Origin of the sequence: Hyphomicrobium sp. MC8b, from assembly GCF_905067615.1 — a bacterium.
In the GTDB taxonomy this organism is placed as follows: domain Bacteria; phylum Pseudomonadota; class Alphaproteobacteria; order Rhizobiales; family Hyphomicrobiaceae; genus Hyphomicrobium_B.
This window is the reverse complement of record NZ_LR898465.1, coordinates 3849301-4074287: the sequence shown is the minus strand read 5'-3', so window position 1 is coordinate 4074287 and position 224987 is coordinate 3849301. Positions and strand designations below refer to the sequence as shown.

General features: G+C 60.0%; 211 protein-coding genes, 2 tRNA genes and 1 pseudogene (2 of these 214 only partly in view). 116 read left to right on the top strand and 98 right to left on the bottom strand.

Annotated elements, in window-relative coordinates; translation table 11 throughout:
- Positions 1 to 1242, top strand: the 3' portion of a protein-coding gene (locus ACLB1Z_RS19520; protein ID WP_409561325.1) for a flagellar hook-length control protein FliK. 291 nt of this gene lie to the left of the window's left edge; the window shows 1242 of its 1533 coding nt (coding positions 292-1533); its start codon lies beyond the left edge, outside the window; it ends in the stop codon at positions 1240 to 1242.
- Positions 1243 to 1559: 317 nt separating this feature from the next.
- On the opposite strand, the gene ACLB1Z_RS19515 is transcribed toward ACLB1Z_RS19520, so the two are convergent.
- The 3 genes from ACLB1Z_RS19515 to ACLB1Z_RS19505 form a co-directional block, all read right to left on the bottom strand.
- A complete protein-coding gene (locus ACLB1Z_RS19515) occupies positions 1560 to 1805 on the bottom strand; it encodes a hypothetical protein (RefSeq protein ID WP_409561324.1) in 246 nt (81 codons plus the stop codon).
- A gap of 115 nt (positions 1806 to 1920) precedes the next feature.
- Positions 1921 to 2358 carry a molecular chaperone DnaJ gene (locus ACLB1Z_RS19510; RefSeq protein ID WP_409561323.1) on the bottom strand — a complete coding sequence of 146 codons (438 nt, stop codon included), beginning with the start codon at positions 2356 to 2358 and terminating at the stop codon, positions 1921 to 1923.
- 86 nt (positions 2359 to 2444) lie between these two features.
- A complete protein-coding gene (locus ACLB1Z_RS19505) occupies positions 2445 to 2861 on the bottom strand; it encodes a PilZ domain-containing protein (RefSeq protein WP_409561322.1) in 417 nt (138 codons plus the stop codon).
- Between the two features lie 378 nt (positions 2862 to 3239).
- Here ACLB1Z_RS19505 and ACLB1Z_RS19500 point away from each other — a divergent pair.
- The 9 genes and pseudogenes from ACLB1Z_RS19500 to ACLB1Z_RS19460 all read left to right on the top strand — a co-directional run.
- Positions 3240 to 3893: pseudogene (locus ACLB1Z_RS19500) on the top strand (response regulator transcription factor); the annotation flags it as partial.
- Positions 3894 to 4014: 121 nt separating this feature from the next.
- Positions 4015 to 5286, top strand: a complete 1272-nt coding sequence (locus tag ACLB1Z_RS19495) for a flagellar hook protein FlgE (RefSeq protein ID WP_409561321.1) — start codon at positions 4015 to 4017, stop codon at positions 5284 to 5286.
- Positions 5287 to 5316: 30 nt separating this feature from the next.
- Positions 5317 to 6777, top strand: a complete 1461-nt coding sequence (flgK, locus tag ACLB1Z_RS19490) for a flagellar hook-associated protein FlgK (RefSeq protein WP_409561320.1) — start codon at positions 5317 to 5319, stop codon at positions 6775 to 6777.
- A 5-nt stretch (positions 6778 to 6782) separates the two neighbouring features.
- Positions 6783 to 7841: a flagellar hook-associated family protein gene (locus ACLB1Z_RS19485; protein WP_409561319.1), complete on the top strand. Its 1059-nt coding sequence runs from the start codon at positions 6783 to 6785 to the stop codon at positions 7839 to 7841.
- 36 nt (positions 7842 to 7877) lie between these two features.
- Entirely contained in the window at positions 7878 to 8222 is a 345-nt protein-coding gene (flaF, locus tag ACLB1Z_RS19480; RefSeq protein WP_409561318.1) for a flagellar biosynthesis regulator FlaF, read from the top strand.
- Positions 8222 to 8638, top strand: a complete 417-nt coding sequence (gene flbT, locus ACLB1Z_RS19475; RefSeq protein ID WP_409561317.1) for a flagellar biosynthesis repressor FlbT — start codon at positions 8222 to 8224, stop codon at positions 8636 to 8638. The genes flaF and flbT overlap by 1 nt, the downstream gene beginning before the upstream one ends.
- On the top strand, positions 8635 to 9045 hold the full coding sequence (flgD, locus tag ACLB1Z_RS19470) for a flagellar hook assembly protein FlgD (RefSeq protein ID WP_409561316.1): 411 nt from the start codon (positions 8635 to 8637) through the stop codon (positions 9043 to 9045). Before flbT ends, flgD begins: the two co-directional genes overlap by 4 nt.
- On the top strand, positions 9042 to 9311 hold the full coding sequence (gene fliQ / locus ACLB1Z_RS19465; protein ID WP_409561315.1) for a flagellar biosynthesis protein FliQ: 270 nt from the start codon (positions 9042 to 9044) through the stop codon (positions 9309 to 9311). Before flgD ends, fliQ begins: the two co-directional genes overlap by 4 nt.
- A gap of 647 nt (positions 9312 to 9958) precedes the next feature.
- Positions 9959 to 10693 carry a GGDEF domain-containing protein gene (locus ACLB1Z_RS19460; RefSeq protein WP_409563314.1) on the top strand — a complete coding sequence of 245 codons (735 nt, stop codon included), beginning with the start codon at positions 9959 to 9961 and terminating at the stop codon, positions 10691 to 10693.
- A gap of 46 nt (positions 10694 to 10739) precedes the next feature.
- Here ACLB1Z_RS19460 and ACLB1Z_RS19455 read toward each other — a convergent pair whose 3' ends face one another.
- Entirely contained in the window at positions 10740 to 12887 is a 2148-nt protein-coding gene (locus ACLB1Z_RS19455; protein WP_409561314.1) for a putative bifunctional diguanylate cyclase/phosphodiesterase, read from the bottom strand.
- Positions 12888 to 13295: 408 nt separating this feature from the next.
- Here ACLB1Z_RS19455 and ACLB1Z_RS19450 point away from each other — a divergent pair, with 408 nt between their 5' ends.
- From ACLB1Z_RS19450 to ACLB1Z_RS19400, 11 genes are all read left to right on the top strand, one after another.
- Positions 13296 to 13586 carry a PilZ domain-containing protein gene (locus ACLB1Z_RS19450; RefSeq protein WP_409561313.1) on the top strand — a complete coding sequence of 97 codons (291 nt, stop codon included), beginning with the start codon at positions 13296 to 13298 and terminating at the stop codon, positions 13584 to 13586.
- 526 nt (positions 13587 to 14112) lie between these two features.
- Positions 14113 to 16449: a methyl-accepting chemotaxis protein gene (locus ACLB1Z_RS19445; RefSeq protein ID WP_409561312.1), complete on the top strand. Its 2337-nt coding sequence runs from the start codon at positions 14113 to 14115 to the stop codon at positions 16447 to 16449.
- Complete coding sequence (locus tag ACLB1Z_RS19440; RefSeq protein WP_409561311.1) at positions 16449 to 16871, top strand: STAS domain-containing protein; 423 nt, start codon at positions 16449 to 16451, stop codon at positions 16869 to 16871. The genes ACLB1Z_RS19445 and ACLB1Z_RS19440 overlap by 1 nt, the downstream gene beginning before the upstream one ends.
- Positions 16868 to 17233, top strand: coding sequence for a response regulator (locus ACLB1Z_RS19435; protein ID WP_024276535.1), 366 nt, complete (start codon positions 16868 to 16870; stop codon positions 17231 to 17233). Before ACLB1Z_RS19440 ends, ACLB1Z_RS19435 begins: the two co-directional genes overlap by 4 nt.
- A 17-nt stretch (positions 17234 to 17250) precedes the next feature.
- Complete coding sequence (locus ACLB1Z_RS19430; protein ID WP_409561310.1) at positions 17251 to 19446, top strand: chemotaxis protein CheA; 2196 nt, start codon at positions 17251 to 17253, stop codon at positions 19444 to 19446.
- 5 nt (positions 19447 to 19451) lie between these two features.
- The gene (locus ACLB1Z_RS19425; RefSeq protein WP_409561309.1) at positions 19452 to 19919 is read left to right on the top strand and encodes a chemotaxis protein CheW; all 468 of its coding nucleotides are present in this window, start codon (positions 19452 to 19454) and stop codon (positions 19917 to 19919) included.
- Entirely contained in the window at positions 19916 to 20806 is an 891-nt protein-coding gene (locus tag ACLB1Z_RS19420) for a CheR family methyltransferase (RefSeq protein WP_409561308.1), read from the top strand. The genes ACLB1Z_RS19425 and ACLB1Z_RS19420 overlap by 4 nt, the downstream gene beginning before the upstream one ends.
- The gene (locus tag ACLB1Z_RS19415) at positions 20803 to 21846 is read left to right on the top strand and encodes a chemotaxis response regulator protein-glutamate methylesterase (RefSeq protein ID WP_409561307.1); all 1044 of its coding nucleotides are present in this window, start codon (positions 20803 to 20805) and stop codon (positions 21844 to 21846) included. Before ACLB1Z_RS19420 ends, ACLB1Z_RS19415 begins: the two co-directional genes overlap by 4 nt.
- Before the next feature lie 12 nt (positions 21847 to 21858).
- A complete protein-coding gene (locus ACLB1Z_RS19410) occupies positions 21859 to 22248 on the top strand; it encodes a response regulator (RefSeq protein WP_409561306.1) in 390 nt (129 codons plus the stop codon).
- On the top strand, positions 22245 to 22787 hold the full coding sequence (locus ACLB1Z_RS19405) for a chemotaxis protein CheD (RefSeq protein ID WP_409561305.1): 543 nt from the start codon (positions 22245 to 22247) through the stop codon (positions 22785 to 22787). Before ACLB1Z_RS19410 ends, ACLB1Z_RS19405 begins: the two co-directional genes overlap by 4 nt.
- A gap of 23 nt (positions 22788 to 22810) precedes the next feature.
- Complete coding sequence (locus ACLB1Z_RS19400) at positions 22811 to 23206, top strand: hypothetical protein (RefSeq protein WP_409561304.1); 396 nt, start codon at positions 22811 to 22813, stop codon at positions 23204 to 23206.
- Position 23207: 1 nt separating this feature from the next.
- Here ACLB1Z_RS19400 and ACLB1Z_RS19395 read toward each other — a convergent pair whose 3' ends face one another.
- From ACLB1Z_RS19395 to ACLB1Z_RS19360, 8 genes are all read right to left on the bottom strand, one after another.
- Positions 23208 to 23765, bottom strand: coding sequence for a hypothetical protein (locus ACLB1Z_RS19395; RefSeq protein WP_409561303.1), 558 nt, complete (start codon positions 23763 to 23765; stop codon positions 23208 to 23210).
- Entirely contained in the window at positions 23762 to 24217 is a 456-nt protein-coding gene (locus ACLB1Z_RS19390) for a flagellar basal body-associated protein FliL (protein ID WP_409561302.1), read from the bottom strand. The genes ACLB1Z_RS19395 and ACLB1Z_RS19390 overlap by 4 nt, the downstream gene beginning before the upstream one ends.
- On the bottom strand, positions 24214 to 24705 hold the full coding sequence (locus ACLB1Z_RS19385; RefSeq protein WP_409561301.1) for a hypothetical protein: 492 nt from the start codon (positions 24703 to 24705) through the stop codon (positions 24214 to 24216). The genes ACLB1Z_RS19390 and ACLB1Z_RS19385 overlap by 4 nt, the downstream gene beginning before the upstream one ends.
- Positions 24706 to 24707: 2 nt before the next feature.
- On the bottom strand, positions 24708 to 25079 hold the full coding sequence (locus tag ACLB1Z_RS19380; protein ID WP_409561300.1) for a rod-binding protein: 372 nt from the start codon (positions 25077 to 25079) through the stop codon (positions 24708 to 24710).
- A 30-nt stretch (positions 25080 to 25109) separates the two neighbouring features.
- Entirely contained in the window at positions 25110 to 25526 is a 417-nt protein-coding gene (locus ACLB1Z_RS19375) for a hypothetical protein (protein ID WP_409561299.1), read from the bottom strand.
- Positions 25519 to 26283, bottom strand: coding sequence for a flagellar biosynthetic protein FliR (locus ACLB1Z_RS19370; RefSeq protein WP_409561298.1), 765 nt, complete (start codon positions 26281 to 26283; stop codon positions 25519 to 25521). The genes ACLB1Z_RS19375 and ACLB1Z_RS19370 overlap by 8 nt, the downstream gene beginning before the upstream one ends.
- Positions 26280 to 28376, bottom strand: a complete 2097-nt coding sequence (gene flhA, locus ACLB1Z_RS19365) for a flagellar biosynthesis protein FlhA (protein WP_409561297.1) — start codon at positions 28374 to 28376, stop codon at positions 26280 to 26282. The genes ACLB1Z_RS19370 and flhA overlap by 4 nt, the downstream gene beginning before the upstream one ends.
- Positions 28377 to 28561: 185 nt before the next feature.
- Entirely contained in the window at positions 28562 to 29941 is a 1380-nt protein-coding gene (locus ACLB1Z_RS19360) for a UDP-glucose dehydrogenase family protein (RefSeq protein WP_409561296.1), read from the bottom strand.
- Positions 29942 to 31052: 1111 nt separating this feature from the next.
- On the opposite strand from ACLB1Z_RS19360, the gene ACLB1Z_RS19355 reads away from it, so the two are divergent.
- Positions 31053 to 31313 (top strand): hypothetical protein, encoded by a 261-nt coding sequence (locus ACLB1Z_RS19355; RefSeq protein WP_409561295.1) that lies wholly within the window; start codon positions 31053 to 31055, stop codon positions 31311 to 31313.
- Between the two features lie 163 nt (positions 31314 to 31476).
- The gene (locus ACLB1Z_RS19350) at positions 31477 to 32628 is read left to right on the top strand and encodes a ceramide glucosyltransferase (RefSeq protein ID WP_409561294.1); all 1152 of its coding nucleotides are present in this window, start codon (positions 31477 to 31479) and stop codon (positions 32626 to 32628) included.
- A 71-nt stretch (positions 32629 to 32699) separates the two neighbouring features.
- Here ACLB1Z_RS19350 and ACLB1Z_RS19345 read toward each other — a convergent pair whose 3' ends face one another.
- A complete protein-coding gene (locus ACLB1Z_RS19345) occupies positions 32700 to 34544 on the bottom strand; it encodes an alkaline phosphatase family protein (protein WP_409563313.1) in 1845 nt (614 codons plus the stop codon).
- 82 nt (positions 34545 to 34626) lie between these two features.
- Complete coding sequence (locus ACLB1Z_RS19340; RefSeq protein WP_409561293.1) at positions 34627 to 36306, bottom strand: CorA family divalent cation transporter; 1680 nt, start codon at positions 36304 to 36306, stop codon at positions 34627 to 34629.
- A 276-nt stretch (positions 36307 to 36582) separates the two neighbouring features.
- Between ACLB1Z_RS19340 and ACLB1Z_RS19335 the strand changes: the two genes are divergently transcribed.
- From ACLB1Z_RS19335 to ACLB1Z_RS19320, 4 genes are all read left to right on the top strand, one after another.
- Positions 36583 to 37299, top strand: a complete 717-nt coding sequence (locus ACLB1Z_RS19335; protein ID WP_409561292.1) for a type 1 glutamine amidotransferase — start codon at positions 36583 to 36585, stop codon at positions 37297 to 37299.
- 397 nt (positions 37300 to 37696) lie between these two features.
- On the top strand, positions 37697 to 38590 hold the full coding sequence (locus ACLB1Z_RS19330; protein WP_244421068.1) for an ABC transporter substrate-binding protein: 894 nt from the start codon (positions 37697 to 37699) through the stop codon (positions 38588 to 38590).
- 130 nt (positions 38591 to 38720) lie between these two features.
- Positions 38721 to 39809, top strand: a complete 1089-nt coding sequence (locus tag ACLB1Z_RS19325) for a glycine betaine/L-proline ABC transporter ATP-binding protein (protein WP_409561291.1) — start codon at positions 38721 to 38723, stop codon at positions 39807 to 39809.
- Positions 39806 to 41785, top strand: coding sequence for an ABC transporter permease (locus ACLB1Z_RS19320; RefSeq protein ID WP_409561290.1), 1980 nt, complete (start codon positions 39806 to 39808; stop codon positions 41783 to 41785). Before ACLB1Z_RS19325 ends, ACLB1Z_RS19320 begins: the two co-directional genes overlap by 4 nt.
- Before the next feature lie 17 nt (positions 41786 to 41802).
- Here the strand turns inward: ACLB1Z_RS19320 and ACLB1Z_RS19315 are convergent, their stop codons facing one another.
- Positions 41803 to 42993: an acetyl-CoA C-acyltransferase gene (locus tag ACLB1Z_RS19315; protein WP_409561289.1), complete on the bottom strand. Its 1191-nt coding sequence runs from the start codon at positions 42991 to 42993 to the stop codon at positions 41803 to 41805.
- A 145-nt stretch (positions 42994 to 43138) separates the two neighbouring features.
- Here ACLB1Z_RS19315 and ACLB1Z_RS19310 point away from each other — a divergent pair, with 145 nt between their 5' ends.
- The 3 genes from ACLB1Z_RS19310 (at position 43139) to ACLB1Z_RS19300 (ending at position 45180) form a co-directional block, all read left to right on the top strand.
- The gene (locus ACLB1Z_RS19310) at positions 43139 to 43624 is read left to right on the top strand and encodes a PaaI family thioesterase (protein WP_409561288.1); all 486 of its coding nucleotides are present in this window, start codon (positions 43139 to 43141) and stop codon (positions 43622 to 43624) included.
- Between the two features lie 18 nt (positions 43625 to 43642).
- A complete protein-coding gene (locus tag ACLB1Z_RS19305) occupies positions 43643 to 44236 on the top strand; it encodes a TetR/AcrR family transcriptional regulator (protein ID WP_409561287.1) in 594 nt (197 codons plus the stop codon).
- 137 nt (positions 44237 to 44373) lie between these two features.
- Entirely contained in the window at positions 44374 to 45180 is an 807-nt protein-coding gene (locus ACLB1Z_RS19300; protein WP_409561286.1) for an SDR family NAD(P)-dependent oxidoreductase, read from the top strand.
- Between the two features lie 49 nt (positions 45181 to 45229).
- On the opposite strand, the gene ACLB1Z_RS19295 is transcribed toward ACLB1Z_RS19300, so the two are convergent.
- Positions 45230 to 45943, bottom strand: coding sequence for a YoaK family protein (locus tag ACLB1Z_RS19295; RefSeq protein ID WP_409561285.1), 714 nt, complete (start codon positions 45941 to 45943; stop codon positions 45230 to 45232).
- Between the two features lie 208 nt (positions 45944 to 46151).
- On the opposite strand from ACLB1Z_RS19295, the gene ACLB1Z_RS19290 reads away from it, so the two are divergent.
- Positions 46152 to 46547: a DUF302 domain-containing protein gene (locus tag ACLB1Z_RS19290; RefSeq protein WP_409561284.1), complete on the top strand. Its 396-nt coding sequence runs from the start codon at positions 46152 to 46154 to the stop codon at positions 46545 to 46547.
- An 89-nt stretch (positions 46548 to 46636) separates the two neighbouring features.
- Complete coding sequence (locus tag ACLB1Z_RS19285; protein ID WP_013949876.1) at positions 46637 to 47164, top strand: Dps family protein; 528 nt, start codon at positions 46637 to 46639, stop codon at positions 47162 to 47164.
- 42 nt (positions 47165 to 47206) lie between these two features.
- Here the strand turns inward: ACLB1Z_RS19285 and ACLB1Z_RS19280 are convergent, their stop codons facing one another.
- The 4 genes from ACLB1Z_RS19280 to wrbA all read right to left on the bottom strand — a co-directional run bounded on the left by ACLB1Z_RS19280 (position 47207) and on the right by wrbA (position 50164).
- A complete protein-coding gene (locus ACLB1Z_RS19280) occupies positions 47207 to 47848 on the bottom strand; it encodes a flavin reductase family protein (RefSeq protein WP_409561283.1) in 642 nt (213 codons plus the stop codon).
- Between the two features lie 24 nt (positions 47849 to 47872).
- Positions 47873 to 48499, bottom strand: coding sequence for an alpha/beta hydrolase (locus ACLB1Z_RS19275; protein ID WP_409561282.1), 627 nt, complete (start codon positions 48497 to 48499; stop codon positions 47873 to 47875).
- Complete coding sequence (locus ACLB1Z_RS19270) at positions 48496 to 49431, bottom strand: ring-cleaving dioxygenase (protein WP_409561281.1); 936 nt, start codon at positions 49429 to 49431, stop codon at positions 48496 to 48498. Before ACLB1Z_RS19270 ends, ACLB1Z_RS19275 begins: the two co-directional genes overlap by 4 nt.
- Before the next feature lie 133 nt (positions 49432 to 49564).
- Positions 49565 to 50164, bottom strand: a complete 600-nt coding sequence (gene wrbA / locus ACLB1Z_RS19265) for an NAD(P)H:quinone oxidoreductase (protein WP_409561280.1) — start codon at positions 50162 to 50164, stop codon at positions 49565 to 49567.
- A 133-nt stretch (positions 50165 to 50297) separates the two neighbouring features.
- Here wrbA and ACLB1Z_RS19260 point away from each other — a divergent pair, with 133 nt between their 5' ends.
- Complete coding sequence (locus ACLB1Z_RS19260) at positions 50298 to 51215, top strand: LysR family transcriptional regulator (protein WP_409561279.1); 918 nt, start codon at positions 50298 to 50300, stop codon at positions 51213 to 51215.
- Between the two features lie 16 nt (positions 51216 to 51231).
- Here the strand turns inward: ACLB1Z_RS19260 and cobF are convergent, their stop codons facing one another.
- The gene (cobF, locus tag ACLB1Z_RS19255) at positions 51232 to 51996 is read right to left on the bottom strand and encodes a precorrin-6A synthase (deacetylating) (RefSeq protein WP_409561278.1); all 765 of its coding nucleotides are present in this window, start codon (positions 51994 to 51996) and stop codon (positions 51232 to 51234) included.
- A gap of 139 nt (positions 51997 to 52135) precedes the next feature.
- On the opposite strand from cobF, the gene ACLB1Z_RS19250 reads away from it, so the two are divergent.
- Positions 52136 to 53545 carry a DUF6513 domain-containing protein gene (locus ACLB1Z_RS19250; RefSeq protein WP_409561277.1) on the top strand — a complete coding sequence of 470 codons (1410 nt, stop codon included), beginning with the start codon at positions 52136 to 52138 and terminating at the stop codon, positions 53543 to 53545.
- Between the two features lie 12 nt (positions 53546 to 53557).
- On the opposite strand, the gene ACLB1Z_RS19245 is transcribed toward ACLB1Z_RS19250, so the two are convergent.
- On the bottom strand, positions 53558 to 54547 hold the full coding sequence (locus ACLB1Z_RS19245; protein WP_409561276.1) for an aldo/keto reductase: 990 nt from the start codon (positions 54545 to 54547) through the stop codon (positions 53558 to 53560).
- Positions 54548 to 54692: 145 nt separating this feature from the next.
- On the opposite strand from ACLB1Z_RS19245, the gene ACLB1Z_RS19240 reads away from it, so the two are divergent.
- Entirely contained in the window at positions 54693 to 55625 is a 933-nt protein-coding gene (locus ACLB1Z_RS19240; protein WP_409561275.1) for a LysR substrate-binding domain-containing protein, read from the top strand.
- 19 nt (positions 55626 to 55644) lie between these two features.
- On the opposite strand, the gene ACLB1Z_RS19235 is transcribed toward ACLB1Z_RS19240, so the two are convergent.
- A complete protein-coding gene (locus ACLB1Z_RS19235; protein ID WP_409561274.1) occupies positions 55645 to 56700 on the bottom strand; it encodes an NAD(P)-dependent alcohol dehydrogenase in 1056 nt (351 codons plus the stop codon).
- 495 nt (positions 56701 to 57195) lie between these two features.
- On the opposite strand from ACLB1Z_RS19235, the gene ACLB1Z_RS19230 reads away from it, so the two are divergent.
- From ACLB1Z_RS19230 to ACLB1Z_RS19220, 3 genes are all read left to right on the top strand, one after another.
- The gene (locus ACLB1Z_RS19230; RefSeq protein WP_409561273.1) at positions 57196 to 58386 is read left to right on the top strand and encodes an MFS transporter; all 1191 of its coding nucleotides are present in this window, start codon (positions 57196 to 57198) and stop codon (positions 58384 to 58386) included.
- A 221-nt stretch (positions 58387 to 58607) separates the two neighbouring features.
- Positions 58608 to 58988: a hypothetical protein gene (locus ACLB1Z_RS19225; protein WP_409561272.1), complete on the top strand. Its 381-nt coding sequence runs from the start codon at positions 58608 to 58610 to the stop codon at positions 58986 to 58988.
- A gap of 227 nt (positions 58989 to 59215) precedes the next feature.
- Positions 59216 to 59292, top strand: a tRNA-Met gene (locus ACLB1Z_RS19220).
- Positions 59293 to 59379: 87 nt separating this feature from the next.
- On the opposite strand, the gene ACLB1Z_RS19215 is transcribed toward ACLB1Z_RS19220, so the two are convergent.
- Complete coding sequence (locus ACLB1Z_RS19215) at positions 59380 to 59643, bottom strand: hypothetical protein (protein ID WP_409561271.1); 264 nt, start codon at positions 59641 to 59643, stop codon at positions 59380 to 59382.
- 681 nt (positions 59644 to 60324) lie between these two features.
- Between ACLB1Z_RS19215 and ACLB1Z_RS19210 the strand changes: the two genes are divergently transcribed.
- Positions 60325 to 60711, top strand: coding sequence for a hypothetical protein (locus ACLB1Z_RS19210; protein WP_409561270.1), 387 nt, complete (start codon positions 60325 to 60327; stop codon positions 60709 to 60711).
- A gap of 784 nt (positions 60712 to 61495) precedes the next feature.
- Here the strand turns inward: ACLB1Z_RS19210 and ACLB1Z_RS19205 are convergent.
- The 3 genes from ACLB1Z_RS19205 to ACLB1Z_RS19195 all read right to left on the bottom strand — a co-directional run bounded on the left by ACLB1Z_RS19205 (position 61496) and on the right by ACLB1Z_RS19195 (position 62580).
- Positions 61496 to 61813 (bottom strand): hypothetical protein, encoded by a 318-nt coding sequence (locus ACLB1Z_RS19205; protein ID WP_409561269.1) that lies wholly within the window; start codon positions 61811 to 61813, stop codon positions 61496 to 61498.
- Between the two features lie 155 nt (positions 61814 to 61968).
- The gene (locus ACLB1Z_RS19200) at positions 61969 to 62172 is read right to left on the bottom strand and encodes a hypothetical protein (protein ID WP_409561268.1); all 204 of its coding nucleotides are present in this window, start codon (positions 62170 to 62172) and stop codon (positions 61969 to 61971) included.
- A 36-nt stretch (positions 62173 to 62208) separates the two neighbouring features.
- Entirely contained in the window at positions 62209 to 62580 is a 372-nt protein-coding gene (locus ACLB1Z_RS19195) for a hypothetical protein (protein ID WP_409561267.1), read from the bottom strand.
- A 345-nt stretch (positions 62581 to 62925) separates the two neighbouring features.
- Between ACLB1Z_RS19195 and ACLB1Z_RS19190 the strand changes: the two genes are divergently transcribed.
- Complete coding sequence (locus tag ACLB1Z_RS19190; protein WP_409561266.1) at positions 62926 to 63198, top strand: hypothetical protein; 273 nt, start codon at positions 62926 to 62928, stop codon at positions 63196 to 63198.
- Positions 63199 to 63355: 157 nt separating this feature from the next.
- Here the strand turns inward: ACLB1Z_RS19190 and ACLB1Z_RS19185 are convergent, their stop codons facing one another.
- The 3 genes from ACLB1Z_RS19185 to ACLB1Z_RS19175 form a co-directional block, all read right to left on the bottom strand.
- Positions 63356 to 63613 (bottom strand): hypothetical protein, encoded by a 258-nt coding sequence (locus tag ACLB1Z_RS19185; protein ID WP_013949821.1) that lies wholly within the window; start codon positions 63611 to 63613, stop codon positions 63356 to 63358.
- A 534-nt stretch (positions 63614 to 64147) separates the two neighbouring features.
- Positions 64148 to 64795 (bottom strand): hypothetical protein, encoded by a 648-nt coding sequence (locus tag ACLB1Z_RS19180; RefSeq protein ID WP_409561265.1) that lies wholly within the window; start codon positions 64793 to 64795, stop codon positions 64148 to 64150.
- A gap of 581 nt (positions 64796 to 65376) precedes the next feature.
- Positions 65377 to 66006, bottom strand: a complete 630-nt coding sequence (locus ACLB1Z_RS19175; RefSeq protein WP_409561264.1) for an SH3 domain-containing protein — start codon at positions 66004 to 66006, stop codon at positions 65377 to 65379.
- A gap of 280 nt (positions 66007 to 66286) precedes the next feature.
- On the opposite strand from ACLB1Z_RS19175, the gene ACLB1Z_RS19170 reads away from it, so the two are divergent.
- Both ACLB1Z_RS19170 and ACLB1Z_RS19165 read left to right on the top strand, forming a co-directional pair.
- Positions 66287 to 67381: a glycosyltransferase family 4 protein gene (locus ACLB1Z_RS19170; protein WP_409561263.1), complete on the top strand. Its 1095-nt coding sequence runs from the start codon at positions 66287 to 66289 to the stop codon at positions 67379 to 67381.
- Between the two features lie 77 nt (positions 67382 to 67458).
- Positions 67459 to 69636: a glycogen debranching N-terminal domain-containing protein gene (locus ACLB1Z_RS19165; RefSeq protein ID WP_409561262.1), complete on the top strand. Its 2178-nt coding sequence runs from the start codon at positions 67459 to 67461 to the stop codon at positions 69634 to 69636.
- A 28-nt stretch (positions 69637 to 69664) separates the two neighbouring features.
- Here ACLB1Z_RS19165 and ACLB1Z_RS19160 read toward each other — a convergent pair whose 3' ends face one another.
- From ACLB1Z_RS19160 to ACLB1Z_RS19150, 3 genes are all read right to left on the bottom strand, one after another.
- On the bottom strand, positions 69665 to 71476 hold the full coding sequence (locus ACLB1Z_RS19160; RefSeq protein ID WP_409561261.1) for an ABC transporter ATP-binding protein: 1812 nt from the start codon (positions 71474 to 71476) through the stop codon (positions 69665 to 69667).
- Positions 71477 to 71796: 320 nt separating this feature from the next.
- Positions 71797 to 72156 (bottom strand): hypothetical protein, encoded by a 360-nt coding sequence (locus tag ACLB1Z_RS19155; protein WP_409561260.1) that lies wholly within the window; start codon positions 72154 to 72156, stop codon positions 71797 to 71799.
- A gap of 12 nt (positions 72157 to 72168) precedes the next feature.
- Entirely contained in the window at positions 72169 to 72384 is a 216-nt protein-coding gene (locus ACLB1Z_RS19150) for a hypothetical protein (protein WP_409561259.1), read from the bottom strand.
- A gap of 299 nt (positions 72385 to 72683) precedes the next feature.
- Between ACLB1Z_RS19150 and ACLB1Z_RS19145 the strand changes: the two genes are divergently transcribed.
- Together ACLB1Z_RS19145 and ACLB1Z_RS19140 are read left to right on the top strand one after the other, a co-directional pair.
- On the top strand, positions 72684 to 72911 hold the full coding sequence (locus tag ACLB1Z_RS19145) for a hypothetical protein (protein WP_409561258.1): 228 nt from the start codon (positions 72684 to 72686) through the stop codon (positions 72909 to 72911).
- A gap of 52 nt (positions 72912 to 72963) precedes the next feature.
- On the top strand, positions 72964 to 74214 hold the full coding sequence (locus tag ACLB1Z_RS19140; RefSeq protein ID WP_409561257.1) for a DUF763 domain-containing protein: 1251 nt from the start codon (positions 72964 to 72966) through the stop codon (positions 74212 to 74214).
- A 6-nt stretch (positions 74215 to 74220) separates the two neighbouring features.
- Here ACLB1Z_RS19140 and ACLB1Z_RS19135 read toward each other — a convergent pair whose 3' ends face one another.
- On the bottom strand, positions 74221 to 74628 hold the full coding sequence (locus ACLB1Z_RS19135) for an NUDIX hydrolase (protein ID WP_409561256.1): 408 nt from the start codon (positions 74626 to 74628) through the stop codon (positions 74221 to 74223).
- A 411-nt stretch (positions 74629 to 75039) separates the two neighbouring features.
- A complete protein-coding gene (locus tag ACLB1Z_RS19130; protein ID WP_409561255.1) occupies positions 75040 to 75237 on the bottom strand; it encodes a hypothetical protein in 198 nt (65 codons plus the stop codon).
- 209 nt (positions 75238 to 75446) lie between these two features.
- On the opposite strand from ACLB1Z_RS19130, the gene ACLB1Z_RS19125 reads away from it, so the two are divergent.
- Both ACLB1Z_RS19125 and pabB read left to right on the top strand, forming a co-directional pair.
- Positions 75447 to 75662: a 2TM domain-containing protein gene (locus tag ACLB1Z_RS19125; RefSeq protein ID WP_013949804.1), complete on the top strand. Its 216-nt coding sequence runs from the start codon at positions 75447 to 75449 to the stop codon at positions 75660 to 75662.
- A gap of 121 nt (positions 75663 to 75783) precedes the next feature.
- Complete coding sequence (pabB, locus tag ACLB1Z_RS19120; RefSeq protein WP_409561254.1) at positions 75784 to 77679, top strand: aminodeoxychorismate synthase component I; 1896 nt, start codon at positions 75784 to 75786, stop codon at positions 77677 to 77679.
- On the opposite strand, the gene ACLB1Z_RS19115 is transcribed toward pabB, so the two are convergent.
- From ACLB1Z_RS19115 to ACLB1Z_RS19105, 3 genes are all read right to left on the bottom strand, one after another.
- The gene (locus ACLB1Z_RS19115; RefSeq protein WP_409561253.1) at positions 77656 to 77865 is read right to left on the bottom strand and encodes a hypothetical protein; all 210 of its coding nucleotides are present in this window, start codon (positions 77863 to 77865) and stop codon (positions 77656 to 77658) included. The genes pabB and ACLB1Z_RS19115 overlap by 24 nt on opposite strands.
- Before the next feature lie 143 nt (positions 77866 to 78008).
- On the bottom strand, positions 78009 to 78224 hold the full coding sequence (locus ACLB1Z_RS19110; protein WP_013949801.1) for a hypothetical protein: 216 nt from the start codon (positions 78222 to 78224) through the stop codon (positions 78009 to 78011).
- Positions 78225 to 78329: 105 nt separating this feature from the next.
- On the bottom strand, positions 78330 to 80147 hold the full coding sequence (locus ACLB1Z_RS19105) for a hypothetical protein (RefSeq protein WP_409561252.1): 1818 nt from the start codon (positions 80145 to 80147) through the stop codon (positions 78330 to 78332).
- Between the two features lie 491 nt (positions 80148 to 80638).
- On the opposite strand from ACLB1Z_RS19105, the gene ACLB1Z_RS19100 reads away from it, so the two are divergent.
- Complete coding sequence (locus tag ACLB1Z_RS19100; protein WP_013949799.1) at positions 80639 to 81532, top strand: alpha/beta hydrolase; 894 nt, start codon at positions 80639 to 80641, stop codon at positions 81530 to 81532.
- Between the two features lie 143 nt (positions 81533 to 81675).
- Here the strand turns inward: ACLB1Z_RS19100 and ACLB1Z_RS19095 are convergent, their stop codons facing one another.
- Positions 81676 to 82395, bottom strand: coding sequence for a DUF2147 domain-containing protein (locus ACLB1Z_RS19095; RefSeq protein ID WP_409561251.1), 720 nt, complete (start codon positions 82393 to 82395; stop codon positions 81676 to 81678).
- Between the two features lie 283 nt (positions 82396 to 82678).
- Here ACLB1Z_RS19095 and ACLB1Z_RS19090 point away from each other — a divergent pair, with 283 nt between their 5' ends.
- From ACLB1Z_RS19090 to ACLB1Z_RS19080, 3 genes are read left to right on the top strand one after another with little or no spacing between them, the layout of a single operon-like run.
- Positions 82679 to 83809, top strand: a complete 1131-nt coding sequence (locus ACLB1Z_RS19090; protein WP_409561250.1) for an ABC transporter permease — start codon at positions 82679 to 82681, stop codon at positions 83807 to 83809.
- The gene (locus tag ACLB1Z_RS19085) at positions 83806 to 84558 is read left to right on the top strand and encodes an ABC transporter ATP-binding protein (protein ID WP_409561249.1); all 753 of its coding nucleotides are present in this window, start codon (positions 83806 to 83808) and stop codon (positions 84556 to 84558) included. The genes ACLB1Z_RS19090 and ACLB1Z_RS19085 overlap by 4 nt, the downstream gene beginning before the upstream one ends.
- Complete coding sequence (locus ACLB1Z_RS19080) at positions 84551 to 85657, top strand: HlyD family secretion protein (RefSeq protein WP_409561248.1); 1107 nt, start codon at positions 84551 to 84553, stop codon at positions 85655 to 85657. The genes ACLB1Z_RS19085 and ACLB1Z_RS19080 overlap by 8 nt, the downstream gene beginning before the upstream one ends.
- Positions 85658 to 85743: 86 nt before the next feature.
- Here ACLB1Z_RS19080 and ACLB1Z_RS19075 read toward each other — a convergent pair whose 3' ends face one another.
- From ACLB1Z_RS19075 to bcsS, 6 genes are all read right to left on the bottom strand, one after another.
- Entirely contained in the window at positions 85744 to 86838 is a 1095-nt protein-coding gene (locus ACLB1Z_RS19075) for a tellurite resistance TerB family protein (RefSeq protein WP_409561247.1), read from the bottom strand.
- Between the two features lie 89 nt (positions 86839 to 86927).
- A complete protein-coding gene (locus tag ACLB1Z_RS19070) occupies positions 86928 to 90050 on the bottom strand; it encodes an efflux RND transporter permease subunit (protein WP_409561246.1) in 3123 nt (1040 codons plus the stop codon).
- Entirely contained in the window at positions 90050 to 91264 is a 1215-nt protein-coding gene (locus tag ACLB1Z_RS19065) for an efflux RND transporter periplasmic adaptor subunit (RefSeq protein WP_409561245.1), read from the bottom strand. The genes ACLB1Z_RS19070 and ACLB1Z_RS19065 overlap by 1 nt, the downstream gene beginning before the upstream one ends.
- Complete coding sequence (locus tag ACLB1Z_RS19060; protein WP_409561244.1) at positions 91261 to 91911, bottom strand: TetR/AcrR family transcriptional regulator; 651 nt, start codon at positions 91909 to 91911, stop codon at positions 91261 to 91263. Before ACLB1Z_RS19060 ends, ACLB1Z_RS19065 begins: the two co-directional genes overlap by 4 nt.
- Before the next feature lie 489 nt (positions 91912 to 92400).
- The gene (locus ACLB1Z_RS19055) at positions 92401 to 92706 is read right to left on the bottom strand and encodes a hypothetical protein (RefSeq protein WP_409561243.1); all 306 of its coding nucleotides are present in this window, start codon (positions 92704 to 92706) and stop codon (positions 92401 to 92403) included.
- Positions 92707 to 92792: 86 nt separating this feature from the next.
- Positions 92793 to 93647 carry a cellulose biosynthesis protein BcsS gene (gene bcsS / locus ACLB1Z_RS19050; RefSeq protein ID WP_409561242.1) on the bottom strand — a complete coding sequence of 285 codons (855 nt, stop codon included), beginning with the start codon at positions 93645 to 93647 and terminating at the stop codon, positions 92793 to 92795.
- A 564-nt stretch (positions 93648 to 94211) separates the two neighbouring features.
- Between bcsS and ACLB1Z_RS19045 the strand changes: the two genes are divergently transcribed.
- Entirely contained in the window at positions 94212 to 94439 is a 228-nt protein-coding gene (locus ACLB1Z_RS19045; protein WP_409561241.1) for a hypothetical protein, read from the top strand.
- A gap of 37 nt (positions 94440 to 94476) precedes the next feature.
- Here ACLB1Z_RS19045 and ACLB1Z_RS19040 read toward each other — a convergent pair whose 3' ends face one another.
- A complete protein-coding gene (locus ACLB1Z_RS19040) occupies positions 94477 to 95028 on the bottom strand; it encodes an invasion associated locus B family protein (RefSeq protein WP_013949786.1) in 552 nt (183 codons plus the stop codon).
- A gap of 446 nt (positions 95029 to 95474) precedes the next feature.
- On the opposite strand from ACLB1Z_RS19040, the gene coxB reads away from it, so the two are divergent.
- The 12 genes from coxB (at position 95475) to ACLB1Z_RS18980 (ending at position 109782) form a co-directional block, all read left to right on the top strand.
- Positions 95475 to 96458 carry a cytochrome c oxidase subunit II gene (gene coxB, locus ACLB1Z_RS19035; RefSeq protein WP_409561240.1) on the top strand — a complete coding sequence of 328 codons (984 nt, stop codon included), beginning with the start codon at positions 95475 to 95477 and terminating at the stop codon, positions 96456 to 96458.
- An 84-nt stretch (positions 96459 to 96542) separates the two neighbouring features.
- Positions 96543 to 98168: a cytochrome c oxidase subunit I gene (ctaD, locus tag ACLB1Z_RS19030; protein ID WP_013949784.1), complete on the top strand. Its 1626-nt coding sequence runs from the start codon at positions 96543 to 96545 to the stop codon at positions 98166 to 98168.
- An 88-nt stretch (positions 98169 to 98256) separates the two neighbouring features.
- Positions 98257 to 99180 (top strand): heme o synthase, encoded by a 924-nt coding sequence (locus tag ACLB1Z_RS19025; RefSeq protein WP_409561239.1) that lies wholly within the window; start codon positions 98257 to 98259, stop codon positions 99178 to 99180.
- A 6-nt stretch (positions 99181 to 99186) separates the two neighbouring features.
- A complete protein-coding gene (locus ACLB1Z_RS19020; RefSeq protein ID WP_409561238.1) occupies positions 99187 to 99366 on the top strand; it encodes a protein CoxF in 180 nt (59 codons plus the stop codon).
- Complete coding sequence (locus ACLB1Z_RS19015; RefSeq protein ID WP_013949781.1) at positions 99366 to 99983, top strand: cytochrome c oxidase assembly protein; 618 nt, start codon at positions 99366 to 99368, stop codon at positions 99981 to 99983. Before ACLB1Z_RS19020 ends, ACLB1Z_RS19015 begins: the two co-directional genes overlap by 1 nt.
- Before the next feature lie 121 nt (positions 99984 to 100104).
- Complete coding sequence (locus ACLB1Z_RS19010) at positions 100105 to 101043, top strand: cytochrome c oxidase subunit 3 (RefSeq protein ID WP_409561237.1); 939 nt, start codon at positions 100105 to 100107, stop codon at positions 101041 to 101043.
- A gap of 47 nt (positions 101044 to 101090) precedes the next feature.
- Entirely contained in the window at positions 101091 to 101573 is a 483-nt protein-coding gene (locus tag ACLB1Z_RS19005) for a DUF983 domain-containing protein (protein WP_409561236.1), read from the top strand.
- A 2-nt stretch (positions 101574 to 101575) separates the two neighbouring features.
- On the top strand, positions 101576 to 102370 hold the full coding sequence (locus ACLB1Z_RS19000; protein WP_409561235.1) for an SURF1 family protein: 795 nt from the start codon (positions 101576 to 101578) through the stop codon (positions 102368 to 102370).
- Positions 102371 to 102467: 97 nt separating this feature from the next.
- Entirely contained in the window at positions 102468 to 103883 is a 1416-nt protein-coding gene (thrC, locus tag ACLB1Z_RS18995) for a threonine synthase (RefSeq protein ID WP_409561234.1), read from the top strand.
- On the top strand, positions 103880 to 105181 hold the full coding sequence (locus ACLB1Z_RS18990) for a M16 family metallopeptidase (protein ID WP_013949776.1): 1302 nt from the start codon (positions 103880 to 103882) through the stop codon (positions 105179 to 105181). Before thrC ends, ACLB1Z_RS18990 begins: the two co-directional genes overlap by 4 nt.
- A gap of 6 nt (positions 105182 to 105187) precedes the next feature.
- Positions 105188 to 105796, top strand: coding sequence for a GNAT family N-acetyltransferase (locus tag ACLB1Z_RS18985; RefSeq protein WP_013949775.1), 609 nt, complete (start codon positions 105188 to 105190; stop codon positions 105794 to 105796).
- Complete coding sequence (locus ACLB1Z_RS18980; RefSeq protein WP_409561233.1) at positions 105796 to 109782, top strand: EAL domain-containing protein; 3987 nt, start codon at positions 105796 to 105798, stop codon at positions 109780 to 109782. The genes ACLB1Z_RS18985 and ACLB1Z_RS18980 overlap by 1 nt, the downstream gene beginning before the upstream one ends.
- 62 nt (positions 109783 to 109844) lie before the next feature.
- Here ACLB1Z_RS18980 and ACLB1Z_RS18975 read toward each other — a convergent pair whose 3' ends face one another.
- Positions 109845 to 110462: a YqgE/AlgH family protein gene (locus tag ACLB1Z_RS18975; protein ID WP_024276502.1), complete on the bottom strand. Its 618-nt coding sequence runs from the start codon at positions 110460 to 110462 to the stop codon at positions 109845 to 109847.
- Between the two features lie 176 nt (positions 110463 to 110638).
- Here ACLB1Z_RS18975 and ACLB1Z_RS18970 point away from each other — a divergent pair, with 176 nt between their 5' ends.
- Both ACLB1Z_RS18970 and ACLB1Z_RS18965 read left to right on the top strand, forming a co-directional pair.
- A complete protein-coding gene (locus tag ACLB1Z_RS18970; protein ID WP_409561232.1) occupies positions 110639 to 111466 on the top strand; it encodes a protein-disulfide reductase DsbD domain-containing protein in 828 nt (275 codons plus the stop codon).
- A gap of 58 nt (positions 111467 to 111524) precedes the next feature.
- The gene (locus tag ACLB1Z_RS18965; RefSeq protein WP_013949771.1) at positions 111525 to 112022 is read left to right on the top strand and encodes a peroxiredoxin; all 498 of its coding nucleotides are present in this window, start codon (positions 111525 to 111527) and stop codon (positions 112020 to 112022) included.
- Here the strand turns inward: ACLB1Z_RS18965 and rnhA are convergent.
- From rnhA to ispH, 3 genes are read right to left on the bottom strand one after another with little or no spacing between them, the layout of a single operon-like run.
- The gene (gene rnhA / locus ACLB1Z_RS18960; protein ID WP_409561231.1) at positions 112014 to 112502 is read right to left on the bottom strand and encodes a ribonuclease HI; all 489 of its coding nucleotides are present in this window, start codon (positions 112500 to 112502) and stop codon (positions 112014 to 112016) included. The genes ACLB1Z_RS18965 and rnhA overlap by 9 nt on opposite strands.
- A complete protein-coding gene (locus tag ACLB1Z_RS18955) occupies positions 112499 to 113470 on the bottom strand; it encodes a homoserine kinase (RefSeq protein WP_409561230.1) in 972 nt (323 codons plus the stop codon). Before ACLB1Z_RS18955 ends, rnhA begins: the two co-directional genes overlap by 4 nt.
- A 22-nt stretch (positions 113471 to 113492) precedes the next feature.
- A complete protein-coding gene (gene ispH / locus ACLB1Z_RS18950) occupies positions 113493 to 114494 on the bottom strand; it encodes a 4-hydroxy-3-methylbut-2-enyl diphosphate reductase (RefSeq protein ID WP_409561229.1) in 1002 nt (333 codons plus the stop codon).
- Between the two features lie 172 nt (positions 114495 to 114666).
- Here ispH and ACLB1Z_RS18945 point away from each other — a divergent pair, with 172 nt between their 5' ends.
- Positions 114667 to 115329, top strand: coding sequence for a hypothetical protein (locus ACLB1Z_RS18945; protein WP_409561228.1), 663 nt, complete (start codon positions 114667 to 114669; stop codon positions 115327 to 115329).
- A gap of 98 nt (positions 115330 to 115427) precedes the next feature.
- On the opposite strand, the gene ACLB1Z_RS18940 is transcribed toward ACLB1Z_RS18945, so the two are convergent.
- The 9 genes from ACLB1Z_RS18940 to ACLB1Z_RS18900 form a co-directional block, all read right to left on the bottom strand.
- A complete protein-coding gene (locus tag ACLB1Z_RS18940; RefSeq protein ID WP_409561227.1) occupies positions 115428 to 115919 on the bottom strand; it encodes a F0F1 ATP synthase subunit B in 492 nt (163 codons plus the stop codon).
- Between the two features lie 12 nt (positions 115920 to 115931).
- A complete protein-coding gene (locus tag ACLB1Z_RS18935) occupies positions 115932 to 116489 on the bottom strand; it encodes a F0F1 ATP synthase subunit B' (protein ID WP_409561226.1) in 558 nt (185 codons plus the stop codon).
- Positions 116490 to 116536: 47 nt separating this feature from the next.
- Positions 116537 to 116761 (bottom strand): F0F1 ATP synthase subunit C, encoded by a 225-nt coding sequence (locus tag ACLB1Z_RS18930; protein ID WP_013949763.1) that lies wholly within the window; start codon positions 116759 to 116761, stop codon positions 116537 to 116539.
- Positions 116762 to 116853: 92 nt separating this feature from the next.
- Complete coding sequence (locus tag ACLB1Z_RS18925) at positions 116854 to 117603, bottom strand: F0F1 ATP synthase subunit A (protein WP_013949762.1); 750 nt, start codon at positions 117601 to 117603, stop codon at positions 116854 to 116856.
- Positions 117604 to 117623: 20 nt separating this feature from the next.
- On the bottom strand, positions 117624 to 118031 hold the full coding sequence (locus ACLB1Z_RS18920) for an AtpZ/AtpI family protein (RefSeq protein WP_013949761.1): 408 nt from the start codon (positions 118029 to 118031) through the stop codon (positions 117624 to 117626).
- 683 nt (positions 118032 to 118714) lie between these two features.
- Entirely contained in the window at positions 118715 to 122176 is a 3462-nt protein-coding gene (gene smc, locus ACLB1Z_RS18915; RefSeq protein WP_409561225.1) for a chromosome segregation protein SMC, read from the bottom strand.
- 62 nt (positions 122177 to 122238) lie between these two features.
- The gene (locus ACLB1Z_RS18910; RefSeq protein WP_409561224.1) at positions 122239 to 123051 is read right to left on the bottom strand and encodes a DsbA family protein; all 813 of its coding nucleotides are present in this window, start codon (positions 123049 to 123051) and stop codon (positions 122239 to 122241) included.
- 12 nt (positions 123052 to 123063) lie between these two features.
- A complete protein-coding gene (locus ACLB1Z_RS18905; RefSeq protein WP_409561223.1) occupies positions 123064 to 123735 on the bottom strand; it encodes a DsbA family protein in 672 nt (223 codons plus the stop codon).
- 145 nt (positions 123736 to 123880) lie between these two features.
- Positions 123881 to 124423: a DUF721 domain-containing protein gene (locus ACLB1Z_RS18900; protein WP_409561222.1), complete on the bottom strand. Its 543-nt coding sequence runs from the start codon at positions 124421 to 124423 to the stop codon at positions 123881 to 123883.
- Positions 124424 to 124521: 98 nt separating this feature from the next.
- On the opposite strand from ACLB1Z_RS18900, the gene mutY reads away from it, so the two are divergent.
- The gene (mutY, locus tag ACLB1Z_RS18895) at positions 124522 to 125652 is read left to right on the top strand and encodes an A/G-specific adenine glycosylase (protein ID WP_409561221.1); all 1131 of its coding nucleotides are present in this window, start codon (positions 124522 to 124524) and stop codon (positions 125650 to 125652) included.
- Positions 125653 to 125664: 12 nt separating this feature from the next.
- On the opposite strand, the gene ACLB1Z_RS18890 is transcribed toward mutY, so the two are convergent.
- The 4 genes from ACLB1Z_RS18890 to ACLB1Z_RS18875 all read right to left on the bottom strand — a co-directional run bounded on the left by ACLB1Z_RS18890 (position 125665) and on the right by ACLB1Z_RS18875 (position 131248).
- The gene (locus ACLB1Z_RS18890; protein ID WP_409561220.1) at positions 125665 to 127854 is read right to left on the bottom strand and encodes a putative bifunctional diguanylate cyclase/phosphodiesterase; all 2190 of its coding nucleotides are present in this window, start codon (positions 127852 to 127854) and stop codon (positions 125665 to 125667) included.
- Positions 127855 to 128172: 318 nt separating this feature from the next.
- Positions 128173 to 129288, bottom strand: a complete 1116-nt coding sequence (locus ACLB1Z_RS18885) for a site-specific DNA-methyltransferase (RefSeq protein WP_409561219.1) — start codon at positions 129286 to 129288, stop codon at positions 128173 to 128175.
- Positions 129289 to 129461: 173 nt separating this feature from the next.
- Positions 129462 to 130103: a ribonuclease HII gene (locus ACLB1Z_RS18880; protein ID WP_409561218.1), complete on the bottom strand. Its 642-nt coding sequence runs from the start codon at positions 130101 to 130103 to the stop codon at positions 129462 to 129464.
- A 32-nt stretch (positions 130104 to 130135) separates the two neighbouring features.
- Positions 130136 to 131248: a PA0069 family radical SAM protein gene (locus tag ACLB1Z_RS18875; protein WP_409561217.1), complete on the bottom strand. Its 1113-nt coding sequence runs from the start codon at positions 131246 to 131248 to the stop codon at positions 130136 to 130138.
- 153 nt (positions 131249 to 131401) lie between these two features.
- Between ACLB1Z_RS18875 and ACLB1Z_RS18870 the strand changes: the two genes are divergently transcribed.
- The gene (locus ACLB1Z_RS18870) at positions 131402 to 132109 is read left to right on the top strand and encodes a TIGR04283 family arsenosugar biosynthesis glycosyltransferase (RefSeq protein ID WP_013949750.1); all 708 of its coding nucleotides are present in this window, start codon (positions 131402 to 131404) and stop codon (positions 132107 to 132109) included.
- Positions 132110 to 132120: 11 nt separating this feature from the next.
- On the opposite strand, the gene moaB is transcribed toward ACLB1Z_RS18870, so the two are convergent.
- On the bottom strand, positions 132121 to 132663 hold the full coding sequence (gene moaB / locus ACLB1Z_RS18865; protein ID WP_409561216.1) for a molybdenum cofactor biosynthesis protein B: 543 nt from the start codon (positions 132661 to 132663) through the stop codon (positions 132121 to 132123).
- 20 nt (positions 132664 to 132683) lie between these two features.
- Positions 132684 to 133562, bottom strand: a complete 879-nt coding sequence (locus ACLB1Z_RS18860) for a uracil-DNA glycosylase (protein ID WP_409561215.1) — start codon at positions 133560 to 133562, stop codon at positions 132684 to 132686.
- Between the two features lie 139 nt (positions 133563 to 133701).
- Between ACLB1Z_RS18860 and ACLB1Z_RS18855 the strand changes: the two genes are divergently transcribed.
- The 3 genes from ACLB1Z_RS18855 (at position 133702) to ACLB1Z_RS18845 (ending at position 138374) form a co-directional block, all read left to right on the top strand.
- Positions 133702 to 135384 (top strand): electron transfer flavoprotein-ubiquinone oxidoreductase, encoded by a 1683-nt coding sequence (locus ACLB1Z_RS18855; protein WP_409561214.1) that lies wholly within the window; start codon positions 133702 to 133704, stop codon positions 135382 to 135384.
- A gap of 241 nt (positions 135385 to 135625) precedes the next feature.
- Positions 135626 to 137440, top strand: coding sequence for a tetratricopeptide repeat protein (locus ACLB1Z_RS18850; RefSeq protein ID WP_409561213.1), 1815 nt, complete (start codon positions 135626 to 135628; stop codon positions 137438 to 137440).
- 67 nt (positions 137441 to 137507) lie between these two features.
- Positions 137508 to 138374 carry a 4-(cytidine 5'-diphospho)-2-C-methyl-D-erythritol kinase gene (locus ACLB1Z_RS18845; RefSeq protein ID WP_409561212.1) on the top strand — a complete coding sequence of 289 codons (867 nt, stop codon included), beginning with the start codon at positions 137508 to 137510 and terminating at the stop codon, positions 138372 to 138374.
- 30 nt (positions 138375 to 138404) lie between these two features.
- Here ACLB1Z_RS18845 and ACLB1Z_RS18840 read toward each other — a convergent pair whose 3' ends face one another.
- Positions 138405 to 139421, bottom strand: a complete 1017-nt coding sequence (locus ACLB1Z_RS18840; protein ID WP_013949744.1) for a polyprenyl synthetase family protein — start codon at positions 139419 to 139421, stop codon at positions 138405 to 138407.
- A 103-nt stretch (positions 139422 to 139524) separates the two neighbouring features.
- Here ACLB1Z_RS18840 and ACLB1Z_RS18835 point away from each other — a divergent pair, with 103 nt between their 5' ends.
- From ACLB1Z_RS18835 to glyS, 7 genes are all read left to right on the top strand, one after another.
- A complete protein-coding gene (locus ACLB1Z_RS18835; protein ID WP_024276492.1) occupies positions 139525 to 139758 on the top strand; it encodes a DUF2007 domain-containing protein in 234 nt (77 codons plus the stop codon).
- A complete protein-coding gene (locus ACLB1Z_RS18830; RefSeq protein WP_409561211.1) occupies positions 139745 to 140548 on the top strand; it encodes a tRNA1(Val) (adenine(37)-N6)-methyltransferase in 804 nt (267 codons plus the stop codon). The genes ACLB1Z_RS18835 and ACLB1Z_RS18830 overlap by 14 nt, the downstream gene beginning before the upstream one ends.
- 93 nt (positions 140549 to 140641) lie before the next feature.
- The gene (locus tag ACLB1Z_RS18825; protein WP_409561210.1) at positions 140642 to 141475 is read left to right on the top strand and encodes a S49 family peptidase; all 834 of its coding nucleotides are present in this window, start codon (positions 140642 to 140644) and stop codon (positions 141473 to 141475) included.
- A gap of 18 nt (positions 141476 to 141493) precedes the next feature.
- Positions 141494 to 141700, top strand: coding sequence for a hypothetical protein (locus tag ACLB1Z_RS18820; RefSeq protein ID WP_409561209.1), 207 nt, complete (start codon positions 141494 to 141496; stop codon positions 141698 to 141700).
- A gap of 185 nt (positions 141701 to 141885) precedes the next feature.
- Positions 141886 to 142833, top strand: coding sequence for a glycine--tRNA ligase subunit alpha (locus tag ACLB1Z_RS18815; protein WP_409561208.1), 948 nt, complete (start codon positions 141886 to 141888; stop codon positions 142831 to 142833).
- Positions 142830 to 143339 (top strand): hypothetical protein, encoded by a 510-nt coding sequence (locus ACLB1Z_RS18810; RefSeq protein ID WP_409561207.1) that lies wholly within the window; start codon positions 142830 to 142832, stop codon positions 143337 to 143339. Before ACLB1Z_RS18815 ends, ACLB1Z_RS18810 begins: the two co-directional genes overlap by 4 nt.
- Before the next feature lie 142 nt (positions 143340 to 143481).
- A complete protein-coding gene (gene glyS / locus ACLB1Z_RS18805) occupies positions 143482 to 145710 on the top strand; it encodes a glycine--tRNA ligase subunit beta (protein ID WP_409561206.1) in 2229 nt (742 codons plus the stop codon).
- Positions 145711 to 145968: 258 nt separating this feature from the next.
- Here glyS and ACLB1Z_RS18800 read toward each other — a convergent pair whose 3' ends face one another.
- The 4 genes from ACLB1Z_RS18800 to ACLB1Z_RS18785 form a co-directional block, all read right to left on the bottom strand.
- Positions 145969 to 146253, bottom strand: a complete 285-nt coding sequence (locus tag ACLB1Z_RS18800) for a hypothetical protein (protein ID WP_409561205.1) — start codon at positions 146251 to 146253, stop codon at positions 145969 to 145971.
- Positions 146254 to 146444: 191 nt separating this feature from the next.
- Positions 146445 to 148346, bottom strand: coding sequence for an ABC-F family ATP-binding cassette domain-containing protein (locus ACLB1Z_RS18795; protein ID WP_409561204.1), 1902 nt, complete (start codon positions 148344 to 148346; stop codon positions 146445 to 146447).
- Positions 148347 to 148385: 39 nt separating this feature from the next.
- Positions 148386 to 148736, bottom strand: a complete 351-nt coding sequence (locus ACLB1Z_RS18790) for a DUF3147 family protein (protein WP_409561203.1) — start codon at positions 148734 to 148736, stop codon at positions 148386 to 148388.
- Entirely contained in the window at positions 148736 to 150160 is a 1425-nt protein-coding gene (locus ACLB1Z_RS18785; protein WP_409561202.1) for a DUF4339 domain-containing protein, read from the bottom strand. Before ACLB1Z_RS18785 ends, ACLB1Z_RS18790 begins: the two co-directional genes overlap by 1 nt.
- Positions 150161 to 150402: 242 nt before the next feature.
- On the opposite strand from ACLB1Z_RS18785, the gene ndk reads away from it, so the two are divergent.
- Together ndk and ACLB1Z_RS18775 are read left to right on the top strand one after the other, a co-directional pair.
- The gene (gene ndk, locus ACLB1Z_RS18780) at positions 150403 to 150825 is read left to right on the top strand and encodes a nucleoside-diphosphate kinase (RefSeq protein WP_409561201.1); all 423 of its coding nucleotides are present in this window, start codon (positions 150403 to 150405) and stop codon (positions 150823 to 150825) included.
- 58 nt (positions 150826 to 150883) lie between these two features.
- A complete protein-coding gene (locus ACLB1Z_RS18775; protein ID WP_409561200.1) occupies positions 150884 to 151393 on the top strand; it encodes a DinB family protein in 510 nt (169 codons plus the stop codon).
- On the opposite strand, the gene ACLB1Z_RS18770 is transcribed toward ACLB1Z_RS18775, so the two are convergent.
- Positions 151390 to 152703: a dicarboxylate/amino acid:cation symporter gene (locus ACLB1Z_RS18770; protein WP_409561199.1), complete on the bottom strand. Its 1314-nt coding sequence runs from the start codon at positions 152701 to 152703 to the stop codon at positions 151390 to 151392. The genes ACLB1Z_RS18775 and ACLB1Z_RS18770 overlap by 4 nt on opposite strands.
- 101 nt (positions 152704 to 152804) lie before the next feature.
- On the opposite strand from ACLB1Z_RS18770, the gene ACLB1Z_RS18765 reads away from it, so the two are divergent.
- Complete coding sequence (locus ACLB1Z_RS18765) at positions 152805 to 153047, top strand: hypothetical protein (RefSeq protein WP_409561198.1); 243 nt, start codon at positions 152805 to 152807, stop codon at positions 153045 to 153047.
- 497 nt (positions 153048 to 153544) lie between these two features.
- On the opposite strand, the gene ACLB1Z_RS18760 is transcribed toward ACLB1Z_RS18765, so the two are convergent.
- Both ACLB1Z_RS18760 and purN read right to left on the bottom strand, forming a co-directional pair.
- Positions 153545 to 154906, bottom strand: a complete 1362-nt coding sequence (locus ACLB1Z_RS18760) for a cytochrome P450 (protein ID WP_409561197.1) — start codon at positions 154904 to 154906, stop codon at positions 153545 to 153547.
- A gap of 191 nt (positions 154907 to 155097) precedes the next feature.
- A complete protein-coding gene (gene purN, locus ACLB1Z_RS18755; RefSeq protein WP_409561196.1) occupies positions 155098 to 155751 on the bottom strand; it encodes a phosphoribosylglycinamide formyltransferase in 654 nt (217 codons plus the stop codon).
- Between the two features lie 230 nt (positions 155752 to 155981).
- Here purN and ACLB1Z_RS18750 point away from each other — a divergent pair, with 230 nt between their 5' ends.
- Both ACLB1Z_RS18750 and ACLB1Z_RS18745 read left to right on the top strand, forming a co-directional pair.
- Positions 155982 to 157289 carry a glycosyltransferase gene (locus tag ACLB1Z_RS18750; protein WP_409561195.1) on the top strand — a complete coding sequence of 436 codons (1308 nt, stop codon included), beginning with the start codon at positions 155982 to 155984 and terminating at the stop codon, positions 157287 to 157289.
- Between the two features lie 156 nt (positions 157290 to 157445).
- Complete coding sequence (locus ACLB1Z_RS18745) at positions 157446 to 157814, top strand: hypothetical protein (RefSeq protein WP_409561194.1); 369 nt, start codon at positions 157446 to 157448, stop codon at positions 157812 to 157814.
- A gap of 74 nt (positions 157815 to 157888) precedes the next feature.
- Here ACLB1Z_RS18745 and ACLB1Z_RS18740 read toward each other — a convergent pair whose 3' ends face one another.
- Complete coding sequence (locus tag ACLB1Z_RS18740) at positions 157889 to 158992, bottom strand: glycosyltransferase family 4 protein (RefSeq protein ID WP_409561193.1); 1104 nt, start codon at positions 158990 to 158992, stop codon at positions 157889 to 157891.
- Between the two features lie 212 nt (positions 158993 to 159204).
- The gene (locus tag ACLB1Z_RS18735; protein ID WP_409561192.1) at positions 159205 to 159462 is read right to left on the bottom strand and encodes a hypothetical protein; all 258 of its coding nucleotides are present in this window, start codon (positions 159460 to 159462) and stop codon (positions 159205 to 159207) included.
- Positions 159463 to 159714: 252 nt separating this feature from the next.
- Here ACLB1Z_RS18735 and ACLB1Z_RS18730 point away from each other — a divergent pair, with 252 nt between their 5' ends.
- Positions 159715 to 161535, top strand: a complete 1821-nt coding sequence (locus ACLB1Z_RS18730) for a methanol/ethanol family PQQ-dependent dehydrogenase (protein WP_409561191.1) — start codon at positions 159715 to 159717, stop codon at positions 161533 to 161535.
- Between the two features lie 38 nt (positions 161536 to 161573).
- Here the strand turns inward: ACLB1Z_RS18730 and purM are convergent, their stop codons facing one another.
- On the bottom strand, positions 161574 to 162710 hold the full coding sequence (gene purM, locus ACLB1Z_RS18725; protein WP_409561190.1) for a phosphoribosylformylglycinamidine cyclo-ligase: 1137 nt from the start codon (positions 162708 to 162710) through the stop codon (positions 161574 to 161576).
- 240 nt (positions 162711 to 162950) lie between these two features.
- Between purM and ACLB1Z_RS18720 the strand changes: the two genes are divergently transcribed.
- From ACLB1Z_RS18720 to ACLB1Z_RS18690, 7 genes are all read left to right on the top strand, one after another.
- Positions 162951 to 164087, top strand: coding sequence for a DUF2066 domain-containing protein (locus ACLB1Z_RS18720; protein ID WP_409561189.1), 1137 nt, complete (start codon positions 162951 to 162953; stop codon positions 164085 to 164087).
- A 195-nt stretch (positions 164088 to 164282) separates the two neighbouring features.
- On the top strand, positions 164283 to 164837 hold the full coding sequence (locus ACLB1Z_RS18715; protein ID WP_013949717.1) for a CDP-alcohol phosphatidyltransferase family protein: 555 nt from the start codon (positions 164283 to 164285) through the stop codon (positions 164835 to 164837).
- Positions 164838 to 164894: 57 nt separating this feature from the next.
- Positions 164895 to 165986: an AI-2E family transporter gene (locus ACLB1Z_RS18710; protein WP_409561188.1), complete on the top strand. Its 1092-nt coding sequence runs from the start codon at positions 164895 to 164897 to the stop codon at positions 165984 to 165986.
- 3 nt (positions 165987 to 165989) lie between these two features.
- Positions 165990 to 166664 (top strand): DnaA ATPase domain-containing protein, encoded by a 675-nt coding sequence (locus ACLB1Z_RS18705; protein WP_409561187.1) that lies wholly within the window; start codon positions 165990 to 165992, stop codon positions 166662 to 166664.
- A gap of 97 nt (positions 166665 to 166761) precedes the next feature.
- The gene (locus tag ACLB1Z_RS18700) at positions 166762 to 168930 is read left to right on the top strand and encodes an RNA degradosome polyphosphate kinase (protein WP_409561186.1); all 2169 of its coding nucleotides are present in this window, start codon (positions 166762 to 166764) and stop codon (positions 168928 to 168930) included.
- Between the two features lie 13 nt (positions 168931 to 168943).
- Entirely contained in the window at positions 168944 to 170479 is a 1536-nt protein-coding gene (locus tag ACLB1Z_RS18695; protein WP_013949713.1) for a Ppx/GppA phosphatase family protein, read from the top strand.
- 77 nt (positions 170480 to 170556) lie between these two features.
- Complete coding sequence (locus ACLB1Z_RS18690) at positions 170557 to 171495, top strand: DnaJ C-terminal domain-containing protein (RefSeq protein ID WP_013949712.1); 939 nt, start codon at positions 170557 to 170559, stop codon at positions 171493 to 171495.
- A gap of 162 nt (positions 171496 to 171657) precedes the next feature.
- Here ACLB1Z_RS18690 and rnd read toward each other — a convergent pair whose 3' ends face one another.
- Entirely contained in the window at positions 171658 to 172812 is a 1155-nt protein-coding gene (gene rnd, locus ACLB1Z_RS18685) for a ribonuclease D (RefSeq protein WP_409561185.1), read from the bottom strand.
- Positions 172813 to 173091: 279 nt separating this feature from the next.
- Between rnd and aspS the strand changes: the two genes are divergently transcribed.
- On the top strand, positions 173092 to 174894 hold the full coding sequence (gene aspS, locus ACLB1Z_RS18680; RefSeq protein WP_409563312.1) for an aspartate--tRNA ligase: 1803 nt from the start codon (positions 173092 to 173094) through the stop codon (positions 174892 to 174894).
- Positions 174895 to 175181: 287 nt separating this feature from the next.
- Here the strand turns inward: aspS and ACLB1Z_RS18675 are convergent, their stop codons facing one another.
- A complete protein-coding gene (locus ACLB1Z_RS18675) occupies positions 175182 to 175469 on the bottom strand; it encodes a hypothetical protein (protein WP_409561184.1) in 288 nt (95 codons plus the stop codon).
- Positions 175470 to 175644: 175 nt separating this feature from the next.
- Here ACLB1Z_RS18675 and ACLB1Z_RS18670 point away from each other — a divergent pair, with 175 nt between their 5' ends.
- The 4 genes from ACLB1Z_RS18670 (at position 175645) to ACLB1Z_RS18655 (ending at position 179271) form a co-directional block, all read left to right on the top strand.
- A complete protein-coding gene (locus tag ACLB1Z_RS18670) occupies positions 175645 to 176574 on the top strand; it encodes a ketopantoate reductase family protein (protein WP_409561183.1) in 930 nt (309 codons plus the stop codon).
- Positions 176575 to 176688: 114 nt separating this feature from the next.
- Positions 176689 to 177207 (top strand): thioredoxin family protein, encoded by a 519-nt coding sequence (locus ACLB1Z_RS18665; RefSeq protein ID WP_409561182.1) that lies wholly within the window; start codon positions 176689 to 176691, stop codon positions 177205 to 177207.
- A 67-nt stretch (positions 177208 to 177274) separates the two neighbouring features.
- Positions 177275 to 177361 (top strand) — tRNA-Leu (locus ACLB1Z_RS18660).
- Between the two features lie 74 nt (positions 177362 to 177435).
- Entirely contained in the window at positions 177436 to 179271 is a 1836-nt protein-coding gene (locus ACLB1Z_RS18655) for a methyltransferase domain-containing protein (protein WP_409561181.1), read from the top strand.
- Between the two features lie 15 nt (positions 179272 to 179286).
- Here ACLB1Z_RS18655 and ACLB1Z_RS18650 read toward each other — a convergent pair whose 3' ends face one another.
- Complete coding sequence (locus tag ACLB1Z_RS18650; RefSeq protein ID WP_409561180.1) at positions 179287 to 180147, bottom strand: DMT family transporter; 861 nt, start codon at positions 180145 to 180147, stop codon at positions 179287 to 179289.
- Between the two features lie 111 nt (positions 180148 to 180258).
- Here ACLB1Z_RS18650 and ACLB1Z_RS18645 point away from each other — a divergent pair, with 111 nt between their 5' ends.
- From ACLB1Z_RS18645 to ACLB1Z_RS18635, 3 genes are all read left to right on the top strand, one after another.
- Entirely contained in the window at positions 180259 to 181680 is a 1422-nt protein-coding gene (locus ACLB1Z_RS18645; RefSeq protein ID WP_409561179.1) for a PLP-dependent aminotransferase family protein, read from the top strand.
- A 267-nt stretch (positions 181681 to 181947) separates the two neighbouring features.
- Positions 181948 to 183144 carry an efflux RND transporter periplasmic adaptor subunit gene (locus ACLB1Z_RS18640; protein WP_409561178.1) on the top strand — a complete coding sequence of 399 codons (1197 nt, stop codon included), beginning with the start codon at positions 181948 to 181950 and terminating at the stop codon, positions 183142 to 183144.
- A 1-nt stretch (position 183145) separates the two neighbouring features.
- The gene (locus tag ACLB1Z_RS18635) at positions 183146 to 186292 is read left to right on the top strand and encodes a multidrug efflux RND transporter permease subunit (protein ID WP_409561177.1); all 3147 of its coding nucleotides are present in this window, start codon (positions 183146 to 183148) and stop codon (positions 186290 to 186292) included.
- Between the two features lie 9 nt (positions 186293 to 186301).
- On the opposite strand, the gene ACLB1Z_RS18630 is transcribed toward ACLB1Z_RS18635, so the two are convergent.
- From ACLB1Z_RS18630 to ACLB1Z_RS18620, 3 genes are all read right to left on the bottom strand, one after another.
- Positions 186302 to 187207, bottom strand: a complete 906-nt coding sequence (locus ACLB1Z_RS18630) for a MipA/OmpV family protein (RefSeq protein ID WP_409561176.1) — start codon at positions 187205 to 187207, stop codon at positions 186302 to 186304.
- A gap of 202 nt (positions 187208 to 187409) precedes the next feature.
- Complete coding sequence (locus ACLB1Z_RS18625) at positions 187410 to 188669, bottom strand: MFS transporter (protein ID WP_409561175.1); 1260 nt, start codon at positions 188667 to 188669, stop codon at positions 187410 to 187412.
- Positions 188670 to 188726: 57 nt separating this feature from the next.
- A complete protein-coding gene (locus tag ACLB1Z_RS18620) occupies positions 188727 to 189302 on the bottom strand; it encodes a PRC-barrel domain-containing protein (RefSeq protein ID WP_409561174.1) in 576 nt (191 codons plus the stop codon).
- Positions 189303 to 189547: 245 nt separating this feature from the next.
- Between ACLB1Z_RS18620 and ACLB1Z_RS18615 the strand changes: the two genes are divergently transcribed.
- Positions 189548 to 190396, top strand: coding sequence for a fumarylacetoacetate hydrolase family protein (locus ACLB1Z_RS18615; protein ID WP_409561173.1), 849 nt, complete (start codon positions 189548 to 189550; stop codon positions 190394 to 190396).
- 86 nt (positions 190397 to 190482) lie between these two features.
- On the opposite strand, the gene ACLB1Z_RS18610 is transcribed toward ACLB1Z_RS18615, so the two are convergent.
- Positions 190483 to 193827, bottom strand: coding sequence for a hypothetical protein (locus ACLB1Z_RS18610; protein ID WP_409561172.1), 3345 nt, complete (start codon positions 193825 to 193827; stop codon positions 190483 to 190485).
- Positions 193828 to 194127: 300 nt separating this feature from the next.
- Between ACLB1Z_RS18610 and ACLB1Z_RS18605 the strand changes: the two genes are divergently transcribed.
- From ACLB1Z_RS18605 to ACLB1Z_RS18580, 6 genes are all read left to right on the top strand, one after another.
- Positions 194128 to 194622 carry a Fur family transcriptional regulator gene (locus ACLB1Z_RS18605; protein ID WP_013949693.1) on the top strand — a complete coding sequence of 165 codons (495 nt, stop codon included), beginning with the start codon at positions 194128 to 194130 and terminating at the stop codon, positions 194620 to 194622.
- A gap of 163 nt (positions 194623 to 194785) precedes the next feature.
- Positions 194786 to 195532 carry an ATP-binding cassette domain-containing protein gene (locus ACLB1Z_RS18600; RefSeq protein ID WP_409561171.1) on the top strand — a complete coding sequence of 249 codons (747 nt, stop codon included), beginning with the start codon at positions 194786 to 194788 and terminating at the stop codon, positions 195530 to 195532.
- Positions 195533 to 196336, top strand: a complete 804-nt coding sequence (locus ACLB1Z_RS18595; RefSeq protein WP_409561170.1) for a metal ABC transporter permease — start codon at positions 195533 to 195535, stop codon at positions 196334 to 196336.
- A 58-nt stretch (positions 196337 to 196394) separates the two neighbouring features.
- Positions 196395 to 197660, top strand: a complete 1266-nt coding sequence (gene ispG / locus ACLB1Z_RS18590; protein ID WP_013949690.1) for a flavodoxin-dependent (E)-4-hydroxy-3-methylbut-2-enyl-diphosphate synthase — start codon at positions 196395 to 196397, stop codon at positions 197658 to 197660.
- Between the two features lie 217 nt (positions 197661 to 197877).
- Positions 197878 to 199200 carry a flavin-containing monooxygenase gene (locus ACLB1Z_RS18585; RefSeq protein ID WP_409561169.1) on the top strand — a complete coding sequence of 441 codons (1323 nt, stop codon included), beginning with the start codon at positions 197878 to 197880 and terminating at the stop codon, positions 199198 to 199200.
- Positions 199201 to 199399: 199 nt separating this feature from the next.
- Positions 199400 to 200065 (top strand): outer membrane protein, encoded by a 666-nt coding sequence (locus ACLB1Z_RS18580; RefSeq protein ID WP_013949688.1) that lies wholly within the window; start codon positions 199400 to 199402, stop codon positions 200063 to 200065.
- A gap of 20 nt (positions 200066 to 200085) precedes the next feature.
- On the opposite strand, the gene ACLB1Z_RS18575 is transcribed toward ACLB1Z_RS18580, so the two are convergent.
- Positions 200086 to 200991, bottom strand: coding sequence for a polyprenyl synthetase family protein (locus ACLB1Z_RS18575; protein WP_409561168.1), 906 nt, complete (start codon positions 200989 to 200991; stop codon positions 200086 to 200088).
- A 607-nt stretch (positions 200992 to 201598) separates the two neighbouring features.
- Between ACLB1Z_RS18575 and mtgA the strand changes: the two genes are divergently transcribed.
- The 4 genes from mtgA to ACLB1Z_RS18555 all read left to right on the top strand — a co-directional run bounded on the left by mtgA (position 201599) and on the right by ACLB1Z_RS18555 (position 205278).
- On the top strand, positions 201599 to 202339 hold the full coding sequence (gene mtgA / locus ACLB1Z_RS18570; protein WP_409563311.1) for a monofunctional biosynthetic peptidoglycan transglycosylase: 741 nt from the start codon (positions 201599 to 201601) through the stop codon (positions 202337 to 202339).
- A gap of 185 nt (positions 202340 to 202524) precedes the next feature.
- Positions 202525 to 202710 carry a 50S ribosomal protein L32 gene (gene rpmF, locus ACLB1Z_RS18565; RefSeq protein ID WP_013949685.1) on the top strand — a complete coding sequence of 62 codons (186 nt, stop codon included), beginning with the start codon at positions 202525 to 202527 and terminating at the stop codon, positions 202708 to 202710.
- Between the two features lie 194 nt (positions 202711 to 202904).
- Complete coding sequence (locus ACLB1Z_RS18560) at positions 202905 to 203318, top strand: hypothetical protein (protein ID WP_409561167.1); 414 nt, start codon at positions 202905 to 202907, stop codon at positions 203316 to 203318.
- A gap of 256 nt (positions 203319 to 203574) precedes the next feature.
- The gene (locus tag ACLB1Z_RS18555; protein ID WP_409561166.1) at positions 203575 to 205278 is read left to right on the top strand and encodes an EAL domain-containing protein; all 1704 of its coding nucleotides are present in this window, start codon (positions 203575 to 203577) and stop codon (positions 205276 to 205278) included.
- 28 nt (positions 205279 to 205306) lie between these two features.
- Here ACLB1Z_RS18555 and phaR read toward each other — a convergent pair whose 3' ends face one another.
- Positions 205307 to 205948, bottom strand: a complete 642-nt coding sequence (gene phaR / locus ACLB1Z_RS18550) for a polyhydroxyalkanoate synthesis repressor PhaR (protein WP_409561165.1) — start codon at positions 205946 to 205948, stop codon at positions 205307 to 205309.
- A gap of 278 nt (positions 205949 to 206226) precedes the next feature.
- On the opposite strand from phaR, the gene ACLB1Z_RS18545 reads away from it, so the two are divergent.
- Both ACLB1Z_RS18545 and phbB read left to right on the top strand, forming a co-directional pair.
- The gene (locus tag ACLB1Z_RS18545) at positions 206227 to 207417 is read left to right on the top strand and encodes an acetyl-CoA C-acetyltransferase (protein WP_409561164.1); all 1191 of its coding nucleotides are present in this window, start codon (positions 206227 to 206229) and stop codon (positions 207415 to 207417) included.
- A gap of 90 nt (positions 207418 to 207507) precedes the next feature.
- Positions 207508 to 208236, top strand: coding sequence for an acetoacetyl-CoA reductase (phbB, locus tag ACLB1Z_RS18540; protein ID WP_013949680.1), 729 nt, complete (start codon positions 207508 to 207510; stop codon positions 208234 to 208236).
- Positions 208237 to 208602: 366 nt separating this feature from the next.
- Here the strand turns inward: phbB and ACLB1Z_RS18535 are convergent, their stop codons facing one another.
- The 3 genes from ACLB1Z_RS18535 to gloB all read right to left on the bottom strand — a co-directional run bounded on the left by ACLB1Z_RS18535 (position 208603) and on the right by gloB (position 212148).
- Positions 208603 to 210693 carry an NYN domain-containing protein gene (locus tag ACLB1Z_RS18535; RefSeq protein WP_409561163.1) on the bottom strand — a complete coding sequence of 697 codons (2091 nt, stop codon included), beginning with the start codon at positions 210691 to 210693 and terminating at the stop codon, positions 208603 to 208605.
- A 207-nt stretch (positions 210694 to 210900) separates the two neighbouring features.
- On the bottom strand, positions 210901 to 211350 hold the full coding sequence (locus tag ACLB1Z_RS18530) for a cupin domain-containing protein (RefSeq protein WP_409561162.1): 450 nt from the start codon (positions 211348 to 211350) through the stop codon (positions 210901 to 210903).
- Positions 211351 to 211377: 27 nt separating this feature from the next.
- The gene (gloB, locus tag ACLB1Z_RS18525; protein WP_409561161.1) at positions 211378 to 212148 is read right to left on the bottom strand and encodes a hydroxyacylglutathione hydrolase; all 771 of its coding nucleotides are present in this window, start codon (positions 212146 to 212148) and stop codon (positions 211378 to 211380) included.
- Positions 212149 to 212303: 155 nt separating this feature from the next.
- Between gloB and ACLB1Z_RS18520 the strand changes: the two genes are divergently transcribed.
- Positions 212304 to 213050, top strand: coding sequence for a methyltransferase domain-containing protein (locus ACLB1Z_RS18520; protein WP_409561160.1), 747 nt, complete (start codon positions 212304 to 212306; stop codon positions 213048 to 213050).
- Here ACLB1Z_RS18520 and metW read toward each other — a convergent pair.
- Together metW and ACLB1Z_RS18510 are read right to left on the bottom strand one after the other, a co-directional pair.
- Positions 213043 to 213717 (bottom strand): methionine biosynthesis protein MetW, encoded by a 675-nt coding sequence (metW, locus tag ACLB1Z_RS18515; RefSeq protein ID WP_409561159.1) that lies wholly within the window; start codon positions 213715 to 213717, stop codon positions 213043 to 213045. The two genes, ACLB1Z_RS18520 and metW, sit on opposite strands and share 8 nt — an antisense overlap.
- Positions 213714 to 214919 carry a homoserine O-acetyltransferase gene (locus tag ACLB1Z_RS18510; RefSeq protein WP_409561158.1) on the bottom strand — a complete coding sequence of 402 codons (1206 nt, stop codon included), beginning with the start codon at positions 214917 to 214919 and terminating at the stop codon, positions 213714 to 213716. The genes metW and ACLB1Z_RS18510 overlap by 4 nt, the downstream gene beginning before the upstream one ends.
- A 149-nt stretch (positions 214920 to 215068) precedes the next feature.
- On the opposite strand from ACLB1Z_RS18510, the gene hisC reads away from it, so the two are divergent.
- Positions 215069 to 216172 carry a histidinol-phosphate transaminase gene (hisC, locus tag ACLB1Z_RS18505; protein WP_409561157.1) on the top strand — a complete coding sequence of 368 codons (1104 nt, stop codon included), beginning with the start codon at positions 215069 to 215071 and terminating at the stop codon, positions 216170 to 216172.
- Positions 216172 to 217128 carry a prephenate/arogenate dehydrogenase family protein gene (locus ACLB1Z_RS18500; protein WP_409561156.1) on the top strand — a complete coding sequence of 319 codons (957 nt, stop codon included), beginning with the start codon at positions 216172 to 216174 and terminating at the stop codon, positions 217126 to 217128. The genes hisC and ACLB1Z_RS18500 overlap by 1 nt, the downstream gene beginning before the upstream one ends.
- A 24-nt stretch (positions 217129 to 217152) precedes the next feature.
- Here the strand turns inward: ACLB1Z_RS18500 and ACLB1Z_RS18495 are convergent, their stop codons facing one another.
- The 8 genes from ACLB1Z_RS18495 to ftsE all read right to left on the bottom strand — a co-directional run bounded on the left by ACLB1Z_RS18495 (position 217153) and on the right by ftsE (position 224613).
- Positions 217153 to 217575: a hypothetical protein gene (locus tag ACLB1Z_RS18495; RefSeq protein WP_013949671.1), complete on the bottom strand. Its 423-nt coding sequence runs from the start codon at positions 217573 to 217575 to the stop codon at positions 217153 to 217155.
- A 283-nt stretch (positions 217576 to 217858) separates the two neighbouring features.
- Positions 217859 to 220231 carry an adenosylcobalamin-dependent ribonucleoside-diphosphate reductase gene (locus ACLB1Z_RS18490; protein WP_409561155.1) on the bottom strand — a complete coding sequence of 791 codons (2373 nt, stop codon included), beginning with the start codon at positions 220229 to 220231 and terminating at the stop codon, positions 217859 to 217861.
- A gap of 161 nt (positions 220232 to 220392) precedes the next feature.
- On the bottom strand, positions 220393 to 220611 hold the full coding sequence (locus tag ACLB1Z_RS18485) for a hypothetical protein (RefSeq protein ID WP_409561154.1): 219 nt from the start codon (positions 220609 to 220611) through the stop codon (positions 220393 to 220395).
- Between the two features lie 203 nt (positions 220612 to 220814).
- The gene (locus ACLB1Z_RS18480) at positions 220815 to 221117 is read right to left on the bottom strand and encodes a hypothetical protein (protein ID WP_013949667.1); all 303 of its coding nucleotides are present in this window, start codon (positions 221115 to 221117) and stop codon (positions 220815 to 220817) included.
- Positions 221118 to 221264: 147 nt separating this feature from the next.
- The gene (locus ACLB1Z_RS18475) at positions 221265 to 222065 is read right to left on the bottom strand and encodes a lysophospholipid acyltransferase family protein (protein WP_409561153.1); all 801 of its coding nucleotides are present in this window, start codon (positions 222063 to 222065) and stop codon (positions 221265 to 221267) included.
- Complete coding sequence (locus ACLB1Z_RS18470) at positions 222058 to 222702, bottom strand: YdcF family protein (protein ID WP_013949665.1); 645 nt, start codon at positions 222700 to 222702, stop codon at positions 222058 to 222060. The genes ACLB1Z_RS18475 and ACLB1Z_RS18470 overlap by 8 nt, the downstream gene beginning before the upstream one ends.
- A gap of 164 nt (positions 222703 to 222866) precedes the next feature.
- Positions 222867 to 223973, bottom strand: a complete 1107-nt coding sequence (locus tag ACLB1Z_RS18465) for a cell division protein FtsX (protein WP_409561152.1) — start codon at positions 223971 to 223973, stop codon at positions 222867 to 222869.
- On the bottom strand, positions 223957 to 224613 hold the full coding sequence (ftsE, locus tag ACLB1Z_RS18460; RefSeq protein ID WP_013949663.1) for a cell division ATP-binding protein FtsE: 657 nt from the start codon (positions 224611 to 224613) through the stop codon (positions 223957 to 223959). Before ftsE ends, ACLB1Z_RS18465 begins: the two co-directional genes overlap by 17 nt.
- A 166-nt stretch (positions 224614 to 224779) precedes the next feature.
- On the opposite strand from ftsE, the gene hpt reads away from it, so the two are divergent.
- Positions 224780 to 224987, top strand: the 5' end (the start) of a protein-coding gene (hpt, locus tag ACLB1Z_RS18455) for a hypoxanthine phosphoribosyltransferase (protein ID WP_029671142.1). Its footprint extends 335 nt past the window's final position; the window shows 208 of its 543 coding nt (coding positions 1-208); it begins with the start codon at positions 224780 to 224782; its stop codon lies off the right edge, out of view.

Below are 224987 nucleotides of genomic sequence, written 5' to 3'. Positions count from 1 at the left end.
ACGGTCTCGAAATCAACCAACGGAGCGGGAGCATCTCCGGATCTCATGTCGGCACATCTGACACCGGATCAAACGCCAGCGACGAATACCGATTCCGTGACGACCAACACCGATGCGTCTCAGGCTCCGGTCCGGTCAGCAGCGTTGATGCAGCAGAGAAGCATTCTCGCTCTCATGGATGCAAAAAACAGAATCTTCGGAAATTCCGGCGACCTAAAAGCCGACGATGGGACTGTTAATGTCGCCGTCGACCACGACGCCATTCCGCAAGATACGAACGAGCTTGTGCCGGTTGCGATCAATCGACGGGAGACGCATTGGAACTTTAATTCCGACGCCATGACGAGCGTCGCGTCGCAGCTCTCGGCTATGAACACGGATAAGGCTGCGCCATCCGCGGCCGCCGTTCTGGCTCAGACAGTTGCGTCGGTCACGACGGCAAAGGAACAGAAGCCGGACGTCAACTTATCGGGCGACGCGTCGCAGTCCGTAGCGCAGCCGACAATCGCAGCGGCAAATACCGATCAGAATGCGAATGCATCGCTTAACAACGACAGCGGAAATAAGAGCGATACGCAATCGCAGTCGCATACGGAAATAGCTTCAGAGGCGGCCAAGAAGACGGAAAAGCCGGATGCTGTGTCGTCCCTCGACCAGATTTTTGCAACCAGCAAACCGTCCAACGCCAACGCGGCTAACGTCAGCAATCAGGTTCGCGACGGCGTAATCACGAGCTTGGCATCGACTGCGACCGACGCCAGCGCAGCAACATCATCCGTCGACGTGCCGACGCGGGCAACCACAACGCCCGTTCTGCGCACGCTCGATCTAACGTTGTCGCCGGCGGATCTTGGTTCGGTCAGGCTCCGTCTGAGTCTCAGTTCGAATTCATTGTCGATCGAAGCAGAAGCATCGAAGGCGTCGACAGCCAAGCTTCTCAACGACGATCGGCCAAATCTCGAACGCGGCTTAAAAGATGCAGGCTACGACATCTCAAGCATGAAGATTACGGATACTTCCGCCAGCAGCACCATGAATTCGAACGGATGGCAGACGAACGGCTCCCCGTCCCGTGATGGAGATCCATCGCGTTCGGGCTTCATGGGCCGGCAAGATGGCGAGATGCAAAGACGTGATGGATCGCCGTCCGATCAGGCCCAACGCCGCCCCAGAGAATCCACTCAGCAGCCGGCGCCGGCTGAAGTTGCCGGCGTCAGGTCCGGCAACGCAGTCTATATCTAGGACTCGTTAAATGATGCAGCAGCAGGAATTGGCAGGAGCTGGGCTACGTGGTCCATTTCCACTCGCGTCTGATGCAATCGAGGAAGAACTGGTCGATCGTTGTCCGGGTACGTATGCGCTTGGCTTCGTCGATCATCTTGGGCGCTTTGCGATTACATACGTCGGAAGCGCCGGCGAGGACCTCAAATCAAAATTGAAAGCCCATATCGGAACCGCGACGCAATTCAAGTTCCGCCATTTCGCGGATGAACGTCAGGCCTTCGAAAAAGAATGCGAGATATTTCACAAGTTCATGCCGAACGGAAACATCCTGCACCCTAGCCGACCGCGCGGAACAGATTGGACGTGTCCGAAATGTCGTCGTTAGCCTGGCTCGCCGATAGCAGACTGATGACGTCCGCAAGCGCCTGATGATAGCCGGCATGCCAGTAGGCGCATTCGTCGGTGTCGCGATCGAGATGGCGTTGCGCTTCGAGAACTTTTGACCAATTCCCGTCGAGCTGTGCACCCATGCCGGCCATACGCAACTGCAACATCTTAAGGTCGGCGCTCACGTCGTCCATCTTTAACCCCATCGCATTCTCTGCCGGTCGAGGGCCGGCTACGATGAGACATTACCCGACATTCGTGGGAACATCGCGAAAGAACAATCTCGCATTTTAGATAAGTTCGCGAGGCTCAGCGTTCACTCTTTTTCAACCGGGCAACGTAGCGATCCATGAGATCATTGGCGATCATCATGCGCTGTGTCGCAAGCTCCCTGAGCTCGGACTGCACACGATCCGGATGATTTCTAAGTGCAAATTCTCGCCGCAGTGTCGCGATGTCAGCTTCGGAAAAATTAGCGTCGAGTCCAAGCTCAATTAAGATTTTATTCGGATCGAGCAACGGATCTGCGCTGATGCTGCTTTGCTCATCGAAGGCGTAGGGGTGTTTCGGAGGGGTTTGAGAATTTCCCACACCGCCGCGAGAAGCAGCAGCCAAGGCCCACGCGGCCTCTAAACCATCGATGGAAAGACGATTGGGGCGTGATACACCGGCTGGCCGATCGTCACGACCGAACAAACTGTCAATGATCGATTCAAAATCGGACGGAAGGGGTTCCCGTGATGTCATTCGGACCGCGGTTCGAAGCGAAATGCCGGATCGCGGAACGTTACGAAACGCAGCTTGCAGTACGCTGACGGGTCACGTCCCGCCAATCACGGCCGTCGAGTCGACTTTTGCAGCGTTACGGCTCTGCCGAAAAATTCCCGACCGAGATTTTCAAAGTCGAGTCGTTCATCGACGTTAGGAACCGGATAGAGAAACTCTAAGCCAAGGTGTTTGTCGCGTAGCCAAGTCACTGTGCCATCGAGCATCGTGCCATCGAAGAGCGTCAGCGCGATTCTGTCACCGACGTTCGGGACGATTCCGTCCCCGACGCTAATTTTTGCTCCGGATTCCGATAAGTCGACGAGGTCGCAGATGAGCCGGATACCGCGAAAGTTTAAAGCGACGTGCTGGCGAGCTATGTGCCGGATGCCGTCGCGCCGCTCGTCTTCGGCCTCGATGCTTTCCGGAACCAGGACCTCGGTCTGAAAGCTGCTCATGAACTTTTCAAACGTGGTCTTATTCATTTACGCACCCAAACTTTAAATCCGCGCGTCAGGACGCGCAAACACGCAGCATATAGCCATTAATTCGCAAGCGGATCTTTCTATTCCGGAGAAACGCCTGAATTAAGAAGTCTTTGGTTTACGCAATCGTTTGGAAATAAATTCAAATTTATCGATTTCCCAACGATCGGCAAAAAGGCGAGCGCGTTCCATCTTCCACCTTCGCAGCCTCAGTCACAGCGACGACTAGAAGAACAGATGCAGACGCAAGGAGCGGGCGCGGACTTATGATTTGGCGTGGCATTTCCGACCCACGCAATAATGAAATAATTGTTAATAAGTCACGTGAATCACTGTATTTCCTTCTGTGCCAATGATTTGCGGGGCTTGGGGGGCATCATGTTCGTTGTGCTTGACGACCGTTTGACGGTCGCGGGGGGATACGTTGCGTGCTTTGAACGCGAAGGAGTAGCGGCAACTTCAGTTGATCCAAACGAGTTCTCGGAGTGGTTCGAACTCATCAATGATGCCGATATCGCGGTTATCGAGGGCTTTTTGATTGGTGCCGTGGCAAACCGGCGCCAGATATCCGCAAGGATCAGAGCACGCAGCCGCGCGCCGCTCATGGGGCTGATCGAAGCGCGAGCGCTGAGTGAAACGCTCGAGCTTTTCTCGCTCGGGTTTGATGATGTCCTCGCGAAGCCCTTTCACGTCCGCGAAGTCTTGGCACGCAGCGGCGCCATTCGTCGCCGGATGCAGATCGTCGACGAATGTGTAGATGTTGGTGGCATCCGGATTTTCTTCGACGGTCGCGATCCGATCGTGAACGGAGAAGTGCTGCCCCTGCCGCGTCGTGAGCGGCGGATCCTCGAGTGTCTCGTGCTGAGCCGCAACACCCGCATTACGAAGACCCAGATCTTCAATCGCGTGTACGGCATCTTCAATGACGAAATTCATGAGAACGTCATCGAAAGCCACATTAGCCGCCTGCGCAAGCGGCTGAAGCAGAGACTTGGTCACGATCCGATCGATTCCCAGCGTTTCCTTGGCTACCGCTTGAAAGACCTTGCCAGCGATGATGCTGCACAGCCCGCGGAAGCAGCGCAAACCAGTCTCACGCAAGGCCCAGATGCTTCAATTGCGCCGAGCATCATTCGCGACGAGGAGAATGTCGATGGGTCTTTACGGAGTAATGACTACCAGCGTCTCGGGCATGTCTGTCCAGTCTGACCGTATGGGTACGGTTGCGGACAACATCGCAAATATCAACACCACTGGTTACAAAGGCGCATCAACGGAATTCGCAACGCTCATCGCGGAAGGCAGCGTCGCAGAGTACGTGCCTGGTTCCGTTTCGACCATCGCTCGTCGGGCGGTCTCCCAGCAGGGAGACTTCACCTACACCAAGTCGCCGACCGACCTCGCGGTCAGCGGCAACGGATTCTTTATGGTGGAAAGCGATTCTGGAACGCCCTTCTTGACGCGTGCAGGCAATTTCGTTCCGGACTCCAATGGCGATCTGGTGAACGCTGCAGGGTTCAAGCTGCTCGGCTACAACCTTTTGGACGGCAGCTCGAGTTCCGTCGTTAACAGTGCCGCCGGTCTTCAGGTTGTGAGCACGAGCAGCCTTGGCCTGAAGGCAACGCCTTCGACAAGCGGCAAGTTCGGCGTAAACCTCCCTGCTGACGCGGACATTACTGCCGCGGCCAACCTCCCGGCGGCGAACGCTGCGACGGCGGAATATGCCGGCAAGACCTCGATTGTCACTTACGATAACCTCGGTCATCAAGTGACGCTCGACGTCTATTCCGCAAAAACGGCCGACAACACCTGGCAGATAACCGTATACAATGCGGCCGGCGCGACCAACGGTGGCTTCCCCTACGCAGCGGGCTCGCAGTTGGCGACGACGAACGTGACGTTCGACGGCACGACAGGCGCGTTGACCTCGACAAGCCCGCAAGCGCTGAGCGTCAACATCCCCAATGGCTCAACATTTTCGCTCGATATCAGCAAGATGACCCAGCTGGCCGCAAGCTATTCGCCCCAGACCGGTGCCGAAGCACCGAGCGCGAATGGCAGTCCTCCGTCTGCTGTTGACCGTCTTGAGATCAGCGACGAAGGCATCGTGACGGCAGTCTACAAGGACGGTTCACGCGTCGACGCATTCAAGATTCCATTGGCGACCGTCGCGAGCCCGGACAATCTCACGGCGATCTCTGGGAACGTCTACGCCACGAACAAGGAGTCCGGAGATTTGCAGCTCGGCACCGCTAACGAGAGCGGTCGTGGCAAAATCATCTCGGGCGCATTGGAAAGCAGCACCGTCGATCTTGCTTCCGAGCTGACGACGATGGTCCAGGCTCAACGCAACTACACGGCAAACTCGAAAGTGTTTCAGACCGGCACCGAACTCCTGGACGTACTCGTCAACCTCGTTCGGTGACGGAAAACATAGGAAATAAAGGCCCAGCTGATGTCGCTTACGCAGAGCACGAGTAATGCGCTTTCAAGCATTTCGACGGTTTCCGAGCAGATTTCTGTCGTCTCACAGAACATCGCGCGCGTAAACAATACGGACGCAAGCAGAAAAGTCGCGAACGTCGTCAGCGGGCCGGGCGGTGGCGTCAGCATCGCGGGCGTGACGAGAACAGCCAACAAGCTGCTTCTCGACACGTACCTCGACGCAAACGCAAGCAGCCAAACGCAATCGGCCGTCAATTCGGCCTTGGATCAGTTGCAGAATACGGTGGGCGACACGGACTCTGATACGTCGCCCGCCGCCTTGATGTCGAAGCTCAACACGGCACTTCAGAACTATTCTGCTACTCCTCAGAATAGCGCGGTCGGGGCAACAGTCGTAACCGCCGCACAAGAGCTGGTGACGTCTCTCAACGAAGCTACACAGGCAGTCACTGACGTTAGAAATCAGGCCGATTCCGACATCGCGACATCGGTCGGCAACATCAACAGCCTTCTTTCGCAGTTCCAAACACTCAACCAGCAGGTTGTGTCGGCCTCGGGTAGCGGCAGGGACGTCACGGACGTCTTGGACGCGCGCGATGCAGTATTGAAGCAACTGTCGAATGAAATAGGAATTCGGACGGCCACGCGCGACAATGGCGATATGGCCATCTACACGGACAGCGGCGTCACTCTGTTCGACAAAACGGCGAGGTCGGTGACCTTTCAGCAATCTGCGAATCTGTCCGCGAACTCCGTCGGATCGCCGGTTTATGCTGATGGTGTGCCGATTGCAGGCACGCCGCACATGATGTCGATCAGCTCCGGCAAGCTTGCCGGTCTCGTTGAAGTCCGCGACAGCATCGCTCCGACGTATCAAAGCCAACTCGATGAAATGGCCCGCGGTCTGATCTCGACCTTTGCCGAAAGCGATCAATCTGGAAGTGGTTTGCCCGATGCAGCCGGATTGTTTACCGACGGCGGCTCCTCATCAGTGCCGACAAGTATCGTTCCAGGTCTAGCAGGCTCGATCAAGATCAACGCAAGCGTTGATCCGACCCAGGGCGGAAACGCCGAGCTCATTCGTGATGGCGGTATTGCCGGCGCGAGCTACACCTACAACAGCGACGGCGGCGCATCTTATACGGACCGCATCCAGCAGCTGATAACGAATCTCGGTTCCACCCAAGCCTTCGATTCCTCGACCCAGATTCATTCGACGGGCTCGATGCTCGATTTCGCCAAGTCGTCGGTCTCGTGGCTCGAAGCGCTACGTCAATCGTCAAGTAACGAGGCGGAATCGCGCCAAACGATTGCTGATCGCGCCGCCACCTCGTTGTCGCAGGCCACCGGTGTGAACCTCGACGAGGAAATGACCAATTTGCTCTCGCTAGAGCGAACGTTTCAAGCCTCGTCCCGTCTCATCAGCACCGTCGACAATATGATCTCGACGCTCTTACAGGCAGCGAGCTGACATTCATGATTTCCTCGTCATTCATCTCTTCCGCTTCGATCTCCAATGAAACGCTCAGATCGATAGCCAAGTACCAGCAGCAGCTCGTCGACGCCCAAAAAGAGCTTGCGACGGGCAGGCACGCAGACGTGGGGGTAACCCTGGGTGCGACGACAGGTGTTAGCATCTCGATGCGCCAGGACATGGATCAGATCCAGGCCATCCAAGGTTCAAACAATCTTGTGCTCAACCGTCTCAGCGCGTCGCAATCAGCGCTTGATACGCTGGCGAAGAGCACGTCCAATTTTCTCTCGAGTCTGATCACGGCGCAAACGGCCGCCACGTCCCAGGATACGTTGATCCAATCGGCGAAGGCCGGGATGCAAACGCTGCAGGATCAGCTCAACGCCTCGCTCGACGGCCAGTATCTGTTCGCGGGCATCAATTCCGACGTCCAGCCCATGGAAGACTTTTTTGGAACGCCGCCATCGGCTGGAGCGCAGGCGATCACCGCCGCCTTTACCGCCAAGTTCGGCATGAGTCCGGATGACCCCAACGTCTCCAGTATTTCGCCCAATGATATGAGCGACTTTCTCAACAATGAGTTCGCCAATCTGTTCTCGGATGCAAACTGGTCGAGCACCTGGTCGGCCGCATCGGATAAACCGGTGAGCAGCCGAATCTCTCGGAACCAAATCATCGATACGTCAGTGACAGCCGACAACGGCACATTCCGGTCGTTGGGCGAAGCTTTCGCAATGATTTCCGGCCTCGGCTTTGCAAACCTGAACAGCGGTACGCAGCAGGTGATCATCTCGAAGGCTCGCGACCTCACCGGAGACGTGACGGGCGGTCTCACGCAAGTTCAGTCGGCCCTGGGCGTCACGCAACAGCGCGTTACTGACGCCAACAGTCAGATCGACTCGCAAGTCGATTTTCTAACGAAGTCGATCGACAATTTGGAACAGATCGATCCAGCAGCAGTCACGACACAGTTGTCGCAGATTTCGACGGCGCTTCAGGCTGCGTATTCGCTGACGAGCCAGCTCAACAATCTCAGTATCCTCGATTACCTGAATAACTAACGACGGCATCCAAGGGCGGATTGCGGAAGGCGAAAGATGTATAAGTTCTCATATGAAGAAACATTGAGCGAGTCCGGAAATCGGCAGCGCGAGAACGAGCGCCTCGCCCTGGAGCAATCTGTGGCCCTGTTGAAGACGGCAGAGAAGGCGGGACCGCAGTCGCGCGAAGCCGTAGACGCGATCATCTTCTTAAACAGGCTTTGGAGCTTCTTTCTTGAAGATCTCGCGAAACCCGAAAATGGGTTGCCGGACGAGGTGCGAGCCAAGTTGATCTCAATAGGGATCTGGATGCTCAAAGAAGCCGAGGCGATCAGCAACGGCAGGTCGCGGAATTTCGCGGGCCTTATCGACGTATCAAATGTCATCGCGGAAGGTCTTTGATGGCTGGCGGCCTGAAAATTACCCTGAGAGCCGGTGAACGCATCTTCATCAACGGCGGCGTTCTGCGCGTTGATCGCAAGGTCAGCCTTGAGCTCATGAACGACGTCGTCTTCCTGCTCGAACAGCACGTGATGAAGCCGGAAGATACAACGACGCCTCTGCGGCAATTGTATTTCATGATTCAAATGATGCTCATGGATCCGGCGCTCTACATGAAAGCGCGGACGATGGCGAGGGAATCGGTATCGAACCTCTCAGCCAGCATCCGCGATCCCAAGATTCTTGTCGGTCTCAAGGAGGCCGGCGACATGCTGGATGGCGACAGGCCGTTCGATGCTTTGAAGAAAGTGAGAACGCTGCTTCCGTTAGAGGTCGCGGCAAACGCCTCGGAAGAACGCAGCAAGGAGGTCGCATGACCACGGTTCCAGCCACCGGCGGTACGTCGGGTACGCAGACGTCTTCGAGCAGTCAGTCCTCAACGACGCTCGATTATAATGATTTTCTTCAGTTGATGGTCGCACAATTGCAGAATCAGGATCCGCTCAATCCGACCGATACGAACGAATTCATGTCGCAGATTGCCGAATTCTCGAATGTCGAGCAGAGCATCAACGCGAATTCGAAGCTCGACCAGCTTCTGGTGAATTCCAATATTTCCCAGGCGAGCACGATGATCGGGCTGGTCATAACGGGAACGGATGGCACGCAAGGCGTGGTTCAGTCGGTCCGTATCGACTCCTCAGGCTCGACTGCGATCCTGACCGACGGAACTCAAGTCCCGATCACCGCAGGCGTATCGATAGGATATCCCATATCATCATGACAGAAGGTGATGCACTTCAGCTCGTTCAACAGGCTATCTGGCTGACGATTGTGCTCGCTGGTCCAGTTGTGGGTTCCGCAATGGTTATCGGCGTAGGCGTCGCATTTGTTCAAGCGCTCACGCAAATCCAAGAAATGACGCTGACGTTCGTGCCTAAGATAATTGCCGGATTTGTCATCCTTCTGCTGACGGGAAGCTACAGCGGAAGTTTGCTGAAAGTATTCACCGAACAGATATTCATGCGAATTGCCATGGGTTTTAAATAGCGTTTTCTGATCTATCACGTTGCGTAAATGGTCATATAAACAGACTATTTCGAAAATGCGCAAAAAGAGCATTGCGCCAGTAGCCGACTCGTGGTCGGGATGCTGGCGGCATTTATTTGAATAAGTACGCAGCCTAATCATAGCTACGACTTTAGTGCCGTCGGCTTCATTGCCGGGAAGTTCCACTCTTCATTGAGCGTCGCCGCGTCTTTGCCGCAGGAAACACGTCCGATTGGGTTGCGAGTTCCGTCAATTCGAGCCGAGCACGAAGCATGAGCACATTTGCACTCCGGCAGCTACCGTCGTCCGCGGCTTTCATGTTGGCAAGCCTTGCGGCCATCGCTTGCACGTTTCTCGTGTGGAACATTTCGATGCGCTCTGATGGCGATTTAGCATCGCTTCTGAGCTGGTCCGATGTTTCCTGGCAAATAGCCGAGGTCGATGCAAGAGGTCGTATCGTTCGTCTTGGAGCCCATCCTTTCGGACTGGCGCTTCTTTTCGGACTAGTCACGGCCTGCTGTATGAGCTTCGCTTGGGGCGCCTGGAAGTTCATCGATCGCAGGCCTACGCAACGAGAGGCGGACGAGGGCCTCTCGGATCGGCTCGAAAAAGTCGGCAAAGAACTCGACGACGAAATGTCGTCCGTGATGCGCCTCTTGAAGCAGCATCTGGATTTGAGCGGATCTCATTCGGAATCGTTGACGAAAGCCGCTGATGGTCTCGTTTCTTCGACTTCGCCAGATGGTATCCGGGCGATCATCCAGTACCTCATCAGCGAAAACAAAAAGGTGCAGACCGAGGTCAACGAGCTTAACAACCGGCTTCAGCAGTCGCAGGTGCAAATTGATAAGCTGCGCGTCAGTCTGAGTGACAGCCATCGATTAGGCATGCTGGACGCGGTGACATCACTGAAAAACAGGCACTGGCTGGATGTTCATCTTCCCAAAGAAGTGGAAGCGGCGGCGCACGCCAAGGAACCGCTCAGCATCATCATGGCCGATGTCGATCACTTCAAACGCATCAATGACACGTTCGGCCATGCAGTCGGCGACGAGATCCTGCGGCGCTTCGCGGAACTCCTCTCCAAGAATATCAAGGGCAGAGACACGGCGGCTCGGTATGGTGGTGAAGAATTCATCGTCGTTCTGCCTCAAACGCGGCTCGCGGGCGCCAGAAATCTCGGCGAGCAAATGCGCGGTGAGCTCGAGTCTAAGAAATGGATGCATCATCGCACGGGGCAGCCAATCGGGAAGGTGACGGCATCGTTCGGCATCGCCGAATTGCGGCAAGGCGAAGAATACGACGATTTCCTTGATCGCGCAGATTCCAAATTGTACGAAGCGAAAGCGGCAGGACGTAATCGTGTTGTCGTCGACGAGTAAGTCGGTTGAAAGAGCTTCGCTTAGACACTGACGGATTACAGCGTTCTTAAAGCGGATTGGCGAACAGCGTCCTGAGCTTCGCCGCAGGCACGGCCCGCGAGAAAAGAAAGCCCTGCGCCTCGACGCAGCCCTCTGCTCGCAGTCGCTCAAGCTGCTGCTCAGTCTCGACGCCCTCTGCGACGCTCGTCATTCCAAGATTATATCCGAGCTGAATGATTGATCTGCGAAGTGTCGCTGACCGCTTGATGTTCGCGACCGCCGACACGAACGACCGGTCGATTTTGATTTTGTCGAACGGAAAGTCCTGTAAATAGCTCAGCGAAGAAAATCCTGTACCGAAGTCGTCGATCGAAAAGCGAACCCCCATCTTCCGAAGCGTTTCAAGCGTCGCGGAAGCCGCGTCACGGTCCTTCATGAGGAGCGTTTCAGTAATCTCCAGGATCACACGGGACAGCGGTATATTCTTTGCAGCGTTGGTGACTTTCTCGACAAGGTCTGGCTCGCGAAACTGAGCCGGGGAGATATTGACGGCAACCCAGATGTCATCGGGCCAGAGGCTCGCCTCCGCACACGCGCGCTTCAAAACCCAGTCGCCAATTTGGCCGATAAGCCCGCATTCCTCCGCAATCGGGATGAACTCGGACGCAGGAATAATTCCGCGGACCGGATGCGACCAGCGTATCAGAGCTTCGCAACCGACGATGCGCCGCGTCTTGACGTTTACGATCGGCTGGTAGTGAAGTTCGAATTTGCTGTTCGCAATCGCCTCATGCAGTCCCATGATGATCTGGTGACGCTTCTGCAGGCGCTCATGCATCGAATGTTCGAAGAAGCCGAAGCTTCCGCGCCGCACGGATTTGGTCCGGTAGAGCGCCATGTCGGCATTCGTCAGCAGCTTCTCGGCATCGTTCCCGTCGGACGGGCCGACCGCGATCCCGATGCTTGTACCGACGGTAAGTGTATTGTCCCCGAGTTCGAAGGGCTCTGCAAACGCCGAAAGGATGCGCTTTGCGAGCGATTCGACTTCTTCGATGGATTGCGGCGCCATCTGAATAATGGCGAACTCATCGCCGCTGATCCGTGCGACCGTGTCGGTATCACGGACTTCGCTTTTTAACCGTTCTCCGACTGCAAACAGCAGCGCATCGCCGACATGATGGCCGAGAGTGTCGTTGATCGACTTGAAGCGATCGAGATCGAGGCAATGAATGGCGAGCGCCCAGCCGCCCTTGGCTTGCGCAAGTGCAGAACGCACGCGCTCTTGAAACAGCGTGCGATTGGGTAGTCCGGTTAGTGCGTCCTGATGCTCAAGGCGCCCAATGGTTTCCTGGTCGCGTTTGCGTTCGGTAATATCAAAGTGGGCAACGATAAACCCGCCGTCGGTAAGCGGCGTGCTGCGAACTTCAAGGCATGTGCCGTTGGGCCGGCGCCGCTCGAACACTTGCGACTCACCTTTCGTCGTGAGATCGAAGCGAGAGCGGATTTGCTTCTCAGTTTCTCCCGGCCCGTATTCGCCGCGCTCGGCATTGAAGTGATAAAGATCCTCAAGAGTTGGAAGACCGCGTTTAAAGAGAGCGTCCGGATATTCCAAAAGCTGCTTTTGTCGTTCGTTGATCAGCACCATGTGCAGATCGCGATCGAAAATAGTTAGACCGCCAGGAAAGCTTTCAGCTACAGCCTGCAGCAACACATCATTATTCGGCCGCGCGACGTGGGTTTCGACGGGGGCAGACGCCTCCACCTGAAGCGACACAAACCCCGTGACGCGTCCGCTCCGGCCCTTGAGCGGCCGAATGGTCGCGTCGACCCAATAGAGAGTTCCGTCTTTGGCTCGATTTTGGATGCGTGAATGCCAAGTTTCACCGCGGTCGAGAACTTCATAAGCCGCGCTCCAGAATGCGCGGGAATGATGGCCTGAACTCAAGATTGAATGGTTTTGCCCCAAGAGCGCTTCGCGCGCATAGCGGCTGATCCGTGCGAACGCGTCATTCACATGAATGATGCGACCTTCATTGTCTGTGATCGATACGCAGCCGAAAGGATCGAGCGCTGACGCCAGCGCTTTGGCGTTTCCTGACAGGCTAGGAGGGGCGGCCGCAGGTTTTGCCTTGCGGGCTGTTTTCTTAGCCGCAGCAGTTTGCGTACGTTCGCTGGGCTTGAAAGCCGTAACGCCCTTAGCTGCTGAGCCCCGCATCATCCCGCCCGTTTACATTCTGGCCGAATACTGAACGAAATCCCTCGCGTTCGGATTTCGAGCGGGCCCAACTTTCCCATTTTATCATGCCGACCATGCGTCGGCGCGTCACGTCCACATTATTTTACATTTTGCCAGTTCCGAAACTGACAGACCTCATCTATTCGCATAATTGGTCTTAAATCTCTTAAGGTCCGATTATCCGATTTCCGGGCGAATCAGGTTAGTCATAACTCGTCTGTGTACGGATATGTGTTTTGCTGCGCGAAAGCCCCCAAATCACCAGGGCAGATAGAAGGCTGGCTCTACAGTAGGTGCGTTTGCGGCAGAGGCGCGTCGGCGCCATCGTAATGAGCGTAGATGCAAGTGTACCAAATGCGTCAATCACGCAGAAAATAGGTCAGAAACTTGGCGATAGAACGTCCAAAAGATCAGAGGCAATTCGGCCGGCGCACGGTTTTCAAGCCGGGTATCGTCGTGCTTGACGATGGTCAACGTATTGACGGTACCATTCTCGATCTTTCGGAGGGCGGCGCTAAGATTAAAGTGCCGAATCCGAATTTATTGACCGGCGAATTTTTTTTCGAAGTGCCGAGCGACGATTTGATTGTCCGATGCCGTGTTGTTCGGGTCGACGCGGGCATCGTCGGCCTGCGCTATATCAAGCCGCCGCGCCGATTGTCGTGGGTTAAGAAATAGCGCGCCGCGAGTCGGCAATTGCCTGAAATGATTCAAGGTTTGGCGAATTAGAAATTGTGCCGCGCCGCGAGGTTAAGAGGGTGCTACAAAAGTCCCTTATTGGGGCGAAATTAGAGCTTTGGTGATATTTCGATATTTATTCAATTAATGAGAAATAAATTTACGTCGTAAACGAATTCGATAGCATTGCCGAATACGGTTATCGCACGGCAGCTTGATTAAGCAATCAAAGGCATGACGCCGCGCAGCCGTGTCGGTTTAGATCCGACATGTTCCGGCCTATTCGAGCAGGAACACCCTTCATGGGCAATGGTCGATTGCGCCCGGCATTTGCCGGTCGTTGCTGCGCATCTTTCGATATCCGAAACGTCATCGCTCGCTCGCGCACGTGGATCGCGGCGAATGAAGTCGCGCGCGCATAGTCGGTCGTTAGCCCACCAAAACGAAATTCGTCCTCCCACCGTCAAAGGCGAAAGCCGGTCCATCTCAAAACGAATACGAAAAAATACGAGGAGAGAAGCACGCCATGGTCGTTGAGTATATTAATAGCAAGTGGTCGATGCCCCGTCGGCTTGTGCTAATCGCTTCGGTTTTTCTTATTCCGTCGCTGGCTCAACTTTATCTCTATGCAGATAATACGTTCCGGCACATCGGCGTGGTCGATCGCGAAATTGAGGGTGCCAAGCTCGCGTCGGCCGTTTGGGCGAAGATGCCCACCAGCAAGGACGGAGTGGTGACGGGCCGAGAGAGCGATGAGCTCGCAAGCGCAGCAAAAGCGCTTGGGGTTGGATCGGCGCTTGGCGCCTTCGAAAATGCCAAGACGGTGAGCGAGCAGGCCCACAACGGCTTCGAGCTTTTGGATCAGATCGCAAATGCGTCCGGCCTTGCGACGGACGCGTCAGACGACGGTTTTTATGCTCAGGATATCTTTATTCAGCGCCTCTCGGGCGTGAAGCAGGCAATCGTTGAATTGCAGGATACGCTTTCGACGCAGGCCACCGCGGGCGATCAAACTGATTTGGCGATGAATTATGCCGTGCTGTCACGCACCAACGCCAAGTTGAAGGCCTCGTTGCGCAAACTGTTTGGTGAGGATGCAACGGGTGAACTCAAGCGCGCCATTGGGGATGAGCCTGCACAGCTCGTGGCGAAGCTTGACGGCATCGCTGCGCAGATCAAAGCTGCGAACTATCAGCGAACGGCACTGGGCGGCGCGTTCCAAGCTTCTCTTTCCGATGCCAACGACATGATCGGAGCGGTGGCGAGTTCGCTCGGCGAGACCTTCCTTCAGATTGCCCAGCGGCGCGTGAACGCTGAATCAAGCGCGCTCTACTGGACGCTCGGCCTTTTGGTGTCGGCAACGATCCTCGCAATCGTTCTAGTTGCTCTCATTTCGAGAGGGACGTCACTCCGGCTTTCCAATCTCGTCCGCTCCATGGAGCAGCTGAGCCACAAGGACCTGACCGTAAGCATTCCTTATCTCGCTGACACAAATGAGAATGGCAAGATCGCTGGCGCCCTGTCACGCTTCAAGGAAGCCTTGCTGGAAAACAAATCGATGACGGATTCGATTGTTTCGGCGGCCAAGGAACAGCAGGAACAGAGTGAGCACTACGCCCGTGAGCACGAACGCTTCATGGCAGCATTCACCTCTGCAGCGGAACGTATTGCGAGCGGAGATTTCACGCATCGCATTACCGAGAATGTCATCAGCGAGTACGAAGCCATCATCAACCAGATGAACCTGATGATGGGTCAACTTGAAGCGGCTCAATCTGGAAAGATCGAGGCTGAGAACCAGATCAACGTCGTCGTCGCATCTCTTGGAACGGCGCTCTCCGAGCTTGCGGACGGGAATCTTGAAACGACGGTCTATGCCGAATTCGCTCCGGAATTCGAAAAGCTGAAGCGAGACTTCAATACGGCAGCCTCACAGCTCAAGAGCACGATCGAACTCGTGAAAAAGGGCGCTGGCAGCATCAGAATCGGCACCGAAGAAATTTCGCAAGCGTCCGATGATTTGTCTCGTCGCACCGAGAACCAGGCGGCGAGCCTTGAAGAGACGGCTGCTGCGGTCAAGGAAATCACCGATACCGTCGGCAAGACGGCACAAGGTGCAACGCATGCTCGCGATACGGTTTCTGTCGCAAAGTCGGATGCCGAAAAGAGCGGCGAGATCGTTCGCAAAGCGATCGCTGCAATGAACGGTATCGAGACGTCCTCCAAGCAGATCAGCCAGATCATCGGCGTCATCGACGAGATCGCATTCCAAACCAATCTTCTCGCGCTCAACGCCGGCGTCGAGGCGGCGCGTGCAGGTGATGCGGGTCGCGGATTCGCTGTCGTTGCTTCGGAAGTCCGCGCTCTGGCGCAACGGTCCGCCGAGGCTGCGAAGGAGATCAAGGGATTGATCTCCGCGTCGACCGGCCAGGTCGCGCAGGGCGTGCAATTGGTCGGCGAAACCGGTCAGGCTCTGACGCGCATCGTTTCTCAGGTCGGAGAAATTAACGAGATCGTCACGGGAATCGCGGCAAGCGCCAACGAGCAGGCGCACGGTCTCGAACAGGTCAACACGGCCGTCAACGAGATGGATCAAGTCACCCAACAGAACGCCGCCATGGTCGAGGAAGCAACGGCAGCCACGCAGACGCTCGCCCAGCAGACTGAAGAGCTGGTGCGTCTCGTCAGCCGCTTCCGAACGGGTGCAGACACGGTTGTCGAATTGACGCCGCGTCGCGAGCAGCAGCAGCCGAAGCCGGTTGCTCGTCTTGCGCAGGCCGCCGCAAAAATGAAAGCCGCCGCCGGTGGCGGCAGCCGTCACAGTGTAGCCGCAGCAGCTGATGCGGGCTGGGAGGAATTTTAATGGCAAGAAAGAGGGCACAACCGGCACGCGCGAAGGCTGCTAAAACCGGCCAGCGCAAAGCGCCGGCAGCGAAAGCGGCGCAAGAGGCGGTGCTGAGCGAGGAGACCGAAACCTCGGTCGCAGTTCTTCCCGAAGCAACGATTTCTGAGCCGTTGGTGCTGCCGGAAACACTCGATTCGGCGTGTGCGATATCGGTGAGAAACATGCTGTTGGAACGCCGCGGTTCGCCGTTGGTCGTCGATGCCGGGCAGGTACGCCGAACGGGTATGCAGGCGGTCCAGATCTTGATCGCGGCTGCACAGACTTGGCAGGCTGACGGGCATAGCTATACGGTAACGAATCCCAGCAGCGAGTTTCTCGACACGATCACACTTGTCGGACTGACGCGCGAGCAGATCTTTCTCGAAGGAATGGCCGGATGACACAGACAATACTCACCGTCGACGACTCTCGAACCATGCGTGACATGTTGCGAATGGCGCTGGCCGAAGCGGGATACAACGTCCTGCAAGCTGAAGACGGTGTCCACGGTCTCGAAGTCCTGCAGACGGCGACACCTGACGTCATCGTCACTGATATCAACATGCCGAAGATGGATGGTTTTGGATTGATAGAAGCCGTTCGCAAGGACAGCCGCTATCGCCGCGTTCCGATTCTCGTCCTGACGACCGAGAGCGATGCCGCCAAAAAGCTGCGCGCTAAGGAAGCCGGAGCCACGGGCTGGATCGTCAAGCCCTTCGAACCCACGAAGTTGATCGCAGCCATTCGGCGCGTCGCGGCATAAAATAAAAGAGAAGTGCAATGACCGTCGATACGATGGCCGCTATCCGCCAGACTTTCTTCCAGGAGTGCGAGGAGCAACTCTCCGAAATGGAGGCTGGCCTGCTCGCAATGGACGAGGGCAATGCGGATTCAGAAACAGTCAACGCCGTCTTTCGGGCGGTACATTCGATCAAGGGCGGTGCCGGCGCATTCAAGCTGACTGCGCTCGTGCAGTTCGCACACACGTTCGAAACGGCGCTCGATCACGTTCGCAGTGGTAAGCTGGCGCCGACGGCGGATGTGATGAAGCCGATGCTCCGTGCCGCCGACGTCCTGGCCGATCTTGTGGAAGCTTCGCGCGACGGCACAGACATCGACGAATCGTCGTATGCGGCAGTCGCTGCCGAGGTCAAAGCGCTGACGGCCGCCAACGAAGAAGAGGACGTTGAAGAAGTCATAGACTTCCAGCCGTCGGTTATCGATTTCGAGATGCCGGCCATTGCGACGGAGCCGGAAGCTCCGCCGCTGCACGAATATCGCATTCGGTTTGTGCCGCGCCCCGAGCTCTATGCCAATGCCAACGAAGCGGCGCTCATCATTCGGGAATTGTCCCGTCTCGGCAGCATCGAAGTTTCGTGCGATGCAACGGCCGTTCCCGACCTCGAAGCCATCGAGGCCGAAGGCGCCTATCTCGCCTGGGATATCAAACTCTCATCGCAAGAACCCACTGAGGCCGTTCGCGAAGTATTCGAATTCGTCGACGGCGAAGCGGAAATCAACATTGAGACGGATGGCCAGCCCGGCGTTTCCGACGCCGACATAGCTGCGCTGCTCGCCAAGGCGCTTGGACGCTCATCCCCGCCCGAAGCTGAAGCGCCTGTGGAGGAAATACCGGACGCGGGATTCAAAGCCGCTGTACCGCAATTGGAACTGCAAGCAGACACGCCTGCAGAGCAGGTCGCCGCGCCTGAACCCACTCCGCAGGCCGCGCAGGCGATGGAAACCCCAAAAGCGGCTGCCGTTCCCGCGCAAACCACGATCCGAGTCGAGTTCGATCGCGTCGATCGCCTGATTAATCTCGTCGGCGAGCTGGTGATCAACCAGGCGATGCTGTCGCAGCGCGTCGTCGAAGCGAACCTCGCAGGATCGTCATCGATCGTCATCGGCCTTGAAGAGCTCGAGCAGCTGACGCGCGAAATCCAGGAAAGCGTGATGGCGATCCGCGCTCAGCCGGTGAAGCCGCTGTTCCAGCGCATGTCGCGCATTGTTCGCGAAGTGGCGGATGCGACGGGCAAGCAGGTCCGCCTCAAGACGGAGGGCGAAGCGACTGAGGTCGACAAGACGGTTGTCGAGCGACTCGCCGAGCCTTTGACGCACATGATCCGCAACGCGGTGGATCACGGCATTGAAACGCCGGAAGCCCGCATTGCTGCGGGAAAGCCGCCTGAAGGAACCATTCGCTTGAGCGCCGCGCATCGCTCGGGCCGGATCGTGATCGAAATATCCGACGACGGTGCCGGTATCGACCGTCCGAAAGTGCGTGCCTCGGCAATCAAGAAGGGCTTGATCTCGCCTGACGTGCAACTGTCCGATAACGACATCGACAATCTGTTGTTCCTGCCGGGCTTCTCGACCGCCGCAACCATATCGAGCATTTCCGGTCGTGGTGTCGGCATGGACGTGGTCAAGCGGTCGATCGTTGCGCTCGGCGGGCGCATTGCCATTTCATCGCGGCCGGGACAGGGTTCGACTTTCTCGATGAGTTTGCCGTTGACGCTGGCGGTCCTCGACGGCATGGCCGTCTCTGTTGCCGGTCAGACGCTTGTCGTGCCGCTCACCGCCATTGTCGAGACGTTGAAGCCGAAGAAGGCCGAGCTTCACGGACTTGGCAAAGACGGCCGGGTGATGTCGATCCGGAACACGTTCGTTCCTCTCATCGACGTTGGCACCCAGCTCGGATTTCGCGATACGCCGGCCGATCCCGAAAACAGTGTCGCGATCCTGGTCGAAACCGACGGCGGCACGCGCAATGCTCTTCTAGTCGATTCGATCCAGGATCAACGCCAGGTCGTCATCAAAAGCCTTGAGACGAACTACGGGACGGTCGCTGGAATCGCAGCGGCAACCATTCTCGGAGACGGTCGCGTCGCGCTCATTCTCGATGTGGACGCCTTGCTTACCAGCTCGTTCGATACCCTTCGAAGCGACGATCTGCGCTACGGGACAGGAGGATAACAACCATGCAAGACGCAAGCTCCCCCGCCAACAACGTCAATCGCGAGTTCGTCGCGTTTCGCGTCGGCGATCAGGAATTCTGTATCGATATTATGGGTGTGCGCGAAATTCGGGGCTGGACGCAGGCCACGCCGCTGCCCCATGCGCCGCCCTATGTTCGCGGCGTCATCAATCTGCGCGGTGCGGTATTGCCAATTGTCGATCTCGCTATGCGCTTCGGGCTGGGCCTGACCGAGCCCACGCCGCGGAGTGTCATCATTGTCGTTCAAGTCCATCAGCAGGTCATCGGCCTTCTCGTTGACGCCGTGTCGGATATCTTGACAGTCTCCGAAGCTGCAATGCAGCCGACACCGGATATCGCTTCGGGCCTTGCAAAGACGTTTGTGAAGGGCGTGTATCCTGTTGACGGGCGCATGATCAGCATCGTGGCGTTGGATTGTGTTCTGCCAATCAGCGAAAAGGCTGCCGCATGACGCCAGAGCCGCGAGGATCTGCCGCGGCGCCGTCGGGCGCGCTCGTGACGGGAGAGTTTGCATTTTCCGATGCAAACTTTCGTGAGATCGCGCGCATCGCCAAGGAAGAAGCGGGTATCGACCTGCCACAGTCGAAGGCAACCCTCGTTTATTCGCGTCTGGCCAAGCGCCTGCGCGCCCTCGGCATCTCGACATTTTCCGATTATTGCGCCGCCGTCCGTGAAAATGACGACGAGCGCAACAGCATGATCGCTGCGCTAACGACCAACGTCACGCGATTCTTCCGCGAACCCCATCATTTTGAACATCTCCGCACCCAAATCATCGCGCCACTGGCCGATGCGGCGCGCCGCGGCAAACGTGTTCGGCTATGGTCGGCGGCCTGTTCCAGCGGCCAGGAACCCTATTCGATGGCTCTGACGGTGCTATCCGTGCTGCCGGAGGCTGCATCTCTCGATATCCGTATTCTGGCGACGGATCTCAATCCGCACGTCGTCGCTCGTGGTAAGGCGGCCTGCTATCAGAAAGAAGAACTGCAGGACATTCCATCGAACCTTCGGAGCAAGTGGCTCGAAGCGGCGCCTGGTGGCGATAACAGCATCATGCGCGTCGCAGAGGAAGCACGCTCTCTCGTGTCGTTCCGCGAACTCAATCTGATGGGGTCGTGGCCATTTCACGGACCGTTCGACGCGATCTTCTGTCGAAACGTCGTGATCTATTTCGATCGCGAAACGCAAAGCGCGATCTGGGGACGATTGGCGCGGATGTTGCGAGACGATGGCACCCTTTACATCGGTCATTCCGAGCGTGTCGCAGGACCTGCCGCCGCAGTGCTGCTGGCTGACGGCATCACGACCTATCGTAAGAAAGGCGGCAAGACGTCATGAAGAAGGTAAAGGTCCTTGTGGTCGACGATTCTTCGACGATGCGAGGGCTAATCGCAACGGCGTTGACCAAAGATCCCGATATCGAAGTCGTCGGGCAGGCCGAAGATCCAATTCAGGCGCGTCAGGCCATCAAAGCGCTCAATCCTGACGTCATCACGCTCGATGTCGAGATGCCTAACATGAACGGACTCGATTTTCTCGAGAAGATCATGCGTCTGCGGCCGATGCCGGTGATCATGGTCTCGACGTTGACGGGCCGAGGCGCCGATGAGACAATCCAGGCGCTCGAAATCGGCGCCGTCGATTGTATCGAGAAACCGCGTCCCGGCAACGAGCACAGCTTCGAAGAGCTTCCGTACAAGGTCAAGATCGCAGCGTCGGCGCGTGTCCGTCCGCTCGTCAAATCGGACGTCCATGCGCCGGAGGCTTCAAATGCCCGTGCGCCGCATGAGTCCTATCACCCCGATGGCCGCATCATCGCCATCGGTGCTTCGACGGGCGGCGTCGAAGCGCTCATGGCGCTCCTTTCTCAGTTTCCTGAAAATTGTCCGCCGACCGTCATCACGCAGCATATGCCGCCGACGTTCACACGCAGCTTTGCAATGCGACTCGACAGGCAGTGTGCGCCGAAAGTTCAAGAAGCGACCGACCGGGCCAAGCTTCTTCCCGGACACGTTTTCCTTGCACCGGGCGGTACGCAGCACCTTGAAATCACGGCGGATCTTCGCTGCCGATTGAAGACTGCCGACCGCGTCAACGGTCACTGTCCATCGGTTGACGTTCTTTTTCAGTCCGTTGCGAAGACCTGCAAAGCCAACGCAATTGGCGTGATCCTGACCGGCATGGGTAAAGACGGCGCCGCCGGCCTGCTCTCGATGCGCCAGGCAGGCGCAAAGACCTTCGGACAAAGCGAGGCCAGCTGCATCGTCTACGGCATGCCCAAAGCCGCCTTTGAAATGGGCGCCGTGGAAAGGCAACTCCCGCTCGATAAATTGGCTTCGGCCATCATTGTAGAAACGTCCAAGAACAAGAATCACTAGGAGGCCTTCACTATGCCCGCAATGCAGCAATTATCGATTCTGGTTGTCGACGATACGTCGGTCAGCCGAGCGCTTCTGACGGACGGACTCGATCAGATCGGATTGAAGTCGTTCAAGGTTGCGAAGGATGGCGAAGAAGGCCTGAAGATGATGATGACGGCGCCCTGCCACCTCGTTATCTCGGACTTCAACATGCCGAAAATCGACGGCATTCAGCTTCTTCGCGCGCTCCGCCAGCATGCCCCAACAAGCAAGGTTGGCTTCATTCTGGTGACGGGCAAAGGCGACAAAGCGCTGATTGATGAAGGCAGGAAGTGGGGGCTAAACAACTTTCTCGCAAAGCCCTTTTCAGTCCCGCAATTGAAGACCTGCATCGAGGCCGTGGTTGGTAAGCTGACATGACTACCGCGTCCACAGCGGAAAAGCGGATCCACATCATCCAGGGCGAGTTCTTCGTCACTGACGACCGCAATGTCATGGTGACGACGATCCTTGGATCGTGTGTGGCAGCGTGCATTCGCGATCCGCTGGCGGGTGTCGGTGGGATCAATCACTTTCTGCTGCCGGGTGAGCTTGGGAGCACACAGCAGGCCGAACGCATGGGCGTCCATCTTATGGAGCTGCTCGTGAACGGACTGCTGAAAGCCGGCGCACGACGCGAACGCCTCGAAGCCAAGGTGTTCGGGGGCGCCCGAACAGTGCGATCACGCTCCGACATCGGCAAGAACAACGCCGACTTCGCGATGCGCTTTCTCAAGGCCGAAGGCATCACCTATGTCGGTGGCAGCACTGGGGGTGCGCAGGGGCGCAGAATTCAGTATTGGCCGGTTTCCGGCCGCGCGCGGCAAATCCTGCTGACGGGGCCGACGGAGATCGAACGGCCGGCGAAACTGCCGGTTGCCTCGCTCGTCGACAATGCCGGCGAACTCGAACTTTTTTAGTGGCACTAAGCTGGGGGATAAAAATGAACAACCACAACGGCGGACTCCAGCAGTCTGTGAACGTGCCCGTTCCCGACGTTCTGCGCACGACATCCGACGAAGTGCGGATGCTGGCTGGCTCGGCTGCGGATCTTCAGAATTTGATTGGCAATCTCATCGTCGCCGGCGCATTCGGCGGTTCGCAGTCCATTTACGAACTGCAAAATCTGGACCGGCTTTGCCAGAACCTAGACGCCATTGCCGATTTTCTGGACGGCCTTTCTGAAAGCGCGCTGCCCGCCTGGAAAATCGATGTCGCAAGCGCTGCGAAGACGATCAAGCTCGCCGATGTCGCCCAGCGGTTGACGGGGCAGACGGCCGATAGCCAGAACGCGACCGGCGATTTTGACGATTTCGATAGCTGGCCGATGCCTCGTTGAGCTAAGCGCCGACGAATTCCCGCGCAGCGTCGAGCGAGGCGAAGCGGCGACGCCCGACAAGCGTGTCGATCTCGATCGAACCGTCGTCGTACTCCAGAAATTCGCGTCCCGCGAGTTGGCCGCCAACAACCGCTTTGGGAGGCGACGGCAAGGGTGGCGGTGTCGGCATTGGCGTCGGCGACATGCGAGGCGGCTCGAGGGGCGGTGCGCTCCGAGGCATTGCGCTAACCTTCGTCAGCGAACGGCCGCGCTCGAGAACCGGCAGAATTTTCATCGAAACGGCGGCGATCAAGATGCTCTGCACGATCGCCAGCGCCATCAATCGGTGAATCCAGATTTCCGGTGAATCGGACCGAAGAGCCGAGCAGCCGATAATGAAGATGCCAACCGAAAGCGCGCCAAGCCCGGCAAAAACCGAGAACGCGGCGAGACTGCCGCGCCGTCGAACCGATTGCGGTTTAATCCCAAGTTCAACGTCGCGCGTGAGACGGACTTTGAGTTCGGCGGCAGACTTCCGGAAAACGGCATCGAAGCCGAAATCAGTATCAATGGCTGTCATAGTTTTCTCATCATGTCTTGTTTGGAGAGATAGGCCCAACTATCAATCATTACGTCTTTAACGACATCGCGCCCCATGCGCTTGTTCGCGCCGGCGGCCACGTTATTGGCGAGCTCGTTGATCACTTGTTTGCGCCCGCTCCTCATGTCTTCCGGCGCTTTCTCGTAGATTTGTCGGAAAGCTTCGTCCGCGACGAACGCCTCAGGCTGCACCGTGCCGATCTTCAAGAGACTTGTGTCGGCGAGGAACTGCAGGCGCGTTACGATGTAACCAAGAACCTCGCCGTTCGACAGCAGCGGCACGCTGACCATGCGCGTGCGCATCATTTGATATTGGCCTTGCTCGGCGTTTGCGCTCGCGGCCTTCGCCGCCGCCTTCCACGACATCGCGCCATAAAGGCCGCCGATTGTCGACAGACAAGTGATGAGTGCAAGGACCAGCGATCGGATCACGGGCTACTCCGCATCGGTCCGATATTGCGCGTATATGTGCCATCCGATTCGGCGTTTTGGATCGCATCGGACAGCATTGCCGTGATTTCTTTTACGGCATCAAGATGCAGGCGGATCTTCCGAAGATTGACGGCGAGCTTGCCGCGAAAGACCTGCAATCGCAATTCGAGATCTTCATTGACGTCGTCGCTTTTCAAGCGCCGCATCGCATGATTGAGATCCACGAGGCCCTGGCTCTTGCGATCGTTTGATGTCTTGAGATCGAAATTGGGCGCCTTGTCGAGGGCGATCGTCTCTTCCTCGAGATACCCTTCGATGCGATTGAGCACGGCAAAGACGACGGCGCGCGCGGCATCAGCATCGTGCATCGGCGGCTGATGTTGTGGCGCATTGCGCCGGTCGCCCCGAGCGTGGTTATTCGTGCGGGCCGCACCGCCAGCCGGGAACTGAGAAGAGCCGGCTTTATCATCTGCAATGAGCGTGCCCATATCTACTTTCCTTTCGAGCCATCAGGCTCGTGCTTCATTATCATTTGAGCAATTCCGATCGTTCCCGATTTGGACAGCGTCGTCGCCATATGGTCTGCCAGCATGGAACGCCATATCGAACCCGCAGTGCCTTCCCCAAACAACGCTTCGGAATCTTTCGGCAGCCATTCCTCAAGCATCTGTCGGAGATAGAGCGCCTCGAATTGCTGGCCCACTTCTTTGAGCTTTTTCTGCCGCGCGTCGTTCGCCGGAACTTGGGTCGACGAAGTCGCAGTCTGCGCAGTCTGGCTATTGCTCGCCGACGTCAGCCGAACGCTCTGCTTCGCGGCCCAAATGGCCTGATCTGCTGCTGAAACGGGTGGGATGCTCGACATCAAATCATCGTTGGAATGTGTGCGACGGTATCAGGTTGAACGCGGAGACTTACACCGGCCTTGCGCGGCGAGGGATTGCTGGAATTCGAGCAAAGCTTCGAGGTCTTTTTGTTCGGATTTGCGTGCTTCTTCGGCGCGAACATCGGCAAGTAACTCGGATGCGCCGTGGGTGCGGCCTGCCGCTTGCGCATAGCGGCGGACGGCAGCCTCGTGCTCCCTCGCGAGGCGTTGAAGGCGCCGGTCCATATTGCCGATGCTACGCGACATGAGCGCCAGGAACGGTTCGGTTTCGGGCGTCGGATTGGCGACCCGCGCCAGCAAAGCGTCCTGCGCCGAGCGCAAATCGTTGACCTGCCGCGCTAGCTCGCCGACCTTGGCCCGCTCTGTCGTCTCGAGATCGCGAAAGAGATCAACGAGACGGCGTACTTTGCTCGATGATCTAGCCATATTGACCGATATTCTGGATAGCTTGAGAGACGAGAGATGCGAAAATTTCCAATACGGATTTGTCGATCTGCAGAAGAATAAAGAGACCACCGAGCAGGACGAACGGCGTAGACACGAAATAGATCGGGATCTGCGGCACCATCTTGTTCAGGAAGCCGAACGCAAGGTTGACCGTGATTGAATAAACGACGAGTGCCGCGCTGAGCTGAATCGTGAGGCGGAAGGCCGTATCGATATTCGAGACGATCAATTGCAGATTGGGGGGCGAGGCAATTGCCGTGCCGACTTTGAGCCCGACATATGAGTTCTGCAGCATGCGAATGACGTTGATGTGCTGGTCCGTAATAAAGAACAGCGCTACGGCCGGCATCGTCACCATCGAGCTGAAGGGTGATGAGGGATCGTTGTTGTCGACGGAATGCGAGAAGATCGAGCCATAGCCCGCAAGGTTCGCCATCGTTGTCGCCGCAAACTCGAGCGCTAAGAATAGAACGCGCACAAGGAAGCCCAGAAGAATGCCGGTCAGAGTTTCGATGCCGATCAGAGAAAGGAGATTGCCGGACGTTTCCGTCGTGGCCGGCTGGACCGCATCAAACACCAAGGGCGTTATCGCAAGCGCGACAGCAATCGCCGCGAAGAGACGAAGCTGCACTGGAATGCGCTCGCTCGAAATGCCGGGCAAGACCATGAAGCAAGCGCCGACACGGCAGAATACGACAAACGGAACAAGCAGTGTTTGATGTGTCAGTTCCGTCATGCGATCGCGCCGAGCGACTGGATCTGGACGCCCCGGCTGATTTCCAAATGCGAAAGAACGGGTAGCGTGCCGTAGAGGCGCTCGGTAACGGTATGAACATATGGGCGCGTTTCGGCGGCGGTCACGAGCACGAATTGATGTCCGGCATCCATGAGCGGCTGCACGACGCGAGCCAAATCTGTTCCAAATTGCTCGATCAGGCGCGGCTCGATATCGAATTCGACGACTTCGCCTTTGGCGTCGCGCTTCAATGCCTGATGGAACGCGAGTTCCCATTTGTTCCCAAGGCGCACGACCTTGAGATAGTTGCCTTCGCTGAGATCGCCGCAAATCTGTGTCGAAAGCCGCATGCGAACATGCTCGGAAATCTGCTCCGCCTTGCGCGTAAACGGCGCGATCTCTGCGACGGCTTCGAGGATGAGATGCAGATTCCGGATCGAAACGCGTTCGGCAAGGAGCATTTTAAGAACGCTCTGCAGGCCGGAATATGAGATTTGCGTCGGGCAGATTTCATCGAGCAGCTTGCGATATTCCGGATCGAGGCGTTCGAGCAGCGCCCGGAGATCACGATATGAGAACAGCTGCGCGAGGCTGTTGCGGATGACTTCCGCCACGTGCGTCAGCAACACCGATGTATTTTCAACCGGCACGAAACCATCGCGTTTAAGCGCGTTGGTGAATATATCCGGAATCCAGAAGGCCTTCATGCCGAACGCCGGTTCGCGCGTCTCGTCACCTGGAGCTTCCGGCTTCGGACCATCGCCGACGACGACAAGTACGTCGCCGAGACGAAGCTCGGCGCTCGCGACGACCGTGCCGTGAACTTTGATCTGATAGCTTTTCGTCGGCACAGACAGGTCTTCCGAGAGACGGATTTCCGGAACGACGAACCCATATTGCTTCGCGAACTTCCGGCGCATCTTGGCGACGCGCTGCGGCAGGTCGCCGGTCGGACGCATAAGAACCGTTGAGATTTGCTTGCCAAAGCAGATCTCGATTTCGGTGGTCTTAAGTTGATCGCGGATGGACTGACGCGATTGCTCATCGGCCGACGGGACCTGTGCAGCGTCTTTCGCCTGCTCCGCAGTGCGCTCCGCGGCTGCTTTCTGTCGAAGCTGCCCCACGCTGATAAAGGTAAGCAGACCGCCGATGGCTGCAAACGGCAGCAGCGGCAGACCCGGCGCCAACGCGAGGATGGACATGACGCCGCCAGCCACCATCAGCGCGCGCGGATAGTTGCCGAGCTGGCTGACGATGACGCCTTCTGTCGACCCCTGTGTCGCGCCTTTTGAGACCAGAAGGCCGGCCGCGAGCGAAACGATGAGAGCCGGCATCTGCGTGACGAGGCCGTCGCCGACGGACAACTTGACGAAGGTGTCGACGGCGTTTTCAAACGGCATGTCGTGTTGCGTTATGCCGATGATGATACCGCCGAAGATATTGACGGCCGTAATGATGAGTCCCGCGATGGCGTCACCGCGCACGAACTTCGAAGCGCCGTCCATGGCGCCGAAAAACTGGCTTTCCTCTTCTAGTTCTTTGCGTCGGCGGATGGCTTCTTTTTCGTCGATCGAGCCAGACGACAAGTCGGCGTCGACGGCCATCTGCTTGCCGGGCAGCGAGTCGAGGGTGAAACGCGCGCCGACTTCGGCGATACGCGTTGCGCCCTTGGTGATGACGACGAAATTCACCGTTACCAGAATGATGAAGACGATGATGCCGATAACGAAATTGCCGCCCATGACGAACTGAGCGAAACCGGCGATCACGTGTCCGGCCGCGCCCGGCCCCTCGGCGCCCTGCGAAAGAATAAGTCGCGTCGTCGCGACGTTGAGCGACAATCGCAGCAGCGTCGCGATAAGTAGAATCGTCGGAAACGCCGAGAACTCCAGCGGACGTCGTATCCACAACGAAACCATCAAGATGACAATGGCCAGCGCAATCGAAAGCGCCAGCCCCAGGTCCATCATGAAGGCAGGGAGTGGCAGAAAGAGAATGGTCAGGATGCCGACGATGCCGACAGCCAGGCCGGCATCGCGCTGACCCAAGCCTAAATCGATGCCACCCTGAGCGGCGGTTTTCGTCGCAGCCATGAAAAGAGATCCCTCGCGCTTTGGGGCGAGCTTCCTACCCGAAGCTTGCGCGAGGTCGTCATCGGATCATGGACAGCGGAGAAAAATACAAAAATTCTCGAAATTCCGGCCGCGTCAATAGGATGACTCAGCCGATCGCAGAGAGTGACATCCGCAACTCAAGGCGCGTCAGACGCCGGGGGCGCCTATTTTGCGGCTTGCGCCGAATGCAGGTCCGCAGACAGCGGTCGCGGCCTCGGTTCGGATATCTCGGCTGCGGCGTTCCCTCGGCCGATGCCGGAATAATTGAAGCCGAGGCTACGCGCCGTTTCGGCGTCGATCGCGTTTCTGAGGTCAACGATGGTATTGCCGGTCATGCGCGCTTTGATGGCCTCAAGATTGAGTGCGCGGTACTCGTTCCATTCCGTGACGACCACCAGGATGTCGGCGCCTTCGGCCGCCTCGTTCGCGTTCTCACACCAGGTGATGCCTGGAAGCAGAGGCTCCGCTTGGCGGCGTCCTTGCGGATCGCAGGCCCTAATCGTTGCGCCACGCTCTTGCAGCATCGGCACGATGACAAGGCTCGGCGCATCGCGCATGTCGTCGGTATTGGGTTTGAACGTCAGCCCAAGCACCGCAATCGTTTTGCCGCGCACTGATCCGCCGGCGGCTTCCTCGATACGGATGGCCATCGCCAGCTTGCGCTCATGATTGACACGTTCGACCTGCTCGATGATCGAGATTGGCGCCTTGAATTCCCGCGCAGTTCGGATCAACGCTGAGACGTCTTTCGGGAAGCAGGACCCGCCATAACCCGGCCCCGGATGCAGGAACTTATCGCCAATGCGACGGTCCTTGCCGATAGCCGATGCGACCTCCTGCACGTCGGCTCCCACGCTCTCGCACAGATCGGCAATTTCGTTGATGAAGCTGATCTTGAGCGCCAGGAAGGCGTTCGCCGCGTATTTCGCGAGCTCAGCCGATTCGCGTTCGACGAACATGACGGACGAACCGCGCAGCGCCAGCGGCTTATAGAGGCGTCCCATAACCTCGCGCGCACGCTCGTCGTCGGTCCCGACCAGAACGCGATCGGGATGCGTGAAGTCCTGGATCGCCGATCCCTCGCGCAAGAATTCAGGATTGGAGCAGACAGCCACATCGGCGTCCGGCCGCTTGGCTTTGAGACGGCGTTCGATTTCGCGACTCGTTCCGACGGGCACCGTCGATTTTGTCGTCACGACAGTGAAGTCTTGAAGGTACGGCGCTGCTTCCTCGACGGCCGTGAAGACATAGGAGAGATCGGCGTATCCGTCGCCCCGGCGCATTGGCGTGCCGACAGCCAGAAAGACGACATCGGCGTCGGCGACAGCCGGACCCAGCTTCTCCGTAAATAGCAGGCGCCCGGCCTTGATATTCCGCTCCATGAGATCATCGAGGCCGGGTTCATAGATCGGGGAACGCCCAGCTTTGAGATCTGCCAGCCGGTCCGGATCTTTGTCGACGCAGGTGACTGTCCAGCCGAAATCGGAAAAGCATGCCGCCGAAACAAGACCGACGTAGCCCGCTCCAATCATACAGATCTTCATTGTCGCAATCCCTCGTATCCCACAGGGACGATATTCCACCAAACGGCGAACACCGCCAGCCCATATTTCCGGCGAACGCGCTGCATTCTGACGGGTTGGTAAAACCGCGCAATATCATTGCGTTATGACGCCAAGCGTGATGTAGAAAAAAGTCGCAAGCTCCGTGCATGGCGCTTATTCATCAGCACGGTTCTAAGCAATGCACGTCTTCTTATTTGATCCGGCGTGCCGAACAGCGTCTTATGGCTCTTGCGGGCACGATTGGCGTGCTCGCCGCGGTGATTTCGATGAGACTTGCGCCGCGTCATCAAACGCTAAGCTCCACGACGCACTCGTGGGCTCCGCCACTGGAGACCGCTATGAAACAGACGAACTTTGACTGTCTTTCTCCTCACGAAACGACGATGAACGTCGGTTGTCGGATGAGCTGTTGTCTCTGCCGCTGTTGAGCGCGCAAAACCGCTCAGAAAACGGCGTTTTTATTCCCCAATCGCAATCATTCAGAGGACGCTGGCCACTGCCGGCGAACAAGAAGACATGTCAAAATCATACGTCATCGAAGTTGGAGACGATCAAGCCGGTCTAGTCATTCGAGAGGACGGAGAACGCGAATACCTCTTTCACTCAGCGTTAGCAGCTTACGACGCCCTTGAGGGACGCCGCTTCGCCAATCCGTTCCTGGCAGAAAGAGCAGCTATCGCGCACGCATCGGCCCGGCGCCATTTTCGAGGCCGGGCAGCTGCTACGAGAGGCGTCGGGCTATGACGGAAAAGCGATATCGCATCGTTCCACCAGAGCATGAGCAAGATTTCTCAGGCCACCGGCCGAGAACTCGCGCCCGTCGGACCATCGCCCGATTTGTAGGCGGATTAGGAAGCGCGGACCCGTAATGTTTTTTCGCTCCCTGGACCTGATCGCTGCGTCCGCGAACAGGAATTGAGACCGGCGGTGCCGACTCGGCGCTGCCGGTCTCCTTTTCTCCGAGTTGAGATCAACCGCGACCAGACGTCGTCTGCGCGGCCATCTCGTCCCGGCTGTCATTGACTGGTATCAACCCCTTCCTGGCGGCGCGGGTGTTAGCTGCAGGCTAGTGAAGCTTGGGAGGGGAATTATGGACGATCATTTCTGGCCTTCGATGTATCCGGGCCTGATTGTGGGCATTCTCTACGGTTTGTCGCTTCGCGGCGTTTCCAACACTGTTATCGCAGCGATCGGTGGCGTTATCGGCGCGGCGATCGCCTACGAAGGGCTTTTGGCTGCCAACTTGAATGACGGCTTGCCCGGCGTGATCGGCCTTTGCGCGGCGGCCTTTGTTGGCGCCTACTTGTCGACCACTGCCGTGCGCCGCATGGCCAGCCCGCCGAAATCATAAATCTTGCAGCGCGCAGACTGTTCGCGGTTCACGCGACAAAAGTGTGGATGAGCTACAACTTTAGGGCATTCTTATTGGATGTCGCAGAATTGTCGTGCAACCGTCGTCAATGTTTCAATGAATCTTGAAATGCAGCGGGTTCATTCTTGTCGACGGAGGAGCTATGGCCGATCTCGTGACGACGGCGGCTCTTGTCTTCTGCATTTTGGCGGTGTCCACCCACCTTTTGACGGTCGCCTTGACACTCTACCGCGTATCGGCGCCACGTAGCCGATCGCGTGCGACAAATGTTGAGCCGGTCAGCATCGTGCGTCCGGTTTGCGGTGTCGATCATTTCGATGAAATGACATTGCGTTCGACATTCGAACTGAAAGCCGCGGACTATGAGGTTATATTTTGCGCCGCTCGCGAGGATGATGCGGCCGTACCGCTTGTTCGCAAGCTGATCGCCGAATACCCGCATATCCAGGCCCGCCTGTTGATCGGCGATGATCGGCCAACCAGCAATCCTAAGCTCAACAACATCGTCAAAGGATGGGCGGCCGCACGCCATCGGTGGATCGTTCTGGCGGACAACAATGTCCTGATGCCCGCGCACTACCTCGACGATCTGTTCCAGAGTTTCACGCCGGGTGTGGGCCTCGTCTGTTCGCCGCCCATCGGAAGTCGACCGATCGGTTTTTGGGCTGAACTCGAATGCGCATTCCTCAACACCTATCAGGCTCGCTGGCAAAGCGCGGCCGATACGATCGGATTCGGATTTGCTCAGGGCAAGTCGATGCTTTGGCGCCGCGATATCCTCGACGATGCTGGTGGCATCGAAGCGTTGGGCGCCGAGATTGCCGAAGACGCTGCCGCTACCAAGATCGTCCGCTCTCATGGTCTTGACGTCCGGCTCGTAGATCGCCCGTTCGAGCAGCCGCTGGGCCTGCGAACCAGGGCTCAAGTCTGGGATCGGCAAGTGCGCTGGGCGCGACTGCGTCGTGCAACGTTCCCCTTGTTCTATGCGCCGGAAATACTTTCCGGCTGCACTCTGCCTGCCGCCGCTGCCGCCGTCGCCGCAACGGCCTTCGACGTTGATCCGTTAATGGCGCTCGCTGGGCTGCTGTCGCTTTGGTTGGGTGCCGAAGTCTTGTTGGCACACGCTGCGGGCTGGCATCTGCGGTGGCATTCGCCATTTACGTGGCTTCTACGCGATGCGCTTTTGCCTGTACTCTGGGTCGAGGGCTGGGTGGGAGACACCTTCGTCTGGCGCGGCAACGATATGAGCGTCGCCGAGCAGAACCGCGAACTCGCAGTCACCAATAAGATCTGAATCAGAAAGTTCAGAGTCCGGTCTGAAACGGACCCTATCGCGGCTTGCAAGGCCGGGCGCTTCAGATGCGTTCACTTATGGGTCTCGGCGATGGTCGCCTCCGGATGCAAGCCGACCGTTCGTCCGGGAAAGCCGGCGGCGTCGAAATATTTCGTATCGCCCGCCACCTGATAATTCAGGATCGTACGCAGGCCTGAAGCCGATGGCGCTGACCCCAGTGTCTTGCGCTCCCACTGCGGCGTTGCACCGTTCGGAAACGCTTCGATCAATGGTCTGCCGACCAATTTTCCATGGCTCGTGGGCAGCAGTCCAAGGATCGCGATGATCGTCTTGCCGATGTCGGCATTGCTGGCCGGCGCCTCGTCGACAAAGCCCTCTTTGAAATCAGGGCCGATCGCGGCCATGAAGTTCTCGGTATCGCCCCGGTTGAAGCTGCCGTGCATGCCCTGGCCCTGCTGCAATTCGGTATCGGAGACGACCACCGCGCACGTGGTCGGTTCCGAGCAGCCGGTCGAGAAGCTCTTGAAGTTGACGACAATCGAGGGCCGGAGCATTAGTGCCGCGCCTTTGAGATTGACGGCGCTGAGCGGGAGTGTCCCCGCAAAGCTGCCGAGGTCATCCTCAACGAAAATCCCGCTGACGTAATCTTGCGCCATCAGCGAGTCGATCGTCTTCTGAACGAGCTCCCGGTCGCCGCTCGGAATATAGATGAGATCCGAACCGCCGTTGGCCGCGACGATCACGTTCGGAGCGTTCGGATCTTTGCCGATATAGCCATTGCCGTCGGACGGATGCGTTCCCTCCGAGACCTTGGCATTGCCGTCGTCCGGATCATAAAGCGGCATATCGAGCGTTTTCGCGAGGTCGATTGCGAGGAACCCAGGCGGCAACAGCGAAGGCGGCACATTCGGATAGGTGGCCTTCGCAGCTTCGCTCGTTTGGCTCTGCTTCGAGATCGTCGAGAAGCCGTGGTCCGACGAGATGATGATGTTTGTCGTATCAGCCAGCCCGAGCTGATCGAGCGTGCGCCGTATCATGGCCAGGTTGGAATCGGCATTGCTGATGGCCGCCATCGACGTCGGACCGTTAATGCCCGGTTCGAGCCGCAGGAAGCTGTCACCTTGGTTGTGCTGCGTCCCGTCGGGATCGCGCGACCAGAAAACGATGACGAACGGCTTGCCGTCCTCCTTGAATTTCGGCAGCACAACTTTCGTCAAGGCCCGCACGAAATAACCTTGCTGTACGACGTTGGCGTCTTTAGTGCCCGGCGTTTTGAAATCGCCATGATCTTTGTTGGTCAGACGGCTTGGAGCTTCGCTTGGCAGTCCGTACGCCTTTAGGCCTTCGCTGACCCAAGGAGCGAGCGGAATTCCGACCGATCTACCCGTCGCGTCATCGATGATGACGCTTTCGGCGCCACCGCGCGAGGAGTGATCGAATACGGCCGTCGGGCCGATCTTGCCGATCGCGGCCGTGTTGAAGCCGGAGCGATGGGCAACATGCAAGATCGTCTCTTCGTCTATGAAATTGCCGCCGAAGTGGTCGTCGATATCACCGATAACGCCATCGCTTTCGATGAACGATAACCGAGCCGACTTTGCCGAGCGAATGATAAAACCGGCATACATGACGTTGCCGAACACGCCGGTGTCGCCGAGGTAATGTCCTGTCGCCATGCCGCTGGAATTTGGCATCGTGAACGTCGGAAACAACGAGTGGCTGTTGACGAAGTTTACGCCCTTGTCGCGCACATCGGCAAACGTCGGCGCCGTTTCAGGCGTGACGATCTTCCGCCGCAAGCCGTCGGGAACGAAAAGAATGACGTTGTGCTTTGATGCATCGGCGTGGGCCGGCGCAATGCTGAGAAGCACCGCAAGGCACAAGCATGCGCGCAAAAGAATCTGCTTCGGCACCATATTGAAGTCGTCCCCTCTAAGCGAAAGATGCGCTTGTCCATCGCCTAGATGATGGAAGCGACGTTCCTCTGACATTCCCCGTTCAAATGCGCATCTTACGGCGAAGCCTGGGAAACCAGTTCGCCGAGCCGTCGGACAGCGATTCCATCATGTCCGACAAGGCGCGCGATTTAGCGATTGTAATCAGCGTCAGCAGGATGGTCGGCACAAGCACTGCAGAAAATGCCACCAATCGCCATGGCGTCGATTGATTGGCCCAATCGAGCAGGTTCATACCGAGAAAGCCGGTGACGGTGGTGCCGACAAGTCCGAGCGTGGTCACAACGGTCAGTCGCGTAACGGTATCGCTCTGACGGCGCATAGCCTCGTTTTCAAGGAACTCGCTCATCTCCTGAATTTCCTGTCGAATGTCGTCGTAGAGGCGGTCAATATCGAGATGGCGGCGACACAGCGCAAAAATATCGTGTGCCTGCGTCTGATTGCTGACCGAGTGAAACCAGTAGCGATGCGTGAACCGGAGGAAGGTTTGCAGCGCCCGTCGCGATGCCGCTCTGAACGCCAGAATCGCGCTCTTGTTATTGGCATCGAGACGGCTCATCGCGCCGGTCAGATGATCGGAGAACATCAGCAGCGAAGCCTTGTGGAAGTGCGCGATCAGAAAGACAAGGAAGTGCTCATGCCGGAAGCTGTTGAGGCAGCCATGGTTGGGGTCGACGAAGAACGGGTTGTCGGCGCTGCCCGTCACGACAAGGGCATGACCGCACGACATATAGCGGCTCTGCGGCCACTCGATCTCGTTGTGCTGTCCGAAGTATCGATCGTAGCAATACCGCTCCTCAAAATCTTCAAGGTGGCGCTGGGAGAATGGCAACTCCGAGCAGTCGCCTGGACCGGATGCAAAAGCGAGGCGGACGTAATCGGCGCGCGTCAGCTCGCTGCCGGCTTTCACGGCAATAAGCGCCATTTGCGGCATGCGATAATATTCGAGCTGCTTGTAGCGCAACGCACCCGGGTGATCGGAGTGATGCGGCACAAGCGGATGCAGCAGATATTGCCAATGCGCAGAAACGCGGGCCGCGCGCTTCGCGCAAACCTGCGCCAGAAACTTGTCGCGATCCTCGTAATCCGAGGCGGCCAGAACGTCACCGTGGCTTGAAAGAAATTCGACCTTCACTGGACAATGTCCGGCAACGCCCGTGTCCTTCTCCCAATAGGCCGGATGCGTTCGTCCCAGTCGGAACATCACGTCCTGAACGTCGGCGAGTCCGATGTCTTCGGAATAAAGCTCCAACGCTAGGATCGCGACATCGATTTCGAAGAAGAAATACAAGTCGACGTGAGCCACCTTGAGTTCGATCGGGGCCGCGCCGGGCGTTAGCTGTACGCGCACGGCCGCTACATCGGTACGCCGGAAGGTTTTGACCGGACTTTCCGATGACACCGATCCCGGTGATCTGCCAATTCGTCCGCCGTAAAGGAAGCGCTGGACCGGCGGCAGGAAGGTCACGAACTCATTGTAGTGACGCTCCTGAAAATCTTTCGGATCGCACGTGAACTCGTCATCGACCTCTTTCCACGGATTGTCCTGGCCGAGATTCGAAAGGATCGCCGCGAAGTCATGATGAGACGGCTCAGGATTGGGCGGCATCAACTCGACCGGCCATATAAGGATCTGCCGGAACTGTCCGACGCGGGTGTCGGCTGAAGCGTGTGGTGCAATCCCCGACCCGGCCGCAGTTTCGGAACGGACTTCATCAAGCATGAGAGCCTCGGCTTGCTATCGAATTGCGCCGCAGAGCAGCTTCGAAATCGAGTTCCCTTCAACGCGCCTCTCACCATTGCCCCATATCCATGACGGTTATGCGACATGTATGAAATATATGGGGAATTTCGCGTTTGTTCGGACCTGTAAAGCTCTGGCATCCAATGACCAGGGGCATCGAAGCGCTGATGACGGATGAGTTTACATCGTATATCTGCGCCCTGGTGTCGTCGGCCGGTCGATCATGACATACGTGAACAGGGAATAGGGGGAAACGTGCGCTTTCTTGTTTTTCAGCACATCGCTTGTGAGCATCCAGGCATCTTTCGCAAATTCTTCGCCGCCGACGGCATCGCTTGGGATGCCGTCGAACTCGATGAAGGAGCCGCGATTCCCGCGCTTGAAAACTACGATGCGCTTTGGGTGATGGGCGGACCAATGGACGTCTGGGATGTCGATGAATGCCCGTGGCTTGTCGATGAAAAGCGCGCGATCCGCCGCTGGGTTCGCGAATTGGAAAAACCCTTCATGGGGCTTTGCCTCGGACATCAGCTCCTGGCCGATGCCTTGGGCGGCACATGCGGACCGCAACGTCCGCCTGAAATCGGCATTCTCGATGTCGCCCTGACGACGGAAGCCGAAAGTGATCCGGTGTTCGGCAATCTGCCCAAGGAATTCAAAGCTGTTCAGTGGCACTCCGTGCGCGTTGCGCAGCCGCCTGAAGGCGCCGTTGTGCTCGCCAAATCGGACATTTGTCCTTGCCAGGCGATGCGTGTCGGCAAGACGGCGTGGAGCATGCAGTATCACGTCGAAATCGAAGACAACACGATCGACGACTGGGGAAATATCCCGGCTTACGCGCAAGCGCTGGAACGCACGCATGGGCCTGGCGCACTGCCGCGCATGGCGGAAGCTGCTAAACCCCACACCGCGAATTTCGCTGCGGATGCCGAAACGCTTTATCGCAATTTCATGCGGACCATTCGGCAATAGTCCGCTTCAGGATCGATAACCGGCCAACGCGTTTCATCGGAGCGAACGCAGAGCAAACCATCTGCGTTCGCTTTCTTTTTGGGTTTATTCTATTCGTCAAAGATCGCGTTTGGCGGTAGGGCAATCGGCGTAAGACGACGACTTTCTATGAAACATTTATTCGCGCCCGTGCTGCTTATATTTGCACCAACTGCCCTGAATTTGGCCTTGAACACACTTTGAAATAGGTATCATAATTCAAAAATCATCACTCTCAGGAAAGTCACTGCACGCGATTTCTGCAATTCGACCTCAACTGATTTGGCTTGGAGGCTGATCTATGTACACTGCCGTCAAACGCGTTTTGGCCGGGGGGGCCTGCGCAGCGATCGTATCGCTGGCGAGTTTTAGCCAAGCCATGGCGGGCGCTCCTGAATCGCAAGATCCAATCAAGATTGCATTGTTCGATTGGACGAGCGTCAATCTCAACGCCAAGATCCTTGGCGGCATTCTGACCAAACTCGGCTACAACGTTGAATACCCGACGGCCGATTATCTCTCGAGCCTCACCACCGGCCTGACGAACGGCGATATCGATATCGGCGTCGAATACTGGGATACGACCGCGCGCGAAGCGATGAAGGCGTCCGACGCCACGGGTCAGACCGAACGCCTCGGCAAGCTTGGTCCCAAGGCCAAGGAAGAGTGGTGGTTCCCGGAGTACATGAAAGAAAAGTGCCCTGGCCTTCCTGACTGGAAAGCTCTGAAGGATCCCAAATGCGCCGAAGCCTTCTCGACGCCCGATACAGCGCCAAAGGGCCGTTATCTCGGCGGTCCCGTGACCTGGGAAGGTTTTGACGACGAGCGCGTCGAAGCTCTCGGCCTGCCGTTCGTTGTTGTCCACGCCGGCACCGACGGCGCGATGTTCGCCGAACTCGATTCCGCCTACCAGCGCAAAGCGCCGATCATGCTCTGGATTTATTCACCGCATTGGGCGCCAGCAAAATACAAAGGCGAGTGGGTTCAGTTCCCGGAATATGAACCTGCCTGCTACACTGACCCGAAGTGGGGCGTGAACCCGGATAAGAAGTACGATTGCGGCAAGCCGCACGGCGAAATCTGGAAGTACTCCTGGAAAGGCCTGAAAGATAAATGGCCCGTCGCTTACAAAGTCGCCAAAAACTACACGATCGATACTGACGAACTGAACAAGATGTCAGGTGAGATCGATCTCGACGGCAAGTCGATGGATGACGTCGCCGCGGCTTGGGTCGATGCCAACGAGGCCAAGTGGAAGGAATGGGCGAAATAAGAGTTCGGCTGAGCTTCCTTTGCAGCATTGAGTGAAGACGCGACGGGAACCGGTGTGCCATCGCAGGCTGTCGGTTCCCGTCTGTTTTTGAGGCCACGCGGCGCGCTTTGCGCGATGGAGCGATTCTAAAATGAATACCCAAGCGCCCCTGCGCGATGATACGACGTCGGCGACTGACGATCGTCCGGTTAAACTGTTGTGCCAGGATGTGTGGAAAGTCTTCGGCGAAGGCGCGAAGAATTTTTTGGCGAAACACAACGGCGCACCGACATCCGAAGACCTGAGCAAAGCCCAGCTCGTCGGCGCCGTCCGGCATGCGTCGCTCGAAGTTCGTCGCGGCGAAAATTTCATCGTCATGGGCTTGTCCGGCTCGGGCAAGTCGACGCTCGTTCGCTGTCTCTCTCGATTGGTTGAGCCCACGTGGGGAAAGATCGAGCTCGACGGCATCGACCTGCTGAAAGCATCCCCTGATGAATTGATTGAGATCCGTCGTCACCGCATGGGTATGGTGTTTCAGCACTTCGCCCTGCTGCCGCATCTGACGGTGCTCGAAAACATCGCTTTTCCGCTTTCCGTTCAAGGCGTCGAACGCAAGACGCGCGAGGCGCGCGCACGCAAAGTTATCGAGCTTGTCGGCCTCAGCGGGCGCGAGCAGTTTTATCCGCGTGAGCTTTCAGGCGGCCAGCAGCAGCGAGTCGGTATTGCACGGAGCCTCGCGGTCGAACCGGAAATCTGGTTCCTCGATGAGCCGTTTTCCGCACTCGACCCTTTGATCCGGCGCGAGATGCAGGCCGAGCTTCTGCGTCTCCAAAGCGTGCTGAAGAAAACCATCGTCTTCATCACCCACGATTTCGATGAAGCGATCCGCTTGGCCGACCGCGTCGCCATTATGAAGGACGGAGAAATCATACAGATCGGCACGCCGGAAGAACTGGTGCTCCATCCCGCAACAGACTACGTCGCCGAATTCACGCGCGACGTCCAGCGCTCGAAGGTGATGTCGGCAGCAAGTCTGATGCGCCCGGTTTCGCCATCTGCCGACTACGGCGGAACAGTCGGTGCAAGAGATAAGATCTCATCGTTTTCGGCTCGCATCGTCGGTGTCCGCAAGAACTTTCTTGTCACCGCCGCTGATGGCAGGCCACTCGGTGAAGTGACGCCCGATGACGTTATCGATATCCTTGCCGATCGCGACTTGGCTAAAGAGGCACGTGTATGACCGTCGCAGACACGACGGCGCCTATCCGGCCGTCCGCCATCTCCACCCCGACATTGATCTGGACTGTGGCCATCGCCGTTGTCGCGATCCTCTATCTCGTTCCGAGCATCGCCCCTTGGGCTGTTAAGTACCCCGACGCCGCCATTATCCCGATTTCCAAGTGGATCTCGATAATCATGGCGTGGCTAAAGTCGAATTTCATGTGGTTGACGCGCGGCGTCACCAACGTGTTCAACGTGCCGCTGCAATGGGCGATTGACCTGCTCGCCAAGGGCTGGAAGTCCGGTTACGGCCCCAACGCGGTCGTTCTGCCGCGTCTATCGTGGATCGGCGTGTGCGCAGCGTTTGCGATCGCGGGCTACAAATTCGGTGGTTGGCGTCTCTCGGCATTGGCCGCAGCCTGCATGCTCTACATCGCCCTCTTCGGCCAGTGGACGAGCGCCATGCTGACATTGGCGCTCATCGTTATCAGCGTGCCGTTGTGCGTTATCGTTGGGTTGATGCTTGGCGTCGTCGCCTTTCGGAAGCCCTGGATCGATCGTACGATCATCCAGCCGATGCTTGATCTGATGCAGACGATGCCGACGTTCGCCTATCTCATTCCGATGCTGCTCCTGTTTGGAAACAGTCCGGTGTCGGGCATGCTCGCAACAGCCATATTCGCAATGCCACCGATGGTGCGCGCCACCGTGCTTGCGCTGAAGCGCGTGCCTCACGAGATCGATGATTTCGGCGAAATGGTTGGTTGCACGCAACGCCAGAAATTGTGGTGGGTGCTGGTTCCCTCAGGGCGCGCGACACTGATGGTCGGCGTCAATCAGGTGATCATGCTCGCCCTGAATATGGTCATCATCTCCTCGATGATCGGCGCCGGTGGTCTCGGCTATGATGTGCTTCTCGCTCTTCGAGCGCTGAAGATCGGCCAGGGCATGGAAGCCGGTCTTGCGATTGTCGCGCTTGCGATCGTTCTCGATCGGTTGAGTCAGGCGGCGGCCCGACAGCGTCCCGCTATGCACGTGCAGGACCAGAACTTCATACAGCGAAACCCGATGCTGACGCTGGCCGTCGCCATTCTCGCTGTCACCACGATCTTGAGTGTCTATGTGCCGGCATTCGCAGCCGTCCCGGCCGCAATCAAGGTTTCGACTGCTCCCTACTGGAAGGCGGCCGTCGATTGGATCAACATCCATTTCTTCGATGCCATCGAAGCTTTCCGCACTTTCCTGCTGCTCTACATCTTGAACCCGATCCGAGATTTTCTCGTCGATTTTCCTTGGTTCGGGATGGTTCTGCTCGTCGGGCTGGCGGGGTATCGTCTGTCCGGTATGCGCCTTGCCGTGCTCGTCGTTCTGATGACGTCGTTCTGCGCCGTCACAGGACTTTGGGAAAAGTCGATGGCGACGCTCTATCTCTGCGGCGTGTCGGCGATCATTTGTGCCGTGTTCGGAATTGCGATTGGTATCCTTGCGTCGCGCAGCGATCGTTTCGCGGCGTTCTTGACGCCGGTCCTCGACACCTTGCAGACGCTGCCGTCGTTCTGCTTCATCATTCCGGTGGTCATGCTGTTCCGTGTAGGCGACGTGACCGCCATGATCGCAACCGTCCTGTTCGCGATCGTTCCGGCAATTCGCTACACCAACCACGGCATTCGCCAGATTCCCGAAAGCCTGATTGAGGCTGCGACCGTATCTGGATGCACGCCACGCCAGATGTTCTGGCGCGTGCAGCTTCCCCTAGCGCTCCCCGAGATCATGCTCGGTATCAATCAGACCGTGCTGCTGGCGCTGAGCATGATCATTATCTGCGCCATGATTGGAACGCGCGATCTCGGCCAGGAGGTCTTCATCGCGCTTGCCAAGGCCGATGCCGGCCGCGGTTTGACCGCCGGTTTTGCCATCGCCTTCATCGGCATCGTCTCAGATCGCCTGATCAGAGCTTCGACCGATCGGCTCCAGTCACGGATGGGCCTCTCCTGAGGCCCATCACGCAGAGTTCAATGCTGAACGCGCTCGATAGCGATTGCGGTCGCTTCGCCACCGCCGATACAAGCCGACGCGATCCCTTTCGTCGCTCCCTGACGCTCAAGCGCGTGCAGCAGGGTTACGATCAACCGCGCGCCCGTTGCACCGATCGGGTGTCCGAGTGCACACGCGCCGCCGTTGACGTTGAGCTTATCGCGCGCGATCGAAAGATCCTTCTGCGCGGCCATCGCGACCGCCGCGAACGCTTCATTGATCTCGTAAAGATCGACGTCACCAGCCTCCCACCCGGCCTTTGCCAAGGCTTTGCGAATGGCGGGAATTGGCGCGGTCGTGAACCAGGCCGGCTCCTGACTGTGCGTCGCGTGCGCGCGGATCTCAGCAAGGATCGGTAGTCCTTCGCGCTCTGCAAGCGAGCGACGCGTTAGAACCAGAGCTGCCGCCCCATCGGCGTTTGCCGACGAGCTGGCCGCGGTTATCGTGCCGTTCGGCCGGAACGCCGGTTTCAGCTTCGGCACTTTCTCCGGTGAGACCTTGAGCGGATTCTCGTCATCGACCACGACCTTCTCGCCCTCTTTGGTCGCGATGCTGATCGGAGCAATCTCGGCTTTGAATGCCCCGGACTGAATAGCGGAGCGCGCACGCGTCAGTGTCTCGACTGCGAACGCATCCTGATCCGCCCGCGTGAACTGATAGGCCTCAGCCGTTGCCTCGCCGAAATCGCCCATGCTGCGGCCTTTTTCGTAGGCATCTTCGAGGCCGTCGAGCAGCATGTGATCGAGCACCTGTCCGTGCCCGACGCGAAAACCCGCACGGGCCTTCTGCAGCAGATAGGGCGCGTTCGACATCGATTCCATGCCGCCCGAGACGACGATATCGGCCGAGCCCGCGGCGAGCAGATCGTGGGCGAGAAACGTGGCTTTCATGCCCGACCCGCAAACCTTGTTTACGGTCGTCGCACCGGTTGCATCGGGGAGCCCGGCTGCCCGCGCCGCCTGCCGTGCCGGCGCCTGCCCTTGTCCCGCCGTCAGCACGTTACCGAAAAGAACTTCGTCCACTTTCTCTGGCGCCAGCTTAGCCCGTACCAGTGCGGCTCGGATGGCGTGCGCACCGAGTTCCGAAGCCTGGAGCGGGGCAAGATCGCCCAGAAACCGCCCGAGAGGTGTCCTAACCGCAGATACGATGACAATCGGGTCCTGACGCATTGGTGGGGCTCCTCCGCCTTCTTGGCTATTCATGATGGCCGACATAATATATGATAGACGTAATGCAAGTGAGTGCATCGCCCCGCAACGCCGAATGTTGACGCACCTCAACGCGCGCCGGGAGAAAACGAAATTGGATGAGCCGATGAAGACCGGGATTGTGTCGCCCCTTGTTGCGGCAGCGATGTCAGGATTGGATTTTCTTGTTGCGCTGCGGGACGGTGCGCTTATCGCGCCGCCATTCAGCCGCGCGACAGGAATTTTGCCGAAAGAGATTGAGATCGGCCGCACCGTTTTCGAAGGGACGCCAGCTGAGCAATTTTATAACCCGATGGGGACTGTTCACGGTGGCTGGATTGCAACCCTTCTCGACACCGCAATGGCGTGTGCTATTCAATCCATGTTGCCCGCCGGACAATCGTATACGACGCTGGAACTCAAGACCAATTTCGTGCGTCCGGTCTTTGCCTCGACGGGTGTCCTGCGGTGTGAAGGCGTCGTGCTTTCGCTCGGCGGTCGCATCGCGAGTTCGGAAGGGAAGGTTTTCGACAAGGAAGGGAACCTTGTCGCTCACGGGACAGAGACATGCATGGTCATGGGCCAACGCAACGGCGCGTCGACCCACGCTTAGGCCCAAGGAGAAAAAAGAATGCCGCGAGTATCGCGCAAGGAAGCAGATCAACACCGCGAAGACGTGCTCAATGCAGCATCGAAGCTCTTTCTTGAGTACGGCATCGACGGCGTGAGCGTTCCCGCCGTCATGGCCGAAGCTGGTCTGACACACGGCGGATTTTACGGTCATTTCGATTCGAAAGAGGCGCTCGTCGCCGAGGCCTGTGAACGCGCGTTTAAAGAGCGCCGCAGCATTTACGACGGGATCGAGCAACGTAATGGCGCCGATAAAAAATCCGCGCGAGTGGAATTTATCAAACGCTACACGACGAAAGCACACCGCGACGCAATCGGCCTCGGTTGTCCGGCCGCCGCCATGTGCGGAGACATGGCACGCGAAAACCCCAAAGGCCAGATCAGAACCGCATTTGCCGCCGGTTTTAACGTGATGGTCGAGCGGTTGACACCGCTTCTGTCGCGCAAAAGAAAGGACAAGGCCGCCGCGCGCGAAGACGCTTTAGCACAGATCGCCATGCTCGTCGGGGCAGTGGTTCTATCGCGATCGACGAAGGGCTCGCCCGTCTCCGACGAGATTATGCAGGCGGTGCGGGACGCTCTGTTGGACGCTTGACGAAGTTTTGAATGGCCGCTGCTAGGCCGGTTGGCCAAGATGATAATTACGTTCGCCATTTTATATGATGTAAAAAATATATAGTGGCGAGGCCTCGCCATTTCGAAATCCAAACGAGGACAAGAAAGGAACATCAAATGTCGAATTCCAAGGGAACGGCCCTTGTCACAGGCGCCTCATCGGGCATCGGCGCTGTGTATGCCGATCGGCTTGCCAAGCGTGGGTATGATCTATTGCTCGTGGCACGAGATGCACAGCGGCTAAACGCGCTCGCCGGGCGCATCAAAGCCGAAACCGACAGGTCGGTCGAGGTCGCCGCGGCCGACCTGACTTCGAAGACCGATCTCGCCGCTATCACCAAGCGGTTGCGGGAAGACAAAGCGATAACGCTTCTTCTGAACAATGCGGGCATGGGCTACAACGGCGCCATGGCTAGCGCCGACCTCGCCCTCACCGACCGGCTGATTGATCTGAACATCACTGCGGTGACGCATTTAGCGTCGGCTGCCGCTGCCAACTTCTCTGCGAAGAAGTCGGGCACTCTCATCAACGTATCATCGGTCCTGGCGCTCGCGCCTGAAATCGCCAGCGCCGTCTACTGCGCTTCGAAAGCCTACGTTCTGAACCTGTCCCTCACGCTCAATACTGAGCTATCGGATGCCGGCGTACGCGTTCAAGCGGTCCTTCCCGGCGCGACGCGAACGGAAATCTGGGAACGTGCGGGCATCGACGTCAACAAATATCCGCCGGAAATGATCATGGATGTCGAGCCGATGGTCGATGCGGCGCTCGCAGGCTTGGACCTCGGCGAACTCGTCACGATCCCATCGCTACCAAACATCAAGGACTGGCACGATCTCAATGCCGCGCGCCTGGCGCTCCGTCCCAATCTCTCCCTTAGCAAACCGGCTCCGCGCTATACGAAAACCCACGCCCACGCTTGATCCCGGCACATGCAATACGGAAACGCCGCCAGACGAATGGCGGCGTTTTTCATGTTGAGCCAGATCGCGCGCCGATCGACTTTTCCCGAATATAGAAGCCGATCGTCATCGCTGCGAAAATCGGAGCGCCGATGAAAACCCACTCCTTGACGTGAGCATAGGTCACGGCAGCCGCTGCGCAGCCGAGCGCGAAGGCCACGATGCCGTTGAGCAGGTTGGTGACCCGTGCCGTCACGGCTGGCTTCTTATCGACGGACACGCCACGAAAGAGATCGGCAAGATCGAGCATCGCCTGCGTCGTCGTCCCGGTCATGATAGTCGTCGGCGGATAGTTCGCAAGGTGAATGCGATGAAACGCATTTTGAATGGCCATCGCAACGACCAGAATAAGACCGACAGCGACGGCGGGAACTGTATCCGCATCGGGGAAGGGGCCGTAGCGAACGGCAAGCACGCCCGCAATCGTCATCAAAATGAATTGAAGCGTAAGCCAGATGCCGAGAATCGGCAGGCCGCTTTTCTCAAGCTGGAAACGCAGTAGTCGCGTCGCAAACACCACCGCGCAGAAAAGCGGCAGTGCTAGTATCTTGGCAATTGTATCGGATGAACCCTGGGCAAGCGATGCCCCGAGCGTCACGAAGTTTCCCGTTACATGTGAAGTGAAGAGCCCACTCAAAGCGAGAAAGCTCGACGTATCGACGTAGCCAGCCGTAATACTTAATACGGCCGGCACGGCTGGCAGCGTCATAAGGCGCGGCATCATTCTTCCCCTCGTTGAGTCGGATTAGCCCAGACACGATTAGACGACCGCCCGAATGTCGTCACCCGCGAGAGCCGCCAAGCGGTGGCATTTGTCGCAATTTTTCTGAATGCATTATTTTGCGTCGGCCCCGGTGGACAATGACCGGTGGTCGGAGCTAACAGTGGCGGCCCAAAAATCTCGCGCCGGAACCGGAAGAAGCGTCGGCAAAATGGTCGAAGGATTGATCACTCTCCAAAGCTCCCATGGTCCGAAGGAGACGGCCGACCGGCTCGCGGCGACCGCGTCCAGCCATGGCATGACGGTTTTTGCGCGCATAGACCATGCGGCGGGCGCAACGGCAGCCGGCCTCGATCTCCGGCCGACAGAAGTGCTATTCTTCGGAAACCCGAAGGCGGGCACCGTGCTTATGCAAAGTGAGCAGACCATCGGCTTGGACCTGCCTCTGAAGGCCTTGGTCTGGCAAGATGAGCGCTCCGCGACATGGATTTCGTATCAGGATTTAGTCCGGCTCGCGAAAAGATATGAGCTTCCGCCTGCCATTCAGCCAACCGTAGAAAAAATGTGCTCATTGATTAAAGTCGTCGTCGAGGAGGCTGCCGGATGACCTCGATCAATGTGGCGGTATCTACCGTCTGATCAATTGCAAACCCCTTTTCACACCCCCCGCAACGCATAGCCAAGGAAGAGATGAACATGAAAGCGGATACGACCAAATCCCGGCGTAAGGCTCCACTCGATACGCCGTCGCACTTCTCCGACAACGCCATCAAGGACATCTCCGCGTCGCTCTCGGCGCTGCTTGCCGATTTCTTCGCGCTCTACATCAAGACGAAGAACTTCCACTGGCATATGTCCGGTCCGAATTTCCGGAGCTACCATTTGCTTCTCGACGATCAGAGCGAGCAGATTTTTGCGGCGACGGATGATATCGCCGAACGTGCCCGCAAGCTCGGTGGCACGACGATCCGTTCCATCGGCCAGATCAACAGCCAAAAGCGCATTCTCGACAACGACGCCGATTTCGTTTCGCCGAACGATATGCTGGCAGAGCTTCGCGACGACAATCTGCAGTTGGCGGACGAAATGCGCCAGCTCCACGATCTCTGCGACGAGCATGGTGATGTCGCTACAGCGAGCCTTCTCGAAAACTGGATCGACGAAGCTGAACGCCGCGTGTGGTTCCTCTTCGAATCGACCCGGAATATTCCGCACGAAGCCTGAGCATCGCTTACGATTAAGGACAATTCGGACAAAGGCGCGAGATCAATCTCGCGCCTTTTCCTTTTCCAGCGCGTCATACGCCCGGGGCCGCTGCATCTGAAACGCCGTCTCCGCCGTTCCATAGAGCCCGCGTCCGTGGAGCCTCGAGATCAGATTGAGTTTCGCCGTGTCGACGTAGAGCTTCGCCGGGTCGAGCATGGCCTCGTCGGCAATATGCGCCTGAACGACTTCGCCAATCGCGAGCAGCTGGTTGGAAAAGATGAGCGGCGTATGCAGCCGGCATTCGAACGAAACCGGACTGATCGCAACCCGCTCCGGATTGACCTTGAGCGACGGGACCGTCTCAAGCTCGGCCAATGCAAGCTCGTCAACATTCGGAGGCGCATCAACCGACGTTAAATTCATCGCCTCCGCCGCCACGCGCGGCACGAGATTGACCACGAACTCTCCCGTGTCGAGGATATTGCGGGCGGTGTCCTTCATGCTGCCGTCGCCGTCGGTCATGATGCCGACGGCAAGCAGTGCCGGGTCTTTGCCCATGGCGTTGAAAAAGCTGAACGGCGCCGCATTGCGGGCGCCGTTCTTTGCTCGTGTCGTTATCCAGGCGATAGGCCGCGGAACGATCGTACTGGTGAGAAGCTTGTAGCGATCGTCTGCTGCAAGTGTTTCGAAGTCGAAGTCCATTCCAACACCTGTCCTGTGCGGCCGTTAGAGATCCTTGAGGATCTTCTTAACGTGCTCGACCTCGTCCTGCACGATCGTGTGGCCCATACCGGGGTAGATGATCTCCGTCACGTTGCCGCCGAGCGCCTTAAGAACCTCCGCCGATTCCTTCACCCGCTTGAGCGGAATGTGAAAGTCGATATCGCTGCAACCGAGAAATACCGGCGTGCCCGCGAGAGAGCCTGCATAAGTCCGCGGCGTCCCTTCTGGTCCGATCAAGCCGCCGCTCAAGCCTGCGACGCCGCCGAAACGGCGAGCGTTCCGGGCTGCGAACTCGAGCGCGAGGCATGCGCCCTGGGAAAATCCCAAAAGCACGATCTTCTCGGACGGCACGCCCTGCCGCTCGACATCCGCGACAACGTCCGAAAGCGTTTTCAGAGCGTTGCTGAGATGCGGCTCGTTCTGGGCAATCGGTGCCATGAAAGACTGCGGATACCAACTGCCCGAACGCGCCTGCGGAGCGACATAGGCGATGTCGCCGGCTTCGAATGCGTCCGCAAGGCCGAGCATACCCTCGGCACTTGCTCCACGTCCGTGAACCAAGATCATCGCCGCACGGGCGGCACCCAAAGGTGCGCCCGCACGAATGACGTTTGTCGTCATTGTCGTCATGCTGCCTTCTCCAACGGTTGCAGCACTGCCTCGATTTCCTTCCGCTGCCCTTCAAGGAACGCCGGCAGTTTCAATGCCTGTCCCAAGGTGGCCACTGGCTCATCGATGGCAAAGCCTGGTTGGTCGGTTGCGATCTCGAAAATCACGCCGCCCGGCTCGCGGAAGTAGATCGACCGGAAGTAGTTGCGGTCCATCTGTTCCGTCGCCTGGATGCGATGGTTCTCGACGAGCTTCTTGCGCATCTCGGCCTGCTCTTCATCCGACGCCGCGCGGAACGCGACGTGATGGACCGAGCCCCGGCCCATGCGAGCCGCAAGAAAGCCCTTCGCCTCGTGGATTTCGACGACGCTTCCGGTTTTCGTGCCTTTCGCCACGAACCGCGTGACGTTGCCCTCGCTGCCCGCTTCCGTGAAGCCCAACACATCCGTCAGGATGGCGCCGGTGCTCTTCACGTCTTCAAGCAGCAGTCGGATGCCGTGGAACCCGCGAATGGCGTTTTCCGCTGCAACGTCACTGCCGGTCCAAGCGGCCTCGGCTTCGGCACCAGCCACGCCAACGAGTGCGAGGCTCATGCCGTCCGGATCCGTGAACTGCAGGACCGACTGTCCGAAGCGCTTCTCGATCGCCTCGTGCGGCACGCCCTTCTCGACGAAGCGGTGTGTCCAATAGCCAATCGCGGTCTCGGGAACGCGAAACATCGTCTGCTGCGCCATCCCGACTCCATTCCGGCCCTTGGACGCATGTGCCCACGGGAAGAACGTCAGGATCGTGCCGGGCGTGCCGCTCTCGTCACCGAAGTAGAGGTGGTAGGTGCCCGGATCGTCGAAGTTGACGGTCTTTTTGACCAAGCGAAGGCCGAGAACGCGCGTATAGAAGTCGAGATTGCGGGACGCATCGCCAGCAATCGCAGTGATGTGGTGAATACCAGACATGGCTTGTCCTTTCTCTCGTTCGCACGAGATGTCACTAGGTTGATCTGCTATGTGGAGGGTCGATCCGGCGCTTCAATCGGAGCCGGTGGAAGCGGACCGTCGCCAATTCGGCAACGGTCCGAATTAGTGAGGCTTACGCCTTCAGCTTGGCCGCGACCTGCGCGACGTGCCGGCCCTGGAACTGGGCGCCTGCAAGTTCGTTGGCGGAGGGCTGACGCGAGCCGTCACCGTTCGCGATCGTCGTCGCGCCGTAAGGCGAGCCGCCGGTCACTTCGCTGACGCCCATCTGCCCCTGGAACGAGTACGGCAGTCCGACGATCACCATGCCGTGGTGAAGCAGAACCGTATGCGTCGACAGGATCGTGCTCTCCTGACCGCCGTGCTGCGTGGCCGTCGATGAGAAGACGCTGCCGACTTTGCCGATCAGCTTGCCGCCGAACCAGAGGCCACCCGTCTGATCGAGAAAGTTTTTCATCTGGGCCGGCATGTTGCCGAAACGGGTCGGCACCCCGATGATGATCGCGTCGTAGTTCGGAAGCTCATCGACCGTCGCAATCGGCGCCGCCTGATCGAGCTTGAAATGCGACTGCCGCGCAACCTCTTCCGGCACCAGCTCGGGCACTCGCTTGATCGTCACCTCGGCGCCGCCCTCGCGCGCGCCTGCCGCCACGGCCTCCGCCATCTTCTCGATGTGGCCATAGCTGGAATAATAGAGGACCAGAACCTTCGTCATATGCGTGCCTCCAGACACCTTGAAATTCGCTTTGTGCGGAGGCATCAGCCGTCCGACGTCCTGAATATGGCTCGTTGACGAAAATCGCTCAATATATCAATATACGAGCAATCTGTTTCCAATTTGGATACAAATGGACAAGCTCGACGCCATGAGAGCGCTGGTGAAAGTCGTCTCCAGCGGCAGCTACGCCGAGGCGGCGCGTCGCCTGGGGTTGACCCGCTCGGCCGTCAGCAAGGGCGTCATGGAGCTCGAGCAGGCGCTGGGCGCCCGTCTCCTGGACCGCACCACGAGGCGCGTGACCCCGACCGAAGCCGGCCTTGCGTACTATGAGCGCTGCGTTTCCATCCTCTCCCAGATCGAGGAAACCGAGGCCCAGGTCTCCCGCCTCCATGACGAGCCAAAGGGCATCCTGAAGGTCAACGCACCGATGTCGTTCGGCATGCTCTACCTCGGCAAGGCCATCTCCGACTTCATGACCCTCTATTATGACCTCAAGGTCGAACTCCTGCTGACCGACCGCTTCATCGACCCGCTGGAAGAAGGCGCGGACGTCACCCTGCGGATCGGGACGCCGACGGACTCGAGCCTCATCGCCCGCCGGATCGCACCAGCCCGGATCGTGATCGTCGCGTCGCCCGGATACCTCGAAAAACATGGAATGCCGCAGACGCCCGCCGAACTGGTCGATCACAAATGTCTGAGCTATGGCCACACCACATCGATGCAGCGCTGGCACCTGACCGAGAAGGGCCAGCCCGTCTCGGTCGCCATCGGCGCGTGCCTGGCATCGAACAATGGCGATGTGCTGCGCGACGCAGCCGTGCAAGGCATAGGTATCGCAAACTTGCCGACGTTTATCGTGGGCCAGGATATTGCCGACGGACGGCTGAAGCTTGTCCTTCCCGACAATCGGCCGTCAGACCTCACCATTCACGCGCTCTATGCGCCGAACCGCTATCTGGCCGCGAAAACCCGCGTCTTCATTGATTTTCTCGTCGATCGCTTCGGCAAATCGCCACCCTGGGACGACTTCGAAGGTCAGCACTGACAAAAATTCCGCCTCGTCACGGCCGGGGAGGCGCGCGCCGAAGCAGGTAGGTGTCCATGATCCACCCCTTCCGTGCCCGTTCGTCCGCGCGCGCTTCCTCGATGGCATCGACGCATTCCTTCAGCTTGCCGGAAATCAGGACCTGATCTGGCGTGCCGAGATACGCGCCCCAGAAAATCTCCACATCCTCGTCGATCAGCGCACGAAGCCCTGAACCGTTATCGAGCATCACGACGGCCGTATCGACCTTTTGCGGCAATCCTTCGAGCAGTTTGCGGCCCGTAGTGATGTGCACCGGCTCGCCGATCGGATTGAGCGCGATTTTATGCTCGGCGGCCAACGCCTGGACAGCCGTGATTCCAGGAATGATCTCATATTCGAATGCGAGCGTTCCTTGCGCTACGATCTGGTCGATGACGCGTATCGTGCTGTCGTAAAGGGAGGGATCGCCCCAAACGAGAAACCCGCCGACCTCGCCGTCTTTCAGTTCATCCGCAATAAGCGAGCTGAAGATCTGCGCCTTCTCGCGATGCCATGCATGGACACCGGATTTATAATCGCCGCCCTGGTCCCGCACCGGCCCTGGAACCTCCACGATCCGATAGGACTTGTCCTCGATGAAGCGCTCGCAGATTTCCCGCCGAAGATTGGCGAGATCAGCCTTAACTTCTCCTTTGTCGAGAAAGAAGAACACATCGACCGCGTTTAGCGCCTTCACCGCCTGCATGGTGATGTAGTCGGGGTTTCCCGCGCCGATCCCGATGAGCAGAACTTTCTTCATGCCAAGGCTTCTCCAAGGTGACGGGCGACGGAAACCGTAAATCTGCCGATTTGTCGATGGGGCACGTGCGGGACATTGCACGAGGCCGCATTCGGTGCCAATTCACGGGGGTTGAATTCGTAAAGGGAAATGCCCGTCGATGGCCAAGCGCATTGTGTTGGTAACCGGATCGCTGGCCGAGCCGCGCGTCAAGCGTGTGGCGGAAGAGCTGAATGATCCCGACCTGGAGCCGGTCGTCACCAATATCGGCGTCAAGGTCGCGGCCCTCATGACGACGGAAATCGTCGAGCGCCGCCTGAAGCTGCCCGAGCACGCCGACCGGGTCATCATGCCCGGCCGTTTTCGCGGCGATCTCGAACGCCTATCGGACCATTTCGGCACACGCTTTGAGCGTGGCCCGGAAGAGATCGCCGATCTGCCTGAATATCTCGGCCACGCCGCACGCAAGATCGACCTGTCCGAGCACGACGTCAAAATCTTTGGCGAAATCGTCGATGCAACTCTGATGACGCCGGAGCAGATTGTCGAACGCTCGCGCAAGTATCGCGCCGACGGGGCCGACGTCATCGATCTCGGCTGCTTGCCGGACAGTCCGTTTCCACATCTGGAAGCGTCCATCGCGGCGTTGCATGCCGATGGTGCGAAGGTCAGCGTCGATTCCTTTAATCCGGAAGAGTTGTCGCGCGCCACGCGCGCAGGCGCCGACTATCTTTTCTCGCTATCCGAAAAGACGATCTCGATTGTCGACGAAGGTCCTGCTGCGCCGATCCTCATTTCGGCTGGTGCCGCCGACATGGATTCGCTCGATCGCGTCATCGATATCATGATCGCGAAAGGCCGCCCCTTCTACGCCGACCCGATCCTCGATCCGATCCACTATGGCTTCACCGCATCCGTCGCGCGTTATTACGACCTGCGCAAGCGCCGCCCAGACATTCCGATCCTGATGGGCATTGGTAACGTAACGGAATTGACCGACGCTGACACCACGGGCATCAACGCCATCCTGATGGGCATGTGCTCCGAGCTTCACATCACGGCAGTGCTTGCTGTGCAGGTGAGTCCACATTGCCGGACCGCGATTAAGGAATTCGACCGCGCCCGCCGCGAGTACTTCGCCGCTCGCAAGGCCAATGCACTGCCGCAAGGTTTTGGCTCGGGCCTCATGGCCTTGCGCGATCGCAAAGGCTTTGCTTCGACACCGGAAGAGATCAGATCGCTCGCGTCGGAAATTCGCGACCAAAATTATCGCATCGAGGTCGCGGAAGATGGCGTCCATATCTACAATCGCGACGGCCATCACGTCTCAGACGATCCGTTCCAGCTTTATCCGCATCTCGATACCCGCGCCGATCCCGGCCACGCGTTTTATCTCGGCGTCGAGACGGCGCGCGCCGAAATCGCCTACCGCCTGGGCAAACGCTACGCGCAGGATGAGCCGCTGGAATTTGGCGTCGTCGCCGAAACCAAAGGTTCCGCCGACGACGCTCACTTGATGAAGTTCAAGGACGCGGGCTCCACCCTGAAGAAAGAGCCGAAACCCGAGTAGTCCGTTTCCTCATTAAATATCGACGAACGACATCATCCGTTCCGTGTATCTCGCGCCCGCAACACCGAGCAACTTTGCTGCAGCGTCGAGACGATCGGTCTCCTCGGTGGACAATTCAAGTTTCGCCGCACCGAGGTTCTCTTCGAGATAGACGCGCCGCTTCGTCCCCGGAATCGGCACGATATGTGGACTGCAGCCGAGCAGCCACGCCAGGGCAACCTGTCCCGGCGTTGCATGATGGGCGACCGCAATCTCGCGTGCAATATCGGCGATTTTCATGTTCGCGTCGAAATTCGCGCCCTGGATGCGCGGATCGTTGCGCGAGCGATAATCGTTGGCCGGATAGTCTTCAGCACGTTTCGCTTTGCCTGTCAGAAATCCGCGCCCGAGGGGACTGAACGGCACGAGGCCGATGCCGAGTTCGAACAATGCTGGGCGAATGTGCTCTTCGATGCCGCGTTCCCACAACGAGTACTCGCTCTGTAGCGCCGAGACCGGCTGCACCGCGTGTGCCCGGCGGATCGTTTCCTCGCTCGCCTCCGAGAGGCCGAAATAAAGGACCTTGCCTTCCGCGATCAGCTCTTTGACGGCCCCGGCGACATCCTCGATCGGGACCTTCGGATCGACCCTGTGCTGGTAAAGAAGGTCGATGCGGTCCGTCTGCAATCGCTTGAGTGAGGCTTCGACGACATCGCGAATATGCGCTGGGCGGCTGTCGGTTCCTGAAATGCCGTTGCTGCTGAATGTGAAACCGAACTTCGTCGCGATCACGACTTGATCCCGCTTGCCCTTTAAGGCCTGTCCCAGCAGAATTTCATTGGCAAATGGCCCATACGCCTCCGCCGTATCGAGGAATGTGCAGCCCAACTCGATCGCACGTGCGATCGTCGCCGTCGATTCAGCGTCGTCCGGGACGCCGTACGAGCGGCTCATGCCCATGCACCCGAGGCCGATCGCCGAAACCTCGAGTCCTTGCGTGCCTAGCTTGCGTTTCTCCAGCACAGCGCCACCTCTCAACCATGTTCGGGGGAATTCGCGTCGAAAGCACAAAAATCCGGCTTCCGCGAACATCGGCCACATTTAATAGCTGGCATGTGCCGATATAATATGAGGCAATCCGAATACCTCCTTTGGCTTTGAGTATATAATGCGCGGAAGCGAATTCGCTGAGCTACGCGCCTTCGTGACCATTGCCGAACAAGGCAATTTTGCGCGGGCGGCCGCTCATCTCAGAATTTCACCATCGACATTGAGCCAGACGATCCGCGAGCTGGAAAAGCGGCTTGGCGTCCGTTTGCTCAATCGCACGACTCGCAGCGTCTCTCTAACAGAGGCGGGGCAGCGCCTGCTGGCGCGCTTCAAGCCGGCGCTTGAGGAAATGGAAGAGGCCGTGCGCGACGTGCAGAATTTGCGCGTCGTTCCCGCCGGTACGGTGCGGCTTCTCGCACCGCGCAAAGCGGCCGCCACGCTGATCGCCCCGCATCTGGGCCGGTTTGCGACCGAGCATCCCGATATCGTGCTCGATATCACCGTCGACGACGCCGTCATCGATATCGTCGACGAAGGTTTCGATATCGGACTTCGACTGGGTGAACTTCTCGAAGACGATATGGTCGCGATTAAGCTGGGTGACGATCTCCGCATGTGCGCTGTCGCATCGCCCGAATACATCTCGAAGCACGGCATTCCGAGAGATCCGAGCGACCTCAACAAGCACCGCTGCATCAATTGGCGGTGGTCGGGCCGGCGCGGAATCTACAACTGGGAATTCTTCAAGGACGGTCACTGGATGTCAGTGGTCGTCAACGGTCCGCTGACGGTCTCATGCGCCGAAATGGCGATCCACGCCGCAACGCAAGGTGTCGGCATTGCATTCTGGACGGAGTCGGACGTCCGACCTTTGATCGCAACGGGAAAGCTCGTGCCAATGCTGGAAGAGTTCTCGCCGCACTTTCCTGGATGGTATCTGACCTATCCGCGCCAAAGGGACATGTCGGCTGCTGTGCGCGCCGTGATTGATTTCTTCAGGGCTCGCAACATGCCGACACTTGCGGCAAGCAAGGCATTGGCGCCGGCTTGACCGGCCGGCGCCCTGTGCGTCACTCGAACGTCGCCATGTCGATGACGAAGCGATATTTGACGTCGCTCTTGAGCATACGATCGTAAGCGTGATCGATGTCCTTCATCGAGATCATCTCTACATCCGAGGTGATGCCACGCTCGGCGCAGAAATCGAGCATCTCCTGCGTTTCGGCGATGCCACCGATCAACGAACCGGCAATCGACTTCCGGCCGAAGATAAGAGGAAATACTGATGGCGAGGGATGCGGATGCTCAGGCACGCCCACGAGAGTCAGCGCGCCGTCCCGCTTGAGCAGATTGGTGAACGCGTCGAGGTTATGCGACGCGGCCACCGTATTCAGGATGAAATCGAACGTGCCGGCATGCGCTGCCATTTCGTCGGCGTTCTTCGATACGACGACCTCATCCGCGCCGAGATCGAGCGCGGCCTGCCGCTTCGAGTCCGACGTCGTAAATGCCACGACATGCGCGCCGAGTGCGTGAGCGAGCTTGACGCCCATGTGGCCGAGCCCGCCAATGCCGACGATGCCGACCTTCTTGCCAGGCCCAACGTTCCAATGCTTCAGCGGCGACCACGTTGTGATGCCCGCGCAAAGCAGCGGCGCCGCGGCCGCAAGCTGATCTTCTTTGTGTCGAACCTGCAGTACGAAGTGCTCATCGACCACGATCTGCTTTGAATAGCCACCAAACGTATTGGGCAGTCCGCCCTTCGCCGCGCCGTTATAGGTGCCGGTGAAGCTATGCGGCCCCTCGCAATATTGCTCGAGATCGTGCTCGCAGGAGTCGCAGGTTCGGCAGCTATCGACCATACAGCCGACGGCGGCGACATCGCCCTCTTTGAACTTGGTCACGTCCTTACCGACGGCCGTGATGCGACCGACGATTTCGTGGCCCGGAACGCAGGGATAAAGAATGCCCGGCCACTCGCCGCGTGCGGTGTGAAGATCGGAATGACAAACCCCGCAAAAGAGAATGTCGATCACAACGTCCTTTGGTCCGGGATTCCTGCGGTCGATCGTAATAGGCCCAAGCGGCGCCTTTGCTGCCGCCGCGGCATAGGCTTTTGTCTGCATGTTCGTCCTTTTATGCTGCTGTCGTGAAATGCGATAATCGAACGCCGAAGCCGCGTCCGGCCGTTTCAAAATCACCCGCGTAATTGTGATAAGCCGATTGCCGATTGCACACGCCTGTGATGTGGCAGTGTCTACTGCGGCGGAGATTCCGGGTCAAACGGTTGGCTCCTCCTAGGTGGAGGATATTCACCGTCAGGAGAATGCGGCGCAAACCGAATGCCGTATTCGAATTATTGGGCATAATATCGTGCGCTGCTTCAAGCGCGACGCGAAGATATTTTGGCTTATCTCCCCGCCGAGGCGGAATTCGTCACATTGTTTAAGCGGGCCCGCTCGACTATCTGTTCGCCGCCCAGCCCGTACGGCGAGAAATTGTCGCCATGCACCGCCTCTCACGAAGCTCTGGACGCAAATTCCGGATAAGCCGGATGTCGTTTGCAAGGAACGATGCGTGGGCTGAATCGTCATTGAAATCTGATATCAGCGAGTTGTCCTTTGAATGTCCAGACGAAAGACAAGCGCACCGCCGAGCCTTCGGCTACGCTCATCACGATATTTGCGATTGCTGCCGGAGCGCTCGTCGCCAATCTCTATTATGCGCAGCCGTTGATCGCAGAGATCGGCAAAGAGATCCACATTACGCCCGATCTTGCGGGGTCGATCTCGAGTATCACTCAGATCGGGTACGGCGTTGGCTTGTTTCTGCTCGTCTCGCTGGCCGATCTCGTCGAGAACAAGCGCCTGGTCCTGACGCTTCTGACTTTGACAACGGTAGGTCTTGTCGGCGCGGCCACGTCAGAATCCGCGCTTCCGTTCTTTGTGGCGTCGTTCATTGTCGGAGTGTGCTCGACGGCAGCGCAAGTTCTCCTGCCATTCATCGCCCATCTCGTTCCCGAGGCCAAGCGAGGCCGCATCGTCGGCAATGTGATGGCCGGCGTTTTGACCGGCATCATGCTGGCGCGCCCGGCCGCGCTTTTCATTTCGGCGCATTTCGGTTGGCGCGCAGTCTTTTGGTTTTCGGCGATATTGATGATCGCGATCGGTTCGACGCTATTTCGAATAATGCCGAGCCATCGCCCGGCAACCGGCAAGCATTATTTCCATATTCTGCAGTCGATGGTCGGCTTGTTTCGCAGCATGCCGATCCTGCGCGAGCGGGCGTTGTATCAAGCGCTGATGTTCACTGCATTTAACATGTTCTGGACGGCAGCCCCGATCATGCTCGCCGATCAATTCGGTATGAGCCAGCAGAGCATCGCGCTTTTTGCATTGGCAGGTGCCGGCGGTGCGTTGGCTGCGCCGATTGCGGGGCGCTTTGCCGACCGCGGCTATACGCGCATCATGACGATCGGCGCCATGTCGGTGCTTGCTCTCACCTGTTACGTGGCGGATTTGGCGGTCGCTTGGCAATGGCTCGCAGCCCTTGTCGTAGTCACGATTCTTTTTGATGCTGCTATTCAGACCAATCAGATCACGAGCCAGCGCATAATTTTCTCCGTGCCTCAGGAAGTACGCGGCCGCGTAAATGCGATTTATATGACGATCAATTTCGTTGGCGGCGCTATCGGATCAGTGCTCGGAACAATTACATTGCATTGGGGCGGTTGGTCGACGACGGCCGCAACGGGCACCGCAATCGGAATTATATTGCTGCTGCTTTTCTTTGTGGCCAATCGCAGTCGGTAATCAGTTTGTGTCCAAATTGCAAAAACCATAACGGGAGCGGGAACGCCCCTGGAATCTCAGATTGTGGGTTAGAGCGAAATGGAGCCGAGAATAATGGCTGAATCAAAAAAAATGAAATTTGTCGCCCAATTGTATTGAAATGAATTGAAATTAATCTTTTGTTAACCGAAACACTGCGGACTCGAAATCAATGGACATCTCTTTCATATCGGATTGAACCCGTGAAGATACCCCGGCTTTTCCCCACTCTCGTCTTGTCCGCCGCGCTTTCGCTTTCAGGCGCTCAGGCTGGTGTCGCGCAGAGCCTCAGCGACGCCGCTTCCTTGGCCCTAACCGGGGGCTGGTCGACGGGCTATATGGGATTGGGAGGCAATCTCGGACGCGCGATGGAGCATCGCCAGCGTCACCATCATCAGGCGAAGGCGGTTAGATCCGCAAAGTCCAGTCGGACGGCACACCGCGCGACGCATCGGCAGGCAGCCAGTGTGCAGCCCGCCAGCTACCAGCCGAAGCGTCGGGATACGCCAACGTACCTCATCGCCCAGGCGCTCGACCAATCGGGTCTGACGGTCAACACGCTGCGGCTTCAGCACTTCCCCTGAGCCTCGTCAGACGGCGGCTCAACAAGCCTGTGCCATCACTGAGCGATTGGCGCAGGTGCGCGCGAGGCCCGTAATTCGGGCCTTCTCAACAGGATGCCGAAGAATTTCGACGTTGGGGGTTCCCAGACGTTTTTTTTGTGCTATACGGCCCCTCCTGCCGCTCCAACGAGCGGCATTGTTTATCCGGCAAAGCGCATATGTCTTGAAGACCTTGCGTTTTTTGGTGACGCGGGGTGGAGCAGCCCGGTAGCTCGTCAGGCTCATAACCTGAAGGTCGTCAGTTCAAATCTGGCCCCCGCAACCAATCACTTCTCGCAATTTTTTACGGCGATCTCGCGCCGTTTCGGTGAGGAAAACGCGCGGAAGGCCGTTTTGGCTTTCTCGTCCGGATCTAATGCGCTGACGGTAAGCCGGCTGCGTTCGGAGCGCTCGACACCGGGCGATCCAATGTCTGGTCTGCCACGGTCGTCACCGTGCCGGGATATCCCAGCCGAATAATTACGCCGAGCAGCGCCACACCGAATGCAGCCCCCAAGAGCATCATCGGCAAGCTTGAGCCGACGTTGTTCGCACTTTCAAATGCGTCGTCGTCGATTTGCCGATCCGGAATGCGCGTTTCGGCTTTGGAAGAATGCGGATCTGCCCGCAGAGCCATTTTCGCCTCCATTGATCGGCCGCTGATCGTTACCGAAGTCCAACGTTACCCGTGAAATGCCGCTTTGGATCGAATAATCCGCAGGCATCCTAAATCACGACCGCCGCGGCGTGTGCGGGTCGCGTTCCAACATCATCCGAATAACGTCGAGAGCGCTTTGTGATATTTGCAGATATTGCTGCGTCTGATCCGAGCTTGCCTTCATACGCTCGGCGAACGACAGGACCTGTCTGGCACGAATGTCTTTTGACAGGCGAAAATCGACCCAGATTACATTGTCTCGAAACATGACGCACAGCTCACACGTCGGCGGCCTTTCTACCCAACGTGCAATCAGTATGCCTCGTTCCCACGCATTGTGAATACTATCGAAAGCGCCAGCAAAACGCCGAGTTGTTTTTCGCGGCAGCGAGCGGATTTGCTGCGCATGCGAACAATAGGGGCGTCTCTGGCCGCCGTTCAATGAGCGGCGAATACTGGGAATTGCGAGAGCACGCACGTCGCGCGTTCCACAAGACGCCCGCCGTTTTCCGGCGCGGAGCGGGTTTATGGCCGATCTATCCACAATCGGCCCACAGTTATTTGCTTAACTGTGCGGATCGTGAATTGGCCGTCGTGGCCACCCGGTTAGACTGGCGCGGGATCTAATGAGCAAGGAAGTTTGATAAACGCGGGGTAGCGGTGGGGGATGACCTCAAAGCAATCGTAATTTCCGGGCGCTTGAGTGAAGCTGCCAAAGGCCGCGCTTATGCGTTCGAGGCCTTCTCCGCCGCCTTGGCGTTCATGCGATCCGCAAAAGCGGGAACCGTCATTATCGAGTTCAGCGTTGAGACCGACACGCTTGATTTCTACGATGCTGTGAAGGTCCTTAAGGTGCCCGTCGTCTTCTCGGCAAACAGCCTGCAGCCCTCGGAATTTGCCCAGTTCGGGATAAAGGCGGCCGACGTCGTCTATCCGGAACGCCGCACACGGCTGGAGGGCTTCGCCGATTATCGCCCAAGGCCCGGTATTCGCGGCTCCTCGACCACCATTCGCCCGATCAAGTCCCGCGTGTTTTCCGAAGCCTGAAATGGTGCGCCACGGCAGCGGCAATTGTGTCGCCGACCTATGTCACGCTCGAAGAAAGCCTTAAGACAAAAAGGCGAGGGATCTGCTACGGTCGGCCGTTCAACGCCAACGCCCAGCACGAGGCACCATGCATCGCCACGTAAAGATCCTTACCGTCGCTTGTATTTTGATCGCAATCGGCTTCGTTGCTGGCCGCTATATCATGTACACGGATGTCGCCCATTACGACGGCGACCATCCTTGAGGCCAATCGGCCTTTCGCTAAGAACGCCTATCCGCGGGGCGTGCCAGCGTCCATCATCACAGTTGCACGGGGCATGTTCGGCCTCTCGTGATCGAACAGGCGCCACCCGATCACAACCGTGACGGCGATAAATCCAAGGATGCACAAAGGGAGCAATCCCTCTTCGCGCGCGTTAATTTTGTCCTCGGACTGGCGGGTAACAGTCATCGCTCTTGTCCCATCTTTTCGATCGGCAACAGCTATCCCACTACCGCCCGGCCCTTCAGCCGAGCGCATACGAAACGCAACTGTCGCCACTGCGATTTTTAAGAGAGAACCCCCGAGGTCCGCTCAAACTTTCCGCCCCAATCCCACCACAGGGGTGCCGCTATCGCAACACACAATTTATTTCAAAACATAAGCCTTGACGGCCGCAAAATCGCGCAAATGCGCGTCGCGACGTGAGGATGTTATGACGTTGGAGACGATAAGGCGGTTTGATTTTGCAGGCTTGTTAGGTCGGGTTCGGCGGCGAAATGCCGGACCATACCGTCGGCGGCATTAGCACCAACGATGGTTGGAAAGGCAGCGGCGATAGGCGTGTCCGACCCATCCCCACCGACTGGCGCACATGTGCTGAACGCCTCTGCAGCCAGCGTAGCCGGATTCGTAGTAGCTCGAGTTGAAGGCGTAGCTATAGGCGCGGGAATATTCGATGCCGTACGGCGGTCCGCTATAGCCGCGCCAGCTCTTGCGGATCCATTGGGTTTTCTGAGCCAATCCCGGATGCGCAAGCCCGCCAAGAGCGAACGGACCAGCCGCTGCCGCATCTGCAGCGAGAAGGCACGCTGTAGCGGCAACGATTGCGATTTTCTTCACGACATCTCTCCGGTTGGAAGGCAGATCTCGTCGGAAGTGTCGGCGAAAGATATTGCCGTCGGCCTATAGAGTGTCCAAGCGCCCCAGTTATTTATGCGCGACGGTTTCCGCGTCGCGAATACGCGAATCAAAACGAGACGATGTTTCCTATTCCGCTATCTCGGCTGACTGGCAGGAGGAGGCGCATCTGAGCCGATGCCCGTGGCCGATGTCTCGACCCGAGGATTCATCTGGCCGTAGTAATAGGCGCCGGAACCGAGCGCAAAAGCGGCCAGTAGCACGATCACCAGCACATTGAGCGTACGATCGCTGGTCCGCACCAAGTCATCGAGCGTCCTGTTTTCATGCCAGAAGGCCATGGCCAATCTCCCTGCCAATCTCTCTTGCGATTGCTGTCAGTCCGCATGAGGCTGAGGAACTGAGGGTGCCTGCGGCACAGTTATGGCCGGTCGCGCGGTCAGCTCGGTGACGTCGCTGTCCGTCAATATGCGCCCATACATCAACAACGAAATCAGCCCGACGCCGAGAACCAGCACGCCCAGCAGGCCAATCAGCGACACGATCCGCGCCGCCCGGCGCGCATCAGCTTCGTCGGCGACGTCAATGAAATCGTGATCATGATCAATCGTCATGAGTACGTCCTCCATACGTCTATGGAGAGCGTAACGGCTCATGTCGGCGGTGGGTTCCGAAAAGTCGAAAATGCCCCTGAAAATGCAGAAGAGAGCGGCATTGGAAACCGCTCTCTTCTTGAGCTTGTCGCTCAATGGACAGAACCATTTGGGGACGGCGCGGTTCTGTCTGCTGCCGATGACACCTCCGGGGTAGAGGTTGACCCTGTAGATCCAGGGGCAACAACTACTCAGCACACGCGCTGCTGTCGGCGTGTGTTAAGCAATCTGATTTGGGTCACCGCGGTCAAGTCTACATGCGCAAAATTCGCTATGCGCCGAGCTACAACCAAAAGCGCGCGAGCTGGCCACCGGCAGTCGGGCTCCTTACGAAAACGTATAGCGAATCGATTGTTTTGTTCATCTTGATGACAGCAAGAACAGGGTACCAGAGGGCATCAGGCAATGTCAGCAGACGTTGCAAATCCTATGGAGCCCACGATGAACAAGACCCTGATCGCGGCAGTCGCCGCTGTTGCCACGATGCTCGGTGCTGGCGTTGCCAATGCGGCAGAAGCCACGAAGCCGGTCCACCATCATCATCACGCCACGAAGCATGTCGCCACGAAACACGTTGCGCACAAGCACGTCGCGACGAAGCACACCGCGAAGAAGCATGTCGCCTCCAAAAAGACGACGAAGAAGCACGTTGCCTCGAAGCACACGAAGAAGCACGTCGCTTCCAAGAAGCCGGCCAAGAAGCACGTCAGCTAAGCTACAAAAACAGGTGCGCGGCTGAAGCCTCGCACCTGTTTTAATCTCGAATGGAACGAGCATTCATATCGTTGCCGAAACATCGGCAACTTTCTTTCGTCATGTGACGTCGGCCCGATGAAGAGCCGGACCGTACGTGGGTCGTCGATCGACCGCTTTAGTCGCGCGCGCTTTGCAGGATCGCGTCGCTCAGCATCTGCGATAGGCCGATCAGCTCGTGAAGGCCCGTCTTGTCGTCTTGCAGAATGCCCAGCGTGACGTTCTGACCGTCCGCATCGACGCTCGCATAGCAGATTGCCTTAAGCTCTCCGCACTCAGCGCGGGCAAGCAGCTCTTTGAGTCCGACAATCAGCCGTTGCTTTTCCTCCAACTCTTTCTTTGCGCGTTCACCACTTAGAAGAACCAGATTTCCCATCTGCTCACCTTCCGCATCAGCCACAGAAGTTCAGACCGACTCCATGCTGGCATGCATTGGGCGCCTTCGTCTTTAGCGCATGCACAATTTCACCACCCATTGCGGCCATAGGACGCCGGTTGCCGCCACAAGTGTTACGCGGCGGACTCGGGGGCGGTCCCGCCCTGCCAAATGAAATCATCGTTATCGCTGGCAACGGAACCGCGGTTATCCATTCGCGTTTTGTGTGACGGAGCCGGTCGTGGAACCGCGCTCGAAAGACGCTCTCCGGGATGATTCGGCGAGCAAAACGGGCTTTGGAAGTTTTCGCATGCACGGCTGTTACAGCTCGGATGAGTTGAAATCTCTCGTTCGCATCTTGAACGATATTCTGGCTCAGGCACGAACGCGTCGCCTCGATCTCGCAACCGACGACATTGTCGAGCGTGTTTTCTCGCTCGCAGATCGTGGCGAGCGTGACGCCCGGAAACTGCATCAGGCCGTCTTTGGCACCTCAGACATCCGCGTCCCGCCCCGCCCCGCGCGGATCGCCGATCACGGCTTCGCTCCAAAAGACGACGACCACAGTGACGGATTGGTCAGGAGATCGAGGAAGCCGACTTTCGTGCCGATCGCCGCGAGGTCTTTTTCCGATCCCTTCTGACCCTCTGCAGTTCCCTTGCCTGTTTCGTCCGTTTGCGCGGCGACGGCACGCGGGACGCGATGTCGTTTTTCATTTGTCGTCAAGCGCCGTCTTGATGATGCGCTCGCTTTGCTGTTGCCGTCGGCCTGTCGTGATGCGAGCACGAAGGATCGCGAGCTGTTCGTGGTGACGATGTGGGGCGGATCGACAGCCGCCACAGGCGCGTGTGCCTGGACCGACGCAGGGGGCGTCGGCTTTGCTGCCGGAGCCGGAGCCGGAGCGGGCGTGGTTGTCGGAGGCGAATCGTCTTTCGCGATCGAATTTGTCGTGATGTCGGTAAACTTCGCGCTTAAGGCTTCGGCAGCGCGCCGCGCCGCTGTCGCCGACGCGCGATTGTCGTTGAGCGCCGTGGTGAAATTTCCGCGTCCTGAATTCGGCACGAAAGCAGGGAGCGCAGTATCGAACGACGTCAGGGGAAGGGCGTCGTCGGCTAGTGCCTGGGCGGCCTGACAGCCCGCGAAGGCAATTGTCAGCAATAACCTAGATGCAATGGGCGTCATCGTTCGTTCCCATGCTCCCCGCCCAGCATTTGGGAATGCAAGCGCGGCAACAGAAAGGCCGAATTTCTTCTCAGACCGACGTTTATTGGAGCGATAGAAGGGGTACTATTCCCGGCAGCCTGGCAATCGCCACGTCTGAGCCACATTCCCGACCAGAAGTCCTCCCCGAGTGAATCGCGGCTCTCCGAGAACGGGGAAATCTAGTACCCCCGTAAACAGCCGCAGCAAGGGGTGGAGGGGAACGACGTGAAACGAGCGATTTTATTCTTTTCGATAACCGTCGCGCTTGCCGGACCGGCATGCGCGCAGATGCGTTTCAATCAAAGACAGTCGGATACGAATCCCGCGATGGTCAGAGTTCCACCGTCGAGTCTGCCCGGTGCAGGTCTTTCCAGTTCCGCGACGTCGTCGACGAAATCGACGTATCCGAAGCCGATTCGACGCGAGTACGATCCGAACTTCATCGATCCGACGGCGAGAAATCGGAATCTGCGCAAGTACTAGCTGTCTCGGCAGTATCAAAAAAAGCACTCGGAAGAGACAATCTTCCGAGTGCTTTTGTTTTCTTCTGATGATGGGCGTTAGCGGCGATCGTCGGGTCGACGATCATCATGGCGGCGATCATCGTGCCGAGGGCCGTCGTTGCGCGGGCCGTCGTGACGCGGTCCATTACCCCAGTTTCCCGGCGGACGGTGCCAGCCTGCACCCGGCGGCGGCTTCATGCCACCCGGAGCGCGATAGCCGGAACGCCACCAACCGGCGTGACGGGGACCCGGAGGCGGTGCGCGCCAGCCGGGACGCCCGTGGACCCGGAATCCAAACCACCGTGCTCTGTCAGCGTACCATGGGCGGCCGACGTAATAGCGGTTCCAATAGTCCGACGCTACGAATGCCACGACGGGAATGCCGAACGCTGCCACGCCGACATCCGGCAAGAGCGTCGTCTGTCCGCGGTAGTCGAAGCCGAGGTACTCGCTGTAGACCCAGCCGCGATTGGGACCCCATATCACATCGCACCACGATTCATCGCGCAGACAACCGCGGACGTCGACGGGCGCACCTTCCGGAATGACGCCGACACTCGGAAATTCCGTGTCCGGCCCGGTCCGCATGTTGACGTTTGCCGTGGAGTAGCCTGGCGAGGCCTCAGCAGCCGCGGTGCCCAGCGTCAGGAAGACGGCAAAGGCCCCCGCAAGTTTTCCTATTCTCATTACAGCTCCTCAATCGGAATGGTGTGCTCTCTTCAATCTGAAACCATGGCAACGTCATGACTATCGCATCATTTGAGCAATGCCGCCTTCCGCAATCTTCGCTGGCTCGCCGCCGTCTGCTTTGACGAGCACGGAACTCGGCCAACGAATGTGCGATGTGTGCGGCGATGGCCCTGAACCGGTTCTGAACACTTTTTCGAACATCGAGTCGCACGGGAACAGGGGAACGATAGCCGTGGGGCTGCGTTCAACTTCCGGATCGAGACAAGGGCCGAAATCAATGAAAATTGCGCAAGTCGCTCCCCTTATCGAAAGCGTTCCGCCGAAGCTTTATGGCGGAACCGAACGTATTGCTTCGTATTTAACGGAAGAGCTCGTGGCGCAAGGTCATGACGTCACGCTTTTCGCCAGTGGCGATTCCGTTACGGCGGCCAACCTCATCCCGTGTTGCGATGTTGCGCTCCGTTCTGATCCTAACGTTAGGGATCCGCTGCCCTATTACATGATGATGATAGATAAGGTTCGCCGACTGGCGTCCCGTTTCGACGTCATCCACTTTCATATCGATCAATTTCAGTTTCCGCTCTTTCGTTCTATCGCCGACAAAACGATCACGACCTTGCACGGTCGCCAGGATCTGCCCGACCTGCAATTGCTCTATCGCGCATTTCCGGAAATGCCGCTCATATCGATTTCGGATTCGCAGCGCTCACCGATCCCTTATGCGAACTTCGCCGCCACGATCTATCATGGCATTCCACAGGAGCTCTATCAGCCGACATTCAATCCGCGCGGCGGCTATCTCGCGTTCATTGGACGCATTTCTCCGGAAAAACGCTTGGATCGCGCCATCGAGATCGCCCGCGCCGTCGGCTTTCCGCTGAAGGTCGCCGCCAAAGTCGATGCCGTCGACGTCGAATATTTCGAGCAGGTCATCAAGCCGCTGCTGCAGGGCGACGACATCCAATTCATCGGCGAGATCGGTGATTGCGATAAGGCGAAATTCCTAGGCGAAGCTTCGGCTTTGCTGTTCCCGATCGATTGGCCAGAACCTTTTGGCATGGTCATGATCGAGGCTATGGCTTGTGGAACGCCGATCTTGGCATTCAATCGCGGATCGGTTCGCGAGGTCATCGACGAAGGTGTTACGGGGTTTGTCGTCGAAGACGTTCAAAGCGCGATAGCCGCGCTGCCGCGTGTTCTCGCGCTCGACCGCGTTCGCGTTCGCCAACAATTTGATGAGCGCTTCACCGCTGCCTCGATGGCGATGAATTACGTCGATATTTACGCCCGCGCCTTCGCGGAAACAGATCGCGCGTTGGTGCCGGTGCGGGGCGACGACGTCGCAATAGGGCAGGAAACACTCGTCAATTGATGTGATCGTTACTATGCTCATTGAGGAGCGTCTGCGATTGTAAGAGTGGCGCGATATCTTCGGAAGGGAGTGGTTCGATGGCAGTCGCGCCATCACGGCAGTCCGATCATGATGAAAACGAGATCGAACGGATTCATGCGGAAGCGGATAGCTCTCCGCGCACGCACGAAACGCTAAAGCATGACGATGCTTTCGCCGTCGTCGATACGCACGGCGATGTTGGCGCATTCGGCAATCACGTCGACGGCTTCTTTTTCAATGATACGCGGTATTTGTCGCGGCTTGAGCTGCTGATTGCGCGCCATTCGCCTTTGCTGCTCGGTTCAACGCTGGACAGCAAGGACCTGCAGCTGTGCTGCGATCTGACCAACACCGACGTCTTCGCCGAAGGCACGCTCTGGCTTCACAAGGATGTCGTCCACGTCTTTCGGACGACGTACGTGCGAGAAGCGGCCCTGCGTCAGCGTTTGGTCTTCACCAATCACTCCAACGTCGATTTGATGCTGCCGGTGTCGCTTATCTTCGATGCCGACTTTGCGGATATTTTTGAAGTGCGTGGGATGCGCCGGGAGAAACGCGGCAGTGTCAAGCGCGTCGTTGATGCGCCGAACTCGGTCCGCTTTGTTTACTCCGGCTTGGACAACGTCGTGCGGCAAACGACGATCCATGTCGATCCCGAGCCGGCATCTCTGAAAGAGACCTCGGCCTTCTTTCATCTGCACATTCCGGCCAAGCAATCCAAACGCGTCTTCATAACAGCAAGCGCCGGAACGGATCGCAAGCAGCCGCCGTGCTCCTACGTCAAAGGTTTGCGCGATGCTCATCGCGCGCAGCGCCGCATCGAGCTGGAGGCCGCAAGCATACGCGTATCCAATTCGGAATTGGATCAGGTGCTGTCCCGCGCGCTCGCTGATCTTCGGCTTCTGGTCACGGAAACGGAGGATGGCCCATATCCCTATGCCGGAACGCCCTGGTATTCGACAACGTTCGGACGCGATGCGCTCATTACGGCGCTGCAGGTGCTGTGGCTCGACCCTTCGATCGCGCGCGGCGTCCTGCGTCGTCTCGCACGCTATCAGGCAGTCGAGCACGACGCAGCAGCCGACGCGCAACCGGGAAAAATTTTGCACGAGATGCGAAACGGCGAAATGGCAGCGCTGCGCGAAATTCCGTTTGGCCTTTACTATGGCAGCGTCGATTCCACGCCGCTGTTCGTCGTCCTTGCCGGAGCTTACGTCGGCGTCACAGGCGACACGAAGATCCTGAATGAGCTTTGGCCGGCCATTCTGAAGGCGCTCGAATGGATCGACGGTCCGGGCGATCCCGACGGTGACGGTTTCGTCGAATACGCGCGGGAAACCGAAGCGGGGTTAGCGAACCAGGGATGGAAAGACAGCCACGATTCCGTCTTCAACTCTGATGGTTCGCTCGCGCAAGGCCCGCTCGCGCTCGTCGAGGTTCAGGGCTACGTCTATGCCGCCAAGATCGCCGCGGCGCGAATGGCGGATATTCTTGGACATCGCGAACTCGCAGAAAATCTTCGTGCGCAAGCCGCCATGCTTCAGCAGAGATTTGAAAAGGAATTTTGGTCGCCGGAAATCGGCACCTATGCCATCGCGCTCGATGGTGCCAAGAAACGCGTCGCGATCCGCTCGAGCAACGCCGGCCACATGCTGAGCACGGGCATAGCATCTCCCGATCGCGCCTGCAGTGTCGTCCAGCAGATGTTGTCGCCAGGTTTCTTTTCCGGTTGGGGCATTCGCACGATCGCGACTACCGAAGCGCGATACAACCCAATGTCCTACCACAACGGCTCAATCTGGCCGCACGACAACGCCATGATCGGCGCTGGCTTTGCGCGCTACGGACAGACGGAGCGCATCGAGCCGATTTTCGACGGGTTGCTCGACGCCGCGCTGAAGATGTCGCAAGGCCGGTTGCCGGAGTTGTTCTGCGGCTTTCGCCGTCGGCCGGGACGCGCACCGATTCTTTATCCCGTTGCGTGTTCGCCGCAAGCCTGGGCCAGTGGTGCCATGCTCCATATGGTCAGCTCGCTGATGGGCCTCGAAATCGATGGCGCATCGCGCACCGTCACGTTGCGCTCACCGCGCTTGCCGCTTCGAGCCGGAGAAATTGAGCTGCGCAACATTCGAGCGGGCGAAGGCTCTGCCGATTTCGTCTTACGTCGCCACCACGGCGTCGTGACGATTGACGTTACCAATTGCCGTGGCGGCGCCAAAGTCGTCTTGGCTTGAGCTGAACATCGGCGTCCGAGTGCGCGGTTTACGCCGCTGCCGTTTGCAAGCGGCGAACTTCAAGATCGACAAGCGATTTGTACGCCCCCGCCTTGCTGATCAGCGACGCCGGTGTCCCGTCCTGCACGATCTTTCCATTTTGAATCACGATAATGCGGTCGAAGTTGCGCAGCGTCGAAAGTCGATGCGCGATAGCGATGACAGTGCGACCGCGCATAAGCGTCGTCAGCGCTTCCCGGATCAGTTCTTCGGAATGCGTGTCGAGCGCCGACGTTGCTTCATCAAGGAGCAGCACGGGCGCATTCTTCAGGAAGGCGCGGGCAATCGCGATCCGCTGCCGCTGGCCGCCGGACAGCTTCGCGCCGCGATCGCCGACAACGGTATCGAGCCCATCTGGAAGTTGTTCGATGAAGCTCAGGCATCGCGCCATTTCAGCCGCGGCTAAGACCTCTTCATCGCTCGCATCGGGCCGGCCGTAGCGGATGTTGTCCCGAAGCGAGCGATGAAAGAGGCTGATGTCCTGCGGCACGACAGCGATTGTCTTGCGCAAGGCGTCGTCAGGAAGCGTCGCGCTGACCTCGCCATCGATCAGAATGGCGCCATGCTGTACATCGTAGAATCGCTGCATCAGAGCAAAGATCGTCGACTTTCCGGCGCCGGACGGTCCGACGATGCCAACGCGCGCGCCCGGCTCGATCTTGAAGTTCAACGACGAGAAAACCTCTTTGCCATCCGGATAGGCGAAGCCGACATCGCGGAACTCGACGGTGCCGTGCGTCGTCGCCTCACGCTTCGCCGACGCGTAGACCGGCAGTTCGTGCGGGATGAGTAGCGTCCGTAGCGCTTCGGAAAAGCGGGCGAGATGCTGCGTCACGTCGACGAGTGCCACGGCGAGATCGCGCGTTGCGCTGAGGATGGAAATACCCAGCGTGCAGACCAGAATGACGTCGCCCGGCGTTGCTCGGCCGGCCTGCCAAAGCGCGATCGACCACGCCAGCACGCACGACGTCAAAACGGCTGTCGTGAGCGCGTGGAAGATCCGCAGCCGTTCCAGAAAGTAGAGGCTGTCTTTGCGTGCACGGATTTCGCGGCTGATAACGCCGCCAAGGCGGCGATGTTCGCTGCGCATGCGCCCGAACGATTTGACGACGGAGATGTTGGAGATGACGTCGATCATGTCGCCGTCAACGTTTGCAGCCTCACGCGCATAAGCGTGGTGCAGCGGTGTCCCTCGCGCGGCCCAATAGAACATGATCACCACCACGACGCCGACGATGGCCGTAAGAGTGAGGGACATCGCGACGCTGACTGTCGTCAAATAGATGATTGAGACAACCGTCGCGATCAGCGGCGGCAGGGCATTGAATGTCACCATGCTTTCCGTGGTGTAGAGCGCATTAGAAGTCGCGGTTATGCGACTCGTCAGAGCGCCCGGTGCGCGACCGTGGAAGAAGCTTGGCGCGTGCCCTGTCAGGTGCCGAAAAAGCTTCCGACGGACACGGCCAGTAACGCCTGTAAACGTCGAGTGCCCCAGCCACGCCGCAAGCCGCCAAGACAGATTGTCGGCGGCAATGAATGCAATGAGAAGAAAGAAAGCGGCCCAGACAGTTTGATGTTTCGTCGGATCGGAAAGCGCATCGACGAGTTTTTTGACGCCATATTGCGTCGAAACCGAAAACGTCACCGCGGCGATTACGGAGAGGAGAATCGCCAAGTGAGACCACCGATACCCGCGAATGATATCGGCAATGAAACGATAAGGATGCTTGGCAAATGCCGATAAATCGTTCGTCAAAATATCACGTCCCTCGATGGTCGACCGTTCGCGATAACAACTCATCGAAGCGAGGGCGGTTCATGGGCAGTGAGCGACAAGACCAATTGGTCGCGCCCTTCACTCGGATATGAGAATTGTCATCGGCTGATCGGCCTATGCCGATGGCAGCCATCGGATTTCCGCGGGGCTGCGCTGTCCCTTGGGAACTGGGCAATATTCGCCCTTGTTCCTATTTCGGGTGGGAACACGAGGACGCCGTTTATGCAGAAATCTTTCGCAACATTTGTGAGCGTGCTGACCGTCGCACTTGCCCCCGTAGCCGCGTCCGCTCAGGACGCAACCCAGCAAACTCAGACTCAGACGACAACCCCACTGCCGCCGTCTCAGACGGATACGTCGAGCCCGCTGACGCCGACTAATCCCAATACCAGCAGTCCGTTGACCCCGACGCAGCCAAATCCCATCACAGGACAAAACCAGCAACCGTCGAGCGCCGCTGCCGTACAGTCGAGTTCGGAAGTGCCGTCAACGTTTGTCCAGGCACCGATCGAGGACAACCGCGTTGACCCATCGGCCCCGAGTCCGCTGCAGTTGGAGATCGATCCAACGAGCTCGGAGTCGGTGTTACTCAGCCCCGACGTCACGCAATTGGCGCCGACTGCAGCCGGTGTATCGCTCAATGCTGTGCAGGGCACGACGTCGACGACGTTGCCATCGCTTGGGTCATCGATCTCGCCGCCCACGTCGACGAGCGTCTATCCAGCGATAATCTCCGAGCCGACGGCTACGCAATCATTTCTTTCCTCACTGAGTGGAGCTGGGTTCGAGAGATCATTGTCGAACCGGCGCGTCGCGACGACTTCAAGTTCGAATTCCATGGCACCATTGATCGGCACCGCCGCCGTGATCAACTCAAGCCCGGTTGAGTCGATGACATCTGATCCGCCCGCAGTCGGCGCCTCAACATTCATGCGCTCGCTACGGTCTTCTTCGATCGTCTCGCCAAAGTTGGTTTCGACATCGCTCCGGCCGAGTTCGATCGGTCCGACAGCACTGCGCCCTGCCTTCCATGGCGGTTCATCAATGTCGGTTCATCGTGTGATGAGCAGTAGTCGGCGTTGAAGTGCTGCCTGCACAAACGTGTGGAACGAGTCGGCGGATAGCGCGTTAGCATCGTCGGACGGAGCGATAGGCTCCGCCCATGTAAGGAGCACCGGCGAGCATGTCCCGCCGGTGCTCCGATTGGACCCTTACAACACAGGATCGATGTATGAAGCTGGGCGAATTCACCCGTCGGGCCCGCGCGTCCCGTATGCAAAAAAAGGCGAAATACGAAGCCGCTTTTCAGCGCGCGATTCGCGATTTGGATCTGTCGGACGTATCCGCGACGCAGCGCCCCGCTCCGACCGTGCATTATCTGCGGAGCGAAACGCGCCGTCCCGTTTTATCGCTTTTCCCCAAAAACGATGCGCAGGGCGATTCGCGGTCACGCGTCTGACGCCTGCATCTGACGTTTGACGGTCGGCGAACGAACATGCGATGACGATTCCATGGCTCGTCGCACAGGAAGCGCTGATCTTCCACTTCATACCGGACGCGTTCCCGCGTGGCTCGCGGGGCGTATGGCCACGCTCGGCGCCGTCATCTGTCAGGCGATTGTTGAGCATTACGGCCGAGACGAGTTGCTCGGCCGTTTGGCACATCCCTTCTGGTTTCAGTCGTTCGGTGCGGTCATGGGAATGGATTGGCATTCCTCGGGCATCACCACGAGCGTCATTGGCGCCTTGAAACGCGGCCTGGAGCCGCTCAAGGACGATCTGGGCATCTATGTTTGCGGCGGCCGTGGCCGGCATTCGCGGCGAACGCCCGATGAACTGAACCTGCTCGGCGAGCGCATCGGCTTCGATGCGCAAGGCCTGACCCGCGCCAGCCGCCTCGTTGCGAAAGTCGATAGCGCCGCAGTCCAGGACGGTTTCGATCTTTATCTTCACGGCTTTTTCGTCACGCGCGAAGGCCGCTGGACGGTCGTGCAGCAAGGCATGAATGGAGAGAGACGCCAAGCCCGGCGCTACCATTGGCACTCTGGCGCACTGGCAAGCTTCGTCGATCAGCCGCATGCCGCGATCGAAGGGCCGCAGCAAGGCGAGATCATAAATCTCACGGATCGGAGAGCGGAAAAATCGCGTGCCGCGCAGCTTGATCTGCTCGCGCATTTAGGTCCTGACCGGATCGTGAAAGAGCTGCAGACGGAAATGCCGCCCGAAGCGCCGTCAGCCCAGCTATCGCTGCCGCACCTCGTCATGCCCGCGCATCACGACGTCCGTTCGAGCGACGTATTCACCCGTCGCTTGCACGCCACATTGGCGGCCGCGGCCGAGCGTGGGCCTGTCGATTTTCCGGAACTACTGTTGACGCCCGGTGTCGGCGCGCGAACGCTGCAGTCGCTCGCGATGGTCGCTGAAGTTGTTCACGGCGCACCTTATCGCTTTCAGGATCCGGGTCGCTTTTCCCTGGCGCTCGGCGGCAAGGATCGCCAACCGTTCCCTGTTCCGGTCAAGGTCTACGACGAAACGATCACCGTGCTGAAATCGGCGATGCAGAAAGCGAAGCTTGGCAACACCGAAATGCTCGCGGCGCTGAAACGCCTCGACGATCAAGCCCGGCGGCTCGAAAGCTCAGCACGCGGCCCATCCCTCGAAGTGCACATCGCCCGTGAGCGTGCGCGTTCGCCGGACTACGGTGGTCTCTCGGTGTTTGGCTGGGAGAAAGAACCAGACGATAAAGCCAGCGGCTCGCGCTAGCGATACTCAGGTGCCGTATTGCGCGATGAGTTCTTTTAACTTCGGTTCGCGGACTTTCTGCGCGGCATCGCTCTGTGAAAACCACGCGCGGACGCGCTCGTCGCGCTCGAGCCAGCTCTTGCGCTGCTTCTTGACCAAAAGCGGGTAGACATCGACGTCGACGATGCGAAAGGTGCCTTCCGGCATCTTCTTTCTATAGCGATAGGTTCCGATCGGACGGCTGCGGATCTTGCCCGTTACGCCGGCTTCCTGCTGCGCTTCCCGCGCAGCGGCTTTGGGATCGCTTAGGCGCTTTGCCGGCCAGCCCTTCGGAATGACCCATCGCCGGGTTTCCCGCGACGACACGAGAAGCACTTCGAAACCTCCACCCTGCAATTTTCGCACGGGTAGTGCGCCAACCTGCCGAAGCGTCATGAAAAGATGTCCCGCCCTGTCTCAGGGGCCCGAATACAGGTTTGACATTGCGCACATCAACCAAATTGTCTGAACGTCGTATAGCAAACGTCGGATCGGAACCGATTTCTAGATAACTCTGTTAACGCACTAACGACGATCTGGGAGAAAATGCGATGATCTCCGACTTCGATCCTCGCCGCGACCCGGACGATTTGGAAATGGGGCGGCCGACCGTAAATTCCTCATGGCTGGCTGTAATCGTGCTGGTCATCGGCGTCGCGCTGGCAGGGTGGTACGTCTTGCTAAGCGGAAATGGTGCGTCCAGGCAGTCTTCGCAGGAGGCGAACTCCGGACCCGCCCCGGCGGCCCCGAGCACGCCATAACAGCCTTTACAAAGCAAAACTTTGGGACATGCTGGCAGGACCGAAATCAGTCCTTTTTTGCTTTGGCCTCTTCGGCAAGCTTATCGACCAATGCCTTGTCGATGATCGGCGGCTTCCGATCAGCTGGCCGCACCGGCTCGTCGTCGCGGCTGTCGACGGCAATCGCATCGCTGCCGGGAAACGTTTCTTTGAGAGCTTCGTCCAGTTCTTTGTCGACTTCCGCCTTGGGCTTCTCGCGATTCATAGGGGGGACTCCGCGAACGTTCGCCGATTTTCTTTTCAATCCGGGCTGACCGATATCAACGCGTGTGCCAGCCGAACAGTTCAGTTTTGCGCTGGGCCCATGCTGGGTCACGATAAACTATACGCATTTGCCAGCTTCGCCGTTATATATGTGTGCTGCCCCCCGAATGCCATCATGCTGAGCAATCGCAAGATGGAATGGAGATCACGATGCATAATCCTCTTCAGGACCAAGGCTTCAAGTTTCACTTGATCGCCTACGTCATCGTCAACGCGATCCTGATTGCCGTCAATCTCATGAACCCCGCGCACATCTGGTTCTTCTGGCCGTTGCTCGGCTGGGGCATCGGTCTAGCGGCCCATGGATATGCCGCCTCGAAAGCGCTGGGCCGGCCAAGACGCCCCATCCCACGCATGAGCCGTTAGGCGGGGCGGCTGAGGCCGCCGGCCACGCCATTCCGGCGCGACGGCGTGCAGCAGTCGCGCAGACCTGCTGAGTGCGAACGCGCAGTGGCAATCGCCTGGCCGCCGCGCTAGAAGCGGGCGCATGCAGTCAAATTCTCGAACGTCTCCTGATACCGTTAGTCCAGCGCCGCTCAAGACGACCTTAGACGCGCCGATACGGTCACCGGCATTGGCCGAGGGCTTTGTGCTGCTCGACAACAGCACCAGCCTCGACGCGATCTCAGAGCTTTTCGAGCGCCCCACCGAAATCATCAGAGCCGATGCCGCGGACGAGGTCGCGCCCGCGCTCGCGGCATTGCAGGCAGGCATCGGTCGCGGACTGCATGCTGCCGGTTTTTTCTCCTACGAGCTTGGCTATCTGCTTGAGCCGAAACTGACCCACCTCTTGCCGACACAACGCAAGGTGCCGCTGCTGTGGTTTGGGCTGTATGAGGCTCCGCGTCAGCTGACGGGCGGCGAGGTCCAGCGGTGGCTGACCGAGGAAGCGATCGGCAATCCGACGCTCGGTGAGCTGGCACATAGCTGGGATAGCAGTTCTTATCTGAAGCGCTTCAATGAAGTTCAAAAGAACATCAGAAGCGGCGACATCTATCAGCTCAATCTGACGTTCAAGGCGAAGTTCAACCTTCAGGGCTCGCCGCTCGCGCTCTATCGCGATCTCCGCTTGAAACAGCGGGTCGCCTACGCAGGCATCGTCGATACCGGCGATGTGACGATCCTGTCGTCCTCGCCCGAGCTGTTCATCAAGCAGCATGACCGCATCATCGAGACGCGTCCGATGAAGGGGACCGCTCCGCGGGCCGGTACGCCCGAAGGCGAAGCCGAAGTGCGCAGCGCCCTTTCGAAAGACGTGAAGAACCGCGCCGAAAACCTAATGATCGTCGATCTGATGCGCAACGACCTCGGCCGCATCGCCGATCTCGGGTCTGTCGGCGTCACCGATCTCTTCACCGTTGAAACCTTCAAGACGCTCCATCAGATGACGTCGGGCGTCGAAGCCCGTCTGAAAGACGGCATCGGCATCGTCGATATTCTGAAAGCGATCTTCCCCCCGGGCTCAATCACGGGCGCGCCCAAGATCCGTGCAATGGAACTGATCCGGGAGCTGGAGACTGAGCCGCGCGGCGTCTACTGCGGTGCTATCGGCCGGTTTTCGCCGGATGGGTCGGCGCAGTTCAACGTTGCGATCCGCACGGCCATCATCGACCGTAAGGGCTTCGGCGAAATGGGCATCGGTTCGGGCGTCGTCGCCGATTCCGATGGCCCGAAAGAATACGCCGAGTGCCTGCTCAAAATGAAATTCCTGACCGATCCCGTGCGCCGCTTCGAGCTGATCGAAACGATGCTGTACGTGCCGGGAGACGGCCTCTGGCTGAAGGGCTATCATCTCGCGCGCCTTGCCGCCTCCGCCGCATATTTCGGCTTTTCTTACGATGCCGAGAAGGTGCGGGATGCGATCGACGCCGCCATTGCAACGGCGCCTGATCAGCGACTGCGCGTTCGCTTGTTGTTGGATGAAGACGGCGCCGTTTCCGCAACCGCAACGCCACAACCAGAGACGGCGGCCGACGCGGTCATGCGCTACGTCATTTCCGATACGCGGATCAACAGCGCCGATCTTTTCCTTTATCACAAGACCACGCGGCGCGAACTCTACGACCGCGAATGGAAGCACTATCACGACACCCTTGGTGCCGATGAAGTGATCTATCTTAACGAAAATGGTGAGTTGGCCGAAGGTAGCCGCACCTCGATCTTTATCGAGCGCGACGGACGTCTCCTGACGCCACGCCTCGCAGCCGGTCTGTTGCCCGGCACGCTGCGGGCGGCACTGTTGGATGAAGGTCGGGCTGTCGAGGCGCGTCTTACGATCGAAGACGCCAACGCCGCAAAGGCGATCTATCTAGGAAATTCGGTGCGCGGTCTGGTACGTGCCGGACCGCTTGTGCCGCCGTTATCGGTCGACAACCGGAATTAAGACTGATCCGGTTTCGACAGATACTTGACTGCCGGGCTTAAAGTTGATGACCGAGGTCTTGATGTCCTGCCGGGCGGCGATCGACATGGCGGCCAGAGCCGCTAACGTCAAAGCAATCGCAGCAACGATGGCTTTAGATGAAAGCCGCGCGCGACGTGCAAAGACCTGAGAAATTTCCTTGGGCATGTCCTGATCGATACGCGCCGAGATGTCGTCTCTCCAGTCCACCGGATGCCGCGCGACACCTTGCGCACGCGCAAACGGAGGCCTCACAAACGGCATAAATTGATACAGCTCGGACTAGACGCAAGACGCATAGCTCAGCGCCTCTACATGCCCCGTACCATGCAGCCAAGCATGAGGATGGTGTAAGCCACGAGCATCGCCCAGGACTCGTTTCCGGTCAGCATCGGGATCTCTGCACCGAAAAATTTCGACATCAGAACAACCACGGTCAAAATCACGGACAGCATAAAAGTAATGATGCTTGGCGCCTTCAATCCCATATCGTGAGTTCCCTCCTCGCTTCTCAATCGAACGCGCATGTCCGCCCCCCTTTTGTTCGCGGGTCCAAATCGCGAATCCTTATAGCAGGCGCCGATCACACCAGAGATGAGACTTCATCGATTGATGTGGAAAGGTTCGGCCGTTCAAGCCGAAGGGCGGTCGGCCTGTGGCCGGGAAAGCCGCCTCGGCCGGAACAGCCGGGCAAGCCAGACCATGACGATGAGCGCCAGGAACCCGGCGAGGGCGACGGCCCGCGGATGTTTGTCCCAGAGCAGAAGAGGGGCCACACGGCCTTCCCAGACGAGCCGGCTGTCGTCGAAAAGCTCTTTGCTCGATAAGCCCTTATCGGGCGCCAGCATCATGTTAACCGCCGCCAGTTGGTCGCTGCTGGAAATGATCCGCTCGCGGACGGCGCGCGCAGCCAGGATCTGCATTTTCGCGGGCTCGGCAGCGACCACCTGCAAGACTTTTTCACGAGGGGCAGGTTTCAACCCTGAAAGATAGCCCGCCAGCGCCTTCAGCTCATCCTCCGACAACGAGCGCAGCAGACTGTCCAGTGCCGACGAATTGAGTGTGAACAGCATGTCGCGGGCGTCTGGCGGCACGCTCGCGATCTTGAGGATTGCGGACCGGTCGTTGAGCGCCAGGATTCTATCGAGCGATGCGCGGGTAAGATTCTTGGGATTGATCCGCTTATGCAACTCATAATCGGCGACGTTGCCGAGTTTGTCGCCCGCCAGCGCCGTCCAATCGAGCCCGGCCTGAATGGATTTGAGATCGCGGGCGATCTCCATGCCTTTGTCGGGCATCAGATGAACGGCCGAATTGAGCGTGCCGTCCTGCAGCCGCTTCAAGATAGACGGTTCGCCTTCCGACGTGACCAGGATCGAGACCACTTCATCGAGCCTCGGCAATGCCTCGGGCTTCACGCCATCGAGAAAAGTCTTGAACGCACCATTCTGGTCGGCGAGCTGCAGTACAAGGGCGTGCGCGCGTCGAAACGACTGCCAAACCTGAATGACCTGATCGGCGGCTGCCTGCGCAATCTCGTTGACGTTATCGTTCATCTGCGACTGAAGCGCGTTCGCCAGTTCGTCGCGCACCTTGTCCTTCGTCGCCGGCGCCTTCATCTCCTCAGCAATGATCGGCAGAACGCCGTTGCGGAAATCCCAAAGATCCTTCGCGATCAGGACAAGCCCGACGCCCCCCGCGACCACCGACACGAGCCGCGACAGGACGCTGCCAACCAGACGCTGGCCGATCCGTTCGGCAAGGTTTGCAAGCTGACGGCGAACGATCAGGATCGTTGCGCCGGCCAGTCCAGCGCCCGATTCTTTCAGCATCGCTCCCGTCGAGACGTCGCCGGAGCCTTTACTCGGATCGACGATGACGCCCTTGCTCGCATCGCCCGCCAGCGCGCTGGCGACCGCTCCGCCGTATCGCGGACCGACGTAAGCCTTGAGGCAATCGAGCAGGGGGCCGGTCGCGTCCGAGCTTGCGAACTCGATGGTTTTGCCGACCTCTTTGGCGACACCGGCAGCTAGGTCCTCGATGCCGGTCTTGACGGCATCTGAGCGATAAACGCGTTCCGCCACCATGGTCGCGAGCTTCTGCGACTTTTCGCTGTAGGCCAGCGACTGCAGCCGTTCTGACCAACTCGTTTCGCTCGTCACCTCGGCGACGGCGATGTCGACGCGGTTGTCGATGATCTGGTCGAGATTCCGCTGCCGCCACTGGTCGGCGACGACCACTTTATAGTCGATCGACTTGGTGCCGTTCGTGATTGCGTCCGTTACGATCCTGACCACGGCGGCCCTCAGCGAGGCATCGTCCTTGGCCTGGCAGGCCTCATAGTCGGCGCGGCTGATCGGGTCGGCAATGGCAGCCAGGGACGAGAGCTGCCCGAGCGCTAGGGCTGCAGCGGTGAGCAGCGAAACGGGCGGGCGTAACGAAAAAATCACTGCAGCTCAGTCCCAGCCTTGTCATCCACCGGTAGGCATCCGCAGGGCGGGGCCGGTAACGCACTCTTAAGTATAATTGACCCAATGCGGGTGACCAGTGACGACTGAACTTAAATCCAGGTTTATTCGTTGTGGTACCGGGATTTGGAGTGAGATCCGCACAGTTCGGTAATGTTCTGTTCATCGGGGAGCGATTAACGCGGTACCCTTGGTAACAGCGGCGGCGTTCACCACGTAGTATGCCGCAATGCAGCAACGTGTTAGGGAAGTCAGGCCGCGGCATGAAGTCCTGTTTAACCAAACGGAAGTAAGCGGATGTCAAAAGCTATGGCGTTTTCAGTTACTTCGTAATAGCTTCACAAATCACGTCTGAAGTACGGGTATCTGCAAGAAAGCTCAAATCTGCGGCGACGCGACAAAGTTGCGTTGGCATCCAAAGCCACCGCGTCGTAAGAGCCACCGACAGGGAAATAACGAGTTCAACGTAGGTAATGAAAAACAAAGAAAAATTTCAGGCCCCTCGTGGAAGTCTGTACATCCCCGGCGGCCGTTCGGGCATCCTGCTGATTCATTCTCTCGGCGGCTCGCCGCTGGAAATGAAAGCAGTGGCCCATGCGATGTCGCGCAAGGGAATGACAGTTTACTGTCCCGTTGTTCCAGGTCTGACCTTCGGAACCGACGTCTCCGGGCTTTCGACGTGGCAGGACTGGTATAAGTCGGTCGCAGCCGCTTTCGATCACATGCGGACTGTTTGCGACAACATCATTATCGGCGGTGCATCGGCCGGTTCGATCCTTGCTCTGCGGCTTGCCGCATACCGGCAGGATCAAGCTTGCGGCCTGATGCTGTTCGCCCCGACGCTCTCCGTCAACGGCTGGGCGATTCCGAAAACCATCAAGTTGTTCCACCTCGTCACCGACAAGTGGACGGCGCGACTCTTCAAGTTCCGCACGCCGGCACCGTACGGCATCAAGGACGAGCGCGTTCGTAACTTCGCGCTTGAGTCGCTGCGTGGCTCCGACAACATGCCGGCCGACATCACCGAGCGCGGTGGCGGCACGGTCTACGAATTCCTTTCACTCGTGCGTAACGTTCGGCCGATGCTGCCGCTCGTAAAGCTGCACACGCTGATTTTCCATCCTCGTCACGACGACCAGAGCGACATCAAGAATACGATGGCGCTTCAGCGACGCCTCGGTGGCTTGGTCGAAGTCTCGGTTCTCGACGACAGCTATCACCTCGTGACGCTCGATCGCCAGCGCGGGTATGTCGTTGATCGGTCGACGGAATTTGTTGATCGACTGCTTGCGCGTCAGGCCGACAAGGTCGCCGTGCAGAAAGCCGTCTCGTCGACGAATTCAAAGCAACTGGGAGCGGCTGAGTAGCCGCTCTTCCAGGCGTTTCCTGTCACAACAATCGCAATGCTATCAGCCGTTCCGGCCACGACTTGTGGCCGGGAGAGGTGAGTTGAAGTCGCCCCCGGCAACCCCGGCCACTGACCATTCCGGCAATCAAGCGTCCGCTTCGATCACGGATTCGAAGCGACCGGCGGAGGCTCGGCGGTAACGGCCGCCTTCGCAACTTTCTTCTTTTTATGATGCGATGATTTGGCGATGTCGGCGGCTCCGAGCTTGGAGGCGCCAGACGCCGTCTTGCTCTTCTTCGCGTTCGAAGCCTGCTTCTTGCGAATTGCAGGAACAGGCACCGGCACCGGCGGAAGTGCCGCTTGCGAATCGCATGACGGCAGGTCGGAAGGCGCACGCGTCCAGATGAAGGACTTGCCCAGGAAGCGCATGCCCTTGTAGCCCGTCACCTTCAACGTGTCTGGGCCGAGCAAATCGAGCGCTACACTGAAGGATTTGCCCTGCTTGGGGTCATAGACCCAGCCGTTGTCGAAGCCGCCATCCGAAATTTTCTCCAGATCGCCCAAGACGGGCAAGCCGCAGATTGGTCGGGTACGCTTCGAGGGCTCGGGATTATAGCGATCTATCTTCGGCTGACCGTCATCAGCCATCGGCTCTTTGAGCCAATAGATTTTCCCGCAGAGCGTCGTCGGCGTGCAGATCTCGATCTTGACCGCGCCTTTGCCGGTGTCGTCATACCAGACGCCGACTTCCTTCGGATCAGCCGCAGCGGTGGACGCCTGCATCGTAAAGCCGAGTAAAAATCCCGCGGCAGCGATTGCAGCGCCTGAACAATTCGCAATGTTGAAGCAACGCATGACAATAAACCGCAGATGAAAGTTCAACTTTCATACTCCTATGCCGCGAAAGAGGCAAAACATTGGAACCTATTTGTTAAACCCTCGCTAAGGCTTCCGTAATTTTGTCTTGGGCCTTACGTATAAGATGCTTAGCGGCTAATTCTGGCAAAACGTGACGCGGACAGAATAAGCGTTTCGCTGTAGTAGCGACGAGCCAATAGCGCTATACGACCCAGGCGTGCATGGGCGCGCCGTTGTTCGATTTCAGGCCAGCGCCGAGTTTGGGCCGGCAGCCCCTTTGGAAACGTTTGAGAGACCCCGCAGGCACATGGTTTTTACGCTCGCGCTTCGTAATCTTCTGCATGACCGCGTCCGCCTCGCCGTGACGCTGATTGGCATTCTATTTTCGATTGTCCTCGTGGCTGTGCAACTTGGCCTGTATCTCGGTTCGAGCCGCATGATCACCGCAAACATTGCGCGCTCGAACGCGGATCTCATCATCACCACATACGGCGCGAAAAGCTTCGAAGACGGCGGCCTGCTGCTGGGAGACCGTGAGCGGCATCAGGCTCTCGCGACCCCCGGCGTCGAAAGCGTCGTTCCGATCGTCGTTGCCTTTGCCGAATGGCGTAAGCCCGAGGGCGGCTCCTCGCGCGTCGTTCTGATCGGTGCCGATGCCGACGACCAGGGTCTTGTCCCGTGGTCGCTGACCAAAGGCACGATCGAGGACATCAAGGCGCCTGACGCAATCGCTGTCGACCAGACTTATCTTGGCGAGCTTGGCATCACCGGCATCGGCGATACGGCCCAGGTCGCCAACGGCCGCGTTAAGATCCGCGCGCTGACGGAAGGCATCCGGTCGTTTACCCAGTCGCCCTACGCCTACACGACGCTCAACCGCGCGCGCCAGCTTCTGGGCGCTGACGACGACAAATCGACGTTCCTGCTTGTAAAGCTCGTTCCGGGTGCAAACGTCCAGGAGGTGCAGAAGGACCTCGCGCGCCGTCTCGATTCAGCTGACGTGCTGACGAAAGACGAGTTTGAATCGCGTAGCCTCAAGCAGTGGCTGTTCCGGACCGGCGCCGGTCTGGCCCTGATCGGCGGTGCCATTCTAGGCAGTCTCGTGGGTACGGTGATCGTGGCGCAGACCCTTTATTCGAGCACGAAAGACCACATTCACGAATTCGCGACCTTGCGTGCGTTAGGGTCTTCAAGAGGCTACATTTACAAGGTCATCCTGGCCCAGGCGGCGCTCAGCGCGGTCATGGGGTATGTCCTGGGTATGGTGATAGCGTTATTGATACTTTACCTCAGTAGGAACTCGTCGTTGCCATTGGTCATGACCCCTGGTTTGGCATTCTGGCTCTTCGCACTGACACTCTTCATGTGCGCGATCTCGGCGCTTTCGGCCATCGTCAAGGTCACGAAGATAGATCCGGCCACGGTGTTTTCGAGATGACCATAACACCTGTCCTGCGCGCAGAAAATATCGTCAAGGAACTGGGCTCGGGCGCCGGTTTGGTGGTCGCCGTCAAGGGTGTCTCGCTCGACCTGGTTCCCGGCGAGCTGACGCTGCTGATGGGACCATCGGGCTCCGGCAAGACGACGCTGCTCTCCATTCTCGGCTGCATTCTGAAGCCGACATCGGGCAGCCTGCGCATTGCCGACACGGTCATCGACGGTCTCTCGGCCGAAGAGTTGGCCAAGGTCCGCCGCGATCACATCGGCTTCATCTTCCAGTCCTACAACCTCTTTCCGACGCTTAATGCGCTGGAAAATGTGCGTATTGCCCTCGACGTCCGCGGCATTAAAGGCTTCGAAGCCACCAGCCGCTCAGAAGAGGTTCTGCGCGAAGTCGGCCTTGGACACCGGCTGACGAACTACCCGCGCAATCTTTCTGGTGGCGAACAGCAGCGCGTTGCTGTCGCTCGTGCCATTGCAAGTTCCCCGTCCGTAGTGCTAGCGGACGAGCCGACGGCCGCTCTCGATAGCGAAAACGGCCACGCCGTGATGGCGCTCCTGTCGCGCATTGCCAAGGAGCAAAATCGTAGCGTGTTGGCCGTGACGCACGATCCACGAACGCTCGGATACGCCGATCGCGTCGTGCGCATCGAAGACGGTAAAATCGTCGGTGAGGAACGCCGGCCGGAGGGTATCGATTCCCCCGAAATTACGGATTTGACGAAGAGGCGAAAGCTGCATGCTTAAGAAGATTGATCCGGCGGTCGCGACCATTGTGGTTGCCGCCACCATTGCGCTTGTCGGAGGCTTTGGCGTCAACGCCCTGACACAAACCGAATCCCTGTTTTCGAATATTGCGGGCTCGGCCCACGCCGACACGACCGCCCCGGCACCGCAATGGGCCGCTTCCGCCACCGCGCGTGTCGAGCCGAAAGACGGCGAGGTCCGCATCGCCAGCGAAGTCGGCGGCAAGATCGTCGAAATCCTCGCCAAGACCAACGACATCGTTAAGACAGGCGATCTTCTGATCCGTCTCGATGACGCGGACTACTACAACAAGATTTACGCCGCTGCCGCCGAGGCGAGCGTCCGCGAGCGTGAGCGCGCCGACGAGCCGGCAACAGGTCCGGCGCTTGATCGCCGCAACGCCGACGACGCCGTCTTTAAAGCTCAGCAGGCTGTATTCGACGCGCACGAAACCTTCGATAAGGTTTACCGCGCTTGGAAATCCGCCGACGGTCCGGAAGACGCCGTCGACAAGGCGCGTCAGGACCTGGCCGAGAAGAAGAAAGCCTTGGCAGCCGCCAAGGATAAGCTCGCTCAGGTCGAGAAAGAGCCCAACATGCCGCTCGAGCAGCGATTGGAATCCTCCCTTGCGCTGGCGCGCTCCGATCTGACGTCGGCAGAGCTGGCACTTGAGCGGACCCGCATTCGCGCGCCTGCCGACGGCACGATTTTGAACGTCCTCGCCCGCGTCGGCGAGACGGCCGTCCCGTCGCCGGACAGCGCTCTCGTTGTCTTCGGCGACATGTCGAGCCTGCGCCTGCGCGCCGAAGTCGAAGAGCGCGACGCCGCCAAGGTTCACGTCGGCCAGCGTGTCGTCGTGAAGGCCGACGCCTTCCCCGACAAGACGTTCGAAGGCACCGTCACGTCAATCTCGCAGTCGCTCGGTGCGCCGCGCATTGCAACCCGAGGCCCGCGTCGTCCGAATGACGTTGAGGTCGTCGAAGTGATGATCGCGCTCGATGGTCACCCGCCGCTGTTCACGGGCATGCGCGTCGATGCATTCTTCAAGCTCGACAACGAAGCCGCGACCAGCATGCCTTCGACGACCAAGACGAACTGATCGCGTTATCTTGGGATGAAAACAAAAAGGGCGTCGGCGTTTATGCCGGCGCCCTTTCTTTTGAGCTGAAACGTGCCGAAGATCGCTCAGGCGGCGGCCGCTGCAGTCGCATCGATATGCGCCGCAAGTTTCGGATCGAGCCGCAGCGCGGCCGCAAGCGACGACAAGAATGCTTGTTCGGCAGGCGAGTTATCGGCCACTGCAATGCGCGCTGCGGTGTAAAGCTGAAGCGCTTCCTGCGGATTTTTGACCGCATCCGCGAGGTCCTGGACGGACGCCGGGTTATTGAGTTCTCTTGCGAAGAACGCCTCCGCCTCGCCGTCGAGGCCCGCCTGTTTCAAACTGCCGATGATTTTGTCGTGCTCGTTGACATCGATCCGTCCGTCGGCATGTGCCGCGGCGATCATCGCCTGGATGTAATGCACGGCGGCATCGTTGCTGACGGCGGCAGGCTCGAAGCCTGATCCAGCCGGAGGCGGCTCCGTCGATGTCGCGCCCGTTACGAGCGGCCGTCCGGCCTGATAGTTCTGCAAAGCTTTGTAGGCGAGGCCGCCGATCATCGCCAAAGCGCCAAGCCGCGCCGCGCTGCCCGCAAGCGATCGTCCCGTCTGCGTGCCGAGCAACAGTCCGCCCAAACCACCTGCAGCGGCGCCTGCCGTGTAGGGATTGTTCTGGATGAAGCCTTTCAGCTTGCTGATGATTTCAGCTGCCTGCGGATCAGACGCAAGGCGGCCGAGCGCATCATTTGCGCCTGTCGCCTCGCCAAGGCGTGATGAGCCTTCTTTCACGCCCTGCGTCGCCTGCGTGAAAACCTTGCCAAGAATATCGCCGATACTGCCGCCGTCGGTTACGGCGCCTCCGGCCTGCCCAAGCTTGTCCTTGAGCTGAGTAAGAATATCGCCGAGTTCGGGATTGGAGCCGGAAGGCGCGGCCGTAACGCCAGCGCCAGACGATGTCGACGGTCCTTGCGACAGGCTTTTCCCGATCTGACTCAGGATATCTCCGAGCCCACCACCGCTGCCGTTTCCGCCAGCGGGCGCTCCACCCGCACCGCCGCCAGCGTTTTTCAATATGTCGTTCAGTATGTCTCCGAGACCGCCACCCGATTGCGGCGATGAGCCGGCTCCGGAAGGCGATGCACCTCTAACAATATTTTCCAGAATGGATTTGGCGTCGAACATAGCGGGGGTCCTTCTGTTGCAGCCATGGCCTGCAACGTAGGTATGCAGAGCCTGCAGCACAATCGGACCTCTGCACAATCTTGGCGAATTTATTCTGCCGCGAGTGGCACCGGTTTGGCTGCAACATGGCCTGCCGTTTCGACTTCGTCGCCTGGCTCGTCGCGCGGTCCGATAAAGCGGCCGAAAATGCGCTGCATCAAATGCCCGACGTCGTCCATCACGGTAAAGAACGACGGCACGAACACCAGAGACAGCAGCGTCGAGACGAGGAGGCCGCCGATCACCGCAATCGCCATTGGCGCGCGGAATTCGCCGCCGTCACCAAGCGCATAAGCGCTGGGCAGCATTCCCGCCGCCATAGCGAGCGTCGTCATGATGATTGGGCGCGCGCGCTTGCGTCCCGCATCGAGCACAGCTTGATCGCGGTTGACGCCAGCCCCGATTTCTTCGATGGCGAAATCGACGAGCATAATCGCGTTCTTCGTCACGATTCCCATCAGCATCAAAAGCCCGATGTAGACCGGCATGCTGATCGGATTGTTTGTCAGCAACAGCGCAAGTGCGACGCCGCCGAACGATAACGGCAGCGACAGAAGAATTGTGACCGGCTGAAATACGCTCCCGAACAGCAGCACCAGCAATCCGAAGACGATCAGAATGCCGGTGCCCATCGCCGTGATGAAACCATCGGCGACTTCGTCCTGTACCTCGGCGTCGCCTGACGGCTGCAGCGTGACGGATTTCGGCAAATTCTGATCTTCGATGACCTTCAGGAATTTGTCGCGCGCGGTGCTCATCGCCATGCCGCGATCGAGATCGACACCGACGACCGCACGCCGTAAACGGTCGTAGCGTTCGATCGATGCTGGTCCGCGACCAAGCGAAACGGAAGCTACCGCCGTTAACGGAATAGCTTTGCCTCCGGAATTCGTCAGCCGAAGCTGCTCGATCTGTTTGAGATCGGTGCGCGTCTTTTCTGCGAGCTGCACGCGGATTGGAATTTGCCGATCGCCGATTGTGAACTTGGCGAGATTGAAACCGGTATCTCCAATCGTCGCGACGCGGATCGCTTCGGCAATCTGATCCGGCGCCACGCCGAGCCGCGCAGCAACGTCGAGCCTTGGCACGACACGGATCTCCGGCCGGTCGGTCGAACCTGATGCTGCAACGTTGCGGAAGCCCGGAACGCCGCGTAACGCACCTTCGACCTTACCAATCGCGGCGTTCAGGTCATCGCCATCACGTGACAGCATCGAGAAGGACAGTTCGCGCTCGCCGCGCTCGTTGACATACCATGCGCGCGTATCGGGAATGTCCGAGATCTTTGCCGCAATAATCGATTTAAGCTGCTTCTGCGTAAGCTTGCGGTCTTCCTTCGGGACGAGCTTCACATAGAGCGCGGCACGCCGGACTTCGAGCTGGCCCGTGGGGCTCGTGCCGCCAAGCACGAAAACCTGCGCTACCTCCGGAATGCTTTCCAGCGATTTGACGACCTCATCCGTCTTGGTCAGTGTTTCATCGAGCTGCGTGCCCGGTGGTAATTCAACGGCGACGACGACGCGCGACGTGTCTTCGTCAGGCAGGAAGCCGGTCGGCAGCAGCGTCGTTGCGTAGATCGACGCAGAGAACAGCGCCACGCCGGTCACGAGTGTCAGATAGCGGTGGCGCAGTGTCATCGATAAGAAGCGCGTATAAAAGCGCATGAGCGGCCCGTCGGCGTGATGTTCTTCCGGAACGGGACGCAAGAAGTAAGCCGCCATCATCGGCGTTATGAGACGCGCAACGAGCAAAGAGACGAGCACGGCGACGGCAACCGTCAAACCGAATTGCCGGAAATACTGTCCGGCTATGCCGCCCATGAACGATACCGGCGCAAAAATCGCGACGATCGTCAGCGTGATTGCGATCACCGCGAGGCCGATCTCGTCGGCAGCTTCGAGCGCGGCGCGATAGGGCGATTTTCCCATATGCATGTGGCGCACGATGTTCTCGATCTCGACGATGGCGTCGTCGACGAGAATGCCGGTCGCGAGCGTGATGCCGAGCAGGCTGACGAGGTTCAGCGAAAAGCCAAGCGCACTCATCGCCCAGAACGTCGGGATCGCCGCAAGCGGGAGTGCGATGGCCGAGATCAAGGTCGCGCGCCAATTACGCAGGAACACCATGACGACGAGCACCGCGAGCACGGCACCCTCCATCAGCGTTTCCATTGCCGCAACATAGTTGCCGCGCGTATATGCGACCGCGTCGTCGATCTTCGTCAGGTGAACATCGGGATATTCGGCTTCGAGTTCCTTCAGGCTTTCGTTAACCGCGTCGGAAACGGAAAGCTCGCTCGAACCTTTCGTCCGGAACACCGAGAACGACACGACCGGCTTGCTGTCGAGCCGTGCGAACGACCGCTGCTCGCTCGCGTCGTCGATGACTTGACCGAGATCCTTGAGTCTTACTTCGCGCCCACCCGCCAGGATGATCTTGGCATTGGCAAGCGTCTCGACCTGTCGGGCGCCCGCAAGCGTGCGGATCGCCTGTTCCTGACTGCCGATCTCGCCGCGTCCTGAGCCGAGATCGACGTTCGTTGCACGGACCTGAGCGTTCACCTGCGCGGCCGTGATGCCGTAGGACAGCAACTTGTCGGGATCGAGGTTGATGCGGATCTCCCGATCAACGCCGCCATAGCGCTCGACCCGGCCGACGCCCTTCGTCGCCTGCAGCTTGCGCTTGATGACGTCGTCAACGAACCAGGAAAGCTGTTCGAGCGTCATGCCCGGCGAAGTTGCAGCGAACGACAAGATCGCTTGGCCCTCGACGTCGATGCGTTCCACGATCGGCTCGTCGATCGTGCGCGGCAGGTCCGCGCGTACTTTCGCAACCGCGTCTCTGACGTCGTTCAACGAGCGGTCGGTATCGGTGCCGAGCCGGAATTCAAGCACGGTCGACGACAGACCATCCGTCAGCGTCGACGTGATGTGCTTCACGCCGATGAGATTGGCGACCGAATCTTCGATGATCTTCGTCACCTGCGTTTCGAGTTCCGCAGGCGCCGCCCCCGATTGCGTGACTTTGATCGACACGATCGGAATGTCGATGTTCGGAAACCGCGTGACGGGCAGAGATTTGAAACTGAGCGTGCCGAGCAGCATCAGCACCGCGAACAGAACGATCGCGGGAACCGGACGGCGGATCGACCATGCCGAGATGTTGATCCGCATCACTTCGCCTCGCTTAGTCGCGCTTCGGGAAGGATCGGGCGCACGACATCGCCGTCGCGCAGAAAGGTTCCGGCGCGCGTCACGATGAGATCGCCCTCGCTGACGCCATCTTTGATCTCGATGAGATCGTTGGCGACGAGGCCGATCGTGACCATGTGCTTTTTGACTTTGTCGTCTTTCACAACCTGAACCGACGCAAGATCGTGATCGAACGTCACCGCCGATGCCGGAACGGCGAGCCCTCGGCTTGAAGCCGTTTCGATCCGACCGCGCGCGTACGTGCCGATCCGCAAGACCGGATTGACGCCGAGGAAAATCTTTACGCGTCCGAGCCGCGTCGTCTTATCGACCTCCGGCGAAACGAGACGCACCTGACCTTCGAAGTCGCCGATTTGCGGTACCGTGACGATGGCCTTCTGTCCGACCTTGACGTTCTTCAATTCGGTCTCGACGATTTCACCATCGAGCTCGATTTGGCCGTTCTCGATGATGCGAAACATCGGTTCGCCGTTGGCCGATGCCATCGCGCCGATGCGTGCCGTTCGCCTGCTGATGATCCCGTCTTCCGGCGACGTGACGTCGGTATTGCTCCGCCGCCAGAGAAGCTCGCGCCGCTGCGCCTCGACCTGCTCTTTCTCGGCCTCGGCGGCTTTCAGGCCGTCGCGCGCCGCTATGAGTTGTGCCGCCGTCGTCCGCGCAGCGCTCTCACGCTGATCGTAGGTCGAACCGGAGAGATATCCCGATTGCTTCAGCGGCACGGCGCGTTCGAGCTGGGCCTGCGCCTCTTTCGACTGCGCGTCGGCCTGTACGATTTGGCTTTGCGCTTGCGCGATGGCAGCCGTGGCACGCGCCAAGTTCGCATCATTCTGCGCCAACTGCGCATCGAGCTGCTCGGCCACGAGGCGGGCAAGCACCTGTCCCTTTTTCACCTTGTCGCCTTCATCGGCGAGAAGTTCGAGAACGCGCAGGCCCTCAACCTCGGGCGAGACCAAAATTTCTTCGCGCGGCACGAGCGACCCGGATACGGCGGCTGTCTCGACGAAATTCTCCGTCGTCACCTTCGAAACGGTAATCGCAGGTGCGGCAACGGTTTTGGCGACCTCAAGCCGGGCGGCCTGGATTTCCGCCGTGTGCTTCTTTTCGAGGTAGATGTAGCCAGTGCCGACCAGTGCTCCAGCGGCAACGAGACTGAAAAGGAATTTCTTGAGGTTCATTGTCTGGCCTCACGGGCAGAAAACTTTGTCGAAGGCCGCGCGTCGTCGGACGTGTCTTTCGGATTGAGCAGATCGCCGATGATATCCATGATGACCGGCAGCACGGTGCGCATATCGGCCGTTGGGTCGATCGCGCGGCGCCAAAACATGCCGTCGCCCAAGACGTTGAACACTTTCACGAGCGTCTGAATGTCTGTTCTGGGTGCGATGCGGCCTTCGTCGATCAGACGGCGAAACAGAGCTTCGAAATTGTCCTTGCAGAATTTGTCGACGCTCATGAAAATTTCGGCGATGCGTGGATTGCGTGTCGCCTCAACGCCCATCTCGGCGACGAAACGCTGCTTCTCCACCGCCTCTTCGAAAAAATAGTGCTCGCCGATCTCGCGCAGCGCCCCGAGGAAATCCGGTGCCGTCGCCAGCGCCGCAAAGCGTTCGGCAAATTCCGCCCGGTCGCGTTCGCACAAGCCCGCGATCAGCGCTTCCTTGCTGTCGAAATAGACATACAGCGCGCCGGGCGAGACATGCGCTTCCCGGCAGATCGTCTGCATCGTCGTCGCGTGAAAGCCGCCGCGCGCGAAGCATCGAAGCGCGGCATCGAGAATGTGCTCGCGCCGCGCACGTTGGGTATCCGGCTTGAGCTTCGGCATAACGGACGGATCGTCCCCTCGGTAAAAATAAAAAACGAATGACTATTCTGTTTGACGTCAGATTGCGGTGGCCGCAAGGCGAATGATTGTTCGCTTTGTAAATTTTTGTTGCAAAGGCATGACTCCAAAAGCGCCGGTCTGGGGCTTTGCGGCACATAAGTTGTTGGATTGAATGAGATATTTAAAAAGAGGAGCAGTAGGTCCCGCAACCCACCGCTCCTCTCTCATCTGCCCGTGCCGTACGGCCGGGCGGATTTCCGCCGGTACGTCGAACGAATCAGACCCGGTTTGTCTCGATGCCGGGTTCGGTGGCGCAAAAGCCTTTCGGCAGTCAGCGCGCGGCCGTCGGGCGGCTATTGCATTTCATATGGGGCGCTGTTCCAGTCATATGGGGCACTGTTCCAGCGATCGCCAAGGCCACCTTGGCGACGAAACGCATCATTCCGACGCGCGTCGTAGCCGCAGGGCCAGGATCGCAGCGACCGCGCCTTAGCGCCGGCAGGGTATTCCGGTGAAGATGCACACCGTTCCTTTGGGACCGGTCATGCATCGTTCTTCGGTATCCTGCGCCCGCCCCCAGTTGGCATAATCGGGACCGAGTGTCGTCATGGCCCGGACCTTTGCGCGCCAGTTGGCACGCGTCTTGGCCTTTGCCGACCATTCGAAGCGCGATTCCTCGCCTCGCGCCACGACCGGAGCCGAGGCGCACGTGTCGGCATGTGCACCGTTCGGGAATTCAGGAACCAGGATCGTCGCAAGAATGATGACCGAGACGGTCCCGAGAATGTTCTTCATTGTCTCATGCGTGTGGCGGCATCTGCTTTTGGAACAGAATACAACGACGCTTTCCCTCGTCTTGGCAAGTCTTCGCACCAACTTCGTCAGTAATGGAAAAGCACGTTGAGAGTGCCGTAAGCGGAAGGATCGTCGGGCGTCCAGCCGTCGATCCACCACGCCCCGCCGCTCGCCAGGGACACCTCGCCGCCCGTCCATTCGTAACGTGCGAAAAGACCCGCGCGGCCGTTCCACGCCCCATCGCCCGTTTCGATATTTTTATCGTAGCGAAGCTCCGGCCCGATTGAGAGCGCAGGCGTCACGCGCCAACCTGCACGCCACCGTGACGCCGTCTCGTTTCGCGCCGTCGAATAGCTGACGTCGAGCGACGTCCACGATGTGTCGGTAAGGTTGAGCCAGAACTCCAGCGCGCCTTTGACGCCGAACTCGGTGCCGTCGCTATCGTGCGCCGGATCGAAAGCGTTGAGATGATTTTCCGATGACATCGAGAAGCCGCCAAAGGCTTTCGCCGTCAAACGGCCGAGCTGGAGATAATATCCCAGCAGCGCCTCGGCGTAGGAATGCGAGACCTCGTAGTGTTGCCGGGTTCGGTCCTTTTCCGAGCAGATATCGTTCAGCCATGCCACGCCGCAGTTCGTATGCGGACCCATGGAATCGTAGCTATAGCGCCCGTACCCGCCTCCGAAGCGCAACCGCCAGCCGTCGCTGTAGATGTTTGGGCTGAAGGGCGCGATCGTCATGCCCGAATAGAATAGCCACTGGTCGCGGGCGGCATCGACGCCGCCATACATTTCGCGCCAGCCGTATGCGGGAACGTCGGGCTGGGCTTGAAGGTCTCCTGCCGAAGCCGCCATGGACGCAGAAATCATGATGAGCGTCGCGATTGCCGCAGCAATCACGCCGGTAACGCCGATGCCCCCCTGACGCCACGCCCCACGCATTCGAACGCCAACTTGAATAAACTCGTATTAGGCAATTTGAACATAAGGGCGCTCGGCGTGAGCTTTCGTCAAGAAGAACAAAGAAGAATTTGTTTAACGTTTGGGGTTGTGAAATGTCTAGCATGCAACCGGAGCAGGCAAGGAAGTTTGTCCGCCCCGCTCTGCTCAATTCTACTTTTTGACCTACCCCAATGCCCGCAGAAAGGGGGAGACGTTAGAAAGCTTTTACAACGTGCACGGATCTGTGAAATGCAGTCGGTGTCCTACCATGGTACTGACTAAAAAATGGGCGCAAGTCGTCATTGCGAGCGCCAAAAAATATTGTGAGCTCCCAACGGAGCCGAGCAATTGAGTGTCTGGGAGGACGCGTCAATGACAGGTGATACGCAAGTATCCGTAAAAACGACTTCTCTATACTATCCATTTTTCCAGAATATGTTTGAGCTTGTGGACGTAATGTCTTTCGCCTGGCAGCCGATACTTAAGGCTATCGGCCGGACCCATCTCGAATTCGCAAGCTCGCAGTCCCGGCAATCCCGTGCAGTCGTGCATTGGGTGCATCAGATGACACGCCCAGCGACGCCTGCCGACTTTTTTCACGCGAACATGCAGCTCTGGGCAGCGGTGATGCAGGAGTGTTTGGAGTCTGCGCCGCGCGTGGCGGCAGTCGTCGAAACGGCTGCCGAATCGGTTGCTCCGAAAGTGCTTGAGCTGCCGCATAAGCAGACGCGCGATACGCTGATCCTGTTGGACCGCGACCCAGCTGGCGAGAGCGTGCGTAAAGTCGCCTAAGCAGGGCGGCTCCAGGAGGTCGCCCCAGGCATCGGCTCTACTTCAGTTCCTTGAGCGCGTCCCCAAAGCCCTTGAGGGAAATCGGGATGCCGATGCCCGCTTCCTCGGTCTGGAAGATGATGAAGATTGCCGTCTTGCCGGTCTTGAGCTGCTCGATAAGCGGATCCTCGACCACAACTTGCGCATAGCAGGCGAAGCTGTGACAGCGCAGGAACGGTGCATGGCCGACATCCTTATTGTCGATCTTGAGGCCAAGCCCTGGCGGGAGCAGCACGCCGAGCGGCGCAAACACGCGAAGCACCCGCGTGCCGTTCGAGAACTTCTGAAAATAGACCGTGAGCCCGATATTGTTCTTGTCCTCGGCTGTGACGCTCTGGACCAGGGCGCAGACGGGGTTCTTGGCGCCCGGCGGCGGGTCTTTGCATACAACTTGCCAGTCGCCGTACTGAGCCTTGACGGTTCCTTCAGGCGCATCGACTGCGAACGCCGCCTTCGACGTCGCCAGCATTGTCGCGGCTTGTGCGAATGCGAACAGCATGGCCGCGCCGCACAGATGCGCTACGAAAGTCCAGTTTTTGGCGGCAAACATTTTGCCCAGACGCCCGCAAAATGGGCCTCGGTCGATAGAACCCTCGGTTTCTGGCAACAAGCGGTTGTCCTCGATTTCGCGGGCGACGCCCAATGCGTGTAAAGCGACGGCAGGAGACGCGCTTCGTCGACCAGGAATTCGGCCGAATTCTGTCGCGGCGGGATAGCGACGTCTGATCGCCCAAGGTCACTGATTCGCTGATCCCTCGCATACTTTCGCGAATAAATGACGCAGAAAAGTTCACTTGAGGCACGCGAATGGATTGTGCTCTTTATCAACCCGCTTTAACAAATCGATGAGGCATACGGTCCGAGTTTGTTCGGAGCGTTCCCGGTTGCGAAGCCGGGCAATAATCAAACGGGGATTGGCCGCTGGCCTGCCGCGTCAAGTCAATGGGAGGCTGTCGCGTTCTGAGGGATCCGGCGCGACAAACTGGGAGCGAAGGAATGTCGAAGAGGATGTTTGGCGCGGTTGCCGTTATGGTGGCCGCGTGTTTGGCGGTTGCTCTCGGCGCTGTGACGCCGGCGTTGGCCGGTCTGGGCCAGCCAACGGATGGCGAGCTTGGACTGCAGCTTTCTGCATCCCCTATCATGGATGAGATTTCGAGCCTCTTCGACGTCGTCAACATCATCATCACAGTCGTCGTGCTCTTCGTTCTTGCGCTGATGGTCTACGTGATGTTTCGCTTCAACGAAAAGAAGAACCCGAATCCCTCCCGCACGACACACCACACGCTTCTGGAAGTCGCCTGGACAATCGTCCCGATTCTGATCCTGGTCTTCATTTCGATTCCGTCGTTCCACCTCCTCTTCAACCAATACACGTTCCCCAAGGCCGACGTGACCATCAAGGCCACCGGCAACGCCTGGTTCTGGGAACATGAGTATATGGACGACAAGGTGACCGTGACATCCAACATGGTCAGCGACGAGGAAGTGCTGCGCAATAAGATCGGCGACGACGCCTTCGATAAGAAGTACGGCTCGCTCGACGGTGCCGCCCTGCACGAGGCGCTCTACAAAGATTCGCTGCCGCTCTGGGGCGAGGAAAAGAAGATCCGCCGTCTTTCGGTCGACCAAGAAATCGCCGTTCCGGTCAATAAGAACGTCGTCGTTCTCGTCACCTCCAATGACGTCATTCACTCTTGGACGATCCCGTCCTTCGGTGTGAAGCAGCAGGCCGTTCCGGGCCGCACGGCGGCCGTTTGGTTCAAGGCAACGAAAATCGGCACATACTTCGGTCAGTGCTCGGTGCTGTGCGGTAAGCTGCACTCGGCTATGCCGATCGAAGTTCGTGTCGTCGAACAGCCGGTCTATGACGCCTGGATGGCGGCCCTGAAAGCCAAGGACAGCAAGAAGGCTCAGCAGATCCTCGACGCGGATACCGCAAGCCAGCCTGTCATCCAGCAATCCGTGGCTCAGGCGCAGTAACGGCAAAGCGGCAGCTGCCCGGCGCAGCAAACGTTCAACCCAATAAAAAGATCACACAAACTACCGGGACAAGGGCTCAACGAAATGGGAAGCACGGCACACGTAGCGGGCAGTGATCACGATCACGCCCCGCCATTCTTCAGGCGCTGGTTCTTATCGACCAACCATAAGGACATCGGCACTCTCTATCTGTTGTTCGCAATCTTCGCGGGCTGCATCGGTGCGTTCCTTTCGGTAATGATGCGACTGGAGCTTCAAGAGCCGGGCCTTCAGTATTTCTCGAACGAAGGCGTCTACAACGTCTTCGTTACGGCCCACGGCCTCATCATGGTGTTCTTCATGGTCATGCCCGCCATGATTGGCGGCTTCGGCAACTGGTTCGTGCCGCTGATGATCGGCGCGCCGGACATGGCGTTCCCGCGCATGAACAACATCTCGTTTTGGCTGCTCCCGATTGCGTTCACGCTGTTGCTGATCTCGCTGTTCGTTCCGGGTACGGGCGATGCCAACGGCGTCGGCACGGGCTGGATCGTCGTCGCGCCGCTGTCGAGCAAGATCGGCCATCCGGGACCGGCGGTCGACTTCGCCATTCTCTCGCTTCACCTTGCTGGCGCGTCCTCGATTCTCGGTGCCATCAACTTCATCACGACGATTTTCAACATGCGCGCTCCGGGCATGACGCTGCACAAGATGCCGCTCTTTGCCTGGTCGGTGCTGGTCACCGCCTTCCTGCTGCTGCTCTCGCTGCCGGTTCTCGCCGGTGCGATCACCATGCTGCTGACGGATCGTAACTTCGGTACGACCTTCTATGATCCGGCCGGCGGCGGCGACCCGCTGCTCTACGCGCACTTGTTCTGGTTCTTCGGTCACCCTGAAGTCTACATTCTCATCCTGCCGGGCTTCGGCATGATCAGTCACATCGTGTCGACCTTCTCGCGCAAGCCGATCTTCGGCTATCTCGGTATGGCCTACGCGATGGTCGCTATCGGCCTTGTCGGCTTCGTCGTGTGGGCGCACCACATGTATACGGCGGGCCTGAGCGTCGATACGCAGGCCTACTTCATGTTCGCGACGATGGTCATCGCTGTCCCAACGGGCATCAAGATCTTCTCCTGGATCGCAACGATGTGGGGTGGCTCGATCCAGTTCCGCACGCCGATGATCTGGGCGCTCGGCTTCATCTTCCTCTTCACGATCGGTGGCGTGACGGGCGTGATGTGCTCCAACGCCGGTATCGACCGTTCGCTGCACAACACCTATTACGTTGTCGCGCACTTCCATTACGTGCTGTCGCTCGGCGCCGTGTTCTCGATCTTTGCGGGCTGGTACTACTGGTTCCCGAAGATGTCGGGCTACATGTACAGCGAATTCCTTGGAAAGCTGCACTTCTGGCTGACGTTCATCGGTGCGAACGTCCTGTTCTTCCCGCAGCACTTCCTCGGCCTTGCCGGCATGCCGCGCCACTACGCCGACTATCCGGAAGCCTTCACCTATTGGAACCGAGTCTCGTCGATCGGGTCGTACATTACGACGGCTGGCCTGCTCGTCTTCCTGTTCGGCATGTTCTATGCCTACTTCATCAAGAAGGAAAAGGCGGCCGCCAATCCGTGGGGCGTCGGCGCAACGACGCTCGAATGGACCCTGTCGTCTCCGCCGGCATTCCATTCGTATGAGACGCTGCCGCGCATCGCTGCGACAGACCATCATTAAGGAAACACGACGCGCTGCGGGCTGGCCTAGCCGGTCCGCAGCCACCTACAAATAAAAACAAATAACTTCCAGGACGGCGCTTCGGCTTATGAGCATTCAAAGTGAAATCAGCGACGGCGAACTGATACTTGAGCCAAGTGTCGGCGATTTCATTCAGCTGATGAAGCCGCGCGTGATGGCGCTGGTCGTCTTCACTGCGCTCGCCGCGATGCTGGCCGCTCCCGGCCCGATCAACCCGATTCTCGGCGTCATCGCGATTATCACCATCGCTATCGGCGCTGGCGCATCGGGCGCTCTCAACATGTGGTACGACGCAGACATCGACGCCCGGATGGCGCGTACCGCGGCCCGGCCACTGCCGCGCGGCCGCGTCACCGCCGACGAAGCCCTGAGCTTCGGTGGCGTGCTCGCCGTCTGCTCCGTTCTGACGCTCGGCGTTCTCGTCAACTGGACGGCCGGAGCGCTGCTCGCAATCACCATCGCCTTCTACCTCTTCGTCTACACGATGTGGCTGAAGCGCCGGACGCCCTACAACATCGTCATCGGCGGCGCCGCTGGAGCCTTCCCACCCATGATCGGCTGGGCGGCCGTGACGGGCGGCATCAGCTTTGACAGCCTCTTGCTGTTCCTCATCATCTTCATGTGGACGCCGCCCCACTTCTGGGCGCTCTCGCTCTATCGATGCCGTGATTATGAGCGCGTCGGCGTGCCGATGCTGCCGGTCGTGGCCGGTCTGAAAGAGACGCGCCGCCAGATCCTCTTTTATTCCGTGCTGCTCGTGCCGTTGGCCGTCGTGCCGTATTTCGTCGGCCTCGGCGGCATCGCGTACCTCGTCAGCGCTTCCGTGCTTGGCGCGGTGTTCCTGGCGCTTGCCGTGCGCGTCTATTCCACGACCGAAGGGCGCGAGGCTGACACCGCCGCGCGGCAGCTCTTCTGGTTCTCGATCCTTTATCTCTACGTGCTGTTTGCCGTGCTTCTTGGTGAAGCCGTCTTCAGCCGCATTTTTGCGTGAGGCGGCGTGACGGAAGAACCTAAAGCTCCCGAACCGAAAGCCGCTGAGCGTCTGGACTCGCGCAGCGAGAAGATCCGTCGCCGCCGGTCGATCGCCATCGGGCTTGCGCTCGGCTTTATGGTCCTGGCGTTTTACATCGCCACGTTCGTTCGCCTCGGCGGCAACGTGATCAACGGCATCGGCTGATGGAAAAGGATCGCGCTGTGGAGATCGACAAGGACAAGCCGGCGAAATCCTCTCGCAACAACCGGCGAGCCGTCATGATTTGCCTCGGCGCCCTCGGCGTCATGGGTTCGATCACCGCCATGTCGCCGACGCTTTACACGATGTTCTGCAAGGCGACCGGCTATAACGGCACGACGCAGCGCGTGAAGGCGAATACGAACAAGGTGCTCGATCGCACCATAACCGTGCGCTTCGACTCCAGCACCGCTCCGGGCCTGCCGTGGAAGTTCGAGCCGGAGATTAGCAAGATGGACGTCAAGATCGGCGAAACCGGTCTCGCGTTCTTCCGCGCCACCAACAATTCGGACAAGCCGGTCACGGGTCAGGCCATCTACAACGTGACGCCGGAGATCTTCGGCTTGTACTTCAACAAGATCCAATGCTTCTGCTTCACCCAGCAAACGCTCCAGCCGCATCAGACGGTCGAGATGCCGGTCACGTTCTTCATCGATCCGAAGATCGTCGAGGATCGGGATGCGGCAGTGCAGTCGGAAGTCACGCTTTCCTACGTCTTCTATCCTGTCGATCATCCGGCTGCGACCGCCGATGCTTCGCCGGCTCAGAAGAACGGGGGCTGAGGTCAGCAAGAAGAAGGTTGAGAAAACGAACTGAAAGCTCGGCAGACAGAGACGAACACTGCGGTGCCGCGCATAGGTTCAAGCAAGAACGGGCATAAGCCTGAAGGGGACGGAGACGGAAATGGCGGACACGCACGCGAAGCACCATGACTACCATCTTGTAAATCCGAGCCCCTGGCCGCTCGCCTCGTCGGTGTCGGCGCTCATCATGGCCCTCGGCGCCATCGTCTGGATGCGCACGCATGTCGACGGTCTTGGCGTCCTCGGCATGAAGGGGCCCTGGCTCTTCGCCATCGGCATGACCGCGGTGGTCGCCTCGGCGTGGGCCTGGTGGATCGACGTCATCCGCGAAGCCAACCAGGGTTATCAGACGCCCGTCGTCCAGCTTCACCTCCGTTACGGCATGATCCTGTTCATTGCCTCGGAAGTGATGTTCTTCGTCGCTTGGTTCTGGGCTTACTTCGATTTCGCTTTCTTCCCGGCCGGCGTACACGACCTGATGAACAATGCCGCCTCCGTCGTCGGCACCACCACGCGCGACCAAGTCTTCGGCGGTAAGTGGCCGCCGGTGCCGGTCGCGGCTACCGACGCTACGATCCCCGGTTACTTCAAGCACACGTTCAACCCGTGGGGGCTGCCGCTCGTCAACACGCTCATCCTGCTGACGTCGGGCTGCACGGTCACGTGGGCGCACCACGCGCTTTTGAAGAACGACCGTCGCGGCCTCGTGATCGGCCTCGTGCTGACCGTCATCCTCGGCATGACGTTCACGGCCTGCCAGGCGCTGGAATACAGCCATGCGGGCTTCAGCTTCCCGGGCCATTCCTATGGCGCGACGTTCTTCATGGCGACCGGCTTCCACGGTGCGCACGTGATCATCGGCACGATCTTCCTGCTCGTGTGCCTCATCCGCGCGCTGCGGGGCGCTTTCACGCCGCAACAGCACTTCGGCTTCGAGGCGGCTGCTTGGTACTGGCACTTCGTTGACGTCGTCTGGCTGTTCCTGTTTGCCTGCATCTACGTTTGGGGCGCCGGTCCGATCGTTCCGGGCGCCGAATAAACGGCCGGTGGCGTCGAGAAATGAGATCCAAAGGCAGAAGGCGGCTAATGTGCCGCCTTTTGTCGTTTGAAGCGCGGCGCTCTTCGCAGTTGAATGTCGCACCAGATACGCAGCGTCGCGACAAACGCGACGACGCAGAAATCGAGATGGTCGTGCAGAGCCACACTCAATCCGTTTCGCCCTTGGGCACGGCCCTCACCTGCCGTTGTCCCCGCTGTGGCAACGGCAAGCTTTTCGTGAATGTCCTGAACATGCGCGACAAGTGCGATGCCTGCGGCCTCGACTACAAGTTCGTCGATACGGGTGACGGGCCTGCCGTTTTCGCAATCTTCATCCTCGGCTTTCTCTGCATCGGCGGCGCCCTCATCGCCGAGTTCAAGTTTGGCGTGCCCTGGTGGGTCCATGTCCTCCTATGGGGAATTCTGACGCCGCTGCTCGGCGTTTTGCTGCTTCGTTTCCTCAAGGCGCTGTTGATCGCCTTGCAGTTCAAGAACAAGGCCGAAGAAGGCCGTCTCTCCGAGGAGGGATGAGCATGTTTGCGCGCTGGCGCGCCGCCGGCCTCATCGTCCCGGGACTTTTGACGCTTGCCCTGCTGCCGGTCCTCATCGGGCTGGGCAACTGGCAATGGCACCGAAAGGCCTGGAAAGAGGCGCTGATCTCACGCATCGAGACGCGCCGGACGGCGGAGCCCATCTCCTATCCAGCCGTCCTCGCCGAATACGTGAAAACGGGTGACGTCGAATACATGCACATGCGCGTCACTGGCCGCTTCGATTACAGCCGCGAGCGCCACCTCTATCACCCGACCGATCAGTCGCAGGGCTGGGACGTCTACACGCTGCTTATTCCTGACGGCGGACTGCCGCCGCTCTTCGTGAATCGCGGCTGGGTGCCCGAGATGCTGAAGGATCCCTCGAAGCGCGCCGAGGGCCAAGTGGCCGGACCCATGACCGTCACCGGCCTCGTTCGTCTGGCGCAACCGAAACCCTGGTTTGCGCCCGACAACGACTATGCCGGCAACCGCTGGTATTGGCCGGACCTGGAGGGCATGCAGTGGGGGCCGGAAGGCCCCCCGACCGCGCTCCAGTTCAACGCCGAGAAGCGTCAGGCCTACGCTCCGTTTTCCCTGGATGCCGACGCCGCGCCCCCCAATCCGGGCGGATGGCCGCGAGGTGGCACGACCGAGATCAATCTGCCCAACAATCATCTCCAGTACGTCGTAACGTGGTACGGGCTGGCGCTGACGCTTATCGCCGTGTTTGCGGTCTTTGCTCGACAGCGACTTGCGGCTGTGGAAGATGATGGACTGCAATCTAAGAAAGAGTAAGTCGCGGTGCAGCCGGACAGCGGGCGAATAAGTTGTTCGACCGAGGCTGTCGAATTAGGCTTGCCGGCCGGGCGACGTTCGTCCGATCCACCGCAGAATGAGAGATAATTTGAACTACATTTCAACGCGCGGCGAAGTCGAAAAACTGGGATTTGAGGATGTCGTCCTCGCGGGACTCGCTCGCGATGGCGGCCTTTACGTGCCGGAAATCTGGCCGGTCCTTTCTTCGGAAACGATAAAGTCTTTCGCCGGAAAATCCTTCGCCGAAATCGCGGTCGAGGTCATTCATCCGTTCACCGGCGATGAGATCTCCCGCGACGACCTCTTTCGCATGGCGAGCGAGGCTTACGCCACATTCGCGAGCGATGAAGTCACGCCGCTGCATGCCGTGAAGCCCGGCTTGACGATCCTCGAACTGTTTCACGGCCCGACGCTCGCCTTCAAGGACGTCGCGATGCAGTTGCTCGCGCGCCTGATGGATCACGTGCTGGCGAAGCGCAGCCGCCGCGCGACGATCGTCGGCGCGACGTCCGGCGATACCGGCGGCGCCGCGATTGAAGCCTTCAGAAGCTCGAAGCGCGTTGACGTCGTCATCCTGTTTCCCGAAGGTCGTGTCTCCGACGTCCAGCGCCGGATGATGACGACGCCGTCAGAGACAAACGTCCACGCGCTCGCCATCCGCGGCACGTTCGACGACTGCCAGGCGCTCGTCAAAGCGATGTTCAACGATCACGCCTTCCGCGATCGCGTCGAGCTGTCGGGCGTCAACTCGATAAATTGGGCACGCATCGTCGCGCAGGTGACGTATTACTTTTATGCCGCTTCGCGCCTTGGCGGCAGTTCGAACGGCGCGCTGTCGTTCGCGGTGCCGACCGGAAACTTCGGCGATATCTTTGCTGGCTACGTCGCCAAGCGCATGGGCCTGCCAATAGAAAAGCTCATCATTGCCTCGAACGAAAACGATATCCTGCCGCGCGCCGTCGCTACGGGCGTCTATGCCATGCGCGACGTCATCGCGACGTCCTCGCCGTCGATGGACATTCAGATTTCCTCGAATTTCGAACGCTATCTGTTCGAAGCCTCAGGTCGCGATGCCGACTTGGTCCGCAGCCTGATGACCTCTTTGGCCGCCAAAGGCTCTTTCGAGCTGGGGCGCGTCGCCCCAATTTTGCAGGCTGATTTCGCCGCCGTCTCCGCGACTGAGCAGGACGTGGCCGATTGCATCCGCGAGACGGAAACGCGCTACGGCTATCTGCTCGATCCCCATACCGCCTGCGCCTTCGTTGCCGCCGAACGCACGAGCGCGGGCGACACAGTCGTTCTCTCGACGGCGCACCCCGCCAAATTTCCCGACGCCATCGAACGGATCACCGGCAAGCGGCCGCCGCTGCCGCCCGGCTTTGAGCATTTGATGACCGACGAAGAACATTTCGAAGTCTTGCCGAACAGCCTCGCGGCGGTCGAAGAGTTCGTTCTGAACCACAGCCGCGCTGCGCCGGGGGTATCGCGATGACGATTGCAATCTCGACGCTGCCGAACGGACTGCGCGTCGTTACGCAACATATGCCCGGCCTTGAGACAGTGTCGCTCGGCGTCTGGGTCGCCGTCGGCGCGCGGCATGAGCGTGAAGATCAGCATGGCCTCGCTCACTTCCTGGAGCATATGGCCTTCAAGGGCACGAAGACGCGCTCTGCCCGTCAGATCGCGGACGAAATCGAAGGCATCGGCGGCGACCTCAATGCCTCGACCGGCCTTGATACGACCGCCTATTTCGCCCGCGTCCTGAAGGGCGACGACAAGATCGCGCTCGATGTCATCGCCGACATTCTGCTCAATTCGAAATTTGCCGACGAGGACATCGACCGCGAGCGCGTCGTCATCCAGCAGGAGATCGCCGCCTCCGATGACAACCCCGACGACATGGCCTTCGACCTGATGCAGGGCGTTGCCTTTCCGGGCCAATCGATCGGCCGTCCCATCCTCGGCACCAAGGCAAGTGTCGGCAGCTTTCAGGCCACCGATTTCAAATCCTACCTCGATGAGCACTATCTGCCTGAGGCGATTGTCGTTTCGGCCGCGGGGGCTGTACACCACGAAACCATCGTTCGCCACGTTGAGGCCCTATTCGGGGGGCTCACTTCCCGGCAACAGGGAACTGAATCGCTTGCGCTCTACAGGGGCGGCTTCGCTGCGTCGAGCAAGCCGTTCGAGCAAAGCCACGTTTTGATCGGATTGCCGTCCCCATCGTATTTGGAGCCGGGGTTCTACACCGCGCAGGTGTTTTCGGGGTTGTTCGGCGGCGGAATGTCGTCGCGTTTGTTTCAGGAAATCAGGGAGGATCGAGGCTTGTGCTACTCGATCGACTCCTCGGTTTGGGGACTTAGGGACACTGGAATGCTGTCTGTGCATGCCGCGACTTCCCCGGAGATGGTTGGCGAACTCGCCGACGTCGTCGCAGCGCAGCTTGCGGAAATTGCCGACACCGGCCCGACGGAAGCCGAATTGCAGCGCTCGAAAGCGCAGCTCAAGGCGGGTCTGCTGATGGCGCTTGAAAGTTCGGCGGTCAACGCCGAGCAGATGGCGCGTCAGCTTCTGACCCAAGGGCGCCTCATCCCGGTTACCGAGCTGATCGAGCACGTCGACGCTGTTGACCACGCTCGGATCAAGGCTTTTGCCCAAACGTTGACCGAGGAAGCGCCGTCTGTCGCCGTCATCGGGTCTGGCCGGAAATCGTCGGGACAAGCTTCGCGCATTGCGGCGCAGTTCACATCGCGCCATGTTCCGGCTGCGGTTGGCAAGGTCGCGAGGTGACAGGGCGTGGCATTCCTTCGTTCGATACGTCCCGATGAAGATTTCGAGGTCGTCCACGGCCGCGCCCTGACGTTGCGTCAGCCGGCGCCTGCCGACTATACGGCCTGGGCCGAACTCCGGTCCGCCAGCCGGGCGCACCTGACGCCGTGGGAGCCGACGTGGTCGCCGGACGATCTGTCCCGCGCCATGTATCGGCGCCGCCTTCGCGCTTACGCCAAGGACATCCACAACGACGTCTCCTATCCCTACTTCATCTTCGAGAACACGACGGGCACGCTGCTCGGCGGCGTCACGCTTTCCAACGTCCGCCGCGGGTCGGCGCAGACGGCATCGCTCGGCTATTGGATGGGCGCGCCGTTCGCCGGTCGCGGCCACATGCGGGAAGCTGTCGCTATGCTGCTGCCGATGGCCTTCAACGCCTTGCGGCTCCACCGCATCGAGGCGGCGACGATGTTGAAAAACTTTGCTTCGATGCGCGTCCTTGAATCCGTCGGTTTTCAGCGCGAAGGGTTGGCGCGCGGATACCTGAAGATTAATGGCCGATGGGAAGACCATCTGCTTTACGCGCGTCTGGCTGAGGGGCCATCGTCAGGCACTTCGGAACTGGGGGGGTAATGGCAGTCTGGGGGGTTGACGGAGGGAAACGGGCACGGTCCTGGCTGGCGTTGCTGGGCCTCGTTGTCACGTGCCTCGTTACGCTCGTCGGACGAGCCGAAGCGCTAACCCCCATTCCCGTCGAAGGCGACCAGGACCGGATCGAGATCACGACCCTCGGAGAAGCCTACGAAGGCCGCGGCGACAGCCTGCAGGTCGAGACGGCCGCCGGTCCCGACGGCGTTTCCGGCCGCATGACCGTTCGCGCCTCCGTTCCGGGCACCAGTCCGAACTGGGTCGTCTTCGCGTTGACGAACAAGACCGACAAATCCCTTGAACGCCTGTTGACAGCCGACCGCTACAACGTTGTGGGCTCCGGCGCCGTCTGGCCCGACCTCGACGCCCGCCGCATCGAGAGCGTTACGCCGTCGGTCGGTTTCGTGCCCGAACGCATCAAGAGTGATAAGGCGGACGTTTTCCGCATCACGCTCGAACCGGGGCAGACGATCACCTACGTCGCTGAGCTTGCGGGTGATCGCTACGCCCGCATGTATCTCTGGCAGCCGATCGACTACGAAATCAAAACCCGCGACCGCCAGCTATTTAATGGTGCGATGCTCGGCCTGACGGGCCTGCTCGCGATCTTCCTGACGTCGATCTTCGCCGCCAACCATAAGCTGATCTTTCCCGCCGCGGCCTTGGTCGCGTGGACGGTCCTCAACTATCTGTGTGTCGATTTCGGCTTCTTCCATAAGCTCTTCAATTTGAGACCGGAAGACAACGCCGTCTATCGAGCCGCTGGCGAAGCGGCGATGGCGGCGAGCTTCGTGATGTTCTTCTCGACGTTCCTGCGCTTGGGGCTCTGGCACGGCATCGTGCGCATGATGATCGGCGTCTGGATCGTCGCGCAGCTGACGTTGATCGCCGTCGCCGTCATCGATCCGCGGCTGGCGGCGACGTTTGCCCGATTATCGTTCCTAGCCATCGGTAGTATTGGCGCGCTCTTTACGCTCTTCCTGGCTTTCAAGGGACAGGATCGCGCCCTGTCGCTCGTGCCGACCTGGGTTCTGTTCCTGGTCTGGATTTTCGCGACTGGCATGACGCTTACCGGCCGCATGTCCGGCGACGTGGTCGTCTCCAGTCTCGTCGCCGGCCTCGTACTGGTCGTCATTCTGATGGGCTTTACGGTCACGCAATTTGCGTTCCGCTCGTCGGATGCCATTTACACCGGCGCTCCCACCGAGCTGCAGGGTCGGTCGCTGGCGCTGGCTGCATCCGGATCGACCATCTGGGAATGGAATATCCGCCGCGACGAGATCAAGGTCGGGCCGGAGGTTGAGATCGCCTTGTCTCTCATGCCGGGCGAATTGACGTCGAAAGTCGACGATTTCCTCAAACACGTCCATCCGACCGATAAAGAGCGTTTCCGCGTCACGTTGATGTCGGCACAGGAACGCTCCGGCATTCGCATCAAGAGCGATTTCCGTCTTCGCCACGCCGACAACAGTTGGCGCTGGTTCGAGCTTGAAGCCGCCAGCGTTCCCAATGCCGACGGCCGTACCCTGCGCTGCGTCGGCCTGATCCGCGATGTCTCCGACAGCAAGCGCGCGCACGAACGCTTATTGCACGACGCGGTGCATTGCAGCCTGACAGGCCTGCCCAACCGCGAACTGTTCATCGACCGGCTGAAGTCAGTCATCGTACGCGCCAAGACTGACAACACCGTCAAACCGTCGGTGATCTTCATCGACCTCGACAAGTTCAAGAGCGTGAACGCTTCGTTCGGCCTCGTTCGCGGCGACAGCTTACTGCTGACGGTCGCGCGCCGCCTGCAACGCCATCTTGGGCCGCAGGATACGGTTGCTCGCGTTGGCGGCGATCAGTTCGCATTGCTCTTCATCGGTGAGCGGGAAGCGCGCAATCTGCCAGCGCTCGCTGAACGCATTCGCCGCTCCTTGCGCGCCCCGATACCACTTGCGAACCAGGAAGTGATCTTGACGGGATCGATGGGTGTCGCGCTGTGGGATGGAACGCAAGGCGCCGACGGCGATCTCCTGAAGGATGCCGAACTGGCAATGTATCGCGCCAAGCGCGGCGGCCCGGACCGTATCGAGGTCTTCGAGCCGTCGATGCGCCGCGACCGCGATTCTGACGCTCAGATCGAAGCCGATCTGGCGCGGGCCATCGAGAAGAACCATCTCAAGGTTCTCTATCAGCCCATCGTTTATCTGCCGACCAAAGAGCTGGCCGGCTTCGAAGCCCAGTTGCGCTGGGAGCATCCCAACCTCGGTCTCGTCAACCCGATGGCGCAGTTGGCTGATGCTGGCGACAGCGAGATCCTGATCAAGCTTTGCTCGCACCTGCTCCTGCGCGCCTCGCGCGACGTTGCACGCTGGGTGCTTGAGCTGCCACGCTCGGAGCGGCCGATCTTCGTTTCGGTGAATGTCTCCGGCCGTCAGTTCTTCCGTCCGGAGTCGGTTCAGGAAGTCCGCCATGTGCTCGGCCGCAATATTGCGCCTGCCGGCACCATGCGGCTCGAAATCTCCGAGAGCCTGCTCATGGACAACCCAGAGCAGGCGGTCGAAGTTTTGAAGATGCTCAGCGGCTCGGGCGTCGAGCTGACGCTCGATGACTTTGGCAACGGCTTCTCATCGCTCGCCTATCTGCATCGTTTCCCCTTCGATACGATCAAGATCAACAGCACGCTAGTCCGCGGCAGCGGCACTGGAGACGGTGCCGCGATCATGAGGTCGATGGTGGCGCTCGCGCACGAGCTCTCGATGACCATCGCGGCAGAAGGCATCGAACGGGCCGACGAGGCCGCATTCCTGCGCTCGATCGGTTGCGAATACGCACAGGGCTATCACTTCGGCGAGCCGATCCCGGAGCGCGCCGTCTCGCAGCTCTTGAAAATGGTCCGGCGTTCGGAGCGCAAGCTGCAGCCGCGCGGGTTCTTCCGGCCAAAGGCGAAAACGCCCGGCAAAGAGGTGACGAAGAAGTCTGGAAAGCTCATTACGGCATCGGCCAAAGCGCCGCCGCAAGATCCCAAGACAGCCAGTCCCGCCGCCGTCCAGCCGACGGCCGGCTCGCCTGCGACGAAACCGGCGGCTTTGCCGTCCGGATCGGTCGTCCGGCAGCGTCAGAAACCGGCCGCTCCCGCTGCCGCCAAGCCGAATGGCGTCAACGGCATCGCCCCGGCGACCGTCGCTGCTCTCAACGGTGCTTTGAACGGTTCGGCAAAGCCCGCCGATACGCCTTCGCGCAATCCCGACCCGGCTACGGCTCCGCCGACGCTCTCGGCGTTGGCTCCGGTTCCTCCCAACCCCTTGAGCAATCGCAACGGCAACCACGGCGCCGGTCCGATCACGCAGTCGCCCCAGACGCGAACGGCAGCGCCGAGACTGGCCGACGCCGGTCCGTCGGGTCCTGGCGGGCCGCTGGCGCCGTCGCCACAAACCATGCCGCCGCCTTCGATGTCGCCCCAGACGTCGAACCGGCAAGCCCCCCATATGCCCGCGCCACCACACGCCAATGGCGTACCGACGACGGTCTCGCCGCCATCCCGGCAGGCGCCGGATCGCACGCAGCAGGACGAGCGCAGCAAGAATATCGTTTCGCCGCTCGCCGAGGCGCTTGCGCGCGCGAGCGCGTCTCCGGCGCCGCCGCCTCCCGGTGCACCTTCCGCCCCGTCTCAAGCGGCATCACCAACGCCGTCGCCGCGAACCGGAACGCCTATCCCTGCGTCGCTGCGCAGCGATACGCCGACCATCATCCCGCCCACCGCGCCACCGCCGCTTCCGGGCAATGGCAACGGCTCGGGATTTCCCTCTCAGTCGTCGACGCAGCCTGATTTCTCAACGCTGCCGCCGTCGATCGCTCAGAGCCTCGCCCGTCTCGCCGGCGCCCCACTGCCGGGCAACGGCAACACCACCGGCGGTCCGGCCTCGAGTGACAGCGCGTCTAGAGAGCCGAAGAAACCGTCAAAGGTCGGCTCCGCCGGCGTTTAGGCGCCCTGTAGCCTCATGAGAGAAGAGAGACCGCGGCCGACGCCGCTCCCTCCAGCGCGCCCTTAAGCGTGTCCGGCGTCGCTGACGAGATGTGAAAGATCAATCCCGATCTTGGCCAACGCCCGCGAGTATTTGCTCTCCAGGTCATCATCGAAAATGATGTCGGGATCGGCCGGGCAGTGCAGCCAGCCGTTCGCCTGCAGCTCCGTTTCGAGCTGCCCTGGCGACCAGCCCGCATAGCCGAGTGCCAGCAACGCCCGCTCCGGCCCGCGTCCCTGCGCGATGGCCTTCAGAATGTCGATGGTTGCCGTCAGGCAGACCCCCTGTTCGATCGCAAGCGTCGAATCTTCGGAGAAATAGTCGGAGCTGTGCAGCACGAACCCGCGCCCCGTCTCGACTGGTCCGCCGACCTGAATCGGCAGCGACAGCACCTCGCTCGTAATTTCGTCGTCAGGATCACGCGGAGAAATACCGAGCCGTTCGAGAAGATCGGGCGCTGTAATATGGTTGGCGCGTTGATTGATGATCAGCCCCATCGCGCCTTCGGCAGAATGCGCGCACATGTAAATGACCGAGCGCTGGAAGCGCTTGTCCGTCATCGACGGCATAGCGATGAGGAGCTGGCCTTCGAGCTTGATCTCTGAGCCGTCATCTGGGCTCAACTGTCGGCTGACCTTCATATTGTCCAGACTAACCTCATACAACGGCGGCGTGAAGATCTTTAAAGTCCGGCAAACCAGCATCTGGATCTGTAACGAGAGGCGATCCCGCCGCATATAAGGGCTCGTAGGGGTCGAACGAGAGCCCGGTCCGGGCCGACATGACAATGAATTTAAGCATTGGAAGGCGAGCGAGCGTGATCAGACTGGCTTTGGCATTCTTTCTACTGAGCGGCACGGCGGCATGGAGCGATGCCGGACCAGTTGCCTCCGACTGGTTTCGCGGCATGGACAATCAGGCGCGCCTGATTGCCGGACACGCCTCCCGCGATGGCAAGACGGCGCTCTATGCCGGCGTCGACGTTTCAATGCCCGGGGGCTGGAAAACCTATTGGCGCACACCGGGCGATGCGGGCGGCGTGCCACCCGATTTCGATTGGACAGGTTCCGATAATCTCGCCTCGGCGATGGTCCTTTATCCGGCACCGCACCGCATTCACGACAAGGCCGGCGACGTCGTCGGGTACAAGAACGCCGTGTTGTTCCCAGTTCTAGTGACGCCGAAAGACCCGAGCAAGCCCGTCACGCTCCAAGGCAAGGTTCAGTACGGCATCTGCAAGGACATTTGCATTCCCGCCGAAGCCGAGCTGCAACTCACCATTCCGCCGGACGTCGGTACCTCCGCAGAGCTGACGGCAAGTCTTGCGCGTGTGCCCGACAAAGCGGCGCGATCGGGCATCGACCCGACCCTGGCGTCCTGGCATCTGAATGACAGCGCGGGCAAGCCGAAGCTTATTCTCGATATCGCCAGCTCCGAGCCCAAGACTGCCGATGCCTTCGTCGAAGGGCCGGGAGGAATTTACGTTCCGTTGCCGAAACGCTCGGCCGATCAATCCGGCAAGGCGGTATTCGAGGTCGATCTGACCGACGGCGTCAACATCAAGGACCTCAAAGGCAAGCCGCTGACGGTCACGATGATCGACGCCAAAGGCCAGTCCGAGACGACGATTGTCCTTGAGAAGTAAGGCTTCCGGTCTACATAGAGGACCGGCCGACGAGGCCTGAAACGCAGAGGACATGCCCATGACGCTCAAGGTCGGTGATCGCCTGCCGGACGGAAAATTCACGGTGATGGGGCCAGACGGTCCACAGCCCAAAACAGTCGGCGAAATCTTCGCTGGCAAGAAAGTCGCGATGTTCGCGGTGCCGGGCGCTTATACGCCAACGTGCAGCAAGAGCCACATGCCGGGCTTTGTCGATCGAGTCGACGAGTTACACGCTAAGGGCATCGACACGATCGCCTGCACCGCCGTGAACGACGTGTTCGTCCTGACGAACTGGGCGAAGGACATGGGCGCGACCGGCAAGATCGAAATGCTTGCCGACGGTTCCGGCGATTTCGCTAAAGCCATCGGCCTCGAAATCGATCTCTCGAACTTTGGCCTGGGTCTGCGCTCGAAGCGTTACGCGATGCTGGTCGATGACGGTGTCGTCAAAGTCCTGAACGTCGAGGACTCGCCGCCCATCGCTGACAAATCGAGCGCCGCAACGCTCTGCTCGATGATCGACCGCTCAATCTAAATCGTCGGCGGGGAGCTTCGCAGCTCCCCGGCGTTTGAACGGCGCCATTGCGAGGCGCGCCAATTCGTCGGCGCGCTCGTTTTCCGGATGCCCCGCGTGTCCCTTCAGCCAATGCCATGTGACGTGATGCTTGGCGCGCAGCGCGTCCAGTTCCTGCCACAGCTCGGCATTCTTGACGGGCTTCTTGTCGGCCGTCTTCCAGCCGTTCTTCTTCCAGCCGTGAATCCACGCCGTGATGCCCTGGCGCACGTAGTTGCTGTCGGTCCAGAGATCGACATCGCTTTTTCGCTTGAGGGCTTCGAGCGCCGAGATCGCGCCCTTCAACTCCATGCGATTGTTCGTCGTCAGCTTTTCGCCGCCGTTGATCTCTTTGCGGTGTGCGCCGGAAATGAGAATGGCGCCCCAGCCCCCGGGGCCGGGATTACCCGAGCAGGCGCCGTCGCTGTAGATTTGAACTTTCGGTCGTTGTTCGTCTGTCATGAAATCAATTGTGGTGCGTAGTCCGCGATGCTTCCGACCGATTGGTGGAATTTGAGCCGCCGGACATAGTCCGCGGGATCCTTGCGCGCAACGAGCGCGTCTTTCGGCGTGTTGAGCCAATCATAGCTGCGCGTCAGCAGAAAGCGCATCGCCGCGCCGCGCGCTAAGATCGGCATTGCGTCTCGCTCGCGATCGGTAAGCGGCCGAACGCTGTCATAGCCTTTCAGCAGTGCTGCGCCTTTTGCCGGTTCGAATGCGGATGCCGCGTCGAAGCACCAGGCGTTGAGGCAGACCGCGATGTCGTAAGCCAGCGCATCATCGCACGCGAAATAGAAATCGATGATCCCGGAAAGTTTGTCGTCGAGGAAGAAAACGTTGTCGGGAAAGAGATCGGCATGAATGACGCCATGCGGCAGATCCGTCGGCCATTTCTCTTCAAGGAACCGCAGCTCGGTCGCGATCAGCGCTCCAAGGCCCGGACAGATCTCTTCCGTCCGCTCCGCAAATTTGTCGTAAAGAGGCCGCCAGCCCGCAAGCCCCAGAGCGTTGGCGCGGTGCAAGGGAAAGTCCTCGCCCGCCAAGTGCATGCGCGCCAGTGCTTTGCCGAGCTCGAGACAATGCTCAACCCTCGGCCGTTTCGGCCACACGCCCTTAAGAAACGTGATGAGCACCGCATTGCGTCCGGCAAGCTCGTTGAGAACGTTGCCGTTCCGATCTCGAACCGGCAGCGGACACGTGACGCCGCGCGCGCACAGATGTTCCATCAGGCCGAGGAAGAACGGCAGATCGGCGACGTCGACGCGCTTTTCATAGAGCGTCAGAACGAACGTGCCGCCGGTCGTGTGCACCAGATAATTGGTGTTCTCGACGCCTTCCGCGATGCCCTTGAACGAAAGCAGCTTCCCGAGATCATACCCGGCGATAAAGCGCGCAAGCTCGTCGTCGCTGACTTCCGTATAGACCGCCATGTTCCTGTGCGCCGAATGGGAGCTAGTGCTGTTCGGCCGGAGCGCGAGCGACCCGGACCTCACGCGGCACATTGAAGACCACGCGCTCCTCGAGTGTCGTGACGATATCGATCGTCACATCATAGCGGTCGCGGAACGCTTCGACCACTTCTTCGACGATGACTTCCGGCGCCGATGCGCCTGCCGTGATTCCCACGGTCTCTGCGCCTTCGAGTTTGTCCCACGGAATGTCGGCCGCCCGCTCGACAAGGAACGAGAAGCGGCAACCGGCCCGCGACGCAACTTCGACAAGACGCAGCGAGTTCGAGCTTTTCGGGCCGCCGACCACTAGCAGTCCGTCGATCTGCGGAGCGAGCGCTTTAACAGCGTTCTGACGATTGGTCGTCGCGTAGCAGATGTCTTCCTTCACCGGGCCGCCGATGCCGGGAAAACGCTCCTTCAGCACGGCGACGATTTCAGCGGTGTCGTCGAGCGACAGCGTCGTTTGTGTGACATAGGCCAGATTGGATGCATCTTTCGGTGTGAACGCCTGTGCGTCGTCGACCGATTCGATGAGCGTAATCGCGCCTTGCGGCAGTTGCCCCAGCGTGCCGACCACTTCCGGGTGGCCAGCGTGTCCGACGAGAATGATTTCGCGGCCTTGCTCGTGGTGGCGGGCCGTTTCCATGTGAACTTTCGAAACCAGCGGACACGTCGCGTCGACGACAAACATGTTACGGCTGCGTGCCGCAGCAGGTATGGCCTTGCTCACACCGTGTGCTGAAAAGATCACGGGCTGTTCGGTATCTGGAATCTCATCCAGCTCTTTCACAAAAACGGCGCCTTTCGCCCGCAGGGAATCAACAACATAACGGTTGTGTACGATCTCATGACGGACGTAGACGGGGGCGCCAAATTTGGTCAAAGCCTGTTCTACAATTTGAATTGCGCGATCAACGCCGGCACAGAAGCCGCGCGGCGCAGCGAGAAGGATCTTGAGGGGCGGCTTTTTCACGGTCGCATTACTTTGGTTAAGGCCGGACATGGAAGAAAGACGTCCTCTATATTCGTTCGGCATGCATGAAAATGCATTTGGGGACCAGTGGCGTCGGATGCTACGGTGCTTTTCGGACAATACAAGGGGCCGGGGGTCCGAACCTCGGGGGACAGTGTTGCGCAACTGGGGTTATCGGCATCCTTTTAACCGGGATGTGACGTTGACGCGTCGCTTCTTTGCACCGACCGCCCGAATAATGGCAGCGGTGACGCTTGTTATGCCGCTTACGGCGCTTGGTGGCTGCGGCATGTCCTCGCTGACGTCCGGCCTCGGCGGCGGAATGTTCGGAGGCGGCTCTTCGGGAAATACCCAAGTCGCATCCGTCAACGAAGCCCAATTGCTCGACGCGGCCAAATCCAACGACACCAGCGCGACAGGAAGCACGTTCGTCGGCGATGTTGACGCCGGTTGCCCGCGTCTCGTCATCGCGCCGCATGACAACTACATCACTTTCTACGAAATCGGCCATGTCGGCGATGCGCTGGCCGTCGCACAGCGCGGCGAAATCACCAAGACGGCGCGCGAGTGCCAAGTCGAGCCCGGCCGCGTGACTGTGAAATATGGCTTCTCAGGCCGTGTGCTGCTGGGACCCAAAGGCCAGCCTGGCAACGTCACTTTGCCGATTACGGTGTCCGTCAACGATGGCAAGCGCACGCGCATTGCAACCGACAGCGTGAAGCTTGATGTCAACGTCGGCCTCGATAAGCCGATCAGCTATTTCTCGACCGTCCGCACTGTCACGTTCCCGATTGCTGAAGGCACGCGGCCTGGCGAGTATCAGCTCGTCGTCGGCTTCGACGGCAGAGCGCCAAGCTCCGGTTGATCCGTCAGCTGTCCGCTTTCCTCTAACCGAAATTCAAGCCAACAAAAAAGCCGAGCATAAAGCCCGGCTTTTAAATTTTCTGGCCGTCTGCGATTCGCTCAGTTGAGCTTGCCGCTGAGATCGCCAATCGATTGCGAAACCAGCGAGTCGCCGGTCGCGCCTGCTGCGCGCGTCTTCAGGATTTCGTGCGCCGCTGCGAGCGCCGTTTCCACGGCGACGGAGCGAACTTCGCCCAGGGCTTGTGCTTCGGCGCGTGCAATCTTGTCTTCAGCGATTTTCGAGCGCCGCTCCAGGCTCTCAGTGAGGGCCTTGCGAGATTCGCTTGCGAGCGCTTCCGCCTCGCGCTTGGCCTGCTCGATGATCGACTGAGCTTCAACCTCGGCTTCGCGGGCCTTGCGTTGATAGTCCATCAGCAGCGACTGCGCTTCTTCGCGAAGCTTACGCGCCTCGTCGAGCTCCTTGCGGATGCTGTCGGCACGCTCGTCGAGCGCCTTCGCGACGACGCCGGGAACGCCATAGTAGACGAGCAGAGCAAGGAACGCCACGAAGGCGACAAGCACCCAGAAAAGCGGATTAGTTGGATCGAACATGGTCCTAAATCCTCAACTGCCCGCTACCGGACGCAACACCTTCTTCACGTCCTCGGCAGGAACATCCTGACCGATGAGCTTCTCGACGACGGCACGCGTCGTGTCCGTCGCGATATCGCCAATTGCCGACAATGCCTTAGTCTTCGTTGCGGCAATGCGTGAATCGGCGTCGCGCAGCTTTCCTGCGATCTGCTCATCGACGCGGTGACGCTCGGCCTCCGTTTCGGCGGCGAGCTTCTCGCGCGTATCCTTGGCGATGCTCGAAGCGTTAGAACGAGCGTCGGCGAGCGCCTTTTCGTAGTCGGCGAGCGCCTTGTCGGTTTCGTCCTTCAGGCGTGCAGCAGCATCGAGATCGCGCTTGATCCGGTCCCGGCGCTCTTCGATCACTTCGCCGACGCGCGGAAGCGCGATCTTCGACATGACGAAAAACAAAGCCAGGAACGTTACGACGAGCCAGAAGAGCTGGGTCTCGAAGGTATGCGGATTTAGCTGCGGCAAGCCACCGGACTTGGCGGCTTCCTCGGCCGCCTCAGCGGCGACCGCGAACAGCATTGTCGTGCCGGCAAACATCATAGCCTCCGGTTGATCGGGCTTGGTTCAGTAGTCCCGGCCCAGTCTCAACCGTAGAGGATGATGAGCGCGATCAGAAGGCCGAAAAGGCCCGTCGCTTCAGCGAGAGCGAAGCCGATCAGCAGGTTTGTGAACTGCGAAGCAGCAGCCGACGGGTTGCGCAGCGCGCCCGAGAGGTAGTTGCCGAAGATGTTGCCGATGCCGATGCCGGCGCCGATGAGCGCGAAGCAGGCGAGGCCGGCGCCGATAAACTTGGCGGCTTGCGGATCCATTGGAGTATCTCCCTTTGTGGTCGGTTTTAGAGGTTTCAGATTGACAAGCAAAACAGGGCGCCGGCGGGTGGCCCGCCTTCGCCCTGAAATGTTCAATGGTGCATGTTGACCGCGTCGTTGAGGTAGATGCAGGTCAAAACCGTGAAGATGAACGCCTGCAAAAATGCAACGAGCAGTTCAAGACCCGTGAAAGCCACCATGAAGCCGGTGGGTGCGATCTTGCCCCACCAGGGCAGCAGCACCGCAAAGCCTGCAAAGACTTCGAGCATGGTGTGGCCCGCCATGATGTTGGCGAAGAGACGCACCGAGTGGCTGATCGGGCGGATAAGATAAGACGTCAGTTCGATCGGAATGATGATCGGCATGAGCCAGAGCGGCACGCCGGCCGGCGCGAACAATCTCAGATAGCCAACGCCATGCTTCCAGAAGCCGACGAACGTCGCCACGAGCCAGACCATGGCGGCCAGCGCGAACGTCACGATGATGTGGCTGGTGACGGCAAAGTTGCCTGGGATGAGGCCGAAGATATTGAGAACCAGGATGAAAATGAAGATCGTGAACACCCAGGGGAAGAACTTCATGCCTTCCTCGCCGATGTTCTCTTTCACCATGCCGGCGATGTATTCGTACGTCACTTCCGCCGTCGACTGGAGACGGGTCGGAACGAGCGCACGGCCGCGCATGGCATAGAGCAGGTAGCCGACAATGACCGCAAACGCGAGAACCATCATCAGCGATGAATTGGTGAACGAGATGTCGTGACCGAAAAGATCGAGATCAACGATCTTCGTGATCTCGAACTGCTCCATCGGACCATGATGTCCGGCGCCTTCAGCGGCCAAGGCCTACCCCCTAGTCTCTCTCATTCGTCGTCGTCATTTTTGACTGACGGCGCCGCCTTTTGTAGCGGTTCGTTTTTTGCCTGCGCCTCTTGAGCGGCGCGGACAACATTCAAAAGACCTGCCGCAAAGCCGATTATGACCATCACGATCATCAGCCAGGGCGCCGTGCCGAACTGCCTGTCCAGAAGCCAGCCAACGCCGCCGCCGAAAACGACGCCGACGATCAGCTCGGCCGCGAACTTGAAGGCGGCTCCATAGGCGGATTGATCTTGAGGTCCTCCGCCCGCCGATCGTTCAGCCTTTGCCTTCTGCGCTTTCAGCGCGTCAAGCTTCTGGCCAAGTTCCGCCGACCGCTTGCGAAACGCATCACGGTCTTCCGGGCTGATTTCGCCGCGTTCCGGACTTTGACCCTTGCCATCGGCTGACATGGCTCAAACCATCCAGATATTGCGGAAAACCGGCCGCTCAGGGAGATCGACGGCGCGGACCATAGTTAGGGGGTCTGGGGGTGTCAAGGAATTGGGCATAACGCTTTCTACCATGGGGGTACGGCGAAACCGCGCAGGCTTTTGCTGAACTATTTTCAGTCTGATCTGCAAGGGAAAGCCCTCGTCCGGCACAGTCCCCTGCGCAGACGAGGGCGCATTATTCTGAGGGCTTTTTGCGCAATGGTTAAGGGGTGGACGGATTTTGTGCAGGTGGGGTTGTCGTTGCCGGGGCAGTCTCGGGCGCGCCGCCGGCCCCTGGCTGGGCCGTAGCGGACGGAGGAGCCGCCTGCTGGGTGTTCTGGCTAGGGTTGCCGCCGGACGACGCATCGACCCTCGGTGGCGTCGCACGCCAGAAGCCGATGACAAGCACGACGCCTACCACCGTAGCCAGCACCATCGACGCGAGCAAAACCCGAAAGTTCATTTTGCGAGGGCTGGCTTGCCGCGCATCGGTCGGTGGAAGAGTGTCTCGGCGCGCGCGAGGATCTCGTTGTGGTTGCATAGGGCGGCTCCTTTCTCTTGATGAGACGGAACGCCCCCCTTGTGCGACAGGTTCCCGCACGAGCGCGTGACCACGCGCGGTCCATGGGCCTTCGGAGCAGCCGCGCAATTAGGTGTGCTGTTCAGCTGGCTTCGCGGAAGCTCTGCGCGGTCTGCAGGTCGACGGAAACGAGCTGCGACACGCCTTTCTCGGCCATCGTCACGCCGAACAGCCGGTTCATCCGCGCCATCGTCATCGGATGGTGCGTGATGGTTAGGAACCGTGTCGCGGTCTCGGCCGCCATCTGCTCCATCAGACGGCAGAAGCGGTCGACGTTGGCGTCGTCGAGTGGGGCATCGACCTCATCGAGCACGCAGATCGGCGACGGGTTTGTCAGGAATACCGCAAAGATCAGCGAAAGCGCCGTCAGCGTCTGCTCGCCTCCCGAAAGCAGCGATAGCGTCGCGGGCTTCTTGCCGGGCGGCTTGGCGATGATCTCAAGCCCACCCTCCAGTGGATCTTCTGGGCTCTCGATCATTTCGAGGCGCGCTTCGCCGCCACCGAAAAGATGCGTGAACAGCCGTTCGAAATGGCCGTTGACCGTCTGGAAGGCGCCATCCAACCGCGATTTGGCCTCGCGATTGAGCTGCTGGATCGCCTGACGGAGTTTCGCGATGCCTTGTTCGAGGTCTTCCCGCTCGGCCACCAGGGTTTCGAGCTGTTTCGAAACTTCGGCCAGATCCTCGTCGGCCTGAAGGTTGACGCCGCCGAGCCGCTCGCGGTCGGCCTTAAGCTTCGCGAGCGACCGCTCGACGTCGATGAGCGCCGGAATGGACGAGGCCTCGGGGAACGCAGCCAACGCCAAGCAATCCTCCGGCGCGACTTCGAACGTCTCACGAATGTGGCGCGCCGCCTCTTGCCGTTTGTGTCGAGCGTTCTCAAGCCGCGTCTCGATCCGTGCCTTGGCTTCGCGCGCGCTTGACACGTCAGCCTGCGCCGACCGGAGAGCGTCCGTCGCAGTCTTGACGGCAGACTCCGCCGCCGCCAGCGCGTCGGCTGCTTCGCGCCGCTCTTGATCTGCCCGCGACAAGGCCGAAAGCAACGTTTCGCGCTGGGCCGCAATCTTTTCCGGCAGGTCCGCCGCAGCCGCGATCTCGTCGCGAGCCTCTTTCAGGCGCCTGCTGAGGCTTTCGACCTGCGCTTCGGCGCTCGCTTGCCGCCCCTTCCAGCGCGCTATCTCGGCATTCGAATGCCGGATGCGTTCGGCACGGATTTGCTTGTCGCGATCGAGGCTGCCAAGCCGGATGCGGGACTCTGAAACATCGCGCCGTGCCTGCTCGGCTTCGGCTTGCGCGGCCTTCAGCTGCGGTTCGAGATCTTCGCCCTCGTTCATCGTCACAATGTGGGCTTCGATCTCGACATGGCGCGCCTGCGCCGTGGTCAGTTCTTCATCTGCGCGCGCTCGTTGCGCGACAACGGCGGCGAGTTTCGTCTCGCTCTCGCGCTGAAGTTTTTCCAGCGCCGTGAGCTGCTGGCGGACCTGAGCGAGTTCGTTCTGCTTTTCGCGATAAAGCTGACGCAGCCTCCGCTCTTCCGCTTCAGCCTGCTGCGCGGCTGCCGCCGCCGCGCGTTCGGCTTCAATCGTGTCTTTGGCTTCGTTGAGCACCGCCTGCGCACGGCGGTCGAGTTCCGCCAGCCGGTTCTTGTGCGCGAGGCGCTGGGCGGCAGGCGTCACGCCGTCCGACGCTGCAACAAAACCGTCCCACCGCCATAGATCGCCCTCCGGTGAGACGAGCCGCTGGCCCGGCTTCAAATGCGGCTGCAGGCGCGCACCGTCTTCACGCTCGACGACGCCGATCTGCCGCAGCCGCCGCGTCAGTTCCAGCGGTGCTTCGACATGCATATCGAGCGGCTCGGCGTCGGCGGGAAGTGCATGATCTTCCGCCGGCAGATCGAGACGGCGCCAGTGCACCGCCGCTTCCGGATCGATTGGCGCTTCGAGATCGTCACCGAGTGCGGCACCGAGCGCGGCTTCATATCCGGGCGATACGCGAATGAAATCGACGGCTGGCGGATAAACGTCTTCGTCTCCGCGCGCGAGCAGCTTGGCAATCGTCTCGCGTTCCGTTGAAAAAGCATTGGCCGCGAGACGCACACGTTGAGCTTCGTCGCGGCGCGCTTTCGCTTCGACCTGTGAAGTCTTGACGGTCTCCTCGGCGGTGAGCGCATCGGCCTCGATCTTGCTGATCTCTTGCGCCAGCGCCTGTCCGCGCTGTGCCATGTCGGCAACTTTTTCGCCGTCCGGCGCCTTCGCGGTAAGATCGGCGATCTGCGCATCGAATGCCGTGATCTGCCGCATGATTTTGGCGACGACGTCTTTGCGCTCGCCAAGGGCCGCTTCGAGGCTCCTGAGCTTGGCACGGGCTTCCGCCGCACGATGCGTGATGTCGGCGAAATGTGCATCTGCTGCGGTCTGCCGGGCTTCGGCTGCCGCGAAGCGGGCTTTCTCCGCCGTCTCTTCGTCGATCGCCTTGCTGTCGGCGTCCTGGATTGCTTTGAGGTCGGCTTCGAGATGGACGAGCGTTTCCTTGGCTTCGTGAATGAAGCCTGTTTCGCGCGTCAAATCCGTGTCGAGCTGTTTTGCCCGCGCTTCGAGTTCTCGAGCCCGCTCGGTGGCCCGAGTTGCTTCGCGTTCGAGATTTTCCTGCTCGATTTTGAAACGCGCCAACGCCGCGCCTTTCACGGCTTCTGCTTCCCTGAGCGCCGGCAACGCTTCGCCGAAACGAAGTTCATCGTTGAGGGACTTCGCTTCGGCTTCCGTCGCCGCACCGAGCCGCATCATGGCGTCGGCAAGTTGCGTCTCTTCGGCTTCAACGCTGTGCTGTGCGTCTTCCCACGTCAGATGCAGCGCCAGCGCTTCCTGCTGTCGGATCTCGGTTGAAAGCTCTTTATAGCGACGCGCTTGCCGCGCCTGCCGCTTCAGCGATTCCGTCTGCGATTGCAGTTGTCCCGCAACGTCGCTGACCCGCTCGATGTTGGCTTCGGCCGCCTTGAGCTTCAGCTCCGCCTCATGGCGGCGCGTGTGCAGACCCGCGATGCCTGCCGCATCTTCCAGAATGCGCCGCCGCTGTTCGGGCTTGGCATTGACGAGTTCGCCGATCTGCCCCTGCCGGACGAGGGCCGGCGAGCGCGATCCAGTCGCCGCGTCTTCGAACAGCACTTTGACGTCGCGCGCCCGTACTTCGCGTCCGTTGATGCGATAGGCTGAACCCGCCTCGCGCTCGATCCGCCGCGTAATCTCGATGACGTCGCTGCCGTTAAACTCGGCCGGAGCCTTCCGTGCGCTGTTGTCGAGGAACATCGTGACTTCGGCGCTTTGCCGTTCCGGCCGTCCGCCGCTGCCGGAAAAAATGACGTCGTCCATTGCGGCGGCACGCATCGACTTATGCGAGCTTTCGCCCATCACCCAGCGAAGCGCTTCGAGAAGGTTCGACTTTCCGCAACCGTTGGGACCGACGACGCCCGTCAAACCCGGCTCGATCACGAGTTCGGTCGCGTCCACGAAGGACTTGAAGCCGAGAAGCCTGAGCCGGGTGATTTTCATGTCGGTCGCGTCAGTCCTCGATGCCGGTATTGCCGTGCCTCAGGACCATCGCGACGCGCCCGTCAGGGACTTGCCGAGGCCGTCGGCGTATTCTGCGGCCGGGTCGCCTGTTCGACGTAATCGGCGATTTCGGCAATCGTCAGCTCTTTCTTGATGAGCTTGGTGCCGATGAAAAAATTCGGCGTTCCGATGATGCCGAGCTTGCGCCCACGATCCTTAACCCACTTCAACTTGGCGATCATGTCTTGATTCTGCAGACAAGCGTCAAACTGCGGGCGAGTCATCCCCACTTGTTTAGCGACCGCGTAGATGGCATCGAGCCGCACCTCTAGGCTTACCCAGGAAGGCTGCTGCTCAAGAAATTTCCCGTAGAGTTCCAGATACTTGTCAGGTGGCGCGCAACGCAGGGCAATGGTAGCGTTGCCGGAGCTTTTGCCGATCGGGAATTCCCGCAGAATATACCGCACGCGGCCTGTATCGATGAACCGCCGCTTGAGCTCCGGATATACCGTCAAATGGAAGTTCCGGCAGTGCGGGCACGTCAGCGAGGCGTATTGCACGATCGTGACCGGCGCATCCGGCCGCCCCCAGCTCATTTCCGGGAGCGGGCTCGGTGCCATGATGTCGGCAATCGTCGGGTTCTGGATAACCTGTCGCCCGGTGGTCGAAGCCGTGGCCGTCGGATCGCTAAACGGCGTCGGCATGCCGTCATCCGGCGTATCCGAGCTTGTCGATGGATAAGCACCGAGGCCGCTGCTATCGGACGAGATGCTTGCCGTCGCCGGTGACAGCGACGGCAGTGTCGAACCGCACCCTGCGAGCCAGCCGGTCAACAGCAGGGCGGCAGCAAGTTTGAGCGGTCGAGCGACAGACATTTGATTTCCCGGTTACTTCCCCGCCAGCAGCGGTTCGAGCACCTTATCAAATGCTTCCATCGTTGGCGCTTCTTGCAGCTTCTTGCCGTTGATAAAGAAGGTCGGTGTGGCATTGACGCCGAACGTCTCGCTGGCGCGCGACCGCTCGGCCGTGATCGCGTCAAGAAGTTTCTGATCTGTCAGACACTTATCGAAGCTCTCCTGTGTGAAGCCGGCCTGCTTGGCAATGTCGAACAGCTTCGGCACCGGGCTGCCTCCGGTGAACGCCCAATCCGACTGTTTTTCATAGAACGTCTCGATCATCGGCAGGGCTTTGTCTTTGCCTGCGCAGCGCGCCAGCATCGAAACGGCGGCGGCGAGATTATCGAGCGGGAAATCACGGAAGATGTACCGGACCTTACCCGTATCGATGTACTTCTTCTTGAAAGGCTCGAAGACTTCGTTGGTGAAGTGCGCGCAGTGTGGGCACGTCATCGACGCGTATTCGACGACCGTGACTTTGGCATCCGCCGAGCCGAGGGACAATTCGTCGAGCCCGTCCGGGGCCTTCATCAGTTCGGCGACCGGAACTTCTGCCGGGCCGTCTTTGCGCTGCGCGAAGCTCGGCTCGGCGCTCGTAAACGCAACGCCGACGACGGCCGCCAAAGCGAGCAGGCCTGGAATGATTTTTTTGAACGTGTTCAAGGTCCCAACTCCTCTGGGAATGCATCTCGCAACAGAATGGCGGTAAAAGAACGTCCGCCAGAAACCGTTCCGGCGCCCGAATAAGCCCAATCCCGGGTGAATAGCAACCGAACGGAGCGATCAACACTATGGGAAACTGGCCGTCTCAGCGCGCGCTCGCCGCCGCGACACTTCTGCCGAGCGTCTGCAACGCCGTGTCGAAATCCCCCGACGCCGGGAGCACGGGTTCTTTTCGTTCGCTTTGAGCGATTAAGTCCTTGGCCGCAATCGGCTCTTCCATCCGCGGGACCTGCCGGATCTTGATCTGGGCAATGGCGCGATAACCGAAATACCGATTGATCCGGTCGATGATTTCCCCATGCCGGTAGGAAACATCCAGTGCAAACGCCGGGTCCGTCGCGACAATCAGCGTCGCGCCAGAGCTGCGGCCCTCGTCGTCGGCATCCACCGGCGCTTTGCCGCCCCGCGGCCATTTGATCGAGTCCGGTCGTGTCAGCCGGGCAAGGTCCTTCCCGACGATCGTCTCCCACGACGACATGATCTCGGCGCTGTGGAAGCCGAATTTCTGGAATACGGCCGATGTCACCTTGGGCACGAACGCGCCCACCGCTTTCGCGAACACACCTTTGGCCGGGCGCGTATCCGCCGGCAGCGCCTTCATCTGGGCTGTGGGTTCATAGTCTGACAACGGCGTTTCCCCCGCCTGGCGGTCTTGTGGTGACGTATAGGACAGATACCATTGTCGATGCGATTCGAGCTTCCCGCGCAACCGGAGACGCCAAGCGCATGGGCGCGGTCCAGGAAAATATCGCCGAGCGACGAAAGCAGCAGCAGCTTCCGCTGCGGCCCGCCGGTCCGTTGACGGTCAAGGCTCTTCTTGACTGGTACGCGGCCGAGAGGCGCGACCTGCCGTGGCGCTACGGCCCCCGCAAGGCCGCCGACCCTTATCGCGTCTGGCTATCGGAAATCATGCTGCAGCAGACGACGGTGAAGGCGGTCGTCCCGTATTTCCAGAAATTCGTCGCCCGCTGGCCGACCGTCACCGCCCTAGCGGCTGCCCCGCTCGAAGAAGTCCTGCAGCAATGGGCGGGCCTTGGCTACTATTCCCGCGCTCGCAACTTGAAAGCCTGCGCCGACGTGGTGGTACGCGATTACGACGGCGCGTTTCCCCGCGCTGAGATCGAGCTTCTGAAGCTCCCCGGCATTGGCCCCTATACCGCCGCGGCCATATCGGCGATCGCATTCGGCGAAAAAGCGACGCCGGTTGACGGCAACGTCGAGCGGGTGGTGTCGCGCCTGTTCGCCGTAAGACAGCCGTTGCCCGCTGGCAAGCCCGAGATCCGCAGGCTCGCTGCAACGCTTACGCCGCAGCGCCGGGCAGGAGACTTCGCCCAGGCGATGATGGATTTGGGTGCTGAAATCTGCACGCCGAAAAAACCTTCGTGCCTCGTCTGCCCGGTGCAGCAGGATTGCGCCGCGAGCGCTCAGAACCTCGCCGAGCTGCTGCCGCTGAAAGCCGCGAAAACGGCGCGCCCCTCACGCTACGGCATCGCGTTTCTTGTGCAGCGGGAGGACGGCGCAGTGCTGCTGCGCCAGCGTCCCGAGGCGGGCCTGCTCGGCGGCATGCTCGAAGTGCCCTCGACCGCGTGGGGAGACGCGCTGCCGACCAAGACGCAAGCGATGCGTTCGGCGCCCGTTTCGGCGTCATGGATGCCGGTGCCGGGTACAGTCGTGCACGTCTTCACCCACTTTCGTCTGGAACTCGTCGTCTACCGCGCGCTCGTGTCGGTCGACGCCGGCTTCACGCTCTGGGCTGAGCCGGAGCGCTGCCGCTGGGTCCATCGTCGCGATCTTCACGGTCAAGCGCTGCCGAGCGTGATGAAAAAAATCATCGCGCACGGCCTTGCCGACAACTGAAGCGCCAGCCGCCTATATCAGGCGGAACTGGCTTTGCTGGTTGAGGGTGTCCAAGATCTCGGGTACTTCTGTCACCGGCCGCGCCTTGCTGTAGAGGAAGCCCTGGCCTTCGTCGCATCCGACGGCGCGGAGGAATTCCTGCTCGGATTCGGTTTCGATGCCTTCGGCCGTGATCGTCATGCCGAGGCTTGATCCCAGACCCATGATGGCGCGAATGATCGCCTGCGATTCATTGCCGAACCCGATGCCGCGAACGAACGATCCGTCGATCTTGATTTTGTCGAACGGGAACATCCGCAGATAGCTGAGCGACGAGTAGCCGGTGCCGAAGTCGTCCATCGAGATGCGGACGCCGAGACCTCTGATGGCATGCAGGATCGTCAGCACGCTTTCGGAATTTTCAAGCAGCAGCGCCTCGGTGATTTCGAGTTCCAGCCGGCCCGGTTCGAGACCCGATGAGCGCAGCGCATCCGACACCGCATTGAAGACGTTCCCGATGCGGAAGCGCTGGGGCGACATGTTCACCGCGAGCCGTGCCTTCTTCGGCCACCGGGCCGCATCGTGGCAGGCACGCTGCAGCACGAAATCGGTGATGGAGCCGATAAGCCCACATTCTTCTGCAATCGGAATGAATTCCGACGGCGGGATATAGCCGCGTTCGGGGTGCGGCCAGCGCAGCAAGGCCTCAAAGCCGGACACTTCGCGCGAACTTAGAGAAACGAGCGGCTGATAATGAATTTCGAGGCCGCCATTGAGGAAGGCCTGGTGCAGGTCGGCTTCGATCTTGCGCCGCGCCTGAACGCGAACGTTCATCTCCGCTTCGAAATAGCGGTAGCAGCCTTTGCCGTCTTCCTTCGCCTGATAGAGCGCAAGGTCGGCATTCTTCAACAGGACCTCGGCCTCCTCGCCATCGCTCGGACAGAGCGCGATACCGACGCTCGCCGTGACGTTGATCGTGTGATCGTCGACTCTGAAAGGCTCGCGCAGAACATCAATGATCCGCTGTGCAACCGAGCTGACCTCGACGGCATGGTTGGCGTTGGCGAGCACGACGGCAAACTCATCGCCGCCCAATCGCGCCGCCATGTCGTCTTTGCGCAGCGTGCCTTGAATGCGTTCGCTCAACTGCTGCAGCAGCGAGTCGCCGGCGGCATGCCCCATCGAGTCGTTGATGATTTTGAAATTGTCCAAGTCGATGCAAAGCACGGCGACGCCGGTGCCCGAGCGCTTCCTGGACATCAGCATGTCGTTGAGGCGCTTGCGCAGGAATACGCGATTGGCGAGGCCGGTCAGCGCATCATGGTGCGCAAGATAAGCAACCTTCGCTTCCGCCGCTTTACGCTCCGTAATGTCGATTGCCGCGAACAGGATCGCAGGCGTCTGCCCTTGCGTGATCGAGCTTGAATAGATGGCAACGTCGATCGACGTCTTGTCGGCTTTGAGATGACGCCAGGTTTGGCCTGCAAACTGCTCGGCCCTGCCGTCGTAAAGGCTATCTAGATTCTGATGATCGTCGGGATGATGAAGGTCGAACAGGGTTTTGGTGTGGAGATCCTCCAACGCAAACCCATAGTGTCGTAGCGCTGCTCTGTTGGCGCTGAGAATGACTTTGTCTTCCCGGCGCGCAACGAACATCGGCACGGGATTGGCTTCAAAAAGCATCCGGAATGATGCTTCCCGCTCCTTGAGTTCGCTGATGTCGACGCGTAGGCCGACGACGCCGCCATCAGTCGTCAGTCGTTCGTCGATGAGAATGCAGCGCCCGTCGGAGATCCACTGTTCGTGCCGATCCTTTGGCTGAAACAGCCGTCGGACGCGTTCGGCGATCCACTGCTCTTCGCGGCCCCGTGCTTCCGGATAATCGCCCCGCGCGACGCCGATCCTCAGCGTGTCTTCGAGACGAACGCCGATTTCAAACAGGTCCGCGCTCTTTTTGTAGATGTCCGCATATTGCTGATTCCACAGAACGTATCGGCCGTCGCTGTCGAGAACCACAACGCCTTGCGGCAGCATGTCGATGGCTTCGCGGAGCTGTCGGTTGGTGGCTTCGGCACGTTCGAGCCGCTGCATCACATCGTCGGCGTCGCGCTTCCGACGCTTCGGCATCGCGGTCAGTCGGCGCCGTGTCCTGAGGCGTCCCGAGCTTGTCGAAACATCCGGCGCCATAGAAATCGGAGACTTACGAAGAAGATCGTGAGCCATTGGTACCCCCACGCTAAAAATGTTGCGGAGGAGTATTTGCGCGGCCCGTTAATGGAGCTTCACCGCGTTCAGTAGAGAAAAACGCGGCGCTGCTCGTTATCTGGTCAGACTGTATGTGCGCTTGCCGAGGCTTGCAGCAAGCTGACTACTGAATAGTCACATTGAGGTTTTTGTCGATGAGTTTGGGAAATCTTCTGCCGAACTGACAGGCAGGACATTTCGTCGTGCATGGTTATGGATGTCTTAAATCGCGCGTATTTGCGCGGATCTGCGAGACGACGGCCGCCAACAGCGCCCGCCGTCGCCTCGCAAATGACTTCAGATCGCCATGCGGCCATTCAAGCCGAGCTGACGCTTAGCCTCGGAGCGGAGTGCGTCGATGGGCTTGAGTTTGCCTTCGACCTCGTAGTGCCAGAACGTCCACCCATTGCACGCGGACTTGCCTTGAACGATGGCGCCAAGCCGATGAATTGACGCCTGCTGTCCGGCATAAAACAGCGTGCCGTCCGCGCGGACTTCGGCGCGCACTTCGCGGCGCGGATCGAACAGCTTGCGGCCGGGTTCGAGAATGCCGAGTTCCAGGATCTGCCCGAACGGAATGCGCGGCTCGTTGCGCTTCGACGGGATCGCTTCGATCGCGTCGAGATCGAGCGGCCGCACCTTCGCGATCCGCTCGTCCGCCGCTTTCGCATAATCCATGTCGCGCTCGATACCGATGAACTTGCGGCCGAGCCGCTTGGCGACGGCGCCGGTCGTGCCGGTGCCGAAGAACGGATCGAGCACCGTATCGCCAGGCTTCGTCGAAGCGATCAGAATGCGATGAAGCAGCGCTTCCGGCTTTTGTGTCGGATGCGCCTTGCGGCCACCGTCGTCCTTCAGGCGCTCTGGGCCTGAGCAGATCGGAAACAGCCAATCGGAGCGCATTTGAACGTCATCGTTCGATGCTTTCAGACTTTCGTAGTTGAACGTCACGCGCGATTTCTTATCGCGGCCCGCCCAGATCATTGTTTCATGCGCGTTGGTGAAGCGTTTGCCGCGGAAGTTCGGCATGGGGTTCACTTTGCGCCAGATAACGTCATTCTGAATCCAGAAGCCGAGGTCCTGGATCGCGACGCCGAGGCGGAAGATGTTGTGATAGGAGCCGATCACCCAGATCGCGCCATCCGGTTTCAGCACGCGGCGGCATTCGGCAAGCCAGGCGCGGCAAAAGGAATCATAGGCGGCGAAGTCGTCGAATTTGTCCCACTGATCGTCGACGCCGTCGACTTTCGTGTTGTTCGGTCTGAGGAGGTCGCCCGCAAGCTGCAAATTATACGGCGGGTCGGCGAAGATGAGATCGACGCTAGAGCTTTCGAGCTTCTTTAGCTCAGCAATGCAATCACCAATAAGAATCTTTCCGCTTTCCGAGCGGCCCTTGACGCGACGCGAACCCATGAACTCGAACCTGTACGCTACTATGAACTGAGCGCCCGCCATGAACTTACGCAACGGGCTGCCGAGCTTTGTACATCATGGGAATCGGGCTTGGATACGCTCAAAAGACGCGCAAGCAATTTATATTTTTTGATTCGATCTGCAACCTGATCCGTTTACGGAAAACATATCGTTCAGACGAGGGCGCCGAGGCCGAGCGCGAGCTGCACGGGCTTGAATGAGCGCCGGTGTAACGGCGAAACACCGAGCTTGTTGATGGCAGCCTGATGTTCCGGCGTGCCGTAACCCTTGTGACGCTCGAAGCCGTATCCCGGATAATCGCGCGCCATCTGCACCATGATGCGGTCGCGTGTGACTTTCGCGATGATCGAAGCCGCCGCAATGGACAGACACTTCGCGTCGCCTTTGATGATGGTTCGCGTCGTCATCGCGACCCGCGGCGCCTTATTGCCGTCAACCAGCACGAGCTTCGGCGCGTTGGCAAGTTGCCCGATGGCCTGCGCCATCGCCCACAGCGTTGCGGCAAGAATATTGTCGCGATCGATGCGATCGACCTCCGCGACGCCGACGCCGACGATGGCGACCTTCATAATGCGATTGAAGAGATAGGCGCGGGACTCTTCATCAAGCGCTTTGCTGTCGTCGATGTTCGCCGGAATTTTATCTGGATCAAGAATGACGGCCGCCGCAACGACCGGTCCCGCCCACGGGCCGCGCCCGGCTTCGTCAACGCCCGCGATCGGCCGAAACCCGAGCTGATGTTCGGCAGCTTCGAGTTCGAACGTCGGCTTGATGCGCGAATCGGCGATTTTCATTCGCCAGTTTGGTCATCGCGCAGATCAAGCTGTCAAAGCAGGGAGAGCTGTTGTCCACCGTTACCGGGACGCAGGAAGAGATCGGTTCGCAAGGCAACTCGTTCTTCGCCGAGACCGAGTCGCTTCTTGGCCAGCCGAAAGCGCAGCGCGATTTGCGTCGCATATGGTCCGCGCCCGACTTGGCGCACTCCGAAGTCCGGTGTGTAATCTCGCCCGCCGTGCATCGATCGCAAAAGCGAAATGACTCTGTCGGCACGGTTTGGAAATTCTTCCGCCAGCCATTCGCGAAAGAGATCTTTGATTTCGAGCGGCAGGCGCAGAAGCACATATCCAGCATTGCAGGCACCGGCCTCGCGCGCCGCTTCCAGGATGGGTTCGATCTCGTGGTCGGTCAGCCCGGGAATGATCGGAGCGACCATGACTGTGACGGGTATCCCGGCGTCGGCGAGCTTCTTCACGGTTTCGAGACGCTTTGACGGCGTTGCTGCCCTAGGTTCCATCGCGCGCGCCACGCGGCGGTCGAGCGTGGTGATCGATACCGCGACGCGCGCCAGATTTTTCTCGGCCATCGGTGCCAGGAGGTCGATGTCGCGCGCCACCAGCGCCGACTTCGTGATGATGCCGACCGGATGGTTGGTCTGCGCCATCACCTCCAGGATCGAGCGCGTAATCCGCCGCTCCCGCTCGATGGGCTGATAAGGGTCGGTGTTGCCGCCGAGCGCAATTGTGTGCGGTCGGTAGCTCGGCTTCTTGAACTCACGCTCCAGCAGAGCGGCGGCGTTCGGCTTGGCATAGAGCTTCGTTTCGAAGTCGAGCCCCGCCGAGTGCCCCAGATAGCAATGGCTCGGACGTGCGTAGCAATAGATGCAGCCATGCTCGCACCCTCGATACGGATTGATCGAGCTTTCAAACGAAACGTCTGGGCTGTCGTTGTGAGAGATGATCGACTTTGCGGCTTCTTCGATCACCTCGGTCTTGAAGGCGTCGAGATCGCCGAGGCTTTCCCAGCCGTCGTCGAAGGCTTCGTGGACCTCGGCTTCGAACCGTCCGGTTTTATTCGTCCGCGCGCCGCGCCCGCGCCGCCGCTCCGTATCGACGGCATGCGGGGCGGGAAGCGGGTTTTGATGGTCTCGGTCGGGCGCCATTGTTCGCGGTCGTTGCTGAGGATGTTCAGCCAATAGCACACGGCGCGGAACAAATAAAGAACATGCGGAGAGCGAACCGTGCCATGGAGATTGGTTAAGCCCCGCGACGTGGCGCGCCTTGCCGTGCGCGGATTGACGTGTCAGGAAAAGAGAATGATCTCAGTAATCATTCCCGCTCGGAATGCTGAACATACGTTACCGGCGACGCTATCTGCCCTGGTTCCGGCGGCAGTGGACGGACTCGTTAAGCAGGTCATCGTCGTCGATGGCGGGTCGACCGACAAGACTGCTGAGGTAGCCGATCAGGCTGGGGCCGATATCGTCAAGAGCGCGCCCGGACGCGGCGGCCAGTTGGCCCAAGGCGCTGAAATTGCCCGCTTTCCTTGGCTCCTTTTTTTGAATGCAGATACCGTCTTGGAAGACGGCTGGGAACGCAGCGCAACGTCGTTCATGCGCCGGGTCGATTTCGGCGAACGGTCGATGGCCGCGGGCGCCTTCACGTTCCGCCTCGATGACAAGGGTCTGGCACCGCGGCTGCTCGAACTGGTCGTTCAGTTGCGCTGCAAGCTCCTGCGCGTACCGTATGGCGATCAGGGCCTGCTGATCCCGCGCCGCCTGTTCGATGACGTCGGCGGCTACCGCAATTTGCCGATCATGGAAGATCTGGACTTGGCGCGCCGTATCGGACGCCGCCGCCTCACGATTCTCGATGCCAATGCCGTGACGTCGGCGGAGCGTTATCGGCGCGACGGGTATCTCTCGCGATCGTTCCGCAACCAGATCTGTCACATGCTGTATGGCGCAGGCATTCCGGTCAGCATGATCGCGCGCCTTCAGGGCAAGGTCGAAACCGGCGCTTAAGCGCGCCCGTCTCACGCCGACGTGCGATGCTCTTCGAGCCGCGGCAGGATTTCGATGAAATTGCACGGCCTGTGGCGCATATCGAGCTGGAGCTTCAGGATGCCTTCCCAGGCGTCTTTGCATGCGCCCGTCGAGCCGGGCAGACAGAAAATATAGGTCCCGCGCGCCACGCCCCCGCACGCGCGCGACTGGATCGTCGACGTGCCGACCTTCTGATACGACAGCATGTGAAACAGGATCGCGAACCCTTCGATCTCCTTCTCAAACAACGGCTTCACCGCTTCCGGCGTAACATCCCGTCCCGTGAACCCGGTGCCGCCCGTGGTGATGACGCAATCGACGGACGCGTCATTGATCCATCCCTCCACGATGCCGCGGATCTGCGCCTTGTCATCTTTCGCAAGCTTGCGGTCCACGAGTTCGTGGCCCGCTTCGCCAATGGCGCGCTCGAGATAGGCGCCAGATGTATCTTCCGCGAGCGTGCGGGAATCCGACATCGTCAGGATTGCGATGCGGATTGGAACGAATTGGCGTTCGGCGTCGATGCCGGCCATGGCAAGCCTCGTTGTGTTGTCTAAAGCTTCGACTTGATTTGTAGCAGATCCATCCACGCGAGCTGCTTGGCGGCAGGCGTTCGCAGCAGATATGCCGGATGCAACGTGGCGATAGCCGGGATTTTTCGCTCCCCGACTTTAACCTCGCGCCACTTGCCCCGAAGCCGCATGATGCCTTCCGTTGCGCCAATCACTTCCTTCGCCGCCGCGCCGCCCACGGCGACCAGCATCTTGGGCGCGACAAGCTCGATCTGCCGGTCGAGAAACGGCCGGCAGGAGAGCGCTTCCTGTGGCGTCGGCGTGCGGTTTCCCGGCGGCCGCCAATAGACGATATTGGTGATGTGCACGTCACCTTCAGACAGCCCGATTGCGGCAAGCATCTTGTCGAGCAATTGCCCCGCACGCCCGACGAACGGCTTACCTGCCAAATCCTCGTCGCGTCCGGGTGCTTCGCCGATGAACATAATGTCAGCCTGCGGCGCGCCGCGATAGAAGCACAGCTTCGTTGCCGTCGATTTGAGGCCGCAGCCGTCGAAAGCCTGCAGCGCTGCTTCCAGCCCTTCAAGCGATGTCACGGCGCGCGCGATGCGGCGGGCGCCCGTTTCAGCTTCGCTGGCGCCGAGCGGCGTCGCGGCGCGTGGTCGGCTCGGATCGAGCCCCGGCGCACTTCGCGCGGGCCCTTGTCGCGCCGATTGTGACGGTGCTGCCGGACGGGCGGTCGGCGCGGCCTTTTCACGCTCCGGCGCGTCGCGTTCCGGCCACGAAAAACCGGCCCCTGGCGCCTCGTCTCCGCGCGCCAGCCAGTCGTGCGCCGTTTCGCCAACGGCCGCATCGACGCCCATGGCTTGAAACCAATCGAGCAGCGCCAGCATTTCGTCTTTATCGTAAGAGTTCGTCATTGGGGCCGACAATAAAGATGCGCGCCGTCAATTGCACGCATCGGCAACAGACTGTGGCGCGTTATTGGTCAACTTGACGCTTTCCCTCCCGCAACCTAATCGAAACCGATGGACTTTCGAACATCCAAAAGAGGTGATGATGGCCGTTGACGCCGCCGACCTGCCGGCCCGCGAGGCAATGGACTTCGACGTAGTGATCGTGGGCGCTGGCCCTGCCGGGCTGGCCGCAGCGATCCGCTTGAAGCAGAAAGCGGCCGAAACGGGGTCTGATATCTCCGTCATGGTGGTCGAGAAAGGCTCCGAGATCGGTGCCCATATTCTGTCCGGCGCCGTCATCGACCCGATTGGTCTCAATCGTCTCATCCCCGATTGGAAAGAGCGCGGCGCGCCCGTTGAAACGCCCGTTACGGAAGACGTGTTCTTGGTCCTTGGTCCCGCGGGCAAATTGCGCCTGCCGAACTGGCCGATGCCGCCGCTGATGCACAACCACGGCAACTACATCGTCAGCCTCGGTGCACTGTGCAAATGGCTTGGCGATCAGGCGGCGGAACTGGGCGTCGAGATCTATCCGGGCTTTGCTGCGAGCGAAGTGCTCTATGATGAGAAAGGCGCTGTCGTCGGCATCGCGACGGGCGATATGGGCGTCGGCCGGGATGGTGAGCCGAAGGACAGTTTCGTGCGCGGCATGGAACTGCGCGGCAAGTACACCTTGATCGCGGAAGGCGCGCGCGGATCGCTGGCCAAGGACCTCATCCGCCATTTCGACCTCGCCAACGATCATGAGCCACAGAAGTACGGCATCGGCCTAAAGGAACTGTGGCAGGTCGCGCCGGAGAAACATCGGCCGGGCTACGTTCAGCACTCGTTCGGCTGGCCCCTCGACAACAAGACCGGTGGCGGATCTTTCCTTTATCACTACGGCGAAAATCTCGTCGCGGTCGGCTTCGTCGTTCACTTGAACTATGCGAACCCTTACCTCTCGCCGTATGAAGAGTTCCAGCGCTTCAAGACACATCCCGCCATTCGCGAAACATTCGAAGGTGGCAAGCGGATCGGCTATGGCGCGCGCGCAATTACGGAAGGCGGCTGGCAATCGCTGCCCGATCTCGTCTTTCCGGGCGGCGCGCTTCTGGGCTGTGCAGCCGGCATGGTCAACCTGCCGCGCATCAAAGGCAGCCACAACGCGATCCTGTCCGGCATCGCTGCAGCAGATGCCGTCACGGCCGCGATCGCGGCAGGCCGCGCACATGACAAACTCGATGCCTACGAGAACGAGGTCCGCACTGGCGACATCGCGCGCGATCTGAAGCGCGTACGCAATATGAAGCCGTTCTGGTCCCGCTTTGGAACGGTGCTCGGCGTGCTGCTGGGCGGCACGGATCTTTGGCTCAACACCATCATTTCCGGCGTCGGCCTCGGCTTCACGTTAAAGCACGGCAAGAACGACGCTTTGGCGACAGGCAAGGCCAAGAATTTCAAGCCGATCGCCTATCCCAAGCCCGACGGCAGATTGACCTTCGATCGGCTGACGAACGTATCATTCTCGGCGACCAATCACGAAGAAGATCAGCCGGTTCACTTGAAGCTTCTCGATCCGACCGTGCCGATTGCAGTCAATCTGCCGGAATACGCAGAGCCCGCGCAGCGCTATTGCCCTGCCGCCGTTTATGAGATCGTACAAGGAGATGGCGGCGAGCCGCGATTCCAGATCAACGCGCAGAATTGCGTCCATTGCAAAACCTGCGACATCAAAGACCCAAGCCAAAATATCAATTGGACGTGCCCCGAAGGTGGCGGCGGGCCAAATTACGCCGGAATGTGACGATGTAGTTCAAATGCTGGTAATCCTGCGTCCGAAAATTCGGCGCCGTTCCAGCATGCGGGGGCTTAATTGCTGCGCTGGCTGAGCGTTATGCCGATAGGCGTTGACGGTTGATAACAGTTAGCAATTTCGGCTCATGTCTTATTTTTCACGTAAAGCTTGTCGCCAAGCTTGCGATATCTTTGCTAGGCTCGCCGCCGCAGGAATCGAATTGGCTTCCGGCAGCAAAGGGAAAAAGTCGATGCGGGGACTCCTCGGGCGTGGGCTGAGTGTATGCCTAGTAGCGGTCGCTCTGACGGTTGCCGGGTTTTTCAGCGAGGCTCCGGCCCGCTCGCAAGACCAGGAACCTGGTCAGGACGAAGTTTCAAATTCCATTCTCGGCAACTACCTCGCGGGACGTTTCGCGCGCGCCGCGCAGGACACCGAAGAAGCCGCTGAATTTTACGGCCGCGCCCTTGAGCGTGATCCGGACAACGAGGTGCTGCTCGAGCAGGCCTTCCAGATGGAAACGATGTCCGGCGACTGGCCGAAAGCGATCCCGCTTGCGGAGCAACTTTCTGCCTCGCAGGGCTCGCATCGCATGTCGCAGTTCCTTCTCGGCGTCACTGCGTTCAAGGCCGGTGACTACAAGAAAGCCGAGGAGCGTTTCGCAGCAGCATCCGAAAACCCGATTGGCGAACTCACCAGCGCAATTGCCATCGGCTGGACGCGTCTCGCCGCCGGAGATACGGACGGCGCGTTGAAGGCGCTCGATCTTCCCAAGCAGCCGGACTGGGCGCAGTTCTATCTGCGCTATCACCGTGCGCTGATCGCCGATATCGCCGGCCGCAAAGCTATCGCGCGCGCATCGTATGAAAAGGTTTTCCGTCAGGACAGCCGCACGCTCAGAACGTCGCTCGCATATGCTCAGTCGGCGGCCCATTACGGCGACTTCAAAACGGCGCGCATGGTCATCAATAAACAGCTCGCCAAGAGCCAGGGCGACCCACATCCCCTCGCCAAGGAGATGCTGGATACGATCAAGCAGAAAAAGAAACCGCCGTTTCTCATCGCCAATGCGACCGACGGCCTATCGGAAGTCTTCTATGGCCTGGGCGAAGCCCTGGCCGGTGAGGGCGGCGTAAGTCTGGGCACGATTTATCTCCAGCTCGCGCTCGACGCCAAGCCCGATCACATCTTTGCACTCGCTGCGCTCGCCAACGCGCAGGAAGCTGTGAAGCGCTACGACGAGGCGCTGCAAACGTACGACAAGATCCCCAAAGGCACGCCGCTCCAGAGCGCGATCGACATTCGCCGTGCGTTCGATCTGAACTCGCTCGACAAGACGGACGAGGCCAAGGCAATTTTGGTCAAGCTGTCCGAGGAAAATCCGAAAGACGTTCGGCCGTTGGAAGCGCTCGGCAACATCATGCGTGCGCGCAAGGATTATGCCGGCGCCGTCACGTATTTCACCAAGGCGCTCAAGGTCATCAACAAATCCGACCCGCGCAATTGGGGCTACTTCTATGCCCGCGGCACATCCTATGAGCGGCTGAAGAATTGGCCCGCCGCTGAAGCGGATTTGAAGCGTGCGTTGGCGCTCGCGCCCGATCAGCCTCTTGTTCTGAACTATCTCGGCTACTCCTGGGTCGATCAGGGCAAAAACCTGAAAGAGGGCACGCGCCTGATCGAGAAGGCCGTGCAACTCAAGCCGGATGATGGCTACATCGTCGATAGTCTTGGCTGGGCGCACTACAAGCAAGGCAACTTCAAGGAAGCTGTCCGCTATCTAGAGCGCGCCGTTGAGATTAAGCCGGAAGATCCGACCCTGAACGATCATCTGGGCGATGCCTTCTGGAAGGTCGGCCGCGAGCGCGAAGCGCGCTTCCAGTGGGCGCAGGCTTTGTCGCTTGACCCGGAGCCGGAGGACGTCGACAAGATCAAGGCCAAGCTTGAACGTGGTCTGGATGCGAAGGGCGAAGCCAACGCTTCTGGCAAGACGCGTCAGGTTCAAACCGAGACATTACGCCGACGCAGCGAAAACAAGACCGGAACTTCCGGCCGAGCAGTTGAGTAGTAACTGCGCGTCAATATTAATTGTAGAAGACGGGCGCTTGAGCGCCCGTTTTCGTATCGTGGAATGCATGTCGAAATTGGAATTCGCACCAGCCAAGATCAACCTAACGCTTGAAGTCTTAGGGCGCCGGTCGGATGGCTATCATGAGCTGCGCAGCCTCGTCGCCTTTGCGGCCGACGTCGGCGATCGCCTGACGCGCGAAGCTGGCCCTACGTCTAAAACCGAAATTACCGGACCGTTCGCAGCTGGCCTCGGCGACGCCAATCTTGTCGATGAGGCCGTCGCAGCGATCTCGCGCTTGGTGCCGGATTTCGTCGCCGGTCGTCTGACATTGGAGAAAAATCTCCCTGTCGCGAGCGGCATTGGTGGCGGATCGGCAGACGCGGCCGCGGCGCTCCGCCTTCTCAGTGCCAGCCGTTCCGACTTGGTATCGCGTGATCTTACTGACATCGCGCGCGCACTTGGCGCCGACGTTCCGGTCTGTCTGAAAAGCCAAAGCGCCGTGATGACGGGAACCGGCGAGAACATCGCCGATATCGTCCTGCCGGCCGAGCTTTACGCAGTGTTCGCCAATCCTCTCGTTGAGGTACCCGCCAAGAAGACGTCCGAAGTTTTCCGCCTTCTCAATGCCGGGCCATTGCCCGCCGATCTGGCGCCGGAAAACCCGCCTGTGTTCTCAAGCATCGGCGACGTGATCCGTTACGCGGCATTGCGCGGCAACTCACTCGAAGCGCCTGCGCGCCAGCTTTTTCCCGAAATCATTAACGTGCTGTCGGAACTCGCGAAGCTGCCGCGGTCGCGGGTCGCGCAATTGTCCGGCGCCGGCCCGACGTGTTTCGCTCTGTTCGAATCCGAAGCCGCAGCACAGACGGGCGCGCGCATGCTCAAGACGCGCCAGCCAAACTGGTGGATCGCAGCCTCAAGGTTGACTTGAAGGCCATTGGCCGCCGCGTTCGAGCACCGATCAGTGTGAACGGCCGATACAGAACTCGATGACTTGTTCGAGCGCGTCTTTTTCGCGGCTTTCCGGGAAGATCGCCAGCGCGTCACGCGCAATCGCGCCATACGAACGCGCCCGCTCGAATGTCGCCTCGATCGCCTTGTGACGGCGCATCAGGCTGATCGCATGCTCCAGGTCGCCGTCCGTGATGTTGCCCTCGGCAATCGTCCGGTTCCAGAATTGTCGCTCGTCGTTCGATCCCCGCCGGAACGACAGGATGACGGGCAGTGTGATCTTGCCTTCGCGGAAATCGTCGCCGACCGACTTGCCGAGCCGCGTGCTGTCCCCTGCATAGTCGAGCGCGTCATCGACGAGCTGGAACGCCAGCCCGAGATTTTTGCCGTATGATCGCAGCGCCGCCTGCTCTTCGGTAGGTCGCTGCGTCAGTGCCGCACCGGACTCCGCCGCCGCCGAGAAGAGCGCCGCCGTCTTGGAATTGATGATCGTGAGGTAGTCGTCTTCCGTCGTCGACGTATTCTTCGCCGCCGCAAGCTGCATCACTTCGCCTTCGGCAATCGTCGCCGCGGCATTCGACATGATGCGCAGCACCGAAAGCGATCCGACGTCGACGAACATCTTGAAAGCCTGGCCGAGCAGAAAATCGCCGACGAGCACGCTCGCCTGGTTGCCCCAGATCATCCGCGCGGTCTTGCGTCCGCGCCGCGTCGCGCTTTCATCGACGACGTCGTCATGCAGCAGCGTTGCTGTGTGCATGAATTCGACGGCCGACGCCGTGCGGATGTGGCCGTTGCCCGTGTAGCCACACAGTTTCGCCGCCGCGAGCGCCAGCATCGGCCGCAGCCGCTTGCCGCCGCTGTCGATCAGGTGGTGCGCGAGTTCCGGGATCATGTCGACATCGGACACGGCCTTGTCGAGGATGATGCGATTGATCGCTTCCATGTCATCGGCCACGAGATCGAGAAGCGGCTGCAGCTTCTGGCTCGTTTCGCGGACGTCTTCGAGCGGTATTACGCGACCCAAGGTGGCCCCCAATGTTCTAGACCATGCTAATATAGGCAGTCGTCTTTAGACCGTCACGCGGCATCGGGCGTGGCAAAAATTATCGTTCATTTTGGGAATTGCCATGCGCGAGTTAATTTTGACGAACGACCTTGTGCTTATCAGTTATGTCGAGGCTCTGCTCGCAGGTCAGGGCATCGAAGCGGTCATATTTGATCGAAATATGAGCTTGATGGAAGGGTCAATCGGAGCATTCCCGCGACGTCTTGTCGTCACGGACGACGATTGGAACAAGGCAAGCCGGGTTCTGAGGGAGGCCGGACTTGGTGAATGGGTCGTGGACCATGAGCGTGCTTGAGACGGATCTGCCGCAAATCGAAAATGTCAGTGAGGACCTGTTTCTTGGCGATGCGTTGACTGTACGTCAGCCGCGAAGCGGCTATCGCGCCGGGACCGACGCGGTGCTGCTGGCCGCCATCTTGGCTCCGGAACTGGTCGGTGAAGAGACAGTATTGGACGTCGGCTCGGGGGTCGGCGTCGTCGGGCTGTGCGTGGCGGCACGTTGTCCCGGCGCCAGGGTCGTCCTGCTCGAACGCGAGCCAAAACTAGCGGCGCTTGCCCGCCACAATGTTGACCACAACAACTTGAGTGCACGCGTATCGGTTGTCGAAACGGACATTTCGCGCGCAACAGGTGCGTTGGATGCCGCCGGAATTGCGTCCGAAACATTCGCCTTTGTGCTCGCCAACCCGCCCTATCACGAAGCCGGACGCAGTACCACGGCGGGAAACCATCTTCGCGCCGCCTCCCATCAGATGCCCCAGGACGCGCTGGAAATCTGGGCGCGGTTCATGAATCGCATGGCCGCTCCCGGAGGCCGCGCCGCGATGATCCATAAAGTGGAGGCGCTGCCGCGCATTCTCTCGGCTTTCGAAGGCCGGTTTGGCGGCGTGAACATCTTGCCCATTTATGCGCGTGCGGACGAACCGGCCATCCGTGTGATCGTTTCCGGCATCAAGGGCAGCCGCGCCCCGATCTCGATCAAACCAGGACTCGTGCTGCATGGACCCGATCAGGCGTTCCTGCCTGAAATCGAAGCCGTTTTTCGCCACGGCGCAGCGCTGCCGTCGCAAATTGGCGGCCGATAGCCACTGGCAGCAGGTCCGTGATTGCACTAGACAATCCGCTCTTCATGTCGCGCAAACCAATCCTCCCAAAATCGCCCGCAGGAGTTTGAATTTATGTGGCCGTTTTCGCGCACGCCCGTCGTTCCAGTTCTTCGCTTCAGCGGCCCGATCGGCATGGCGACGCCGCTACGGCCTGGACTGTCGCTTGCGAGCTATGCCACCGCCATCGACAAGGCATTCTCACTGTCGAAGCTTCCGGGTGTTGCGGTGGTCATCAATTCGCCGGGCGGATCGCCGGTGCAGTCCAACCTGATCTTCAAGCGTCTTCGTCAGTTGGCTGCCGAAAAAGACAAGAAAATCTATGTTTTCTGCGAAGACGTCGCGGCATCGGGCGGATACTTTCTCGCCATCGCAGGCGATGAAATCTATGCCGACCCATCCTCGATCGTGGGCTCCATCGGCGTCGTATCGCGCAGCTTCGGCTTCGTCGAACTGATCGACCGGATGGGTGTCGAACGCCGCGTCTACACGGCCGGAGCCAACAAAAACCAACTCGATCCTTTCCTGCCCGAAGATCAAGATGACATCGCGCGCCTGAAGGCCATTCAGAAGGACGTGCACGACGTCTTCATCGGCCTCGTCAAGGAACGTCGCGTCGGCAAACTCAAAGCCCCAGACGACGAGCTTTTTTCCGGCGCATTCTGGTCGGCGGCCAAAGCGGTTGAATTTGGCCTCATCGACGGCATAACAGACGTCCGTTCGAAGATGCACGAGGTGTTCGGAAGCAAGGTGCGGCTCAAGGTCGTCGAGCCGGACCGTGCAGGGCTTTTGTCGCGCCTCCGCCGTGTGCCTGGCGCATCCGGCCTAGGCGATGGCGGTCTTGCTTTTGCCGACGATCTGGTGTCGGCTATCGAAGCGCGCACGCTCTGGTCGCGCTTTGGGATTTAGGGCCCGGAGGGCCGAGCAATGCCCCCAGTTATATTTCTAGCGGTTGTCGGTGCTGCCGGTCTGGCCGGATACCGTTTGTTGTCTGCTCTGGCTCGCCAAGGCCAAGCCGTACGCGAGCAGGAGGCCCGCATGCGCCGCGCCACCGCGCCAGTCCGCGACCTCGGCAATCTCGAATGGGATGAAACGGCTGGCGTTTATCGCCCCCGCCAGCAGCGCGACAATTAAAGGCTCTGTTACCCTCCACTATCGCGTTTCCGGCCCTTGGCGTGGCACCGCAGCATTCTTGGCGCCGCACTGTCTGTGTCCGTCTTTCGACCGGCAAGCCCGTAAAATCGCCTCAGCGATGCGTGACAAGGGACCCTTAACGCGTATATTGCGGCCGAAAACTCAGCCGGAATGAGCCAAAAGACATGCCCCAGACGTCGGTTGCAACGAAAGCCGGACGCCTTCCCGCGTTGCGCCCTAAAGCTGCCTTCCAGGACCTGATCCTGACCCTGCAAAGCTTCTGGAGCGCCGAAGGCTGCGTCATCCTCCAGCCCTACGACATGGAAGTTGGCGCCGGCACCTTTCATCCGGCAACGACGCTGCGCTCGCTCGGGCCGAAGCCCTGGTCGGCGGCATACGTCCAGCCTTCGCGCCGTCCGAAAGACGGCCGCTACGGCGAAAATCCCAACCGGCTCCAGCACTATTACCAGTTCCAGGTCATCATGAAGCCGTCGCCTGCGAATATGCAGGAGCTCTACCTCGCGAGCCTCGACGCCATCGGCATCGACACTGCGCTGAACGACATTCGCTTTGTCGAGGACGACTGGGAAAGCCCGACGCTCGGCGCCTGGGGTCTCGGCTGGGAAGTCTGGTGCAACGGCATGGAAGTTTCGCAGTTCACATACTTCCAGCAGGTCGGCGGCTTCGACTGCAATCCCGTAGCAGGTGAAATTACCTACGGCCTTGAGCGCCTCGCCATGTACGTTCAGGGCGTCGACCGCGTCTTCGATCTGAACTTCAACGGCCGCGATGACGATAAGCGCCTGACCTACGGCGATGTCTTCCTGCAGGCCGAGCGCGAGTACTCCCGCTACAACTTCGAGCACGCTAACACCGAGGCGCTGCTCCGCCATTTCAAAGACGCCGAAGCCGAATGCGTGGCCTTGCTTGAGGCCGGCGCCAAGAATGGTGAGGAGCACTTGCTCGCGCTCCCCGCCTACGATCAGTGCATCAAGGCGAGCCACATCTTCAACCTGCTCGACGCTCGCGGCGTGATCTCGGTCACGGAGCGTCAGAGCTACATCCTGCGCGTCCGCGAGTTGGCGAAAGCCTGCTGCGGCGCCTGGCTAAAGACAGAAGGAGGACGCGCATGAACGACACCACGCTTGGGATAATCGCTTTAGCCGTGCCGCTGATCATTATCGGCTTCTTCGCTCTTCGACGGCTGCCTTGGGTTTTCGCATTTTTCGTTGCGCTCGTTGCCGTTGGCATCGGCTATCTGCACACGACTGGCGCAATAAAGGATATCGGCCACCAGGTGCGCGTAGCGCTGCCCGCTGGCATGATCCCGGAGCACAAAAAAGCTGAAGAAGCCGAGCCCGCCGAAGGCGGGGCGATGAAGGCGCTCCCGCCACCGGCAGAGCCTGCTCCGACACCTCCGGCGACACCACCCGCTGCGGAGCCTGCTCCGACACCTCCGGCGGCGGAATCGACACCGGCAACGCCACCCGCAACGCCTGCACCGGAAGCGACGCCGTCAACGCCGTCGACGACGGAACCGGCGCCTGCTGCACCGGAAACCGCACCCGCTCCGGAAAGCAAACCGGAAGAATCCACGACGCCGCCTGCAGCTCCTGCTCCGGCGCCGACGAACCCATAACGCAACCGCTCTCCCCGTTGCGGCTTCGCGGCGGGGAGAGACACAGGGTGAGGGGGCGAAAGCAGCACCCTGCAATTCCACCCCTCACCCCACTCTTTCCTGTATGACTGGGAAAGAGCCAGTCTCGCGAGATCGATCCTGAATGTCTGAACTTCTACTTGAGCTTCTGTCGGAGGAGATTCCGGCGCGCATGCAATTGCGTGCGGCGGATGATTTGAAGCGCCTCGTCGTTGAAGGCCTGAAAGCACGCGGCCTCGACGTCGGCGAAGCGCGCGCCTTTTCGACGCCGCGCCGCCTGACGCTCGTTATCGAGAACGTACCTCACGGCTCGCCCGCCATTTCTGATGAAAAGAAAGGCCCGCGCGTCGGCGCGCCTGAGCAGGCTGTTCAAGGTTTTCTGAAGTCCGCCGGTCTCGCGTCGATCTCCGATGCGACCGTCGTCAAGGATGAGAAGAAAGGCGACTACTACGTCGCCAAGATCGAAAAGCCCGGCCGCGCCGCGCCCGAAATCATCGCCGAAACGGTGACGGACGTTGCCGCAAAATTCCCCTGGCCGAAGTCGATGCGCTGGGGCTCCTCGACCTTCCAGTGGGTGCGCCCATTGCAGTCGATCCTCTGCCTGCTCGGCGGCAAGGTCGTGCCGTTCGAGATCAACGGGATCGCTTCAGGTCACGAGACGCGCGGCCATCGCTTCCTCGGTCCCGGACCGTTCAAGGTCAAAAGCTTCGCCGACTATCAGGAGAAGCTCGAGAGCCATCACGTCATTCTCGATCCCGCGAAACGCGCGGCCGCGATCTCCGAGCAGGCACACGCGCTCGCCAAGGAAGCCAAGCTCGAACTCGTCGAAGACGAAGCGTTGATGGCCGAGAACGCCGGTCTTACCGAATGGCCGGTCGTGCTGATGGGCTCATTCGAAAAAGCGTTTCTTGAAGTGCCCGGCGAAGTTCTGACCACATCGATGAAGATGCATCAGAAGTGCTTCTCGGTGCGCGATCCGAAGTCGAAGAAGCTCGCGAACAAATTCCTGCTCGTCTCGAACCTCGTCGCAAAAGATGGTGGCGCGCAGATCGTCTCGGGCAACGAGAAGGTCATTCGCGCGCGCTTGTCGGATGCGAAGTTCTTCTGGGAGCAGGACCTGAAGCATCCGCTCGGCGAGATGGCAGGCAAGCTCGCGCACATCACGTTCCACGAGAAGCTCGGCAGCCAGAAAGATCGCGTCGAGCGCATTGAGCAGTTGGCGTTTGAACTCGCTGGTGCATGCGACGCCGATCCGCAGGATGCACGCCGCGCCGCGGGTCTGTGCAAGGCCGATCTCGTGTCAGAAATGGTTGGCGAATTCCCCGAGCTTCAGGGCCTGATGGGCCGCTACTACGCCGAGCACGTCGGCACCAAACCTGAGATCGCCCGCGCGCTGGAGCTGCACTACAAACCGAAAGGCCCGACCGATACGGTTCCGCGTGAGGATCAGGGCGACGCCGTCGCGGTCGCCGTCGCGCTCGCAGACAAGCTCGACACCCTCGTCGGCTTCTGGGCCATCGGCGAAAAGCCAACCGGCTCCGGCGACCCCTACCAGCTCCGCCGCGCCGCCCTCGGCGTCATCCGCATCGTGCTTGAGAATGATCTGCGGCTGAATTTATTTCACAGCACCGCAAAGCCGTTCGCAGCGGTTACCAAGCAAATTCACATTGGCGAACTAAAAACAAAATTAGATGCCCTTGGGCAGCTTTACACCGCGAAGTTCGAGCAGCGGACAATTGGAAAAATTCGAGCAGAAACGATCGCATCTGACTTTGTGGACAAGGAAGAGCGATTAGAGAAAATTGCTGACGAAGCTATGGAGAAGGCACTTGACCTCCTCTCCTTCTTCGCCGATCGTCTGAAAGTCTTCCTTAAAGACCAGGGCAAGCGCCACGACCTGATCGACGCCGTGTTCTCGCTCGGCGGTCAGGACGATCTGGCGCTCATCGTGAAGCGTGTCGAAGCCCTCGACGCATTCCTGAAAACCGACGACGGCACGAACCTGCTCGCAGGCGTCAAGCGTGCCGCGAACATCCTCTCGATCGAAGAGAAGAAGGATAAGAAATCCTACGCCGGTCCCTACGACTTGGCGCTTCTCAAAGAGAAAGAGGAAATCGCGCTGGCCGCCGCCATCGAAGCGGTGAAGCAGGACACGACGTCGGCCATCCAGGTGGAAAATTTCGCCGGCGCCATGCGCGCGCTGTCGGAACTTCGTGCGCCGGTCGATGCGTTCTTCGAGAAAATCCTCGTCAACGCCGACGACAAACAGGTCCGCGAAAACCGTCTGCGCCTCTTGTCGGAAATCCGCGCCGCGACGCTCACCGTCGCCGATTTCTCAAAGATCAGCGGCTGAAAAACATCGGCGGCGGGCCTGGAATGCTGGTCGCCGACGCCGAAAGGTGATGGTCTCGCTATAGCCCCACCACCGTCATGCCGACGGAGGTCGGCACCCAGACAAGCTTCAGCTTATCGCTTGCAAAAAGCTTGCCTGGATCCCGGCCTGCGCCGGGATGACGTTTGTTGGGCGGTGGCCCCCATCGCAAGCGCTTCAAAAAAGTCCTCGGGTTTAAGCCCGAGGATCAGGATCACGAGGCGTGGAGGAACAACAAACTCAATGCGCAGAAATCATTGCGACCTTTGCGGGCGCGAACGGCTTCACATCGGTCTGTGAAACCGGCTGCGCCTCCGACGTAAAGAAGCCAGGGCCGTTCATGATGTGAAGCCAATGCACTGTGACGTTCGCGGCGTAAGCGAACGTAATGATCGCAATAACGACCGCCGCGGAAAGCATCGTAACGTACGCAAGATACTCAGAAACGACCAACTTCGCGCTCGCAACACGGGCGCGCGGCGCATTCGTGCGATTGAGGGGATGGTAGACGAATTTCTGGTCCATGATCGTTCTCGCTTGCGCAGTACGCGGGGGGAAATGGGGGGAGCACTTAGCCTGCGCGTTCCGTTGAACTTCTGGATCGTGAAATGGGTTCCGAAATTCGTTTCGTCCAGATGTGGATAGGCGCGGCGATTTCGCAAAATTGCCCATCTTTTTCAAAACGCACTGAAAAAAAGAGGCCATAGCCGCTTGGCCTAAGCCTCCGCGGCTGCCGACGCCTCTTCGTAGGCTTCCGTGGCCTCCAGCCAGGCATCCTCGGCGGCCTGCAGGTCGCGGGCGAACTGTCCGCGTTGCTGGGCGGCGGCCTGCGCCTTTTGCGGGTTGGAAGAATAAATCTCCGCGTCTCCCAAGAGGGCATCGAGAGCCGCAATCTCCTTCGCCAGTTTGTCGACGTGCTTCTCGGCCGCCTGCATGGCTTTCTTGAGTGGCGCCAGCTCGGCTCGCTTTTCGGCCGCCGCCCGGCGCTGATCCGTGCGCGACGTCCGCGCGTCGCTTCCGCTTTCGTCGCGCCGATCCGACGTTCGCGCCCCGCGCTCTTCGAGCAGCAACGCGCGATAGCTTTCCATGTCGCCGTCGTAGGGCTTCACGGTGCCGTTGCGCACCAGCCAAAGCCGGTCGGCCGTCGCCTCTATCAAATGCCGGTCGTGGCTGATGAGGATGACGGTGCCGTTGTATTCCATCAGCGCGTGAATGAGCGCCTCGCGGCTGTCGACGTCGAGATGGTTTGTCGGCTCGTCGAGGATGAGAACGTGCGGACCGTGGAACGCCGTCAGCGCCAACAGCAAGCGCGCTTTCTCGCCGCCTGAAAGTTTCCCGCACGCCGTATCGGCTTTGTCGGCACTGAAACCGAATGTGCCGAGCTTGGTGCGCCGTTGCGCTTCGGTCGCCTCCGGCATCAGCTTCACCATGTAGTCGTACGGCGTCGCAGTCGGCAGCAAGTCGTCGAGCTGATGCTGCGCGAAATATCCGACTTCGATTTTCTGCGCGCCGAAAACATCGCCCGATAGCGGCTTCAGCCGGCCAGCAATCAGTTTCGCGAGCGTCGATTTACCGTTGCCGTTCTGGCCCAGCAGCGCGATGCGGTCGTCGTTGTCGATACGCAAGTCGATGCCCGACAAAATCGGATGATCGGCTTCATAGCCCGCGCTCGCCTTCTCGATCCGCAGCAGCGGACTGGCGATAATCTTCTGCGGATCGGGAAAATGAAACGGCACGACGCGATCATCGACCTGCGCCGCGATCGGCTGCATCTTGGCGAGCGCCTTGACACGGCTCTGCGCCTGCGCGGCTTTGCTCGCCTTCGCCTTGAAGCGGTCGATGAATGCCTGCAAATGCTTGCGCTGCTCGTCCTGCTTCTTCTTGAGCTTCATTTCGAGACGCTGCCGCTCGCGGCGCGTTTCCTCGAAATCGTCGTAGCCGCCCGCATAAAGCGTCAGCTTACCCTTGTCCAAATGCAGGATCTCGGTCACCGCGCTGTTCAACAGATCCCGGTCGTGGCTGACGATCAGCACCGTGTGCGGATAGCTCTTCAGATGGTTTTCGAGCCAGAGCGTGCCTTCAAGATCGAGATAGTTCGTCGGCTCGTCGAGCAGCAGGATGTCGGGCTTCAGGAACAGGATCGCACCGAGCGCAACGCGCATGCGCCAGCCGCCGGAAAATTCCCGGCACGCGCGCCGCTGCGCCTCTTCGTCGAAACCGAGGCCCGATAGAATGCGCGCCGCCCGCGCCGGTGCCGAGTGCGCGTCGATGTCGGTCAACCGCATTTGAATTTCCGCGATGCGTTCCGGATCGGTCGCGGTCTCCGCCTCGGCCAGCAGGCTCGCGCGCTCGGTATCGGCCGACAGCACCCAGTCGATCAGGCTCTCGTCGCCGCCCGGCGCTTCCTGCGCCACATGACCGAGCCGCGCATTCTTCGGAATGGAAATCGAGCCGTCGTCGGGCGCGATCTCGCCTTTCAGCAAACGCAGCAGCGTGGATTTGCCCGCGCCGTTGCGGCCGACGAGCCCGACTTTGTGGCCTGACGGAATGGCGGCTGTCGCCTGATCCAGGATCGGCCGGCCTTCGATGCGATAGGTGAGATCGTTGATATGCAGCATGGCATCGCGATAGCCGGTCCGCCGCCCGCTGTCACCGGGTCAGAGCGTAACGCCGAAGCGGGCGAGCGCTGCCGTCATCACCAGATAGGCCGCGAACGTCAGCGCCGAGGCGATGGCGAGGCTTAACCAAAAGCCGAATCCCTGCCCGAGCAACATCGGCAGCGCCAGAAACAGCACGAGAGACGGCAGCACATACCAAAAGATGCTCGTCGAAAGGCTCGCGATCTTGGCCGTATCGCCGGTCTCGCCGTAGAGCCAAATGAAAGCCAGCAGCGATGTCAACGGCAGCGAGGCAACGATGCCGCCAAAGACCGTCGAGCGCTTCGCGATTTCGGAGATTGCGACAACCAAACCCGCGGTCAAAAAAACTTTGAGCGCGGTGTAAAGCATCAGCCGGACACCACAGGCTTCAGCGTTTCGTAGAGCAGGCGGTCGCGGACAGCTTTATCCTGCACGGCCAAGTGCGCGATGAACCATTCCTGCACCATCTTGCACACTTGCTCCGGCTCGCGCTTCGCGAGCAGCGTCGGATTGGAGAACACCTGCAGGTCTTCTTCCTTCCAGCCGAGCTTGCCGAGTTCCTTGATCAGGATGTCGTAGTCGCTCTTGACCGCCGAGTCGTGCTTGACCGGATTTTTCGATCCCTCGGAGATGGCCTCGAAAATCGCGTCGGTTTGGGCGTTAAGCGCCGTCGCGGTCTCTGGGTGTTCCATTGTCTGGATCACGGCCGGGCTCATCTCGCCCTTTGAGATAAAGCCGAAGCAGGCGCTGACGCTTTGCGCCCTGAGCGCCTTGAGATGATTGAGGAACGCTTCTGCGATCGCTTGCAGCTTCTCTGGGCTTGCCTCAAGGGCCTTTTCCGCATTCTGGCGGCGAAGCGTAACGAGACCCTGCGCTAAGAGCGTCGCGACATCGCTATCGGGCTTGTTGTCAGCAACGAGCTTGTTGGCCGATGAGATTTCGTTCGAATACCAATCCGGATATTCGCGCTTGATGAGTGCCCATACCGGAACGGTCTGCAGGCGCAGATCGAGCGGCGAGCCGTCAACGGCAGGCGGCGATGGCGGCGTCGGCGATTGCGGTTCAACGGCGGCAACCTGCGTCTGCGACGATGGCGGCGCGGAGGAAGACGCGTCCGAAGCCGACGGCGAAACGGACGAGGTCGTCGTTGCGTCGGCCGGAGGCGCAGATGAAATTACGTCGTTCGTCGGCGTAGCGGCCGGAGCGCTTGCATTGGACGCGGTCTGCGCCGCATCGGTGGCTGCGGGTGGGGCCGATTGATCGGCGGAAGCCGCCGCCGTCGTCGCAGTCGACGATGGATCGGATGGCGCAGCGACGACCGGCGCATTGTCCGCGGTCGTGCCATTCGAGCCGCCGACCATACCCATGATGGCGCCCCGATAATTCGTGAATGCGAACGCGCCGCCGCCAATGACCATGATCGCGACGCCGGCAAGCGCCAGCCGTTTGATGAGATTGCTGCGGTCGGGCCGAGGTGCCGCGTCGCTCTCATAGTCGATGCCACGCTGATCATGTTGCGCTTTTGCTTGCCCGTAGGACATCGCCTGTGGCTGAGCGGCTGGCGCGGACGGCGAAGCAGCGATCTGCTTCGGCTCTTGTCCGAGCGCCTCGAATGCCGTCGGAAATACGTTCGGCGCCGATTGCCATTCCGGCATTCCGGGCCGCCAGATCAGATCGCTGATACGCAGATAGTTATGCGCGACGAATGTGCGCATTTCGATATCGGTCAACGGCCCGTGCTGCTTACCGTCGCGGGCGATATACCACTGAATGTCGTTGGCCTGTGCCGTCATCATCGCTTCTTCGCACACGTAGGCATCGCTGCCTAACCCCCAGACCGTGCGCTCTTCGCCGGCCCACACTGTTCATACGTAGTTGCGCGCGTCAATCGGGCGATTATGCGGTAAAACTCCACTTTCGCGTGTGACGTGCAACCGAATGCTCTGCGGGGCGACGGTCCAGCGCTTGCTGGCGGCGGTGCGCGTCGCTATAAGCCCGCGGAACCCACATAAAATCCGTAAAGCGAGACAGACTTATGGCCATCGAACGCACGTTTTCCATCATCAAACCCGACGCCACGCGCCGCAATCTTACCGGTAAGATCAACGCCGTGATCGAAGATGCGGGTCTGCGCATCGTGGCTCAGAAGCGCGTCCGCTGGACCCGCGCCCAGGCCGAGAAGTTCTATGAAGAACACAAGGCACGGCCTTTTTACGGCGAACTCGTGGATTTCATGACCTCCGGCCCGATCGTTCTGCAGGCGCTGGAAGGCGAAAACGCCATCGCAAAGTATCGTGAAGTGATGGGCGCGACCGACCCGAAGGAAGCCGCCGAGGGCACCATTCGGAAGCTTTTCGCAGAGTCGAAGGGCTCCAATTCGACGCACGGATCTGACAGCCCGGCAGCCGCCGAGCGCGAAATTGCCTTGAATTTCCGCCTCGACGAGATCGTTGGTTAAAAATCTTGGCCGGAGCGCCGCGTGCGCTCCGGCCTCTGCAATGCCAAGGAAAATGGCGATGATTTCGCCGTCCTACCTCCGCACAATGGCCCGCTACAACCGTTGGCAGAACGCCAGCGTCTACCGGGCCTGCGAACAACTGACGGACGCCCAGCGGAAAGATAATCGCGGTGCGTTCTTCAGCTCGATCCACGCCACGCTGAACCATATTCTCTGGGCTGATCAGATGTGGCTGTCGCGGTTCGATGCAGCTTCGCCGCCAGCCAAGCCCGCTCTTTCCGATAGCACAACATTATTCGAGGACTGGGACGCTCTGAAAGCCGAGCGCCAGCGCTTCGACCGCGTCATTGAAGATTGGACCGATCGCTTCGAAGCATCCGGCTGTGAAGGCGATTTGACCTGGTATTCAGGTTCGGCCGGGCGTGAGATGACCCGTCCGAAAGCCCTGATCCTCATGCACATCTTCAATCACCAGACCCATCATCGCGGTCAGGTGAATGCGATGCTGACGGGCTTCGGCATCAATCCCGGCGTGACGGATCTGCCGTTTTCGCCCGATCCCGCTTAGGCGGCGTCGGCAATAACACCGCCGTTTCCGCCCAGCTCCCGCTCGAACGTCTCCTCATCGATCGCGCCTTCGGACTTGGCGATCACAATGGTCGCGATGCCATTGCCGATCAGGTTCATCAGCGCCCGGCCTTCCGACATGAAGCGGTCGATCCCGAGGATCAGCGCCAGTGACGCAACCGGAATATGCGATGTCGTGCTGAGCGTCGCGGCCAATGTGATGAAGCCCGATCCCGTAACGCCTGCAGCGCCTTTCGACGTGAGAAGCAATACGCCGAGGATCGACACCTCATGCCAGATCGTGAGCTCGGTGTTCGTCGCCTGTGCCAGGAAAATCGCGGCCATCGTCAGGTAAATGCAGGTGCCGTCGAGATTGAACGAATACCCGGTCGGTACGACGAGCCCGACCACGCTTTCCTCACAGCCGGCCTTGCGCATCTTGGCAATGAGGCGTGGCAGGACGCTCTCCGACGACGACGTTCCAAGAACGATCAGCAACTCGTCCTTGATGTAGGCGAGATAGCGCAGGATCGAAAAGCCTGACAGCCACGCGATTACGCCCAGCACGCCGAACAGGAAGATCAGGCACGTCAGATAGAAGGCGAACATCAGAAAGGCGAGGCTCGACAGCTTGTCGATGCCGTATCGCCCGACCGTGAAGGCCATCGCTCCGAACGCACCAATGGGCGCCAGCTTCATAATGAAGCCGACCATCTTGAACAGCACGTCGCCAATCTGTGCGACCAGATCAAGCATGGGCTTGCCGCGCGGCCCAAGCGACTGCAGCCCGAACGCAAAGAGCAGGGCGACCAGCAAAACCTGCAGGATATTGCCGTCGACAAAGCCGCTGAGAAACGTGTTCGGGATAATGTCGAGAATGAAGCCGACCGCCGACTCTTCCTTCGATTTCGCAACGAAGCTTGCGACGGCCTTCGCATCGAGCGACGCGATATCGACGTTCATGCCGGCACCGGGCTTCAGAACGTTGACGACGACCAGACCGATGACGAGCGCCAGCGTCGTGAGGACCTCGAAGTAGATGAGGGCTTTAATGCCGACCCGTCCGACCTTTTTCAGGTCGCCCATCGACGCGATGCCGTGCACGACCGTAACGAAGATGATCGGCCCGATCAGCATCTTGATGAGTTTGACGAAGCCGTCGCCCAGCGGCTTCATCGCTTCGCCTGCGGCTGGGTAGAGATGCCCAAGACCAACGCCCAGAGCGATCGCCGTCAGGACCTGGAAGTAGAGATAGGTATAGAACGGCTTCCCTCGTGGCTCCGCGAGAATGGTTTCGTGGTCTTGATGCATGAGGGATGTGCGCGCCTTGTTCGATTGAGTGGCGGCACACTAACGATGACATTCCGGGCGCGATAGTTTCCGGCCGCAGAAATATCTCGTTCGATGGTTGAATGCGAAAGCCGGTGGCAAAGGCAAATGTGGAATTCGCCGCGAGGGTCGCGCCGAATGCGGCGGAACTGACCCTCGTGGCGCTTCGTCCGGCTGCCAAAGATGCGCACCGACGCATCCGCAGGCCGGACGGTGGACGGCGCTTAGGCGGCCGCGACCCAACTTCCCGCGACGAACCCGAAGGCAACGGCATCGGGGTTGCGGCGTGCAGTTTCTATCAATTTCTCGGGCGCTTCCACGTCTAGCGCAACCGCTACGTTCTTTTCTTTCGATCTGCGCGGTTTTGCACCCGTCAACAAGAAGACGGGCTTGCCAAGTACGACGGTTCTCACGGACTCCATGGTGAGGGCCTCCTGGAGTTTGGAACGTAGGCGTTTCGGCTGTGTCTGGACGACACGGGGGGCAGTGACATCCAGAATGTGCTATTAATTCATTAACGTGCAGAGACTATGACAGCATTAACCAGTGCAGGAAACCCGGCACTCTCGCGTATGCGAGCCGCTCTACAACTCGAATTTGCACTTTCCTGAGCACTTTGCGGGCGTAAAAGCCTGTATCGCGGCGCGATATTGCCTGTGGAAAACATTGCGAATGGTATTCACGAACAAGGAATCAAATTGAGTAACGCGATGTTACGCGCACGACTTGAGTGCAAATCCGGCTGAAAAGTTCTGAAAAAGAAATGGCCGGGACGATTTCCCGGCCATTCTGCATCTCAACGTCAATTCGCTGGCAACAAGCGTCAGCTCAGCTCGTGGATTTTGAATTTCAAGCCGCCCTTCGGCGTCAGCGTCACCGTCGCGTTGAGCCCAGCCGGATCCTTGCCGACATACTCGGGCCGGAAGCGACGCAGAAGACGCGACAGCGCCAGCGTGTTCTCGACTTGGCTCATCGCGCCACCGATGCATGAACGCTTGCCGGCACCGAACGGCAGATAGCTATATTTCACTTGCTTCTTGGCGTTGCCCGCCATCCAGCGCTCAGGCTGGAAGGACTCAGGCTCGGGCCAGAATTTCGGATTGTGGTGCGCGCCGTAGCTGAAGATCGACACGCGGTCACCCGGGTTGATCTTGACGCCGCCGATTTCGTCTTCGGCCGCGGCGATGCGGATGAGGCTCCAGACGGGCGGATAGATGCGCATCGTTTCCTGGATGACAGCGCGCGTATAGGCGAGGCCGGAATAATCCGCCGCCGTCGGTTCGCGATCGCCGTAGACCTGCTCGCCTTCGCGACGAATCCGTTCGGCCATTTCCGGCCGCCGCGACGTCTCATAAAGCGCCCACGCCAGCGTCAAAGCCGTCGTCTCGGTGCCGGCCCACAGATACTGTTTCAGCTCGTCGATGGCCTGCTGCTGGTCGAATTCCGGAACGGAAGGATCGGCAACCGTCTCCTCGATCATCTTCAGCAGCGTACGCTCGCGCATTTCGCGCGGATCGGCGCCCATGACGGCCGGGGGCACGCTCGCCCACACTTCCATCGCCTTTGCGGGATCTTCGTCGGTCAACTCGAAGACCTCGCCCGCCTGTTTGCGCAGACGAATGTCACGATGGTTCATGACGTCGGTATAGGTCTTCACGCACTTGAACACGACGTGCGGATTGAACGGCATATCGCGGTCAAACAGCGCCTTGCAGATCATGTCCGCAGCAAGAGTCCACGTCTGTTCGACCATCTCGACCGTCTCGCCGCTTTTCGCAAGGTCGGCCCAGAGCGCCATCTTCGTATCGATCGCGCGCAGGAAGTACGGAATGTACTCGGCGAACATGTCGGGGTGGAACGCGGGCTGCTGCGGCATCCGGATCTTCTGCCAGAGCGCACCGTCGTTCGTGATCATCGACTTGCCGAAGATCGGCTTCAGGCCGTCGAAGTATTTGATGTAGTTGTCGGCTTTAGTGACCAGCACGTGCTTGAAATATTCGGGCTCTGAAATAAGCACGACACGTTGATTGGCCATATTGACCGGCAGGACAGGACCGTAACGGTCCATCATCTGCATGAGGATGCGCATCGGATTATCCGGATCGCCGCGCAATAGCGGCGTCAGGTTGAACCAGATGCTAGATTCGTCGCCGAGACCCAGGGTGTGGCTGGGGGTCGTTTCCATAGGCATTCTCCATTCGGGACCGGAGGAGCGGTGCGCGTATCAGCCTTGCGGGCGCTTCGTGCGCCCATCGGGCTCGCGCTGCACTTCGGTCGCCGGATCTCCCTCTCCGGAAGCCATAGAAATACCACGGTTTGGGGGGTGCCTGTCCATGCGACGGCCAGTGCAAGGTAACCAGCAAATGACGCTGTGGATCAGATCACTGGAGAGTACAGTGGGTTTGTTTGGCTAACTTCCGAAGATATAACAATTTTCTCCCCTTCGCAGCATACCTGCCCTGCGGCGACAAGTCTTAACGCTGCCGGGTAAACTCGGTGTTCCACTTTGAGGATCTTGGCCGCGAGTGTCTCCGCGGTATCACTCGATAGGACTGAAACGGCCGCCTGCGCGATGATTGGGCCGGCATCCATCTCCGGCCGGACATAATGAACCGTGCAGCCCGCGATCTTCACGCCAGCCGCAATCGCCTGCTCGTGCGTGTGCAGGCCCTTGAAGCTCGGCAGCAGCGACGGATGGATGTTGATCATCCGATTCTGCCAATGCGCGACGAATTCGGGCGTCATCAGCCGCATGAAGCCCGCAAGCGCGACAAGCTCGACATGGTGCGTATCAAGCGCCGACTGGAGCGCCCGCTCGAACGCCGCGCGCGACCCGTAGCCCTTGTGGTCGATGATGACCGTCGGCAGCCCCTGCTCCACTGCCCACGCGATACCCGCGGCATCAGGCCGGTTCGAAGCGACAAGCACGATCTCGGCCGGATAGTCGGGGGCGCGTGCAGCGGCCACCAGCGACTGCATGTTCGAGCCGCGGCCGGAGATCAAAATGGCGGTGCGTTTCTTGGTGCTCATGGCCGCCCGGAATAGCAGAGCAGGCTTCGGTGCGCGAGTGCATCTGAGGTGAGACATGAACGCCACGAGCCGCAGGGTTTGTTAGCCATGGTTGACGACCGTTGTTGCAGCAGGGTGTCACCTTACGCATTCTGAAAGGGATCGGGGGCCACGATCGCAGAAATGGGCGACTGATACGTCAGCGGCGCTTCTGCCGCGCGGCGGTCAGTTATCTGCAAAATCGGGTCGAAATGGCACGCCGGATTTCATTGCTTACCGTTGGAACGCTGGGCGACGTCGGGCCCATGGTTGCCCTCGGCTTGGCGCTCAAAGAGGCTGGCTACGAAGTCAGCGTCGCAGCTCCCGAAGACTTCATGGACTACGTCCGCAGCAAGGGGCTCGAAGCGCGCCGCTGCGGCACGGATTTTTCGAAGTTCATGAAAGAGGGCGAGATGGCGGAGATCGCCGGCGCCCATACGCTCGTCACGGTCAAGAAATGGCTGAGCCCCGGCCCCGACATGCGATCGCTGTTCGAGAGCATCCTTCTCGATTCCGTCGCGGCCACGGCGGATGCCGATGCCATGATCTTTCATCCCGTCATCTCGGTCGCCGGTGAAATCGCCGAAGCACGAAACATCCCCGCCGTCATGGCCGGTCTCGGCTCCGTTTCGCCGTCGGCCGAAAACCTGTTGTCGGTCATTCCCGGAACCGGCATCCCAGCCTGGAACCGGTACGGCTACAAGACGCTCGGACTGCAGCGGCTGGCCTATCGGCGTGTCATCGGCGAGATCCGAAAGTCGCTGGGCCTTGGCCGGTCGTTCTGGATGAAGCATCCGCATCGCGTCCACGGCAAGCGTGCATCCGTCCTCTACCCCGTCAGCCCCGTTCTGCAGCCGCGCGCGAGCACGGAAGGCGACGAGATCTACTTCACAGGTTACTGGTTCCGCGATGAGGCGCCGAATTGGCGTCCATCCGGCAAGCTCGCGGAGTTTCTGGCCGACGGACCGCGTCCGATCTACGTCGGCTTCGGCAGCATGCCCGCGCTTGGCCTTGAACGCACCGAGATGATCTTGCGCGCCTGCGAGGCGGCCGGACAGCGTGTGATCCTCGGCAAGGGGCGCGGCGAGTTCGATCGCGTGCCATTGTCCGCCAACTTCCATCTGATCGACCAGTTCGTGCCGCACGATAAACTGTTCCGCGAAGTCGGCGCCGTCATCCATCATGGCGGCCTCGGCACGACGACGTCAGCCTTGCGTGCCGGACGCCCAAGCTTCGTCGGTCCCTTCATGATGGATCAAAAATACTGGGGTCATCGGATCTTCCAGCTCGGCGCCGGGCCGGACCAGCTCCCGATCCAGGACTGGACGCTTGAGGCGCTGACAGCCCGCATCCGCGACGTGGCGACCAATCCATCATATGCGCTGAGGGCCGCCGAGATCGGCCGAGCCATGGAGCAGGAAGACGGCGCCGCCAACGCCGTCGAGATTATCAAGAAGCTCCTCGGCGGGCCGGCAGGCGACGCCGCGCACACCGGCGCTTCGCAGGTCGTCGCCGCTTAAAGTGCGCAACGAAGACGTCAACGGATAAATGCGAGATCGCCCGCAATCGGCAGTGAACTTCGTTTTCGATGCGCACCGCGATGACGCCATGTTAGCGCAACAGTCAGGCCAAATTCTCCTCGTATAGGCGCGAGCGTCAAAGAACGAGGAGAAAACATGCTCAGCTCAAGGATCATCCTGGCTGCTATCATCATCGCAGGAACTGCCGGGACCGCCACATCTCAGACCATTCGGCTGGATGATCGCGGCTTCAGCTTCCGCTTCGGCAAGGACGATCGCCGCGGCGATGTCGAAGGCAAACGGGCGAGTTGCGAAGTCTATGCCCGCATCGCGCAGGTTCAGGCTGATGCCAATATCCGCTATCGTTGTGGTTTCCGCGGTCCGCAATGGGATACTGATACCCGCAACCATTTTCGCTGGTGCAGATGGGCTCGGCGCGCCGACTTGGCACGCGATCAGCTCTTCCGGTCTCAGGGACTTCAGGATTGCTTCAATCGTCTGGGCGACTTTGACGACCGTCGCTGATCGCACGACACATTAGGATAAGGGAAGGCCGGAGCGTTGCTCCGGCTTTTTTGTTTGCGCCCTGCGAGAAACGATCAGCTGATCGGGCGCGCCGTCGCCCGCGGCTTGATATGCAGGTGTTTCGCAGCGTGCGCTTTGACAAGACGCTTGCCAAGCCCTGCTGCCCGTCGCGCCTGATAGATGTTCGCCAGGAAAAGATTGGCGACGCGCGACCAGTCGTGCCGCATGGCCTGCACCCGCACCCGATCGCGGTCGAGCTTCAACGCCGCAAGTGCCGCCGCCCGCAGGTCGTCATCGAGGCAGCCGGTCACGCCGGGCGTCACGACGTCGATCGGCCCGGTCACCGGATAGGCAGCAACGCCAAGACCTGAAGCCATGGCTTCGAGCAGCACCAGGCCGAACGTGTCGGTGCGGCTCGGAAACACGAACACGTCGGCGTTCGAATATTCCTGCGCCAGATCTTCGCCCGTCTTGGCGCCCTTGAAGACGACATCGGGATACCGGCTCCGCAGAAGTCCGAGGATCGGCCCATCGCCGACAACGACCTTCTTCCCCGGCAGATCGAGATTGAGGAACGCCTCGACATTCTTTTCGCGCGAGACGCGGCCGACGTAGAGAAACGTCGGCCCGGCTTTGGCGGCGGCGTCTTCAGCGTCGCCCATTTTCGAGCGCGGCTTGAATTGCGCAGTATCGACGCCGCGCGACCACAGCATCAGCCGCCGGAACCCGCGGCCCGACAATTCCGTCTTCAGCGATCGCGTCGCCACGAACATGCCGATGCCGGGTCGGTGAAACCAACGCTGAAACGCGTAGCTGATCCACGCCGGTAGACCGGTGTAGGCCTCGATGTACTCCGGAAACCGCGTGTGGAACGACGTCGTGAAGCGAATGCCCTTGCGCAGGCAAACGCCGCGCGTCGCAAGCCCGATCGGCCCTTCCGTCGCGATATGCACGTGATCGTAATTGCCCTCTTTCAGCAGCGCGGCAACCTGCGACCGCCGCGCCAGCGCCAGTCGGATCTCGCGATAGCCGGGACACGGCAGCGTCGCGAAATCCAACGGCGATAGGATCGTGACCGTGTGGCCGGCGGCATCAAGCTCGCGCTTCAGGTTCTCGTAGGTGCGGACGACACCGTTGACCTGCGGCTTCCAGGCGTCGGTCGCGATGAATATTCGCATCACGCTACCTCGATGTTGGGGCGCCGCGCCGATGACAGGCTGTGAGCGGCGCGATCCGCAAAATCGCCGAGCGGGCCAGAGAGCATGACGAGAAGCAGGTCCGAATCTATCTAACGGCGTATTTTAATCCGCTTCTGACCTCACCAGTTTTCGATTGTGTGACAGTTGGCAGGAATTGCCCGAACAATCTGCAATTTAACCTCTACGAAGCCTCAAGACTTGCATCGTGCAACGTCAGTCGCGCTGAGCTGGGCGATCCGGCGCCACGTCATATAGGCGCGGATATCGGTAAACTGCCCGTCGGCGAGACGGGCGATCGGCGGCGCGTCCTCATCCCGATGGATGATCTCGGCCATGATCCAGCGGTCGGAAAATTGCTCGTCCGCCAGCCCGTCGAATGCCGGACGCGGCACGCGATATTTGATCTCGATGATTTCGCCCACAGCGAGGTCTGAGGTAGGGCCAGCCATGTGGGTGCTCCTGTATAGTTTACGGAGCGGCGTGAGTAGACGCGGAATTTTTCAGTTCCGTGGCAGTTCGCTGACCGCCGGATTGCAAGTCGTTAATGCGCGACGCGAGTAACAGCGCAATTCCGGGATTTTCCCCGTCGGCGCTTCAGCTTGCCGCGTTTTCATCTCTGGCCGACAAAAGTCTGGTACGCCCGGGTCTTGGGTCCTGATATGCCGGGCCCGAGACCAAGCCGGATCTCGGGAGGAATTGGAATGACGAAGTGTTTGGGCCTCGTGGCCGTCTTGGCGGCATTGGGCTTCGCGACCCAGGCGTCAGCGAACCAGGATGTCCAAACGCTCGCTAGCGATCCCGCCAACTGGGCGATCCAATCGGGAGACTACAGCGGCCACCGCTATTCGAAGCTCGATCAGATCAACGCCTCGAACGTCGGCGACCTTCGCGTCGCGTGGACGTTCTCGACCGGCGTGTTGCGCGGCCACGAAGGCGGCCCGTTGGTCATCGGCGATGTCATGTACCTCGTGACGCCGTTTCCGAACGTCGTGATGGCGCTCGACCTCGCGCATGAGCAGAAGATTCTCTGGAAGTACCAGCCCAAGCAGGACCCGTTCGCCGCTGCCGTGATGTGTTGCGACACGGTCGACCGCGGCGTGCAGTACGCCGAGGGCAAAATCCTCGTGCATACGGCCGATACTTCGCTCATCGCGCTTGACGCCAAGACCGGCATGGAAATCTGGAAGGTCAAGGAAGACGATCCGAAGAATGGCGCGTCAGGAACCGGTGCGCCGCTCGTCGTGAAAGACAAGGTGATCGTCGGTGTCTCGGGCGGCGAGTTTGGCGTCCGCTGCTACATCACCGCCTACGATTTGAATTCCGGCCATCGCGTCTGGCGCGCCTATTCGATGGGACCGGACGCCGACATGCTGATCGACCCCGACAAAACGACATCGCTCGGCAAGCCGGTCGGCAAGGATTCCTCGCTCAAGACTTGGAACGGCGACCAGTGGAAGATCGGCGGCGGACCGGTCTGGGGCTACATGGCCTTCGATCCGGCTCTCAATCTGGTTTACTACGGCTCCGGCAATCCTTCGACATGGAACCCAGTGCAGCGCGCAGGGCCCGGCGGTAAGCGCATCGACCAGAAATGGTCGCAGACGATTTTTGCCCGTGACGCCGACACCGGCATCGCCAAGTGGGTCTATCAGATGACCCCGTTCGATGAGTGGGACTATGACGGCGTCAATGAACCTATCTTGACCGACCTCGATATTGATGGCGTCAAGCGCAAGGCGCTGACCCACTTCGACCGTAACGGCTTCGGCTACACGTTGGATCGCGTTACCGGCGAGCTGCTCGTCGCAGAAAAATTCGAGCCGGACGTCAATTGGGCGACGAAGGTCGTGACGGACAAGAGCGATCCGCAATACGGACGCCCGCTCATCAATAAAAAGTTCTCGCCGTTCGAGACGGGAACGGACGACGTGACGAAAGGCATTTGCCCGTCGTCGATGGGCGCGAAGAACCAGCAGCCGGCGGCCTATTCGCCGCTCACCAGCCTGTTCTACGTTCCGGTGACGCGCCTCTGCATGGATATGGAAGCTTTCAAGGTGTCGTATCAGGTCGGCCAGCCGTACGTCGGCGCGACGTTGACGATGTTTCCCGCGCCGGGCGAAAACGGCAACACCGGGGCTTTCATCGCGTGGGACGGCGCCAAAGGCAAAACCGTGTGGTCGAAGCCGGAACGCTTCGCCGTGTGGTCGGGCGCTCTGACGACGGCGGGCGGCATCGTCTTTTACGGCACTCTAGAAGGCTATCTGAAAGCGGTAGACCAGAAGACCGGCAAGGAACTTTTCAAGTTCAAGACGCCGTCCGGCATCGTCGGCAATCCGATGACCTACATGCACGACGGCAAGCAATATGTCGCCGTCCTCTCAGGCGTCGGTGGATGGGCGGGCATCGGCCTCGCCGCCGGATTGACCGATCCGGAAGACGGTTCCGGCGCAGTCGGCGGCTTTGCTTCTCTATCGAGCTATACAGGTCTCGGCGGCACACTGACGGTGTTCGCGCTGCCGTGAAAGGCGGCTCAAGCCGCGGAGATCCATCGGCTCGACGATCAGAAAAACCGCAGCTTGCCGTCGTACTTCACGGCCCAGGCTTCGCCCTTGCCTTTGGCTTCGGATTTCTCGCCCGTCGGCGGAATGACGTCGCCGATGACGATAGGTTCTTCGCCCGCCGACGTCAGCGCCGCGATCACGTCGTCGGCACGCGCCTTCGATACGACTGCGATCATGCCGATGCCGCAGTTGAATGTGCGCAGCAGCTCCGCGTCCGGAATGTTGCCCGTCGTCGCCAGCCATTCGAACACCCCCGGCGCTGTGAATGACGACAGGTCGATCCGCGCCGCAACGTCCTTCGGCATGACCCGTGGCACGTTCTCCGAAAGTCCGCCGCCGGTGATGTGCGACAGCGCCTTGATCGCGCCGTTCAAGCCGGAGCCGCCCGTCGCCCGGATCGCGCTGAGGAGCGGTTTGACGTAGATCCGCGTCGGCGTCAGCAGCGCTTCCGACAACGTCTCGTTTTGCGAATGGGCAAACGGCGCGGGCGCGTCCCAGTCGAGCTTGGCGTGTTCGACGAGCTTGCGCACGAGGCTGTAGCCGTTCGAATGCACGCCCGACGATTTAAGGCCGATTAGAATATCGCCGACGCCGACATCGGCGCGGGGCAGAATTTCGTCGCGTTCGACCGCGCCGACCGAGAACCCTGCGAGATCATAGTCGCCGCCTTTGTAGACGCCGGGCATCTCCGCCGTCTCACCACCGATCAGCGCGCATCCGGCGAGCCGGCAGCCTTCCGCTATTCCCGCGATGACATCGCGCGCGACGTTCACGTCGAGCTTCCCGACCGCGAAATAATCGAGAAAGAAAAGCGGCTCGGCACCCTGCACGACGAGATCGTTCACGCACATCGCGACGAGGTCGATGCCGATGGTCGCGTGCCGTCCCGTGTCGATCGCGATCTTGAGCTTCGTACCGACGCCATCGTTTGCGGCCACAAGGATCGGATCGCGAAATCCCGTGCGCTTTAAATCGAAGAGACCGCCGAACCCGCCAAGGTCAACGTCGGCGCCCGGACGGCTCGTTGCCTTCGCCAGCGGCTTGATAGCTGCGACAAGCGCATTTCCTGCGTCAATATCGACACCCGCGTCGGCGTAGGTGATGGGTTTTTGCGAATTTTCGTCAGCCGCGGACATCAATCCTCGTGGTCGTTTGGAATGCCGGATGCAACAGGGTGAGCGGTCTTGCAAGCATCGCAGCGGGGAAAGGTTCGGTTAAACTCACTTTTGCCCCATTGCCAACCCGTCATGGGGGTCGTAGCAGCGACTGGACCTGAGAGCAAACGAAGCACTGACCTCTGGGTTCCACGGGATGTCGCAGCGCTGGTCTAGCCGGCTTGAGTGGCCCTGCAACACGACAAAGATGGGGGATTAACGGTGCTTGCGAGCCGCTGCCTCGCCATTGCTATTCTGATTTCGTCCGTTCTGGCAGGCGTTGATGTCGCGTCCGCGCGCGCCGATGCCGACGCGCCATACACGGTCGGGAACTATCCTGTCGAGGCGACGGCCGCCAATGCGGTTGCCGCCAAGGAGCAGGCCATGAGCGAGGGCCAACAGGCCGCGTTCCGCTCGCTGTTGAAGCGCTTGGTTCCTGTGACCGCGTATAAGCAGTTGGATCGGCTCCGCGACGTGAAGGCAGGCGATCTCATCTCAGGCATCTCGGTGCGTTCGGAACGCAATTCCTCGACGACCTACTATGCCGGCCTCGATTTCTCGTTTCAGCCGGACGGCGTGCGTTCACTTCTGACGCAGCAGGGTATCCCCTTCGTCGATCAGCAGGCCCCGCCGGTGACGGTCGTAACGGTGCTCTTGCAGGGCACCCCGCCAACGGCGAGCAACGACAGAGGCCTGTGGCACCGCGCTTGGTCGAGCCTCGATCTCACGCACACAATTACGCCTGTCGTCATGAAGGATTTAAAGCCCTCGATCCAGACCGACACGATAACCGCGCTGATGTCCGGCCAGGACAGCGCGCTGCAGAAGCTCAAAGCCGAGTACGGTGAGGGCCTAGTCGTTCTCGCCATTGCCGAGCCGGACATGGCGGCCAAGCGGCTCAACGTAACGATCGCGGGCAGTGACGCCGTCGGCGGACTTTTGTTGAAGCGGGTGTATCGCATTAACGACGGTGATCTCGATTACGCCTCGCAGTTGGCGGCTGTCATCTCGCTCGGCATCTTGGAAGGACGCTGGAAGGCGGTCAAAGCCGGCGTCCTCGACACGGCCGCTGCGCCGCCTTCGAATATGCCTGTCTGGGCCGCCTCGACGACCGGCAGCGGAGAAGACGTGAGGTTGACCGTGGTCTTCGGCAATTCTGATCAGTGGGATGAGATGCGTGGGCAACTTCTCGATACGCCCGGCGTCGACGCCCTGAATATCGGGTCCGTGTCAGACCGAAGCGCCGACGTGTCACTTAAATATCCCGGCGGCGCTGCAAGTCTTGCGAACGCGCTGGGCGCTCGTGGGTTAAGCCTCGCCAACACATCCTCCGGTTGGGTTCTTCGTCCAAGTTATTGAAAAGCATAGTAAATATAAAACTCTGACCTGCCGCAGATCGCGTCGTCACACGCCAAACGATGCGTGTTCCTCCCTTTTGTTTTACCGCACTGCAAAGGAGGTTGTTCTCGACGAGACAAACGTCGAGAGGGTAGGTTCGCGCCGCCCGGATATCGAGACGGCCGGGTTGCAGGGAGAGACGGGGACAATAACGGCGTGAGCATTCCAAATTTAATTACGCTCGGTCGGGTTATCCTCGTACCTGTGGTCTTCTGGCTTTTGCTGACCGGTGAGCTGCAAGCGGCATTTCTGGCATTCGTCGTCGCCGGTATTTCCGATGCGGTCGATGGCTTCTTGGCCAAGCGCTTCAATTGGGAAACCGAGCTTGGCGCTTATCTCGATCCGCTAGCGGATAAATTGCTGATCGTCTGCATCTTCGTGGCGCTGGGCGTGACGGGCCGCCTGCCATCGTGGCTCGTGATCCTGGTCGTATCGCGCGACGTGCTGATCGTCATCGCCGTCGTCCTGTCTTGGCTTCTCGACCACCCGACGCCGATGAAGCCACTCGCCATCAGCAAGATGAACACTGTTGCTCAAATCGTGCTGGCCGGAACCGTGCTTGCCGATGAAGCGTTCGGTCTGAGGCTGAAAGGGCCGGTACAACTACTAACCCTGCTCGCCGCCGCCACCACGGTTGCCTCCCTCGTTGCTTATTTGCGCGTCTGGCTGCGGCACATGACGGTATACGAAACTCCCGGCTCGAAAAGCTGAGCATTTAAGGCCATGCTGTTTCGGGGTGCTTCGGCAATTGGGTGAGGATCGGGACCTATGCATTTTGAGCGGCACGCGCTGTTCTGGACGGCGACGGCGTTGCTGTTTGCCTATATCGTGCAGCTCATCGCTCCGGCATTGCTGCCGTTCGCCATCGGTCTGACGCTCGCCTACTTTCTGAGTCCCGTCGTCGATGCGATGGGCCGCATCGGTATTCCGCGCTGGATCGCGACGATCCTACTGCTCGCGTTTTCGACTTTGCTGATAATTTTAGCGCTTGTCTTCGTCGTCCCCATTCTCTTTCAGCAGGCAGCGGGTTTCATCGAGTCTGCGCCAGGAGCAATCGACCGCCTGAAGTCACTGATTGAGACCACTGCGCGCGACCATCTCGGACCCCGCTATCCTGAGGCTGAGGCAACGGTTCGCAACGCTCTGGACAGCCTCAGCAAGGCCGTTCCATCATTGCTCGCAAGCTTTGCGGGAAGCATCTGGACTCAAGGCACCGCCGCATACAACTTTTTTACGGTCGTCCTCATCACGCCGGTGGTGTTCTTCTATGTGTTGCTCGACTGGCCCAGCATAGTCGCGAAAATCGATTCCTGGCTGCCCCGCGACGGAGCCGATGAGATTCGTGGACTCGCCACTGAAATCGATTCACGCATCTCGGCTTTCATCCGCGGCCAAGGCGTCGTTTGCATTCTGCTCGCAATCTACTACGCGGGCGCCTACAGCGTGGCTGGACTGAATTACGGCCTTCTCGTCGGCGTGGCGACAGGGCTCGCGTCCTTCATTCCTGTATTCGGATGGTCGATTGGCGCAATAACGGCCATGCTGCTTGCGATAGTTCAGTATTGGCCCGAGTTCACGCCCATCCTGGTCATTGTCGGCATCCTACTCGTCGGACAGGCGCTCGAGTCTGCGATCCTAAGCCCCTACATTATCGGCTCCGAAGTCGGGCTTCATCCTGTCTGGGTAATTTTTGCGCTGTTGACCTTCAGCTATCTGTTCGGATTTTTAGGTCTTCTCGTTGCCGTGCCGGTTTCCGCCGCAATCGGCGTGCTCGTACGTTTCGCGCTCCGAAAGTATCTCGACTCCTCTGTCTATCAGGGAGAGGTCGAAGCGGCGCCAAAGGATCCGCAGCAACCCTAATCCATGACCACGACGCCACAGCAGCTTGTCTTTGAACTTCCGCACCGCGCGGCAATGGGACTTGAAGATTTTCTCGTCTCAGAGTCGAACGCGGCCGCGGTGAGCCTTGTCGATCGTTGGCCCGATTGGCCCATCGGCGCGGCGGTCATCGCGGGGGCCAAGGGCAGCGGGAAAACCCATCTTGCGAACGTCTGGCTGACGCGCGCCGGCGCGACGGCGGTCGAGGCGTCCCAGATCTCGCGCGAAACCGTTCCCAAGGTTGCGGCAGCCGGCGCGGTTCTGATTGAGGACATCCAGAACGCCGCTGACGAAGCTGCGCTGTTTCACCTCTTGAACCTTGTGCGCGAGCAGCGGCTGCAGATCCTGCTGACGACGGATACTGCGCCGGGCGATCTCTCGATCACCCTGCCGGACTTCCGCTCCCGTCTGAAAGCTCTGCCGCTCGCGACCATCGATCCGCCGGACGATGCGCTGTTGCGCGCCGTCCTCGTCAAGCTCTTCGCCGACCGGCAGTTGAGCGTCGAGCCGCAACTCGTCGATTACGTGCTCGTTCGCATGGAGCGATCGATGCTGGCGGCAGAACGGTTCGTGTCGGCGGCTGACCGCCGGGCGCTCGCCCTGCAGCGGCGGCTGACGCGCGCGATTGCCGCTGCCACGCTCGACGCACTGGGCTATTGAATCAGCTTAAGAATCGGCTGTCACCCACCCATTCGTCATTTGGGTGTAAACCTACTATATGGATTTCTTGAACCGGATTTCGGAGCATTTCCCCATCATGGCAACCGTGAAAAGCAGAAGCAGCAAGGCAAACGTTCCAGACGTGCCCGAGGGGCCGGATCGCTTCTACAATCGCGAGCTGTCGTGGCTCCAGTTCAATCGCCGTGTTCTTGAAGAAGCGGGCAATCGGCAGCATCCGCTTCTCGAACGGTTGCGCTTCCTATCGATCGCCGCTGCCAACCTCGATGAATTCTACATGGTGCGCGCGGCCGGCGTGTATGGCCAGATCCGCGCTGGTGTCACGACGCTGTCACAAGACGGCATGACACCGATGCAGCAGCTCGCCGCCATCAATAAGTTTGTGACAGGGCTCGTCGCCGACGAGCAGTTGAATTGGCGAACCATCAAAGACGAGCTTAGCGCAGCCGGGCTGCATGTTCTTCAGCCGAAAGATTTGACCGATGGCGAACGCGCCTGGTTGGAAAAGCTCTTTCTGAGTCACATCTTTCCGATCCTGACGCCCATCGCCGCCGATCCTGCGCATCCGTTTCCGTTCATCCTCAACAAGGCCATGACAATCGCGGTGGACATGGTGCGCCCGGTCGACGGCAAGACCATGAACGGCCTGATCCCCATTCCCGGTCAGCTCGAACGTTTCATTCGTCTCGAAACACATCCCGACAAGCCGCACGACGTGCGTTTCATTCAGCTCGAAAACGTCATCGGCATGCATTTGTCTGAACTGTTCTCAGGCTTCGAAATCAAGAGCCAGGGCACGTTCCGCGTGCTGCGCGACAGCGATATCGAATTCCAGGAAGAAGCCGAAGACCTTGTCCGATCCTACGAAAGCCAGTTGAAGCGCCGCCGCCGCGGCAACGTCATCCGGCTCGAGATCGATTCACGCATGCCGGAAAAGCTTCGCAAGTTCGTCATCGATGAACTCGAAGTGCGCGATGAAAGCGTTTTCGTGAAGGAAGGTATTCTGGCGCTCGCCGATACCACCCAGCTCATTGTGTCCGACCGACCGGAATTGCTGTTCAAGCCGTTCACGATCCGCTTTCCCGAACGCATTCGCGAATTTTCCGGCGACTGTTTCGCTGCGATCCGCAACAAGGACATCCTCGTTCATCATCCCTACGAAAGCTTCGACGTCGTCGTGCAGTACCTGCGCCAGGCCGTTGCCGATCCGAACGTCATGGCGATCAAATGGACGCTCTATCGCACCTCGCGCGACAGCCCGATCATTCAGGCGCTGAAGGAAGCCGTGGAAGCCGGTAAGTCGGTAACGGCCGTTGTTGAGCTCAAGGCGCGCTTTGACGAAGCGGCGAACATCCGCTGGGCGCGCGATCTCGAAAGTGCAGGCGTCCACGTCGTCTACGGCTTCACGGAATTGAAGACACACGCCAAGCTCGGCTTCGTTGTCCGCCGCGAAGGTACCGACCTCACGACCTACTGCCACATCGGCACCGGCAACTACCATCCGCAAACGGCGCGTGTGTATACGGATCTTTCCCTCTTCACGACCGACCCGATGGTCGCACGCGATGTCACGCGCATTCTGAACTTCGTCACGGGCTACGGTGAGCCTGTGGAACTAGAATGCATGGCCGCCAGCCCGCACGGCATTCGCAACCGTATCATGACGCACATTGCCGAAGAGATCAGGAATGCGAAGGCGGGCAAACCGTCCGGCATCTGGTGGAAAATGAACGCGCTCGTCGATCAGCAGATCATTTCTTCCCTTTATGATGCCAGCAACGCCGGTGTGCCGATCGATCTCGTCGTGCGCGGCATTTGCTGCCTGCGTCCGGGGATTCCGGGGCTATCGAGCAACATCCGCGTAAAAAGCATCGTCGGACGGTTCCTCGAGCACTCGCGCATTTACTGTTTTGCCAATGGAGAGGCCTTGCCTTCCCCCAAGGCCGCCGTCTACATCAGCTCCGCCGATATGATGCCTCGAAATCTTGACCGGCGCGTCGAAGCCTTGGCGCCGATTAAGAATCCGACAGTCCACGAGCAAGTTCTGAATCAGATCATGGTTGCGAACCTGAAAGACAACCAGCAGAGCTGGCGGATCAATTCCGACGGCAGCGCGACCCGGATCGAACCGGGTCCGGGGGAGGAAGCCTTCAATGCCCATAAGTACTTCATGACCAATCCTTCGCTTTCGGGCCGCGGACAGTCTCTGAAAGAGAGCTTCCCGCAACGTTTCCGCCAGCCTGGTTAGGCCCGGAGCTTGAATGACACGGTGGAAAGAAATCTCGGGCGCGAATGAGCGCACCGCAGAAATGGAGCCTATCGCCGTTGTCGACATCGGCTCCAACTCCGTGCGCCTTGTCGTCTATGAAGGCGCCGTGCGGGCACCGACGCCGGTCTTCAACGAAAAGATCCTTTGCGGTCTCGGGCGCTCGGTCGCAACGACCGGCAGTCTCGCGGCCGATGCCGTCGAACGCGCCATCGCGGCCCTGTCGCGCTTCCGCGTGATCGCGCATATCCTCAGCGTCAAGAACATCATGGTGATCGCCACCGCGGCCGTTCGCGACGCTCAGAATGGCCATGACTTCATCACCCGCGGCGAAAAGGCGATCGGCGCGAAGATCGAAGTCCTCTCCGGCGAAACGGAAGCCCGCCTCGCCGCCCAGGGCATCATGATGGGTTTCATCGATGCCGACGGCGTCGCGGGCGATCTGGGCGGCGGCAGCCTCGAATTGATCGATCTGGAGCAGGATCGCCTCAAGGAAGCCGCGACCTTGCCGCTCGGCGGTCTGCGCTTGATCGACACCACCGGCAACAAGATCGAACGCGCGACCGATATCATCGACAATGCGCTGGCAAGTTTGCCCTGGCTCAGAAACGGCACGGGGCGCACGTTCTATGCCGTCGGCGGCACGTGGCGCGCGCTCGCGAAAATGCAGATGGACCGTGTCGATTATCCGTTGCGCGTCATGCAGGGTTATCGGTTGACCACGCGCGAAGCGCTCGACCTGTGCGAGCAGTTCCGCAAGGTCAAGAAGCCGCTCGATCTGCCCGGCATCACCGGCGTCGCCCGGGCCCGCCGCGAAGTCCTGCCGTTCGGTGCTCTCGTGCTGGAGCGCCTGTTGCGGCAGATGGAGCCGCGCCAGGTCGTATTCTCCGTGTTCGGCATCCGCGAAGGCTTGATCTACGGACTTCTGCCCCCCTACGAGAAAGCGCGCGATCCGCTGATCAGTTTCTGTGAGGATTACGCCGCGCTCCGTTCCCGTTCGGTCGAGCACGCTTACGAGCTTTGCGCCTGGACCGACCAACTCTTCTCCGATCCAGCCCTCGAAGAAACGGCGGATGAACGACGCCTGAGACACGCAGCCTGCCTGTTGTCGGATGCCGGCTGGCGGGCGCATCCCGACTACCGTGGCGAGCAGAGCATCAACACCATCGCCCATGCCGGGCTGGGCGGCGTGGACCACCAGGGGCGGATATTTCTGGCCCTCTCGGTTTTTCACCGCCACGAGACATCCGAGGATAGCAGCGCTGGGCTTTCCGACCGGCTGCGCAGTCTTGTTAGTAAACGCGTGCAGCGCCGCGCCCGGATTCTTGGCGCGGCGATCCGGGCTGCCCATATGCTCTCGATCGGCATGGCGGGCGTCATCGACCAGACGCCCCTCAGCTTTGAAGACGGCGCGCTTGTCCTGACCCTGCCCCCGGTTTATGCGGCCCTGGACGGGGAGAGGCTGCGGCGGCGATTCGGAGCACTCGCAGAATTGGTCGGCAAGCGGGCAGAAATCCGATTTAGCGGTTGAGAGGCAGTACGCCTCGCTTGCGTCGCAACAATTTCTGATAATCTCGGATTAAAGTTCGCAGGATGAAGACAGCCTCCATGGCGGAAGATCTTTACGATATTCTCGGCGTATCGCGCGGGGCGTCAGAAGATGAAATACGCAGTGCATTTCGCAAGCTCGCGAAAGCCAGCCATCCTGACGTCAATCCCGGCAATGCTGGCGCGGCCGAGCGCTTCAAGAAAATCACCGCCGCCAACGACATCCTGAGCGATCCGGAAAAGCGCCGCCAGTACGACGCCGGCGAGATCGACGCCAAAGGCGATCCACGCCGCCCGCAATGGAGCCGGGCCGGAGCCGGTGCCGGGCGTCACAGCCCGTTCGGCGCCCGCGGTTTCGAGGGCCGGGCTGGGGCGGGTGGCGGTTTCGATGACTTCAGCTTCTCCGACATTTTTTCGGATGTCTTCGGCGCCGCCGGCACACGCGCCCGCCGCGATGCGCAGGGAGCGGGTCCCCGCGGCAACGATGTCCGCTATTCGCTAGAGGTCGATTTTCTCGACGCAGTTCAAGGCACCAAGAAGCGCGTCACGCTGCCTGACGGCGGCACGCTGGATCTCAACGTTCCCGAAGGCGTGGTCGACGGCCAGGTTCTGCGGCTCAAAGGTAAGGGTGCGCCCGGTGCCATCGGTGGCGAGGCTGGCGACGCTCTGGTCGAAATCAAGGTTCGCCCGCATCCCGATTTCCGCCGCGAGGGTGATGATCTGCTGCTTGAGCTGCCGATCACGATCGACGAAGCGGTTCTCGGCGGCCGTGTCGAAGTTCCGACGGCCACGGGCCGCGTGCAGTTGACGCTTCCCAAGGGCACGAGTTCCGGTAAGACGTTTCGCCTGAAGGGCAAGGGGGCGCGAGGCAAGAACGGCCACGTCGGCGATCAGCTCGTCACCGTCAAGATTGTCATGCCGTCAGAGATCGACGACAGCCTCTCATACTTCTTCTCCGAATGGCGCCAGACCCACAGCTACGATCCGGGCCGGAAGTAGCCAGTCCTTATCGTCATCCCGGCGCAGGCCGGGATCCAGTAAAACTGCAATATCTGTCCTGTCGAGGCTTGTCTTGGTGCCGACCTTCGTCGGCATGACGGTGGCGTGTGTCCACGATTGGCGGCCGTACGGAATGCGAGTCGCCAATCGCGATTACAAACTCTACCTTGCAGCAGGTACCGCGCGCACTTCGCCGTTGACGAGGGTCAGCGCAAGCTCGCCGCGCTTAAGCTTAAGCGCAGCATCCCCGAACAGCGTCCGCCGCCAACCCTGCAGGGCCAGAATGTCGGCTTCATCTGACGTCGCGAGCTGTTCGAGATCATCGCTGTCGGCGATGATGCGCGGCGCCACGCCATGCTCGGCAGCGGCCGCCTTCAGCAGTACTTTTAAAAGCTCCAGCGTCGCGCTCGCTTCGGCCGAGAGCGCTTCGTTGCGCTCGATCTTCGGCAGCGTCTTCGGATCGCGCGCCAGACCCACCTTCACGACATCGATGATTTCCTTCGCCCGCTGGGAGCGCGCAAAACCGTCCGAAAGCGTACGCAATTGGCCAAGCGCATCGGCGCTGGCAGGCAACTGATTGGCGATATCGTAAAGCGCATCGTCGCGCAGCACGCGGCCGCGCGGCACATCGAGCTGTTGCGCCATCCGTTCGCGCCACGCCGCAAGCTCGATCAGCACGGAGAGCGACTTGCGCCCCTTCACGCGCAGCTTCAGCCGCTGCCAGGCATTTTCCGGTTTCGCATCGTAGGTGGAAGGGCTGATGAGCACTTCCATCTCTTCCTGCAGCCACGGCGTCCGGCCGGTCTTCTCCAGCATCTGCTTGAGACGCACATAAACGTCACGCAGGTGCGTGACGTCGGCCAGCGCATAGTCGAGCTGCTTGTCGGACAGGGGCCGGCGGCTCCAGTCCGTGAAGCGGGAACTTTTGTCGAGATCGACGCCCGTCGTCTTCTTGACGAGGTTCACATAGCTGATGCTGTCGCCGTAGCCGCACACCATCGCGGCGACCTGACTGTCGAACACCGGCGTCGGCACGACCTGCGACTTCAGATAGACGATTTCGATATCCTGCCGCGCGGCGTGAAACACTTTCACGACCGACTCGTTCGCCATCAAATTATAGAATGGCGTCAGGTCGATGCCGGGGCTCAACGGGTCGACGACCGCCTCGGCTTCCGGCCCCGCGAGCTGGATAAGGCACAGCAATGGCCAGAACGTCTGCTCGCGCAGAAATTCGGTGTCAACGGCAACATATTCACTTTTCGCCAGCACATCGCAGAGTGCCGACAGTTCGGACGTGGTCGTGATCATTCGCATCAGGGCAACGCCTATAGCGCATGGATTTGTTGTTGTCGCCATCAGCTTGGTCGCGGCGTGAACAGGCTTTTGGACGCCGGCGGCCTCTAAGGGTGGTCCGGAAATCCTCAGTATGAAATCCCTGGATTTACCGGGCCCGCACGCCCGAATATCCGTGCGGAGGGGCGGCCGGAAACTCTGTCGGGCGGTAACCTTGACTTTCCGCCGCCCACATGCGCTTTTCCGCGGCGATTTTCACCCACATGACCAAAGGGTTTTCCGGCCATGGCCGAGGCTAAGCTGCATCGTTATCGCTCGCACACCTGCGGCGCGCTCCGGAAGAGCGACGTCGGCTCCGACGTACGTCTTTCGGGCTGGGTGCACCGCGTGCGCGATCACGGCGGCGTTCTGTTTATTGACCTGCGCGATCATTACGGCCTGACCCAGGTGGTGGCCGATCCCGACAGCCCAGCCTTCAAAGTCGCCGAAACCCTGCGTTCAGAATGGGTTGTCCGCGTCGACGGCAAGGTCCGCGACCGGCCGGAAGGCACCACAAACGCCGAACTGCCGACCGGCGAGGTCGAGCTTTACGCCACTGAAATCGAAGTGCTTTCCGCGGCGAAAGAGCTTCCCGTCCCGGTCTTCGGCGAGCCCGATTACCCGGAAGACCTGCGCCTGCAATATCGCTTCCTCGATCTGCGCCGCGAGACGCTGCACGGCATCATCATGAAGCGGCTCGACATCACGCGCTCGATTCGCCGCCGCATGCATGACGTAGGCTTCAACGAATTCCCGACGCCGATCCTGACCGCATCGAGCCCCGAAGGCGCGCGCGACTTCCTCGTGCCGAGCCGCATCCATCCGGGCAAGTTCTACGCGCTGCCGCAGGCCCCGCAGCAGTACAAGCAACTTTTGATGGTCTCGGGCTTCGACCGCTACTTCCAGATCGCGCCCTGTTTCCGCGACGAAGACCCGCGCGCCGACCGTCTGCCCGGCGAATTCTACCAGCTCGACGTCGAGATGAGCTTCGTCGAGCAGGAAGATATCTTCGCGACGATGGAGCCGATCATCACCGGCCTGTTCGAGGAATTCGCCAACGGCAAGCCGGTCACGCAAGGCTGGCCGCGCATTCCTTACGATACGGCCATCGCCAAGTACGGCTCCGACAAGCCGGACCTGCGCAACCCGATTGAAATGGCCGATGTCACCGAGCACTTCCGCGGCTCGGGCTTCAAGGTCTTCGCGGGCATGATCGAGAAGGATGCCAAAACGCGCATCTGGGCAATCCCCGCGCCGACCGGCGGCAGCCGCGCATTCTGCGACCGCATGAACTCCTGGGCGCAAGGCGAAGGCCAGCCGGGCCTGGGTTACATCTTCTGGCGCGACGGCGACGAAGCGGGCGCCGGTCCGATTGCGAAGAACATCGGCCCCGAACGCACGGTTGCGATCAAGAACCAGCTCGGCTTGAAAGACGGCGACGCTGTCTTCTTCGTCGGTGGCAACCCGGCGAACTTCTACAAGTTTGCAGGCGCCGCCCGCGATCGCGCCGGCCATGAATTGAAGCTGATCGACGAGAACCGCTTCGCGCTTGCCTGGATCGTCGACTTCCCGTTCTACGAATGGAACGAGGAAGACAAGAAGATCGACTTCTCGCACAATCCGTTCTCGATGCCGAAGGGCGGACGCGATGCGCTGGAAGCTGCCGAGAAATCCGGCCGCGATGCACTCCTCGCGCTCAAGGCGAACCAGTACGACATCGTCTGCAACGGCTACGAGATTGCCTCGGGCTCGGTCCGTAACCACGTGCCCGAGACGATGGTGAAAGCGTTCGAGATCACCGGACTTTCGAAGGCCGATGTCGAGGCGCGCTTCGGCGGGCTCTACCGCGCGTTCCAATACGGCGCACCGCCCCATGGCGGTATGGCCGCGGGCATCGAACGCATCGTTATGCTGTTGACAGGCGGCAAGACCGTTCGCGAAGTCGCGCTCTTCCCGATGAACCAGCAGGCGGCAGATCTTCTGATGGGCGCGCCGAGCGAAGCCTCGCCCAAGCAACTGCGCGAACTCTCCATCCGTGTCGTCACGCCGGAGAAGAAAGCCTAGAACTCTTTGTCATCCTCGGCTTTGCACCGAGGATGACAATCAACGTGTCACCATCTCTAACGTCATCCCGGCGCAGGCCGGGATCCAGCCAAGTCGCACCATCGTCATGCGAAAGGCCGCCTGGATGCCGACCTCCGTCGGCATGACGATAATAGTGTGTGCGATTGGCGGCCGGCTACCCACAGGGGAGTCGCCAATCGCCAACAAAAAAAGCGCCTTTCATTTGAAAGGCGCTTGAGTTTTATCCGGACTGCTGGGCTTGAAATCCGGTGGGGTAATCGTCGAGATTAGTTCGTCAGGCCCTGCGCCTGCGGCAGCAGCACCGACACGATGACTGTTCTGCCATCCTTGACGGCATTGCCGACCCACTGGCCTTGCTCACCGCGATAAAGCGGCGAAATGCCCGTATAACCCTGATGCGCTAACTGCACGCGCGCCTGCTCGGCGTTTGCCGCGTTTGCGAGTTCGGCACTGAAAGCAGCCGCGGACGCGCCGTTGTTCGTCGCTGCTTCGTCGGCATAAGCCGGAAGCGCCATGCCGGTCAGCGCCAATCCAATTAACATTATGCGAGTCATGTAAGCTCCATTAAACTGCGCGGCGCACATGCCGCCTGTGATGAATCTGAGATAGACACTCAACCCGTTCACCGCCACACAACTCCCCGTGCGTCCGATCGCGAATGTCGTGAACAAGATGTGATCGACGCCCCGTTCGGTTGCATCGAATGATTGAAATGAGAGGCGAAACGCAATGAAACTGCTGTTCCTCGGCGCCGGCGCGACTGGCGGCTATTTCGGCGGCTATTTGGCGAAGGCTGGTGTCGACGTGACGTTTCTCGTCCGCCGGAAGCGCCGCGAGCAGTTGGCGCGCGACGGTCTCAAGATCGAAAGCGTGGACGGGCGTCTCGATATCCCCGTCAAAGCCATAACCCGCGACGAGATCGTCGCGCCGTATGATGCAGTCATCCTCAGCGCGAAAGCCTACGACCTCGACAGCGCGATAGAGGCGATCCGCCCGGCTGTCGGGGACAAGACACTGATTTTGCCGGTGCTCAACGGAATGAAGCATCTCGATACGCTCGATGCTGCGTTCGGCGCTGCGCGCGTGCTCGGCGGTCTTACCCATATCAGCGTGACGCTGACCGAAGACGGGATTATCCGCCAGTTTGGGCAATTGTCGACGCTGACGATGGGCGCGCGCTTCGCCGGGCAGAAGGCGGCGGCGACGGCGCTTTACGAGACACTCGCTCGCGGCATCGAAGCACGCCATGCCGACGACATCATCTTGGCGATGTGGGAGAAGTGGTACTTCCTCGCCGCCTTCGCAGCATCGACGTGTCTGATGCGCGCCGGCGTCGGCGACATCGTGCGCGCCGCGCACGGAGCAGAGTTTACGCTGAATGTGCTGAACGAATGCACCGCCATTGCCGGCGCGAACGGTTATCCGCCTCAGCCTGAGATGATGGAATTTTCGCGGACTTTCCTGACCGATCCGGCTTCGACATTGTCGGCTTCGATGCTGCGCGATATCCAGCGCGGTGGGCAAATCGAGGCGGACCAAATCGTCGGCGACATGATCCGCCGCGGCAGGGCGCATGGCGTCGCGACGCCGCTTCTCGATCTCGCTTATCTCCATTTGCAGGCTTATGAGAACCGCTGTGCGGCCGTTAAGCCCGGTTGATCGCTATAGAGCCCGTATGATTACGACTTGTTAATCCGGCTGCGGCGTCTGCCTTGTTTCCAATTCGCCGTTGCGAGACTAATACGGAAATCATCTTCAGCCTGGAGATCCGGCATGATCCGTATGCTCGCCGCCGCTGTGTTCGCGCTGTTCGCTCTGACAGCAACGGCGGACGCGCGTGCTCCTGCACACGCTGACGAATGGAACGGCGCTGAGATTAATTGGCGCGACGCACGGTCCGGCATTTATGAATCGGCGCACACGGGCCGTCCTGTCATCATGGTATTTCACGCCACATGGTGCTCCGTCTGCAAACGGTTCCGCCAGGTCTTCAAGGACCCGGCCGTGGTTGCAGCTTCGCGTGATTTTGTGATGATCCTGGTCGACGCCGACCAGGAAAAAGAGGTCAATGGCGCCTTCCAGCCGGACGGCTCTTACGTCCCGCGCACGCTCTTTCTTGATTCGGATGGCAACGTCTCCGACAAGCTCATCGGAACCGATCCGCAGTATCCCCATTCCGTCAACGTCGACAGTCCGGCTGAACTGCTGGCGCTGATGAAGAAAGCGCACAGCGTCTACAACATTGCGCCTGCTGCGACCGACCCGCAGCCATCCAGCGAAAGCCCGATCTGATAATTCTTCGGAACTTTTCCTCAGCGTGTTGCGCTCGCCCCTCTGACCCGCCATAAGGTCCGGCAACGCGGACGTGGTGGAACCGGTAGACACACAGGACTTAAAATCCTGAGACGGTAACGTCGTGAGGGTTCGAGTCCCTCCGTCCGCACCATTTGTCGAATTGACAACGATCGCGGGTATGTACGCTGGTGCCAACTCGCATTTCCAAACAGAGTCGTAAGCGCCTTGCGAAAGCGTGAATCGATAGCCCAGCTTGCCGAACACGCTCTGCGCCTAGCGCAGGTCGGCGAATTCGAAGGCGCCGCCGCATTTTTCGAGCAAGCCATCGCGCTCGACGCTGGCAATCTCGATCTGCGATACAACCTCGCTGTGGTTGAAGAAAACTTGGGCCACATCGGCAAGGCCGCGTCGCTGCTCATCCAGGTGTTGCAACGCAAGCCGGCGAGCCCGTTCGCGGCGGCTTCGCAGTTGTCGCGGCTGTTCACCCGCTATCGCGTCGACGACGGTGCCGTTTTGACGGCCGCGGGCTTGAGCACCGCGCTGCAAACCCGCGACGTCGCGCTTCAGCCGATCACCGAGGCGGGCCTGCAATGGCTGTCGACGCAGAACGCAGATTGGCGTGATGGCATTCGTCGTATTGCAAGCGGCGAAAAGAGTGAGCTGGAAGCGGGCCGCGCTATCCTCGGTAAGCTACGTCACCTCGGCCGCGCCGAACACGAAATGCTTTGCCTCTGCCTACGCGAGGGCATCGTCAAGAGCATCGACAACGAACGCCTGCTCACAGGGGTGCGCGCAGCGATCCTGCTCGATGGCGGCCGCACGTTGTTCGACGACCGCGATCATTTTAATCTTGCGCTGGCACTGATGGTTCAAGGCTGGAACAACGACTTTGCCTGGGCCGAAACCTCGCAAGAGACAGACGCAATCTCCGCCTTGGAGATCGAGCGCGCCGCGCTGCTGGCGGCCGATATGCCGACGACGCGCGCGTTCCTGTGCGCGGCCCTGTATCGACCGCTGGAGGAGATCGTGTCGCCACCGCTCGGCGTGGACGATATGCGCGTCTTGAAGCCGAAAAGTTTCCGCGAAACGCTCAGCGCACAAATTCTCGAACGCGCCGACAGAGACGCTGCCGCCAAGTCGATCCCGGCAGTCGGTGCGCTTTCTGATGCAACCTCGCTGAAGGTTGCGCGCCAGTACGAAGCCTCGCCCTATCCGCGCTGGAAAACGGTTCAGCGTTCGGCGCCCGGTGCGCTGCAACGCTACCTCGGCCGCTTGATGCCTGCAGATTGCTTTGCGTTCATGGACAAGGAATGTGACGTCCTGATTGCGGGCTGCGGCACCGGGCAACAGGCTTTGATGTCGGCGACGGCGCATGGCCCCAAAGCGCGGCTGCTCGCCATCGACATCTCGCGGGCGAGCCTCGCCTACGCCGGCGTCATGGCCGCGCGTGAGAAGGTCACCAACGTCTCGTTCGTCCAGGCCGACATTCTCGATGTTGCACGCCTGGAACGGCGCTTCGATCTCATCTATTGCGTCGGCGTTCTGCACCACATGGCTGACTGGCGTGCAGGCTGGCGCGCATTGCTGTCATGCCTGAAACCGTCGGGGTTGATGAACATCGGGCTCTACAGCGCGACGGCGCGGCAAGGTCTTCGCGATTTGCGCGACCACCCCGATTATCCCGGCGCAGGTTGTACGGATTCTGCTGCGCGCATCTACCGCCGGTCGCTGCTGCTGCGTGATGATGGAACTGCGGCGAGCTACGTCAAGCAAAGCCGCGATTTCTATGCACTCAACACATTCCGCGATCTCGTCCTGCACGAAAGCGAAGCAACCGTGACGATCGAGGAGATAGCACAGTTCCTCGATGATGAAGGCCTCGTGTTTCGCGGTTTCGCATTGGACGCGAACGTGCTGCAGGAATTCGCAACTCTGTTTCCCGCCGCCGCCCCCGCCGGCACACTTGCCGACTGGGCGGCTTTTGAGCTGCTGAAACCCCACACGTTCGACGGCATGTACTACTTCTGGGTCGAACGTCAGGACAAACCCGCCGCCGAATAAGGGAATTGCGTCGCGTCATGCAAAGCGCCTGGCGAACATGACGCAAACCACGACCACGCCCGTTGCCGCGATCATTGTCCAGGCGACGGGCTCGTGCAGCACAAGCCCTGCGAACGCGAGGCCGAGAAACGGCTGCAGCAACTGCAGCTGACCGACGCTTGCAGTGCCTCCGATTGCCAGTCCATGATACCAGAAGACAAAACCGATAAGCATGCTGAAGACCGAGACATAGGCCAGGCCCATCCACGCGGCCGATCCAATGTCGGCCCACGACGATGGCAGCGTCGCAATCGCAATCAGCAACATTGCCGGCGCGGCAAAGACCAGCGCCCATGATATGACTTGCCATCCGCCATACTGGCGAGCGAGTTTGGCGCCTTCGGCGTAGCCCAAGCCGCAAACGATGATCGCGCAGATCATCAGAATATCACCGACGGGCGACGCACTTCCCTCGTGACCGAAGGCGAAGCCGGCAACCGTCGCGCTTCCCACGATTGAGAAGAGCCAGAACAAGGGCTTCGGTCGCTCGCCCCCGCGCACGACGGCGAAGATCGCAGTCGCAAGCGGCAAGAGACCGATAAACACGATCGAATGCGCCGACGTGATGTGTTGGAGCGCGATCGCCGTCAGCAACGGAAATCCTATGACGACGCCCGCTGCCACGATGCCGAGCGGCAGAAGCTCGCCGCGGTCGGGCTTTTTCTGCCGCAGAGCGATCAGCAGCATCGCCGCCAGCAGGGCAGCGATGACGGCGCGGGCGGACGTCAAAAATAACGGAGAAAATCCAGAAACGGCGACGCGCGTCGCCGGCAGGGACCCGCTGAAAATGATCACGCCGATCAGGCCGCTGATCCATCCGTCGGCCGAGGATTTCATATCGCCTCCCATAGTGCTGAAGGCCGATAGACTTAGATGGGGCTGACTGGCGCGCCCAGACACAATGCAGTACAATTTCAAGAAACTGTACTGATACAAAAAGCCATACACATGAAGAAATTGAAGAATCGCAGCGCAACCCGCACCGACGCCGTCATGCGCGAGATCCGGGCCAAAGTCGCAAAACGCACTTTGGCGGTCGGAGACCGATTGCCGTCCGTCCGCCGGTTCGCGGCGACAATGGGTGTCTCCCCGTCGACCGTTGTCGAAGCTTACGACCGGCTGGCGGCCGAGGGCCTGATCCGGGCGCGGAAAGGTTCCGGCTTCTACGTGTCGGGAACGGCGCTGCCGCCGCTCGCTTTCAAGGAAACCGGCCCCAAGCTCGATCGCGCCGTCGATCCGTTTTGGGTTTCGCGTCAATCTCTCGAAGCGGATGCACGCGTCTTGAAGCCGGGCTGCGGTTGGCTACCGTCAGATTGGATGCCGGGCGAGGACTTGCGTCGGGCCTTTCGCAAGTTTGCGCGCGCCGACGATCATCTGCTGACCGAATACGGCAGCACGCGTGGAGCGATAAATTTGCGCCGCCATCTGCTCGCGCGCTTCGCAGAAGACGCGCTTGAGTTGACGCCGGATCAGCTTCTGCTGACCGCATCGGGCACGCAGGCGATTGATCTGATTTGCCGCTTCCTGCTGCGTCGGGGCGATACGGCTTTGATTGACGATCCCTGCTACTTCAATTTTCGGGCGCTTTTGCGCGTGCATCAGGTGAAGATCGTTGGCGTACCCTATACGCCGTCGGGTCCAGACGTTGCACGTTTTGAAGCCATCCTCGCTTCCGAACGGCCGCGCCTCTACATCACCAACTCCGCGCTGCATAATCCGACCGGTGCAACGATGTCGTTGCAGACCGCTCATCGCCTGTTGAGTGCGGCAGAGGCGCACGACCTGACGATCGTCGAGGATGACATTTTCGCCGATCTCGAACCCGACCCGTCTCCGCGCCTCGCCGCATTGGACGGTTTGAGACGCGTCATTCGTATCGGTAGTTTCTCGAAGACACTTTCGGCGTCCCTACGCTGCGGTTACATCGCCACGCGGCCCGACTGGATCGAAGATCTTGTTGACCTCCAGGTCGCGACCAGTTTTGGCGGCCCGAGCCCCGTCGCGACCGAAGTGCTGGCCGACGTGCTCACCGGCGGCGGCTATCGCAAGCACATGGATGAGCTTCGATCGAAGCTGGCAAGGTTGCGCCGTCGGACGTCAGATAAACTACGTGATTTGAACATCGAGCCGTGGGTGATGCCCCGCGGCGGCTTTCACCTCTGGTGCAAGCTGCCCAATGCACGGGACTCGGCGGCTGTCGCGCGAGCGGCGCTTAAGGAAGACGTTGTGCTCGCTCCAGGAAACGTTTTCAGCGTATCGGATACCGCGTCGGAATTTCTGCGCGTCAACGTCGCACAATCGACTGATCCGCGGGTATGGGACGTTATGCGCCGCGCCATCGACGCCGGAAATCGCGGGGCGGCAGAATGATATTTGTCGCGTGACCGATTACCCTCGCGACGCCGTTGCTAAAGAATTTTCAAATACGCACGCAATTCATACGCGTCATTCACTGTGGGAAAGAGTTCCGCTTGTTTAAGCGATAGTGTGGGCCTCGGGCTGTCCCTTGCCACTTTGTAACGCGATTTGTCGGGCAGGCAGCGACGGAACTGCCTTTCTGAACCGTCGTTAATCGGGGGCGACGACTGGCCTCGGATACTTTGCATAGAAACGCATTAGGAAACGGACGTATCGCGGATGCGTGCCAAAAGTTTTGTCCTGCCGATAATCATCGCGCTCGTTGCGGGCGCGGGTTATGCGGCGTGGATGCGCGAGCATCCTGCCGACGCCGAAAAGAAGAAACCGGAAGAAGCCGTTCCCGCCACCGTCGCGACCGCGGAACGCAAAGACTTTCCCGTTTACTATGACAGCTTAGGCAACGTGCAGGCGTGGAATACCGTGACCGTGCGTTCGCGAGTCGATGGCGAGATCGACAAGGTTGCGTTCCAGGAAGGCCAGTTCGTCAAGGCCGGAGATCTTCTGATCCAAATCGATCCGCGGCCGTTTCAAGCGACACTCGATCAGGCCGTCGCTAAAAAAGCTCAGGACGAAGCCGACCTCGTCAATTTAAAACGCGATCTCGATCGTTTCGTGAATGCGGGACCGTTGGCGTCAACGCAACAGCAGATCGACACGCAGCGCTCGGCCGTGAATCAGCAGGAAGCATTGATCGCGGCCGACGCCGGCGCCATCGACGACGCCAAGGTGCAGCTCACCTATACGACGATCCGCGCGCCGATCTCGGGCCGCATGGGGTTTCGCCTGGTCGATCAAGGCAACATCATCCACGCGACCGACACCGGCGGCGTCGCGACCATCGTGCAGATCGAACCGATTGCCGTGATCTTCACGGAGCCTGAGCAAAAGCTTTTGAGCATCCTCGATCAGTTGAAGCACGGCGCTCTGCAGGTCGCTGCCTATACTCCGGATGGTAAGCGCGAACTGGGCAAGGGCGAGTTGTCGCTCGTCGATAATCAGGTCGACATGACGACGGGCACGATCAAGCTCAAGGGAAAATTCGCCAACGCCGATCATGTGCTTTGGCCCGGCCTCTCGGTGTCGACGCGATTGCTCATCCGAACGGAAAAGAACGTCGTCGTCATTCCCGACGCAGCCGTCCAGCGCGGCCCTGAAAATTTGTTCGCCTACGTTGTGCGTCCCGACAATCGGATCGAGATGCGCAAACTTGTGATCGGTGAGATCCAGAATGGTGAAGCCGTGATCAAAAGTGGCGTCGAACCCGGAGAGCGCGTGGTTACATCCGGCTACTATCGCCTTGCGCCCGGAACGCTCGTTGATTTGACGGAGCAGAATAACCGCAAGGAAAAGGCCGCGCACACCACCGCGTCAGTTATGACCGCGCCAGTAAAGCGCCCGTCCGGCGAGGCCGAGTAACATGGACAGCGGCGGCATTTCAGGTCCGTTCATTCGCTACCCGATCGCGACGTCGCTGATCATGGTCGGCATTCTTTTCGTCGGCGTGATCGCATTTATGAATCTGCCGGTCGCGCCGTTGCCGCAGATCGATTTTCCGACCATCCAGGTTTCGGCCAATCTTCCCGGAGCAAGCCCCGAGACGATGGCATCGAACGTCGCGCAGCCCCTTGAACGGCAATTCGCGCAGATTCCCGGCGTGACGCAAACGACGTCGACCAGCGGCCTCGGCGTCACGACCATCGTCGTGCAGTTCGATCTCGATCGCGATATCGACGGCGCGGCCAACGACATTCAGTCCGCGATAAACGCCGCTGGCGGGCAGTTGCCGCAAGACCTTCCGCAGCCGCCGATTTATCGCAAGGTCAATCCTGCGGACAGCCCGATCCTGCTGCTTTCCGCCACCTCCGACGCCATGCCGCTGACCGAGGTTGACGACAACGCCGATACAAAACTCGCGCAGCAGATCAGCCAGATCAACGGCGTCGGTCAGGTCGTGATCGGTGGCGAGCAAAAGCCTTCGATCCGCGTTCAGCTCGACCCCGCGAAGCTCTACGCCCGCGGCCTGACGCTCGAAGATGTGCGAACGCCGCTCTCGATCACCACGGTGAACAGCCCTAAGGGCTCAGTCCAATCCGCCAATCGCGGCTATACGATCTACACCAACGATCAGTTGACAGACGCGAAGTCCTGGGACGACGTCATCATCGCCTACCGCAATGGCGCCCCGATCCGCATCAAGGACGTCGGCAAGGCAATCGTTGGGCCGGAAAACGATCAGGAGGCGGCGTGGGCCAACAACAAGCGCGGCGTCTTCCTGATTATCTTCAAGGAGCCGGGCGCCAACGTCATCGAGACAGTCGATCGCATCAAGGCCGAGCTGCCGCGGCTTCAGGCGGCGATGCCCAAGGCGCTCAAGGTGCATATTCTGAGCGATCGCACGCAGACGATTCGCGCGTCCATCGAGGATGTCGAATTCACACTGCTGCTCTCGGTGGCGCTCGTTGTTGCCGTTATTTTTGTTTTCCTGCGCAGCCTTTGGGCGACAATCATTCCCAGCGTGACGGTACCGCTGGCGCTGTTCGGCGCCTGCGCGCTGATGTATGTCTTGGGCTACAGCCTCGACAACTTGTCGCTCATGGCCTTGACGATCGCCGTCGGCTTCGTCGTCGATGATGCCATCGTCGTTCTCGAAAACATCGTGCGCTACGTCGAAGACGGCGAAAAGCCGTTCGATGCGGCGATGAAGGGGGCGCGCGAAATCGGCTTCACCGTCGTCTCGATCAGCATTTCTCTCGTCGCCGTCTTCATCCCGTTGCTGATGATGGGCGGCATTATCGGCCGCCTGTTCCGCGAATTTGCGGTCACCGTCACAATGACGATTGCCGTCTCTGGCTTCGTCGCGCTGACACTGACGCCGATGATGGCCTCGCGCTTCCTGAAAAGCGAAAAGGAGGTACAGCGCGGCCGCCTTTACAAACTGAGCGAACGCGGCTTCGACGCGCTGCTCAATGGCTACAGCCGCGGCCTCGATTTCGTTCTTCGCCATCAGTTCCTGACGCTGATGACATTCTTCGCGACGTTGGGGTTGACCGCTTATCTCTTCGTCACCATCCCGAAAGGCTTCTTCCCGCAGCAGGATACCGGCCTCATTATCGGCATCTCCGAGGCGGCCGAAGACACCTCATTCGACGCCATGATGAAGTATCAGGAGGAAGTCGGCAAAGTTGTTTCCAGCGATCCGGCTGTCGCGACAGTGGCAATGGCAATCGGCGCCGGCGGAACGACGCCCGCGCTCAACAGCGGCCGCGTCTATATCACCTTGAAACCCAAGTCCGAGCGCGATGCGTCGGCATTCCAGGTCATCCGCCGTTTGCAGCCGAAGCTCGCAAAGCTCGAAGGCGTTCGCCTCTTCATGCAGGCGGCGCAGGATGTGAATGTCGGCGGCCGTGCGTCGCGCACGCAATTCCAGTACACGCTTGAGGACGCCGACACCAACGAGCTTAACACCTGGGCACCGCGAATCCTCGGAAAACTGAAGACGCTGCCGACGCTCCGCGACGTCGCGACCGATCAGCAGATGGCAGGCACGACGCTGAAGGTCGAAGTCAATCGCGATCAGGCCTCGCGTTACGGCCTGACGCCCGACGAGGTCGATGCGACGCTTTATGATGCGTTCGGCCAGCGGCAGGTCGCGCAGTACTTCACCCAGCAGAACAGCTATCACGTCATCATGGAAGCATCGCCCGAGGTGCAGGCCGACCCCCACAGCCTCCACAAGCTTTACATCCACTCGCCGACGACCGGCGGCCTCATCCCGCTCGGAACGATCGCTTCGTGGACGACACGGAAGACCGAACCGCTGTCGATCTCGCATCAGGGGCAGTTTCCGGCGGTAACGATCAGCTTCAATCTCGCGCCCGGCGCTTCGCTCGGCACGGCGACCAACCAGATCAGGGCCGCAGAGCGCGAGCTGCGCCTGCCGGCCTCGATGCAGACGACATTCCAGGGCAACGCTCAAGCCTTCCAGGCATCACTGACGACGATCCCGCTGTTGATCGCGGCAGCACTTTTCGTCGTCTATCTGATCCTCGGTATCCTCTACGAGAGCTACATTCACCCGATCACTATCCTGTCCACGTTGCCATCGGCGGGTGCGGGTGCGCTCATCACCTTGATGCTATTCGGCTTCGACTTCAGCCTGGTCGCCATGATCGGCGTTATTCTGTTGATCGGCATCGTCAAGAAGAACGGCATCATGCTCGTCGACTTCGCCATTCACGCCGAGCGCAACGAGCACCTGTCGCCGGTCGAAGCCATCCGCAAGGCGGCTCTGCTGCGATTCCGCCCGATCATGATGACGACACTTGCGGCGCTGCTCGGCGGCGTCCCGCTGATGATCGGTGCTGGAACAGGCGCTGAAATCCGCCAGCCGCTTGGCTATGCGATGGTCGGTGGTCTTGCGATCAGCCAGATCCTGACGCTCTTCACGACGCCGGTCATTTTTCTGTACATGGATCGGTTGTCGAACTGGCTGACGAAATCGGCGGAGGACTCTAAGGCGCCGAGTGACAAGGCGGGTCCTGCGAACGCCGCGCCCTCGCCATAACCGAAGCCGCTAATGGCTCCAGACGAACCTATACTTCGCGCCGAACGAAACGGTGAACTGATCCGGCGATCCCGCTTCGCTGACCAGGGGCGAATCCCCGGCGCTGCCGACCAGCCGCTCGTATTCGAACGACGCCATCGTCGAGAACTGTTCAGTCCATTTGTATTCGCCGTAAAGGCCGGCCCCAGCCGAGCGCACGCCCGCAGACGCTTCGTATTTCGAAAGGTGGGCGCTTTCCGCCTGCGCCGCATTCAAACCGTAGTAGGCATTCATGTAGTCGCTGTCTGCGATCGACAGTCGCGGACCGGCGGCGACCGTCCATTGCGTGGTCGGATGCCACACAAAATCCGAGCTCAGATCGAAAACCCAGCCTTCAGCACCATAGACGGCGTTGCGCGCTTCCAGGCGCGTGCGGAGCCATTCCGCCGGCCAATATTCGACGAAAGCGCCGATCTCAAGCGAAAGGTCAACGCCCGTGTTGCCGATCTCTTTCAGGCCGCGATCGCGCGTATTGCCGAAGTCCCAGCGGATCTGACCGACGGGACCGGCGCGGAAATTATCGGTCGAGAACAGTTCGTAATCGATGCCGTCGTTCGGCAGGCTCAGCCATTCCTTATCGCCGACCCGATGAAAGTCGACGATGGGCGAGCCGCCCAGATCGTAATGGCTTGAACCGGAAAACTCCGGCGAGATATTTCCCCAGGCGCCGAGCGTGACAACCCAGTCGGACGATGCCGTTGCGATGGTCGGATTGGCGATTGAGTTGTCGAACGGGCCGTCGGCGAGCGCCGCATGCGGAGCAATGCAGGAGACCACCGCCGCCAAGAAACCGCTGCAGGCAACGGACACCCGACGCTGAACGCGTGATGCCGCTAGGCCATCCAAAGCAACGGACTTGCCCCGATTATGGGCCATAAAACACTCCAACAGCGCCCATCGGGATATGGTGTACGCGCCCTATTGGGAAAATTAAAGAACCATAAATTCGTAAAAAAGATGTTCTGACGACCGCGAGACGGCGGCGATGACACAGATCAAGAAGCAGGAAACGGCGGCTAACAACTTGAGCCATCGCGAAATTCCGTCCGTCCAATGAGGATGATCCCCTGGTTGCGGCTCAACGCGCGATAGGGCTTTCATGTTCCTTATTTTCTGCAGTCCGCGTTTCAGGCAGCAGCAGCACAACTGCCAGGAAAGCCGCCAGCCCGATGCACGCCAGCGTCAGGAAGGCCGTCGATGCTCCGAAATCGTAGGCGATGATACCCGCCAGCGTCGTGCTGATCGACGCGCCGACGCCCATCGCGATGCCGACAAATCCGAGCGCCAGATTGAAGTTCCCCGACGTTCGCGTGACGTCCGCGACGGCGCCCGAAACCAGCACGCCGAGCGCCGCCGCTGAGATGCCGTCGAGGCATTGGATCGCCACCATGACGACCGGGTCCGAACTCGATGCCAGCAGCGCGGCTCGTATGGGCAGCGCCGCGAAGCCCAGCATTAGCAACGGCCGCCGCCCATGCCGGTCGCCATAGCGCCCGATCCATGGCGAGATCATCGCCACGACGAATTGCGGAACGATGATGCACAACGCGACAAGGATCGTCGCGGCGTCGCTCGCACGCTGCGTAATGAGATTGGCGACGAGCGGCATGATCGACGCATTGGAAAGGTGAAACAGCGATACCGTTCCGGCCAGGATCAGCAGCGGCCGGTTCGACGCCAGCGTCCGTACCGCGTCGAGAATATCGTAATGCGCTTTGGGCTTCGGCGTCACTTCCTCGCGATGAAAGTCGGCGGGCGAGATCAGATAAAGCGAAAGCACCGCCGGAACAGTCATCGCCGCCGCGACGAAGAACACAGCCTGGCTCGAAAGATAATAACCGCACGCGCCCATGCTCGCCGCCGCGATCATGCTGCCGAGCGACGCAAACCGCGCGTTTCGACCGAGCCGCTCGCCGATCAGGTTATGCCCGACGAGCCCCAGGCTGATCGCCGCGAGCGCAGGCCCGGTCACGACGCTCGCGAGAGAATGAAAGACTTGCGCGAAGAAGACCGCGGTAAACTGCGGCCAGATCGCAATCGAAAACGCCGACGCGCCGATCATCAGTGTCGAGGTGGCGGCAAGTGTCCGTTCCCGTCCCATCGCATCGACAAGTGCGCCGCCGGGCACCTGTCCGATGAGCGCGATGATGCTGCCGACCGTCAACACAAGGCCGATGTCGGCGCTCGTCCATTTTTCCGACGTCAGATAGACGGTGAGAAACGGGCCGAACCCGACCTGGGCATCGGCGAGGAAAAACGCAAAGCCGTCGACGCCGAGTTGGCTCCTGCCTGTCGGCCTGATACCCGCGCGCCGCCAAAACCGAGCGATGCCGCGCATGGCGTCAGTCCGGCGCGCAAAGCAGATGAATGTGACCCCCCGCGCTGACGGCCCTCATCATTTGACCGGAGCAGAAGTGGTAGACGGTCCTGAAGGTTGTGGCGGCCCGGGCTGCGCCGAGGGCGCCGGCTGTGCAGGGGGAGCAGAAGCGCCGACGATCACCACCGGCTCGCCCTGATGGTATTCGGGCGTCACGCGCAATTCGTCCCGCGTCATGCTGAGCGTGATGCCCTTGGGCGAAAACTGCAGCGTTCTCCATGCAACCGCTATCTTCCGCGATCCTACGCCTAGGAAGCCGCCGAAATCGATCACCGCCGCCCGCACCTCGCCGCTGTGGCTGACGAGAATATCGGTTATCTGCCCGAGCTTCTCGCCCTTCGCACTCGTCACGTCCTTGCCAAGCAGGCTTTCGACTTTGTTGTCATCGACTACGACGGCGGGCATATCGCCGGGCGTCTGCTCGTCGGGCTTCTTGCCCGCATCGGCAGGGGCTGTCGCGTGCTGGTCCGGCGGGGCGGTGGACGGCGGCTGCGCTTCAGGAGATGCCGTGTCCGCGCGCGCTACGCCCGCCGCGGCCAATGCGAACATTGCCGCAAGCATCAAGGAAACACGCGCCGTAACCATAACACGCATCGGAAGGTCCCCATTCCATGCTGAAACGCGAGGCATTGCAGCCTCGCGCTCGATTTGCCCACACTCGGCGGCCAAGAGGAAACCGCCGAGCATGGCGCAAGTTCCGCCTTCGCTAACTTTCACAAAGCGCAAAGCTGCGGACGCATGATCACTGGAACCGTGGCGACCTGATTGGCAGGCCGGACTTTTTCTGCTTAGAAGCTGCCCCGGCGCCGCAAGGCGATGCTTTCTGGAGATATTCGCACATGAAACTTGTTCGCTTTGGCGCCCCAGGTGCCGAAAGACCCGGCATTCTCGATACCAATGGCGAAGTTCGCAATCTCTCGGAAGTCATCCCGGATTTTTCCGGCGAATATCTCTCGCCGGCATCGCTCGATGAAATTCGCAAGCTCAATCTCGCGTCTCTGCCGCTCGCGCCGAAAGACGCACGCCTCGGCCCGCCGGTCGCCGACACGCATAACTTCATTGCCATCGGCCTCAACTTTGCCGACCACGCCAAAGAGACCGGGCAGGAGATTCCAACCGAGCCGATCCTGTTCAACAAGGCGACGACGTCGATCTGCGGCCCAGACGATGATGTGATGATCCCGCGCAATTCGCGCCATCTCGATTGGGAGGTCGAGATCGCGTTTGTCATCGGCACGCGTGCCCGCTACGTCGATGTGCAGGATTGGGCAAAATACATCGCGGGCTACTGCATCTGTAACGACGTGTCGGAACGCCGCTTCCAATCGAAGCGCGGCGGCCAGTGGGTCAAGGGCAAATCCGCCGAGACGTTCGGGCCCATCGGTCCGTGGCTCGTGACCCCCGACGAGATCACCGATCTCGACAACCTGACGATGACCCTAGACGTCAACGGCGAGCGCAAGCAGACCGGCTCGACCTCGACGATGATTTTCCGCATCCCGACGCTGCTCGCTTACATCACCGAGTTCATGGTGCTTGAGCCCGGCGATATCGTCACGACCGGCACGCCGCCGGGTGTGGGGACAGCCCGCAATCCAAAAGAGTTCTTGAAGGCCGGCGACGTCATGGAACTGAAGATCGACGGCCTCGGCACGCAGCGCCAGAAAGTCGTCGACTTCAAGCTCTGAACGGTCGCCTTTCACAACGTCATCCCGGCGAAGGCCGGGATCCAGTCAAGCTTCGGCGCGAACCGTGTAAGTCGCTCAGTGCGCGCTCACGCGTCGTCGCCGGGCTCGCTGTCGCTATCGGATGGCCGATAGAAATTGCGGAAATCCGAACCTGTTCGCATCGCGAGCCGCTGGCGGATTTCGTCCCACGACCGCGGATTGTCGAGATCCAATCGCCCGAGCGCTTCGCGCACGAACTTCAGCTGATCCTTGAGATCCTGCTCGCCGTGCGCGAGGCCGTCGTCCGGCTGTGCCGCAGTCTCGAGTTCGTCGATCAGATATGTGACGAGACTCATCTCGGGAAACAGCATGTAGAGCGAAAGGTCGTCGCGCACAGCCCCATCGATCCCTTCAAGGATCGACAGTTTGCGCTCGTCACCGCCGGTTTCGCTGCGAAGTCTCGAATAGGCTTCGCTCAAGAGCCGGTCTTGCTCGTTTTGGAAATCGCGCAAAAGGAAGCCGAGATTTTCATTTTTCTTGCTGTGCGCATTGAGCGCTTTCCACGCTTCCCGGATAGCATCGCGCGACTGCGGCTGACTGAACCGGTTATCGACGATGTCGGATCGTAGGTGAATGGCTTCGAGCAGCACTTCGCGGAAATGCGCTGCAAGCTCCTGCTTTTCTTCGCGCGTCAGAGGCAACAAGCCCGGCAGGGCAGGCGGCTCGCGGCGCCGTTCAATCTCGGGGACGCTGCCTTTGGGCTGTGGCGGCAATTCCGGCTTCGCTTCGCGCAAGATCCCGGCGTCAATGGCCGGACGCTCTTGAACGCCCTCGAACCGCGCCCGATCTCGCGCATAGGCTGCGCTTTCCGGTGCCGTCGCGCGGATGGTCAGCAGCGTCTCATAAAGCGCCGGGCGGATGTAATAGCGGTCGTCGATCTTGACGTCGGGCGCAACGGCCTTCACCGCCGCCCCCGCATTCATCACGCGGCGGACGACACGCGAGTCATAGTCGTTGGTGATCTCCGACAGCGTCACCATCGACGTGAAGCCTTCCGTCTCCCGGATCGGCTCCAGCGTATTGAGCACGATTTCGGAATGCTCGCGCGGATGCGGCGCTAGCGCGGCCGATACAAGCTGGTCGAGCCGCGCTTTGTCTTTAGCGGAAGCGTCGGTCTTGAACTGCTTGTCGCAGATCGAAGACAGATACTCGCGCAACTCGCTGCGCACGCGGTACCGCTCAGGGTTATGGCTGATCGTCTCGACCGCGCCGATATCGGCGCCCGCCGTCAGCACCATGCGTACGCGATCGGCTTGTGAGCGTTCCATCGCGCTCAAATCGGCGAGTGCCGAAAACCCGTCTTGATTGGTGATCGGCCTGAGCGACGTCAGCGTCAGCCACGCCGTCTCATGCGGATGCGCGCCGAGCGCGGCGTTGATCGTTGCTTCAAGCTGCGCGCCGGATCGCGATCGATAGCTCGGAATATCCGACAGCGGCGAGCGCACGGCATTGGCGCCGAACAAGCCCGACATGAAAATCAAGCCGTCGAGCCCGATCGCGATTGCCAGCGCCAGATAGGCGAGGTGGTTGCCGTCTTGGAATGCATTGAGCGTCACGACGAAACGGTGCGCCTTGTCGTCGCGCGAAAGCTCGATGCGGTTGATCTCGGTCCGCAGCGCGTCTGTGTCGTGGCTCGGCAGCGCGCTGTCGGACAGGCAGCGCCGCGCGAACGCGAACAGCGCGTCGGTCGACGTGTTGGCGTTGAGCTTGTCGCCGCCCGCGCAGGTATTCTCGAAAACTTTCGTGCCCGCTTGCAGCGCGAACAGCGTGCCTGCCGCATCGGCCGTCGTCTTCGGATCGCAGTCGATGCCGGAGACAAGCGACTTCGTTTCCGGCGTCGCCTGCATCGCCGTATAGATATCGCCGCACATCTGCTGCACGCTGTTGAGATGCGCGACTGTCGGATCGGCGCGGAACTCTGACCGGATGCGCTCGAACAGCGGCAGGATCCGCGTCGGATCGATCTTAGGCCCAGCATCCGTTTGCACGCTGTCCTGGGCGAGTTTGATCCGCTGCTCCGCCGTCTGGGCTTCGCCCTTGTACTTGGCGAGATCGCCGTCGAGCGTCGCAAGTTCGGTGTCGATAGACGATAGCCGCGTTTCGACCGTGCTCAGACGTTTCTGCGCATTCGCCATGCGCTCTTGCGCGATTTGCGCCGCGCCTTGCAGTGTGGCGAGCTCCGCCATGCGCTGGCGATACAGTGGCCCGCGTCCGGCCTTGCCGCTGCCTTCCACGCCCTTGTCTTCGGCCAGAGCTTCGACGCGCTTGGCATCGACGTCCTTCAGCTTCTGATCGTAGTCGGCCTTTTTGGTCTGATAATCAGCCGCCAGTTCGGGGCGCTGCGCCGCAAGGCTCGCTTTTTCGTCCGTCAGCGAAACCTTGCGATTGGCGAGGCCCGCTTGCCCTGCCTGCGCCGACGCCATCCGCTCCTGCTGCTCTTGCACGGCACGGCGACGCTCTTCGATCTGATCGTTGACGAACTTTTCGATCACGGCCTGCGATTGCGTCGCGGCCTGTGTGATCTTCTCAAGCTGCACGTCGTAATCTTTCCACGCTTGCGTCTTGAACAGCTCATCAGCCAGCGCCGCATGACGCGCCGCGATCGCCTGCTCGATATCGGTGATGATGCCCGAGACCTGGTTCTGCGCGCGCAGTTCGGCTGCGCGCACGCGCTCCGACTGCGGGAAGATCGACGTGAAGAAACTATCGAACGAGAAGAACACGCTCGTCGCCATGCAGGCGAGGAACATCAGCCACAGCATCGAATTGCGCAGGATGATGCGCACGACCTGGACGTAAGGGCGGACGATGTCGCTCGCCGCATAGAGCGCGAACAGCGCCACGAGCAGAAGCCCGGCCCCGAACATCAGGAACTTGTTGCCCGCCGTCGACCAGTCGATATCGGACAGGCCAGTCGCCTGCCGGCCGTCGCCGCTTCCCGACCACTGCAGAAACAACACGAAACAGGTGAGGAACAGCAAAAGCCCGATGAAGGTGCCGATCCACGGCTGCGCGCCCGAGCTTGCGAGTGCTGATTGTCCCGGTCGCGATTGCCGGTTCATCCCCGTGGCGAAACTCTCGCCGATCAGCCACGCGACGATCAGCATGATGCCCTGGATGCCGAACGTCACCATGCCGGAGAGCAGGGGCTCGCCGGTGAAATTGTACATGCCTTCCCATGTGCGCCAGCCCGCCGCGGCAGAAAGCACGAGGCCGGTCGTACCGAGTAAGGCTAAGCGCCAATTGGAAAAAATCGTTTCTTCGATGGCGGTCCTCAGCCGTCGCGCAATCCGGCTGCGCAGCAGGAGGGTGAGGGTGCAGGCAATGACAACGGCAATACCGATCGGACGGGCATTCTCCGCCAGTCTGTCGATCAAAAACTTGACGTCCATCCTGAAGTCGTTCCCAGCCAGTGCGCCCGTCGAATCGCCGGCCGCGTTGGTTAAAATTGCGCGCCCCAGCGGGCTGATTGGCGGCGACATTAAGACGAAATGTGCTCATCGGATGAACTTCTTTTGAGAATCTCACCCATTCCGCCAGCCACCGGCGCATTTTACCTTGGTCGCGCCGCACGGGGATAAAATAAGGCATGCGGCCCTTGAACCGGATGGTCCGCCATCCCGACATGTTATATCGTCCGGAGAGGCATCAGTTCCACGGTTTGCCCTTCGGCCGGGCTCCAGAGGATGACCATGATAGCGAACGCAGCCGACGAGCAGAGGGCAAGGGACCGCTTGAAGACATCTCTTGAGCAGGCGACCGCGATTTTCGCTGAAAAGAATATCCGGTTCACCGACCTTCGCCGTAAGGTTTTCGAGGAGATCGCCTCGACCCAGGCCAGCGTCGGTGCTTACGAGGTCCTCGACCGGCTGGCCAAGAAGGGCACGCGCCTCGCCCCGATCTCGGTGTACCGCGCCCTTGATGCGCTGCTTGAAGCGGGCGTCGTCCATCGGCTTGAAAGCAAAAACGCTTATTTCGCCTGCCGGCGCATGGACAAGCCGCGCACCGGCCGGCCGCCGATCTTTCTGAGCTGCGAAAAGTGCGGCGCCGTGCAAGAGGTCGACGGCGACGAGATCTTCCGCGCCATCGACACGGCTGCGGCCAACACCGAATTTGAGACCCGCGTCCGCTTCGTCGAAGTCTCGGGCACGTGCCGCGAATGCGCCGCCGCCCGCCGCACGGCCTGACACGGAGACTGCCGTTTTGTCAGCTTTGGACGACGCACGAGGGAAGGCCCTCACGGAGGAGGCCGCAGCGTGTAGTTGCGGCCACCATCACGAGCACGCGCCTTTACAGGAAAAGGCTCGACCCTTCGATACGACTGCGTTGATCTCGGCACGCGGCCTGGCGATGACCCGCGGCAGCCGCGAGGTGCTCTGGAATATCGACCTCGATGTTCACCGCGGCGAGATCGTCACGCTGATCGGGCCGAACGGCGCGGGCAAAACGACACTCGTCCGCCTTCTTCTCGGCATCGAACGGCCGACCCGCGGACACATCGAGAAGGCGGCTTCAACCCGCATCGGCTACGTCCCGCAACGCTTCGATGTTGATTCCACAATCCCGATGACAGTCGCCTCGTTCCTGGCGCTTGGTGCGAACGTCACGACCGACGAGATCATGCGCGCCTTGGAAGAAACGGGCGCCGCTCGCACACTCACTCAGCAGCTTTCGAAGCTGTCCGGCGGCGAAACACAACGCGTTCTGATCGCCCGCGCGCTGCTGCGCCGTCCCGATCTTCTCATCCTCGATGAACCGGCGAGCGGCGTCGATTTTACCGGTGAAGCCGACCTCTACGACATGATCGGCAGCTTGCGCGACCGCCACAATCTTGGCGTCCTGCTCGTCTCGCACGATCTCCATGTCGTCATGGCGAAGAGCGATCGCGTCATTTGCCTCAACGGCCACGTCTGCTGTTCCGGCAAACCCGAGGATGTGTCCCAACACGCGTCATACGTCCGTATCTTCGGGCCGCACGCCGCAACAGCGCTCGGGGTCTATCGCCACCACCACGATCATCAGCATGGCTTGACCGGCGAAACCGAGCCGCTCATCGAACCGGCGACGCAAACGCCAATGCCGGGGCGAGGCACCTGAGTGATCGCTGGACTTGATCCTTTCATTTGGCGCGCCTTCTTCGCGGCAGTCGGCTTGGCTGTCATCGCGGCGCCGCTCGGCTGCATCGTCGTCTGGCGGCGCATGTCCTATGTCGGTGAAACGCTATCACAGGCGAGCTTGCTCGGCGTGGCGCTGGGGCTCGCCGCCAACATCAATCTGACGCTCGCCGTCGTCATCGCCGCAGTCGCCGCTGCGGGCGTGCTGACGCTGCTCGGACGGCAGAAAACGGTGCCGCTCGATTCCGCGCTCGGCCTGACGCACCACGCGACGCTGGCGCTCGGCATCGCCGCGATCTCGCTCGTCAAAGGTCCGGGCATCGACCTGATGAGCTACCTCTTCGGCGACGTTTTCGCGGTCACGTCCGGCGATCTCGTCTGGATTTACGTCGGCGGCGCCGCCGTCATGGCCGTAACGCTCTATCTATGGAAGCCGCTCGTCCGCCTGTCGCTGCACGAGGACCTCGCGACCGCCGAGGGCATCAACCCGCGCGTCTCCCGCGCTGCCTTCGACCTCTTGCTGGCCATCGTCATAGCGGTCGCCATGAAAATCGTCGGCGTTCTGCTCGTCATGGCGTTTCTTGTCGTTCCGGCCGTGGCCGCCCGGCCACTATCCACAACCCCGGAGCGGATGGCCGTCCTGGCCGCCGCAATCGCGATTTTGGGCGTAATTCTGGGCCTTTGGCTGTCATTATCGAGCGACGTTCCCGGCGGCCCTTCAATCGTCATAGCGCTGTGCACAATCGCGGCCATATCACTTCTGGCGGGAAGCGCGAGAGGGCGCTAGAACTCGGGGCCCCAGGGACGGGACCAGGAGCGGGACCAGGGACGGGAAAGGCAATTCGATGTTGCATAGCGACAGCATCACGATGAAACCGCGCCACAAGACCACAGCGGTGACGGTCGGCGGCGTGCAGGTCGGCGGCGGAGCGCCGGTCGTCGTGCAATCGATGACCAACACCGATACGGCGGACGTCGCCTCCACGGTGAAGCAGGTCGCAGACTTGGCGCGCGCCGGTTCGGAGCTTGTCCGCATCACGGTCGATCGCGACGAAGCCGCCAAAGCCGTCCCGCACATTCGCGATCAGCTGCGCAAGCGCGGCGTCAACGTTCCGCTCGTGGGTGATTTCCATTATATCGGCCACAAGCTTCTGGGCGAAAATCCGGACTGCGCCGAAGCCCTCGACAAGTACCGCATCAATCCCGGCAACGTCGGCTTCAAGGACAAGAAAGACAAGCAGTTCGGCGCCATCATCGACATGGCGATGACGTACAACAAGCCGGTCCGCATCGGCGTCAACTGGGGCTCGCTCGACGCTGAGCTGCTGACGCATTTGATGGACGAGAACGCCAAGTCCGCCGAGCCGAAACCCGCACGCAGCGTCATGCACGAAGCCATGGTGCAGTCGGCGCTGATGTCGGCGCAGCGTGCCGAGGAAATGGGCCTTAACGCCAACAAGATCATCGTTTCCGGCAAGGTTTCCTCGATCCAGGATCTCTTGGCCGTCTACGCCATGCTCGCCGACCGCTGCCGCTACGCGCTGCACCTGGGGCTGACAGAAGCCGGCATGGGCTCGAAGGGCATCGTTGCGTCTTCCGCTGCGCTGGGCATTCTCTTGCAGCAAGGCATCGGCGATACCATCCGCTTCTCGCTGACGCCCGAGCCCGGCGGCGACCGTACACAGGAAGTCCGCGCCGCGCAGGAGCTGCTGCAGACGATGGGTCTGCGCTCGTTTGTGCCGGTTGTCGCGGCATGCCCCGGCTGCGGCCGCACGACATCGACCGTATTCCAGGAACTGGCGCGCGACATCCAGGATATGATCCGCGATCGTATGCCCGACTGGAAGACGCAGTATCCCGGCGTCGAAACGCTGAACTTCGCCGTGATGGGCTGCATCGTGAACGGTCCCGGCGAGAGCAAGCACGCCGACGTCGGCATCTCCCTGCCGGGCACGGGAGAAAGTCCCGCCGCCCCAGTATTCATCGACGGAAAAAAGGCCATGACGCTCCGCGGTCCCAATATCGCCGGAGATTTCAAGGCCATCGTCGAGGACTATATTTCCCGCCGCTTCGGCGCGGGCGCCGTTGCCGGTGGAGAGGCTGCCGAATAGCTGCCCTTCCGATTAAGCAAGAAAGCGGCTATTTCTTAAGTAATTCTTGGAAAATCGCCGCCTAAGTGCGGCGTTTGCGACGTTGCTGCGCTCGCATTGCGGTCGGTCAATGATGTATCGAAGCGGACGATTACGACCGCTTCCCCAGGGACCCTCCGCCTTGCGGACGCGTTGCTGATGGATGCATGAGCATCCGCCATCAAGGATATTTCAGAGAATGAGCGAAGGTATAAGCACGCTCGAGCGTCACATCATCGTTGGCGCAGGCCCCGTGGGTTTGGCGATGGCCGCGGCCTTGAAGCACCGCGGCATCCCCTTCGATCTGATCGACGCCGCGCCAGGCGTGGGCGGCAACTGGCTACACGGCGTTTATCGCAATGCGCACATCGTTTCGTCCAAAAAGGCGACGGAATATACCGACTACCCGATGCCGGATGATTTTCCGGATTTTCCGTCGGCCGACCAGATGCTCAGCTATCTGACGGATTTCGCGAAGGATCGCGGACTTTACGCCAACGCCGAATTCAACAAGCAGGTCGTTCACGCCGCGCCTGACGACGCCGGTCATTGGACCGTGAAGTTCGCCGACGGTGAGGAGCGGACGTACAAGGGCGTCATCGTCTGCAACGGCCACCATTGGGATAAGCGCTATCCAACGTTCCAGGGCACTTACACGGGCGAGCTGCTGCACTCGAAGGATTACGTCGCTCCGCACCAGTTCGACGACAAGCGCGTGCTTGTCATCGGCGGCGGCAACTCTGGTGTCGATATGGCTGTCGATGCGGGGCGCTTCGGCAAATCGTGCGATATCAGTTTGCAGTCAGGCTATTGGTATTTGCCCAAAACGTTTCTCGGTCGTCCGCTGACGGACCTTCCGATCTGGGGCCTGCCGATCTTCCTGCAGCGCGCGATCTTGAAATCGATCATCGCCATCAGCATCGGCGACTATCGTCGTTACGGTTTGCAGCAGCCCAAACACAAAATTTTCGAGCGTCATCCCGCGTTCGGAACGGATCTGTTGAATGCCATTCGCTTGGGTCGCGTGAAGCCGCGTCCGGCTATCGATCACGTCGATGGCGACACGGTCACATTCGTCGATGGCACGACCGGCACCTACGACATGATCGTTGCGGCAACGGGCTTCAACACCACGTTCCCGTTTCTGCCCGAAGGCCTCGTCGATGTGAAGAATAACGTCGTGCAAGTTTACGGCGGCGCATTTCCGCCAGGATTGCGCGGTCTTTATCTCGTCGGCTGGGCGCAGGCGCGCAACGGTTTCGGTCGATTGATCACGCCGCTCTCTGAACTTTATGCACGTATGATCGCCTTACAGGACGAGCTTCAGCTTCCGCTGGGTACACTCATGGAGAGTTCATTCACGCAGAAACTGCCGACGTCCCATCTCGTCGATCCCGAGAAATCCCGGCGCGAAATTAGGCTCGCATACTGGATATTACCGCTTCTTAAACTGCGGGATAAGCGGATGGCTCGTAAAGAAAAGATCAATGCAGATAAAAGTGGATTAGCGGCGCGAGTCTAATTGCGTTTAATCAACGCGTTATTAGTATCCACCCGTTAATAGGGCATTTCAGAAATACCTAGGCCATTCGTGGCCGCTAGTTGATGCATACCAGCGTATCGGTTTGCGCATCGAAATTGTCCAACTGGAACCCCAAATGGGTTGTTGGCGTTAGTGCGTACGATTGGGCCGCTGGGCCTACTGTGACGGGGTTCTAAAAATGAAATCGCAAATCGCTAAGTCCCTCCTGGGCGGAGCTGTGCTCGCGTTGACTGCAAGCGGAAGCGCTTGGGCAGCCGATCTCGGTCCTTACCAGCCATACAATCCGCCTGCGGCTCCAGTTGTTCAGTACAGTGAGCCTTCGATCTGGCAGGGCGCTTACATCGGTATCAACGGCGGCTACGGCTGGTCGAACTCGACTTTCACGAAGCCCGAAGGCGGCTTTGGTGGTGGTCAGATCGGCTATAACTGGCAGCGTGGCAATTTCGTCTTCGGCTTTGAAGGCGATTTCCAGGGTGCGGATATCAGCGGCAGCGCGTTCGATCAGTTCGGTGACACGGCGCATAGCAGTGTGAACTGGTTTTCGACCGTGCGCGGACGTCTCGGATACGCGAGCGGACCGTTCCTGGTTTATGGCACGGCCGGTCTCGCCGTTGCGGACTTCGATACCAACGTCAATCTCGCAGGCATCGGAAACTTCCGCGACAACGACACGAAGGCTGGCTATGCAGCCGGCGGCGGTGTCGAGTGGGCGTTTGCTCCGAACTGGAGCATGAAGGCCGAGTATCTCTACATGGGCTTCGGCGACGATACGCTATCGAGCGGCGATCGCATAAACAACGACTTCCAGACCGTTCGCGTCGGCTTGAACTACAAGTTCTGGTAACGCGCCGATCTCGCCTCTCGCTAGCTGTCGCGGCGGCCCATAAGCCGCGCAGCGTCGGCGAGAGGCTCTGCCTTTTCTCCGAACACGTTGAGGGCTGCGATAGCTGCCGCGATCGAACGGTCGAGGTGGCTACGCGCCTCTTTGATTCCGAGCATGCCGATAAGCGTTGCTTTACCGGCGGCGGCATCCTTGCCGGTAGCTTTGCCCGTGTCGGCGCTTGAGCCTTCCGCATCGAGCAGATCGTCGCTGATCTGGAACGCAGCACCCACGTGCTCGCCGTACGTCTTCAGCGCCGCGCGTTCCTCCGGCTTCGCACCACCGACGACGGCACCCATCTCGCACGCCGCCGTAATCAGCGCGCCGGTCTTCATCGCTTGCAATCGCATGATGCTTTCGATCGTCGGCGTCGGCTGATTGCTGAGTTTCCCCGCTTCGAGATCAAGCTGCTGGCCGCCGACCATGCCGATCGCGCCTGAGGCGACGGCAAGAATGTGCACGAGATCGGCTCTGATACTCGGATTGCTGTTGCTCTCCGGCCGCCCAACCAGCTCAAAAGCAAATGCCTGCAGCGCATCGCCAACGAGAATTGCGGTCCAGTCGTCGTACGCCTTCCACACCGTCGGGCGGCCGCGCCGAAGCTCGTCGTTGTCCATCGACGGCAGATCGTCGTGCACTAGAGAATAGCAATGGATGCATTCGATGGCCCCTGCCGCGGGAAGTGCCGCTTCCTCGGTCGCGCCGAATAGCGCAGCGCTGTGGAAAACCAGGAAGGGCCGAAAGCGTTTGCCGCCGCCCAGGACGGCATGGCGGATAGCATCGGCGAGGCGCGCAGGGGTGCCCTCGCTTTCCTGTCGGGCGAGAGCAGAGGTTAAATAGGCTTCGACGACTGTTGCGGAGTTGCCAAGCTGGACAAGAAACTGTGACACTGCCTTATGCTCTCCCCCGAGAATCCGACCACTGCTCAAACATGGCCATGGTTCGGCGATATGTGGCACGCGGTTAGCACAACGTGATCGATTGAAGCAAAGCATGGATCGGCCGGACGAGACATCGGGGTTATCTGCCGCGCCGCCTATGAACGTGCCGCAAAGGGCTCCCTCCCGGCCGGCGGAGGCCGAAATGTCGCTGCAGCCGCCGCGGCCACTGCCTGCGCGCGCCTTTCAGCCTGAGCCGAGCACATCGCCCGCGCCTGCTCCCGCGATGCCTGCAGGCAGCCATGCGCATGCTGCGGCTGGCACGCTCTCGGCAGACGCTATCTTTTCCGAGATTGACGCTGAAGCCTCGTCACGATCGCTCTCGGCAATCGAAGCGGCGGCCGCGGAGGCGCTCCGCGAAATCAAGCCCCACAAGCCCCTCGATATCGCCGAACTCGTGCTGCCGTCGCCCACAGCTGCCGCGAGCACCGATCTCGGCCATATGATCCCGCAGCGCATGTTCGAGCCGCATTTCCTGACGCCCCCTCAGGCAGCTTCGGGCGGCCTTCGCATCGACACGGCGACGCGCTCCGAACCGCTAAGGGCAGACGACGCGGGAATAGAGCCCCCCACCGCCGTAGATCGGCCTCCACAGCCTTCTGGAAGCATTTGGGGGCTCTTGAAGCGCGGATTGAAGCTGCTGGTCTGGATCGCCATCGGCTGGCTGGCGCTCGTTCTGGCGCTGATCGTGGCTTATCGTTTCGTCAATCCTCCGGCCTCGATGCTGATGCTGCAGCATTGGCTCACCGGCCAGCCCGTGGTCCAGGAATGGGTGCCGTTCGGTCAGATTTCGCCGAACATCGTTCGTGCCGTCATACTCAGTGAAGATGCTCGCTTCTGCCAGCATCCCGGAGTCGATCTCGAAGCCATCGAGGAAGCGATAGAAAACACGGATGGCCGCGCGCGGGGCGGCAGCACGATATCGATGCAGGTCGTGAAAAACCTGTTTCTGTGGCCGTCCAAGAGTTACGTCCGCAAGGCCATCGAGCTGCCGCTGACCTATCTAACGGAGGTGATCTGGTCGAAGCGCCGGATCATGGAAATTTACCTCAATATCGCCCAGTGGGGGCCGGGCATTTTCGGCATCGGCGCGGCGGCCGAACATCATTTCGATAAGCCAGCCCGAAGCCTGTCGGTCCGGGACGCGGCACGCTTGGCCGTGTCGCTGCCTAACCCATTGGAGCGAAACGCCGGCCGGCCGGGGCCGGGGCTTCAGCGCCTTGCCAATGCAATCCAAGTCCGGATGCGGCTCGCCCCATCGGGTCAGTTCGCTTGCGTCCTGCCCAGAAGGCCCTATTAAGATGGCTTCGCAGGGGACTGGCTTTTCTCCTCTAACTTGCGTATAAGCCCCGCCCGAGGTACTGAGCGCGCCCAAAACAAGGCGCCGCCGGTTCATCCAGCAATTAAGACGTTCGGCATTTCCGCCGCATGTTCGGCGGCCCGCCCGCATTTGTGGGGTGGGATGTCACTTTTGGAGCAACACTGATGGCAGTTCCACGCAAAAAAACGTCCCCGATGAAGCGGGGGCAGCGCCGTTCGCACGACGCCCTGACCGCCCGGGCTTACGTGGAAGACAAGGATAGCGGCGAACGCCGCCGTCCGCACCACATCGACCTCAAGTCGGGCAAGTACCGCGGCCGCCAGATTCTGCCGCCAGCCAACGAAGAGTAAGTCGTTTCAGCGACGAAAAGGGTTGTGTAGCGCCGGAGCCGAGGTTCCGGCGTGCGTTGCCTTGCGCCGGCCACCGTCGCTTGGCAAACGAGGCGGAGCGTGCCTATAAACCCCGGCCGCGCCCGAGAGTCTGGCTTGCAAAGTCCGGTCTGAGCGAGCTGGCCACGGGGTGATTGAAATCTCAGGAGAGCTTCATGTCGATCAGAGCCCTTCCGCTCTTGGTTCTCGCCTTCCTCCTTTACAACGCGGTCGTAATGACGATGGGACCCGAAGTTCTGACGGATCCCAATCACTACATTTTCCGGATCCATCTCCTGAGCGGCGGCGATTGGAAATTCGGTTGGGGTGACCTCATCCTGCTCGTGACGCTCATCCTGCTTTTCATCGAGATCGTGAAGTCCACCTTCACGACCACCTCGACGTTGATCGATCATGCTTTGTCGATGATCGTCTTTATGGCCGTCGGTGCGGAATTCCTGCTCGTTGCCCAGGCCGCGACGTCGGTGTTCTTCCTGATCCTCGTCGCAACACTGATCGACGTGATCGGCGGTTACACGATCGGCATCCGCGTCGCTCGCCGCGATCTCAACATCGGCGCCGACCACTAAGTTTTAGCAATCCGACGATGACGGCGGTACGGAAGGCGGCCCATGCACCTGCCTTCGGTCTGCCGCGCGCCAATGGCGGCCAGGTGTTCACGGCTCATTAACGAAACCGGAATAATTTCCCGATCGTTTCGGCACCTTCCATCTTCGACGAAAGTTGGAAGGCCTGCTGTGAGTAAACCGAGAACACGCCGTGGTTTCCGCGCCGAGTCCAGATGAATATCCTGCCGGCCTGACCTCAGACGCTCGGGCGCAATCGATGTCCGATGTGCCGGATACATTGACCGAAACGGAGGGGCTCGATCTCGTCGGCATCCTGTCGTCGATCGAGGAGACGGCCTACGTCTGGGATCTGACCACCGGCCGCGTCGAGTGGGAAAGCAATGCGTCTGACATCCTCGGCGTCAGAGACATGAGCAAGATCGCCACGGGTGCCGCCTATCACGCTCTGATTGCACCCGAGCATCTGAATTCCCGCCTGGAAGCTTTGTCACGCAGCGTCGGCGCCGACCGCGTACGCGGCGTGCCCTACCGTCTGCAATACCGGCTGCGTCCAAACGGCCAGCGTAGCGAACATGAGATCCGCGTGGAAGATCAGGGCCGCTGGTGGCCGGGCGCCGACGGCCACGCGGCGCGTGCGCGTGGCGTCATTCGCGTCATCTCCGAGGAATACCTCGAACAGCAGCGCCGGCTCGTTCGCGATGATCTCGACGAATTGACTGGTCAGCTCAACCGCACGCGCCTGACCGAAGCCTTGGGTGCTATCCTCGCCCGCGCCGAGCGGCACTATCAGCCGTGCGCGTTCCTGATGATCTCGGTCAACAATCTGGCCGTTATCAACGAAACGTTCGGTATCGAGATCGGCGACCAGGTCATCGCCGAGGTTGGCCGCCGTATTCGCGAAAAGCTGCGCGGCGGCGACGTCATCGGGCGGTATTCGTCCAACAAGTTCGGGATCATTATGCTCGGCTGCGGACAAGGCGCGCTTCGCATTGCCGCCGACCGCTTCATCAAAGCCGTTCGCGAGACCACGATCAGAACCTCAGTCGCCCAATTGTCGGCGACGATCTCTCTGGGCGGCGTCATCATCCCCGACCAAGCGAAGTCGGTGCAGGACACGGTGAACTTCGCGCTGCGCGCCCTCGATGTCGCCAAATCGAAACGCTTCGATTGCTTTATCGCGCACGAGCCGTCGCCGTCGGCCGAAGGCAACCGCATGCGGAACAAATCGATCGCCGAGGGCGTCATTGCCGCGCTCGACGACAACCGCATGCGTCTCGTCCTGCAGCCGATGATTTCGACGAAAACCGGTAAGGCCGAAATCTACGAAGCATTGCTGCGCATGGAGCGTCCCGATGGCAGCCTCGTCTCGGCCGGCGAATTCGTGCCGATCGCCGAGCATCTCGGGCTCTCGCGTCTGATCGACCGCCGGACATTGGAGCTGACGGTCGATCTGCTGAAGCGGCACCGCGAATTGACACTGTCCGTGAATGTCTCCGGCCTGACCTGTTCCGATCTCGAATGGGTGACGGCGCTGCGCCGTCTGACCCGGGATCGCCCCGACGTGTTGCCGCGGATGATCGTCGAGATTACGGAAACCGTTGCCCTTGAAGAACTCGATCAATCGGTGAATTTCGTCGATACGTTGAACGAGTTGGGCTGCCGCGTCGCCATCGACGATTTCGGCGCCGGTTACACGTCATTTAAGAATTTGAAGCGGCGCAACGTCGACATGGTCAAGATCGACGGCGCCTTCGTCAAAAATCTTGCCGACGACACCAGCGATCAGATCTTCGTCAAGACGATGATCGAACTCGCTAACACGTTCGGTATGGAGACGGTTGCCGAGTGGGTGGGAGACGAGCGCTCTGCCCGTTTTCTGAAGAGCGCCGGAATAACCTACATGCAAGGTTATTATTACGGCATGCCGTTCGACAGCACCGACTACGTCGAAGCCGCCTGACGGTCTCGCCGCGCATTATCGCAGTCGCTTAGGGACGCGACTGCGAGAGCTTCTCTATCTTCTGCTGCATGGCTGAAAGCTGCGACTTGAGTTCGTCGAGCTCGTTGCGGTCTCCAGGAGATTCCGTCGTCGCGGCTGGTGCGGAAGACGGCTGACCTTCGCCAGGCTTGCCGCTGCCGGGCGACCCGAACGACGCCCACATCGACATGGCCTGCTCGAACATCGCCATGTTTTGGCGAGCCTGCTGCTGATAGAACTCGAAGGCCGCGGCCGGATTGGAAAACGCCGATGCGAACTGCTCGCGGAACCGCGATTGCTCTTTCACCAGATGCTCGAGGCTGAACTGCAGGTAGCTCGGCACCATCCGCGCGATGCTATCGTCGTAAAAGCGAATGAGCTGGCGGAGGAACGGAATCGGCAGCAACGCCTGTCCGCCTTCGCGGCTTTCCTGCTCAACGATGATCTGCGTCAGAACGGCGTGAGTCAGATCATCGCCGTTCTTGGCATCGTAAACAACGAAGTCCCGATCGCCGCGAACCATCTTCGCGAGATCTTCGAGCGTCACGTAGGTGCTCGTCTCGGTGTTATAGAGCCGCCTGTTGGCGTACTTCTTAATAACGACCGCTTCTTTTTTAGGCGCCTGCGTTTGAGGATCTGGGTTGGTCAACATCGCGTTCGCGTTCTCTATCGACGGCTTATCAGCGGGTTGCTGCACTGCGGCAGCGTACCACACCCTGGGGGCCCTTCGCCAGACGTTTCTGTCACTCCTTTGGGCGGGCCTGAGCCAGCGCAATTGGGCAGTCTAGGCAAGAGGTCGCAATTGCTGAATATGGCCGCTCACTGCAAACTGTTTTCGTCTTCAGATTGACGCCGTAAAAACTGGCGCAGCAGCAAGGCTTTCGATAAATCTTCACGAAAAAGATTACTCTGCCCAGGGAGGGGCCGCAAATGAGCCAAGACGCTTCGACGATCGTTATTGCGGGTGCCGCGCGTACACCCGTCGGTTCCTTCAACGGAGCGCTGGCCTCGCTGCCGGCGTCGAAGCTTGGAGAAATTGCTATCAAAGCCGCGCTCCAGCGCGCGAACGTGCCGGCGGGCGACGTTTCCGAAGTGATCCTCGGTCAGGTTTTGACCGCCGCTCAGGGCCAGGGCCCGGCGCGTCAGGCGTCGGTTGGCGCTGGCATCCCGGTTGATTCCCCGGCTTGGGGCATCAATCAGATTTGCGGCTCGGGCCTGCGCGCCGTCGCTCTCGGCATGCAGCAGATCCAGACCGGCGCAGCGTCGATCGTCGTCGCGGGCGGACAGGAAAGCATGAGCCAGTCGACCCACGCCGCGCACATGCGCGACGGCACCAAGATGGGCGACATGAAATTGATCGACACGATGGTGAAGGACGGCCTCTGGGACGCCTTCAACAACTATCACATGGGCACGACGGCCGAGAACGTCGCGCGCCAGTGGCAGATTACGCGTGAAGAGCAGGACAAATTCGCCGTCGCATCGCAGAACAAAGCTGAAGCCGCGCGCAAGGCCGGCAAGTTCAAGGACGAGATCATCCCCGTCACCATTAAGGGCCGCAAGGGCGACACGGTCGTCGAGCAGGACGAATACATCAAGGACGGCGTCACCTACGATAGCGTCGCCAAGCTGCGTCCGGCCTTCGATCCGAAAGAGGGCACCGTCACCGCCGCCAACGCGTCCGGCATCAACGACGGTGCTGCGGTCGTCGTGCTGATGAGCGCCGAGGAAGCGAAGAAGCGCGGGATCAAGCCGCTCGCTCGCATCGTCTCGTGGGCGACGACTGGTGTCGATCCGTCGATCATGGGCACCGGCCCGATCTCGGCGTCGAAGAAGGCACTGGAGAAGGCCGGTTGGTCGATCAACGATCTCGACCTGATCGAAGCCAACGAAGCGTTCGCCGCGCAGGCGATTGCCGTGAACAAGGGCCTTGGCTGGGATACCGACAAGGTCAACGTCAACGGCGGCGCGATTGCCATCGGTCATCCGATCGGCGCCTCGGGCGCGCGCATCCTGAACACGCTCGTCTATGAGATGCAGCGCCGCGATGCCAAGAAGGGTCTCGCCACGTTGTGCATCGGCGGCGGCATGGGCGTCGCCATGTGCGTCGCCCGCGACTAAGCCTGATCAAATCCATCGCGCAGCCGCTTGTGTTCAAGCGGCTGCGTTTCCATCGACAATCACAATCAGAAAATCTAGGGAGAGACTGCTATGGCACGGGTTGCCCTCGTCACGGGAGGCACGCGCGGCATTGGCCACGCGATTTCGATCGCTCTGAAGAGCGCCGGTTATCGGGTGGCAGCGAGCTACGCTGGTAACGATCAGGCTGCACAAGCCTTTCAGATCGAAACCGGCATTCCCGTCTACAAGTTCGATGTCGGCAACTACGAAGCAACGGAGAAGGCCGTCGCGCAGATCGCGAAAGATGTCGGCCCCATCGACGTGCTCGTGAACAACGCTGGCATCACGCGTGACGTCATGTTCCACAAAATGACGAAGCAGCAGTGGGACGACGTCATCGGCACCAACCTGAACGGTCTTTTCAACGTCACGCGTCAGGTCTGGGAAGGCATGCGCGCGCGCAAGTTCGGCCGCGTCATCAACATCTCGTCCATCAACGGCCAGAAAGGCCAAATGGGCCAAGTGAACTATTCGGCGTCGAAGGCCGGCGACATCGGCTTCACCAAGGCGCTCGCTCAGGAAGGCGCCCGCGCGGGCATTACGGTCAATGTTATCTGCCCCGGTTATATCGCGACCGAAATGGTCAAGGCTGTACCGCAGGAAGTATTGGAGAAAAGCATTCTTCCGCAGATTCCCGTCGGCCGTTTGGGCGAGCCGAACGAGATCGCACGCTGCGTCGTGTTCCTGGCGTCCGACGATGCCGGCTTCATCACCGGCTCGACGCTGACAGCCAACGGCGGGCAGTACCTCGCGAGCTAATTCTCGTAGCTGCCCAAAAATACTCAGAGCGTACCACTTCGTCATGGCCGGGCGGTTTCGCGCCCGGCCATGATTTTTAAGAGCCATCGTTTGCAAAGGGCTGTCGTCCCCGTCATCTTGACAAACTCGGGGATGAATTGAGGGAAAGCTGCTCCATTTCCCGTCATCCCGGCGCAGCCGGGAGCCAGCCAAGTTTCCAGCGTACGCTGGATCATTGCCGAGCACTGACCTCTGTCAGCGCAACCGACGTAATTGATTGCAGCGAGCGCAAAAGAAAAAAAAAGGCCCTGGCAGGATGTCCTGCCAGAGCCTTTTTTCGTATCGGAGTTAAATCGGGCCGTTAGTCGCGGAAGCGCGCCCGCGGCGTTAGCCGCGAAACCTGGAACGCACGATACGCGGAAATTCATCTTCGCTTTCGCCCTGCTGCTGAGCGTAAGCGTTCGCCCCGCGCGGATCGACGCCACGCTGCTCGGGCATGTTCTGGCGGCTTCCTTCGACGTTCCACCAGCGCTCGCCGCCGGCCCCCGGCGCCCCCGGAAGCTGCCCGGACATCGGCTGTTGGGGAGCCGGAGCCGCTGGCCGCCCGCCGCCATAAGCCTGTTGTTGCTGACGTGCGGTCTGCTGCGGTTGGGCGTGCTGTTGTTGCTGCGGCGCCGAAAACCACGCTTCGATCAGATCGAGCTCATCGGCCGACAGACTGAGGCCCTGGCTGCGGCAGCGCGCGACAACGAAGTTCCGGAAGCGGCTTGCAAACAAGCCCGCTGACGTTCCCTGCTCGAACCACGGATCGCTCTCGCTCACCACGTCGTAGATGAAGCGCAGATCGTCTCGCTTGATGTCGAGGCCGAACTCGCGCGCCCGCTGTGTGATGTTGACGAGCGTCTGCGCACCCTGCAGCCCGTTCGTCGAAATCTCTTGCGACATGACGTCGAAGAGCACGCGATATTCGGCAGGCGCCAGCGCCGGGGCCTGACACGCTTCGTGAATGCGCGCGATAGACTGCTGGATTTGCGTCGCCTGGTCGGCATTGCGCGGCGCAGCCGTCACGGGCGGCGGCGGTGCTGGCTGCTGAGCCTGAGCACGCGGCAACTCCCGCCTCGGCTCGGGCTGGTACGTCGGTGCCGGAGCTTGCGACACCGGCCGCTGCGGCATCAACGGGGCAGCCGCCTGCTGAGGAGCGGGGCGTGGTGCAGCCATCGGCGGCGCCGGAGGCGCCGAGGTCCGGTCGATGTAGCGCTGCTGCGGCGCGGGCGCCTGATAAGGGGTGGGCTGCAAGGCCGGAGCGGGTGCAGGAGCCGGCTGAGGCGCTGCAATTCGCGCTGCCGGCGCGAGTGCTGTCGGTTGCGGCTGGGCCTCTATGCGAGCGGGCTCTGGTGCGTATTCGCGGCGTTGAGGCTGTTGCGGCTGTGCCTCGATCCGGGAGGGTTCCGGCGTGTATTCGCGCCGCGGTGGTTGAGCCTGAACCTGCGACGGCTCGGCGCGAACCGGCTCTGGCGCATACTCGCGGCGCGGCGCCGGCTGTGGCTCGGCTGCCGGTGCTGCCAACTGCGGAGCAATAAGCCCGGTTGCCGAGATATGCCGGTTTGCGTCGAACACCGTATAGGGAGGTGTATCGCTCAAATGGATGTCGTCCGGCAGGTCGGCGAGCAGCAGATCGCGGAACGATCCATAGTTGCCCCAGTTCGTTCCGACCGTCTTGTCGCGACCGATGATGCGCACGGCGCGATCCGCAAGCGTTTCCAGCGGCACGGCCTGCGGCGCACTGCGCACGAAATCGACGACTTCAGCCAGGATCGCTTTGCGTGCAGCCTCGACGTCGATGGCCGGTGCAGGCGCCGGAATTTCCCGTGCAGTCTCGCCCGAGATGGCCCGGTTGCTCGTCAGCAGCGCGATGAGATCCGACTCGCGAATTTCGCCGTCGCTGATCGCCGTGTAGGGCTGCGCCGTATGATCGTTCGCGAAGACCACCGTTCGCCGCGCATGCGCACGCAGGCGATGCAGCAACGGCGTGAAATCCGCGTCGCCCGACAGGATGATGAACTCGTCGAAATACGTGTCGTGATTGAGAATATCGCGCACGTCCATCACGATGCGGATGTCGGCGGAGTTCTTGAGCTGAGCGGTCAGCGGCGGGCAGTCGATCACCTCGAAGCCCGAGCGCAGGAAATGGTGACGGATGAACGGAAACGAATTCATGTCCGTCGAATTGTCGTGCGTGTTTCGGCGCGGCACTGGATTGCCGTAGCAGCGGTTCATCACGATCCGGCGTTCGCCCGACAACGCAAATCCGTTCGTCGCGGTTATCAGTTCACCGGATACAATGCCTTGCAGCCACACGCCGCTGTCTTTGGCGAAGCGCTTTGCAGCATCTTCGTTCTTTCGCTTCAGCGACAGATAGATGTTGTCGTAATCGACGAACACCGTTGTAAGGACGGGCCCTAAGGACTCGCGTTTCATGGACTGCAACCCCCGTGAATCGGAACTTGATTCGCAGTCACTATTTGACGAGTCGAAGGCCCCCCACAAGAAGCGGCAGCCCGCTCCTGCACCAAAGAGACAATTAACCCGTGGATGGAGGTCGAGCGCGCCACGCGCTAGGCTAATTGCTCTGGGGATGGCGTGTGGAGATCGTTGAAACGCGTTTGGCTGTTGCCATTGCGCCGCTTAATCGACAGATGGACGCGACACGGGTGAGAAATCCGGAGCCGTCAACGTGAAGCCCTCGAACGTGAAAGCGGGCGCCACCGTGCAGCCGACGAGCGTCCATTTTCCGAGGCTGCGCGCTTGTTGCCAATGCCCTGCGGGAACAATCGCCTGTGGCCGCTCGCCGTCCGCGAGATTGCTGCCAAGATGGACCTTTTCGATCGGCCCGCCCGTTGGCGAGATTTCGAGCAACAATGGCGCACCGGCATAGAAATGCCAGCCTTCGGCTGCGTCCACCGCATGCCAATGCGAACGTTCTCCGGCTTTGAGTAGAAAGTAGATCGCAGTCGATGCCGCGCGCTTTCCCGGCTCGGCCTTGTCGCGAAAGGTCTCGCGGAAGTGCCCGCCCTCGGGATGCGGAGAAAGCTCAAGCAGCGCAATGACGTCATCGCCGGAAAGGTCGGGGTTCATTGCGGTCTTCTCCCGGATGCGCGGGCCCTAGGCCTTATTTTTCAACTGCCGGATGCGCGAGAAAACCTCCCAGTCGGGAGCACCGAGCATTCCGAGCCGCGCCTGAATTGGGCGCGATTGCGGCCTGAGGAATGGATTCGTTGCCATTTCGAGCCCGATTGTCGTGGGCAGCGTCGGCTTGCCACTTGCGCGCAAGGCTTCGACTTCCGCCGCTCTGACTTTCAGCGCCTCGTTTTCCGGTTCGATCGTCAGCGCAAAGCGGGCGTTGTTCAGCGTGTACTCGTGCCCACAGTAGATGTTGGTATCGCCGGGAAGGGCTGCAATTTTCGACAGCGACTCCCACATCATCCTCGGGTCACCCTCGAAGATCTTGCCGCAACCGAGCGAGAACAGCGTGTCGCCGGTAAAGACAATTCCGTCGTTGGGGAAATAGTAGGTGATGTGGCCGAGCGTATGCCCAGGCGTTTCGAGCACTTGGATCGGATGACCGGCGAAAGACAATTCGCTTTTCGCAGTGACGCCTTGCGTCAAGCCCGGAATTCGGTCGGCCTCGGCCTCCGGCCCCGTGACGGGCATGCCGTAGAAAGCTTTCAGCTCTTCGATGCCGCCTGTGTGGTCGGTATGATGATGCGTGATGTAGAGGTGATTGAGCCGCCAGCCGCGCTCAGCCAATGCGGCTTTGATGGCAGCCGCGCTCGGCGCGTCGATTGCTGCTGTTTCGCCGGTTTCCGGCTCATGCAGAATGACGCAGTAATTGTCCGTGAGACACGGCAGAAGAACGATATCAAGGGCTCCCATGGCGGGGGACTTTGGTTGGCTCGGAACGCCCTGTCAAACGCAGCGAAACGACGCAGTGAAAATCCATTTGTTGCGTGTCCGGACTGTCTCTCGATGGTCGGATCGTCTAGAGAGGGTCCGATGCTCAGATTTGATCGAATTACTTAAGCGCCAAGATGCCTCTCGACGCCAAAACCTTGAGAGATTTCTACCGGACCCCGCTCGGACGGGTCGTGCGGCGCCAACTGACCTTGGCCATCCGGGAAAGATGGAAACGGGTTAACGGCCTCGCGATCGCTGGAGCAGGCTTTCCGTCGCCATTTCTCGGCACGTTTCGCACCGAAGCCCATAGCCTTGCCTGTCTGATGCCCGCGCGCCAAGGCGCCGTAGTCTGGCCGCGCTCGGGCCATTGCCACTCGGTGCTCGTCGGCGACCACCAATGGCCGCTGCCCGATAATTCGATTGATCGGTTGCTGGCGGTCCATTGCCTGGAGCAATCAGAACGGCCCGGCCCGCTGCTACGGGAAATCTGGCGGGTGCTGAAGCCGGACGGCCGCGCGCTGTTCGTCGTCCCCAACCGCCGCGGACTCTGGTCGCGCATGGACCGCACGCCCTTCGGTTACGGATTGCCGTTCAGTCGCGGCCAGCTCGAAACGCAATTGACGGATGCGCTCTTTACGCCCGTCGATTGGGGGGAATCGCTCTACTTCCCGCCGGTCAACCAACGCCTGATGCTACGCATGGCGCCTGCGCTGGAGCGCTTCGGTCCGAGCATGTCCATTGGCGTTGCGGGCGTCATACTTGTTGAAGCGACGAAAGAAGTGATGGCGCCGGTCGGCAGCGGCAAACGCGTCGTCGCCCAACCTGCGATCCTGAAGCCGGCCGATACGCGAACGACCGCCGGTATTCGCCCTTTCAGGTGAGTGTCGCCGCCGCGGCTTCGGGCTTCGGACCGCGCAGCAGGAACACGGCTTTTTCTCCGAACAAATTCTGCATCGACAGCGACCAGCGGATCGGCAATCGCGCACCATAGGCGTTGAAGGCAACGGCCTGTTCGACGTCAGCGTTCACCAACGCACAGAGATCGGCGAAATCGCGGATCGTGCACAGATGCGCGTTCGGCGTCAGATACCAGGCGTCCGGCAGATTGTCGTTGACCGGCATGCGGCCGGTGAACAGCAGCTTCGTGCGCACCTGCCAGTGCCCGAAATTCGGGAACGACACGATGGCCCGCCGACCAATGCGCAGCAGATTTTCGAGCACCGTCTTCGGTTGCCGTGTCGCCTGGATTGTCAGCGAAAGAATGGCGTAGTCGAACGCCTGATCCGGATAGTTATCGAGATCGCGGTCGGCGTCGCCCTGGATGACGGAAAGTCCGCGCGCAACGCAGGCATTGACCTTATCGCGCTGCAATTCCACGCCACGACCGTCGACACCTTTGCGCTCGGTCAGAAGCTGCAAAAGTTCGCCGTCGCCGCAACCCACATCGAGCACCCGCGAGCCCGCTTCGACCATCTCGGTAATGAGAACGTGGTCGAGGCGCGGTGTTTTCGGAGCGCCGACGATTTTGCCGAGATCCGGGGCATTCATCGCGATACCTCTTTCGGCGCGCCAAGGCCGCGCTTTACCGCGGCGGCATTGAGAAAACCGCGGATCGTCGCGAAGAACGTCGGCTCTTCGAGCAGGAACGCGTCATGCCCCTTGTCGCTCTCGATCTCGACGAACGACACGTTGGCGGCAACGGCGTTCAAGGCTTGCACGATCTCGCGGCTTTCCTTCGTCGGGTAAAGCCAGTCGGATGTGAACGAGACGACGCAAAAGCGCGTTTTGGTGCCGCGAAACGCATTCGCCAAAGTGCCGCCCGCGCTTTCGCGCATGTCGAAATAGTCCATCGCGCGCGTGATGTAGAGATAACTGTTGGCGTCGAAGCGATCAACGAACGTCGAGCCCTGATGCCGCAAATAGCTCTCGACCTGGAAGTCAGCGCTGAACGAAAACGTTTTCTCCGAGCGGTCTTGCAGAGAGCGGCCGAACTTGCGGTGCAAGGCCTCTTCCGAAAGATACGTGATGTGCGCAGCCATGCGCGCGACCGCGAGGCCGTTCTTCGGCACCGTGCCCGAGGCGTAATAGTTGCCGCTCTTCCATTCCGGGTCCGCCATCACGGCCTGCCGCCCGACCTCATGGAACGCGATGTTCTGCGACGAGTGCCAGGCGGCCGTTGCGATAGGCGCAGCTGCGAACACGCGATCCTTGTAGCGCGATGCCCATTCCAGCACCTGCATGCCGCCCATCGAGCCGCCGATAACAGCAAAGAGCTGATCGATGCCCAAAGAGTCGATGAGCCGGGCCTGAGCCTCCACCATGTCGCCAATGGTGATGACCGGAAAGTTCAAGCCATAGGGCTCGCCGGTTTTGGGATTGATCGAGGCCGGGCCGGTCGAGCCCATGCAGCCGCCGAGAATGTTCGAGCAGATGACAAAGAACCTGTCTGTGTCGATCGGCTTGCCCGGCCCGACAAGCGATTCCCACCAGCCGGGCTTGCCCGTGATCGGATGCTTGCTTGCGACGTACTGGTCGGCCGTCAGCGCATGGCAGAGCAGAATGGCATTTGATTTTGCGGCGTTGAGTTCGCCGTAAGTCTCATATGCAATTGAAAACGGGGCTAAATCTTGCTGACACGCCAGCCGCAACGGCGCGCTCGCGTCAAAGCGCGCGACCGGGCTCGAAGGCGAATGCACCTCCGAATAGCGCCGCGCAGCCGGAGCGATGAGATCTGGTGGAGCTGCGGTCATGGCTGCGAAAGAAGTCCCGGTGTTAAGGGCGTCGAAAGCGGTCTGGCTGAGCGGCCGATAAAGTCAACTTTAAACTTTGATTTCAAGTGGTGAAGCCCCTATCAATGCGCCCGAAATCCCCAGTTTCGGTCAACAATTTGAGATCTTATATGGTGGCGACTGCTCCAATTGCACGTTCGGGCATACTCGATATCGCAGCCTACGTGCCGGGCGAAAGCAAGGTGCCGGGCGGCCTGACCCCTGCCAAACTGTCGTCCAACGAGACGCCGCTGGGCCCGAGCCCCGCCGCGATCGAGGCCTTCAAGGCCGCTGCCGGCGAACTGGAGCGTTATCCCGACGGTCAGGCAACCCGCCTGCGCGAAGCCATCGCACGCCGCTACGGCCTCGATATGGCGCGCATCGTCTGCGGATCAGGGTCTGATGAGCTGCTGGGTCTTTTGGCGCGTGGCTATCTCGGCCCCGGCGACGAGGCGATTTACACCGCCCACGGATTTCTCGTCTATCGCATCGCCATTCTGACCAACGGCGCGACGCCTGTCGTCGTGCCCGAGCGCGACCTGAAAACCGATGTCGACGCTATTCTCGCTGCCGTCACGCCCAAGACGCGCATGGTCTTCCTCGCCAATCCGAACAATCCGACCGGAACCTACATTCCGATCGAAGAGGTGCGTCGACTGCGCGCTGGGCTGCGCGGCGACATCGTGCTCGTGCTTGACGCGGCGTACAGCGAATACGTCAGCCGCAACGACTACGAGGCTGGTATCGAACTTGTCGCGACCACCCCGAACACGGTGATGACGCGCACGTTCTCGAAAATTTATGGCCTCGCCGCGCTACGCATTGGCTGGGCTTATTGTCCGCCGGAAATCGCCGACGTGCTTAATCGCATCCGCGGCCCCTTCAATCTGTCGTCGCCCGCCATTGCAGCAGGCGCTGTCGCGATCGAAGACGTCGCACACATGGAGCGCGCCAAGCACCACAACGACGTCTGGCTACCATGGGTCGAAGGCGAGTTGAGAAAGCTCGGCCTCACCGTCACGCCGAGCGTCGCCAACTTCGTGCTGATGCATTTCCCCGAAGGCAGCGACAAGACCGCGGCAGGCGCCGATGAATTCTTGAAATCGCAAGGCGTCATCGTCCGCAAGGTGGGCGCCTACGGTTTCCCGAATGCGCTCCGCATGACGATCGGCTCCGAGAGCGACAACAAACGCGCTGTCGATGCGCTCGCGCGCTACATGAAGGGCGCTGCCTGATGGCATCCGGAGACAGTGAGACAAAGCCGATGTTCAAGCGCCTGGCGCTCATCGGTATCGGGTTGATCGGCTCCTCCATCAGCCACGCTGCGCGCCGTGCCGGGCTCGTGGGCGAGATCGTCTGCAGCGCGCTAACGCCTGAAGAACGCGAGCGGGCAGAGGCGCTGGGCCTTGTTACGAAGGCCTACGCCGATCCCGTTGAGGCCGTCAGAGGTGCCGATCTCGTCATTCTGTGCACGCCGGTCGGCGCCTTCAAGACTGTCGCCGAGGCGATCGGTCCGCACCTGGAGAAGGGCGCGATCGTCTCAGACGTTGGCTCGGTCAAAGGCGCGGCTATGCGTGACATCGCGCCGAGCATGCCCGATGGTGTGCATTTCATCGCCGGCCATCCGATTGCAGGAACCGAGCAGTCGGGTCCAGACGCGGGCTTTGCCGAACTGTTCGACGGTCGCTGGTGTATCCTGACGCCCGGTCCGGATGCCGACCCGGCCGCGCTTGCGAAACTCGAGACGTTTTGGCGCAAGCTTGGCTCTAATGTCGAGCTAATGACGCCCGAGCACCACGACATGGTGCTCGCGATCACCAGTCACGTGCCGCACCTCATCGCCTACAATATCGTCAATACGGCAGCGCATCTGGAGCGCGTGACGGACAGCGAAGTCATCAAGTTCTCGGCGGCCGGTTTCCGTGACTTCACGCGCATTGCCGCATCGGATCCCGTGATGTGGCGCGACGTCTTTTTGAACAACAAAGAGGCTGTGCTCGAAATGCTCGGCCGCTTTTCGGAAGACCTCGTGGCGCTTCAGCGTGCAATCCGTTTCGGCGATGGGCCGACGCTGGAGAAGACATTCGCCAACGCCCGTGCCATTCGCCGTGGTATCATTCAGGCTGGCCAGGATACGGCACAGCCCGATTTCGGTAGAAATGCAGCGCGTACCGGCAAGGGATCGGCTTGAGGCCGATCCAAGCGTAATCGTGGCTTACGCCGAGTGCGGCGTGTTCATGAATTGCGCGGTGATGAGATCGGCTTCGACGGCCGCTGCTTCCTGATTGGACGACGCGAGCAGATGCACGTGGACCTCATCGGCGCCGAGCGCTGCCGCATGCTGACGGATCTCGGCAAGGTTCTCCGACGGGCAGTTGTTCGACAGCCGGCCGATGGCGAGAACGGCGCGCGTCGAGCGATCGTTGCGGCGCACGAGGATGTAGTTGGCGTCTTCGAGCGTCGGGCAATCGAACAAGCTGTAGACCGTGTGGACGTAGCGCTTGCCTGACGCGCCGGTCCAGAAGTGGAACCGCGGCGGCTGCTCCGGATACGTCCCGCTGATGCTCACCTGCTGCGCTTCGTCACCGCTCTGACGACGCGCCCGGAAATCGGCAAGCTGAATAATTTCGGCACTCATTACGCATGACCCCTGATCGGCGACTGTCGCCGAATATTGCTCTTGAGACCGTGATACCCCGCATCCCCGTGAAAAATGGTGAACTTTGGTTCGAAAATTTGACGTGCCCGCCCTGATCGCGCCTCGATGGTCAATGAGGTGTTGAGAACAGGAAGAATTGCAAACACTCTGCCTGAGCAGAGAGGCGTTTCGCGCGCAATTCTGAATAGGCGTTAGCGAATACGCAGCGCACCATTCCGGTGCGCGCGAAAAAGTCGTTCCGACATCGTTAATTCTGACGGCTTTAGCCGCAGCGCGAATAATCGCAATTCGTGCACGTCCAGCAGCCCTCGATATGGCGAAGCGCTCGCTCGCCGCACTTCGGGCAAATCCGTGCCACCGCCACCTGTGATGCCGTGCCGTCACGCGCCGCTGTCTGCGGCCCGCTGCCCAATCGTTCGATGGCCGCAACGGGTAGGTGCGCAGGTTTGGCGTCGCTGCCTTCGGCATCTTCGCGCGTGAGGAAACCGATGTGCAGCATATGCTGTTCGATGACGTTACCGATGGCAGCCAGCAGGCTAGGCACGTAGCGGCCACCCATCCAGCGCCCGCCTTCGGGATCGAACACCGCCTTTAACTCTTCAGCAACGAACGAAACATCGCCGCCGCGGCGGAATACGGCGCTGACCATGCGCGTCAGCGCCACCGTCCAGGCGTAGTGTTCGAGGTTCTTCGTATTGATGAAGATCTCGAACGGCCGCCGTCGCCCGTCGCGAACGATATCGTTGATCGTGACATAGAGCGCATGCGCGCTCGCCGGCCATTTGATCTTGTACGTTATGCCTTCGAGCGCTGCGTCGCGTTCGAGTGGCTTCGTCATGTAGACGACGTCACCGAATTTCGCCGGGTCTTCCGAAGCACTGACGCTGGAGGTCGGCGCGGGTTTCGCATCGTTTACCCCTTCCGCTTTGGACAGCACCGCGCCCGTGACTGCATTCGGCCGATAGGTCGTGCAACCCTTGAGGCCAAGCGCAAACGCTTCCGCATAGATATCCCGGAAGTCTTCGAAGGATATGGCTCCAGGCGTGTTGATCGTCTTCGAGATGGCGCTGTCGACGTAGGGCTGCATCTCTGCCTGCATCGCCACGTGTTCGGCGGGCGACAATGTTTCAGTCGTCACGAACGCATGCGTCAGTGGCGCATTCTCGCCGAACTGGGCGCGGAACTCGTGGTAAGCGTAATCCTCGACGGTTTCTTCGCTCGCCGTCGCACCATCGCCGAGGATGCGCCGCCGGTAGACGAAATCGAACACAGGTTCGATGCCGCTAGAAACATTGCCCGCGAGCAGCGAGATCGTGCCGGTTGGCGCGATCGAGGTCAGGCAGCCGTTGCGGATGCCGTTGGCCGCAATCGCCGCACGCACGTCGCCGTCGAGACGCTCGACATTGGGCCGGGCGAGAAAAGCGCTGGCGTCGTACAGCGGAAAGACGCCTTTCTCAGCGGCCAGAGCTGCACTGGCGCGATAGGCGGCATTCTGGATAATCGCCATCCATTCGGCCGCCTTCTCGCGAGCAGCCAAGCTTCCATACGAAAGGCCGAGGAAGATCAGCGCATCTGCAAGCCCCGTGATGCCGAGGCCGATGCGCCGTTTCGCGCGCGCCTCTTGAGCCTGGGCTTCGAGCGGATAGCGCGAGATGTCGATAACGTTGTCGAGAAAGCGAACGGCGGTGGCAACGCGGGCTTCGAGCTTTTGGTGATTGACGTGCGCGTCCGGCGAGAATGGTTTCTCCACGAAACGGGCAAGATTGATCGAACCGAGAAGGCACGCCCCATAAGGCGGCAGCGGCTGCTCACCGCACGGGTTCGTCGCCGAGATCGTCTCGCAATAAGCAAGATTGTTGGCCGCGTTTATCCGGTCGATGAAAATGACGCCGGGCTCTGCGTAATCGTACGTCGCCCGCATGATCTTGTCCCAGAGGCCCTTGGCGTCGATCGTCTTGTAGACCTTGCCTTCGAAAACGAGTTCCCAAGGCGAGCCGCGTTTCACGGCCTCCATGAAGGCATCGGTCACGAGAACCGAAAGATTGAAATTCCTGAGCCGCAGCGGATCGGATTTCGCTGCGACGAAAGCTTCGATGTCGGGATGATCGCAGCGTAGTGTCGCCATCATCGCGCCGCGGCGCTGGCCCGCCGACATGATCGTGCGGCACATGGCGTCCCAGACGTCCATAAAGCTGACCGGTCCCGACGCGTCTGCGCCGATGCTTTTGACGGTTGCGCCGCGGGGACGAAGCGTCGAGAAATCATGCCCGATGCCGCCACCGGCCTGCATCGTCAGCGCGGCTTCTTTAACGCTTTCGAAAATGCCGGAAAGATCATCAGGGATTGCGCCGAGAACGAAGCAATTGAAGAGCGTAACGTTGCGGTCCGTACCGGCCCCGGCCAGGATGCGACCGGCCGGCTGAAAGCCGAAATCGGCCATCGCATCGTAAAAGGCAGCGCCCCACTTCGCTTGCGTGGCTTCGTCGGTTTCCGCCGATGCTGCAGCCTTGGCCACGCGCCGGAAGGTGTCTTCGATCGTCTCATCGCCACCCGCTGTCGGCGACCCGGCAAAGCGGTACTTGCGCCGCCAAATGGCGTCGGAAATCGCGGGCAGAGCTGATAAAACCGCAGACATCGGGGACACCGGGATATAGGCGTTGCCAACCAATCTTCAATGCATGTTCACTATATGTTCCAGAGCTTGGCAAGTCAATCGCTCAAATAAAATAACCGCGGCCGAAGACAGCCGCGGTCCCATCTTTGGAATCGTTGCGCGCCCAAAGAGGCGAGCCGACCTTAGTCTTTCATTTTGCGGTAGACGATGGCGCCGACGCTGATGAGCAAGGCGACAGCCGTGAGGCTAGCCGGCCCATCGATCTCGGGCGCAGGAGCCGGACCACCGCCGCCTCCGCCATCGCCGCCAAAGCACCACGGACCAATGCAGAAGGCGAACGCGCTGTTAGCCCAGAGCATCGCGACAGCAAACGTCGCGAGAGCCGCTTTGATTTTCAACATACGCACTCCTCAAAAATAAAACTCCCCGCCAGACCATTAGAAAGCATTTGCTTCCAATTGTAATGGTTAGCGGAAGAACAATTGGTCGTATGGTAACCACCGCTTTCGAGGGGCTTGGAATTTGCGATCAACGGCAATTGAAAAAGCCCGCCGGTCTGGCGGGCTTTGCTATGCGAGAGTTTATCTCAGGAAGGCTGATCGCCTCAAAGTTTGCAGAGCGTCGCTTCGCCGTAGCACGAATAGCCGATCGCCTCCGAGTTGCACTTATAGTGGCGGGGACCGAACGAATATCCCGGCGTGCCGTTGCCCGAAACCCAGGTGAAGTAAATGTTCCAGTCGGTCGCTTGCAGAAGCGCGGCATCGACCTGGAAATGTGCAAGCCCTTCCGTGAGCGCAACGCCCTGGGCGGCTTTCTTGAAACATTGCTTGGCTTCGGCCGGAGCGGCGGCCATAGCGACGCCTCCGACGGCAAGAATGGCCCACATCAACCGGGCGGAAGTACGCATTGGATGGCTCCATGATTGCTGAAACGATCAGACGTAAAATCTGCCACAGCGATGCGAACACCGTGCATAACAAAGCGCAACCACACCGACGATTTTCACCGCGTTGCGGCATCAGCACATCAGGCGGTTGGATAAAATGTGGAAAACCTATGCGGCTTGAGCCGAATTCTGCGTCTTCGCCAGGGGCGGCGGCGAGGGACCACGTGCCGCTTCCTCAATAAGTCGCATGCTCGCGGTTTCGATGGCCGTCTCGACTTTTTTGCGAAACTCCGCGCGTGGTAATCCCGGTGGCAGCGGCGGCAGGAATTCCACGATGATGGTGCCCGGATAGCGCCAAAGACTGCGGCGCGGCCAGAACAGCCCGGAATTGAGCGCCAGCGGCACGGTGACGACGCCGAGTGCTTCATAAAGAGCTACGTAGCCGGGCTTATAGTCGGGCGGTGCACCCGGAATGGTCCGTGTCCCCTCCGGGAAAATCACGACCTCGCGGCCGATGCTGATCCGCTGCCGGGCGTCCCGGATTAGGGCTTTGAGCGCCGCCGAGGCTTTCTCGCGCTTAACCAGGATGTGCTCGAACTTGATGCAAAACCAGCCGTAGAATGGAATCCACTTCAACTCGTCTTTCAACACGATCGCCGGATCGCGAAAGAGCGAGATGAGCCCGAACGTGTCCCATGCCGATTGATGCTTTGAAATGACGAGGCAGCCTGTCTTCGGCAGATTTTCATGTCCACGAACTTCGAGTTTCGTGCCGCAGATGAGGCGCAAGAGCCAGACGCAGGTACGGCCGTGGACTTCGAGGCCTTTCATCGCCCATGGCCGTGGCCCGACGAGCAGCCACGAGCCGAGCACGAGATAGAGCGCCGTCACGATGTAGAACACGACGAAATAGATCAGCGATCTGACGATAACCAAAGCGCCCGGCCCGGCTGCTACTGAATTAGCCATCGGCGCGCTTATCCGGCATGATCGCAACAGACCGCCCGTCGCTCCAGTTCATGATCCTCTGCGCCGTAAGGCGGGCGACGGCGGGAAGAAATTTTAAATATTCCGAAATGAGCACGCGCGTCGTGGTCGGATGCAGCCACCAGGCCGTTTCCGGAAACCGCCGCGGCGTTACTGCATAGGGAAGCAGCGTCACGCCCGGCATGGCGAGCGCCAGCTCGGCGAGACTACGGGGCATGTGGTAGCGTGACGTCACGATGATCAATCTCGTATAGCCGTTCGAGTTGGCCCAGGTTCGGGTTTCGTCGGCGTTGCCGACCGTGTCGAGCGCTTCATAGCCGAGATCGACGCAACAATTGAAGATCTGCTTATCGATGCCGAGCAGCCGCTGCATCTCTTCGCGGCTGACCTTGCGGTTGACGCCGGAAATCAGCATCCGCTTGGCGCGGCCCTCGCTCATGAGCTTGGCGCCGGCCTCGATGCGATTGTCGCCGCCCGTCAGCACCACGATGCCGTCGGCCTTGTCCCAGCCCGTTGCGTCGTCACGCGTTACGGAAACCGCAAACAGCACGAACCCGAACACGAGCGCAGCCGTGCCGAGCGCCAGCATCAAAACGAAGGCCTTAGAAATCCTTGTCATGGTTGGAATGCTGGTTCGATCTCGCGCGCCGGCCTGCTGCTTGCCAAGGCGTCGGACTCTAGCCGATTTCGGACCGGATAGGCAGCCGTCTCCTCCGGCTGAGCCTGACGCTGTGCCAAGCAAATCACGGTAGTTCCCCCTGCAGATGTCTTATCGGACGGCGGCTAGTGCTTGCCGTTCAGGATGCGATAGACGCCGACGCGCGACGTCACCATGCATAGCCCCGCAATGGTGACGACGACAAACCCCAAAATGACGTAACCGAGCGCGTCGAGAGCGCCGGTCCCCATCAGCCTTTGCATCTCGACGGCGCTGACGGCCCCCCCGCCGAGCAGCTCCGTGATGGCCGGCATGCTCATGAAGACGAGCATGGCGAACGCGGCCCCGACGATGCCGGCCTTGATGCCGAGACGCAGGAAGTGCTTCTCGAATTCGCGGGCAATGAACTTGTCGGTGGCGCCGACGAAGTGCAGCACTTCGACGATTTCCCGGTTGGACGCCATGGCGCTGCGCGTTGCCGAGACGATGATCGCCGTCGTCGCCGCGCCGACGAGCGCCAGGATTGCCAGGCCGCCGAGCGCAAACGACCGCGTCACTGCCCGAATCTGTTGCTGCCAACGGCGATGGTCGTCGAGCGATGCGCCCTTGAAAGTCTTACCAAGGTCGTCGCTGATCTGACGGAAATCGGGCGGATCGGTGCGGTCGATCTCAACGGCGATCAGCCGCGGCACCGGCAACGCCTTGAGCGCATCCGAAGAGCCGAGCCACGGCTGCAGCAGGGCCGCCGACTGATCGAGGCTCAAGGGATTGACGTTGGCGATCCCTCGCTGCTTGCGCAGGAAGGTAACGACGTCGGAAACCGTTCGGTCGATATTGCCGGTCTCTTGCGGCACAACTTGCACCGTTACCTCGCTCGCGATGTCGCTGAGCCAGGCGTCGGACGATTCCTTGATCATCCAGACGGCGCCCGCGGTGAGACAGGCGAGAAAACACATGATCGCAATGACGAGCGTCAGCGAGCGTCCCGTGACCGAGCCGGGCGGGACGACCGGTGCCGTGACCTTCATTTTGCGTCCACGGTCGCGATCGCGGGACGGCGGCTTGAGATCGTGCGGCGTGTCTTCCGGAGTGATTGTGCGGTCAGCATGGAAAGCCGGATAACCGCCCGTATGTGCGGGCAGCCCCGTCACCGGTTCGTCATAAGGATCGTAGCCCGGCAGCGGCATCGCTGGGTCGCCCCGTCCGGTGAAGCGGCTAGATGATCCGGACATGGCCCTTATGCACCTCGATACGCGGCGCCTTGAACTGCCGCATGAGCTGATGATCGTGCGTCGCAATGACTACGGAGGTTCCAAGCCGGTTGAGTTCGACGAAGAGGCGCAGCAGACGTCGCGCCATTTGCGGGTCGACGTTGCCCGTCGGCTCGTCCGCCAGCAGCACCTCGGGCTTGCCGATAACGGCCCGCGCGATGGCGGCCCGCTGTTTCTCACCGCCTGACAGCACGGACGGGTTCGCATACATCCTGTCGCCGAGGCCCACCCACTGCAAAAGGTCTGTCACATCTTCACGGTAGTCGGAGGGTTTCTTACCGATCACCTGCAGCGGCAACGCGACGTTCTCCCACACCGTCAAATGGTCTAAGAGGCGGAAATCCTGGAAAACGATGCCGATACGCCGCCGCATCTCGGCGCGCATCTGCGACTTCACCCGGGTGACGTCCTCGCTGAACATGCGCAGCTCGCCGCGCGTTGGATGCAACGACATAAACATCAGGCGCAGGAGAGAGGTCTTCCCCGCTCCCGATTCACCATGCAGAAAGTGGAAGGATCCGGGCCGCAGATGAAACGTCACATCTGACAGCACCTCTGGCCCGCCCTCGTATTTCAGTCCGACATTCGTCAAGCGAATCAAGAGGTACTCGCCTTGATAGTGGATATTTTGGGCTCTTTACGGGTCCCCGCGTCTATAGACACCTCGAAGACACAATGATCAATCGATTACGATTGTGGCGTGGTCGTGTACACAGGAACCTTTCCGGTCAGTGGACCCCGGCCGCCGCGAGTTGCAGGATAACGACATGCGCGATTTAGACATCTCTCCGACCATCGAAACGATCTTTTCAGCCGAGGATATTCAGGTCCGCCTGCGCGTGCTCGCCGCCGAGATCGCGGCCAAACAGCCGGAAAATCTGCTGGTCGTTCCGATCCTCAAGGGCAGTTTCGTTTTCGCCGCCGATCTGATCCGGGCGCTCCACGCTGCCGGACTGGCGCCTGAGGTCGATTTCT

What these genes read in the sequence shown, in the direction of transcription:
- ACLB1Z_RS19515 (WP_409561324.1), bottom strand. Translation starts at nt 1,805, where the DNA reads ATGGACGACGTGAGCGCCGACCTTAAGATGTTGCAGTTGCGTATGGCC.
- ACLB1Z_RS19510 (WP_409561323.1), bottom strand. Translation starts at nt 2,358, where the DNA reads ATGACATCACGGGAACCCCTTCCGTCCGATTTTGAATCGATCATTGAC.
- ACLB1Z_RS19505 (WP_409561322.1), bottom strand. Translation starts at nt 2,861, where the DNA reads ATGAATAAGACCACGTTTGAAAAGTTCATGAGCAGCTTTCAGACCGAG.
- ACLB1Z_RS19495 (WP_409561321.1), top strand. Translation starts at nt 4,015, where the DNA reads ATGGGTCTTTACGGAGTAATGACTACCAGCGTCTCGGGCATGTCTGTC.
- flgK (WP_409561320.1), top strand. Translation starts at nt 5,317, where the DNA reads ATGTCGCTTACGCAGAGCACGAGTAATGCGCTTTCAAGCATTTCGACG.
- ACLB1Z_RS19485 (WP_409561319.1), top strand. Translation starts at nt 6,783, where the DNA reads ATGATTTCCTCGTCATTCATCTCTTCCGCTTCGATCTCCAATGAAACG.
- flaF (WP_409561318.1), top strand. Translation starts at nt 7,878, where the DNA reads ATGTATAAGTTCTCATATGAAGAAACATTGAGCGAGTCCGGAAATCGG.
- flbT (WP_409561317.1), top strand. Translation starts at nt 8,222, where the DNA reads ATGGCTGGCGGCCTGAAAATTACCCTGAGAGCCGGTGAACGCATCTTC.
- flgD (WP_409561316.1), top strand. Translation starts at nt 8,635, where the DNA reads ATGACCACGGTTCCAGCCACCGGCGGTACGTCGGGTACGCAGACGTCT.
- fliQ (WP_409561315.1), top strand. Translation starts at nt 9,042, where the DNA reads ATGACAGAAGGTGATGCACTTCAGCTCGTTCAACAGGCTATCTGGCTG.
- ACLB1Z_RS19460 (WP_409563314.1), top strand. Translation starts at nt 9,959, where the DNA reads ATGCGCCTCTTGAAGCAGCATCTGGATTTGAGCGGATCTCATTCGGAA.
- ACLB1Z_RS19455 (WP_409561314.1), bottom strand. Translation starts at nt 12,887, where the DNA reads ATGCGGGGCTCAGCAGCTAAGGGCGTTACGGCTTTCAAGCCCAGCGAA.
- ACLB1Z_RS19445 (WP_409561312.1), top strand. Translation starts at nt 14,113, where the DNA reads ATGGTCGTTGAGTATATTAATAGCAAGTGGTCGATGCCCCGTCGGCTT.
- ACLB1Z_RS19440 (WP_409561311.1), top strand. Translation starts at nt 16,449, where the DNA reads ATGGCAAGAAAGAGGGCACAACCGGCACGCGCGAAGGCTGCTAAAACC.
- ACLB1Z_RS19435 (WP_024276535.1), top strand. Translation starts at nt 16,868, where the DNA reads ATGACACAGACAATACTCACCGTCGACGACTCTCGAACCATGCGTGAC.
- ACLB1Z_RS19430 (WP_409561310.1), top strand. Translation starts at nt 17,251, where the DNA reads ATGACCGTCGATACGATGGCCGCTATCCGCCAGACTTTCTTCCAGGAG.
- ACLB1Z_RS19425 (WP_409561309.1), top strand. Translation starts at nt 19,452, where the DNA reads ATGCAAGACGCAAGCTCCCCCGCCAACAACGTCAATCGCGAGTTCGTC.
- ACLB1Z_RS19420 (WP_409561308.1), top strand. Translation starts at nt 19,916, where the DNA reads ATGACGCCAGAGCCGCGAGGATCTGCCGCGGCGCCGTCGGGCGCGCTC.
- ACLB1Z_RS19415 (WP_409561307.1), top strand. Translation starts at nt 20,803, where the DNA reads ATGAAGAAGGTAAAGGTCCTTGTGGTCGACGATTCTTCGACGATGCGA.
- ACLB1Z_RS19410 (WP_409561306.1), top strand. Translation starts at nt 21,859, where the DNA reads ATGCCCGCAATGCAGCAATTATCGATTCTGGTTGTCGACGATACGTCG.
- ACLB1Z_RS19405 (WP_409561305.1), top strand. Translation starts at nt 22,245, where the DNA reads ATGACTACCGCGTCCACAGCGGAAAAGCGGATCCACATCATCCAGGGC.
- ACLB1Z_RS19400 (WP_409561304.1), top strand. Translation starts at nt 22,811, where the DNA reads ATGAACAACCACAACGGCGGACTCCAGCAGTCTGTGAACGTGCCCGTT.
- ACLB1Z_RS19395 (WP_409561303.1), bottom strand. Translation starts at nt 23,765, where the DNA reads ATGACAGCCATTGATACTGATTTCGGCTTCGATGCCGTTTTCCGGAAG.
- ACLB1Z_RS19385 (WP_409561301.1), bottom strand. Translation starts at nt 24,705, where the DNA reads ATGGGCACGCTCATTGCAGATGATAAAGCCGGCTCTTCTCAGTTCCCG.
- ACLB1Z_RS19380 (WP_409561300.1), bottom strand. Translation starts at nt 25,079, where the DNA reads ATGTCGAGCATCCCACCCGTTTCAGCAGCAGATCAGGCCATTTGGGCC.
- ACLB1Z_RS19375 (WP_409561299.1), bottom strand. Translation starts at nt 25,526, where the DNA reads ATGGCTAGATCATCGAGCAAAGTACGCCGTCTCGTTGATCTCTTTCGC.
- ACLB1Z_RS19370 (WP_409561298.1), bottom strand. Translation starts at nt 26,283, where the DNA reads ATGACGGAACTGACACATCAAACACTGCTTGTTCCGTTTGTCGTATTC.
- flhA (WP_409561297.1), bottom strand. Translation starts at nt 28,376, where the DNA reads ATGGCTGCGACGAAAACCGCCGCTCAGGGTGGCATCGATTTAGGCTTG.
- ACLB1Z_RS19360 (WP_409561296.1), bottom strand. Translation starts at nt 29,941, where the DNA reads ATGAAGATCTGTATGATTGGAGCGGGCTACGTCGGTCTTGTTTCGGCG.
- ACLB1Z_RS19355 (WP_409561295.1), top strand. Translation starts at nt 31,053, where the DNA reads ATGGACGATCATTTCTGGCCTTCGATGTATCCGGGCCTGATTGTGGGC.
- ACLB1Z_RS19350 (WP_409561294.1), top strand. Translation starts at nt 31,477, where the DNA reads ATGGCCGATCTCGTGACGACGGCGGCTCTTGTCTTCTGCATTTTGGCG.
- ACLB1Z_RS19345 (WP_409563313.1), bottom strand. Translation starts at nt 34,544, where the DNA reads ATGGTGCCGAAGCAGATTCTTTTGCGCGCATGCTTGTGCCTTGCGGTG.
- ACLB1Z_RS19340 (WP_409561293.1), bottom strand. Translation starts at nt 36,306, where the DNA reads ATGCTTGATGAAGTCCGTTCCGAAACTGCGGCCGGGTCGGGGATTGCA.
- ACLB1Z_RS19330 (WP_244421068.1), top strand. Translation starts at nt 37,697, where the DNA reads ATGGCGGGCGCTCCTGAATCGCAAGATCCAATCAAGATTGCATTGTTC.
- ACLB1Z_RS19325 (WP_409561291.1), top strand. Translation starts at nt 38,721, where the DNA reads ATGAATACCCAAGCGCCCCTGCGCGATGATACGACGTCGGCGACTGAC.
- ACLB1Z_RS19320 (WP_409561290.1), top strand. Translation starts at nt 39,806, where the DNA reads ATGACCGTCGCAGACACGACGGCGCCTATCCGGCCGTCCGCCATCTCC.
- ACLB1Z_RS19315 (WP_409561289.1), bottom strand. Translation starts at nt 42,993, where the DNA reads ATGCGTCAGGACCCGATTGTCATCGTATCTGCGGTTAGGACACCTCTC.
- ACLB1Z_RS19310 (WP_409561288.1), top strand. Translation starts at nt 43,139, where the DNA reads ATGAAGACCGGGATTGTGTCGCCCCTTGTTGCGGCAGCGATGTCAGGA.
- ACLB1Z_RS19305 (WP_409561287.1), top strand. Translation starts at nt 43,643, where the DNA reads ATGCCGCGAGTATCGCGCAAGGAAGCAGATCAACACCGCGAAGACGTG.
- ACLB1Z_RS19300 (WP_409561286.1), top strand. Translation starts at nt 44,374, where the DNA reads ATGTCGAATTCCAAGGGAACGGCCCTTGTCACAGGCGCCTCATCGGGC.
- ACLB1Z_RS19295 (WP_409561285.1), bottom strand. Translation starts at nt 45,943, where the DNA reads ATGATGCCGCGCCTTATGACGCTGCCAGCCGTGCCGGCCGTATTAAGT.
- ACLB1Z_RS19290 (WP_409561284.1), top strand. Translation starts at nt 46,152, where the DNA reads ATGGTCGAAGGATTGATCACTCTCCAAAGCTCCCATGGTCCGAAGGAG.
- ACLB1Z_RS19285 (WP_013949876.1), top strand. Translation starts at nt 46,637, where the DNA reads ATGAAAGCGGATACGACCAAATCCCGGCGTAAGGCTCCACTCGATACG.
- ACLB1Z_RS19280 (WP_409561283.1), bottom strand. Translation starts at nt 47,848, where the DNA reads ATGGACTTCGACTTCGAAACACTTGCAGCAGACGATCGCTACAAGCTT.
- ACLB1Z_RS19275 (WP_409561282.1), bottom strand. Translation starts at nt 48,499, where the DNA reads ATGACGACAATGACGACAAACGTCATTCGTGCGGGCGCACCTTTGGGT.
- ACLB1Z_RS19270 (WP_409561281.1), bottom strand. Translation starts at nt 49,431, where the DNA reads ATGTCTGGTATTCACCACATCACTGCGATTGCTGGCGATGCGTCCCGC.
- wrbA (WP_409561280.1), bottom strand. Translation starts at nt 50,164, where the DNA reads ATGACGAAGGTTCTGGTCCTCTATTATTCCAGCTATGGCCACATCGAG.
- ACLB1Z_RS19260 (WP_409561279.1), top strand. Translation starts at nt 50,298, where the DNA reads ATGGACAAGCTCGACGCCATGAGAGCGCTGGTGAAAGTCGTCTCCAGC.
- cobF (WP_409561278.1), bottom strand. Translation starts at nt 51,996, where the DNA reads ATGAAGAAAGTTCTGCTCATCGGGATCGGCGCGGGAAACCCCGACTAC.
- ACLB1Z_RS19250 (WP_409561277.1), top strand. Translation starts at nt 52,136, where the DNA reads ATGGCCAAGCGCATTGTGTTGGTAACCGGATCGCTGGCCGAGCCGCGC.
- ACLB1Z_RS19240 (WP_409561275.1), top strand. Translation starts at nt 54,693, where the DNA reads ATGCGCGGAAGCGAATTCGCTGAGCTACGCGCCTTCGTGACCATTGCC.
- ACLB1Z_RS19235 (WP_409561274.1), bottom strand. Translation starts at nt 56,700, where the DNA reads ATGCAGACAAAAGCCTATGCCGCGGCGGCAGCAAAGGCGCCGCTTGGG.
- ACLB1Z_RS19215 (WP_409561271.1), bottom strand. Translation starts at nt 59,643, where the DNA reads ATGGCTCTGCGGGCAGATCCGCATTCTTCCAAAGCCGAAACGCGCATT.
- ACLB1Z_RS19200 (WP_409561268.1), bottom strand. Translation starts at nt 62,172, where the DNA reads ATGGCCTTCTGGCATGAAAACAGGACGCTCGATGACTTGGTGCGGACC.
- ACLB1Z_RS19190 (WP_409561266.1), top strand. Translation starts at nt 62,926, where the DNA reads ATGAACAAGACCCTGATCGCGGCAGTCGCCGCTGTTGCCACGATGCTC.
- ACLB1Z_RS19185 (WP_013949821.1), bottom strand. Translation starts at nt 63,613, where the DNA reads ATGGGAAATCTGGTTCTTCTAAGTGGTGAACGCGCAAAGAAAGAGTTG.
- ACLB1Z_RS19180 (WP_409561265.1), bottom strand. Translation starts at nt 64,795, where the DNA reads ATGACGCCCATTGCATCTAGGTTATTGCTGACAATTGCCTTCGCGGGC.
- ACLB1Z_RS19175 (WP_409561264.1), bottom strand. Translation starts at nt 66,006, where the DNA reads ATGAGAATAGGAAAACTTGCGGGGGCCTTTGCCGTCTTCCTGACGCTG.
- ACLB1Z_RS19170 (WP_409561263.1), top strand. Translation starts at nt 66,287, where the DNA reads ATGAAAATTGCGCAAGTCGCTCCCCTTATCGAAAGCGTTCCGCCGAAG.
- ACLB1Z_RS19165 (WP_409561262.1), top strand. Translation starts at nt 67,459, where the DNA reads ATGGCAGTCGCGCCATCACGGCAGTCCGATCATGATGAAAACGAGATC.
- ACLB1Z_RS19160 (WP_409561261.1), bottom strand. Translation starts at nt 71,476, where the DNA reads ATGAGTTGTTATCGCGAACGGTCGACCATCGAGGGACGTGATATTTTG.
- ACLB1Z_RS19150 (WP_409561259.1), bottom strand. Translation starts at nt 72,384, where the DNA reads ATGAATGTTGAGGCGCCGACTGCGGGCGGATCAGATGTCATCGACTCA.
- ACLB1Z_RS19145 (WP_409561258.1), top strand. Translation starts at nt 72,684, where the DNA reads ATGAAGCTGGGCGAATTCACCCGTCGGGCCCGCGCGTCCCGTATGCAA.
- ACLB1Z_RS19140 (WP_409561257.1), top strand. Translation starts at nt 72,964, where the DNA reads ATGGCTCGTCGCACAGGAAGCGCTGATCTTCCACTTCATACCGGACGC.
- ACLB1Z_RS19135 (WP_409561256.1), bottom strand. Translation starts at nt 74,628, where the DNA reads ATGACGCTTCGGCAGGTTGGCGCACTACCCGTGCGAAAATTGCAGGGT.
- ACLB1Z_RS19130 (WP_409561255.1), bottom strand. Translation starts at nt 75,237, where the DNA reads ATGAATCGCGAGAAGCCCAAGGCGGAAGTCGACAAAGAACTGGACGAA.
- ACLB1Z_RS19125 (WP_013949804.1), top strand. Translation starts at nt 75,447, where the DNA reads ATGCATAATCCTCTTCAGGACCAAGGCTTCAAGTTTCACTTGATCGCC.
- pabB (WP_409561254.1), top strand. Translation starts at nt 75,784, where the DNA reads ATGCAGTCAAATTCTCGAACGTCTCCTGATACCGTTAGTCCAGCGCCG.
- ACLB1Z_RS19115 (WP_409561253.1), bottom strand. Translation starts at nt 77,865, where the DNA reads ATGCCCAAGGAAATTTCTCAGGTCTTTGCACGTCGCGCGCGGCTTTCA.
- ACLB1Z_RS19110 (WP_013949801.1), bottom strand. Translation starts at nt 78,224, where the DNA reads ATGCGCGTTCGATTGAGAAGCGAGGAGGGAACTCACGATATGGGATTG.
- ACLB1Z_RS19100 (WP_013949799.1), top strand. Translation starts at nt 80,639, where the DNA reads ATGAAAAACAAAGAAAAATTTCAGGCCCCTCGTGGAAGTCTGTACATC.
- ACLB1Z_RS19090 (WP_409561250.1), top strand. Translation starts at nt 82,679, where the DNA reads ATGGTTTTTACGCTCGCGCTTCGTAATCTTCTGCATGACCGCGTCCGC.
- ACLB1Z_RS19085 (WP_409561249.1), top strand. Translation starts at nt 83,806, where the DNA reads ATGACCATAACACCTGTCCTGCGCGCAGAAAATATCGTCAAGGAACTG.
- ACLB1Z_RS19080 (WP_409561248.1), top strand. Translation starts at nt 84,551, where the DNA reads ATGCTTAAGAAGATTGATCCGGCGGTCGCGACCATTGTGGTTGCCGCC.
- ACLB1Z_RS19075 (WP_409561247.1), bottom strand. Translation starts at nt 86,838, where the DNA reads ATGTTCGACGCCAAATCCATTCTGGAAAATATTGTTAGAGGTGCATCG.
- ACLB1Z_RS19070 (WP_409561246.1), bottom strand. Translation starts at nt 90,050, where the DNA reads ATGCGGATCAACATCTCGGCATGGTCGATCCGCCGTCCGGTTCCCGCG.
- ACLB1Z_RS19065 (WP_409561245.1), bottom strand. Translation starts at nt 91,264, where the DNA reads ATGAACCTCAAGAAATTCCTTTTCAGTCTCGTTGCCGCTGGAGCACTG.
- ACLB1Z_RS19060 (WP_409561244.1), bottom strand. Translation starts at nt 91,911, where the DNA reads ATGCCGAAGCTCAAGCCGGATACCCAACGTGCGCGGCGCGAGCACATT.
- ACLB1Z_RS19055 (WP_409561243.1), bottom strand. Translation starts at nt 92,706, where the DNA reads ATGAAGAACATTCTCGGGACCGTCTCGGTCATCATTCTTGCGACGATC.
- bcsS (WP_409561242.1), bottom strand. Translation starts at nt 93,647, where the DNA reads ATGCGTGGGGCGTGGCGTCAGGGGGGCATCGGCGTTACCGGCGTGATT.
- ACLB1Z_RS19045 (WP_409561241.1), top strand. Translation starts at nt 94,212, where the DNA reads ATGACACGCCCAGCGACGCCTGCCGACTTTTTTCACGCGAACATGCAG.
- ACLB1Z_RS19040 (WP_013949786.1), bottom strand. Translation starts at nt 95,028, where the DNA reads ATGTTTGCCGCCAAAAACTGGACTTTCGTAGCGCATCTGTGCGGCGCG.
- coxB (WP_409561240.1), top strand. Translation starts at nt 95,475, where the DNA reads ATGTCGAAGAGGATGTTTGGCGCGGTTGCCGTTATGGTGGCCGCGTGT.
- ctaD (WP_013949784.1), top strand. Translation starts at nt 96,543, where the DNA reads ATGGGAAGCACGGCACACGTAGCGGGCAGTGATCACGATCACGCCCCG.
- ACLB1Z_RS19025 (WP_409561239.1), top strand. Translation starts at nt 98,257, where the DNA reads ATGAGCATTCAAAGTGAAATCAGCGACGGCGAACTGATACTTGAGCCA.
- ACLB1Z_RS19015 (WP_013949781.1), top strand. Translation starts at nt 99,366, where the DNA reads ATGGAAAAGGATCGCGCTGTGGAGATCGACAAGGACAAGCCGGCGAAA.
- ACLB1Z_RS19010 (WP_409561237.1), top strand. Translation starts at nt 100,105, where the DNA reads ATGGCGGACACGCACGCGAAGCACCATGACTACCATCTTGTAAATCCG.
- ACLB1Z_RS19005 (WP_409561236.1), top strand. Translation starts at nt 101,091, where the DNA reads ATGTGCCGCCTTTTGTCGTTTGAAGCGCGGCGCTCTTCGCAGTTGAAT.
- ACLB1Z_RS19000 (WP_409561235.1), top strand. Translation starts at nt 101,576, where the DNA reads ATGTTTGCGCGCTGGCGCGCCGCCGGCCTCATCGTCCCGGGACTTTTG.
- thrC (WP_409561234.1), top strand. Translation starts at nt 102,468, where the DNA reads ATGAGAGATAATTTGAACTACATTTCAACGCGCGGCGAAGTCGAAAAA.
- ACLB1Z_RS18990 (WP_013949776.1), top strand. Translation starts at nt 103,880, where the DNA reads ATGACGATTGCAATCTCGACGCTGCCGAACGGACTGCGCGTCGTTACG.
- ACLB1Z_RS18980 (WP_409561233.1), top strand. Translation starts at nt 105,796, where the DNA reads ATGGCAGTCTGGGGGGTTGACGGAGGGAAACGGGCACGGTCCTGGCTG.
- ACLB1Z_RS18975 (WP_024276502.1), bottom strand. Translation starts at nt 110,462, where the DNA reads ATGAAGGTCAGCCGACAGTTGAGCCCAGATGACGGCTCAGAGATCAAG.
- ACLB1Z_RS18965 (WP_013949771.1), top strand. Translation starts at nt 111,525, where the DNA reads ATGACGCTCAAGGTCGGTGATCGCCTGCCGGACGGAAAATTCACGGTG.
- rnhA (WP_409561231.1), bottom strand. Translation starts at nt 112,502, where the DNA reads ATGACAGACGAACAACGACCGAAAGTTCAAATCTACAGCGACGGCGCC.
- ACLB1Z_RS18955 (WP_409561230.1), bottom strand. Translation starts at nt 113,470, where the DNA reads ATGGCGGTCTATACGGAAGTCAGCGACGACGAGCTTGCGCGCTTTATC.
- ispH (WP_409561229.1), bottom strand. Translation starts at nt 114,494, where the DNA reads ATGTCCGGCCTTAACCAAAGTAATGCGACCGTGAAAAAGCCGCCCCTC.
- ACLB1Z_RS18940 (WP_409561227.1), bottom strand. Translation starts at nt 115,919, where the DNA reads ATGTTCGATCCAACTAATCCGCTTTTCTGGGTGCTTGTCGCCTTCGTG.
- ACLB1Z_RS18935 (WP_409561226.1), bottom strand. Translation starts at nt 116,489, where the DNA reads ATGTTTGCCGGCACGACAATGCTGTTCGCGGTCGCCGCTGAGGCGGCC.
- ACLB1Z_RS18930 (WP_013949763.1), bottom strand. Translation starts at nt 116,761, where the DNA reads ATGGATCCGCAAGCCGCCAAGTTTATCGGCGCCGGCCTCGCCTGCTTC.
- ACLB1Z_RS18920 (WP_013949761.1), bottom strand. Translation starts at nt 118,031, where the DNA reads ATGTCAGCCGATGGCAAGGGTCAAAGTCCGGAACGCGGCGAAATCAGC.
- smc (WP_409561225.1), bottom strand. Translation starts at nt 122,176, where the DNA reads ATGAAAATCACCCGGCTCAGGCTTCTCGGCTTCAAGTCCTTCGTGGAC.
- ACLB1Z_RS18910 (WP_409561224.1), bottom strand. Translation starts at nt 123,051, where the DNA reads ATGTCTGTCGCTCGACCGCTCAAACTTGCTGCCGCCCTGCTGTTGACC.
- mutY (WP_409561221.1), top strand. Translation starts at nt 124,522, where the DNA reads ATGGGCGCGGTCCAGGAAAATATCGCCGAGCGACGAAAGCAGCAGCAG.
- ACLB1Z_RS18890 (WP_409561220.1), bottom strand. Translation starts at nt 127,854, where the DNA reads ATGGCTCACGATCTTCTTCGTAAGTCTCCGATTTCTATGGCGCCGGAT.
- ACLB1Z_RS18885 (WP_409561219.1), bottom strand. Translation starts at nt 129,288, where the DNA reads ATGGGTTCGCGTCGCGTCAAGGGCCGCTCGGAAAGCGGAAAGATTCTT.
- ACLB1Z_RS18880 (WP_409561218.1), bottom strand. Translation starts at nt 130,103, where the DNA reads ATGAAAATCGCCGATTCGCGCATCAAGCCGACGTTCGAACTCGAAGCT.
- ACLB1Z_RS18875 (WP_409561217.1), bottom strand. Translation starts at nt 131,248, where the DNA reads ATGGCGCCCGACCGAGACCATCAAAACCCGCTTCCCGCCCCGCATGCC.
- ACLB1Z_RS18870 (WP_013949750.1), top strand. Translation starts at nt 131,402, where the DNA reads ATGATCTCAGTAATCATTCCCGCTCGGAATGCTGAACATACGTTACCG.
- moaB (WP_409561216.1), bottom strand. Translation starts at nt 132,663, where the DNA reads ATGGCCGGCATCGACGCCGAACGCCAATTCGTTCCAATCCGCATCGCA.
- ACLB1Z_RS18860 (WP_409561215.1), bottom strand. Translation starts at nt 133,562, where the DNA reads ATGACGAACTCTTACGATAAAGACGAAATGCTGGCGCTGCTCGATTGG.
- ACLB1Z_RS18855 (WP_409561214.1), top strand. Translation starts at nt 133,702, where the DNA reads ATGGCCGTTGACGCCGCCGACCTGCCGGCCCGCGAGGCAATGGACTTC.
- ACLB1Z_RS18850 (WP_409561213.1), top strand. Translation starts at nt 135,626, where the DNA reads ATGCGGGGACTCCTCGGGCGTGGGCTGAGTGTATGCCTAGTAGCGGTC.
- ACLB1Z_RS18845 (WP_409561212.1), top strand. Translation starts at nt 137,508, where the DNA reads ATGTCGAAATTGGAATTCGCACCAGCCAAGATCAACCTAACGCTTGAA.
- ACLB1Z_RS18835 (WP_024276492.1), top strand. Translation starts at nt 139,525, where the DNA reads ATGCGCGAGTTAATTTTGACGAACGACCTTGTGCTTATCAGTTATGTC.
- ACLB1Z_RS18830 (WP_409561211.1), top strand. Translation starts at nt 139,745, where the DNA reads ATGAGCGTGCTTGAGACGGATCTGCCGCAAATCGAAAATGTCAGTGAG.
- ACLB1Z_RS18825 (WP_409561210.1), top strand. Translation starts at nt 140,642, where the DNA reads ATGTGGCCGTTTTCGCGCACGCCCGTCGTTCCAGTTCTTCGCTTCAGC.
- ACLB1Z_RS18820 (WP_409561209.1), top strand. Translation starts at nt 141,494, where the DNA reads ATGCCCCCAGTTATATTTCTAGCGGTTGTCGGTGCTGCCGGTCTGGCC.
- ACLB1Z_RS18815 (WP_409561208.1), top strand. Translation starts at nt 141,886, where the DNA reads ATGCCCCAGACGTCGGTTGCAACGAAAGCCGGACGCCTTCCCGCGTTG.
- ACLB1Z_RS18810 (WP_409561207.1), top strand. Translation starts at nt 142,830, where the DNA reads ATGAACGACACCACGCTTGGGATAATCGCTTTAGCCGTGCCGCTGATC.
- glyS (WP_409561206.1), top strand. Translation starts at nt 143,482, where the DNA reads ATGTCTGAACTTCTACTTGAGCTTCTGTCGGAGGAGATTCCGGCGCGC.
- ACLB1Z_RS18800 (WP_409561205.1), bottom strand. Translation starts at nt 146,253, where the DNA reads ATGGACCAGAAATTCGTCTACCATCCCCTCAATCGCACGAATGCGCCG.
- ACLB1Z_RS18795 (WP_409561204.1), bottom strand. Translation starts at nt 148,346, where the DNA reads ATGCTGCATATCAACGATCTCACCTATCGCATCGAAGGCCGGCCGATC.
- ACLB1Z_RS18790 (WP_409561203.1), bottom strand. Translation starts at nt 148,736, where the DNA reads ATGCTTTACACCGCGCTCAAAGTTTTTTTGACCGCGGGTTTGGTTGTC.
- ACLB1Z_RS18785 (WP_409561202.1), bottom strand. Translation starts at nt 150,160, where the DNA reads ATGACGGCACAGGCCAACGACATTCAGTGGTATATCGCCCGCGACGGT.
- ndk (WP_409561201.1), top strand. Translation starts at nt 150,403, where the DNA reads ATGGCCATCGAACGCACGTTTTCCATCATCAAACCCGACGCCACGCGC.
- ACLB1Z_RS18775 (WP_409561200.1), top strand. Translation starts at nt 150,884, where the DNA reads ATGATTTCGCCGTCCTACCTCCGCACAATGGCCCGCTACAACCGTTGG.
- ACLB1Z_RS18770 (WP_409561199.1), bottom strand. Translation starts at nt 152,703, where the DNA reads ATGCATCAAGACCACGAAACCATTCTCGCGGAGCCACGAGGGAAGCCG.
- ACLB1Z_RS18765 (WP_409561198.1), top strand. Translation starts at nt 152,805, where the DNA reads ATGCGAAAGCCGGTGGCAAAGGCAAATGTGGAATTCGCCGCGAGGGTC.
- ACLB1Z_RS18760 (WP_409561197.1), bottom strand. Translation starts at nt 154,906, where the DNA reads ATGGAAACGACCCCCAGCCACACCCTGGGTCTCGGCGACGAATCTAGC.
- purN (WP_409561196.1), bottom strand. Translation starts at nt 155,751, where the DNA reads ATGAGCACCAAGAAACGCACCGCCATTTTGATCTCCGGCCGCGGCTCG.
- ACLB1Z_RS18750 (WP_409561195.1), top strand. Translation starts at nt 155,982, where the DNA reads ATGGCACGCCGGATTTCATTGCTTACCGTTGGAACGCTGGGCGACGTC.
- ACLB1Z_RS18745 (WP_409561194.1), top strand. Translation starts at nt 157,446, where the DNA reads ATGCTCAGCTCAAGGATCATCCTGGCTGCTATCATCATCGCAGGAACT.
- ACLB1Z_RS18740 (WP_409561193.1), bottom strand. Translation starts at nt 158,992, where the DNA reads ATGCGAATATTCATCGCGACCGACGCCTGGAAGCCGCAGGTCAACGGT.
- ACLB1Z_RS18735 (WP_409561192.1), bottom strand. Translation starts at nt 159,462, where the DNA reads ATGGCTGGCCCTACCTCAGACCTCGCTGTGGGCGAAATCATCGAGATC.
- ACLB1Z_RS18730 (WP_409561191.1), top strand. Translation starts at nt 159,715, where the DNA reads ATGACGAAGTGTTTGGGCCTCGTGGCCGTCTTGGCGGCATTGGGCTTC.
- purM (WP_409561190.1), bottom strand. Translation starts at nt 162,710, where the DNA reads ATGTCCGCGGCTGACGAAAATTCGCAAAAACCCATCACCTACGCCGAC.
- ACLB1Z_RS18710 (WP_409561188.1), top strand. Translation starts at nt 164,895, where the DNA reads ATGCATTTTGAGCGGCACGCGCTGTTCTGGACGGCGACGGCGTTGCTG.
- ACLB1Z_RS18705 (WP_409561187.1), top strand. Translation starts at nt 165,990, where the DNA reads ATGACCACGACGCCACAGCAGCTTGTCTTTGAACTTCCGCACCGCGCG.
- ACLB1Z_RS18700 (WP_409561186.1), top strand. Translation starts at nt 166,762, where the DNA reads ATGGCAACCGTGAAAAGCAGAAGCAGCAAGGCAAACGTTCCAGACGTG.
- ACLB1Z_RS18695 (WP_013949713.1), top strand. Translation starts at nt 168,944, where the DNA reads ATGACACGGTGGAAAGAAATCTCGGGCGCGAATGAGCGCACCGCAGAA.
- ACLB1Z_RS18690 (WP_013949712.1), top strand. Translation starts at nt 170,557, where the DNA reads ATGGCGGAAGATCTTTACGATATTCTCGGCGTATCGCGCGGGGCGTCA.
- rnd (WP_409561185.1), bottom strand. Translation starts at nt 172,812, where the DNA reads ATGCGAATGATCACGACCACGTCCGAACTGTCGGCACTCTGCGATGTG.
- ACLB1Z_RS18675 (WP_409561184.1), bottom strand. Translation starts at nt 175,469, where the DNA reads ATGACTCGCATAATGTTAATTGGATTGGCGCTGACCGGCATGGCGCTT.
- ACLB1Z_RS18670 (WP_409561183.1), top strand. Translation starts at nt 175,645, where the DNA reads ATGAAACTGCTGTTCCTCGGCGCCGGCGCGACTGGCGGCTATTTCGGC.
- ACLB1Z_RS18665 (WP_409561182.1), top strand. Translation starts at nt 176,689, where the DNA reads ATGATCCGTATGCTCGCCGCCGCTGTGTTCGCGCTGTTCGCTCTGACA.
- ACLB1Z_RS18650 (WP_409561180.1), bottom strand. Translation starts at nt 180,147, where the DNA reads ATGAAATCCTCGGCCGACGGATGGATCAGCGGCCTGATCGGCGTGATC.
- ACLB1Z_RS18645 (WP_409561179.1), top strand. Translation starts at nt 180,259, where the DNA reads ATGAAGAAATTGAAGAATCGCAGCGCAACCCGCACCGACGCCGTCATG.
- ACLB1Z_RS18640 (WP_409561178.1), top strand. Translation starts at nt 181,948, where the DNA reads ATGCGTGCCAAAAGTTTTGTCCTGCCGATAATCATCGCGCTCGTTGCG.
- ACLB1Z_RS18635 (WP_409561177.1), top strand. Translation starts at nt 183,146, where the DNA reads ATGGACAGCGGCGGCATTTCAGGTCCGTTCATTCGCTACCCGATCGCG.
- ACLB1Z_RS18630 (WP_409561176.1), bottom strand. Translation starts at nt 187,207, where the DNA reads ATGGCCCATAATCGGGGCAAGTCCGTTGCTTTGGATGGCCTAGCGGCA.
- ACLB1Z_RS18625 (WP_409561175.1), bottom strand. Translation starts at nt 188,669, where the DNA reads ATGCGCGGCATCGCTCGGTTTTGGCGGCGCGCGGGTATCAGGCCGACA.
- ACLB1Z_RS18620 (WP_409561174.1), bottom strand. Translation starts at nt 189,302, where the DNA reads ATGCGTGTTATGGTTACGGCGCGTGTTTCCTTGATGCTTGCGGCAATG.
- ACLB1Z_RS18615 (WP_409561173.1), top strand. Translation starts at nt 189,548, where the DNA reads ATGAAACTTGTTCGCTTTGGCGCCCCAGGTGCCGAAAGACCCGGCATT.
- ACLB1Z_RS18610 (WP_409561172.1), bottom strand. Translation starts at nt 193,827, where the DNA reads ATGGACGTCAAGTTTTTGATCGACAGACTGGCGGAGAATGCCCGTCCG.
- ACLB1Z_RS18605 (WP_013949693.1), top strand. Translation starts at nt 194,128, where the DNA reads ATGATAGCGAACGCAGCCGACGAGCAGAGGGCAAGGGACCGCTTGAAG.
- ACLB1Z_RS18600 (WP_409561171.1), top strand. Translation starts at nt 194,786, where the DNA reads ATGACCCGCGGCAGCCGCGAGGTGCTCTGGAATATCGACCTCGATGTT.
- ispG (WP_013949690.1), top strand. Translation starts at nt 196,395, where the DNA reads ATGTTGCATAGCGACAGCATCACGATGAAACCGCGCCACAAGACCACA.
- ACLB1Z_RS18585 (WP_409561169.1), top strand. Translation starts at nt 197,878, where the DNA reads ATGAGCGAAGGTATAAGCACGCTCGAGCGTCACATCATCGTTGGCGCA.
- ACLB1Z_RS18580 (WP_013949688.1), top strand. Translation starts at nt 199,400, where the DNA reads ATGAAATCGCAAATCGCTAAGTCCCTCCTGGGCGGAGCTGTGCTCGCG.
- rpmF (WP_013949685.1), top strand. Translation starts at nt 202,525, where the DNA reads ATGGCAGTTCCACGCAAAAAAACGTCCCCGATGAAGCGGGGGCAGCGC.
- ACLB1Z_RS18560 (WP_409561167.1), top strand. Translation starts at nt 202,905, where the DNA reads ATGTCGATCAGAGCCCTTCCGCTCTTGGTTCTCGCCTTCCTCCTTTAC.
- ACLB1Z_RS18555 (WP_409561166.1), top strand. Translation starts at nt 203,575, where the DNA reads ATGTCCGATGTGCCGGATACATTGACCGAAACGGAGGGGCTCGATCTC.
- phaR (WP_409561165.1), bottom strand. Translation starts at nt 205,948, where the DNA reads ATGTTGACCAACCCAGATCCTCAAACGCAGGCGCCTAAAAAAGAAGCG.
- ACLB1Z_RS18545 (WP_409561164.1), top strand. Translation starts at nt 206,227, where the DNA reads ATGAGCCAAGACGCTTCGACGATCGTTATTGCGGGTGCCGCGCGTACA.
- phbB (WP_013949680.1), top strand. Translation starts at nt 207,508, where the DNA reads ATGGCACGGGTTGCCCTCGTCACGGGAGGCACGCGCGGCATTGGCCAC.
- ACLB1Z_RS18535 (WP_409561163.1), bottom strand. Translation starts at nt 210,693, where the DNA reads ATGAAACGCGAGTCCTTAGGGCCCGTCCTTACAACGGTGTTCGTCGAT.
- ACLB1Z_RS18530 (WP_409561162.1), bottom strand. Translation starts at nt 211,350, where the DNA reads ATGAACCCCGACCTTTCCGGCGATGACGTCATTGCGCTGCTTGAGCTT.
- gloB (WP_409561161.1), bottom strand. Translation starts at nt 212,148, where the DNA reads ATGGGAGCCCTTGATATCGTTCTTCTGCCGTGTCTCACGGACAATTAC.
- ACLB1Z_RS18520 (WP_409561160.1), top strand. Translation starts at nt 212,304, where the DNA reads ATGCCTCTCGACGCCAAAACCTTGAGAGATTTCTACCGGACCCCGCTC.
- metW (WP_409561159.1), bottom strand. Translation starts at nt 213,717, where the DNA reads ATGAATGCCCCGGATCTCGGCAAAATCGTCGGCGCTCCGAAAACACCG.
- ACLB1Z_RS18510 (WP_409561158.1), bottom strand. Translation starts at nt 214,919, where the DNA reads ATGACCGCAGCTCCACCAGATCTCATCGCTCCGGCTGCGCGGCGCTAT.
- hisC (WP_409561157.1), top strand. Translation starts at nt 215,069, where the DNA reads ATGGTGGCGACTGCTCCAATTGCACGTTCGGGCATACTCGATATCGCA.
- ACLB1Z_RS18500 (WP_409561156.1), top strand. Translation starts at nt 216,172, where the DNA reads ATGGCATCCGGAGACAGTGAGACAAAGCCGATGTTCAAGCGCCTGGCG.
- ACLB1Z_RS18495 (WP_013949671.1), bottom strand. Translation starts at nt 217,575, where the DNA reads ATGAGTGCCGAAATTATTCAGCTTGCCGATTTCCGGGCGCGTCGTCAG.
- ACLB1Z_RS18490 (WP_409561155.1), bottom strand. Translation starts at nt 220,231, where the DNA reads ATGTCTGCGGTTTTATCAGCTCTGCCCGCGATTTCCGACGCCATTTGG.
- ACLB1Z_RS18485 (WP_409561154.1), bottom strand. Translation starts at nt 220,611, where the DNA reads ATGTTGAAAATCAAAGCGGCTCTCGCGACGTTTGCTGTCGCGATGCTC.
- ACLB1Z_RS18480 (WP_013949667.1), bottom strand. Translation starts at nt 221,117, where the DNA reads ATGCGTACTTCCGCCCGGTTGATGTGGGCCATTCTTGCCGTCGGAGGC.
- ACLB1Z_RS18475 (WP_409561153.1), bottom strand. Translation starts at nt 222,065, where the DNA reads ATGGCTAATTCAGTAGCAGCCGGGCCGGGCGCTTTGGTTATCGTCAGA.
- ACLB1Z_RS18470 (WP_013949665.1), bottom strand. Translation starts at nt 222,702, where the DNA reads ATGACAAGGATTTCTAAGGCCTTCGTTTTGATGCTGGCGCTCGGCACG.
- ACLB1Z_RS18465 (WP_409561152.1), bottom strand. Translation starts at nt 223,973, where the DNA reads ATGTCCGGATCATCTAGCCGCTTCACCGGACGGGGCGACCCAGCGATG.